This is a genomic window from Streptomyces sp. NPDC041968 (genome assembly GCF_055589025.1).
Map to the genome: position 1 here is coordinate 44,335 of NZ_JBVJCB010000010.1, position 224,105 is coordinate 268,439.

The 224,105-nt window shown below is 72.3% G+C and carries 188 protein-coding genes and 14 pseudogenes (1 of these 202 running past the window's edge); 108 read left to right on the plus strand and 94 right to left on the minus strand.

Going from position 1 to position 224,105, the window contains the following annotated elements; genetic code table 11:
* The first annotated feature begins 387 nt into the window (after positions 1-387).
* The 3 genes from rho to ACZ6EG_RS23980 all read left to right on the plus strand — a co-directional run bounded on the left by rho (position 388) and on the right by ACZ6EG_RS23980 (position 4,016).
* Positions 388-1,524 (plus strand): transcription termination factor Rho, encoded by a 1,137-nt coding sequence (gene rho, locus ACZ6EG_RS23970; RefSeq protein WP_469607409.1) that lies wholly within the window; start codon positions 388-390, stop codon positions 1,522-1,524.
* Positions 1,525-1,638: 114 nt separating this feature from the next.
* Entirely contained in the window at positions 1,639-2,817 is a 1,179-nt protein-coding gene (locus ACZ6EG_RS23975; RefSeq protein ID WP_469607412.1) for a D-alanyl-D-alanine carboxypeptidase family protein, read from the plus strand.
* Positions 2,818-2,957: 140 nt separating this feature from the next.
* Positions 2,958-4,016, plus strand: a complete 1,059-nt coding sequence (locus ACZ6EG_RS23980; protein WP_391969160.1) for a fatty acid desaturase family protein — start codon at positions 2,958-2,960, stop codon at positions 4,014-4,016.
* Positions 4,017-4,056: 40 nt separating this feature from the next.
* On the opposite strand, the gene ACZ6EG_RS23985 is transcribed toward ACZ6EG_RS23980, so the two are convergent.
* The 3 genes from ACZ6EG_RS23985 to crcB (ACZ6EG_RS23995) form a co-directional block, all read right to left on the minus strand.
* Positions 4,057-4,893 carry an undecaprenyl-diphosphate phosphatase gene (locus ACZ6EG_RS23985; protein WP_469607415.1) on the minus strand — a complete coding sequence of 279 codons (837 nt, stop codon included), beginning with the start codon at positions 4,891-4,893 and terminating at the stop codon, positions 4,057-4,059.
* 87 nt (positions 4,894-4,980) lie between these two features.
* Entirely contained in the window at positions 4,981-5,352 is a 372-nt protein-coding gene (gene crcB / locus ACZ6EG_RS23990; protein ID WP_356610048.1) for a fluoride efflux transporter CrcB, read from the minus strand.
* Positions 5,349-5,855 (minus strand): fluoride efflux transporter CrcB, encoded by a 507-nt coding sequence (crcB, locus tag ACZ6EG_RS23995; protein ID WP_469607419.1) that lies wholly within the window; start codon positions 5,853-5,855, stop codon positions 5,349-5,351. The genes crcB (ACZ6EG_RS23990) and crcB (ACZ6EG_RS23995) overlap by 4 nt, the downstream gene beginning before the upstream one ends.
* 155 nt (positions 5,856-6,010) lie before the next feature.
* On the opposite strand from crcB (ACZ6EG_RS23995), the gene ACZ6EG_RS24000 reads away from it, so the two are divergent.
* Entirely contained in the window at positions 6,011-6,403 is a 393-nt protein-coding gene (locus ACZ6EG_RS24000; RefSeq protein WP_391969164.1) for a MarR family winged helix-turn-helix transcriptional regulator, read from the plus strand.
* Between the two features lie 13 nt (positions 6,404-6,416).
* Here the strand turns inward: ACZ6EG_RS24000 and ACZ6EG_RS24005 are convergent, their stop codons facing one another.
* Complete coding sequence (locus ACZ6EG_RS24005) at positions 6,417-6,818, minus strand: SseB family protein (protein ID WP_391969165.1); 402 nt, start codon at positions 6,816-6,818, stop codon at positions 6,417-6,419.
* Positions 6,819-7,030: 212 nt separating this feature from the next.
* Here ACZ6EG_RS24005 and ACZ6EG_RS24010 point away from each other — a divergent pair, with 212 nt between their 5' ends.
* Complete coding sequence (locus ACZ6EG_RS24010; RefSeq protein WP_469607423.1) at positions 7,031-8,488, plus strand: glyceraldehyde-3-phosphate dehydrogenase; 1,458 nt, start codon at positions 7,031-7,033, stop codon at positions 8,486-8,488.
* A 155-nt stretch (positions 8,489-8,643) separates the two neighbouring features.
* Positions 8,644-10,896 (plus strand): phosphoinositide-specific phospholipase C-related protein, encoded by a 2,253-nt coding sequence (locus ACZ6EG_RS24015; RefSeq protein WP_391969167.1) that lies wholly within the window; start codon positions 8,644-8,646, stop codon positions 10,894-10,896.
* Positions 10,897-10,995: 99 nt separating this feature from the next.
* Here the strand turns inward: ACZ6EG_RS24015 and ACZ6EG_RS24020 are convergent, their stop codons facing one another.
* The 4 genes from ACZ6EG_RS24020 to ACZ6EG_RS24035 form a co-directional block, all read right to left on the minus strand.
* On the minus strand, positions 10,996-14,379 hold the full coding sequence (locus ACZ6EG_RS24020; RefSeq protein ID WP_469607426.1) for a CARDB domain-containing protein: 3,384 nt from the start codon (positions 14,377-14,379) through the stop codon (positions 10,996-10,998).
* A gap of 375 nt (positions 14,380-14,754) precedes the next feature.
* Entirely contained in the window at positions 14,755-16,200 is a 1,446-nt protein-coding gene (gene argG, locus ACZ6EG_RS24025; protein WP_361010619.1) for an argininosuccinate synthase, read from the minus strand.
* Between the two features lie 46 nt (positions 16,201-16,246).
* Complete coding sequence (locus ACZ6EG_RS24030) at positions 16,247-17,686, minus strand: NAD-dependent succinate-semialdehyde dehydrogenase (RefSeq protein ID WP_469607430.1); 1,440 nt, start codon at positions 17,684-17,686, stop codon at positions 16,247-16,249.
* Positions 17,687-17,706: 20 nt separating this feature from the next.
* Positions 17,707-18,975, minus strand: a complete 1,269-nt coding sequence (locus ACZ6EG_RS24035; RefSeq protein ID WP_391969170.1) for an aspartate aminotransferase family protein — start codon at positions 18,973-18,975, stop codon at positions 17,707-17,709.
* 223 nt (positions 18,976-19,198) lie between these two features.
* On the opposite strand from ACZ6EG_RS24035, the gene ACZ6EG_RS24040 reads away from it, so the two are divergent.
* Positions 19,199-20,872 carry a PucR family transcriptional regulator gene (locus ACZ6EG_RS24040; RefSeq protein ID WP_469607434.1) on the plus strand — a complete coding sequence of 558 codons (1,674 nt, stop codon included), beginning with the start codon at positions 19,199-19,201 and terminating at the stop codon, positions 20,870-20,872.
* 59 nt (positions 20,873-20,931) lie between these two features.
* Here ACZ6EG_RS24040 and ACZ6EG_RS24045 read toward each other — a convergent pair whose 3' ends face one another.
* A complete protein-coding gene (locus ACZ6EG_RS24045) occupies positions 20,932-21,564 on the minus strand; it encodes a DUF6629 family protein (RefSeq protein ID WP_391969172.1) in 633 nt (210 codons plus the stop codon).
* 256 nt (positions 21,565-21,820) lie between these two features.
* Here ACZ6EG_RS24045 and ACZ6EG_RS24050 point away from each other — a divergent pair, with 256 nt between their 5' ends.
* The gene (locus ACZ6EG_RS24050) at positions 21,821-22,393 is read left to right on the plus strand and encodes a dihydrofolate reductase family protein (RefSeq protein ID WP_391969173.1); all 573 of its coding nucleotides are present in this window, start codon (positions 21,821-21,823) and stop codon (positions 22,391-22,393) included.
* An 82-nt stretch (positions 22,394-22,475) separates the two neighbouring features.
* On the opposite strand, the gene ACZ6EG_RS24055 is transcribed toward ACZ6EG_RS24050, so the two are convergent.
* Genes ACZ6EG_RS24055 through ACZ6EG_RS24070 form a run of 4 tightly spaced genes read right to left on the minus strand, consistent with a single transcriptional unit; the run spans position 22,476 to position 27,943 of the window.
* The gene (locus ACZ6EG_RS24055; protein ID WP_469607438.1) at positions 22,476-24,860 is read right to left on the minus strand and encodes a beta-xylosidase/alpha-l-arabinosidase; all 2,385 of its coding nucleotides are present in this window, start codon (positions 24,858-24,860) and stop codon (positions 22,476-22,478) included.
* The gene (locus ACZ6EG_RS24060; protein ID WP_356606891.1) at positions 24,857-25,675 is read right to left on the minus strand and encodes a carbohydrate ABC transporter permease; all 819 of its coding nucleotides are present in this window, start codon (positions 25,673-25,675) and stop codon (positions 24,857-24,859) included. Before ACZ6EG_RS24060 ends, ACZ6EG_RS24055 begins: the two co-directional genes overlap by 4 nt.
* A complete protein-coding gene (locus ACZ6EG_RS24065; RefSeq protein WP_356606889.1) occupies positions 25,672-26,628 on the minus strand; it encodes a carbohydrate ABC transporter permease in 957 nt (318 codons plus the stop codon). The genes ACZ6EG_RS24060 and ACZ6EG_RS24065 overlap by 4 nt, the downstream gene beginning before the upstream one ends.
* Before the next feature lie 10 nt (positions 26,629-26,638).
* Positions 26,639-27,943 carry an ABC transporter substrate-binding protein gene (locus tag ACZ6EG_RS24070; RefSeq protein ID WP_391969175.1) on the minus strand — a complete coding sequence of 435 codons (1,305 nt, stop codon included), beginning with the start codon at positions 27,941-27,943 and terminating at the stop codon, positions 26,639-26,641.
* 424 nt (positions 27,944-28,367) lie between these two features.
* On the opposite strand from ACZ6EG_RS24070, the gene ACZ6EG_RS24075 reads away from it, so the two are divergent.
* From ACZ6EG_RS24075 to ACZ6EG_RS24085, 3 genes are all read left to right on the plus strand, one after another.
* Positions 28,368-29,279, plus strand: coding sequence for a LysR family transcriptional regulator (locus ACZ6EG_RS24075; RefSeq protein WP_391969176.1), 912 nt, complete (start codon positions 28,368-28,370; stop codon positions 29,277-29,279).
* A 165-nt stretch (positions 29,280-29,444) separates the two neighbouring features.
* Complete coding sequence (gene hisD / locus ACZ6EG_RS24080; protein ID WP_391969177.1) at positions 29,445-30,806, plus strand: histidinol dehydrogenase; 1,362 nt, start codon at positions 29,445-29,447, stop codon at positions 30,804-30,806.
* 144 nt (positions 30,807-30,950) lie between these two features.
* Positions 30,951-32,402 (plus strand): amino acid permease, encoded by a 1,452-nt coding sequence (locus tag ACZ6EG_RS24085; protein WP_469607445.1) that lies wholly within the window; start codon positions 30,951-30,953, stop codon positions 32,400-32,402.
* Positions 32,403-32,427: 25 nt separating this feature from the next.
* Here ACZ6EG_RS24085 and ACZ6EG_RS24090 read toward each other — a convergent pair whose 3' ends face one another.
* Positions 32,428-33,426 carry a LacI family DNA-binding transcriptional regulator gene (locus ACZ6EG_RS24090; protein WP_391969179.1) on the minus strand — a complete coding sequence of 333 codons (999 nt, stop codon included), beginning with the start codon at positions 33,424-33,426 and terminating at the stop codon, positions 32,428-32,430.
* 198 nt (positions 33,427-33,624) lie between these two features.
* Here ACZ6EG_RS24090 and ACZ6EG_RS24095 point away from each other — a divergent pair, with 198 nt between their 5' ends.
* The 8 genes from ACZ6EG_RS24095 to ACZ6EG_RS24130 all read left to right on the plus strand — a co-directional run bounded on the left by ACZ6EG_RS24095 (position 33,625) and on the right by ACZ6EG_RS24130 (position 43,169).
* Entirely contained in the window at positions 33,625-34,764 is a 1,140-nt protein-coding gene (locus ACZ6EG_RS24095) for a cupin domain-containing protein (protein WP_391969180.1), read from the plus strand.
* Between the two features lie 5 nt (positions 34,765-34,769).
* Entirely contained in the window at positions 34,770-35,534 is a 765-nt protein-coding gene (locus tag ACZ6EG_RS24100; RefSeq protein ID WP_469607449.1) for an alpha/beta fold hydrolase, read from the plus strand.
* 202 nt (positions 35,535-35,736) lie between these two features.
* Positions 35,737-37,047, plus strand: coding sequence for a histidinol dehydrogenase (gene hisD, locus ACZ6EG_RS24105; protein WP_469607452.1), 1,311 nt, complete (start codon positions 35,737-35,739; stop codon positions 37,045-37,047).
* Positions 37,044-37,817 (plus strand): SDR family NAD(P)-dependent oxidoreductase, encoded by a 774-nt coding sequence (locus tag ACZ6EG_RS24110; RefSeq protein ID WP_469607455.1) that lies wholly within the window; start codon positions 37,044-37,046, stop codon positions 37,815-37,817. The genes hisD (ACZ6EG_RS24105) and ACZ6EG_RS24110 overlap by 4 nt, the downstream gene beginning before the upstream one ends.
* Complete coding sequence (locus ACZ6EG_RS24115) at positions 37,814-38,626, plus strand: HpcH/HpaI aldolase family protein (RefSeq protein WP_391969184.1); 813 nt, start codon at positions 37,814-37,816, stop codon at positions 38,624-38,626. The genes ACZ6EG_RS24110 and ACZ6EG_RS24115 overlap by 4 nt, the downstream gene beginning before the upstream one ends.
* A gap of 60 nt (positions 38,627-38,686) precedes the next feature.
* Complete coding sequence (locus tag ACZ6EG_RS24120) at positions 38,687-40,033, plus strand: MFS transporter (RefSeq protein WP_383636612.1); 1,347 nt, start codon at positions 38,687-38,689, stop codon at positions 40,031-40,033.
* A 133-nt stretch (positions 40,034-40,166) separates the two neighbouring features.
* Entirely contained in the window at positions 40,167-41,165 is a 999-nt protein-coding gene (locus tag ACZ6EG_RS24125; RefSeq protein ID WP_469607460.1) for a nuclear transport factor 2 family protein, read from the plus strand.
* 303 nt (positions 41,166-41,468) lie between these two features.
* Positions 41,469-43,169 carry a VanW family protein gene (locus tag ACZ6EG_RS24130; RefSeq protein WP_469607462.1) on the plus strand — a complete coding sequence of 567 codons (1,701 nt, stop codon included), beginning with the start codon at positions 41,469-41,471 and terminating at the stop codon, positions 43,167-43,169.
* Positions 43,170-43,242: 73 nt separating this feature from the next.
* Here the strand turns inward: ACZ6EG_RS24130 and ACZ6EG_RS24135 are convergent, their stop codons facing one another.
* The gene (locus ACZ6EG_RS24135) at positions 43,243-43,671 is read right to left on the minus strand and encodes an HGxxPAAW family protein (protein ID WP_391969187.1); all 429 of its coding nucleotides are present in this window, start codon (positions 43,669-43,671) and stop codon (positions 43,243-43,245) included.
* Positions 43,672-43,768: 97 nt separating this feature from the next.
* Here ACZ6EG_RS24135 and ACZ6EG_RS24140 point away from each other — a divergent pair, with 97 nt between their 5' ends.
* Both ACZ6EG_RS24140 and ACZ6EG_RS24145 read left to right on the plus strand, forming a co-directional pair.
* The gene (locus ACZ6EG_RS24140) at positions 43,769-44,272 is read left to right on the plus strand and encodes a MarR family winged helix-turn-helix transcriptional regulator (RefSeq protein ID WP_391969188.1); all 504 of its coding nucleotides are present in this window, start codon (positions 43,769-43,771) and stop codon (positions 44,270-44,272) included.
* A gap of 410 nt (positions 44,273-44,682) precedes the next feature.
* Positions 44,683-44,763: pseudogene (locus tag ACZ6EG_RS24145) on the plus strand (GNAT family N-acetyltransferase); the annotation flags it as partial.
* A gap of 19 nt (positions 44,764-44,782) precedes the next feature.
* On the opposite strand, the pseudogene ACZ6EG_RS24150 reads toward ACZ6EG_RS24145, so the two are convergent.
* Positions 44,783-44,941 (minus strand): annotated as a pseudogene (locus ACZ6EG_RS24150) (GNAT family N-acetyltransferase); the annotation flags it as partial.
* Between the two features lie 179 nt (positions 44,942-45,120).
* Here ACZ6EG_RS24150 and ACZ6EG_RS24155 point away from each other — a divergent pair.
* Positions 45,121-45,588, plus strand: coding sequence for a MarR family winged helix-turn-helix transcriptional regulator (locus tag ACZ6EG_RS24155; RefSeq protein WP_391969189.1), 468 nt, complete (start codon positions 45,121-45,123; stop codon positions 45,586-45,588).
* Positions 45,589-45,716: 128 nt separating this feature from the next.
* Complete coding sequence (locus tag ACZ6EG_RS24160) at positions 45,717-47,054, plus strand: glutaminase (RefSeq protein WP_469607467.1); 1,338 nt, start codon at positions 45,717-45,719, stop codon at positions 47,052-47,054.
* Between the two features lie 378 nt (positions 47,055-47,432).
* Here ACZ6EG_RS24160 and ACZ6EG_RS24165 read toward each other — a convergent pair whose 3' ends face one another.
* The gene (locus ACZ6EG_RS24165; RefSeq protein ID WP_469607470.1) at positions 47,433-48,347 is read right to left on the minus strand and encodes an MBL fold metallo-hydrolase; all 915 of its coding nucleotides are present in this window, start codon (positions 48,345-48,347) and stop codon (positions 47,433-47,435) included.
* A gap of 406 nt (positions 48,348-48,753) precedes the next feature.
* Here ACZ6EG_RS24165 and ACZ6EG_RS24170 point away from each other — a divergent pair.
* Positions 48,754-49,043, plus strand: a pseudogene (locus ACZ6EG_RS24170) (AAA family ATPase); the annotation flags it as partial.
* Positions 49,023-49,514 (plus strand): annotated as a pseudogene (locus ACZ6EG_RS24175) (NAD(P)-binding domain-containing protein); the annotation flags it as partial. The pseudogenes ACZ6EG_RS24170 and ACZ6EG_RS24175, both read left to right, overlap by 21 nt.
* Positions 49,515-49,653: 139 nt before the next feature.
* Here the strand turns inward: ACZ6EG_RS24175 and ACZ6EG_RS24180 are convergent.
* From ACZ6EG_RS24180 to ACZ6EG_RS24200, 5 genes are all read right to left on the minus strand, one after another.
* Complete coding sequence (locus tag ACZ6EG_RS24180) at positions 49,654-50,004, minus strand: ArsR/SmtB family transcription factor (protein ID WP_391969192.1); 351 nt, start codon at positions 50,002-50,004, stop codon at positions 49,654-49,656.
* 9 nt (positions 50,005-50,013) lie between these two features.
* Positions 50,014-50,496 carry a MarR family winged helix-turn-helix transcriptional regulator gene (locus ACZ6EG_RS24185; protein ID WP_391969193.1) on the minus strand — a complete coding sequence of 161 codons (483 nt, stop codon included), beginning with the start codon at positions 50,494-50,496 and terminating at the stop codon, positions 50,014-50,016.
* Positions 50,497-50,633: 137 nt separating this feature from the next.
* Entirely contained in the window at positions 50,634-51,371 is a 738-nt protein-coding gene (locus ACZ6EG_RS24190; RefSeq protein WP_391969194.1) for a sigma-70 family RNA polymerase sigma factor, read from the minus strand.
* Positions 51,372-51,513: 142 nt separating this feature from the next.
* Positions 51,514-54,327: a helix-turn-helix transcriptional regulator gene (locus ACZ6EG_RS24195; protein WP_469607475.1), complete on the minus strand. Its 2,814-nt coding sequence runs from the start codon at positions 54,325-54,327 to the stop codon at positions 51,514-51,516.
* Between the two features lie 202 nt (positions 54,328-54,529).
* Positions 54,530-54,889: a winged helix-turn-helix transcriptional regulator gene (locus tag ACZ6EG_RS24200; RefSeq protein WP_469607478.1), complete on the minus strand. Its 360-nt coding sequence runs from the start codon at positions 54,887-54,889 to the stop codon at positions 54,530-54,532.
* Here ACZ6EG_RS24200 and ACZ6EG_RS24205 point away from each other — a divergent pair.
* Positions 54,869-55,051, plus strand: coding sequence for a nitroreductase family protein (locus ACZ6EG_RS24205; RefSeq protein WP_391969197.1), 183 nt, complete (start codon positions 54,869-54,871; stop codon positions 55,049-55,051). The two genes, ACZ6EG_RS24200 and ACZ6EG_RS24205, sit on opposite strands and share 21 nt — an antisense overlap.
* Before the next feature lie 439 nt (positions 55,052-55,490).
* On the opposite strand, the gene ACZ6EG_RS24210 is transcribed toward ACZ6EG_RS24205, so the two are convergent.
* Together ACZ6EG_RS24210 and ACZ6EG_RS24215 are read right to left on the minus strand one after the other, a co-directional pair.
* Positions 55,491-56,321 carry a helix-turn-helix transcriptional regulator gene (locus ACZ6EG_RS24210; RefSeq protein ID WP_469607482.1) on the minus strand — a complete coding sequence of 277 codons (831 nt, stop codon included), beginning with the start codon at positions 56,319-56,321 and terminating at the stop codon, positions 55,491-55,493.
* 139 nt (positions 56,322-56,460) lie between these two features.
* Complete coding sequence (locus tag ACZ6EG_RS24215; RefSeq protein ID WP_469607485.1) at positions 56,461-57,927, minus strand: aldehyde dehydrogenase family protein; 1,467 nt, start codon at positions 57,925-57,927, stop codon at positions 56,461-56,463.
* Positions 57,928-58,347: 420 nt separating this feature from the next.
* On the opposite strand from ACZ6EG_RS24215, the gene ACZ6EG_RS24220 reads away from it, so the two are divergent.
* A complete protein-coding gene (locus ACZ6EG_RS24220) occupies positions 58,348-61,089 on the plus strand; it encodes a helix-turn-helix transcriptional regulator (RefSeq protein WP_469607488.1) in 2,742 nt (913 codons plus the stop codon).
* Between the two features lie 75 nt (positions 61,090-61,164).
* Here ACZ6EG_RS24220 and ACZ6EG_RS24225 read toward each other — a convergent pair whose 3' ends face one another.
* Positions 61,165-61,326 carry a hypothetical protein gene (locus ACZ6EG_RS24225; protein WP_469607491.1) on the minus strand — a complete coding sequence of 54 codons (162 nt, stop codon included), beginning with the start codon at positions 61,324-61,326 and terminating at the stop codon, positions 61,165-61,167.
* 302 nt (positions 61,327-61,628) lie between these two features.
* Here ACZ6EG_RS24225 and ACZ6EG_RS24230 point away from each other — a divergent pair, with 302 nt between their 5' ends.
* On the plus strand, positions 61,629-62,039 hold the full coding sequence (locus ACZ6EG_RS24230) for an OsmC family protein (RefSeq protein WP_391969202.1): 411 nt from the start codon (positions 61,629-61,631) through the stop codon (positions 62,037-62,039).
* 20 nt (positions 62,040-62,059) lie between these two features.
* Here ACZ6EG_RS24230 and ACZ6EG_RS24235 read toward each other — a convergent pair whose 3' ends face one another.
* The 5 genes from ACZ6EG_RS24235 to ACZ6EG_RS24255 form a co-directional block, all read right to left on the minus strand.
* A complete protein-coding gene (locus tag ACZ6EG_RS24235) occupies positions 62,060-64,831 on the minus strand; it encodes an ATP-binding protein (protein ID WP_469607495.1) in 2,772 nt (923 codons plus the stop codon).
* A 236-nt stretch (positions 64,832-65,067) separates the two neighbouring features.
* Positions 65,068-65,409 (minus strand): hypothetical protein, encoded by a 342-nt coding sequence (locus ACZ6EG_RS24240; RefSeq protein WP_469607497.1) that lies wholly within the window; start codon positions 65,407-65,409, stop codon positions 65,068-65,070.
* Positions 65,410-65,513: 104 nt separating this feature from the next.
* Positions 65,514-66,233, minus strand: coding sequence for an alpha/beta fold hydrolase (locus ACZ6EG_RS24245; protein ID WP_469607500.1), 720 nt, complete (start codon positions 66,231-66,233; stop codon positions 65,514-65,516).
* A gap of 18 nt (positions 66,234-66,251) precedes the next feature.
* Positions 66,252-67,202, minus strand: a complete 951-nt coding sequence (locus ACZ6EG_RS24250; protein ID WP_391969206.1) for an alpha/beta hydrolase — start codon at positions 67,200-67,202, stop codon at positions 66,252-66,254.
* A 101-nt stretch (positions 67,203-67,303) separates the two neighbouring features.
* Positions 67,304-68,092: a DUF427 domain-containing protein gene (locus ACZ6EG_RS24255; protein ID WP_391969207.1), complete on the minus strand. Its 789-nt coding sequence runs from the start codon at positions 68,090-68,092 to the stop codon at positions 67,304-67,306.
* 299 nt (positions 68,093-68,391) lie between these two features.
* Between ACZ6EG_RS24255 and ACZ6EG_RS24260 the strand changes: the two are divergent.
* From ACZ6EG_RS24260 to ACZ6EG_RS24270, 3 genes and pseudogenes are all read left to right on the plus strand, one after another.
* Positions 68,392-68,869: pseudogene (locus ACZ6EG_RS24260) on the plus strand (carboxymuconolactone decarboxylase family protein); the annotation flags it as partial.
* A gap of 119 nt (positions 68,870-68,988) precedes the next feature.
* Positions 68,989-70,525: pseudogene (locus tag ACZ6EG_RS24265) on the plus strand (MFS transporter).
* A gap of 45 nt (positions 70,526-70,570) precedes the next feature.
* Positions 70,571-71,065, plus strand: coding sequence for a cupin domain-containing protein (locus ACZ6EG_RS24270; RefSeq protein ID WP_104635888.1), 495 nt, complete (start codon positions 70,571-70,573; stop codon positions 71,063-71,065).
* Positions 71,066-71,175: 110 nt separating this feature from the next.
* Here ACZ6EG_RS24270 and ACZ6EG_RS24275 read toward each other — a convergent pair whose 3' ends face one another.
* The gene (locus ACZ6EG_RS24275; RefSeq protein ID WP_391969210.1) at positions 71,176-71,628 is read right to left on the minus strand and encodes a cupin domain-containing protein; all 453 of its coding nucleotides are present in this window, start codon (positions 71,626-71,628) and stop codon (positions 71,176-71,178) included.
* A gap of 281 nt (positions 71,629-71,909) precedes the next feature.
* Between ACZ6EG_RS24275 and ACZ6EG_RS24280 the strand changes: the two are divergent.
* A pseudogene (locus ACZ6EG_RS24280) lies at positions 71,910-72,410 on the plus strand (SDR family oxidoreductase); the annotation flags it as partial.
* A gap of 82 nt (positions 72,411-72,492) precedes the next feature.
* Positions 72,493-73,095: pseudogene (locus ACZ6EG_RS24285) on the plus strand (2-oxo acid dehydrogenase subunit E2); the annotation flags it as partial.
* Positions 73,096-73,174: 79 nt separating this feature from the next.
* Here ACZ6EG_RS24285 and ACZ6EG_RS24290 read toward each other — a convergent pair.
* From ACZ6EG_RS24290 to ACZ6EG_RS24300, 3 genes and pseudogenes are all read right to left on the minus strand, one after another.
* The gene (locus ACZ6EG_RS24290; RefSeq protein ID WP_469607506.1) at positions 73,175-73,666 is read right to left on the minus strand and encodes a GNAT family N-acetyltransferase; all 492 of its coding nucleotides are present in this window, start codon (positions 73,664-73,666) and stop codon (positions 73,175-73,177) included.
* A gap of 106 nt (positions 73,667-73,772) precedes the next feature.
* Positions 73,773-74,618, minus strand: coding sequence for an alpha/beta hydrolase (locus tag ACZ6EG_RS24295; RefSeq protein WP_469607509.1), 846 nt, complete (start codon positions 74,616-74,618; stop codon positions 73,773-73,775).
* Between the two features lie 237 nt (positions 74,619-74,855).
* Positions 74,856-75,197, minus strand: a pseudogene (locus ACZ6EG_RS24300) (cytochrome bc1 complex cytochrome b subunit); the annotation flags it as partial.
* Between the two features lie 286 nt (positions 75,198-75,483).
* Here ACZ6EG_RS24300 and ACZ6EG_RS24305 point away from each other — a divergent pair.
* The 4 genes from ACZ6EG_RS24305 (at position 75,484) to ACZ6EG_RS24320 (ending at position 80,080) form a co-directional block, all read left to right on the plus strand.
* Positions 75,484-76,746, plus strand: a complete 1,263-nt coding sequence (locus ACZ6EG_RS24305; protein ID WP_469607512.1) for an NAD(P)/FAD-dependent oxidoreductase — start codon at positions 75,484-75,486, stop codon at positions 76,744-76,746.
* Positions 76,743-77,486 carry a PIG-L deacetylase family protein gene (locus ACZ6EG_RS24310; RefSeq protein WP_469607515.1) on the plus strand — a complete coding sequence of 248 codons (744 nt, stop codon included), beginning with the start codon at positions 76,743-76,745 and terminating at the stop codon, positions 77,484-77,486. Before ACZ6EG_RS24305 ends, ACZ6EG_RS24310 begins: the two co-directional genes overlap by 4 nt.
* A 90-nt stretch (positions 77,487-77,576) precedes the next feature.
* Entirely contained in the window at positions 77,577-78,677 is a 1,101-nt protein-coding gene (locus ACZ6EG_RS24315; RefSeq protein WP_469607517.1) for a phenazine antibiotic biosynthesis protein, read from the plus strand.
* Positions 78,677-80,080: an aldehyde dehydrogenase family protein gene (locus tag ACZ6EG_RS24320; protein ID WP_469607519.1), complete on the plus strand. Its 1,404-nt coding sequence runs from the start codon at positions 78,677-78,679 to the stop codon at positions 80,078-80,080. Before ACZ6EG_RS24315 ends, ACZ6EG_RS24320 begins: the two co-directional genes overlap by 1 nt.
* 6 nt (positions 80,081-80,086) lie before the next feature.
* Here the strand turns inward: ACZ6EG_RS24320 and ACZ6EG_RS24325 are convergent, their stop codons facing one another.
* On the minus strand, positions 80,087-80,704 hold the full coding sequence (locus ACZ6EG_RS24325) for a DUF5134 domain-containing protein (protein WP_469607522.1): 618 nt from the start codon (positions 80,702-80,704) through the stop codon (positions 80,087-80,089).
* Between the two features lie 255 nt (positions 80,705-80,959).
* Between ACZ6EG_RS24325 and ACZ6EG_RS24330 the strand changes: the two genes are divergently transcribed.
* On the plus strand, positions 80,960-81,856 hold the full coding sequence (locus ACZ6EG_RS24330) for an RNA polymerase sigma-70 factor (protein ID WP_469607525.1): 897 nt from the start codon (positions 80,960-80,962) through the stop codon (positions 81,854-81,856).
* A 122-nt stretch (positions 81,857-81,978) separates the two neighbouring features.
* The gene (locus tag ACZ6EG_RS24335; protein ID WP_391969219.1) at positions 81,979-82,476 is read left to right on the plus strand and encodes an Ohr family peroxiredoxin; all 498 of its coding nucleotides are present in this window, start codon (positions 81,979-81,981) and stop codon (positions 82,474-82,476) included.
* 105 nt (positions 82,477-82,581) lie between these two features.
* On the opposite strand, the pseudogene fdxA reads toward ACZ6EG_RS24335, so the two are convergent.
* Positions 82,582-82,893, minus strand: a pseudogene (fdxA, locus tag ACZ6EG_RS24340) (ferredoxin); the annotation flags it as partial.
* A 174-nt stretch (positions 82,894-83,067) separates the two neighbouring features.
* On the opposite strand from fdxA, the pseudogene ACZ6EG_RS24345 reads away from it, so the two are divergent.
* From ACZ6EG_RS24345 to ACZ6EG_RS24355, 3 genes and pseudogenes are all read left to right on the plus strand, one after another.
* Positions 83,068-84,799: pseudogene (locus tag ACZ6EG_RS24345) on the plus strand (FAD-binding protein).
* A gap of 120 nt (positions 84,800-84,919) precedes the next feature.
* Complete coding sequence (locus ACZ6EG_RS24350; RefSeq protein WP_391969221.1) at positions 84,920-85,666, plus strand: SDR family oxidoreductase; 747 nt, start codon at positions 84,920-84,922, stop codon at positions 85,664-85,666.
* 106 nt (positions 85,667-85,772) lie between these two features.
* Positions 85,773-86,369 (plus strand): YceI family protein, encoded by a 597-nt coding sequence (locus tag ACZ6EG_RS24355; protein ID WP_391969483.1) that lies wholly within the window; start codon positions 85,773-85,775, stop codon positions 86,367-86,369.
* Between the two features lie 99 nt (positions 86,370-86,468).
* Here the strand turns inward: ACZ6EG_RS24355 and ACZ6EG_RS24360 are convergent, their stop codons facing one another.
* Positions 86,469-86,753, minus strand: coding sequence for a WhiB family transcriptional regulator (locus tag ACZ6EG_RS24360; RefSeq protein WP_391969222.1), 285 nt, complete (start codon positions 86,751-86,753; stop codon positions 86,469-86,471).
* Between the two features lie 381 nt (positions 86,754-87,134).
* Between ACZ6EG_RS24360 and ACZ6EG_RS24365 the strand changes: the two genes are divergently transcribed.
* Entirely contained in the window at positions 87,135-88,061 is a 927-nt protein-coding gene (locus ACZ6EG_RS24365; protein ID WP_391969223.1) for a sigma-70 family RNA polymerase sigma factor, read from the plus strand.
* Between the two features lie 54 nt (positions 88,062-88,115).
* On the opposite strand, the gene ACZ6EG_RS24370 is transcribed toward ACZ6EG_RS24365, so the two are convergent.
* Positions 88,116-89,000, minus strand: coding sequence for a sigma-70 family RNA polymerase sigma factor family protein (locus ACZ6EG_RS24370; protein WP_391969224.1), 885 nt, complete (start codon positions 88,998-89,000; stop codon positions 88,116-88,118).
* 282 nt (positions 89,001-89,282) lie between these two features.
* On the opposite strand from ACZ6EG_RS24370, the gene ACZ6EG_RS24375 reads away from it, so the two are divergent.
* From ACZ6EG_RS24375 to ACZ6EG_RS24385, 3 genes are all read left to right on the plus strand, one after another.
* Complete coding sequence (locus ACZ6EG_RS24375; protein ID WP_356822920.1) at positions 89,283-89,720, plus strand: cupin domain-containing protein; 438 nt, start codon at positions 89,283-89,285, stop codon at positions 89,718-89,720.
* Positions 89,721-89,823: 103 nt separating this feature from the next.
* The gene (locus ACZ6EG_RS24380) at positions 89,824-90,075 is read left to right on the plus strand and encodes a hypothetical protein (protein WP_469607533.1); all 252 of its coding nucleotides are present in this window, start codon (positions 89,824-89,826) and stop codon (positions 90,073-90,075) included.
* Positions 90,076-90,267: 192 nt separating this feature from the next.
* Positions 90,268-90,816 (plus strand): hypothetical protein, encoded by a 549-nt coding sequence (locus ACZ6EG_RS24385; RefSeq protein ID WP_469607536.1) that lies wholly within the window; start codon positions 90,268-90,270, stop codon positions 90,814-90,816.
* A 34-nt stretch (positions 90,817-90,850) separates the two neighbouring features.
* Here the strand turns inward: ACZ6EG_RS24385 and ACZ6EG_RS24390 are convergent, their stop codons facing one another.
* Together ACZ6EG_RS24390 and ACZ6EG_RS24395 are read right to left on the minus strand one after the other, a co-directional pair.
* The gene (locus tag ACZ6EG_RS24390) at positions 90,851-92,206 is read right to left on the minus strand and encodes an NAD(P)/FAD-dependent oxidoreductase (RefSeq protein ID WP_469607539.1); all 1,356 of its coding nucleotides are present in this window, start codon (positions 92,204-92,206) and stop codon (positions 90,851-90,853) included.
* 95 nt (positions 92,207-92,301) lie between these two features.
* Complete coding sequence (locus tag ACZ6EG_RS24395; RefSeq protein ID WP_391969228.1) at positions 92,302-93,036, minus strand: alpha/beta fold hydrolase; 735 nt, start codon at positions 93,034-93,036, stop codon at positions 92,302-92,304.
* 215 nt (positions 93,037-93,251) lie between these two features.
* Between ACZ6EG_RS24395 and ACZ6EG_RS24400 the strand changes: the two genes are divergently transcribed.
* From ACZ6EG_RS24400 to ACZ6EG_RS24410, 3 genes are all read left to right on the plus strand, one after another.
* The gene (locus ACZ6EG_RS24400; RefSeq protein ID WP_469607542.1) at positions 93,252-94,148 is read left to right on the plus strand and encodes a sigma-70 family RNA polymerase sigma factor family protein; all 897 of its coding nucleotides are present in this window, start codon (positions 93,252-93,254) and stop codon (positions 94,146-94,148) included.
* 184 nt (positions 94,149-94,332) lie between these two features.
* Positions 94,333-94,767 carry a hypothetical protein gene (locus ACZ6EG_RS24405; RefSeq protein WP_391969230.1) on the plus strand — a complete coding sequence of 145 codons (435 nt, stop codon included), beginning with the start codon at positions 94,333-94,335 and terminating at the stop codon, positions 94,765-94,767.
* A gap of 349 nt (positions 94,768-95,116) precedes the next feature.
* Positions 95,117-95,602 (plus strand): MarR family winged helix-turn-helix transcriptional regulator, encoded by a 486-nt coding sequence (locus ACZ6EG_RS24410; protein WP_469607545.1) that lies wholly within the window; start codon positions 95,117-95,119, stop codon positions 95,600-95,602.
* Positions 95,603-95,629: 27 nt separating this feature from the next.
* On the opposite strand, the gene ACZ6EG_RS24415 is transcribed toward ACZ6EG_RS24410, so the two are convergent.
* Positions 95,630-95,842: a hypothetical protein gene (locus ACZ6EG_RS24415; protein WP_469607548.1), complete on the minus strand. Its 213-nt coding sequence runs from the start codon at positions 95,840-95,842 to the stop codon at positions 95,630-95,632.
* A 266-nt stretch (positions 95,843-96,108) separates the two neighbouring features.
* Between ACZ6EG_RS24415 and ACZ6EG_RS24420 the strand changes: the two genes are divergently transcribed.
* A complete protein-coding gene (locus ACZ6EG_RS24420; RefSeq protein WP_469607551.1) occupies positions 96,109-96,387 on the plus strand; it encodes an alpha/beta fold hydrolase in 279 nt (92 codons plus the stop codon).
* A gap of 164 nt (positions 96,388-96,551) precedes the next feature.
* Positions 96,552-97,763, plus strand: a complete 1,212-nt coding sequence (locus ACZ6EG_RS24425; protein WP_391969234.1) for a globin domain-containing protein — start codon at positions 96,552-96,554, stop codon at positions 97,761-97,763.
* Positions 97,764-97,867: 104 nt separating this feature from the next.
* On the opposite strand, the gene ACZ6EG_RS24430 is transcribed toward ACZ6EG_RS24425, so the two are convergent.
* Positions 97,868-100,633 carry an AAA family ATPase gene (locus tag ACZ6EG_RS24430; protein WP_469607554.1) on the minus strand — a complete coding sequence of 922 codons (2,766 nt, stop codon included), beginning with the start codon at positions 100,631-100,633 and terminating at the stop codon, positions 97,868-97,870.
* 426 nt (positions 100,634-101,059) lie between these two features.
* On the opposite strand from ACZ6EG_RS24430, the gene ACZ6EG_RS24435 reads away from it, so the two are divergent.
* Entirely contained in the window at positions 101,060-101,518 is a 459-nt protein-coding gene (locus ACZ6EG_RS24435; protein ID WP_391969236.1) for an SsgA family sporulation/cell division regulator, read from the plus strand.
* 57 nt (positions 101,519-101,575) lie between these two features.
* Here ACZ6EG_RS24435 and ACZ6EG_RS24440 read toward each other — a convergent pair whose 3' ends face one another.
* Positions 101,576-104,335, minus strand: coding sequence for a helix-turn-helix transcriptional regulator (locus ACZ6EG_RS24440; protein ID WP_469607558.1), 2,760 nt, complete (start codon positions 104,333-104,335; stop codon positions 101,576-101,578).
* 354 nt (positions 104,336-104,689) lie between these two features.
* On the opposite strand from ACZ6EG_RS24440, the pseudogene ACZ6EG_RS24445 reads away from it, so the two are divergent.
* Together ACZ6EG_RS24445 and ACZ6EG_RS24450 are read left to right on the plus strand one after the other, a co-directional pair.
* Positions 104,690-105,340: pseudogene (locus ACZ6EG_RS24445) on the plus strand (sigma-70 family RNA polymerase sigma factor); the annotation flags it as partial.
* A gap of 221 nt (positions 105,341-105,561) precedes the next feature.
* A complete protein-coding gene (locus tag ACZ6EG_RS24450) occupies positions 105,562-108,363 on the plus strand; it encodes a helix-turn-helix transcriptional regulator (RefSeq protein ID WP_469607561.1) in 2,802 nt (933 codons plus the stop codon).
* A gap of 80 nt (positions 108,364-108,443) precedes the next feature.
* Here the strand turns inward: ACZ6EG_RS24450 and ACZ6EG_RS24455 are convergent, their stop codons facing one another.
* The 3 genes from ACZ6EG_RS24455 to ACZ6EG_RS24465 form a co-directional block, all read right to left on the minus strand.
* Positions 108,444-111,209, minus strand: coding sequence for an AAA family ATPase (locus ACZ6EG_RS24455; protein ID WP_469607847.1), 2,766 nt, complete (start codon positions 111,207-111,209; stop codon positions 108,444-108,446).
* A 368-nt stretch (positions 111,210-111,577) separates the two neighbouring features.
* Positions 111,578-114,352, minus strand: coding sequence for an AAA family ATPase (locus ACZ6EG_RS24460; RefSeq protein WP_469607564.1), 2,775 nt, complete (start codon positions 114,350-114,352; stop codon positions 111,578-111,580).
* Positions 114,353-114,964: 612 nt separating this feature from the next.
* Positions 114,965-115,675, minus strand: coding sequence for an RraA family protein (locus ACZ6EG_RS24465; protein ID WP_391969239.1), 711 nt, complete (start codon positions 115,673-115,675; stop codon positions 114,965-114,967).
* A 438-nt stretch (positions 115,676-116,113) separates the two neighbouring features.
* Here ACZ6EG_RS24465 and gndA point away from each other — a divergent pair, with 438 nt between their 5' ends.
* Positions 116,114-117,556 (plus strand): NADP-dependent phosphogluconate dehydrogenase, encoded by a 1,443-nt coding sequence (gene gndA, locus ACZ6EG_RS24470; RefSeq protein WP_391969240.1) that lies wholly within the window; start codon positions 116,114-116,116, stop codon positions 117,554-117,556.
* 1,600 nt (positions 117,557-119,156) lie between these two features.
* Here the strand turns inward: gndA and ACZ6EG_RS24475 are convergent.
* A complete protein-coding gene (locus ACZ6EG_RS24475) occupies positions 119,157-119,924 on the minus strand; it encodes an SDR family NAD(P)-dependent oxidoreductase (protein ID WP_391969242.1) in 768 nt (255 codons plus the stop codon).
* 119 nt (positions 119,925-120,043) lie between these two features.
* On the opposite strand from ACZ6EG_RS24475, the pseudogene ACZ6EG_RS24480 reads away from it, so the two are divergent.
* From ACZ6EG_RS24480 to ACZ6EG_RS24490, 3 genes and pseudogenes are all read left to right on the plus strand, one after another.
* Positions 120,044-120,842: pseudogene (locus ACZ6EG_RS24480) on the plus strand (IS5 family transposase).
* A 62-nt stretch (positions 120,843-120,904) separates the two neighbouring features.
* Positions 120,905-121,525: pseudogene (locus ACZ6EG_RS24485) on the plus strand (ISAzo13 family transposase); the annotation flags it as partial.
* 354 nt (positions 121,526-121,879) lie between these two features.
* Positions 121,880-123,277, plus strand: a complete 1,398-nt coding sequence (locus ACZ6EG_RS24490) for an MFS transporter (protein ID WP_391969243.1) — start codon at positions 121,880-121,882, stop codon at positions 123,275-123,277.
* A gap of 42 nt (positions 123,278-123,319) precedes the next feature.
* Here the strand turns inward: ACZ6EG_RS24490 and ACZ6EG_RS24495 are convergent, their stop codons facing one another.
* From ACZ6EG_RS24495 to ACZ6EG_RS24520, 6 genes are all read right to left on the minus strand, one after another.
* Positions 123,320-125,308 (minus strand): helix-turn-helix domain-containing protein, encoded by a 1,989-nt coding sequence (locus tag ACZ6EG_RS24495; protein WP_391969244.1) that lies wholly within the window; start codon positions 125,306-125,308, stop codon positions 123,320-123,322.
* Between the two features lie 109 nt (positions 125,309-125,417).
* A complete protein-coding gene (locus tag ACZ6EG_RS24500; RefSeq protein WP_469607572.1) occupies positions 125,418-126,218 on the minus strand; it encodes a 3-hydroxybutyrate dehydrogenase in 801 nt (266 codons plus the stop codon).
* A 54-nt stretch (positions 126,219-126,272) separates the two neighbouring features.
* The gene (locus tag ACZ6EG_RS24505; RefSeq protein WP_356606793.1) at positions 126,273-126,752 is read right to left on the minus strand and encodes an NUDIX hydrolase; all 480 of its coding nucleotides are present in this window, start codon (positions 126,750-126,752) and stop codon (positions 126,273-126,275) included.
* Positions 126,753-126,820: 68 nt separating this feature from the next.
* Positions 126,821-128,434 (minus strand): apolipoprotein N-acyltransferase, encoded by a 1,614-nt coding sequence (gene lnt, locus ACZ6EG_RS24510; protein WP_391969246.1) that lies wholly within the window; start codon positions 128,432-128,434, stop codon positions 126,821-126,823.
* An 84-nt stretch (positions 128,435-128,518) separates the two neighbouring features.
* Positions 128,519-129,073 carry a hypothetical protein gene (locus tag ACZ6EG_RS24515; RefSeq protein WP_391969247.1) on the minus strand — a complete coding sequence of 185 codons (555 nt, stop codon included), beginning with the start codon at positions 129,071-129,073 and terminating at the stop codon, positions 128,519-128,521.
* A gap of 78 nt (positions 129,074-129,151) precedes the next feature.
* Positions 129,152-129,937, minus strand: coding sequence for a glutamate racemase (locus ACZ6EG_RS24520; protein ID WP_469607577.1), 786 nt, complete (start codon positions 129,935-129,937; stop codon positions 129,152-129,154).
* 57 nt (positions 129,938-129,994) lie between these two features.
* Between ACZ6EG_RS24520 and ACZ6EG_RS24525 the strand changes: the two genes are divergently transcribed.
* On the plus strand, positions 129,995-131,218 hold the full coding sequence (locus tag ACZ6EG_RS24525; protein WP_469607580.1) for a glycosyltransferase: 1,224 nt from the start codon (positions 129,995-129,997) through the stop codon (positions 131,216-131,218).
* Here ACZ6EG_RS24525 and ACZ6EG_RS24530 read toward each other — a convergent pair whose 3' ends face one another.
* Positions 131,219-132,490 carry a TerD family protein gene (locus ACZ6EG_RS24530; RefSeq protein ID WP_391969486.1) on the minus strand — a complete coding sequence of 424 codons (1,272 nt, stop codon included), beginning with the start codon at positions 132,488-132,490 and terminating at the stop codon, positions 131,219-131,221. It abuts the gene before it with no gap.
* A 294-nt stretch (positions 132,491-132,784) separates the two neighbouring features.
* Between ACZ6EG_RS24530 and ACZ6EG_RS24535 the strand changes: the two genes are divergently transcribed.
* From ACZ6EG_RS24535 to ACZ6EG_RS24550, 4 genes are all read left to right on the plus strand, one after another.
* Positions 132,785-133,222 carry a DUF6643 family protein gene (locus tag ACZ6EG_RS24535; protein ID WP_356606783.1) on the plus strand — a complete coding sequence of 146 codons (438 nt, stop codon included), beginning with the start codon at positions 132,785-132,787 and terminating at the stop codon, positions 133,220-133,222.
* A 43-nt stretch (positions 133,223-133,265) separates the two neighbouring features.
* Positions 133,266-134,093: an MOSC domain-containing protein gene (locus tag ACZ6EG_RS24540; RefSeq protein ID WP_391969250.1), complete on the plus strand. Its 828-nt coding sequence runs from the start codon at positions 133,266-133,268 to the stop codon at positions 134,091-134,093.
* A gap of 190 nt (positions 134,094-134,283) precedes the next feature.
* On the plus strand, positions 134,284-134,889 hold the full coding sequence (locus ACZ6EG_RS24545; protein ID WP_391969487.1) for an Rv1733c family protein: 606 nt from the start codon (positions 134,284-134,286) through the stop codon (positions 134,887-134,889).
* Positions 134,890-134,997: 108 nt separating this feature from the next.
* A complete protein-coding gene (locus ACZ6EG_RS24550; protein ID WP_391969251.1) occupies positions 134,998-137,436 on the plus strand; it encodes a right-handed parallel beta-helix repeat-containing protein in 2,439 nt (812 codons plus the stop codon).
* Positions 137,437-137,452: 16 nt separating this feature from the next.
* Here the strand turns inward: ACZ6EG_RS24550 and ACZ6EG_RS24555 are convergent, their stop codons facing one another.
* Complete coding sequence (locus ACZ6EG_RS24555) at positions 137,453-139,834, minus strand: hypothetical protein (protein WP_469607585.1); 2,382 nt, start codon at positions 139,832-139,834, stop codon at positions 137,453-137,455.
* Between the two features lie 285 nt (positions 139,835-140,119).
* Between ACZ6EG_RS24555 and ACZ6EG_RS24560 the strand changes: the two genes are divergently transcribed.
* On the plus strand, positions 140,120-140,956 hold the full coding sequence (locus tag ACZ6EG_RS24560) for a DeoR/GlpR family DNA-binding transcription regulator (protein WP_469607588.1): 837 nt from the start codon (positions 140,120-140,122) through the stop codon (positions 140,954-140,956).
* Positions 140,957-141,068: 112 nt separating this feature from the next.
* The gene (locus ACZ6EG_RS24565; protein ID WP_391969254.1) at positions 141,069-141,542 is read left to right on the plus strand and encodes an SRPBCC family protein; all 474 of its coding nucleotides are present in this window, start codon (positions 141,069-141,071) and stop codon (positions 141,540-141,542) included.
* 26 nt (positions 141,543-141,568) lie between these two features.
* Here ACZ6EG_RS24565 and cds1 read toward each other — a convergent pair whose 3' ends face one another.
* Positions 141,569-142,693 carry an L-cysteine desulfhydrase Cds1 gene (gene cds1, locus ACZ6EG_RS24570; protein ID WP_366767541.1) on the minus strand — a complete coding sequence of 375 codons (1,125 nt, stop codon included), beginning with the start codon at positions 142,691-142,693 and terminating at the stop codon, positions 141,569-141,571.
* A gap of 346 nt (positions 142,694-143,039) precedes the next feature.
* Between cds1 and ACZ6EG_RS24575 the strand changes: the two genes are divergently transcribed.
* The 3 genes from ACZ6EG_RS24575 (at position 143,040) to ACZ6EG_RS24585 (ending at position 144,882) form a co-directional block, all read left to right on the plus strand.
* On the plus strand, positions 143,040-143,363 hold the full coding sequence (locus ACZ6EG_RS24575; protein WP_391969255.1) for a hypothetical protein: 324 nt from the start codon (positions 143,040-143,042) through the stop codon (positions 143,361-143,363).
* 184 nt (positions 143,364-143,547) lie between these two features.
* Positions 143,548-144,096: an ATP-binding protein gene (locus ACZ6EG_RS24580; RefSeq protein WP_391969256.1), complete on the plus strand. Its 549-nt coding sequence runs from the start codon at positions 143,548-143,550 to the stop codon at positions 144,094-144,096.
* A gap of 387 nt (positions 144,097-144,483) precedes the next feature.
* Positions 144,484-144,882, plus strand: coding sequence for a VOC family protein (locus tag ACZ6EG_RS24585; protein WP_469607595.1), 399 nt, complete (start codon positions 144,484-144,486; stop codon positions 144,880-144,882).
* A gap of 40 nt (positions 144,883-144,922) precedes the next feature.
* On the opposite strand, the gene ACZ6EG_RS24590 is transcribed toward ACZ6EG_RS24585, so the two are convergent.
* Together ACZ6EG_RS24590 and ACZ6EG_RS24595 are read right to left on the minus strand one after the other, a co-directional pair.
* Entirely contained in the window at positions 144,923-146,158 is a 1,236-nt protein-coding gene (locus ACZ6EG_RS24590; RefSeq protein ID WP_391969258.1) for an ROK family protein, read from the minus strand.
* The gene (locus ACZ6EG_RS24595) at positions 146,155-146,826 is read right to left on the minus strand and encodes an alpha-ketoglutarate-dependent dioxygenase AlkB family protein (RefSeq protein ID WP_391969259.1); all 672 of its coding nucleotides are present in this window, start codon (positions 146,824-146,826) and stop codon (positions 146,155-146,157) included. Before ACZ6EG_RS24595 ends, ACZ6EG_RS24590 begins: the two co-directional genes overlap by 4 nt.
* Before the next feature lie 107 nt (positions 146,827-146,933).
* On the opposite strand from ACZ6EG_RS24595, the gene ACZ6EG_RS24600 reads away from it, so the two are divergent.
* Positions 146,934-148,064 carry a methyltransferase gene (locus ACZ6EG_RS24600; protein WP_469607851.1) on the plus strand — a complete coding sequence of 377 codons (1,131 nt, stop codon included), beginning with the start codon at positions 146,934-146,936 and terminating at the stop codon, positions 148,062-148,064.
* 3 nt (positions 148,065-148,067) lie between these two features.
* On the opposite strand, the gene ACZ6EG_RS24605 is transcribed toward ACZ6EG_RS24600, so the two are convergent.
* Both ACZ6EG_RS24605 and ACZ6EG_RS24610 read right to left on the minus strand, forming a co-directional pair.
* Positions 148,068-148,952, minus strand: coding sequence for a class II fructose-bisphosphate aldolase (locus ACZ6EG_RS24605; RefSeq protein ID WP_391969260.1), 885 nt, complete (start codon positions 148,950-148,952; stop codon positions 148,068-148,070).
* Between the two features lie 46 nt (positions 148,953-148,998).
* Positions 148,999-149,880 (minus strand): SIS domain-containing protein, encoded by an 882-nt coding sequence (locus ACZ6EG_RS24610; RefSeq protein WP_391969261.1) that lies wholly within the window; start codon positions 149,878-149,880, stop codon positions 148,999-149,001.
* A gap of 144 nt (positions 149,881-150,024) precedes the next feature.
* Here ACZ6EG_RS24610 and ACZ6EG_RS24615 point away from each other — a divergent pair, with 144 nt between their 5' ends.
* The gene (locus tag ACZ6EG_RS24615; RefSeq protein WP_391969262.1) at positions 150,025-150,804 is read left to right on the plus strand and encodes a DeoR/GlpR family DNA-binding transcription regulator; all 780 of its coding nucleotides are present in this window, start codon (positions 150,025-150,027) and stop codon (positions 150,802-150,804) included.
* A 54-nt stretch (positions 150,805-150,858) separates the two neighbouring features.
* Here ACZ6EG_RS24615 and ACZ6EG_RS24620 read toward each other — a convergent pair whose 3' ends face one another.
* A complete protein-coding gene (locus ACZ6EG_RS24620; RefSeq protein WP_391969263.1) occupies positions 150,859-151,836 on the minus strand; it encodes a hypothetical protein in 978 nt (325 codons plus the stop codon).
* A 188-nt stretch (positions 151,837-152,024) separates the two neighbouring features.
* On the opposite strand from ACZ6EG_RS24620, the gene ACZ6EG_RS24625 reads away from it, so the two are divergent.
* From ACZ6EG_RS24625 to ACZ6EG_RS24635, 3 genes are all read left to right on the plus strand, one after another.
* Complete coding sequence (locus ACZ6EG_RS24625) at positions 152,025-152,297, plus strand: heavy-metal-associated domain-containing protein (RefSeq protein ID WP_469607601.1); 273 nt, start codon at positions 152,025-152,027, stop codon at positions 152,295-152,297.
* Positions 152,298-152,374: 77 nt separating this feature from the next.
* Positions 152,375-154,636: a heavy metal translocating P-type ATPase gene (locus ACZ6EG_RS24630; RefSeq protein ID WP_469607604.1), complete on the plus strand. Its 2,262-nt coding sequence runs from the start codon at positions 152,375-152,377 to the stop codon at positions 154,634-154,636.
* A 335-nt stretch (positions 154,637-154,971) separates the two neighbouring features.
* Positions 154,972-155,706, plus strand: coding sequence for a phosphatase PAP2 family protein (locus ACZ6EG_RS24635; RefSeq protein WP_469607606.1), 735 nt, complete (start codon positions 154,972-154,974; stop codon positions 155,704-155,706).
* Here the strand turns inward: ACZ6EG_RS24635 and ACZ6EG_RS24640 are convergent.
* The 3 genes from ACZ6EG_RS24640 to ACZ6EG_RS24650 form a co-directional block, all read right to left on the minus strand.
* Positions 155,679-156,131 (minus strand): phospholipase, encoded by a 453-nt coding sequence (locus ACZ6EG_RS24640; protein WP_356606746.1) that lies wholly within the window; start codon positions 156,129-156,131, stop codon positions 155,679-155,681. The genes ACZ6EG_RS24635 and ACZ6EG_RS24640 overlap by 28 nt on opposite strands.
* A 198-nt stretch (positions 156,132-156,329) precedes the next feature.
* Positions 156,330-157,259: a DUF6807 domain-containing protein gene (locus ACZ6EG_RS24645; protein ID WP_469607609.1), complete on the minus strand. Its 930-nt coding sequence runs from the start codon at positions 157,257-157,259 to the stop codon at positions 156,330-156,332.
* Complete coding sequence (locus ACZ6EG_RS24650) at positions 157,256-158,371, minus strand: Gfo/Idh/MocA family protein (protein WP_469607613.1); 1,116 nt, start codon at positions 158,369-158,371, stop codon at positions 157,256-157,258. The genes ACZ6EG_RS24645 and ACZ6EG_RS24650 overlap by 4 nt, the downstream gene beginning before the upstream one ends.
* Positions 158,372-158,697: 326 nt before the next feature.
* Here ACZ6EG_RS24650 and ACZ6EG_RS24655 point away from each other — a divergent pair, with 326 nt between their 5' ends.
* Both ACZ6EG_RS24655 and ACZ6EG_RS24660 read left to right on the plus strand, forming a co-directional pair.
* Positions 158,698-159,765: an ABC-2 transporter permease gene (locus tag ACZ6EG_RS24655; protein WP_391969489.1), complete on the plus strand. Its 1,068-nt coding sequence runs from the start codon at positions 158,698-158,700 to the stop codon at positions 159,763-159,765.
* A gap of 284 nt (positions 159,766-160,049) precedes the next feature.
* Complete coding sequence (locus ACZ6EG_RS24660; protein ID WP_391969268.1) at positions 160,050-161,252, plus strand: cysteine desulfurase-like protein; 1,203 nt, start codon at positions 160,050-160,052, stop codon at positions 161,250-161,252.
* A gap of 54 nt (positions 161,253-161,306) precedes the next feature.
* On the opposite strand, the gene yicI is transcribed toward ACZ6EG_RS24660, so the two are convergent.
* The gene (gene yicI, locus ACZ6EG_RS24665) at positions 161,307-163,577 is read right to left on the minus strand and encodes an alpha-xylosidase (protein ID WP_391969269.1); all 2,271 of its coding nucleotides are present in this window, start codon (positions 163,575-163,577) and stop codon (positions 161,307-161,309) included.
* A gap of 284 nt (positions 163,578-163,861) precedes the next feature.
* On the opposite strand from yicI, the gene ACZ6EG_RS24670 reads away from it, so the two are divergent.
* The 4 genes from ACZ6EG_RS24670 (at position 163,862) to ACZ6EG_RS24685 (ending at position 168,403) form a co-directional block, all read left to right on the plus strand.
* Positions 163,862-165,148 carry an ABC transporter substrate-binding protein gene (locus ACZ6EG_RS24670; protein WP_469607617.1) on the plus strand — a complete coding sequence of 429 codons (1,287 nt, stop codon included), beginning with the start codon at positions 163,862-163,864 and terminating at the stop codon, positions 165,146-165,148.
* A gap of 12 nt (positions 165,149-165,160) precedes the next feature.
* Complete coding sequence (locus ACZ6EG_RS24675) at positions 165,161-166,114, plus strand: carbohydrate ABC transporter permease (RefSeq protein WP_391969271.1); 954 nt, start codon at positions 165,161-165,163, stop codon at positions 166,112-166,114.
* A 5-nt stretch (positions 166,115-166,119) separates the two neighbouring features.
* On the plus strand, positions 166,120-166,947 hold the full coding sequence (locus ACZ6EG_RS24680) for a carbohydrate ABC transporter permease (protein ID WP_391969272.1): 828 nt from the start codon (positions 166,120-166,122) through the stop codon (positions 166,945-166,947).
* Positions 166,948-167,023: 76 nt separating this feature from the next.
* On the plus strand, positions 167,024-168,403 hold the full coding sequence (locus ACZ6EG_RS24685) for a GH1 family beta-glucosidase (protein ID WP_469607621.1): 1,380 nt from the start codon (positions 167,024-167,026) through the stop codon (positions 168,401-168,403).
* Between the two features lie 73 nt (positions 168,404-168,476).
* On the opposite strand, the gene ACZ6EG_RS24690 is transcribed toward ACZ6EG_RS24685, so the two are convergent.
* Positions 168,477-169,718: an ROK family protein gene (locus ACZ6EG_RS24690; protein ID WP_469607624.1), complete on the minus strand. Its 1,242-nt coding sequence runs from the start codon at positions 169,716-169,718 to the stop codon at positions 168,477-168,479.
* Between the two features lie 139 nt (positions 169,719-169,857).
* Here ACZ6EG_RS24690 and ACZ6EG_RS24695 point away from each other — a divergent pair, with 139 nt between their 5' ends.
* The 3 genes from ACZ6EG_RS24695 (at position 169,858) to ACZ6EG_RS24705 (ending at position 172,259) form a co-directional block, all read left to right on the plus strand.
* Positions 169,858-171,030, plus strand: a complete 1,173-nt coding sequence (locus ACZ6EG_RS24695; protein ID WP_391969490.1) for an MFS transporter — start codon at positions 169,858-169,860, stop codon at positions 171,028-171,030.
* Positions 171,031-171,195: 165 nt separating this feature from the next.
* Positions 171,196-171,936 carry a maleylpyruvate isomerase family mycothiol-dependent enzyme gene (locus ACZ6EG_RS24700; RefSeq protein ID WP_469607627.1) on the plus strand — a complete coding sequence of 247 codons (741 nt, stop codon included), beginning with the start codon at positions 171,196-171,198 and terminating at the stop codon, positions 171,934-171,936.
* Positions 171,937-171,974: 38 nt separating this feature from the next.
* Complete coding sequence (locus ACZ6EG_RS24705; RefSeq protein WP_391969276.1) at positions 171,975-172,259, plus strand: DUF6332 family protein; 285 nt, start codon at positions 171,975-171,977, stop codon at positions 172,257-172,259.
* A 323-nt stretch (positions 172,260-172,582) separates the two neighbouring features.
* Here the strand turns inward: ACZ6EG_RS24705 and ACZ6EG_RS24710 are convergent, their stop codons facing one another.
* Positions 172,583-173,284: a TetR/AcrR family transcriptional regulator gene (locus tag ACZ6EG_RS24710; protein WP_469607630.1), complete on the minus strand. Its 702-nt coding sequence runs from the start codon at positions 173,282-173,284 to the stop codon at positions 172,583-172,585.
* A 289-nt stretch (positions 173,285-173,573) separates the two neighbouring features.
* Between ACZ6EG_RS24710 and ACZ6EG_RS24715 the strand changes: the two genes are divergently transcribed.
* Positions 173,574-174,026 (plus strand): nitroreductase family deazaflavin-dependent oxidoreductase, encoded by a 453-nt coding sequence (locus ACZ6EG_RS24715; protein WP_469607633.1) that lies wholly within the window; start codon positions 173,574-173,576, stop codon positions 174,024-174,026.
* Here ACZ6EG_RS24715 and ACZ6EG_RS24720 read toward each other — a convergent pair.
* Positions 174,016-175,350 (minus strand): geranylgeranyl reductase family protein, encoded by a 1,335-nt coding sequence (locus ACZ6EG_RS24720; RefSeq protein WP_469607637.1) that lies wholly within the window; start codon positions 175,348-175,350, stop codon positions 174,016-174,018. The two genes, ACZ6EG_RS24715 and ACZ6EG_RS24720, sit on opposite strands and share 11 nt — an antisense overlap.
* A 145-nt stretch (positions 175,351-175,495) precedes the next feature.
* Between ACZ6EG_RS24720 and ACZ6EG_RS24725 the strand changes: the two genes are divergently transcribed.
* Entirely contained in the window at positions 175,496-176,851 is a 1,356-nt protein-coding gene (locus ACZ6EG_RS24725) for a M20/M25/M40 family metallo-hydrolase (protein ID WP_469607640.1), read from the plus strand.
* A 372-nt stretch (positions 176,852-177,223) separates the two neighbouring features.
* Here ACZ6EG_RS24725 and ACZ6EG_RS24730 read toward each other — a convergent pair whose 3' ends face one another.
* The 3 genes from ACZ6EG_RS24730 to ACZ6EG_RS24740 all read right to left on the minus strand — a co-directional run bounded on the left by ACZ6EG_RS24730 (position 177,224) and on the right by ACZ6EG_RS24740 (position 179,861).
* Entirely contained in the window at positions 177,224-178,267 is a 1,044-nt protein-coding gene (locus ACZ6EG_RS24730) for an NUDIX hydrolase (protein ID WP_469607642.1), read from the minus strand.
* A gap of 151 nt (positions 178,268-178,418) precedes the next feature.
* On the minus strand, positions 178,419-178,613 hold the full coding sequence (locus ACZ6EG_RS24735) for a hypothetical protein (protein WP_391969282.1): 195 nt from the start codon (positions 178,611-178,613) through the stop codon (positions 178,419-178,421).
* 294 nt (positions 178,614-178,907) lie between these two features.
* The gene (locus tag ACZ6EG_RS24740; protein WP_391969283.1) at positions 178,908-179,861 is read right to left on the minus strand and encodes an ROK family protein; all 954 of its coding nucleotides are present in this window, start codon (positions 179,859-179,861) and stop codon (positions 178,908-178,910) included.
* 229 nt (positions 179,862-180,090) lie between these two features.
* Here ACZ6EG_RS24740 and ACZ6EG_RS24745 point away from each other — a divergent pair, with 229 nt between their 5' ends.
* Together ACZ6EG_RS24745 and ACZ6EG_RS24750 are read left to right on the plus strand one after the other, a co-directional pair.
* Entirely contained in the window at positions 180,091-181,167 is a 1,077-nt protein-coding gene (locus tag ACZ6EG_RS24745) for a LacI family DNA-binding transcriptional regulator (protein WP_391969284.1), read from the plus strand.
* Positions 181,168-181,211: 44 nt separating this feature from the next.
* Positions 181,212-182,075 carry a hypothetical protein gene (locus ACZ6EG_RS24750; RefSeq protein WP_469607854.1) on the plus strand — a complete coding sequence of 288 codons (864 nt, stop codon included), beginning with the start codon at positions 181,212-181,214 and terminating at the stop codon, positions 182,073-182,075.
* Here the strand turns inward: ACZ6EG_RS24750 and ACZ6EG_RS24755 are convergent.
* The 5 genes from ACZ6EG_RS24755 to ACZ6EG_RS24775 form a co-directional block, all read right to left on the minus strand.
* Entirely contained in the window at positions 182,056-183,354 is a 1,299-nt protein-coding gene (locus ACZ6EG_RS24755; protein ID WP_383636768.1) for a DUF6986 family protein, read from the minus strand. The two genes, ACZ6EG_RS24750 and ACZ6EG_RS24755, sit on opposite strands and share 20 nt — an antisense overlap.
* A gap of 155 nt (positions 183,355-183,509) precedes the next feature.
* Positions 183,510-184,484, minus strand: a complete 975-nt coding sequence (locus ACZ6EG_RS24760; protein ID WP_391969285.1) for an electron transfer flavoprotein subunit alpha/FixB family protein — start codon at positions 184,482-184,484, stop codon at positions 183,510-183,512.
* Positions 184,485-184,538: 54 nt separating this feature from the next.
* The gene (locus ACZ6EG_RS24765; RefSeq protein WP_469607649.1) at positions 184,539-185,327 is read right to left on the minus strand and encodes an electron transfer flavoprotein subunit beta/FixA family protein; all 789 of its coding nucleotides are present in this window, start codon (positions 185,325-185,327) and stop codon (positions 184,539-184,541) included.
* A gap of 219 nt (positions 185,328-185,546) precedes the next feature.
* Complete coding sequence (locus tag ACZ6EG_RS24770) at positions 185,547-186,056, minus strand: flavin reductase family protein (RefSeq protein WP_391969287.1); 510 nt, start codon at positions 186,054-186,056, stop codon at positions 185,547-185,549.
* Between the two features lie 146 nt (positions 186,057-186,202).
* Positions 186,203-186,598 carry a TlpA family protein disulfide reductase gene (locus ACZ6EG_RS24775; RefSeq protein WP_469607652.1) on the minus strand — a complete coding sequence of 132 codons (396 nt, stop codon included), beginning with the start codon at positions 186,596-186,598 and terminating at the stop codon, positions 186,203-186,205.
* A 246-nt stretch (positions 186,599-186,844) separates the two neighbouring features.
* Between ACZ6EG_RS24775 and ACZ6EG_RS24780 the strand changes: the two genes are divergently transcribed.
* Complete coding sequence (locus tag ACZ6EG_RS24780) at positions 186,845-187,573, plus strand: lysophospholipid acyltransferase family protein (protein WP_391969289.1); 729 nt, start codon at positions 186,845-186,847, stop codon at positions 187,571-187,573.
* 21 nt (positions 187,574-187,594) lie between these two features.
* On the opposite strand, the gene ACZ6EG_RS24785 is transcribed toward ACZ6EG_RS24780, so the two are convergent.
* The 5 genes from ACZ6EG_RS24785 to ACZ6EG_RS24805 all read right to left on the minus strand — a co-directional run bounded on the left by ACZ6EG_RS24785 (position 187,595) and on the right by ACZ6EG_RS24805 (position 191,795).
* On the minus strand, positions 187,595-188,173 hold the full coding sequence (locus ACZ6EG_RS24785) for a transglutaminase domain-containing protein (RefSeq protein WP_469607655.1): 579 nt from the start codon (positions 188,171-188,173) through the stop codon (positions 187,595-187,597).
* Positions 188,174-188,284: 111 nt separating this feature from the next.
* Positions 188,285-188,422 carry a hypothetical protein gene (locus ACZ6EG_RS24790; protein WP_391969291.1) on the minus strand — a complete coding sequence of 46 codons (138 nt, stop codon included), beginning with the start codon at positions 188,420-188,422 and terminating at the stop codon, positions 188,285-188,287.
* A gap of 99 nt (positions 188,423-188,521) precedes the next feature.
* On the minus strand, positions 188,522-189,592 hold the full coding sequence (locus tag ACZ6EG_RS24795; protein ID WP_356606692.1) for a threonine aldolase family protein: 1,071 nt from the start codon (positions 189,590-189,592) through the stop codon (positions 188,522-188,524).
* Complete coding sequence (locus ACZ6EG_RS24800; protein WP_391969292.1) at positions 189,589-190,335, minus strand: SDR family NAD(P)-dependent oxidoreductase; 747 nt, start codon at positions 190,333-190,335, stop codon at positions 189,589-189,591. Before ACZ6EG_RS24800 ends, ACZ6EG_RS24795 begins: the two co-directional genes overlap by 4 nt.
* A gap of 62 nt (positions 190,336-190,397) precedes the next feature.
* Positions 190,398-191,795 carry a DUF6421 family protein gene (locus tag ACZ6EG_RS24805; protein WP_469607660.1) on the minus strand — a complete coding sequence of 466 codons (1,398 nt, stop codon included), beginning with the start codon at positions 191,793-191,795 and terminating at the stop codon, positions 190,398-190,400.
* 226 nt (positions 191,796-192,021) lie between these two features.
* Here ACZ6EG_RS24805 and ACZ6EG_RS24810 point away from each other — a divergent pair, with 226 nt between their 5' ends.
* Complete coding sequence (locus tag ACZ6EG_RS24810) at positions 192,022-192,705, plus strand: glycerophosphodiester phosphodiesterase (protein WP_356606687.1); 684 nt, start codon at positions 192,022-192,024, stop codon at positions 192,703-192,705.
* A 12-nt stretch (positions 192,706-192,717) separates the two neighbouring features.
* Here ACZ6EG_RS24810 and ACZ6EG_RS24815 read toward each other — a convergent pair whose 3' ends face one another.
* The gene (locus ACZ6EG_RS24815) at positions 192,718-193,266 is read right to left on the minus strand and encodes a GNAT family N-acetyltransferase (RefSeq protein WP_391969294.1); all 549 of its coding nucleotides are present in this window, start codon (positions 193,264-193,266) and stop codon (positions 192,718-192,720) included.
* A gap of 74 nt (positions 193,267-193,340) precedes the next feature.
* Here ACZ6EG_RS24815 and ACZ6EG_RS24820 point away from each other — a divergent pair, with 74 nt between their 5' ends.
* Positions 193,341-193,733, plus strand: coding sequence for a VOC family protein (locus ACZ6EG_RS24820; RefSeq protein WP_356606683.1), 393 nt, complete (start codon positions 193,341-193,343; stop codon positions 193,731-193,733).
* A 104-nt stretch (positions 193,734-193,837) separates the two neighbouring features.
* Entirely contained in the window at positions 193,838-194,602 is a 765-nt protein-coding gene (locus ACZ6EG_RS24825) for a VOC family protein (RefSeq protein WP_469607665.1), read from the plus strand.
* Positions 194,603-194,785: 183 nt separating this feature from the next.
* Here ACZ6EG_RS24825 and ACZ6EG_RS24830 read toward each other — a convergent pair whose 3' ends face one another.
* Both ACZ6EG_RS24830 and ACZ6EG_RS24835 read right to left on the minus strand, forming a co-directional pair.
* Complete coding sequence (locus ACZ6EG_RS24830) at positions 194,786-195,343, minus strand: MarR family winged helix-turn-helix transcriptional regulator (RefSeq protein ID WP_384691294.1); 558 nt, start codon at positions 195,341-195,343, stop codon at positions 194,786-194,788.
* Positions 195,340-197,028 (minus strand): FUSC family protein, encoded by a 1,689-nt coding sequence (locus tag ACZ6EG_RS24835; RefSeq protein WP_469607669.1) that lies wholly within the window; start codon positions 197,026-197,028, stop codon positions 195,340-195,342. Before ACZ6EG_RS24835 ends, ACZ6EG_RS24830 begins: the two co-directional genes overlap by 4 nt.
* A 187-nt stretch (positions 197,029-197,215) precedes the next feature.
* Between ACZ6EG_RS24835 and ACZ6EG_RS24840 the strand changes: the two genes are divergently transcribed.
* The 4 genes from ACZ6EG_RS24840 to ACZ6EG_RS24855 all read left to right on the plus strand — a co-directional run bounded on the left by ACZ6EG_RS24840 (position 197,216) and on the right by ACZ6EG_RS24855 (position 200,714).
* On the plus strand, positions 197,216-197,821 hold the full coding sequence (locus ACZ6EG_RS24840; protein WP_391969297.1) for a DUF5134 domain-containing protein: 606 nt from the start codon (positions 197,216-197,218) through the stop codon (positions 197,819-197,821).
* A gap of 108 nt (positions 197,822-197,929) precedes the next feature.
* Positions 197,930-198,865 (plus strand): M56 family metallopeptidase, encoded by a 936-nt coding sequence (locus ACZ6EG_RS24845; protein WP_469607672.1) that lies wholly within the window; start codon positions 197,930-197,932, stop codon positions 198,863-198,865.
* 65 nt (positions 198,866-198,930) lie between these two features.
* Positions 198,931-199,602, plus strand: coding sequence for a phosphatase PAP2 family protein (locus ACZ6EG_RS24850; protein ID WP_391969299.1), 672 nt, complete (start codon positions 198,931-198,933; stop codon positions 199,600-199,602).
* Positions 199,603-199,994: 392 nt separating this feature from the next.
* Positions 199,995-200,714 carry a TetR/AcrR family transcriptional regulator gene (locus ACZ6EG_RS24855; RefSeq protein ID WP_391969300.1) on the plus strand — a complete coding sequence of 240 codons (720 nt, stop codon included), beginning with the start codon at positions 199,995-199,997 and terminating at the stop codon, positions 200,712-200,714.
* On the opposite strand, the gene ACZ6EG_RS24860 is transcribed toward ACZ6EG_RS24855, so the two are convergent.
* Positions 200,702-202,204, minus strand: a complete 1,503-nt coding sequence (locus tag ACZ6EG_RS24860; RefSeq protein ID WP_391969301.1) for an LVIVD repeat-containing protein — start codon at positions 202,202-202,204, stop codon at positions 200,702-200,704. The two genes, ACZ6EG_RS24855 and ACZ6EG_RS24860, sit on opposite strands and share 13 nt — an antisense overlap.
* A gap of 204 nt (positions 202,205-202,408) precedes the next feature.
* Between ACZ6EG_RS24860 and ACZ6EG_RS24865 the strand changes: the two genes are divergently transcribed.
* Positions 202,409-203,065, plus strand: coding sequence for a DUF305 domain-containing protein (locus ACZ6EG_RS24865; protein WP_469607677.1), 657 nt, complete (start codon positions 202,409-202,411; stop codon positions 203,063-203,065).
* Positions 203,066-203,081: 16 nt separating this feature from the next.
* On the opposite strand, the gene ACZ6EG_RS24870 is transcribed toward ACZ6EG_RS24865, so the two are convergent.
* A complete protein-coding gene (locus tag ACZ6EG_RS24870) occupies positions 203,082-203,528 on the minus strand; it encodes a DUF6214 family protein (protein WP_391969303.1) in 447 nt (148 codons plus the stop codon).
* A 227-nt stretch (positions 203,529-203,755) separates the two neighbouring features.
* Between ACZ6EG_RS24870 and ACZ6EG_RS24875 the strand changes: the two genes are divergently transcribed.
* Entirely contained in the window at positions 203,756-205,102 is a 1,347-nt protein-coding gene (locus ACZ6EG_RS24875) for an FAD-dependent oxidoreductase (RefSeq protein WP_469607681.1), read from the plus strand.
* 21 nt (positions 205,103-205,123) lie between these two features.
* On the opposite strand, the gene ACZ6EG_RS24880 is transcribed toward ACZ6EG_RS24875, so the two are convergent.
* Positions 205,124-205,486, minus strand: coding sequence for an ArsR/SmtB family transcription factor (locus ACZ6EG_RS24880; protein WP_391969305.1), 363 nt, complete (start codon positions 205,484-205,486; stop codon positions 205,124-205,126).
* Between the two features lie 154 nt (positions 205,487-205,640).
* On the opposite strand from ACZ6EG_RS24880, the gene ACZ6EG_RS24885 reads away from it, so the two are divergent.
* Both ACZ6EG_RS24885 and ACZ6EG_RS24890 read left to right on the plus strand, forming a co-directional pair.
* Positions 205,641-206,720 carry an NADH:flavin oxidoreductase/NADH oxidase gene (locus ACZ6EG_RS24885; RefSeq protein WP_391969306.1) on the plus strand — a complete coding sequence of 360 codons (1,080 nt, stop codon included), beginning with the start codon at positions 205,641-205,643 and terminating at the stop codon, positions 206,718-206,720.
* Positions 206,721-206,941: 221 nt separating this feature from the next.
* Positions 206,942-207,745, plus strand: a complete 804-nt coding sequence (locus ACZ6EG_RS24890; RefSeq protein WP_469607686.1) for a pectate lyase — start codon at positions 206,942-206,944, stop codon at positions 207,743-207,745.
* Positions 207,746-207,777: 32 nt separating this feature from the next.
* Here the strand turns inward: ACZ6EG_RS24890 and ACZ6EG_RS24895 are convergent, their stop codons facing one another.
* On the minus strand, positions 207,778-208,530 hold the full coding sequence (locus ACZ6EG_RS24895) for a PaaX family transcriptional regulator C-terminal domain-containing protein (RefSeq protein ID WP_469607689.1): 753 nt from the start codon (positions 208,528-208,530) through the stop codon (positions 207,778-207,780).
* Positions 208,531-208,642: 112 nt separating this feature from the next.
* Here ACZ6EG_RS24895 and ACZ6EG_RS24900 point away from each other — a divergent pair, with 112 nt between their 5' ends.
* The 5 genes from ACZ6EG_RS24900 (at position 208,643) to ACZ6EG_RS24920 (ending at position 214,345) form a co-directional block, all read left to right on the plus strand.
* The gene (locus ACZ6EG_RS24900) at positions 208,643-210,325 is read left to right on the plus strand and encodes an acyl-CoA dehydrogenase family protein (RefSeq protein WP_469607694.1); all 1,683 of its coding nucleotides are present in this window, start codon (positions 208,643-208,645) and stop codon (positions 210,323-210,325) included.
* A gap of 79 nt (positions 210,326-210,404) precedes the next feature.
* Positions 210,405-211,556 carry a WD40/YVTN/BNR-like repeat-containing protein gene (locus tag ACZ6EG_RS24905; protein ID WP_391969310.1) on the plus strand — a complete coding sequence of 384 codons (1,152 nt, stop codon included), beginning with the start codon at positions 210,405-210,407 and terminating at the stop codon, positions 211,554-211,556.
* A gap of 70 nt (positions 211,557-211,626) precedes the next feature.
* A complete protein-coding gene (locus ACZ6EG_RS24910) occupies positions 211,627-212,304 on the plus strand; it encodes a uracil-DNA glycosylase (protein ID WP_356606651.1) in 678 nt (225 codons plus the stop codon).
* A complete protein-coding gene (locus tag ACZ6EG_RS24915; protein WP_469607698.1) occupies positions 212,301-213,290 on the plus strand; it encodes an N-acetylglucosamine kinase in 990 nt (329 codons plus the stop codon). Before ACZ6EG_RS24910 ends, ACZ6EG_RS24915 begins: the two co-directional genes overlap by 4 nt.
* A gap of 134 nt (positions 213,291-213,424) precedes the next feature.
* On the plus strand, positions 213,425-214,345 hold the full coding sequence (locus ACZ6EG_RS24920; RefSeq protein ID WP_469607701.1) for a sirohydrochlorin chelatase: 921 nt from the start codon (positions 213,425-213,427) through the stop codon (positions 214,343-214,345).
* A 169-nt stretch (positions 214,346-214,514) separates the two neighbouring features.
* Here ACZ6EG_RS24920 and ACZ6EG_RS24925 read toward each other — a convergent pair whose 3' ends face one another.
* Both ACZ6EG_RS24925 and ACZ6EG_RS24930 read right to left on the minus strand, forming a co-directional pair.
* Entirely contained in the window at positions 214,515-215,549 is a 1,035-nt protein-coding gene (locus ACZ6EG_RS24925) for a lactonase family protein (RefSeq protein ID WP_391969312.1), read from the minus strand.
* 156 nt (positions 215,550-215,705) lie between these two features.
* Positions 215,706-217,229, minus strand: a complete 1,524-nt coding sequence (locus tag ACZ6EG_RS24930) for an FUSC family protein (RefSeq protein WP_469607705.1) — start codon at positions 217,227-217,229, stop codon at positions 215,706-215,708.
* 203 nt (positions 217,230-217,432) lie between these two features.
* Between ACZ6EG_RS24930 and ACZ6EG_RS24935 the strand changes: the two genes are divergently transcribed.
* The 3 genes from ACZ6EG_RS24935 (at position 217,433) to ACZ6EG_RS24945 (ending at position 219,473) form a co-directional block, all read left to right on the plus strand.
* On the plus strand, positions 217,433-217,909 hold the full coding sequence (locus ACZ6EG_RS24935) for an Lrp/AsnC family transcriptional regulator (RefSeq protein WP_356606641.1): 477 nt from the start codon (positions 217,433-217,435) through the stop codon (positions 217,907-217,909).
* Positions 217,910-217,937: 28 nt separating this feature from the next.
* On the plus strand, positions 217,938-218,633 hold the full coding sequence (locus tag ACZ6EG_RS24940; protein ID WP_469607709.1) for an HAD family hydrolase: 696 nt from the start codon (positions 217,938-217,940) through the stop codon (positions 218,631-218,633).
* Positions 218,634-218,732: 99 nt separating this feature from the next.
* Entirely contained in the window at positions 218,733-219,473 is a 741-nt protein-coding gene (locus tag ACZ6EG_RS24945; protein ID WP_391969315.1) for a DUF4142 domain-containing protein, read from the plus strand.
* A gap of 18 nt (positions 219,474-219,491) precedes the next feature.
* On the opposite strand, the gene ACZ6EG_RS24950 is transcribed toward ACZ6EG_RS24945, so the two are convergent.
* Complete coding sequence (locus ACZ6EG_RS24950) at positions 219,492-220,319, minus strand: LysR substrate-binding domain-containing protein (protein ID WP_469607712.1); 828 nt, start codon at positions 220,317-220,319, stop codon at positions 219,492-219,494.
* 174 nt (positions 220,320-220,493) lie between these two features.
* On the opposite strand from ACZ6EG_RS24950, the gene ACZ6EG_RS24955 reads away from it, so the two are divergent.
* Positions 220,494-220,892 carry a DUF5997 family protein gene (locus ACZ6EG_RS24955; protein WP_383636871.1) on the plus strand — a complete coding sequence of 133 codons (399 nt, stop codon included), beginning with the start codon at positions 220,494-220,496 and terminating at the stop codon, positions 220,890-220,892.
* A gap of 133 nt (positions 220,893-221,025) precedes the next feature.
* Here ACZ6EG_RS24955 and ACZ6EG_RS24960 read toward each other — a convergent pair whose 3' ends face one another.
* The 3 genes from ACZ6EG_RS24960 to ACZ6EG_RS24970 form a co-directional block, all read right to left on the minus strand.
* On the minus strand, positions 221,026-221,520 hold the full coding sequence (locus ACZ6EG_RS24960; RefSeq protein WP_391969317.1) for a DUF1360 domain-containing protein: 495 nt from the start codon (positions 221,518-221,520) through the stop codon (positions 221,026-221,028).
* An 81-nt stretch (positions 221,521-221,601) separates the two neighbouring features.
* A complete protein-coding gene (locus ACZ6EG_RS24965) occupies positions 221,602-221,988 on the minus strand; it encodes a DUF2267 domain-containing protein (protein WP_391969318.1) in 387 nt (128 codons plus the stop codon).
* Between the two features lie 187 nt (positions 221,989-222,175).
* Positions 222,176-223,318, minus strand: coding sequence for an MGDG synthase family glycosyltransferase (locus ACZ6EG_RS24970; protein WP_469607717.1), 1,143 nt, complete (start codon positions 223,316-223,318; stop codon positions 222,176-222,178).
* Between the two features lie 184 nt (positions 223,319-223,502).
* On the opposite strand from ACZ6EG_RS24970, the gene ACZ6EG_RS24975 reads away from it, so the two are divergent.
* A protein-coding gene (locus ACZ6EG_RS24975) for an SDR family NAD(P)-dependent oxidoreductase (RefSeq protein WP_391969319.1) crosses the window boundary here: on the plus strand, positions 223,503-224,105 show its 5' portion. The gene runs 252 nt beyond the window's last position; 603 of the gene's 855 nt are visible here — the first part of the coding sequence; the start codon lies at positions 223,503-223,505; the stop codon falls past the right edge of the window.

Consider the following 224,105-nt stretch of genomic DNA (forward strand, 5'->3'; position numbering starts at 1 on the left):
AAACAAAGAACACGGGAAGTCAGGACGTACCCCACACACCCCCCCCCCCCCCACCCACCCCCCCCCCCCCCCCCCCCCCTCCCCCCCCCCCTCCCCCTCCCCCCCCCCCCCCCCCCCCCCCCCGCGTCCTGCCGCGTGGTACAGTTCCGTCAGCACTTGTGTACGCCCCGCTGGGGCGCCGGTGCCAGTTCCCTTCGGTTTGCCGACCCGCCCGTCCCGTCGTGACCGGCGCGTCCGCTTCTCAGCCACCTCGTCAGCGAAGCCTTCTCCCCGCTGTGTCCGAGGTGCTGTTCCCCGCCGTCCCGAGGCGTGTCGACCGACCCCTCGCGCGGCTTCCCCCTCCCTTCCGCACGTCCCATGCCCGTGTCCTCGAAAGGACCGAACACCATGACCACCACACTCGAGAAGCCTCCTGCCCAGCACGCCCCGGCCGAGATCGCGAGCGGTGTCCTCGACATCGACGCGAGCGGGAGGGGTCACCTGCGGGGCCGGAGCCTCCAGGCCGAGCCGGCCGACCTCACCCTCTCCCCCGCGCTGATCCGGCGCCACGGCCTGCGCAAGGGCGACCTGGTGGAGGGCGTAGGCGGCGACCGGCGCACCTTGTCCGAGGTCGTCCGGGTCGGCGGTCGCACACCCGACCGGCGGACCCGGCGGCACTTCCACGACCTGACACCGCTGCACCCGCACGAGCGCCTGCGCCTCGAACACCCGGCGGCCGGCCTCACCGGACGGGTCGCCGATCTCGTCGCCCCGGTCGGCAAGGGCCAGCGGGGCCTGATCGTGGCGCCGCCGAAGACCGGCAAGACCGTCCTCCTCCAGCAGATCGCCGCCGCGGTCGCCGGCAACCACCCCGGCTCCCACCTGATGGTGGTGCTGCTCGACGAACGGCCCGAGGAGGTCACCGACATGCGGCGGGCGGTGCGCGGCGAGGTGTACTCCTCGACCTTCGACCGGAGCGCCAAGCAGCACATCGCCCTCGCCGACCTGGTGATCGAGCGGGCCAAACGGCTCGTCGAGGCCGGCGAGGACGTCGTCGTCCTCCTCGACTCCCTCACCCGGCTGTGCAGGGCGCACAACAACGCCGCCTCCTCCAGCGGCCGCACCCTCAGCGGCGGTGTCGACGCCGGGGCACTGATCGGGCCCAAGCGGTTCTTCGGCGCCGCCCGGGCGGCCGAGGAGGGCGGCTCGCTCACCATCCTCGCCACCGCCCTGGTGGAGACCGGGTCGCGGGCCGACGACTTCTTCTTCGAGGAACTCAAGAGCACCGGCAACATGGAGCTGCGGCTGAGCCGGGAGCTCGCCGACCGCCGGGTCTTCCCGGCCGTCGACGTGACCGGCTCCGGCACCCGCCGCGAGGAACTGCTGCTCTCGGCCCCCGAGTCGACCACCGTGCGGGGGCTGCGACGGGTCCTCGGGTCCCGGGACGGACACTCCGGCCTGGAGACACTGCTGGAGCGGCTGCGCCGGACGCCGGACAACGCCACGTTCCTGCGGCAGGTCCAGCCGACCCTGCCCGCCGACTGACGCCGGCCGCACCGAGCGGACCCGCGCGGCCCCACCTGTGGCATCCGGGTGCTTCCGGAGGCGACTCGGCCCGGTCAGCGTGGCGACCCGGGGGGCCATTCCTACGTTTGCGGTATGACTATCGGATTCTCATCTCGGGCGGTTCGCTCCACCTGTGTGCTCTGTGTGGCAGGGCTGCTGACGCTCATGCCCGCCGCCGCGGCCGCCCGTGCGGGGCGCCCGGACCCCGGTCCGCCCGGCGGGGCACGGTCGGCGGCCCAGCCGTCGCTGCTGTACCGCTCCGGCACGCAGGTCCGGCCCCGCCCCGGGGCACCCGGGGTCCCCGATGTCTCCGCGCTGTCCTGGGTGGTGGCCGACGCCGACTCCGGTGACGTCCTGGCGGCGCACGACGCCCATCGCAGGCTGCCGCCGGCCAGCACGCTGAAGACGCTGTTCGCCCTCACGGTGCTGCCGGCCCTGCCGGGCGGCATCCGGCACGAGGTGCGCGGGGACGAACTGACCGGCATCGGTCCGGGCAGCAGCCTGGTCGGGGTCGTCGAGGGCCACACGTACCAGGTGTCCGACCTGTGGAACGGCGTCTTTCTCAACTCCGGGAACGACGCCGTGCACGTCCTCGCCTCGCTCACCGGCGGCTGGGACGCCACGGCGGCCCGGATGCAGGCCGAGGCCCGTGCGCTCGGCGCCCGGGACACCCACGTGCGCTCACCCGACGGCTACGACGCGCCGGGCCAGGTGTCGTCGGCGTACGACCTGGCCCTCTTCGGCCGGGCGGGGCTGCGCAATCCCGATTTCGCGAGGTACTGCGCCAAGGTCGAGGCCATGTTCCCCGGCCGGAACGGGGACGCCTACGGGATCCGGAACACCAACCGGCTGCTCACCGGCGAGGACGGCGTGGAGCCGTACCCGGGGCTGATCGGTATCAAGAACGGCTACACCAGCAACGCAGGCAACACGCTGGTCGCCGCCGCCCGCCGGGACGGACGGACCCTGGTGGTGACCGTGATGAACCCTCAGGAGGGCGGCGGCCACGCCGTGTACGAGGAGGCCCGCTCGTTGCTCGACTGGGGCTTCGAGGCGTCCGGACGCGTCGTCCCGGTGGGCTCGTTGACCGCCGGCGGTACCCGGCCGCGACCCGGTCCGGAGGCCGTGCCCGCGGCGGCCGCGGCCGCACGGCCGGCACGCCACGACCCGGGCTGGCGGGAGACCGGCGCGATCGTGGGGGTGGCCGGGCTCGGCGCCGGCGTTGTGGCGCTCGTCCTGCGGCTCAAGCTCGTCCGGACGCGCGGTACCTGACGCCCCCTCCCCCGCCCGTCCGGTGGGCCGGGCCGCTCCCGCCAGGGGCGGACCACAGGGTGGGGGGTGGTGCCAGCCACACCCTGCTCCGGGGGCAGCCGTCATTCTGCGGCCCGGCCCCCGTTCACATACTGATGGGCATGGCGAATTCAACGGTGCTCATCGAGAGCCTTCCCCCGCGGGAGCAGGACAAGGGACGCGAGAAGGGGAGCGACTTCTCCGAGCTGTCCAGGCGCGTGGCCGACGCGGGGCTGCTGCGGCGGCGTCCGCTGTACTACACGCTGCGTTTCGGTGCCGTGGCGCTCGCGCTGGCGGGCGGTGTCGCCGCTCTGGTCGTGCTGGGGGACAGCTGGAGCCAGCTGCTCGTCGCGGTGGCGCTGGCCGTCGTCTTCGGCCAGCTCGGACTGGCCGCGCACGATCTCGCCCACCGGCAGGTCTTCTCGCGCCGCCGTCCCAGCGAGGCCGGTGGTCTGCTGGTGGCGAACCTGCTGCTCGGGATGAGCTACGGCTGGTGGATGAACAAGCACACCCGCCACCACGCCAACCCCAACCACGAGGAGAAGGACCCGGACGTCTCCCCCGACATCCTGGTCTGGTCACGGCGCCAGGCGAGCCGGGCCAAGGGGCTTCCCCGGTTCGTGGGCAGGCATCAGGCCGCCCTCTTCTTCCCGCTGCTGACGCTGGAGGGACTCAACCTGAGCTTCAGCAGCTTCAGGGCCCTGCGCGGTCCGTCCATGAAACGGCCGGTCCTGGAGGGCACGCTGCTCGTCGCCCATTTCGCCCTCTACTTCGGCGGCCTGTTCACGGTCCTCTCCCCCGGCAAGGCACTCGCCTTCATAGCCGTGCACCAGGGACTGTTCGGCATCTACCTGGGCTCGGTCTTCGCGCCCAACCACAAGGGCATGCCGATGATCGAGGAGGGCATGCGGCTCGACTTCCTGCGCCGCCAGGTCCTCACCTCCCGCAACGTGCGGGGCGGGGTGCTCGTCGACGCCTTCATGGGCGGCCTCAACTACCAGATCGAGCACCACCTCTTCCCGAGCATGCCGACGCCCGCCCTGGGCAAGGCCCAGGTGATCACCGAGCGGTACTGCGCCGAGCTGGGCGTCCCGTACCACCAGACGGGACTGCTCGCCTCGCACCGTGAGGCGCTGCGGCACCTGCGCAGCGTCGGGGAACCGCTGCGCGACGGGCACTGACGCCCCCCGGTGCCAGGGGTCGGCGGGTGACGCGCGACGCTCAGCTGTGCAGCACGCCCGCGCCGAGCAGCGCGAACAGCAGAACGCCGACCACGATCCGGTAGACGACGAAGGCGTTGAAGGTGTGCTTGGCGACGTACTTCAGGAGCCAGGCGATGGAGGCGTAGGCGACCACGAAGGAGACGAGGGTGCCGACCGCCAGGGGGGCGGCGCCGGCCCCGGTGCCCAGGGCGTCCTTCAGCTCGTACACGCCGGCACCGGTCAGGGCCGGGATGCCGAGGAAGAAGGAGAGCCGCGTGGCGGCCAGCCGGTCGAGGTCGAGCATCAGGGCGGTGGACATGGTGGCGCCGGAGCGGGAGAAGCCCGGGAAGAGCAGGGCGAGGATCTGGGAGCCGCCGACCAGCATCGCGTCCTTGAACGAGGTGTCGTCCTCGCCCCGCTTGTGCCGTCCCGTCCGGTCCGCCGCCCACATCACGCCGCTGCCGACGATCAGGGAGCCCGCGACCACCCACAGCGAGGCGAGCGGGCCCTTGATCAGCGGCCTGGCGGCCAGGCCGACCAGCACGATCGGGATCGTCGCGCAGATGACCCACCAGGCGAACTTGTAGTCGTGGTGGTAGCGCTCCTCCCGGTCGGCCAGGCCGCGCAGCCACGCGGAGACGATCCGCGCGATGTCCTTGCGGAAGTACACGAGCACCGCGGCGATCGCCCCGACCTGGATGACCGCCGAGAAGCCGACGACGGCGTCGTCGTCGACGGGGATGCCCATCAGCCCTTCGACGATCTTGAGGTGGCCGGTGGAGGAGACCGGCAGGAACTCGGTCACCCCTTCCACGGCTCCGAGGACGACGGCCTGGCCGATGCTGATGGCGCTCATGGGATCCAGTTCTGCTCGGGGCGGGCGGACTCGCGGACGGCAGGGGCGGAGGGGCCAGTCCTACTACACGCGGGCCGGCGCCGGGCGTCACGCCCAGAGCGCGTCGGCCAGCGTCACCCCCGCGTACGCCGCGCCGAGGCCGGCCGCCACACTCACCACCACGTTGGCCACCGCCCGCGGGCGGGCGCCGGTCTCGGCGAGCCGGAGGGTCTCCCAGGAGAAGGTCGAGTACGTGGTGAGGGCCCCGCACAGCCCGGTGCCGAGCAGCAGTTGCAGGCGGGGACCCGCGGCTCCGGCGAGCGCCGCGCCGGTCAGCAGGCCGAGGACGAGGCTGCCCACGACGTTCACCACAAGGGTGCCCCAGGGGAAGTCCGCGTACCGGGACCGCACCGCGAGGTCGGTGAGGTAGCGCAGGGGGGCGCCGACCATGGCGCCCGCGACGACCAGCAGCCAGTTCACGACGGCTCCCCGCCCCGCGTGCCCGTGTGCCCGGTTCCGGTACGGGTGCCCTTCAGGGCGCGGCGCGTCGCCCATGCGGCGGCCCACACCGCCGTGAGCGCGGCGAGCGGGGTCGCCGCCACGTAGGCCAGGGCGGTGCGGGCCTGGTCGGCGGCGAGCAGGTGCCGGCCGTCCACGGCGTAGGTCGAGAAGGTGGTGAAGCCGCCGAGCACCCCCGTAGCGAAGAAGGGCCGGACCAGGCGGTGGGCGGTCCACACCTCGGTGACGAGCACCATGAACGCGCCGATCACGGCACAGCCGACGACGTTGACGCAGAAGGTCGTCCAGGGGAAGCCGCCGGCCCGGGTCGGCCACCAGAGGGAGGCCCCGTACCGCGCACCGGCGCCGACGGCGCCGCCGAGGGCCACGACCGCGAGGACCGGCGCCTGCGCGCGCCACCGCGGCCGCACGGGGGCGGCGGTGGCTCGGGCGCCGTCGGAACCTTCGGGGATCGGGGCTGTCATGGTCGTACGTCTCCTGCTCGCGGGGCAGTGGACGTCCCCGGTTCGTGAGCAGGGCCAGCCTAGCGCCGGGTCGGTGCGGCGCCCTGCCGTCCGGTCCTTGCACGCGCACAATGTGCACCGTCAACGAACCGCCGTTCCGGTGCTACCGTGCAGGTATGGCAGTCACGACGGCCGGTGCGCGGCTCGAGGAACGGTGGCGGGAGATCCTTTCCGTGCACGCCCGCACGATGTGCGAGATCGACCGTGCCCTGCACCCCCACGGTCTGGGCGCGAGCGACTTCGAGGTGCTCGACGTCCTCGCGACCGAGGGGCCCGAGGAGGGCGCCCAGTGCCGGGTGCAGAACCTGGTCGGCCGGGTCCACCTGAGCCAGAGCGCCCTGTCCCGGCTCATCGCCCGGCTGGAGAAGGACGGGCTGGTGGAACGCTCGATGTGCGCGGAGGACCGGCGCGGTGTCTACGTGACCCTGACCCGCAGCGGGCGCGCACTGCACGCCGAGGTACTGCCGCTGCAGCGGGCCGTACTGGCCCGCATGCTCGGCGACGCGTAGTACGGGCTCGCCCTCAGGGGCGGGCCAGCAGGGTGCGCACGCCGTCCGACGTGAGCGTGAGGCGGTGTTCCGAGCCGGCGTCGATGGACAGCGACAGGTCGTCGGCCGGCCACTGCGCGGCGAGGGCGCCCAGCGGCACCATCCGGTAGCGGGAGACGTACGGCAGCAGGTCCGCCATCTCCAGCTCCGAGGTGAACACGGGCACCACCTGACGGCCGCCCTGCTGTTCCAGCACCGGCAGAGCCAGCATCCCCGGGTCGGCGGCGTCCTGGTCGTTCGCGTCGTCCGGCACCGGGACGAGGACGTCGCTGCCGGCGAGCGTGTCGAGGGCCGCCGTGTCCTCGGTGTTCTGGGCGAGTGTGTCCAGTGCCCGCTGGGCGGGCGAGACGGAGTTGTCGTTCGCGGGTGTTTCCATGGCAGGTCCCTGGTCGCGGCGGTGGTGGACCCGCCCCGATGATCCGTCACGGGGCGGTTCAGGCTCGCGTACCCGATCGCTCCCGCGGCAATCCTGTCCGGCACCCCGTCCGGCGCCGGAGGCGATCATCTGATCACGAGGGGGCCCACTTGATCGATCAGAAGTGCGGTCGGGTTAGCATATGAGCGCCGCCTAGCTCGAAAGACAAACTTGTGACTGTCAATGACGACTCGTTCACCAGCTGGAAGAACCGCGAGGAGATCGCGGAGTCGATGATCCCGATCATCGGGAAGCTGCACCGGGAGCAGGACGTCACCGTCCTCCTCCACAGCCGCTCCCTGGTGAACAAGTCGGTGGTCAGCATCCTCAAGACCCACCGCTTCGCCCGGCAGATCGCCGGCGCGGAGCTGTCGGTCACCGAGACGCTCCCCTTCCTCCAGACGCTCACCACGCTCGACCTCGGCCCGTCGCAGATCGACATCGGCATGCTGGCCGCCGACTACAAGACCGACGGACGCGGTCTGACGGTGGCGGAGTTCACCGCCGAGGCCGTCGCCGGCGCGATCGGCGAGAACAAGATCGAGCGCCGCGACGGACGCGACGTCGTCCTCTACGGCTTCGGCCGCATCGGCCGCCTCGTCGCCCGCCTCCTCATCGAGAAGGCCGGTTCCGGCAACGGGCTGCGACTGCGCGCCATCGTCGTGCGCGGCGGCGGCGGCGAGCGGGCCGCCGAGGACATCGTCAAGCGCGCCTCGCTGCTGCGCCGCGACTCCATCCACGGCCAGTTCCAGGGCACCATCACCGTCGACGAGGCGACCGGCTCGATCGTCGCCAACGGCAACACGATCAAGGTGATCTACGCCGACGACCCCTCCGAGGTCGACTACACGGCGTACGGCATCGACAACGCCATCCTGATCGACAACACCGGCAAGTGGCGCGACCGCGAGGGCCTCTCCCAGCACCTGCGCCCCGGCATCGACAAGGTCGTCCTGACCGCGCCCGGCAAGGGCGACGTGCCGAACATCGTGCACGGTGTCAACCACGAGACGGTGAAGCCGGACGAGCGCGTCCTGTCCTGTGCCTCCTGCACCACCAACGCGATCGTCCCGCCGCTGAAGGCCATGGACGACGAGTACGGCGTGCTGCGCGGCCACGTGGAGACCGTCCACTCGTTCACGAACGACCAGAACCTCCTGGACAACTACCACAAGGCCGACCGCCGCGGCCGCTCCGCGCCGCTCAACATGGTGATCACCGAGACCGGGGCCGCCTCGGCCGTCGCCAAGGCGCTGCCGGACCTCAAGGCGCCGATCACCGGCAGCTCGATCCGCGTTCCCGTCCCGGACGTGTCGATCGCGATCCTGAGCCTGCGCCTCGGCCGCGAGACCACGCGCGAGGAGGTCCTGGAGTACCTGCGCGACGTGTCGCTGCACTCGCCGCTGAAGCGCCAGATCGACTTCACCACGGCTCCCGACGCCGTCTCGATGGACTTCGTGGGCTCGCGCCACGCGTCGATCGTCGACGCCGGAGCCACCAAGGTCGACGGCGACAACGCGATCCTCTACCTCTGGTACGACAACGAGTTCGGCTACTCCTGCCAGGTCGTCCGCGTCGTGCAGCACGTCTCCGGGGTGGAGTACCCGACCTACCCGGCCCCGGCGGTCTGATCGGATCGGAGCAGGGCCGAGTCGCCCGGGGGCGGTGGGACAGGGTGTCCCATCGCCCCCGTCGTCGCATCAGCCTCGCGGCCCGGGGCACGAGTGGGGTGGCGTTCCCGTGAACGCCGTGTCGCACGACGGTCGGCCGGAACGAGAATGGGGCCATGGACGGACTGGTTCGGCGCTCCCCGTGGGCCCGGGTGCTGATCTGGTGCGTGGCGGTGCTGAGCACGACCGTGCTGGCCGCGGCGGCCGTGGTGCGCAGCACCGTGCTCGACCCGGAGTTCTACGGCCAGGTGCTGGAGGACGAACGGGCCTACCAGCGGTTCTACGACGAGGTGCTGGTCGACCCGGGCAGTACGCCGCTGACCAGCGACCTGCTGGACCGGTTGCCGGTCCCGCAGTCGACCATCACCTCGAACCTCAAGGTCGTGATCCCGCCGGAGACGCTGCGGGTCATGACGGACCGGCAGATCGCCGAGGTGATCCACTACCTGGAGGGCGACCGCGACCGGCTGCGGGTCACGGTCGACCTGGAACCCGTCGTCGCCAACGTCGAGCGGCTCAGCCAGGCCTACTTCGGTGAGGCGGTCGCCGCCCTCCAGCAGCGCTCCGAACCCGACTTCCAGGCCTTCGTGCAGCGCCTGTCCGAACTGGCCGCGCAGGTGGTGGCCGGCGAGGCGCCCCTGGAGGGCCTGCCGTCCCTGCCGCTCTCCCACGGTCAGGCGGTCGAGGCCACGGACGCGCTGATGCGCCTGGTGCCGGCCGCCGCCCGCGCCGGCCTCGGCCCCACCGTGCAGACGGCGCTGGACCGGGGGGACGTGGCCTCCGCCCTGGCCGCGATCGCGCCGGTCGCCCTGAACGACCAGGTCCGGGCGACCGCGACGGAGCTGCTGCGGGAGGCGCGGCAGGGCACCTGGATCGTCACCGTCGACATCGACCCCACGCACGAGGCGCCGGCCGCGGTGGACCGGGCCCGGTCCGTCACCCGCCTCTTCCAGGAGGTGGTGGAGCCGGCGGCCGCGGTGCTCTGCGCCGCCGCGCTCACCCTGCTGTGGCTCTCGACGCCGTCCCCCGCCAGGCGCCGGCTGATGCCGCTGGGCTGGGTGCCGGCCGCCGCCGCCGCGCTGATGGCCCTGACCGTGCTCCTGCTGCGCCTCGTCCTCGGGAACGCGTTGTTCGGTTCCCCCTCGTCCTGGCCCCCGTCCGCGTCGGACCTGCTGGGCGACGTCCAGGCCGCGGCCGTCGACCGGCTCGTGACCACCGCCACCGTCGTGGCGGTGATCCTGCTCGCCGCCGGAGCGCTGCTGATCACCGTCAGCTGGGTCTGGCAGACCCGGCCCGGCATGCCGGTCCTCACCGATCCGCGGCACGGCCCCACCCTGACCTTCGCGGTCACGGCCTGCGCGCTCGTCGGCACCATGGTCGCTCCGGTGGCGATCACCGGCTCGTCCCCGCGCCTCTGCCAGGGCAGTGCCGAGCTGTGCGACGCCCGCTACGACGAGATCGCCCAGCTCGCGTCGCACAACGCGATGGCCACGACGGCGGACCGGTTCATCGGCCCCCTCCAGGACCCGGACATCGTCGGCCAGTTGGACGCCGGGGTCCGGGTCCTGCTTCTCGACACGCACCGCTGGGAGCGGCCCGAGGAGGTCGCGGACCGGCTGAGCAGCTCGGACTTCTCGCCGGAACTGCGGCGGCGGCTCACCCGGATCCTGGAGCGGGTGAATCCTCCCCACCCCGGTCTGTGGCTGTGCCACTCGGTGTGCGGCGCCGGGGCCCTCGACCTGGTGCCCACGCTGCGGCAGATCGGTGACTGGCTGCGCGCCCACCCCACGGAGGTCGTCACCCTGGTCCTGCAGGACGGTGTCGGTTCCGTGGTGAGCCAGGGCGCCTTCGAACGGGCCGGGCTGTCCGACCTGCTGTACGAGCCGGACGCGGACCCGGACCGCCCGTGGCCCAGGCTCAAGGACATGATCGACAGCGGACGGCGACTGGTCGTCTTCGCGGAGAAGGCCGACGGTCCCGCGCCGTGGTACCGGAACTTCTACCGGTACGGCATGGAGACGCCGTTCGCCTTCCGCAGCCCGGACGAGATGTCCTGCCTGCCGAACCGGGGCGGGAGCGACAAGCGGCTGTTCCTGCTCAACCACTTCGTCACGGCCGGCGGCGGACGGCGGCTGGACGCCGGGGTCGTCAACTCCCGGCAGCGGGTGCTGGAGCGGGCGCACGCCTGTGAGCTGCGGCGCGGCAGACCGGTCAACTTCGTGGCGGTGGACTACGCGACGATCGGCGACGCGCTCGGTGCCGTGGAGGAGCTGAACGCGGAGCGCCTGCGGGACGACACCAGCGTGCCCGTACGGCGGTCCCCGGACCGGCTGGGCGGTACCGGCACGACCCGCACGCCGGGGCCCTGACACCCAGGCGCCCGGCGACGCGGAGGCGCTCCGCGTCGCCGGGCGGTCAGGGGGTCGGTCCCCTCCTGGTTGGTCCTCTACCGGTACGGGTGGACCCTCCTACTGATTGATCTTGAACTGGGAGCCCGGCTCGATCAGGACGTCGCCGTCCCGCGAGTTGGTGATGGTGACGTTCGTCAGCGTCGCGCTGCCGCGGGCGCCGCTCATCGCGAGGATGCCGGAGCCGTTGTTGGACCTGTCGATGCGGACGTTCTGGATCTTCACGTCCGGCATCGCGCCGCCCCCCGTCTTGAACTGGATGCCGTCGTAGGTCGAGTCGAGGATCTCGGTGTCCCTGATGGTCACGCCCGGGATGTCCTGGCCCTGGGCGAAGAGGGTGATGGCTCCGAACTCCTGGTCCTCGTTCCAGAAGGCGCCGCCCGTGCGGTGCAGGGCGTTGCCCGCGATGAGGGTCTGCCCGGAGAAGGGCAGCGGGTCGTGGTCGGTGGCGAGCATGATGCCGGGGTAGTTCATGGTGTCGGAGATGACGTTGTTCTCGATGGTGTTGCCGTAACCGCCGTACACCGCGATGCCGTTGGCCCGCCAGGGTAGCTGGATCGTGTTGTTGCGGAAGTGGTTGTCGTGGCCGACGTCCACCGAGGTGTCCTTCACGTACTTGCTGGCCCACACGGCGAGCGCGTCGTCGCCGGTGTTGCGGAAGGACGAGTTGTGCACCGTGGAGTTGCGGGTGCCGTTGGCGAAGTTGATGCCGTCGGCGTAGGTGTCCCGGATGCGCATGCCGGTGAACTCCAGGCCGTCACCGGGGCCCCACAGTTCGGGGATGTTGGAGTAGTCGCGGCCGGCCCAGACGCCGACGTTGGCGTGCTCGATCCACACGTTGCTGATCTTGGTGTTCTTGCCGAAGCGGCCGTTGAGGCCGACGCCGCCCTCATGGTTGCCGTCGCCGCCGCGGATGGTGCCCGAGCCGAAGATGGCGATGTCGGAGATCTTCGTGTTGTCGTCGATGTCGAAGCCGAAGTTGCCCTCGTGCGGGTGGTTGATGCCACCGGCCTCGTGCGGCGGGGTCAGGGTGTAGAGCTGCGAGTGCCACATGCCGGCGCCGCGGACGGTGACGTCGCGGATGCCCACCTGGTTGTACTGGCCGCGGTTCTGCGGGTCGTCGGTGAGGATCTTCTGCTCCTGGCGCCACTGTCCGGCGGGGATCCACACGCAGTCGATCCGTCCGTTCTGGTCGTCGGTGACGGCCCGCTGGATGGCGTCGGTGTCGTCGATCCCGTCACCGGGGACGGCTCCGTACGCGGTGATGGAGGTGCAGTTGGCCGGCTTGGCCGCGGCCGGCGCGACCTGCTCCAGGTCGATCAGGTCGACGACGTAGTAGGCGGCGGTGTCGCCCGCGTCCCGTTGGAGGCGGAACTGGGTGCCCTGCGGGAAGGTCCGGTTCAGCAGGGCGTGGGACTCGTCGAAGAGCCGCCGCGCGTCGCCGCCGGGCCGGTTGGTGAGGCCCTCGGGATCGTCGGTGGTGCCGTACAGCCAGCTGTGCTTGGACGACAGGGTCAGCTTCTGCACGAAGGCGCCGTCGGCGTAGAGGCTGAGGGTGGCTTCCGTTCCGCCGCCGCCGGGTGCGTCGGGGATGGAGTTGCGGACCACGATGGAGTTGGTGGACGTGGTCGAGGTGAACTCGACGTACTGACCGGTCGAGTTGAGCCGGACCGACTTGCGGCCCGAGGACTCGGTGCCGAAGTTGGTGTGCCCGAAGGTGCGTTCGGCGTCGGCGGTGACCAGGGTGCCGTTGGTGCGGCCGTCCTCGGCCTCGTACTCGGTGTAGGGCACGGCGGCGCCGCGGCCGACGACGAGGGACTTGGCGAGCACGTTGTTGTTCTCGTTGGTCTCGGCGACGACGCCCGTGGCGTCGGCGGTCGCGGTCAGCGTGACGCCGCCGCCGGTCGCCGTCCAGGTGCCGCTGACCGGCACGTTGACCGTGGCGCCGGCCGCGATCTGACCGGTGGTGCCGTTGAGGGTGGTGGAGCCCGCCTGGACACGGGTCACCGAGCCCGCGGCGGCGGCGCTGGTGCCGCGGTTGTGCACGGCGACGGTGAAGAAGACCTGGGCGCCCACGGCCGGGGCGGCCGGGTTGGTGGTGAGGGAGGTGACCTCCAGGTCGGGGCCCGGTGCCCGGTCGACGACCAGCCTGTTCGCGGCGGTGCGGCTGTTGTTGGTGTCGTCCAGCTCGGCGACGGTCCCGCGGGGGTCGACCACGGCGCCCACCGAGTAGCTGCCGGCGGGGTGGGTGCCGGTGGAGACGGCGACCTGGGCGGACTGGCCGGGGTCGAGCGCGGGGACGGCGGCGCTGCCCGCGACCGCGCCCTCGACGGTGACCTCGGTGGTGGTGGCGGCCGAGCGCGCGGTACCGGCGTTGCGCACCGTGGTGTTCACGGTGACCGCGTCGCGCTCGCTGGGCGCGGCCGGCGTCCAGGCGAGGCCGGTGACCGTGAGGTCGGGCGCGGGGGCGGCGGTGCCGACGACCTGGAACTCGGCGACCTGGCCGCCGCCGGCGCCGGTGTTGGAGAAGAACCGCAGCCGTACGTCGGCCACCTGGGCGGTGACGGGGATGCTCACCGTGTTGCCGGTGCCGGGGCTGAAGGAGTAGTCGGCGCGGGCACGCAGCGAGGTGAAGTCGCTCGCACCCTGCCTGCGGCCGAGGACCTGGATGCCCTGGGTGCGGGCGCCCCACGCGGCGTCCGGGTTCAGCTTGACGACGACGCCGCTGACGTCCGCGTCGGCGCCGAGTTTGACGGTGAGGTCGGCGGGCTGGCCGGCGGCCTCCCAGTAGGTGGAGGTGGAGTCGTCGGTGGCGTTGGCGGCGACGTAGTTCTGGGTGGTCGAGGTGGCTTCGACGGGCTTGTTGCGGGCGAGGTTGGTGCCGGTGGGCGGCGGGCCGGTGTCGACGTCCTCGCCGTACACCTCCAGCTCGGACAGCTGGGCCGCGTTCCACCCGGTGTTGCCGGTGACGTCGACGCGGACGTAGCGGGCGTCGGACGCTGCGGCGAGGTCGATGGCGACCGTGTTGGCCTGGCCCGGGTTGAAGGCACGCGCGGCCGATGCGGCCAGCGTGCGGAAGGTGGAACCGTCGGTGCTGCCCCGGAGGGAGAGGCTCTGGGTGCGGCTCTCCCAGCCGGTGGGCAGTTTGAGGACCACCCGGTCGACCTCACGGGTGCTGCCGAGGTCGACCTGCACCCACTGCGGGAAGGAACCGGCCGGGCCCTCCCAGTAGGTCGCCTGGATGCCGTCGGTGGTGTTGCCGGCCGGGTAGGCGCCGTGCGAGCCGCCCGCCGTGGCCGGGCGGCCGAGGGCGAGGTTGACGTCGGCCGCGGGTGTCGCGGCCCGGGCGGTGGCCGCGAACGGCAGCGGGAGCAGCCCGACCGTCATCAGCCCGGCCACGACGGCGCCCGTCAGCGGCCGTCGGCCAGGGGATCTCCATCTCATGGGGGTCCTCATGTTCCGTGGGGAGGCGTGGAGCACGACAGGCCGGTGAGACAGGGAGGACACCGACCATGCGCGCCAATTGAGCAGGACAGTCGATTCTTTGCGGAAAGCGCGTCATCAGATTTCTAGCGCGTCACCGCTTTGTCAACGGTCCCCGCTGTGACGGATTTGGGGCCGTAAGACGCTTGCATGACTTGCTCACTCCTTGCGTATGCGGTGAGCTGGGAAGAGGACGTCGTATGACGGAGGGAGCGATGCGGGAAGCTCGCATCGAACGCAAGTCGTGTACCGACACGAGAAACAGAAGGGCCGGCCCGACACCCTCAGGTGTCGGGCCGGCCCTTGCCGGTCGAGGAACCCTCCAGGGGGCCTCGGTCAGTCCGTGCCGAACTCCATGGCGGCGCGGTCGAGCAGCTCGTCGTCACCGGAGACCTCGCCGCGGGAGGCGATGGCCTCGGCGCCGCCCTCCGGCATGGCGCCGATCAGCCCGGTCGCCGCGGCCTGGGCCGCGCCGATGGCGGGGTTGGCGCTGCCGATCAGGCCGAGGCCGGCGTACTGCTCCAGCTTGGCGCGGGAGTCGGCGATGTCGAGGTTGCGCATGGTGAGCTGGCCGATCCGGTCCACCGGCCCGAACGCGGAGTCCTCGGTGCGCTCCATGGACAGCTTGTCCGGGTGGTAGCTGAACGCCGGGCCCGTGGTGTCGAGGATCGAGTAGTCCTCACCGCGCCGCAGCCGCAGCGTGACCTCGCCGGTGACCGCCGAGCCGACCCAGCGCTGCAGGGACTCCCGGATCATCAGCGACTGCGGGTCGAGCCAGCGGCCCTCGTACATCAGCCGGCCCAGCCGCCGCCCCTCGCTGTGGTACTGGGCGAGGGTGTCCTCGTTGTGGATGGCGTTGACGAGGCGCTCGTACGCCGCGTGCAGCAGGGCCATGCCCGGGGCCTCGTAGATACCGCGGCTCTTGGCCTCGATGATCCGGTTCTCGATCTGGTCGGACATGCCCATGCCGTGCCGGCCGCCGATGGCGTTGGCCTCCATCACCAGGTCGACGGGGGAGGCGAACTCCTTGCCGTTGACCGTCACCGGGCGGCCCTGGTCGAAGCCGATCGTGACGTCCTCGGCGGCGATCTCGACCGACGGGTCCCAGAACCGGACGCCCATGATGGGCTCCACGGTCTCCACGCCGGTGTCGAGGTGTTCGAGGGTCTTGGCCTCGTGGGTGGCGCCCCAGATGTTGGCGTCGGTGGAGTACGCCTTCTCCGTCGAGTCCCGGTAGGGGAGGTCGTGGGCGAGGAGCCACTCCGACATCTCCTTGCGGCCGCCCAGCTCGGTCACGAAGTCCGCGTCCAGCCAGGGCTTGTAGATCCTCAGCTGCGGGTTGGCGAGCAGCCCGTACCGATAGAACCGCTCGATGTCGTTGCCCTTGAACGTGGAGCCGTCACCCCAGATCTGGACGTCGTCCTCGAGCATCGCGCGGACCAGCAGCGTGCCCGTGACGGCACGGCCCAGCGGCGTGGTGTTGAAGTAGGCGCGCCCGCCCGAGCGGATATGGAACGCCCCGCAGGTGAGCGCGGCCAGGCCCTCCTCGACCAGCGCCGCGCGGCAGTCGACCAGGCGCGCGATCTCGGCGCCGTAGGTCCGGGCGCGGTCGGGCACCGAGGCGATGTCGGGCTCGTCGTACTGGCCGATGTCGGCGGTGTACGTGCAGGGGACGGCGCCCTTGTCACGCATCCACGCGACCGCGACCGAGGTGTCGAGGCCGCCCGAGAAGGCGATACCGACGCGCTCGCCGGTGGGAAGGGAGGTGAGGACCTTGGACATAGGAAGAGTATGCATGATGACGCATGACCATGCAAAGCCGGGGTGGTCACCGCATCGGGATCGCGACGTACTGGTACTCCAGGAACTCCTCGATGCCCGCCTTTCCGCCCTCGCGGCCGAGCCCGGACTGCTTGACACCGCCGAAGGGCGCGGCCGGGTTGGAGACGAGGCCGGTGTTGAGGCCGACCATGCCGGCCTCCAGTCGTTCGCTGACGCGCAGGGCCCGGGCGAGGCCCTCGGTGAAGACGTAGCCGACGAGCCCCCAGGGGGTGTCGTTGGCGCGCCGTACGACCTCGTCCTCGTCGTCGAAGGTGAGGATGGCCGCCACGGGGCCGAAGATCTCCGTGCTCGTCAGACGGTTGTCCGGACGGACGTCGGTGAGGACCGTGGGGGGATAGAACCAGCCGGGGCCCTCGGGCGTACGGCCTCCGACGAGGAGCCGGGCGCCTCGCTCCACCGCGTCGGCCACCAGGTCCTCCACCTTGGCCCGCCCGGCGGCGTCGATGAGCGGGCCCACGTCGACCCCGTCCCGGGTGCCGGGCCCGACGACGAGCGCCGCCATCCGCCGGGCGAGGCGCCGCGCGAACTCCTCGGCCACCGACCGGTGGACGAAGAAGCGGTTCGCGGCGGTGCACGCCTCGCCCATGTTGCGCATCTTGGCGATCATCGCGCCGTCCACGGCCACGTCCAGGTCGGCGTCGTCGAAGACGATGAAGGGAGCGTTGCCGCCCAGCTCCATCGAGGCGCGCACGACCGTGTCGGCGCACTGGGCGAGCAGGAGGCGGCCGACCTGGGTGGAGCCGGTGAAGGACAGCTTGCGGATGCGTCCGCCGCGCAGGAGCGGCTCGCAGACCTCCCCCGCCCGGGAGGTGGTGACGACGTTGAGCACCCCGTCCGGCAGCCCGGCCTCCTGGAGGACCGCGGCGAGGGCGAGGCTGGAGAGCGGGGTCTGCGGCGCCGGTTTGAGCACCGTCGTGCAGCCGGCCGCGAGCGCCGGGCCGAGCTTGCGGGCGCCCATGGCCAGCGGGAAGTTCCACGGGGTGATCAGCAGGCAGGGCCCGACGGGACGCCGGGAGAGCAGCATGCGGTGGCGTCCGTCGGGGAGGACGCCGTGGTCGCCGTCGACGCGCACGGCCTCCTCCGAGAACCACCGGAGGAACTCGGCGGCGTAGGCCACCTCTCCCCTGGCCTCCGCCAGGGGTTTGCCCATCTCGGAGGTCATCAGCCGGGCGAACGCCTCGGCGCGGTCGAGGAGGATCTCGTGCGCGCGGCGCAGGATCTCGCCGCGGGCCCGGGGTGCCGTGCCGGCCCACCCCTCCTGCGCCCGCACCGCCGCGTCCTCGGCGAGCCGGGCGTCCTTGGGGCCGGCGTCGGCGACCCGGCCGAGGATCTCGCCGGTGGCCGGGTCGTCCACCGGCAGGGTGGCGCCGTCGGCGGCGTCCGTCCAGGTCCCGCCGATGAGGAGCCGCGTCGGTGTGCCGGTCACGGCGCCCCCGCCTTCCGGGTTCACCGGTCCACCGGTCCCGAGGTGCCGGCCTGGACGGCGGCCGACCAGGCCCGGAGTCCGTCGTCGACGGCGGACTCGTCGATCACCAGGGCCGGGATCATCCGCACCACCTGGTTCCAGGCCCCGCAGAGCAGCAGCAGCAGCCCTTCGTCGACGGCGGCCCGCTGGACCCGCGCGGCGGTCTCCGGGTCCGGGCCGCCGTCCTCGGTGACGAACTCGCTGGCCAGCATCAGCCCCGTGCCCCGCACGTCCCCGATGGCCGGCGTGCGGGCGGCGACCGTCTCCAGCCCCGCGCGCAGCCGCGCGCCCATCGCCTCGGCGTTCTCGACGAGCTTCTCGTCCCGGACGACGTCGAGCGTGGCGCAGGCCGCCGCGCAGGCCACCGCGTTGGCGCCGTAGGTGCCGCCCTGCGAGCCCGGCCAGGCCCTGCGCATCAGCTCGTCGGGGGCGGCGATGGCGGACAACGGGAACCCGCTGGCCAGCCCCTTGGCGGTGACGAGGATGTCAGGGGCGACGCCGAAGTGCTCGTGGCCCCAGAAGCGGCCGGTGCGGCCCACGCCGGTCTGCACCTCGTCCAGCACCAGCAGGAAGCCGTGCCGGTCCGCCCGTTCCCGCAGGCCTTCCATGAAGGCGCGGGTCGCGGGCACGTATCCGCCCTCGCCGAGCACCGGTTCGACGATGACGGCAGCGGTGTCGGCGGGCGAGGAGACGGTCTGGAGGGTGTAGTCGAGTTCCTGGAGGGCGAAGCGGGTGGCGGTCTCCTCGTCCCAGCCGTAGCGGAAGGCCGTCGGGAAGGGGGTGACGACCACGCCGCTCATCAGCGGGGAGAAACCGGACCGGAAGCGGGTGCCGGAGGTGGTCATGGAGGCGGCGGCCACCGTCCGTCCGTGGAAGCCCCCGTGGCACACCAGCACGTTGGGCCGGCCGGTGGCCTGGCGCGCCAGTCGCAGCGCCGCCTCCACCGCCTCGCTGCCGGAGTTGGTGAAGAAGAGGCTGTCCAGGCCGGCGGGCAGGACCTCGCCGAGCCGGTCGACGAGGCGCCGCAGCGGCTGGTGCATGACGGTCGTGTACTGGCCGTGGATCAGGGTGCCCACCTGTTCCCGGGCGGCGGCCACGACCCTGGGGTGGCAGTGCCCGGTGCTGGTGACGCCGATGCCGGCGGTGAAGTCCAGATAGCGGCGGCCGTCCTCGCCGTGGAGGTGGACGCCCTCGCCCCGGACGGCCACCACGGGCGTGGCCTGGCGAAGGTGCGGCGACAGTGCGGTCATGCTCGTCTCCCGGCCTGCTCGTCGGTCTGCTGCGGCGTCCCGAGCCTTCCCTCGGCCCGGGGACCGGCAACGCGTGATCTGTCCGGCCGGGGGGCGGTATCCGGACGATGTGTCAACCGCTCCGTCCCCGTCACGCCGCTGGTGTGCGCCCCGTCCGCCGCACCGGCGCCCTTGCGCAGGTCAGCAACGGCTTGTCACAGTGACGGGGGCGCAGGGAGGCACCGTGAGCGAGAACCAGCGCAGGGCCCCGGCCCCCGAGGGCCGTCCGCTCACCGTGGCCGACGTGCTGGCGCTGCCGGTCCTGGCCGGGGGGCGCCCCCGGGTGGTGACCGGACCGGACGGGGTCGACCGCCCGGTCCGCTGGGTCCACATCACCGAACTGACCGACCCCGCCTCCTTCCTCAAGGGCGGCGAACTCGTCCTCACCACCGGCATGCCCCTGCCCGACGACCCCGCCGGGGTGCGCCGTTACGTGGACGAACTCGCCGCCGTCGGTGCCGCGGCCCTGGTCCTCGAACTCGTCCGCCGCTACCACCGGCCGCCCGACGCCCTCGTGCTCGCCTGCCGGGCACGCGGTCTGCCCCTGGTCACGCTCGCCAGGGACGTCAACTTCCTGGAGGTCACCCAGGTCGTCCACACCCTGCTCCTCGGCAACCAGGCGGACGCGATGCGCAGGACGCAGCGTGTCCACGAGGCGTTCACCGCCCTCACCCTGCGGGGTGCCGGCCCCGAGGAGCTGCTGCGCGTCGCGGCGGAGACGAGCGGACGCACGGTCGTGCTGGAGAACCTGGTCCACCGGGCGCTGCTCTGCGCGGTCTCGGGCGGCCCGGCGGAATCCGCGCTCGCCGACTGGGAGCGGCGCTCCCGGGCCACCGTCCGCGAGGACGGCGAGGACGGCGAGGACGGCGAGAACGACGCGGGCGAGGTGGGTGTCCGCGGCCCCGAGGGGTGGCTCGTGGCCCCGGTGGAGTACCGGGGCGAGCGGTGGGGACGCGTGGCCATGCTCCCCGGCCCGTCCGGTACCGTCCCGGCGCCGGACTTCGGGCCCGAGGACGTCACCGTGCTGGAGCGGACGGCGATGGCCCTCACCATCGCCCGCCTCACCCACCCCACGTCCTGGGAGCGCACGGCGCACCGCGGCGCCCTGCGCGATCTGGTGGAGCAGCGCTACCGCTCCCCCGCTGAGGCGCACGCCCGGATCACGGCCCTGGGGCTGCCCACGCGGGACTCCCGCTTCGTCGCCGCGGTCGTGGACGTGCCGGCGGCGCGGGACACCGCGCGGACCGAGGACCGCCTCTCGCGGGAGGTGGGCGTCACGGGCGCCCCGGCGCTCGTCGGCCTCCTCGCCCCGACCCGCCTCGGGGTGCTCCTGGCGCTGCGTCCGTCGCAGCCCTGGCGGCCGGTGGTGGAGCGGCTGAGCCGCGCCGCGCTCGACCCGGCCCCGGGCACCGCCGTGAGCGTCGGCACTCCGGCCTCCGACCTGGCCGGCGTGCCCCGCTCGTTCCGGGAGGCGACCAGGGTGGCGGAGGCCACCGAGCCCGGCCAGGCGCTCCCGCCGGACCGCTCCTTCCACGAACGGTGCGACATCGGCCTGCGCCGACTGCTGTTCGCGCTCCGCGACGACCCCCGCGTCCAGGAGTACGCGGAGCGGCAGCTGGGGCCGCTCCTCGACCACGACGCCCGGCACGGCACGCGCCTCCTGGCGACCCTGCGCGGGTACCTGGACGCCGCCGGCAACAAGACCGCCGCCGCCCGCGCCGGCGGTCTGTCCCGTGAGACGGTCTACCAACGGCTGCGCGCGATCGAACGGCTCCTCGGCCGCGACCTGGAGTCCGGTGCGCAGCGCACCGAACTCCACGTGGCGCTTCAGGCGCTGGACGCGCTGCGGGGCCGCTGATCCCGGCACGGGGAACGGGTCACGGCACGGCACGTCCCGGCCCGGCCCGTGACGTCCCGTCACGAGGGGCGGACGGCCGGTCTCGTCCGGCGCCCGTTCACCCAGCCGAGGAGGACCACCGAGCACACCGCGGCGAAGGCGCACCAGGTGGAGACGAACTCCAGCCGCCACAGCCCCCAGCAGACCAGCGCCCCCGCGGCGATGACCGCCCCCAGCCGGCGCAGGCCGCGGTCACCGGACAGCAGCAGGGAGCCGACCGTGGCCACCAGGTAGCCCGCGACCAGCAGTTGGGCGTGCGGCAGGTTCACCACGTAGCCGACGGTGCGACCGCGGACCTCCGCCAGCACCGGACGGGTGGCCAGCACGTAGGCGAGCACCGTCGCCGTCACGGCTCCCACGGCCAGTGGCACGAGCAGCCGGCGCCGCGCACCGGGCGGGACGGCGCAGAGCACCCCCGCAGGCAGCCACAGCGCGAGCAGGGGAAGGGCGATGACGGTCCAGGCCAGGGTGGCCGGACCGGTGCCGCCGTCCGAGGCCCAGACCGCCGCCTCGACCATCTGGTGCACGCCGAGCAGCAGGGGCAGCGCGGCCAGCGGAAGGTCACGGGCCCGGCCCGCCCGCACCACGCAGGCCACTCCGACGGCGGCGATCCCGGCACCCGCGACCAGGTCGGCCTCCGCGCTCCAGCACATCTCTGCGTCCTCGGTTCGGCCGACGGGCCCTCCATCCTCACCGACCCGGTGCGCCACGTGGTGGAGGCGGCCGAGGACGCGCTGAGGAGGATCACCGGGGTCACCGTGACGACGACATGGTCGGGGACGGCCGACGCCCCGCGGGCGGTACGAACGGTGCAGGATGTGTCGCGACGAGCGATGAGTTTGCGATGAGTTTCCCCGCCACCGTCGGTCAGAGTTGCAGCAGCCGCACACCAGACCCCGAGGACCTCACATGCGTACCCTGATCAGCACCGCCTTCGTCTCGCTCGACGGCGTGATGGAAGCCCCCGGCGGCGAGCCCGGCTACCGGAACTCCGGGTGGACCGTCGAGCACGTGGACTTCCTCCCCGAGGCGTACGACATCAAGGGCCGCGAGCAGGGCGAGGCCACCGCGTTGCTGCTGGGCCGGGTGAGCTACGAGGCGTTCAGCAAGGTGTGGCCGGGCATGGAGGAGTTCACCGGGTACAAGGCGATGCCGAAGTACGTCGTCTCCTCCACCCTCTCCGAGGACGCACTGGTCACGGACTGGAACGAGACCACGATCCTGCGCTCGCTCGACGAGGTCGCCGCGCTCAAGGAGACCGAGGGCGGCCCGATCATCGTCCACGGCAGTGCCACGCTCAACCACGGCCTGTCGGACGCCGGCCTGATCGACCGCTACCACCTGCTCGTCTTCCCGGTGCTGCTCGGCGCGGGCAAGCGGCTGTTCAGCGCCACGGACAAGGACGCACAGAGGCTGAAGCTGGTCGAGTACGAGGCCTACGCCAACGGCCTGCAGAAGAACGTGTTCGACGTCGTCCGCTGACCGGGCGCCGGCCGAAGGCCAGGCCCCCGGCGGCGCGGGCGGTGCCCCCGGCGGCACCGCCCGCGATGTCCCGCGTCGGGTGTCAGACGCCGGTGCCCTCCCCCTCCTCCTCGAAGACCGCGTGCAGGCGCCGCGTGTGGTCGACATGGCGCTCGGGGCCGGTGAGGGTGACCGTCGCCGTGAGGCGCGGGTCGGTGCTGGAGGCGGCGAGCCGCAGCTCCAGTCCGCCCGGTTCGACGACGCGCCGTCCGTCGCGGCCGGTGAAGGAGGCGAGGTCGGCCGGGACCGTGACGCGCAGCCGCCGGGCCTCACCGGGCGCGAGCGGCACCCGCGTGTAGCCGACGAGCCGCTGCACCGGCTGGACGACGGAGGCGACCGGGTCGTGCAGGTAGAGCTGGACGACTTCGGTGCCGTGCCGTCGGCCGGTGTTGCGGACGGTGAACGCCAGGGAGAACTCACCGTCGGTGGCCGCTTCCCCGGTGTACGTCACGAGGTCGCTCCAGGCGAACGTGGTGTACGTGAGGCCGTGCCCGAAGCCGAAGGCGGGCGTCGGGTCGATGTTGGACACCTCGCCGGCCTGCGCGAGGCGTGCTCCGAGATAGGTGGCCGGCTGGGCGCCCGCACCGCGCGGCACGCCGACCGGGAGCCGGCCGGAGGGGCTCGTCCGTCCGCTGAGCACCCCGGCGAGGGCGGCGGTGCCCTCCACTCCGGGGAAGAACGACTGGACGATCGCGGCGGACTCCGCCACGGCCCGGCCGAGGGCGTAGGGGCGGCCCGCCAGCAGGATCGTGACGACCGGTGTGCCGGTGTCGAGCAGCGCGTCCAGGAGCTGCTGCTGGGCACCGGGCAGCGCCAGCGACTCGGCGTCGCAGCCCTCACCGCTGGTGCCGCGGCCGAACAGTCCGGCACGGTCGCCCAGGACGGCGACGACCACATCGGCGTCGCGGGCGGCCCGGACGGCCTCGGGGATGCCGAAGACGTCGCCGTCGTCGACGCCCGTGCCGCGTACGAGGGTGAACTCGGTGTCGGGGAACTCGGCGGCCAGGGTGTCGCGCAGGGTGGGCAGTTCGATGCCGACGGGCGTGGCCGGGTGGTGCACGCCGATGTGCTGGGGGAAGGAGTAGCAGCCCAGTACGGCGGTGGCCTCGTCGGCGTTGGGCCCGACCAGGGCGACGCGGCGCGGCCGGTCGAGCGGCAGGGTGCCGTCGTTGCTCAGCAGCACGACCGCTTCGTCGGCGACCGTGCGGGCCAGCTCGCGGTTGGCGGGCCCGTCCAGGTCGATCCTGCCGCGCAGGGCGTCCAGGTCGTCCAGGTCGGCGCCGGCCAGCGCGGGGGGCACGGGGTCCCAGCCCGGGTCGAGCAGGCCGAGCGCCGCCTTCTGGGTGAGGACCCGGCGCAGCGCGCGGTCGATCAGCTTCTCCGGTATCCGGCCGGCCGTGACGGCTTCCACCAGGGGCGCGCCGAACGTCTTGACGGTGGGCAGTTCGATGTCGACCCCCGCGCGCAGAGCGGCGCCGGCGGCGCCGGCCCAGTCGGCGGCGATGCCGTGCAGCGTCTTGAGGAAGGCGATGCCGAAGTAGTCGGCGACGACCGTGCCCTCGAAGCCCCAGGTCTCCCGCAGCAGCCCGGTGAGCAGTTCCTCGTCGGCCGCGGCGGGCACCCCGTCGGTGTCGGTGTAGGCGTGCATCACCGACCGGGCGCCGCCCTCGCGGACGGCCATCTCGAAGGGCGGCAGCAGGACGTCGGCGCGCTCGCGCGGCCCCATGGAGACGGGGGCGAGGTTGCGTCCGGCGCGGGAGGCCGAGTAGCCGACGAAGTGCTTGAGGGTGGCGACGATCCCCGCGTCCTCCAGGCCGCGGACGTAGGCGGTGCCGATGGTGCCGACGAGGTACGGGTCCTCGCCGATGGTCTCCTCGACGCGCCCCCAACGGGCGTCGCGCACGACGTCCAGGACGGGCGCGAGCCCTTGGTGGACCCCGACGGACCGCATGTCGCGGCCGATGGCGGTGGCCATCCGGTGGACCAGGTCCGGGTCGAAGGTGGCGCCCCAGGACAACGGGACGGGGTAGGCGGTGGCGCCCCAGGCGGCGAAGCCGGCCAGGCACTCCTCGTGGGCGACGGCGGGGATGCCGAAGCGGTTCGACGCGGCGATGCGGATCTGCGTGCGCAGCAGGGAGAGCGCGCCGAGCGCCGGGTCGACGGGGGCGGTGCCGAAGGGGCGGGTCAGCTGGCCCAGTCCGCGGGGCAGGAGCGCGTCGAGGTCGACGGCCTCCTCCATGTCGTGCTGGTGGGGGGCCACGTCGCCGCCCTCGTCGGACGCGCCGACCCACACGCCGTACAGCTGGGCGATCTTCTCCTCCAGGGTCATCGCGTCGATCAGCGCGGACACCCTGGCGGTGACGGGGTGGGCGGGGTTCTTCCAGAGGGGGACTTCGGGGGCGGTCTCAACGGCCACGTTGTCGATCACTTTCCTCCGACGCCCATCAGGCCCTGGACCAGGGCGCGACGAGCGAACAGGTAGACGAGCAGGATGGGCACCATGGACAGCACCACGGCACCCAGCAGACCGGGGATGTCGATGCCGTGCGCGGTCTGGAAGTTGTACAGGCCCAGCGTGACCACCTTGGTGGAGTCGGACTGGGTCAGGACGAGCGGGAACAGGAAGCCGTTCCACGCCTGGAGCGCGGAGAACACCACGATGGTGGAGAGTCCGCCGCGGGACAGCGGCACGACGAGCTGGAGGAAGACGCGCCGTTGGCTCGCGCCGTCCATCGCCATGGCCTCGTACAGCTCCGGGGAGATGTCGCGCATGGCGCCGCTGAGGATCAGCGCGGACATCGGCAGGCAGAAGGCCGCCGTGGGCAGGATGACGCCGAGGAGGTTGTCGTACAGCCCGGCCTCGCTGATCAGGTAGAACATCGGCACGATCACGGCCTGGGCCGGGATGGCGAGGCCGAGCAGGAAGAGCCGGAAGATCGCCGACGTGGTCCTGCTGCGGCTGCGGACGATCGCGTAGGCGAGCGGCGGGACGAGCAGGAGCACGATGCCGATCACACAGGCGGTGACGATCAGCGTGTTGAGGAAGTACTGGCCGAAGCCCGAGTCGAAGGCGCCGATGTAGTTGTCCAGCGTGAAGCTGTCCGGGAGGGAGACCGGGCCGTTCTCGGCGTAGTCCTGGCGGGTGCGCAGGGTCGCGGCGAGCATCACGTACAGCGGCAGGCCCACCAGGAGCAGCCAGACGAGCGAGCCGGCACCGGCCAGGTAGTTCGGTCGGCGCCTCATGACACACCCTCCGCGGAGCTGCGCATCTTGTCGTAGCCGGAGACCCGGACGACGATCAGCGAGATGATCGTGGCCGCGACGACCAGGGCCAGGGCGACCGCGGAACCGGTGCCGTAGTCGAAGCTCTTGAAGGCCTTGTCGTACATGTAGTAGGCGCTGATGGTGGTGTCGGTGCCGGGACCGCCCTGGGTCAGGATGAGGACCGTCTCGAACGTGGTCAGACCGCCGACGATCATCAGGATCATCGAGGTGATCATGGACGTGCGCAGCTGCGGCAGCGTGATGTGGAAGAACTGCCGGTAGCGGCCCGCCCCGTCGATCTCCGCCGCCTGGTACAGCACCTGCGGGACCGCGCGGGCGGCGCCCTGGTAGATCAGCGTGTGGAACGGGGTGAACTGCCAGGTGCTGACGAACGCCAGCACCCCGATGGCGGTGGCCTGTTCACCGAAGAGGTTGCCGTCGCCGAAGAGCCAGGTGGCGTCAGCGGGGATGCCGAAGTTCGGGTCGAGCAGCGCCCGCCACAGCACGGACACGGCCGTCGCGGACAGGAGCAGCGGGATGAAGTAGATGACCGACAGGACGGCCCGGTTGCGCTGGTGGCCGGCGGCCCAGACGCCGAGCAGGATGCTCAGCGGGGTCTGGAGGACCACGCCGAGCACGGTCAGCAGCAGGGTCAGCCAGATGCTCTTGAGCATGACCGGGTCGTCGATGAGGCGCGACCAGTTGTCCGTGCCGACGAACTCGGGCGAGCTGATCCCGTCCCAGCTCATGAAGGACAGCACCGCCACCATGATCAGCGGGACGATCGCGAAGAGGGCGAAGAAGATCGCGGCGGGCAGCGCCCAGGCGAAGCCGGGGCGTCCCACCGTCGTTGCGGACGAGGCGGGCGGCCGCCGCCGGGACTCCTTGCGGGGTCCGGCGGCGGGCCGGGCACTCGTGATCTGTGTGGTCATGAGCCGTTCGTCAGTCGGTCGGGAGGGCCTGCATGGCCTTGACGAAGCCGTCCGTGTCGAGCTGTCCGTTGAAGAACTGCTGGACGGCCTTGTGCAGATCCGAGCTGGCCTTCTGCGGGTACGCCTGGTCCCAGGAGAGCTGGAACGACGGGGCGTCGGCGACGAGGTCGTACTGGAAGCGCGAGTACTCGGGGGTGCCCGAGCCGTCGATGAACTTGCCGGTGTCGGTCGTGGTCGGCAGGTTGCCGATGTCCAGCTGCGCCTTGACGAACTCGTCGGAGTACATGAGCTTCAGGAACTCGGCGACGGCCTCGGGGTGCTTGGTCTTCTTCATCACCGAGTAGTAGTTGTTGGTGTTGCCGGCGACGTTGGCCGGGTCGCCCTTGCCGCCCTCGACGGCCGGGAAGGCGGTGTACCCGAGGTCCTTCTCGGCGAACTCCGGGTGGTCCGTCAGCTGCTGGGAGTAGTACCAGGAGCCCATCAGCTCGAAGCCGGCCTTGCCCGAGGCCACCAGCTGGACCGAGCCGCCGTTGGTGTACTTGACGGAGTCGTAGTTCTTGCCGAAGGCGCCGGTGTCGACCAGCTCCTTGATCATGTCCAGGGCCTTCTTGCTGTCCGCGCTCTCCCAGGCGCTCTTGTCGCCGCCGACGGCCTTGGCGAACAGCTCCGGACCGGCGATGCGGTCGTAGAGGTACTGGAACCACATCTGGGTGGGCCAGACGTCGCCGCCGCCGAGCGCGATCGGCGTGACGCCCTCGTCCTTGAGCCTGCCCACCGCGTCGATCAGCTCGTCCCAGGTCTTCGGCGGTTGGACGCCGGCGTCTTCGAGGACCTTCTTGTTGTGGAAGAGCAGGACCGGCTGGGTGCCGCGCATCGGGACGCCGTACGGCTTGCCGTCGACGACGGCGCTGTCGAAGACGGACGGCAGGAACTTCGCCTTGAGGTCCGGGTTCTTCTTGATGAAGTCGTCGAGCGGCAACAGCAGGTCGCCCTTGACGAACGGCTTGATGCTGCCGCCGCCCCAGTTGAAGAAGACGTCCGGAGCCTGCGGGGTGTTGATGATCGTCTGGAGCTTCTGCTGGTAGTCGGCGCCGGGGATGGTGTCGAGGACCGCCTTCACGTCGGACGTCTTGTTGAACGTGTCGACGATTCGCTGCTCGACCTTGTTGCTGGCGTCCCCGTAGACCAGGACATGGATCTTGCCGTCGTCCGACGACGCCCCGCCGTTCCCGTCCCCGCAGGCCGCGAGGCTCAGCGCGAGGGCGAGCGTCGCACCGGTGGCGACCAGTCTGGGCAAGCGCGCACGTGTCTTCATCGTTCGCCTTTCGAATGTTTCGGCACCATCACCGAAAGTCCATGCTGACGGACAGTAAAGTCAGACGGGATTTGCGGTCAATGGCCGTGCGGGCGCCGACTCAAAACGTTATCGATCGCACGCCGCTCCCCCGCCCCTGTGCGCGAGGAGGGGCAGGGGACGCACCGCGAGGGGGATCCGGTCGCGACGGGCGAAAGGAGCGGGCACCGCGCCCCGACAGTTTCGAAGGTCCGCACCGGTCGTTCGGGGGCACCGGGCGCACGCCAGGAGTCTCCAGGGCACCTCCGGAGAGTCGGGCCCGAAGGACCCCGCCGGGTGCGCGGGCGCGAGGCGGCGACGACGGGACCTGGGGTCTTCCCTAGAGTGCGGCCATGCCTGGAACCACACCACCCGCCATCGCCCCCGCCTCGGACAGGGGGACCGGATGACCCTCAACCAGCTGAGGGCCTTCGTCGAGGCCGAGCGGCTCGGGTCGTTCACCGCCGCCGCCAAGGCCATGGACATCGCCCAGGCGTCGGCCTCGGAACTGGTCCGCCGTCTGGAGACGGAACTGGACACGGACCTGTTCCTCCGCGGCAGCCGCACGCTGACCCTGACCGCCGCCGGACACGAGCTGCTGCCGTACGCCCAGGAGGCGCTGGAGGCGGCCGACAGCGGGGTCCGGGCGGTGCACTCCCTCGGGTCGCTGGGCGGAGGCACCGCCACCTTCGGGGTGCTGCGCAACGCCGACTACTACCTGCTGGCCAACCTCGTGCAGCTGTTCCACGCCCGGTACCCCGCGGTCCGGGTCCGGCTGGTGGGCCAGAACTCGGCCGAGACCGCGGCGGCCGTGGCGGCGGGGCACATCGAGGCGGGCCTGGTCATCCTGCCGATCGACGACGAGGGGCTGGTGGTCACACCCCTGATGCGCGACGAGGTGCTCTACGTCAGCGCCCACCCGGAACGCACCCGGACCCCGGTGACCATCGAGGCCTTCTCCCGGGCGCCCCTCGTGCTCTACGACGCCCACTACGGCTGGCGGGACCCGACGCGACGGCAGATCGCCGAGCGGGCGCAGTTCGCCGGGGTCCGCGTCGAGCCCATGATCGAGATCGAGCACGTCGAGGCGGCACTGAAGCTGGCCGCCGCCGGCGTGGGTGACACGATCGCCAGCCGCGCGGTGATCAGTAGCCCGTCCTTTCCCTCCGGTCTGCACACCGCGCCCTTCGAGGAGCCCCTGCACGACACCATCGCGCTCGTCCGGCGCCGGGGCCATCCCCTCTCCCGCGCCACCCGGGAACTGGCCCGCCTGGCCGAGGACACCATCCGCGAGCTCGGCAACGGCTCGTCCGGCTGACCGCGGCCCCGGACCCCGGCCGACGGGCCACCCACCACCCGCACCCGCCACCCGCCGTGCCTTGCCGGGCGCGGACCGGCTCGGACTTCCCACTGGGAAACCCTGTGGCAGGCACAGGAACTGCCCCTCTGGTCCTGTGGCAGTGCCGCGTCTAGCGTCCGGGGCATGCAGATCACGCACGACGAAGCACAGGCCCTCCCGCCCCTGAAGTGGCTCAAGAAGCCGGCGGTCGACGGTCCCCCCGCCCAGCGCGACCCCAAGGTGGTCGAGCGGGTGTCGCAGATGCTCCAGGAGATCGAGCGCAAGGGCATGGACGCGGTCCGCGCCTACGCCCAGGAACTCGACGGCTGGTCCGGTGAGCTGGAGATCGGGCCCACCGCGCTGAAGAAGTCGGGCGACGCCCTGCCCGCCGACGTCCGCACGGCCCTGGAGATGGGCTACGAGCGCACCCACCGCTTCGCCTCGGCCCAGCGCGAGCACCTGACCGACTTCGAGATCGAACTCGCCCCGGGCGTCGCCGGCGGCCAGCGCTACGTCCCGGTCTCCCGGGTCGGCGCCTATTTGCCCGCGGGCCGCTTCCCGCTGCTGGCCAGCGCCTTCATGACCGTGAACGTCGCGAAGACGGCAGGTGTCCCCACCGTCGTGGCGTGCACTCCCCCGTCGGGCGAGCACGGCGCCCATCCGGCGGTGCTCTACGGCGCCTACCTGTCCCGCGCCGACCGCGTCTTCGCCGTCGGCGGTGTCCAGGCCCTGGGCGCGATGGCGTTCGGCCTGCTCGGCGAGGCCCCGGTCGACATGCTGGTGGGCGCGGGCAACGCCTTCGTCACCGAGGCGAAGCGGCAGCTCTTCGGACGCGTCGGGATCGACCTGCTGGCCGGCCCCTCCGAGGTGGCGGTCATCGCCGACGACACGGCCGACCCCGTCTGGGTCGCCGCGGACCTGCTGGGCCAGGCCGAGCACGGGCCCCACTCGCCGGCCGCCCTGATCACCACGTCCGAGAAGCTGGGCCGTGCCGTCGCCGCCGAGATCGAGCGCCGGCTGGAGACCCTCGCCACCCGGGACATCGCCGGACCGGCCTGGCGGGACTTCGGCTCCGTCATCGTCGTGGGCGACCGTGCGGACGCGGTGGCCGTGGCGGACGTCCTGGGCCCCGAGCACCTGGAGATCCAGACCGGCGACGACGACTACTTCCTGCGGCACCTCACCAACTACGGGTCGCTCTTCATCGGCCCCTGGTCCACCGTCGCCTACTCCGACAAGGGCATCGCCGGGACCAACCACGTCCTGCCGACGGGCAAGACCGCCCGCTACAACGCCGGGCTGTCCGTCTCACGGTTCCTCAAGCCCTTGACGTACCAGAGGGCCGTCGAGGAGGGTACGGCTGCGCTGGCCCCCGCCGTCGAGCGGATCTCCGCGTTCGAGGGCCTGGCCGCGCACGGTGCGACCGCGACGCTGCGGATCGACCGTATCGGCCGCAGGTCCGGGGCGTTCGACGCCGTCCCCGAGGCGTTGCGCGACCAGCTCTGAGCCGTCCGTCCCCCGGCCCCCGGGACACCGCGCACCCCCACACCCCCGTGCGCCCGGTGTCCCGGGCCTCCGGCCCGTCCCCACCCGCCCGACCGAGCATCGTCCTCCGGGAGCCACGCTCCCCCTCCCCCGAGGATCTCCCCCATGCGCCACCGACCCTCCGCTCCCGGCCCGTCCGACGGGACGGGCACCGCGCTCACCCAGGGCCTCAAGGGCCGGCAGATCACCATGATCTCCATCGGCGGGGTGATCGGAGCCGGTCTCTTCGTCGGCTCCTCCACCGCCGTGGCCACCGCCGGTCCGGCCGTCCTCATCTCCTTCCTGCTGGCCGCCGCCCTGGTGGTGCTGGTCATGCAGATGCTCGGCGAGATGGCCGTCGCCCATCCGGACACGGGCTCCTTCTCCACCTACGCGGACCGCGCACTGGGCCGCTGGGCCGGGTTCTCGATCGGCTGGCTGTACTGGTGGTTCTACATCCTCGTCATCCCCATCGAGGCCATCGCCGCGGGTGAGGTGATCGCCGGTCTGACCTCGGTGCCCAGCTGGATCCCGGCCCTGGCCATGATCGTCCTGCTGGCGGGCAGCAACCTGCTCGCCGTACGCAACTACGGCGAGTTCGAGTACTGGTTCGCGCTGCTGAAGGTCGTCGCGATCGTGGCCTTCCTGGTCCTCGGACTGCTCGCCGTCCTCGGTGTGCTCCCCGGCTCCGACACCCACGGGGTGGCGAACCTGTGGAGCCACGGCGGCTTCGCCCCCGAAGGCGGGGTGGCCGTCCTCGCCGGTCTGCTCACCGCCATGTTCAGCTTCCAGGGCAGCGAGATCGTCACGATCGCCGCCGCCGAGTCCGAGGAGCCGAAGAAGAACATCAAGAAGGCCGTCCGCGCCGTCGTCTGGCGCCTCGGGCTGTTCTACCTGGGTTCGATCTTCCTCGTGGTCAGTCTCGTGCCGTGGAACTCGGACGTCCTGGCCGCCGGGTCCTACCAGGCGGTGCTCGACCGGATGAACATCCCGGGCGCCGGCCGGATCATGGACGTCGTGCTGGTCGTCGCCGTCAGCAGCTGCCTCAACTCGGCCGTCTACACCGCCTCCCGGATGGCGTTCTCCCTGGCCCGGCGCGGCGACGCCCCGGCCGCCCTCGCCGCGACCTCCCCGAACGGGGTGCCGCGCAACGCCGTGGTGGGCTCCACCGTCATCGGCGTCGTCGCGGTGATCGCCAACTACCTGCTGCCGAGCGTCTTCACGTACCTCATCGCCTCCAGCGGCGCGATCGCCCTGATGATGTACCTGGTCATCGCGCTCACCCAGTACGCGACCCGGCGCAAGCAGGGGCATCCGCCCGAGGTGCGCATGTGGGCCTTCCCCTATCTGACCCTGGCCACGATCGCCTTCATCGCCGGGGTGCTGGTCCTCATGGCGGTACTGCCCGGACACCGGCTCGAACTCTGGCTCTCCCTCGGGCTCGCCGCGGTGCTCGTGGGCGTCGGCGTCCTGCGGCAGCGGGGCGGCCGGCCGGGCGCCGGCACGCCTGCCACGCCCGCCACGCCTGCCAAGGACGAGGCCGCGGCGCGTGCGCGGACGGCAGCGCCCCTCCGATGACCGCCCGGGCGGCCCGGACGGCGGCTCAGGCGACGCGGCCGTGCGTGGCCCGCGGCACGAACTCGGTCGGCAGGAGCAGCCGCTCACCGGCGGGGTCGACCTCGTCCTTGATCCGCCGGACCAGCAGCCGGGCCGCCCGACGGGAGAGCTCGCGCAGGTCGTGCCGGACGGTGGTCAGCCGGAACACCTCCCAGGCGGCCATCGGCAGGTCGTCGAAACCGATCACGGTGAGGTCGTCGGGCACCCGCAGCCCGGCCGCCAGGGCGGCGTTCAGCACACCGATGGCGACCACGTCGTTGCCGCAGAACACGGCCGTGGGCGTCTCCCGCGCGTCGAGCAGGAAGGGCAGGGCGCCGTAGCCGGTGTCGTACTCGAAGGGCCCGCGCACCACGCGGTCCTCCGGGAGTCCGATCCCCGCGTCTGCGAGGGCCAGCCGGAAGCCCAGCTCGCGCTCGCGGCCGGTGGTGGTGTTGGCCGCGCCGAAGACGCCGGCGATCCGCCGGTGCCCGAGTGCGACGAGCTCGCGGGCCACGAGCCGTCCGCCGCCCTCGTTGTCGACGACGGAGGCGTAGTCGCCGCGTCCGCCGGTGTCGCGGTTGAGGAAGACGTAGGGCATCCCCCGCCGGTCCAGCTGGGCCGGCAGCCGGGAGTCGGTGGTGGCCGTCGCCAGCACCACGCCGTCCAGGGACTGGTCCAGGAGGTTCTCCTCGGCGACGGCCTCGTCGGACCGCTCCGTCAGGAGCATCATCCGGTAGCCCAGGGCCTCCAGCTCGTCGTGCAGGGGCGCGATCACGTGCGGGTAGAAGGGGTTGGTCAGATCGGTCACGATCACCCCGACACGTCGGGTCGACCGGGTCGACAGGGTGCGTCCCGCCTCGCTGGGCACGTAGTTCAGCGCCCGCGCGGCCCGTCTGACCTTCTCCCGGGTCGCCGCCGACACCCGGGGGTCGTCCCGCAGGGCCCGGGACACCGTGGGCTGCGAGACCCCCGCCAGCCTCGCCACGTCGTGACTCGTGATCGCCATCGGCCCTCTTCCGTCGCCCGCCGCGCCCCTCCGGCGCCGACCTAACTCAGTATACGTATGTCACCAATCGGCACGGGCCGACGTCCGGACGCCACCGCGCTCAGCTCTCTCGCCGGATGCCCCGCGTCCCCCCCTTGACAACACCCCAGCGACCACCTGTCATGGAATACATACGTATTCACAACCAGGGAGCCCGTCATGCCCGATGTCGTCGTGTCCACCACCGAGCTGGGGCGCCGTACGGTGCGCCGCAGCGACTTCGTCTCCTGCAACCAGGCCTTCATCGACTGCCGCACGCCCGGCTCGGACCGGAAGGAGAACTACGCCATGATCGGGCCGGGCGTCTCGCAGTCCGCCGGCCAGCACGTCAACCTCCGCCTGCCGCACGGCTACAACATCGGCGCGGCGGCGATGCCCCACGGCATCACCAACAACCTGCACCTGCACTACACCGCCGAGGTCTTCGTCTGCACCGAGGGCGAGTTCCTGCTGCGCTGGGGCGCCGACGGAACGGAGGGCGAACTGCCGGTCCGGGCGGGCGACATCGTCTCCGTGCCCACCTGGATCTTCCGGGGCTTCACCAACACCGGGCCGGACAGCGGCTGGCTGTTCACCGTCCTCGGGATGGACGACACCGGCGGCATCATCTGGGGGCCCTCGGTGCTGCGCGAGGCGGAGGGGCACGGCCTGTACCTCACCGCCGACAACGAACTGATCGACACGGTCGCCGGTGACACCGTCCCGCCCGGGGCCGAACTCACCGAGCCGATGCGGCAGGAGCACATCGACCGGCTGCGGCACTACGGCCCGGACGAGATGAGGCGTCGCGTCGCGGCGGCGGACGAGCTGGTGTGGAGCGACCACCCCTTCCTCGACAGCACCCTGCCCGGCGGTGGCGCCCGTCTCAGCTGCGTCATCGGCTTCGGCATGACCGAGGATCCGCACCAGGAGCCCCGCGTCTTCAACCCGCACGGCCACAACGTCGCCTGGCTGCGCGCCGAGCCCGGACAGGGCGTCTCCCTCCACCGGCAGCACGAGACGCAGACCCTGATCGTGAAGGACGGGCTGTGGGAGGTCACGCTCAACCGCACCGACCCCGTCCAGGTCCGCCTGGGCCCGCGCGACATGCTCTCCGTCCCGCAGGACGCCTGGCGGTCCCTGCGCAACGTCGGTGACACGACAGGAGACCTCCTCGTCGTCAACTCCGGTGACGGGCGCGTCCGCCTGGAGTGGGACGAGGAGGTCCTCAAGAGCGCGGCCGACGCCGGCCTGGGCGTCGACCACAACGGGTACGTCGCCCCGTACGCGCTGCTGCCGCGCTCCGCGCGCCGCTGGTGACCGGCGTGGCCGCCGCCGCCTTCCCCCGCGGGCTCCCGCTCGTGGTGGTCCCCGGGATGCTCTGCGACGCGGACCTGTGGTCCGAGGTCGACTTCCCGGCGGGCCACGAGGTCCGGCACGTCACGCCGGGCCGGGCGGACATCGGATCGCTGGCCGACGACGTGCTCGCCTCGGTGCACGGACCGTTCGTCCTCGTCGGGCTCAGCCTCGGGGCCATCGTCGGTTTCGAGGCACTTCGCCGGGCCCCCGAGCGGATCGCCGGCCTGTGCGTGATGTCCACGAACGCCGCCGCGCCGCGTGCCGGACAGCGAGCGCAGTGGCGGTCGATGGCCGGGCTGATCGACGAGGGACGGTACGCGGACGTCGTCGAGCGGATCCTCCCGGGCATGTTCGCCGAGCCGGCTCCCCGGCGGGAGGACGCGGACCGCTACCGGCGCATGGCCCGTGCCGTGGGCTCCGGCACCGCCCTCAAGCAGCTCGCCGCGCAGGCGACGCGGGTGGACGCCGTGGAGGCGCTGCGCGGCGCCCGGTGTCCGGCCGTCGTCCTGTGCGGGACGCGGGACGCGCTGTGCCCGCCGGAGTTCCACCGGGTCATCGCGCGGGCCCTGCCGGAGGCCACCCTGTGCGAGGTGCCCGGGGCCGGCCACCTGCTGCCGTGGGAGCGGCCGGCCGCCGTGTCGGACGCGCTGCGGGAGCTGCTCGCCGCGGTGGAGCGGCGGCGAGCGGCGACCACCGCCCACCGACCCCCCGTCCCCGCATCGGGTCCCTGAGCCGTTCCGGCACCGGGTCCCGGAACCGACCCCCCGGCCGGGTCCCTGGCCGTCCGGACCGCCGTGTCTCCTCGGCCGCCGTGTCCCGGCCGGGGAGACCTCGGCCGCCGTGTACCGGGCCGCCGTGTCCCCCGGCCGCTCCTCGCCCCCTCCCCCGCCCCCATCCGACCCACCCCTTGCAAGCCGTGGAAAGAGAGCCGTCATGCCCCATGTCCTGAAGTCCCCGGTGCCCGCCGCCCAGGTGCGCGCGGCCCGTGCGGATGTCGCCGACCGCGTACGTGACATCCTCGACGACGTCCGCGAGCGGGGCGACGAGGCGGTCCGCCGGTACTCGGAGAAGTTCGACGACTGGAGCCCCGAGTCCTTCCGCCTCGGCCCGGACGACATCGACCGGATCGTCGCCGGGGTGCCGGACACCGTGCTGGAGGACATCCGCTTCGTCCAGCGCCAGGTGCGCACGTTCGCCCAGGCGCAGCGCGACTCGCTGCGGGACGTCGAGATCGAGACGCTGCCCGGTGTCCACCTCGGTCACCGGCACGTCCCGGTCGCCGGCGCCGGCGCGTACGTGCCCGGCGGGCGCTACCCGCTGACCGCCTCGGCGCACATGACGATCGTGACCGCGAAGGTGGCCGGGGTCCCGCGGGTCGCCGCCTGCACACCGCCGATCCGGGGCGAGATCCCCACCGCCACGGTCGCCGCGATGCACCTGGCCGGTGCCGACGAGATCCACCTGCTGGGCGGCGTCCAGGCGGTCGCCGCGCTCGCCGTCGGCACCGAGACCATCGGCCGGGTCCCGATGATCGCCGGCCCGGGCAACGCCTACGTCGCCGAGGCCAAGCGCCAGCTGTTCGGCGAGGTCGGCATCGACCTGTTCGCCGGTCCCACGGAGATCCTGGTGATCGCCGACGAACACGCCGATCCCTTCGTGGTCGCCGTCGACCTGCTGTCGCAGGCGGAGCACGGACCGGACTCCCCCGCCGTGCTGGTGACCACGTCCGAGGCCCTGGGCCGCGAGGTCGAGCGTCACATCGAGCGGCTGCTGCCCGGCATGCCGACGAAGGACTTCGCCGCGCCGGCCTGGCGCGACCACGGGGAGATCGTCGTGGCCGGCTCCCTTGCGGAGGCCTTCGACATCGCGGACTCCTACGCCAGCGAACACGTCGAGGTGCTGACCGAGGACCCGCGCCAGGCGCTGGAGCGGATGCGTGACTACGGCGCGCTCTTCCTCGGCGAGGGCACCTGCGTCTCGTACGGCGACAAGGTCATCGGCACCAACCACGTGCTGCCCACCCGGGGGGCCGCCCGCTACACCGGCGGCCTGTGGGTGGGGAAGTACCTCAAGACGGTGACGTACCAGGAGGTCACCGACACCTCCTCGTCGGCGCTGCTGGGCGAGGTGTGCGGCCGGGCGGCCCGCGTCGAGCTGTTCGAGGGGCACGCCCGCTCCGGCGACGTGCGCGCCGCCAAGTACGGCCGGGGCACCCTGCCGTGGAACACGGGGGCGCGGGCGTGAGCGGCGGTACGGGTCCACTGGCCGGCCGCACCGCGCTCGTCACCGGAGGCGGCAGCGGGCTCGGGAGCGCCATCGCGCGGTCCCTGCTGGCCGACGGGGCGCGCGTGGTGATCACCGGGCGCGACGAGCGCACCCTGGAGGAGACGGCCTCGCGCCTCGGCCCCCGCGCCGTGCACCGCGTCTGCGACGTCTCGCGGCCCGCTGACGTCGAGGCGCTCGCGGGCGGTCTCGCCGACGAGGAGATCTCGGTGCTCGTCAACAACGCCGGGATCGCCGGGCCCGTGGCACCGTTGACCGAGATCACGGCGGAGGACTGGGACGAGGTCTTCGACGTGAACGTGCGCGGGGTGTTCCTGATGTGCCGGGCGTTCCTCCCGCGCATGACCGAGCGGGGCGCGGGCGACGTCGTCAACATCGCCTCGGTGTCGGGCAAGCGCCCTCTGCTGCGGCGTACTCCGTACTGCGCGTCGAAGATGGCCGTCCTGGGGCTGACGGCGACCCTGGCGGGAGAGGTGGGCCCGTTCGGCGTCACGGTCAACTCCCTCTCCCCCGGGCCCGTCTCCGGCCCCCGCATGGAGCGCAACTTCCGGCTGGAGGCGGAACGCACGGGCAGCAGCTACGCGGAGGCCGAGCGCGCCTTCGTGTCGCGGTCGGCGCTCGGGCGGATGGTCACCGACGAGGAGGTGGGCTCCGCGGTGAGCGCCATGCTGCGCATGCCGGGCCTGTGCGGGGCCGACATCGACCTCTCCGCGGGGATGGTGGCGCGGTGACGGGCCGCCGGGCGGAACGCCGCTCCCTCAAGCGACGCCTCGCGGACGGTGAGAGACTGCGCGGCGCCCTGCTGCGGCTCCCTTCGGAGACGCTGGTGGAGATGGCCTGCGTGGCCGGGTTCGACTACGTGGTCGTCGACTGCGAGCACGGACCGGCCGACACGGCGCTCCTCCAGCACCACCTGACGGCCGCCGCGGCGCACGGCGTCGACGTCCTCGTCCGCGTGGGCACCGCCGAACCGGCGCTCGCCCTGCGCTGCCTGGACCTGGGCGCCGCCGGCCTCGTCCATCCCCATGTCGACGACGCCGAGGACGCCCGCCGGGCGGTGGCGGCGACCCACTACCCGCCGCTGGGGCAACGGGGTTTCGCCACCTACAGCAGGGCCGGGCGCTTCGGCACCGTCCCGGCGGGCGACCACCTGGCCGCCGCACGCGACACCCTGGTCGTGGCGATGGTCGAGACCGAGCGGGCCTGCGCCGTCGCGGGCGAGATCGCCGCCACCGAGGGTGTGGACGCGATCCTCGTGGGCCCGGCCGACCTGGCGGCGGACTGCGGCTTCCCCGGCCGGGACGTCGTCGACGGCCTGCTGCACGGGGTCCACCGGGCGGCACGCGAGGCCGGCCGGGCGGTCATGACGATCGTGCCGGACGCCGACGCCGCGCGGGCGGTCGAGCGCACCGGGACCGGGCTGGTCCTGTTCAACATGACCCACGTCCTCATGGAGACCATGCGCTCCCTCGCGGCCCCCGGCACGGCCGGGGCTGCCCACCCGTCACCGACCCTTGACGGCCCCTCTCCCGCTCCTTAGTGTTCGGGCAACATTCATACGTATGCACACTCCCAGCCCCACCGCGCGAACGGAGAAGCCATGTCCGCTACAGCGCCACCCAGCGCCGCCGTCGGCACCCGAGGGACCGACCCGGCGAAGCGGGCCGCGATACGCCGGGCCATCGGTGCGGGAAGCATCGGAAACTTCGTGGAACAGTTCGACTACGGGCTGTACGGCTACATGGCCCCCGTCATGGCCCCCGCGTTCTTCCCCGAGAGCGACCAGACCGTGGCCGTCCTGAGCACCTACGCGATCATCGCCATCGCCTGCCTGTTCCGCCCCCTGGGCGGCACGCTGGTGGGTCGCTGGGGCGACCGGGTGGGCCGCAAGAAGACCCTGCTGTGGACCATCGTCTTCATGGGCGTGGCGACCACCCTCATCGGCCTCCTGCCCACCTACCAGCAGATCGGCATCGCGGCCCCGCTCCTCCTCCTGCTCCTGCGCGTGGTGCAGGGCATGGTGTCGGGCGGCGAGTACGTGGGGGCGGTGGCCTTCATCGTGGAGTGGGCGGAGCCCGAGCGCCGCGCCTACTACACCTCGTACGCCTCCAACAGCTGCTTCGTGGGGATCCTGGCGGGAGCCGGCACGGCCGCGCTGACGAGCTGGGCCATCCAGGGACCCGCGCTGGACTCGTGGGGCTGGCGGATCCCGTTCCTGCTCGCGCTGCCGCTCAGCGCGGTCGGCATCTGGCTGCGGCGGCACATCGAGGAGTCGCCCGAGTTCGTCCGGGCCACGGCGGACGGCACCCACGTCGTCAAGGCGCCCGTCCGGGAGGCACTGCGCTCCCAGTGGCGGCCCATCCTGGTCTTCTGCGGCATCTCGATCATGGTCGCGATCCTCTCCTACAGCTGGGTCACCTTCTATCCGGAGTACCTGACCGGCACCCTCGGACTGCCCCGCTGGATGGGACTGGTCTCGAACGCGATCTCCATCGCCGTCCTCATCCCGATGCTCCCGCTGGCCGGCAAGCTCTCGGACCGCATCGGCCGCAAGCCGATGCTGATCGCCGGGGCGATCGCCTGCATCGTCCTGGTCCCGCTCGCCTTCAGGGTCGGCGAGGCGGGCACCTTCGGCGCGGCCGTCGCCAGTCAGCTGATCTACATCGTCCCCGAGTTCTTCCTGACCGGCATCGTGACGGTCTGCGCGGCCGAACTCTTCGCCACCCGCACCCGGTTCAGCGCCAGCGCCATCGCCTACAACAGCTCGTTCTCCATCTTCATGGGCATCACGCCGTTCGTCGCGGCACTGCTGGTGAACACCTTCGACACGATCTACGCCGTGTGGGCCTACCTGGCGGCGGCCGCGGTGATGGCACTGGTCGTGGTGAGCGCCTTCATGACGGAGACGTACCGGAGCCGGCTGGGGGCCGACAAGTTCGCCCGATGACGACCGGCGCCCCGCCCGGCCGGCTCGGACACCCCCGGGCCCCACCGACCTGACCCATACATACGTACGCACACCCAGGCCCACCGACGAACCCGATTTCGCACCGCCGAAACCGACGAAGAGGAAGACCCCCATGGCACTCGACCCGGCCGCCTACCTCCCCTACAAGGATCCGGACGACTTCATCCGCGAGGTGACCGACCACATCTGGGTCAACCGCGACATCTCCTACATCGTCGACAACTACGAGCCCGACTCGATCGTCCACACCGGTCTCGGCACCGTGGTCGGGCGCGACGGCGTGATCGAGGGCACCACGATGCGGATGGGCAGCACGCCCGGCCACATCGGCCAGGCCGAGGACGTGGTGTGGGAGGCGCGCGGCGACGACGCCTTCCTCAGCTCCCACCTCGTGTTCTCCGCGGACGAGCACCTGGTCGCAGGCCGCAACGTGCGGATCCGCAAGCGCACGGTCGCCAACTGCCTCTACCGCCGGGGCCGGATGGTCGAGGAGTGGGTCGTGCGCGACGAGCTGGCCGACTGCCTCCAGCGCGGGGTGGACCCGGACGAGGCGGCCCGCGCCCTGCGCTTCCAGGGGTACAGCGGGTCGATGACCGAGGAGCCGCCGAAGGACGTGCTGCTGGAGGGGGTCAGCGGGCCGCGTCCGGACGAGTTCCGGCCCGAGTGCGAGATGGTGCTGGAGTTCATGGACGAGGTGTGGACGCGGCGCAGGCTGCACAAGGTGAACGACTTCATGGCGCGGGACCTCTTCCTGCACACCGTCGGCGACCGGACCGTCATCCGTCCCGAGCGCTACCAGAGCGACCTCATGGCGATGGTCGGGGCCTTCCCCGACGCCCGGTTCGCGGTGCGGGACGTGCAGACCAACTACTCGGTGCGGTACGCGGGTCTGCGGGTGGCGGTGCTGTGGACCATGCACGGGACCTACCGGGGCACCCCGGCCTTCGGCCCGCTCACCGACCGGTCGGTGACCCTGCTGGGAGTCTCCCAGTTCCTCGTCCAGGAGGGCCGCATCGTCCGGGAGTTCCGCGTCTACGACGAGATCTCCCTGCGGGCCCAGATCAACAGCACCCGGGGCGACGGCCCGCCGGTGGAGGCGAACATCTACTGAGCCGCGCCGCCACCTGGCGCACCGGCCGAGGGCCCCGCTCGTCGCGGGGCCCTCGGCATGTATGGGGGCGGGCGCGTCGGCCGCGGCCACCGGCCCGATCATGCGTACGCCATGAGCCGGTCGGGTTCCGGCACGGCGCCGGCGGGGTCGACGTGGGGGCGAGCCCGGCGGACGATGATCCGGATCGTCCGGTGTGACCTTGGATATACCTTTGGCGGGCGGATGTGCGTAGCTTGACCCGCGGCGCTCCATTCACCGGGCCGCGGTGCCGGGTGGATGTCACATCAACCCTTCAGGAGACCCATGCGCCCGCGGACAGTGCCCTTCCCGCCCGTCGCCCTGGCGGGCGGCGCGCTGGCGGTCGGCCTCGGCGGCCTCTACCTCGTCGGGCTGCTGGTCACCGGCGGTGAGATCGAGGCGGGCACGACGGTGCGCGGCGTGGACATCGGGGGCCTGAGCCGCGAGGAAGCCACCCGGAGACTGGAGCGGCACCTGGTGGCGGGCGGCCCGCGGGAGCTGGCCGTACGGGTCGGCGACCGGAAGGCCGCGGTCGATCCGCGGGAGGCGGGGCTGGCCTTCGACCTCGGGGGAACTCTGGACCGGGCCACGTCCACCGGCGCCGACCCGGTCAGCGTGATCGGCGGGCTGTTCCGCTCGGGCGGCGAGATCGAACCGGTCGTGCGGATCGACGAGGACAAGGCGCGTGCGGCCCTCGGGAAGCTGGCCGGCAGGACCGACACGAAGGTCCGCGACGGCGCCGTCTCCTTCGACGACGGCCGTGTCGAGCAGGTCGCCCCGCGCACCGGCTACGCGCTGGACGTGGACGCCTCGATCGGCACGCTGCGCGCCCCCTTCCTGCGCGGCGCGGCGGACTCGGTCACGGCGCTGCCCGTGCGGGAGACCAGGCCCCGGGTCACGGCCGACGAGGTCCGGCGGGCGGTGCGCGCGTTCGCGGAGCCGGCGATGTCGGCACCGGTCACCCTCACCGCCGGCGGCAGGCGGTTCACGATCACCCCGGCCGTCCTGGGCCAGTACCTGACGATGCGGCCCGACGACACGGGCAGGCTCGCACCGAGGCTGGACGGCAAGGGTCTGCGTGCCGCGCCGGGGGTGGCCGACGCACTGAAGGGCCTGCCCGCCACCCCCCGGAACGCCCGCCTGGGCCTTCAGGGCGACAAGGCCGTGGTGACGGCCGACGCCAGGACCGGCGTGGAGGTCACCGACAAGGCCCTGGGCAAGGCGGTGCTGCCTCTGCTGACCAAGGCGGGCACCGCCCGCACCGGCGCGGTGGCCGCACGGGAGACGCGGCCGGAGGTCACCCGGGAGAACGCGGCACGCCTGGGGCTGACCGAGAAGCTGTCCTCCTTCACCGTCCGTTTCGAACCGGCCGCCTACCGCACGACGAACGTCGGCCGGGCCGTGGACCTCATCGACGGTTCCGTGGTCATGCCGGACGAGACCTGGAGCTTCAACCGGACGGTCGGCGAGCGCACCGAGGCCAACGGCTTCGTCGAGGGCGTCATGATCTACGACGACCAGTACCGGAAGGCGCCCGGCGGCGGCGTCTCCGCCGTGGCCACCACGGTCTTCAACGCCATGTTCTTCGCGGGCGTCAAGCCCGTCGAGTACGGCGCCCACTCCTTCTACATCGAGCGCTACCCCGAGGGCCGTGAGGCGACGGTCGCCTGGGGCAGCCTGGACCTCAAGTTCGCCAACGACTCCGGCAAGGCCCTCTACATCGAGGCCGAGTCCACCGACACCTCGCTGACCGTCAACTTCATCGGTACGAAGAAGTACGACGAGATCACGTCGGTCAAGGGTCCGCGCTCCGACGTGCGGGAACCGGAGACGAGGACGAGCACCGACGAGCAGTGCGTGCCGCAGACCCCGCTCGAGGGCTTCGACGTCACCGTCGAGCGGGTCTTCCACGACGACGGACGGGAAGTACGACGCGAACCGTTCCGCACGCACTACTCCCCGCGCGACGAGATCATCTGCGACTAGCGCTGCGGGGCAGCGCACCCGCACGCGCGGGCGGGACGACGGGGGTCGCGCGGACGGCCCGGGCGGCTCGCCTTCAGATCGCGGCGCTCGCCTCGGGGGCGATCTCCCCCGCTCGGCCACGGGCCGGTGTCCGGTGACCCTCGGCGTCGACGTGCGTCGTCGCTTCGGCGGCGACGGTTGCGGCGGGGGCGGCACGTCGGCCACGTCCGGCCAGCCGGCATCCGGCGCAGCCGGGGTGGCCTTCCGCGGCGGCCGCGTCCCTCACACGCCAGTCGCGCTCGGAGAAGGGCCTGGGCCCGCCGGCCTTGCCCCACCCGGCCAGGTGCAGCACCCAGGTGACGCAGGCCGCGAGGACGATGAGGCCCGCTCCCAGCGCGACTCCCGGGTACCACGCGGTGACCATCGACCCGCCGGACACCACGCTTCCCGCGAGCGCCGTACCGGTACCCGTCCAACCGGCGACGGTGTGGCCGTGGTCGTGGCCGCTGTGGGTTGGGTTCATGACGTGCTCCCGTGGCTTTGTATCTTCGGCAAGAACACCGAGAGGGCAAGACTCTTAGCTTCTAAGCTAAGTTTCTTAGATACTAAGGAGATAATTGGTGAAGGGCAAGCCGCGTCACGACGCGACAGCACAGGAGGCGCTGGACGCGATGGATCGCATGGTCGCCCTCGCCCTGGTGTCCCAGCACGACATCGCCCAGAGGCTCGGCCTGAACGTCACCGACCTGACATGCCTGGGTCACGTCATCGGCGCCGGACCACGGCACCTGACCGCCGGTGACCTGGCGCAGCACGCCAACGTGACCACCGGTGCGATCACCGGAGTGATCAACCGTCTCGAACGTGCCGGCTATGTGAGCAGGCAACCGGATCCCGCGGACCGACGACGGGTCCGGGTGGTCCTGGACGAGCACGCCGCTGCCCGGGTCTTCGCCGTCTACGGCCCGCACTACCGGCGCCTGGCCGAGCTCGCCGCCGACTACACGCCGCAGGAGACCGCCGTGCTGGCCGACTGGTTCACCCGGGCGAGGCAGGCCATGGAGGAGTCACTCGACGAGATCCGCGAGCCCTCGTCCGCCGGACCGGACGGTCCACGCCCCTGACCACCACCACGCACCGCGGGAACCGCCCGCACCGCCACCGTCACCGTCACCGGGGTGGCCGCCCCGGACGGCGCCTGCCGAGCCGGCCACCGCCCGAGCCGGAAACCCCGGTGCGCGAGCTGCGCGTCCGCATCAGCCGCGGGACGCCGGGGCGGCTGTCGCTCGTCCGTTCACCGCCCCTCCCCCGGCGCACGCGGAAGGCACCTGCGCCGGCCGCCGGCACCGCCGCCTCCACGGCCCGTTCGGGGAGTTCGTGGTCCGGACGGGCGCGCGGGAAGCGCAACCGCGCTCGACGAGGAAGACTCACGGGTGGCGTACCGGTCCCGCCCGGAGCCGCGTCCGCCCCCCCCTGGGACAGCGTGCGCCGCCCCCGCGCCGCACGCCCTCGCCTTCGGGCGCTGACCACCTGACCCTTCTTCGCGGGCTGGATCAGCCGGCATCCCGAGTACCAGGACCTGCTGTACCAGTCTCGCAGCAAGGTCGGTGACTGAGGAGCCGGGCACCCGGCGGAACCCCCGCGCCCTCGTACACCGCTTCGACCTCGGTGTGCACGAACGCGACGAGTTCCGCCGTACGGATGTACTCCGCGACGCCCGCCACCCTGGACTCCCCGTCGACACGGGCTTCATAGCGCTTCGCCTCGGGCACATCGCTCACTTCGAGCGTCATGTGTGCGTCCTCCTCGTGGGGTCCGATCCCGCTCGACCCGCTGAATCCCGTGCGCCAGGACGTCACCCCGACCTCATGATGTTGACACATCAACGTGTTCGTGCCGGGAGCAGCACCGGCGGAGGTTACGTCACCGCCACCGGTAGATGAGGTGTCAACGATCTCGTTAGACTGCCGCCATGGACGCACAGCCGCGCTGGCTCGACCCGGAGCAGAAGGCCGCCTGGGACAGCTTCATCCGCATGCAGGAGAAACTCATCGGACGGCTGTCCCGACGCGTCCAGGTCGACTCCGGACTGTCGGCGGCGGACTATGTGGTGCTCGTCAGCCTCACGGAGAGGGGCAACGGGCGGATGCGCTTCCTCGATCTGGCCAAACTCGTCGAGTGGGAGAAGAGCCGGATGTCCCACCAGGTCACGCGGATGGCGAAACGCGGGCTCGTGGCGAGGGAGGAGTGCCCCGACGACGGACGCGGAGCGTTCATCGTCGCCACCCCGGCCGGCTACGAGGCGATCGAGGAGGCCGCGCCACAGCACGTCGAGCACGTCCGTCGCCTCTTCGTCGACGCCCTCACCCCGAACCAGCTCAACACGCTCGGCCGGCTCTCCCAGCGCATCCTGGACCACATGGAGAAGCAGCCGGACTGACCGGAGCCCCCCCCGACAGCGCGGCTGACGCGTCACCAAGCACGCGAGGGCACGAGCAGACGCAGCGGAGGACAGCCGGACGAACCGTCGTGCCCTGATGCCCGACGGGAAACGTGCAGGGAGGACCAGTGCGGCCGATCATCCCCGACTATCTGGCAGAGGTACTGCGAGATGTGGAGTCGGACATGTCAGGAGAGCCGGCGGGGTACATCCCCGAGCTGGCGGCAGCGGACCCCGACCGCCTCGGCGCGGCCTTCGCCATGCTCGACGGAGAGGTCTACGGCGCCGGTGACATCGATACCGAGTTCACCATCCAGTCGATCTCCAAACCGTTCGTCCATGCGTTGGCCCTGGCCGATCACGGATTCGCCCCCGTCCTCGCCAAGGTCGGCGTCGAGCCGTCCGGCGAGGCATTCAACGAGATCTCTCTCGAGACCGGGACCGGGCGCCCCCGCAACCCCATGATCAACGCGGGCGCGATCACCGTGCACTCGCTGGCCGGCGCGGAGGACCTCACTCCGGAGCAGCGTGTGGAACGCGTGCGCCAGGGCCTCTCGGCGTTCGCCGGTCGCCGGCTCACGATGGACGACGCGGTATGCGCCTCGGAGATGGAGCACGCGCACCGCAACCTCGCCATCGCCCACATGCTCCGCAGCCACGATGTCCTCACCAAGGACCCCGAGGCCGTCGTGGAGGGCTACACCCGCCAGTGTTCCGTGCTCGTCACCACACGCGATCTGGCCATCATGGCCGCGACCTTGGCCAACCGCGGGACGAACCCCCTCTCGGGCGAGCAGGTGGTGCCGGAACCGGTGGTGCGCCAGGTGCTGAGCGTCATGTTCAGCTGCGGCATGTACGACGCCGCCGGTGACTGGGCTACCCAGGTCGGCATCCCGGCGAAGAGCGGGGTGGCGGGCGGCCTGATCGGCGCGCTCCCCGGACAGATCGGCATCGCGACGTTCTCACCACGACTGGATCGTCACGGGAACAGCGTGCGCGGGGTGTCCCTGTTCGAACGCTTCTCCTCGGACATGGGACTGCATGTGATGGAGACCCCCGCCGCCGCGCGTGCCGTCGTGCGGTCCCACCATGTCGTGGGCAGCGGACCGGACGCGCCGCGGGTCCTGCAACTCCAAGGCGGCATCGGCTTCGCCGGAGCCGAGAGAGTTGTCCAGGAAGCCATGACCATCCCCCCTTCGGACACGAGGGTGGCCCTGGACCTGACCCTGGTCCATTCGATCGACGACGTGGCACGGCGCGTGCTGCTGGAGGTCGCACGCCGGCTGACGCTGAGCGGCCACGACGTCTACCTCGTCGACCCGGAATCGGCCATGGCCGATCCCGACCCCGGAGACGGTGGCCGAGTCACGGTCGTGAACACCATGGACCAGGTCGTGAACCCGACGCGGGACGACCTCACGCGGACAGGGCTCCGGGCAGCCGGTCGTCCCGGGCCACGGTCATGACCTCCTGCGGCACGCCGTCGGGGTTGTCGTCGTCCGGCGGCATCGCCGAGACCGCGAGGGCGGACCGGTAGCCGGAGCGTCGTGATCCGCGGCGCTCCGGTGGCCGCGTACGCCGTGGTCCCGGCATGGATCGAGGACGTCCGAGCCCCTCCGCCGCGGCTGTGACGCGGCCGCCCGCCGGGCGAAGCCCTCCCTCGTCGGCGTGGGTCCACTGATGCCGGGCTGGACGCCGTGCCCGCCGATCAGGCCGCTGTCAGGCCTCGGGGGATCGGGACGCGCGGCCGGGGTGGCGCGGGTAGGTTGCGGCGGCTCGCCGCAGCTCCCGCATCCGCCCCGTCCAAGCCCTCATGCCGACGGAATCACCAGCGAAGCCGAGGCTCAGTAGTCCCAGACCGTCGGCACGAAACGGAAGGCGTTGCCGGTGGTCGCCACGTGGCAGACGGACGGGAACGGCAGGTGGCTGGCCATCAGGTGCTCACCGCTCGCCGCCATCTCCTTCAGGAGACGCATCCGGACCCGAGCCGACTCCTCGGGGTCGTGTTCGAAGCCGTTGTACCAGCCAGGCTGGTCGAACCCGCACTGGAACACGGCGTCGCCAGCGAACGTCAGCCGCTCTCCGCCCGACTCCAGGCGGACGATGCTGTGGCCGGGAGTGTGACCGCCGGTGCGCTTGATCAGTACTCCCGGCGCCACCTCGTACTCGGTCTCGAACGGCCGCAACTGGCCGCGGTACACGTCCAGGAACCGTGAGGCGGTCCTCACCAGTGTCTCGGGCACCGGTGTCGGCATGGCGGTGCGGGAGAAGTCGGGCGCTTGCCAGAACTCGGCTTCCGCAGCGGCCAGGTGGACCCGAAGATCCTTGCGCAGTCGGCCCCTGAGTCCCTCGACGAGCAGTCCCCCGATGTGGTCCATGTGCAAGTGGGTGAGCACCACGTCGGTGACGGACCCGGGATCGATCCCGGCGGCGTCCAGCCTCATGGCCAGCTGCCCCGCCCGGGGGAAGCCCGGGAACTCGGTACCCAGCCCAGAGTCGATGAGGATGGTCCGGTCCCCGCTGCGTACCACGGACACGTTCAGCGGGTAGTCGATCACCTCAGGCGGCAGGAAGTTGTCGCTGAGCCAGGCCGACAGCTCGGCCTTGTCAGCGTTGGTGGCCAGCGTCTCAGGGTTGATCGCCAGCACCCCGTCGCTGATCACCATGACATCGATGTCGCCCACCTTCAGCGCGTAGCGCGACGGAACTGCCTCGTCCCTCATCGGTGCTTCCGGGCGTGTGACGTTGATCTGGTTCATGTTGTCGTCCTTCTGGAGACCGTCGAGCGAATCATCGACGAAGTGACGAGGTCACTCCGCCCTACTCCCTCCAAGACCGGTCAGGATCAACTCTTGTGACGGCTCATCACAAAATCTGCACAAACCTGAGGCCTTCATCGGAACAGCCTCACATCATGATCATCTTGGCTACACGGGCAGACCGTTGAAACGCTCCGCCGTCCACGCCGTCCCGCTCGTCATCCGCCTACGGTGGTGGCGTCTGCACTCAGCTTCGCAGCCCTCCTCCTCCCGGGCCTGGCCGACGTCGCAGACACTCATGACGCCGCACACGGGGCGGGCGGTGCGCGTGGCTCCGACGCCACACCAGCACAGGACCTCGACCTGAGGCGAACATGCACAACAGCCTGGGCCCGGAGCCGGCCGGTTGCGCGGCCGTCGCGGCGAGTACGACGCGCTCGACCGGTTGACCGCACGGTAACGTCCGGACGCAGCGCCGTCCTGCTCGTACGCGGTGAAGCGGGCATCGGAAAGTCCGCCTTGCTGGATCACTACGCCGATCGGTTCTCCCGGCACCGGATCGTCGGGAAAGCCGGTGTCGAGTCCGAGAGGGAGCTGCCCTTCGCTGGCCTGCATCAGCTGTGCGCCCCCTTCCTCGGACATCTCGACAGACTCCCCGTGCCCCAGAGCGGAGCCCTGGCCACGCCGTTCGGCATCCAGGGCCGCAAGGTCGCGGTCATCGGCTACGGCAGCCAGGGCCACGCCCACGCCCTGTCGCTGCGCGACTCCGGCGTCGACGTGCGCGTCGGTCTGCACGAGGGCTCCAAGTCCAAGGCCAGGGCCGAGGAGCAGGGCCTGCGCGTGGTGAGCCCGTCCGAGGCCGCCGCCGAGGCCGACGTCATCATGATCCTCGTCCCGGACCCGATCCAGGCCCAGGTCTACGAGGAGCACATCAAGGACAACCTGAAGGACGGCGACGCGCTGTTCCTCGGTCACGGCCTGAACATCCGCTTCGGCTTCATCAAGCCCCCGGCCGGCGTGGACGTCTGCATGGTCGCCCCCAAGGGCCCGGGCCACCTGGCGCGCCGGCAGTACGAGGAGGGCCGCGGCGTTCCCTGTATCGCGGCCGTCGAACAGGACGCCTCCGGCAACGCCTTCGCGCTGGCCCTGTCGTACGCGAAGGGCATCCGTGCGCCACCTCGTCCGCGTGCGCGATGTGGTGGGTCGCAATGCGGTCGCGCTGATAGGCGTACATGCCCTCGACCGCCCCGGCGTCAGCCCTCTGCGCCACCGGGCGTGCCCGTGCGGCGCGGAGTGCTTTACGCGCTCACACCTGCTCGTCCCGCTCGGTGACGTGTTCTCCGACGTGGTCGGCGCCGGCGGCGGACAGCAGCGCCGGCAGAAGGCCGGGGAAGCGCGTCTCCAGGGCGTCACCTCGCAGCGTCACGAAGCAGCGTGTGCCCTCCTGGCGAGTCTGAGTCACACCCGCCTCACGCAGCATCTTGAGGTGATGGCTGAGCGTGGACTTGGCGACGGGAGCACTGAACTGCCCCCACCCTCTCTCGGCGCCGTCGGACAGGATTCGGACGATTCCCAACCGCGTCGGATCGCTGAGCACCCCGAGCAGGCGAGGCAGGGAGATCTCGCTGTCCGAGGGTGACGCGTGGTGGTTCGGCATACGGCCATGTTACCGAACGTTCGGCTCCTGTCGAACATGGGTGCTCACGCCGTCGCTCATCCCTCCACACAGGTAGCGGAGCAGGTCCTTGTCCGTCTCCTCGACGCGGAGCTGGCGCACGACCTCCTCGACCGCCTGGCTCAGAAGGGGAGATCCCCGCCGCAACACGTCGTACGCGACGGCGGTGAGTTCGATCTCGATGCTCCGGCGGTCGTTGGACGCGGTGTGCGTGGTGATCAGGCCGCGTTCCTGCAAGCGTGTGACCAGGCGGCTGGTGGCGGACTGGCTCAGTCCCGTCCCGTTGGCCAGGTCGCTCAGATAGAGCAGTCCCGTACCGGCTGCCACCCCCTCGCTCAACGTGCGAAGGGCGTAGAACTCGCTCACGCCCAGGCCCAGATGCCGGTGGAGGTGTCGCTCCATACGGGCTTCGATCCGGCGGTGGACGCGGGTCAGCCTGTTCCACTGTGTGATCAACCTGGCATCGTCGTTCATGGGTGGTGGCCTCCCTGCCGTCCCTAGGAAGACAAGACGGAGGCCGCCGTTGTGACAACAGAGGGGCGGCCGGGCGCGATCCGGCGGCGCGACCCCGCCCGCCCCGTCCGGAGCGGGCCCCGCTTCGCCGCTCGTCGTCACGCGGCGTGCCGGGCCGGGACGTGCGCCGGACCGGCCGGCCTGCGGGACGGCGGCGTCAAGCGGCGCACCCGCTCCTCGGGGACGAGCAGTCGTACGAGACCGTCGAGGTCGCCGGTGTCGGCGGCGGTCCTGAACGCGGTGACGAGACGACGGTGCGACTCGGTGGGGATCGGCCGCACGCGCTCGCTGTCGAGACGGGCCTGAGCGCGGTGGACCACCACGCGTGCGTTCGGGGCACTGATCCGCAGCAGCTTCGCGAGTTCCGCATAGGTGTAGTCGAAGCCCTTGCGCAGCACATAGGCGGCCAGCCGGTCCGGCGTCAGCCTGGCCATGAGCAGGGCCAGGGCCGACTCGATCGCCGCGGTCCGCTCGGCGCACAGCATGGGGTCGTCGGATGAGGCATGGTCATCGAGATCGGCGAAGCTCGGTTCGGACGGCGTCTCGTGCCGGCGCCGTCCCGACTGGATGACGTTGATGGCCAGGCGGGTCGTGGTCGTGGTCAGGAACGCGGCCGGGTTCTTGACCTCACCGCGGTCGGTGAGCTGCCAGCGCACCCACGCCTCCTGGACCACGTCCTCGGCTCCCGAGGCGTCGCCGACGATCCGGTAGGCGATGCTGAACAGTCGGTTCCGCTGGGCCAGGAAAACGTCGAGGGCGGTGTCCAGGTCGCCCTCGGCAGGCCGGGCGGCCGGGGTGCCGGCCGGCGTGGTGGTCTCCGGACTGGGCGCGGACATCGGGACTCCTTCGGGTGAACGGACGCCCCTCCAGGGCGATGGGTCCACCCTCCGTCCGCGGCACCCCCCATCGCGCCCTTGGTGTCCGTAGTCGAGTCCGTGGGCTGCCCGACCGGGGCCCCGGGGGCCAGGGCCTACGGACTCAGCCGGCACGCACCATGCTCTCGTCGTTCCGGTGCGTGGGCGGGGTGCTCGCCAGGGCACCGGGCAGCGCGCGGCGGGAATTGATCCCGAGCTTCGTGTACACCTTCCGCAGGTGCCACTCCACGGTGTGCGGGCTGATGAACAGCTCCGCGCCGATCTTCGCGTTCGTCATGCCGTCGGCGGCGAGCGTGGCCACCTGTGACTCCTGGGGGGTGAGCGCACTGGTCACCGTGGTCTCCCGTGCCCTGACGTGCTCCCCGGTGGCGAGCAGCTCGCGGCGGGCCCGCTCCGCGAAGGCGTGCGCCCGCATGCCGTCGAACATCGCGTGAGCGGTTCGCAGGTGCTCGCGGGCCAGCGATCGCTGGTGGGTACGGCGCAGCCACTCCCCGTACAGCAGGTGGCTGCGGGCCACCTCCACGGTGACGCCGCCGCGCCCGAACCCCGAGATCGCCGCACGGTACAGGCGCTCGGCCTCCTCGCCGTCGGCGAGAAGGGCCCGGCTACGGGCCGTGGCGCCGAGGGCCCAGCCGGAGTCGGCCGCGCGGGTGAGATCGACCAGCCGGTCCAGTGAGGCTCTGGCCTGGTCCAGCTCACCGCACCGGGTGGCGGCCTCGACGTGCTCGATCAGTGACAGACCGACGAAGTTGAACCCGTCGTGCTCGATGCCGGTACGCGCGGCCTCCATGGCCTCCTCGTACCGTGCCAGACCGTTGTACAGCACTCCCTGGATGTAGCCCATGGCGCCCAGCAGGGACACCTCGCCCCGCTGGTCGGCCCGCTGCCTGGCCTCCTCGATGATCCCGGAGGCGACGTCCGCCTCACCCCGCCAGGCGGCCAGGACCAGCGTCGCGTACTTGTGCGGCGCGTGACCGGTCGCGGCGGCCAGGGCGTCGGCCTCGTCGATCATCCTGTCCGCCTCGGCGAAGTCGCCGTAGTGGATGTGCACCCCACCGGCGTAGACGAGGGCCGGCGGCAGCGCGCCGAGCGCGCCGATGTCTCGGGCCAGGCGCACCGCACGATTGGACAGCGTGTCCCACGCGCGCAGGTCCCAGGCGTAGTGGATGAACGCCTCCAGTGCGACCGGTACGAGCAGGAGCCAGCGCACGGTGGCCTCCCGTGTGCGCAGCTCTTCGGTGGCCAGCAGTTCCAGGGCGCCGCGCAGCGCCGACACGCCGGTCTCGTAACCGTCCGTGAGGAGCGCGGCCACGCCGTCCAGGAGCAGGTCGGCGGCCCCGGAGCCGGAAGGGGGTGCACCGGACGCGCGGGCGGCGATAGCGGCGGCACGGGCCCCGGCTGGACCGTGTACGCGGCCCGCGAAGATGGTGGCACTGATCGCCTCCAGGTACGTCTCCCGCGCCAGCGGCGAACCGGCGACGGTGAACTGCGCGGCCGCGTCGAGGAGCAGGGGCGCCGCCTCGTCGCTGCGGCTGCGGGCGAAGAGGATCCTGGCCCGCAGCCGCGCCAGGCGAGCGCGGTCCAGCGGACTCAGGGGACACAGTTCGGCCACCGTCGCGAGCTCCGTGGCCCGGTCGGGCGCCGCAGCCGAGAAATGTGCCTCCGCTGCCGCCAAAGCGCGGCGCCCGCGTGGCCGGCGGTCCGGTGTCACCTCGGCGGCGCGTTCCAGCAGTACCGCCTCGGCCGCGATGCCCCCGCGTTGCCGGGCGCGGTCGGCCGCGCGTTCCAGTCCCGCGGCGACCTCCTCGTCCGGTCCGTCCGCGGCCTGGGCGGCGTGCCAGGCGCGCCGGTCGGGGTCCAGGACCGGGTCCGTGGCGGCGGCCAGGGCCCGGTGCACCGATCGGCGTGCTTCGGGTGCGGCTTGGTGGTAGACCGCTGAGCGGACCAGCGGATGCCGGAACCGGATGGACTCGCCCAACTCGATCAGACCGGCGACCTTGGCCGGAGCGGCGAAGGGGGTGATCTTGAGCATGGCGGCCGCGCGGGCGAGCAGCCGGGCGTCACCGACCGGTTCCGCCGCGGCGATCAGCAGCAGCGTCCGCGTCGCCTCCGGCAGCGACCCGAGCCGCTGGGCGAAGTCCCGCTCGATCCGGCTCGCGACCGGGCCCTGGACGATCGGGTGACCGGACGCGTCCAAGCCGTAGGCCAGTTCCGCGGCGCTGCGGCCCCGCGAGAACTCCAGCAGGGCGAGGGGATTGCCGTGCATCTCGGCCACGAACCGGTCCCGGACCCGCTTCTCCAGTCGCCCGCCGACGGCCGTTTCCAGGAGTTCCCCCGCGGCGGTGGCGTCGAGGCCGCCTATGCGCAGGGCCGGCAGACCGGTCAGTGCACCCTCTCCTTCGGGGTCGCGCACGGCGAACACCATCGCGACCGCCTCGGCAAGCAGTCTCCTCGCGACGAACTCCAGTGTCTGCAGGGAGACTTGGTCCAGCCACTGCGCGTCATCGATCAGGACGAGCACCGGTCGCGCCTCCGAGACACGGGTGAGCAGCGAGAGCACGGCGAGACCGACCAGGAAGCGGTCGGGCGGATCCCCGGCCGCCATGCCGAACGCCACACGCAGGGCCTCACGTTGGGGTGCCGGCAGGTCGTCCAGCTCGTCGAGGAACGGCGCGCACAGTTGGTGCAGGCTCGCGTAGGGCAGCTCCATGTCCGCCTCGATGCCCTGCGCGCGGGTCACCTTCGTCCGTGATGCCTGCGCGGCCAGGTACTCCAGAAGCACCGTCTTCCCGATGCCCGCTTCGCCGCGGATCACCAGCACCCGGGACCCGTCTTCACGCAGGCCTGCCAGCAGATCGTCGAGTGCCGCGCGCTCGCGGTGCCGGCCGACCAGGTCCGGAATCGGGCTGGCGATCATGCGCATGACTCCCTAGGTGCTCCGGGGACGGCGAACTCCCGCAACGAATGCCGGAAACGAACCCTTTCAACGATACTCGGAGCTCAGACAACACGTTGTGTCTACACCTTGTGACACACTCCACGTGAGAGTTGGTGCCGAGGCTGTCACACGGAGGCCCGCAGCCCGGTCGGCACCCTCACGTCATCGCGGCGACGACGGGCTAACCGCGGCCGCCGCCCCAAGAGGTCGACGTGTCCGGGAGGTGCCGGGACGCCCATCCGGCCAGCTCGTTGAGGATGGGCATCAGAGCCGTCCCGTTCGGAGTGAGACGGTAACGCACCGCGACGGGCGGGCCGGGCTCCACCTCGCGTTGCGCGAGACCGGCGGCGGACAGCTCGGAGAGTCGCTCCGAGAGGACCGAGTCGCTGATGCCCTCCACCGCGCGCCGCAACTCGGCGAAGCCCAACGGTCCGTGCTGGAGGGTGGCCAGGATGACGCCGTTCCACCACTTGCCGAGAAGGCCGAACGCCTTGCTCAGCGCACCGTCACAGGCCGCCGGATGGTGCTGCTCCGCCTCCACGCCGCCCGCATCGGCCGATCGAGTCCGTTCCCGGACTCCTCCCCCGCGTCCCCCACCGAGGCCGCCGCCGCGCTTTTCACCGACGCCTGCACCGCGTACGCCTTCGCCGACACTCCGGTCGACGACGCGACGCTCACCGGCATCTGGGAGCTCGCCCGCTGACCACCGACCGCCGCGAACACCCAGCCGCTGCGCGTCCTGTACGTCCGTACGGCCGAGGGCAAGGAGCGCCGCTGCCGCACCTCGACGAAGGGAAACGGCCTAAGTCGGCCTCGGCGCCCGTCGTCGCGGTCCTCGCCGCGGACCACCGCTTCCACGAGCACCTCCCGCACGTCCTGCCCATCCGCCCGGAGATGAAGGAGCACTTCGAGAGCGAGCCCGCCCAGCGTGAGGTCATCACCTCGTTCAACGGACCGCTTCAGGCCGGTTACTTCACCCTCGCCGTCCGCGCCCTCGGCCTGCCGACACCGGCTGGCGCTCCCTCCTCGTCGTCAACATCGGCCACCAGGCCGGACCTCCGTCGTTCGACCGCATGCCACGGCTGGCCCACGGGCACGCCCTCGACTGGGCCTGACCCCCGGCAGACGTGAGGACCGCTCCTTCAGAAGACCGGCAGGAGGGACAGCAGTCGTAGGTTGGTGTGGCTCTCCGTCCCCGGCGTCGCGGTGTAGACCACGAGCCGCTGGGAGTGGTCGGGATCGATCAGCGTCTGGCAGTGCAGTTCGAGGGTTCCGACCTGTGGGTGCACGAAGCGCTTGGAGGCGCAGTACGGCCCCAGCACGGGACGTTGCCGCCACAGGCCGGCGAACTCGGGACTCTCCCGGTTCAACGCGTCCACGAGCGCGGCGGCACCCGAGTCACCCCCGTCGCGGGAGTAGGCGCTGTGGAGGTCGGCCACCATGAGACGGCTCTGCTCGGCGTGATCGCTCGCGGGGTGGACCAGACGGGCGGCAGGGTCCGTGAACCAGCGGTAGTGGGAACTGCGGGCCAGTCCCGTGTGGGCCGTCTGGTCACCCAGCAGGGCCATCGCGGGACGTGTTTGGCTCAGCGTCTCGCCCAGGTGGTTCATCACCTGGGCGGGAGTGTCCTCCAGCCGGTCCAGAATGCGCATCATCCCGGGGGAGACGTGATCGCCGCGTCGCGCACGGCCCGGCAGGGCGTGCCCGGCGAGCTGGAAGAGGAGATCGCGTTCCTCCAGTGACAGGCGCAGGCCGCGGGCCATCGCGGTGAGCATCTGCTCCGAGGGGTGCGGGCCTCGCGGCTGCTCCAGCCGGCTGTAGTAGTCCACCGACATGTCGCACAGGGCCGCGACCTCCTCGCGACGCAGCCCTCCGGTACGCCTGCGGCGGCCGCGGGGCAACCCGACGTCCTCGGGTTGCAGGGCCTCGCGGCGTGCCCGTAGGAAAGCGGCCAGCGCCGCGCGGTCTGCCATGGTCGTCCTTTCGCACCGGACCGTGCCGCGGCCGGGGTGCACTGCCGCGACTCGGTGGATCAACGAGGTGAACGTCGTACCCGGGGTGCCTCATTCCCGGCGGACATTGTGTTGTGCACGGACACAGTGGTGTGGTGTGTCAGCGTGTGATCGCCTTGGTCTCCAGGAACTCCTCGAGGCCCGCACGGCCCATCTCCCGGCCGTTGCCGGACTGCTTGTATCCGCCGAACGGTGCCTGGAAGTTGTGCGGGCCGCCATTGACGTCGACCTGGCCGACACGCAGTCGCGCGGCGATCGCCATGGCGTGGTCCTCGTCTCCGGTCACCGCGGCGCTGAGGCCGTAGACCGTGCCGTTGGCGATCTCGACGGCGTGATCGTCGTCGGTGTAGGGGATGACGACGAGGACGGGGCCGAAGATCTCCTCCTGGGCGATGACCGACTCCGGTGCGACGTCGGAGAAGATCGTGGGCCTGACGTAGGCGCCGGTCTTGAACCCCTCAGGTCGGCCGGGGCCGCCCGTCACGAGGGTGGCGCCGTCGGCGATGCCGCGCCGGATGTAGCCGTCGACGCGTCGGCGCTGGGTCTCCGAGGCGAGTGGACCGATCCGCGTGGCCTCGGCGGCCGGATCACCGACCACGTACTCCTGGGCGGCGGTCCGGAGCTTGTCGACCACGGTCGCCTGGAGGTCCTCGGGCACGAGCATGCGCACGTAGGCACCGCAGGCCTGGCCGGCGTTGGCCCAGGCGAAGGCGAGTCCGCGGGTGACGGCGGAGTCGAGGTCGGCCTCGGGCAGGATGATGTGGGCCGCCTTGCCCCCCAGTTCGAGTGCGACCCGCTTCACCGTGGCGGAGGCGGCGGCGGAGACGCTCTTGCCGGCGCGGGTGGATCCTGTGAAGGAGATCATGTCGATCTTCGGGTGGCCGGACAGGGCCTCACCGACGACCGGGCCGGTTCCCTGCACCACGTTGAACACACCGTGCGGGAGCCCGGCCTCCGTCGCGATCTCCGCGAACATACGGGCGCTGAGGGGAGACAGCTCCGACGGCTTGAGGACGACACTGTTGCCCGCCAGCATCGCCGGGACCACCTTCGTCACCAACTGCTGCAGCGGGAAGTTCCACGGTGTGATGGCGCCCACCACTCCGATGGGTTCGCGGACGACGAGCGAGTTCTCGACCGTCTCGCTCCACTCGAACTGCTCGGCCGCGGCGATCGCGGCCAGGGTTGACGCGACCGGGAATCCGGCCTGCGCCTGCCGGGAGAAGACGATGGGGGCGCCCATCTCCAGGGTGATGGTGGCCGCCAGTTCCTCGCTCCGCTTCTGCAGGCCTTCGGCCAGGCGTCGCATGACGTCCGCCCGGTGCTGCGGGGGCGTCGAGGCCCATCCGGGGAAGGCGCCGACCGCGGCGTCGACTGCCATGTCCACGTCGTCGGCGGTGGCCTCGTGCAGGTGGGCGATGATCGATTCGTCGGCGGGGTTCACCACGTCGATCAACGGTCCGGAGCCGGTGACGGCACGGCCGTCGATCCAGTGGGAGGGAGTCGGGAAGGGAGTCCTGGTGCTTTCGTTCATGTCGCCCAGCGAACACCGCGCGGCGCGGAGCATCCATGCTCTCCCGTGCCCATGATCCGGGTCACAGGACCGTGCGAGCGCGGCACTGCCGTGGGACGTCCCGGCTGGGGCGCGAGGCGCCGCCCGCCGCTCCCGGCCCGCACCACGAGGGCCTGGCCGACCGGTCGCCGGCGCCGTCCAGGCCCGTGCTCCCGAAGGCGTCCAGCGTGATCCATGTCCAGGTCCTGGGCCGTGACGGACCTGCCGCCCCGCGCCTGCCTCTCCTGGACACTGTTGGCGCGCGCGAGGGCGGCACGCACCGCTCGGGAGACGTCACCGGCGTCGTCCAAACGTTCTGCCCTCTTGATGAGACGGATCTCCGTTCTGTGACAGCCGCCGCGAAGACGGCCGCGGAAGCCGCCCCGGTTCCGGCCGCACGCCGTGTTGTTATGCTCGCCGCGTGTGGGGGGCTGCGTGAACGGGGTCGGTCCGGAGCGGCTGCGTGGTCGGCGCCGTGAGTACGAAGTGCTGGACGGGCTGGTCTCGGAGGTGGAGGCCGGTCGCAGTGGCGTGCTGGTTCTGCGCGGCGACGCCGGCATCGGGAAGTCCGCCCTCCTGGATCACCTGGCGGCACGCGTCACCGCGCACCGGGTCGCCCGGGGAGCCGGTGCCGAGTCGGAGATGGAGCTTCCGTTCGCGGGGCTGCACCAGTTGTGCGCGCCCTTCCTCGGGCACGCCGGCTCCCTCCCGGCGCCGCAGGCGGAAGCGCTGGCCACGGCGTTCGGGGTGAGCGCGGGGCCGCCCCCGGACAGGTTCCTGGTCGGTCTGGCCGTACTCGGGCTGCTGACCGACGTGGCCGCCCGGCGACCGCTGTTCTGCCTCGTGGACGACGCCCAGTGGCTCGACCGCGTCTCCGCGCAGACGCTGGCGTTCGTGGCGCGAAGGATGCTCGCCGAACCGCTGGCTCTGATCTTCGCCACCCGTGAGCAGCGGGGACGCGACGACCTGGCCGGCCTGCCCGAGCTGACGCTGCACGGGCTGGACGACGCCGACGCCCGCGCGCTGCTGGACGCGAGCGCCGAAGGCCCGATGGACGAGCGGATCCGCGACCGCATCCTCGCCGAGGCTCGCGGCAATCCCCTCGCGCTGCTGGAACTCCCCCGCTTCCGCGTCGACGCGGAAGCGGTCGAGGGGTCCGCTCCGCACGGTCCCGTAAGAGTGACCGGCCGTATCGAGCGGAGCTACCTCGCGCGGGTCCGCTCGCTCCCCGAGCCGACCCAGCGCCTGCTGCTGGCGGCCGCCGCCGAGCCGGTCGGTGACGTGCCGCTGCTCCTGAGCGCCGTCGAACGACTGGGCGTCGACCCGGACGCGGTGGAGCCCGCGGTGACGGCGGGGCTGCTCGACGTCGGCACGCTGGTGCGTTTCCGGCATCCGTTGCTGCGCTCCGCGATCTACCGGTCGGCCGGGCTCGTGGAGCTGCGGGAGGTGCACCGGGCGCTGGCCGAAGTGACGGACCCCTGCCTCGACCCCGACCGCCGTGCCTGGCACCTCGCGCGGGCCACGGTCCGGCCGGACGAGTCCATCGCCGCGGAACTGGAGTCGTCGGCCGGACGGGCGCGGGCGCGGGGCGGCACCGCCGCGGCGGCCGCGTTCCTCGCCCACGCGGCCGTACTGACGCCGCACCCGCGGCGCAAGGCGACGCGTGCCCTCGCCGCGGCTCAGGCGAAGCTGCGTGCCGGTGCGCCCACCGCGGCGCGCGACCTGCTGGAGCTGGCACGGACCGGCACGCTCGACGAACTCGGCCGGGCCCGCGCGGATCTCGTCGAGGCCCGGATCTCCTTCGTCTCCAGCCGCGTGGACGAAGCGCTCCCCAGGCTGTTGGCCACCGCGCGACGCCTGGTCCCGCTCGATGTGGGCCTGGCCCGCGAGACCTTCCTGGACACCCTGTCGGCCGCCATGTTCGCCGGGCGCCTCGCGTCCGAGGCGCACGTACGCGAGGTGGCGGCAGCCGCGCGCGGGACGACCCCGCCCCGCACGGGACCGCCGCGCAACGCCGATCTGCTGCTGGACGCCCTCACCACCCGTTTCCTCGACGGGTACCGCGAGGCGGTCACCGTCTCGCGCGACGCGGTACGCGCGTTCCGCCGGGAGACCGAGCCCGACGAGGTACTGCGCTGGTCGTGGGCGGCTTCGGCACTGGCGGCCGAGATGTGGGACCACGAGGGCTGGACCGAACTGGTCACCCGCCACGTGCGCACCGCCCGTGCCGTCGGAGCGCTGACCGAGTTGCCGCTCGCGCTCAATTCACGGGTGGTCGTCCACACGACCGCCGGTGAACTGGACGCGGCGGCGCTGCTCATCGCGGAGACCGGCCGGGTCCAGGAGGCGGTCGGCAGCGGCTTCTCGCCGTACGGCACGATGACGCTCGCCGCCTGGCAGGGGCGCGTGAGCGAAGCCGCACCGTTGATCAAGGCCGGCACGGAGGAGGCCCTCGGCCGCGGTGAGGGCATCGGGGTGGCCGTCGCGTGGCGGGCGGAGGCCGTGCTCCTCAACGGCCTGGGCAGGTACGAGGAGGCGCTGGACGCCGCCCGTCGGGCGAGCGCGCATCAGCAGGACCTGGTCGCGGCCGGCTGGGGGCTGGTCGAGCTGGTGGAGGCCGGGGCGCGCAGCGGCCGGCTCGACGTGGCCGAGGCGGCACTGGCCCGGTTGACCCGGGACACGGACGCCGCCGCCACGGACTGGGCACTGGGCGTCCAGCTGCGCTGCCGCGCCCTGCTCAGTGACGGAACGGCGGCCGACGAGCTGTACCGGGAGGCGATCGAGCGACTCGGCCGCACCCGGGTCGCCATGGAGACGGCTCGAGCGCGTCTGCTGTACGGGGAGTGGCTGCGGCGGGAGGGCCGCCGCGCCGACGCCCGTGCGCAGTTGCGGACGGCCCACGCCCTGTTCACCCGGTTCGGCGCGCAGGCGTTCACCGAACGCGCCGTCCGCGAACTGCGGGCCACCGGCGAGACGGTGGCCCGCCGCGACTCCGCCGCCGTGGCGGTGCTCACCCCTCAGGAGAGCCAGATCGCGCGCCTGGCCCGGGACGGGCTCACCAACTCCGAGATCGGCGCCCAGTTGTTCCTGAGCCCGCACACCGTGGAATGGCATCTGCGGAAGGTGTACGCCAAGTTGGGCATCACCTCCCGGCGCCTCCTGAGCACGGTCCTGTGAACGGCGCTGACTGACCGGGTGTCAGGCCGCCCGGAGGGACGCGAGATGGGCCTCGAACGTCCGGCGGCCGCGCAGCTACTCACCGCGTGGCAGCAGGCCACTCATGGGCATGGCCTTGCCGACCTTGCCCGGGAGCGTCACGGGCACGACGAGGCGGCGTCGGCCCCGCGCACGCGCGATGCGAGGCGCCATGTCGACGATGTCCAGCTGGCCGGGCCCCGCGATCTCGGCTGCCATACCCGCCGGTCACCGCGTCGTTGCCGGACGGTTTCCCGGCCAGGCCCGCGCCGGTGGTGAGGTCCACGCCGTGCGAACGGGCGAAGACCACGGGTGTGTCCTCCGGCCACGGCCACCCGCATGTGCTGCTTCCTCCCGCCGACATGGTTGGTGCGCCACACCCTGGTGACAGGACACCCGCCCCGTCTGTGGCACCCCCTCACCGGCCAACTGTCACAGGCGCCCGCGCCGCTCGGTCACTGCGGAAGAGGGACCTGTCGGCCCCTGGCCCGGTCCCCGTACCCCGGCCGAGAGGAAGACCCATGACCACGCGCATCGTGACCGTCGCCGAAGGCGGACGGCTCACCCGTTCCGTCTCGATAGGCACGCACCACCTGACCGCCGACGAACCCGAGCCCATCGGCGCCGACGAGGGCCCCACCCCGGGCGAGCTGCTGCTGGCCGCGCTGGGATCCTGCACCTCCATGGCCGTGCGGGCTCTGGCGGACCGGCACGACTGGCCACTGGAGCGGATCGACGTGGCCGTGCGGTTCGGGAAGCGGGGTGGTGACATCGTCAAGAACGTCGGGCTGACCGGTGACCTGGAGCCCGCTCAGCGGGAGCAGTTGCTGGCGGCGGCCGGGCGCTGTCCCGTCCACCGCCTGCTGGCCCGGGAGGCGACGATCGTCACGGTGCCGGCGCTGCTGGCGGAACCGGAGGCGTCGCACGTCTGAGCCGGCCCTCCTCGGGCGGGTCAGGGCGTGGTCGCCATCGCCTCCAACCGCACCGAGCCGATCTCCTTGCGGGAGGAGACGCCGAGTTTCGCGAAGACCTTGCGCAGATGCCATTCGACCGTGTGCGGGCTGAGGAAGAGCCGCGCGCCGATCTCCGGGTTGGTGAAACCTCCCTGCACGAGCCGGGCGATCTCGACCTCCTTCGCGGTGAGGACCGCGGTCTCCGCCGCGGCGCGCCCGCGCACCTCGACGCCGACGGCCTTCAACTCGCGTCGGGCGCGTTCCGCGAACGCCTCCGCCCCGGCGGCGTCGAGTATCTCGTGTGCCTCGCTCAGCCGGGTACGCGCCTGCGCCCGTCGCCGTTCCAGGCGCAGCCACTCACCGTGCCGAAGCCGTGCGCGGGCGCTGTCCATCCGGACCCCGGCCGTGTCGAGCCACTCGATCCCTTCCCGGTGCAGGGCGTCGGCCGTCTCGCCCTCGCTCACCAGGGCGCGCGTGGCGGCGGAGATGCCGAGCGCCCAGGGAGTGCCGCTGACCTGGGCCATCTCCTCGATCGTCCGTACGGCCTCGGCCGCCCGCTCGGTACGCGCCAGGCGCACGGCCGCCTCGACGAGTTCGACCCGGGACGGGAGGGACAGGCCCAGCTCCTGCGGGTTCTCACAGCCGCGCTCGGCCGCGGCGTAGGCCTCCTCGTACCTGCCGAGACCGTTGTAGAGGACGGCGGCGGCCCATTGGGTGGCCGTCATCACCTTGCCCTCCCCGCGCAGGAGGCGGTCCTGGGTAAGGGTCTCGATCGCTTGCCGGGTGGTGGACTCCCGCCCTCTGAAGGGCTCCAGGACGAGTGCGCCGTAGTGGGCGAAGAAGCTGCTGCCCGTGGCTTCGCCGATCGCGTTCGCCTCCACGGTCAGGGAGGCGGCGCCGCGCAGGTCGCCGGCGAACACCCGGTTCGACAGGCGCAGCAGAAGGGCCGAGGGCAGCACGGCGAGCGCTCCGTTGCCGCGGGCCAGGTCGACCAGCCGCGCCGACAGCTCGGACCAGGCGGCGAAGTCCCAGGTGTTGTGCGCCATGCGGCACGCGAACGGCAGCCAGCCCAGGCCCTCCTCCCGGGAGGGTTCCCCTTCCCGGAACGCCGCCACGGCGTCCAGGAGGATCGGCGCGCCCACCGCGTAGCCCTCGGTCACCACCCGGGCGAGACCGGTCAGAAGGCGGGTCTCCCGGCTCTCGGTGCCGGTGTGGCCCGGCGTGCTGAGCACCGCCTCGGCGACGTCACGGACCCCGCCCGTGGCCAGTCGGCCCGCGGTCAGGGCCGCGTAGATCGCGTCCCGGTACGTCTGGTCGGCGAGTGCGGAGTCGAACGGCTGGAGCCGCTTCGCCGCTTCGAGCAGCAGCGGCAGTCCGGCGCTGGCGCTCTTGGCCGCCGACATGATCTGCCCGCGCAACAAGGTCGCGCGTGCGGCTCCGACCTCGTCGAGAGGGCTCAGCTCCGCCGCGTCGACCAGTTCCCGCGCGGTGTCGAAGGCGCCCGCCTGGTACTTCGCCTCCGCCGCGGCGAGTGCCCTGGCTCCGCGGCGCACCGGATCGGGGGTCAGCTCGGCGGCTCGGTCCAGGAAGGCCGCCGCCGCGGCGACACCACCGCGCGCGTGCGCTCGCCCGGCGGAGCCCTCCAGTTCGGCGGCGACGTTCTCGTCCCGGCCCGTCGTGGCACTCGCGAGGTGCCAGACACGGCGTTCGGGATAGAGCGTGGCGTCGATCGACTCGGCCAGCGCTCCGTGCACGCGCCGGCGTTCCTCGAGCCCGACGGCGCGGTACGCCGCGGAGCGCACCAGTGGGTGGCGGAAGCGGACCCAGGCGCCGAGGGCCAGCAGACCCGACGCCTCGGCTTCGGTTGCGGCGCGGTCCACGTCGATGCCGAGGCGTTCGGCGGCGCTCCGCAGCAGGGACACGTCGCCGACCGGCTCGGTTGCGGCGATGAGCAGCAACTGCTGTGTCTGCGCCGGGAGGGACTGGATACGGCGGAGGAAACCCGCCTCGATCTGGCTGGACAGGGGACGGCTCTCCGGTACGCCGAATCCTCCGGCCATCTCTAGGAGGGACAGGCCGCGCGGCAGCTCCATCAGGGCCAGCGGGTTGCCGCGCGTCTCCGCGACGATGCGGTCGCGTACCCGCTGGTCGAGCGGGCCGGTGACGACCGAGTCGAGGAGCTGGCGGGAATCACGCTCGCCGAGTCCGCGCACGACGAGCTCCGGAAGACCCGCGAGCACCTCGCGGGAGCCGGACTCGCGGACGGCCAGGACCAGTAGGACGGGTTCGGCGAGCAGCCGTCGGGCGACGAACTCCAGCGTCTGGGCCGAGACGCGGTCCAGCCACTGCGCGTCGTCGACCAGGCACAGCAACGGCTCGTCGCCGACGGCGGCGGCGAGCAGACTCAATGTGGCCAGGCCGACCAGGAACCGGTCGGGAGCGTCACCGCCCTGCAGTCCGAATGCCGTGCGCAGGGCGTTGCGCTGCGGCTCGGGGAGACCGTCCAGGTGGGAGAGCAGAGGTGCGCAGAGCTGGTGCAGCCCGGCGTGGGAGAGCTCCATCTCGGACTGCACGCCGACCGCTCTGACCACGCGGCACCCGGCGGCCCGGTCGAGCAGGTGGTTCAGCAGCTCGGTCTTGCCGATGCCCGCCTCACCGCGCACCACCAGCACTCCGCTGCGGCCGGCCTTGGCCTGCGCGAGGAGGTCGTCGAGGACCTTGCACTCGTCCTGCCGCCCGATGAGCTCGGTCCGTGCGCCGTCCCTCACCATGGCAGCCTCCCGGCTGTCACGATACCCCGGCGTTTCACTGTCCGTAGAGCTGTCTCAAACTGATTGTCGAAACTCGCGCGAAAGGCGCTCGGACCCGGTGAGTCCGATGCCCCTGTCTGCCCCCGCCTCTGCCTTCTTCTGCGCTCCCGTCTTCCCGACCTCGCGTTCCGGCCGGGGCCGGCTGGCCGGAAGCCGCCGCTACGGATCCTGCGGTGACCTGGTGCCGCGTCGGTGGATCAGGTCATCGATCCCACGACGACCGCTGTGCACACGAAGATCGTCAGGCCGATCGCGGTCATGGCTGTCAGCGTGCCTCGCAGCCAACGGCCGAACCGGAGGCGGTGCGCCGCCTCGGCCGCGCCGATGCGCTCCGCGATGTGCTCGGTCACCATGCGGGCGACGTGCTTCTGTTCCTCCAGATACCACCGCTCCAGGTCCCTCCGCTGCCCGCAGGTCAGCCCGTCTGCCCTCGCCGTGAAGGCGGACACCCGCCGACGGGCGGCACTGAGGTGCGCCTCGCGGTACAGAAACGCCTGTATGTCGGCCAGCCCGCGAGCGGCCTGCTTGGTCGTGTTCATGAGGTACTCCCGTGCCACTCCGGTCGGGACGTGACGCGGCGCCGCGGCGAGCACGGTACCGGTGGGCCGCCGCCGGCCTCCCGGGGCGGCGGCCCACCCTCCGCTCAGCCGGTCGCCTGCGCCGCCTCGTTGATCAGCCGGGCGACTTCACCCGGACGCGACACGCTGACCGCGTGGGAAGCGGTGACGTGCACCACCGTGGCCTTCGCGCGCTCGGCCATGTACGTCTGCGCCTGGGCCGGGATGTTGCGGTCCTCGGAGGCCACGAGGACCCAGGACGGGATGTCCTTCCACGCCGGGGCCGAGGCGCCCTCCGCCAGCGCGGCGTCGGCGACGGGCCGCTGGGTGGCCGCCATGACCGCCGCAATCTCCTCCGGGACGTCGGCGGCGAACTGCTGGTGGAACCGGCTCTGCTCGATGTAGAGGTCCGCGGCCCGGCTGCCGTCGGGGAGCGTGACCGACACCGGGCGGAGCGTCTCCCCGAGGGTGCTGCCCGGGAACTCGCCGGACAGGTCGACCGCGCTCTCGCCTTCGTCCGGCAGGAACGCCGCGACGAACACGAGAGCCTTGACGTGGTCGAGTCCCGTCGCGGCGTTGCTGATGACCGAGCCGCCGTAGGAGTGCCCGGCGAGGACCACGGGCCCGTCGATGGACTCCAGGAGCTGCCTGACGTACGCGCTGTCCTCGGTCAGTCCGCGCAGCGGATTGCTCGCGGCCACCACCGGGTAGTCGTCCGACAGGAGCTTCTCGACGACGCCGTTCCAACTGGACGAGTCCGCGAACGCGCCGTGCACGAGGACGATGGTCGGTTTCTGTGTGCTCATGGGACTGGCCTTTCCGGATCAGTCGGTGCCGAGGGCCTTGCGCAGAACGTGGATCGCCTGCTCGATCGCCGCGGTGGATGCCTGCGTTCCACGGACCGGGTTCAGCATCATGAAGTCGTGCAGGGTGGCGTTGTAGCGGACGCTCGTGGTCGGCACACCGGCCTGGATCAGCTTGCGGGCGTAGGCCTCGCCCTCGTCGCGCAGCACGTCGTTCTCGTCGACCGCGACGAACGCCGGCGGCAGTCCCCGCAGGTCCTCCAGGGTGGCACGCAGCGGCGAGGCCGTGATCTGGTCCCGCTCCGCCGGATCGGTGGTGTAGGCGTTCCAGAACCACTCCATGGCCTTCGCGGTCAGGTGCGGTCCGTGCGCGAAGACGCGGTAGCTCTCCGTGTCCTGCCCGGCATCGGTGACGGGGTAGTAGAGGGACTGGTGCAGGAAGGTCACGTCACCGCGCCGCTTCGCCATGTGGGTGAGGGCGGCGCTCATGTTGCCGCCGACCGAGTCACCGGCGACGACCATGCGGGAACCGTCCAGGTCTTCGTCGGCGCCCTTGGTGGTGACCCACTGGGCGGTGGCGTAGGCCTGTTCGATGGCGACGGGGTACTTCGCCTCCGGGGAGCGGTCGTACTCGACGAAGACCACGGCCGCCTCCGCGCCCACGGCCAGCTCGCGCACCAGGCGGTCGTGGGTGCCGGCGTTCCCGAGGATCCAGCCGCCGCCGTGCACGTAGAGGACGACGGGCAGCACTCCGGTGGTGCCGGCGGGCTTGACGATGCGCACCCGCACGTCGCCCACCTGGGCGGGCACGGTGATCCACTTCTCGTCCACGTCCGGCTTCTCCACCGGCCCGGACTGGACGTCGTCGAGCAGCTTGCGGGCTCCCTCGACACCGAGTTCGTACAGCAACGGCGGTTTGGCGGTGGCGTCGGCGAATTCCTGCGCGGCGGGCTCGAGAACGATGTCGCTCATGGTCGCTCCTTGAGGTGGTGGGGCTTTTGGATGGCTTTCCACCTCATAAGACCATGTGGGGAGGCGATATGTGACGTGTCGGGCCCGCACAACGGGTTTCGCTAGTCGGAGGCCACCCGGGTGGGATCCACCGGCCTCGGCAGCAGGGAGCCGTCGACGTAGAGATCGACGTGCTCGTTGTAGAACGCGGTCAGTCCGGCGATGCGGTTGGCGTGGATGGTCGGGAAGTCGTACGTCCAGGCGATGTCCTCGTGGAAGCCGGTGTCGCTGTCGAACGACCAGTAGTCGCTCGTCGTTCCCTTGTAGGGGCACCGGGTCACCGTGTCGGAGTGCCGCAACCGGGTCCAGTCGATGTTCACGGGGTCGAGGTAGTAGCGGGTCGGCAGACCGGTCTCGAACAGCTTCACGCACCCGGAGGCTTCCGCCAGTACGACGCCGTCCACCTCGACCCGGACGGTGCTGCGCGAACGCAGCGCGTCCACGCGCGAGTACGGGCTCCGCGGATGGACGAAGACCGGCTCGTCCTCCTCGAACCAGGCGTCCAGCGCCTCCCATTCGAAGCGCACCGTGTCGCGCAGGGCTTCGGGGGAGCCCTCCCCCCAGACCCACGCCGCTCCCACACGGATTTCCGGACCGACCCGCAGGGTGTGGCGGTGAGCAGGCCCGGCACCGAGCTGCTCGGTGTGCTTGTCGTCGTCGAGCACACCCTCCACCAGGTCCTCGATCGGGATGCTGAACTGCGGGTATGCCTGCCACTCCCACACGTACAGCGCGCGGCGGGTGTCGAAGGCGACGCGACCCCCGACCATCCCCCGGATGCGCCGTGGAACGGGTTCGACGTGTCCGATCGGGACGATGAGACTCGGGTGCAGGACGCTCTCGGTAGCCATGGTGATCACCTTGGGTTCGCTGATGGATGGTGTGCTCGCCGTACCGGGGGCCCGGAAGGGCGGCGCCGACTCGGGCCGACGGGCCTGGTCCACTCGTTCGATGCTATCGCCCGCGCCCGACGACCACACCGAATGCGGGCCGCGATGCACTCTTCTTCACACGGTGTGCCAAAAGAAGTGTCATGCCTGCCGACTCCGAGGCCCGGGACGGAAGGTGCCGTGTGTGCGGGCGGATTCGGTTGTCACAGAACGCACGGGCCCCCGGTCAATGGCCTGTAACCCGTTCACCCCTTGAGGAGATGCGTCATGGACGCGCGCGCATCAACTGCTTCGGCAACGCCCTCGCGGGCAAGGTCATGAAGCACCTGAACTCGGCCGGAGCGGCGGTCCAGGCCGCTCTGCCGGTCACCACCCGGGAACTGGTGAAGATCCGGGCCAGCCAGATCAAACGGCTGCGGCTTCTGCACGGACATGCACACCAAGGACGCCGCCGCAGCCGGTGAGGACCAGCAGCGACCGAACCTGGTCGCCGTGTGGCGCGAAGCCACGGTCTTCTCGGACGCCGAGCGCGCGGCCCTGGCGGTGACCGAGCAGGGAACCCGCCTCGCGGACGCCTCCGGCGGTGTCTCGGACGAGGTGTGGGCCGAGGCCGCGAAGCACTACGACGAGGACCAGCTCGCCGCGCTGATCTCGCTGATCGCCGTCGTCAACGCCTACAACCGCAGCAACGTCATCAACCAGGAGCCCGCGGGCGGTTACAAGCCCGGCATGTTCGGCGAACGCAGCCGCTCCGGCCCGCGCTGCAGCCCGGCCGGAGGCGTACCGTCCGTCGCCCGCTCACCCCGACCCCCGAGCAGGCGACGGACCGCTCGGGCAACGCCACCCCAGGACACGACATGAACCACTCCCTCGCTCCCGAGAGCACCGCTCCCCTGCGCATCGCCGGCGCCCGTGGACGGTGGACCCTGCTGGCCACCGTCCTGGGCTCCGGCGTCGTGCTGCTCGGCTCGACCGTCACCAACATCGCGCTCCCGCGCATCGGCCAGGACTTCGACGCCGATCTCGGCGTCCTCCAGTGGACGGTCAACGCCTACATGCTGACCCTAACGGGACTCATCCTGCTGGGCGGTTCCCTGGGCGACCGGTTCGGGCGGCGTCGCGTCTTCGTCCTGGGCCTGGTGTGGTTCGCGGTCGCCTCCCTGCTGTGCGCCCTGGCCCCGGACACCACCACGCTCATCGCCGCCCGGGCCGTGCAGGGCGTCGGGGGTGCGCTACTCACGCCAGGTTCACTGGCGATCATCGAGGCCTCCTTCCATCCGGACGACCGGCCGCGCGCGATCGGCCTGTGGTCCGGCTTCGGCGGCATCGGCGCCGCTCTGGGGCCGTTCGTGGGCGGGTGGCTGGTGGACGGGCCCGGCTGGCGCTGGACCTTCGTGCTGAGCGCCGTCCCGGCGCTGCTGTGCGTCCCCGTCGCCCTGCGCCGTGTTCCTGAGTCCATGGGCGCACCACGCAAGGAAGCGGCCGTCCCGGCCCGCGCGGGGGGACACCGCCGGGTCGGCTTCGACGTTCCCGGCGCCGTCCTGGGAGCCCCGGCCCTGGCGCTGGTCACCTACGCGCTGACGGAGGCGCGCGACGGCGGGACCGTGGCCGTCGCCGCGGCCGTCGGCGGTGTCGTCGCGGGGGCCGCGTTCCTCCGCGTCGAACGACGCAGCGGCGACCCCATGATGCCGCTGGCGATCTTCTCGTCCCGGCAGTTCACCGCCGTCAACGTGATCGCCCTGTGCGTCTACGCGGGGGCGGGCGGGTTCTTCTTCCTGACCGCGCTGCATCTGCAGATCGTCGTCGGATACTCGGCGCTGGCCGCCGGAGCGGCGATGCTGCCGAGCACCGTGCTGATGCTGCTGTTCTCGTCCCACGCCGGGATGCTCGCGCAGCGGCTGGGGCCGCGAGCCCCACTCACCGTCGGCCCGCTGGTGTGCGGAGCGGGGATGCTGCTGATGCTGCGGGTCGGTCCGGGCGCGTCCTACGTCCATGACGTCCTCCCGGCCCTCCTGGTGATGGGCGCCGGCATGGTCGTCATGGTCGCCCCCCTGACCGTGACCCTGCTCGCCTCGGTGGACGCCGCGAATGCGGGGCTGGCCAGCGGCATCAACAACGCCGCGGCCCGGGCGGCGGGGCTGATGTCCGTCGCGGCCCTCCCCGCTGCTGGTCGGCATGGGACCGGAGGCGTACCGGTCGGACGCGGCCTTCGACGCCTCCTTCGGCCGGGCCATGCCGCTGTGCGCGGTCCTGCTCGCCGTCGGCGCGTCGGTCGCTTTCGGCACACTGCGGCGGTCCGCCACCGCCCCTCGTCCGGCGCACGGTCACACCCACGGCTGGCTGACGGAACCGCCACTGGTGTCCCGCTTCGCCCATCATCAAGCCGTCGAATGACAACCGGCGCCGCGCACAGCGTTCGCCGTACGAGAGGAACCAGACATGTCGTACCCGTACCCGGAGCAGAAGTACTGGGGTGAGGACGGTGAGGTCAGCGCCGTCTTCCGGCCGGCCACAACGCCGCCGAACCTGGGTGAGAGCGGTACCGGAAAGGACGCCACCCACTATCTGGCCACCACGGCCACCACACGGGGCGAGTTCGGGCTGTACCGGGTCGAGATGCGGCCCCGGGCGGGAGGCCCCAAGACCCATTTCCACAAGCGGATCTCGGAGTCCTTCTTCATCCTGGACGGCACCGTGCGCGTCTTCGACGGTGTGCAGTGGGTCGACGCCCGCAAGGGAGACTTCCTGCACGTCCCCCAGGGCGGGCTGCACGCCTTCCGCAACGACTCCGACGCACCGGCCGACATGCTGCTGCTGTTCACCCCGGGTGCCCCGCGCGAGGAGTACTTCGAGCAGGTCTCCCGGCTGGGGCACGCTTCCGAGGAGGAGCGTGCCGCGTTCTTCGACCGGCACGACTCGTACTTCGTGGAGTAGGAGGCGCGGGAGCGGGAGCCGCGGACACGGACCGGGCCCCGCACTCGTGACACCGGCCTGGCCGGGAGGTCACGAATGCGGGGCCCTTCGTCGATGTCAGTCCCCCAGGGTCAGGCGGTGGGCCGGGGGGCGCGCAGGTGGGCGCGCTCCTTCAGCTCCGCCTCGTCGACCAGTTCGAGCATCGGCTTGCCGGGCGCGCACATCATGGTGACGACGAACTCCGTCTTCTCGTCGCTGAGCGCGTTGCCGTCCTGGTAGTGGATGACGTCACCGCCCGGCTCCCAGAAGGTGCCGCCGGCCTCGACCACACGCTCGGGCTCACCCTCCAGTTCGAAACGGACGGCGCCCTTGACGACGTAACCGAACGCCGGGCCCGAGTGGCGGTGCGGCGGGGTGCCGGGGTCGCCGGGCTCCCACTCGACGTGGACGGTCATCGCCGAGGCGCCCTCGGGGACGACGATCGGCGAGGCGTCCTGGATCATCTTCGCCGCGCGGGTCCAGCTCGGGCCGTCCGCGTCGCCGGTTCCGTGTCCGTGGTGGGCGTGCTGTGCATTCTCCGACATCGAGTCGCACCTTCCGTGGCTCCGCCGTGGCCGGGCGGCACGTCGTCCGCCCGTCACGGGGTCTTCTCCGGTCGTGATGACCGCTCGCCCTCCTGACCGGGTACCGGGCGGGTCTGTGACAAAGTGCCACGGCCGGTCGGGGGCGGTGGCCGGCCGCACGGTTTCACACGAAGGACCCGCGTTCTGTCTAGGTGAGACGGACGCGGTGGCACTCAGGCATCCGCCACCGTCCGCCCAGGACACCCAGCGGGGTCATCGGGCCCCGGACGCAGGAGACGCAGATGAGAGTCGTCGTTGCAGGTGCCACCGGACTGATCGGTTCCCGGACCCCCGCGCGGCTCCGGGACCACGGCGTGGAGGTCGTGCCCGTGTCTCGCGGGGAAGGAGTCGACGTCAGCACCGGCCAGGGCCTGGACCGGGCGCTGCACGGCGCCGAGGTGGTCGTGGACGTCACCGACGCACCCTCCCGGCGGCAGCAGGCCGGCACGGCGTTCTTCACCACCGCGACGGGCAACCTCCTCCAGGCGGCCGCCGCGGCGAACGTCGAGCACTACGTGGCGCTGTCGGTGGTGGGCGCCGACCGGATCGGGTCGGACTACTTCCAGGCCAAGGCGGCGCAGGAGGACCTGGCCCGGCACACCACCGTGCCGTACTCCGTGGTCCGCGCCACGCCGTTTCACGAGTCCGTGGAGGCCGCCGCCGCGGCCAGCACCCGGCCCGACGGCGTACATGTGCCGCCGCTGCTGCTGCGGCCGGTCTCGGCCGACGACGTCGCCGCGCTGCTCGCCCATGTCGCGGTGGGGCTGCCGCAGTTCGGCGTGGTCGAGACAGCCGGGCCCGAGGAGCTCCGAGGAAGGTGCCCCCCTGCGGAACCGGGCGAAGGACGGCTTCCTGGCCCGCGAGGGCATCAAGCTCTCCCCCATGCCCTTCTTCTTCAAGGCAGCCCCCCAGGCGCTGAAGGCGCACCCGGTGGTCAACGCCCGGATCAACGAGGACGAGGGCACCACCACCTACTTCGACACCGAGAACATCGGGATCGCGGTCGACACGGAGGCCGGTCTGATGACCCCGGTCGTCAAGGCGGCCGGCGACCTCACCGTCGCCGGGCTCGCCCGGGCGTCCACGACCTCGCCGACCGGGCCCGCGGTGGTCATCTGACCCCTGACGACGTGTCGGGCGCGACTTTCACGATCTCCAACGCCGGTTCGCGCGGGCCCTGTTCGACACCGTCATCGTGCCGTCGAACCAGGACACGATCTCGGCGTGGGCGCCACGGTCAGGAGGCCGGGCGTCGTGCACGTCGGTGACGAGGAGGTCATCGGCGTCCGAGACCTGGTGCACCTGTCGCTGTCGTACGACCACCGGCTGGTGGACGGGGCGGACGCGGCCCGCTACCTGACGGCGGTCGAGGCGTTCCTGGAGTCGGCGGCGTTCGAGGACGACCTGTATCCCGACGCCGCTGCGTGAGCGAGGAGAGCCGGTGCGGGCGTCGCCCGCACCGGCTCTCCCGTCGGCGGCGGGGGCCGCAGTGTCCGGGGCCCGCGCGTCACCGTCGGAGGACGGAGGGGTGGGCCACCAGGTCGTGGACCGAGACCCAGGCGGTGACGGCGCCGCCCTCTTCCCTGCGCTGTACGGGAACGGGCGCGTGGCGCAGCACGGCGTCGATCCGCTCGTCGCCGGCCAGGAAGAGACCGTAGAGCGTCGTCCAGCCGCCGGCCCGGGCGTGCTCGCCCAGGTGCTGGAGCAGGCGGGTCCCGAGCCCCCGGCCCTGCCAGGAGTCCTCGACCAGCAGCGCCGCCTCGGCGGCCGTGTGATGCGGCATCAGGTGGCCCACCGCGACAATGCGTCCGGTGGCGCCCAGGGCCGCCAGGTGTACCGATCCGGGGCGGGACAGCAGCGCGGGTACATACGTGCCGGGGCCGGCCATCGCCCGGTGATAGCGGCTCCACAGGGTCTGCGGGGAGCAGCGGCGGTGCAGCGCCACGGTTCGGGCGAGTTGGCCGGGGCCTATCGGGATGATCCACGGTTCGCGACGCATGAGTCCGTCCCTGGGCGGTCGGGAACCGGTGCGCGACACGCACGCGGTGCGGGGTCGGGAAAGGGCCGACGGCGAGCCGTCGGCCCTTCGATCACCGGGTGCGCGTTCAGCGCACCGAGCGGGCGGCGTCCTCGATGACGCCGGTGACCTTTCCGGAGTGCGAGACGCTCACCGCGTGGGACGATCGCACCTCCGTGGTGTGGGCACCGGCCCGCCGGGCCATGAACTCCTGGGCGGCGGGCGGGATGTTGAGGTCCCGGGTGGCGACCAGAACCCAGGAGGGGATGGTCTTCCAGGCCGGTTCGGCCGCTCCCTCCGCCAAGGCCGCCTCGGTGACCGGCCGTTGGGTGACGGCCATCAGGTCGGTCTTGTTGCGGGGCACGTCGGCGGCGAACTGGTGGCGGAACTTGTCGTTCTGGATGTAGAGGTCGGTGCCGGGGGAACCGTCGGCGTTCGTCACCGGCACGGGGCGCAGCGCGTCGCCGAGGGTGCTGCCGGGGAACCGCCCGGACAGCTCGACCGCGCTCTCGCCCTTCTCGGGGAGGAACGCGGCGAGGTACACCAGCGCCTTGACGTTCTTGTTGCCGGTGGCGGCGTTGCTGATGACCGAACCGCCGTACGAGTGACCGGCGAGCACGACAGGGCCGTCGATTCCGGCCAGGACGTCCTTGAGGTAGGCGGAGTCGCCGCTCAGGGAGCGCAGCGGGTTGGCGACGGCGACGACCGGATAGCCGTCGTGCCGGAGCCTGTCGATGACGCCGTTCCAGCTCGTGGAGTCGGCGAACGCACCGTGGACCAGGACGACGGTGGGCTTATCGCCGCGGTCGGCGGGGCCGCCCTTGCCGGCGGAGGCCGGGGCGATCGTGGTGGCGAGCAGGCCGGCGGCGACACCGGCGCCGGCCAGGACGGTCACCGTCGTGTGGGTCCGGCTGATGCGGGAGGTGCGGTTCATGTCGGGTGCCTTTCCGGCGGGATGGTGATCGGTGTTCGCGGGGCCCATGGGGGCTGCTCGCGGGGCAGGGCGGCCGCTCGGGCCGACGGGGCGCGGGGCGCGGTGCGGACCGCCGGGTGGGCGGGCCGGTTGCGTCGGCCGTGCGTTGTGTCGCCTCTTCACCTTTGAGACCGGATACCTGTCAACGGCGTGACATGGCGTGGACTTGGTCTCAGCCGGAGTGCGGCACCCCGCGGGTCAGGACCCGTGTCGACCGGTGATCTCCTCGTGCTCGGTCGCCGTGGGCTTGGGGACCTGCGTGCCGGGGCCGTCGAGGAAGCCGCTGAGCCCGGTGCGCAGGCGCTGCGCGCGGCGGGGCACGGCAACGTCCCCGTCGCGCGCGGACGCGGCGTCCAGGGACCGGTACTGCTCGTGCGCGGTCAGTGTGTGCAGTCGCTCCGGGTCGAGGGGCTCGTGGACCTCGACGTACTCGCCGTGCGGCAGGCGCTTGATGACGCCGGTCTCGCGGCCGTGCAGCACCAGATCGCGGTCCCTGCGCTGCAGTCCCAGTGCCACGCGCTTGGTGACGACGAAGGCCAGGGTGCGCAGTGGACGGTGTGTGCTGCGGGAGCACACGGAGTCGTTCTGGATGTGGCCCGCCTCGCGTGCGCGGATCATTGACGACCTGGCACGACACGGCTTCGTCCCGCTGCCGGGGCACGACGATCCGCGTGTTCTGGCCGTGACGCGGCCGGCCCACCGGTGAACCGGAGTACGGGGCCGGGTGGGCCCGTGCCACGGTGTCACAACGCGTGTAGTCGCCCGGTCTGAAGGGTGACCGGACCACTCGGTCCGTGTGCGCCTCACAGACTGGGACAGGGATCTCATGCCGCGTGCGAAGACGTTCGTGATCGTCGGGGGCGGCCTGGCCGCCGGCAAGGCCGCGGAGGAACTGCGCGAGCACGGCCACGACGGGCCGCTTCTCGTGATCGGGGACGAGCGGGAACGGCCGTACATCCGGCCGCCGCTGTCCAAGGGTTACCTGTTGGGCCAGGAGGACCGCGAGTCCATCCACGTGCACCCCGAGAGCTGGTACCGGGAGCACGACGTCGATCTGCTCCTGGGCACGAGTGTGACGTCCGTCGACGCGCATGGCCGGGCGGTGACGCTGGACGACGGCCGTCGCGTGCCCTACGCCGGTCTGCTGCTGGCCACCGGTTCCTCGCCGCGCCGTCTGTCGGTGCCGGGCGCGGACCTGCAGGGCGTGCTGTACCTGCGGCGCGTGGGCGACAGCGAGCGCCTGAAGGAGGCGTTCACCGAAGGCGCCCGGATCGTGGTGGTCGGCGGTGGCTGGATCGGGCTGGAGACGGCGGCGGCGGCCCGGGCGGCCGGCGCGGAGGTGACCGTGCTGGAGCGCGGTGAGCTGCCCCTGCTGAAGGTCCTGGGCCGGGAGGCGGCCGAGGTCTTCGCAGATCTGCACCGGGATCACGGTGTGGACCTGCGTCCCCATGCCCGGATCGAGGCCGTCACCGGAACCGGGGGTCGCGTCGACGGGGTCCGGCTCGCCGACGGAACGCACCTGCCCGCGGACGCCGTGGTCGTGGGTGTGGGCATCACGCCCAACGTCCGCCTGGCCGAGGAGGCGGGCCTCGACGTGCGCGACGGCATCGTGACGGACGCCCACCTGCGGACCTCCGCCGCCGGTGTCCACGCCGCCGGTGACGTCGCGAGCGCCTACCACCCCCGGCTCGGCCGGCACCTGCGCGTGGAGCACTGGGCCAACGCGCTGCACCAGCCCCGTACCGCCGCGCTGAGCATGCTCGGTCAGGACGCGGTGTACGACCGGCTGCCGTACTTCTACACCGACCAGTACGACCTCGGCATGGAGTACACGGGGTACACCGGACCGGGTGGTTACGACCGCGTCGTCTTCCGCGGGTCGCGCGAGGAGCGGCGGTTCCTGGCGTTCTGGATGTCCGGCGACCGGGTGCTGGCGGGCATGAGCGTCAACCTGTGGGACGTCATCGGGACGATCCGCGCCCTGATCGAGTCGGGCGCGAAGACGGACGATGCCGCCCTCGCCGATCCCTCGGTCCCGCTGGAGAGCCTGCTTCCCCCGCACGCGCAGCCGACGGGAGACCAGGCGTGACCGCCAGCGCTCCCGCACCGCTGCGCCCGATGCCCGACGACTGGCGGCGGGCCCTGGCCGTGGTGTCCCACCCCGACGACCTTGAGTACGGGTGCTCGGCGGCCGTGGCCTCCTGGGTGGCCGACGGCCGGGAAGTCACGTACCTGCTCGCCACCCGCGGTGAGGCCGGCATCGACACCCTGGCTCCCGGACGGGCCGGCCCCCTGCGTGAGGCGGAACAGCGGGCCGCCGCCGCGGCGGTCGGTGTCCGCGCGGTGGAGTTCCTCGACCACCGGGACGGTGTGATCGAGTACGGCGTCCCGCTGCGCCGTGACATCGCCGCCGCCGTACGGCGTCACCGGCCCGAGCTGGTGATCACACTGAACCACCGGGACACCTTGGCCGCCGGGGCCTGGAACACCCCGGACCACGTGGCGGTGGGGCGCGCGGTGCTGGACGCGGCGGCGGACGCGGGCAACCGCTGGATCTTCCCGGAACTGGCCGAACGGGGACTGCCGCCCTGGAACGGTGTCCGCTGGGTGGCCGTCGCCAACTCACCGACGCCGTCCCACGCCGTGTCCGCCGAGCCGGGCTTCGAACAGGGCGTCCAGTTCCTGCTGCGGCACCGGACCTACCTCGAAGCCCTGACCGAGGAGGCCCCCGAGACATACGCGCGCCGCTTCCTGGGCGAGAGCACCGGCGTCCACCGGGCACGGTTCGCCGGCACTCCCGCCGTCGCCTTCGAACTGTTCAGCCGATGACCGGGCGGCCGTGGGCCCCTACGCCTCTCGCCGCCGTCGCGACTCCCGCCATCCGCACGGGCCGGTGCCCGTGTCGAGGAAGGACCCCTCATGAAGTACGACTCCCCCGCCGTCCTGGACGCCGGACCGTCCGACGGCGTGGATCCGGACGAGTTCGTGCGCGCCGCCGTGCGCTGGCACTTCGACCCGGAGACCGGCTCCCGCTACTGGCTGGACCGGGCCGAACGGCTCGCCTTCGATCCGCGGCGGGACGTCAGGGGCGTGGACGACCTGGTGCTCTTCCCCGACCTGAGCGACGAACTGCGCCAGGTCCCGGTGGCGGACCTGATTCCCCGGGGTTACGGCGGCGACGCCCGGCTGCTCAACGTCTTCGACAGCGGCGGGACGACCGGGGCGCCCAAGCGGGTCGTCCAGCTCGACGACTGGATGCGGCACAGCACCGCACAGGTCGACGGGCGTCTGCGGGAGCACGGCCTGCCCGTCGGTGCCCAGTGGCTGACCGTGGCCCCGACCGGTCCGCATCTGGTGGGGGACGTGCTGCAACGGGCGGCGGCCTCGCTCGGCGGCCCGGGACTGAGCATCGACATGGACCCCCGGTGGGTGCGGAAGCTGATCGCCACGGGCCGCGCCGACGAGGTCGAGTCCTACACCGACCACCTCGTCGAACAGTGCCGGCGGATCCTGCTGACCCAGGACATCGGTGTCCTGGCCGCCACCACGCCCCTGCTGGAGCGCTTCGCCCGCGAGGACGACCTCCTGGAACGGATCAACGGTTCGGTCCGGGCGATCGTCTGGGGCGGCACCCACATGGACCCCGACACCCGTCACCTGCTGGCCACGGAGGTATTCCCCGACGTGCCGCTGATCGGCATGTACGGCAACACCATGATGCTCACCGCGCTTCTCGAACGCGCCGGTCTCGACGCCTCGCAGCCCTGCGTCTTCGACCCGGTGTCGCCGTACGTGTTCCTGTCGGTCGTCGACCCCGCCACCGGGGAACGCGTCGGGTTCGGCGAGCGCGGCCAGGTGATCGTCAGCCACGTCAGCAAGTCGATGCTCATCCCCCACAACGCCGAGCGCGACACGGCCGTGCGCGTCCGGCCCACGGGCGGTCACGCGGGCGACGCCGTGGCGGACGTGGCGCCGGTGCCCACGGTGCGGGGCGAGACCGTGATCGAGGGCGTGTACTGATGGCCCCCGCCGATGTCGCCGAGCCGGTGCACCTGGACGCCCTGGGACCCCGCGGCCCCTACCGGACCCGTGTGCCGGAGACCGTGACGGACGTCTCCGGTGCCGAGGTGGCGCGGCTGAGCCTGGTGCCGCCGGTGTACGTCGACCGGGCGCTGGCCGCGCTGCGCAAGGCCGGGCCGGTCCCGGTGGCCGACCTGGGCACGCTGCTGGCGGCGGCCGCCGAGGAGTTCGCCACCGGCACCGTCGGCGGGCTGGGCGTGCGCGAGTACGAGTACCTGGTCAGCCGGACCTCCGGTACCCCGCTGACCGTGGTGCGCGACGCGACACGCGGCACGGCGAGGTTCGTCGGCCGCGCCCGTGCCTCCGCCGAGCAGGGCAGGCCGCGCGGAACGGTCCGGGAGCGCCTGGACCCCTCCCTCGGGGCCGGGCACGCCGTGTGGGCCCGCCGGGGCGAGGTGTTCGCCGTCAACGCCTCCGGCAATCATCCGGGGGTCCACCGGCTGTGGCTGGAGGCGCTGGCCCTCGGCTACCGCGTGGCCGTACGGCCGTCGCGGCGCGAGCCGTTCACCCCGCACCGCCTGGTCGGCGCGCTGCACCGGGCGGGCGTCGGCCAGGACCGGCTGGCGCTGCTGCCCACGGACCACCGGACCGCGCAGACGCTGATCCGCGGCGCCGACCGTGCGGTGGTGTACGGCGGTGACGAGGTCGTCGCCCGCTACGCCCACGACGCCCGCGTGCTGCCCCAGGGGCCCGGCCGGACGAAGATCCTCGTCACGGCGGACACGGACTGGCGGGAGCACCTGGACACGATCGTCGCCTCCGTGGCCGACGAGGCCGGCACCGCCTGCGTCAATGCCACCGCCGTCCTCGTCGAGGGCGACCCGGCACCGCTCGCCGAGGCCCTCGCGGCGCGCCTGTCCCACCTGCCCGGTCTGCCGCCGCAGGACACCCGGGCGGTTCTCCCGGTGTGCCCGCTGGACCGGGCCCTGGCCCTCGACTCCTACCTGAGGTCAGTGGCGGCGGGGACCCGCGCCTGGCTCGGCGGTGACGGCGTCGTCGACGATCTCGGGGACGGAAGTGCCGTCCTGCGGCCGGCCGTCCATCAGGTCGCCGACGCCGGTGCCCCGCAGGTGGGGACCGAACTCCCCTTCCCCTGTGTGTGGGTGGCGCCCTGGAGCCGCTCGGACGGCATCGCCCCGCTGCGCGGGACACTCGTGCTCTCGGTCCTCTCCCGCGATCGCGCACTGCTCGACGCGCTGGTGGCGGAACCCTCCATCGCCAACGTGTACGCCGGTGACCATCCGACGTACTGGATGGCTCCGGGAGTGCCCCACGACGGCTATCTGTCGGACTTCCTGATGCGCGGCAAGGCCGTGGTCGGGCTCGGGTTCGGCGTCGGGTGACCACGGTCAGTGGAGCAGCAGCGTCACGGCCGTCCCCAGCGACATCGCGCCGTCGCGCACGTACCCGTACGGGTCCGCCGCGGCGGCGCGGTGCGCGGGGTCAGTGGCGGTCCGCAGCGCGGGCATGGGGCGCGTCAACGACCGCAGGGCGCAACCGAGGAGAGAGACCGTCAGTACGACGGTGACCAGGGTCGCCGTCGTCGAGGCGCCCGCGGCATGGCCATGGGCAGCGGTGTGGTGCACGGCCGGGACGCCCGCGGCGGCCACCGTTTCGGAGGCGGCGGCGCCGGGCGGGGTCCGCGACATCCAGGCCATCGCCGCCATGCCGACGGCGGGCGTCAGCCGGCCGGCAAACACCGCCGCCGTATGGGCGGTCAACACGAACCACAGCGCGGCGGCGGTGAAGAACACCGTCGCGGCCCGGCCGGACAGGGGCGGGCCGTAACTCCAGGGCATCGCCGCCATGGCCGCCGCCATGGCGCAGTGCAGGACGAGGTCCACGCGGTCACGGCGGCCCGCACCCGCCGACCGGACACCGTGCCACAGCACGTGCAGGGCCACTACGGCGAACAACAGCGTCAGCATGCCGTGCACGGCGTCGAGAGCCGGCGTCCTGTCCGACACGGTGTGCCCCTTCTGGTCCCTGGTGCGGTTCGCTGTCCTGACCGGGTGCGCGATCGATCCGTGACAGGGCACGGCCGCGGGGCCGGGCGGGGCGGCCGGACACAAGGATCTGCCGACGACGGTGCGCGCCCGATGGTGACCCGTTGCCACGGTGTGCCACTCGTGGGATCCGTGCGCATGCGTGCGCCCCTCCGTCGACGCGCCCGTCCGTGCCCGCTTGTAGCATGGGGTGCACGAGGTCAGAAGGGATGTTCCATGCACGCTGGCGCCCCACCCGGCACCCTTGACCAGGCGACGAAGGACTTCCTCTCGGCGCGCCCGCAGCTCTTCGGTATCGCGTACCGGGTCCTGGGCAGTGCGGCGGAGGCCGAGGACATCGTGCAGGAGACCTGGCTGCGGTGGCAGAGCACCGACCGTTCGAAGGTGCACGAACCGACTGCCTTCCTGACCACGGTCGCCACGAGGCTCGCGATCAACGTGGCCCAGTCAGCGCGGGTGCGCCGGGAGTCCTACGTCGGGCCGTGGCTCCCCGAGCCCGTCAACACCACGCAGGATCCGCACCTGGGCGCGGAACGGGCCGAGGCCGTGGAGATGGCGGTCCTGCTGCTCCTCGAGAAGCTGAACCCCGTGGAGCGCACCGCCTACGTGCTCCGGGAGGCGTTCGACTACCCCTACGGACGGATCGCCGAGATCCTGGAGACCAGCGAGGCCAATACCCGCCAGCTGGTGAGCCGCGGCCGCAAGCACCTGGCCGCCGAACGCAAGGAAGCCGTTACCAAGACAGCCCATCGGCGGCTGCTGGAGGTCTTCCTCTCCGCGGCGCGGACGGGTGACCTGTCGGTCCTGGAGGACGTGCTCACCGCCGACGTCGTCAGCTACACGGACGGCAACGGGATCCGCGGCGCGTCGAGGATCCCGGTCGTCGGGCTGCCCCACGTCTCGCACTACCTCGTGGCCTTCGCTCCGCGCTTCTGGCCGCAGTCGCAGATCCGGTGGGTCGAGGCGAACGGGCGGCCGGCCGTCCTGGTCCTCTCCGGCGAGGAGGCCGTCGCCCTGCTGACCGCCGACATCTCGGCGGACGGCATCGACCGGCTCATGTGGGTGATGAACCCGGCCAAACTGGCGCCCTACGTGGCCTCCCTGCGCGACTGACCTGCTGTCGGAGGTCTCGGCCTCCGACGGGGCACGCGTCACAACAACGGTCGCTCGTCGGTCATCCCGTAGTCCCGGGCGCCTGCCGGGACCGCGTACCACGACGACACCGGAGCCCTACCGTGACCGAGCGGATCAAGTTGCCCACCCTGTCGACCGAGAGGGGTTTCGACGGGGAGGAGTTCTCGCCCATCTACACCACCACGGTGACCGTCCACGGTGGAGCGGCCTCGCACGGGCGAGCCTCCGGCCACGCACGCTCGGCCGACGGGGCCTTGGACCTCGACCTGCGGATGCCGGCCGAGCTGGGCGGCGACGGCCGGGGGACCAACCCCGAACAGCTCTTCGCGGCCGGTTTCGCCGCCTGCTTCCACGGCGCGCTCAGCCTGCTGGCTCGGCAGGAGGCGCTGGACCCCGCCGCGATCTCCGTCGTGGCGACCGTCGCCTTCGGCCGGGACCCGGAGGACGGCGGCTATCTGCTGCGCGCCGATCTGGTGGTGCGGTGGCCCGGTGTCGATCCCTCCACGGCCGACGAGCTGATCGGGAAGACCGACGCGTTGTGTCCCTACGCGCGCATGACATGGGGAGGAACGCCCACCACCATCACACTCGCCCCCTGACCGAGCACGCTCGGTGGCGGCGGCCGGTCACGAGGGGAACCACAGATCCGCGTCGGCCGCTTCCTCCTTGCGGACGGTGAAGAAGGAGATCTCCTTCTTGTGCGGCCCGCTCTGCGAGGGCAGTGCCTCGATCACCGGGTGATCGCCGACCGCGTCACGCCGTGCGCGCGCCGGGGAAGCCGCCTCGTCGAAGTACTCCGCGTTGACGGCGAGGTAGTGCGACCAGTGCCGCGGCAGATCGTCCTCGTGGAAGATCGCCTCCACGGGGCAGACGGGTTCGCACGCATGGCAGTCGACGCACTCCGCCGGGTTGATGTAGAGCGTGCGCGCGCCCTCGTAGATGCAGTCCACGGGGCATTCGGTCACACACGCCCGGTCCTTGATGTCGACGCAGGGCTGTGCGATGACGTACGTCATCCGTCTTCTCCTCTTCGGCCGTCGGACATCCCCCGGCGCCTTTGCGTACGGTCGTCGGGTTCGTCCAGATGACCGGGAAGCCCGGCACGTTGTGACACGCACGCGCTGCCGATGTCACAAACCGCCGCCCGACGTGGTCCTGGTCAGTGACCGCCCAGAGCGACGGGAGCAAGCGTGCCTCTCACCGAACAACGTCTTTCCACCACGGTGCTGGTGATCGGTACCGGCGGTTTCGGCCTGCGGGCGGCGATCGAGCTGGCCGAGCCCGGCGTCGACGTCATCGCCGTCGGCAAGCGTCCCAAGGAGGACACTCACACGTCCCTGGCCGCCGGCGGCATCAACGCGGCCCAGGCCACGATGGACCCCGAGGACTCCTGGCAGCAGCACGCCGCGGACACCCTCAAGGAGAGCCACCTCCTCGGCGACCCCCGTACGGCGGAGATCGTCACCCGGGGCGCGGCGCTGGGCATCGACGACCTGGAGCGGTACGGCATGGCCTTCGCCCGCGAAGGGGAGGGCCGCATCTCGCAGCGCTTCTTCGGCGCCCACAAGTTCCGCCGTACCGCCTTCGCCGGCGACTACACCGGCCTGGAGATCCAGGGCACCCCCATCCGGCGCGCGGTCCAGCTGGACATACCGGTACTCGACAGCGTCTACATCACGCGTCTGCTGGTCCACGACGGTGCCGTCTTCGGGGCCTACGGCTTCGACCTGCCCAACGGCACCCGCCATCTCATCCACGCGGACGCCGTGATCCTCGCCGCCGGCGGGCACACACGCATCTGGCGGCGCACCTCGTCGCGCCGGGACGAGAACACCGGCGACTCCTTCGGCCTGGCCGTCGAGGCCGGGGCCCGCCTGCGCGACCCCGAGCTGGTGCAGCTCCACCCCTCCGGCATCATCGAACCGGAGAACGCCTCGGGCACCCTGGTCGGCGAGGCCGCCCGCGGTGAGGGCGGCATCCTGCGCAACGCCCTCGGCGAGCGGTACATGAACCGCTACGACCCCGAGCGCATGGAACTGTTCACACGTGACCGGGTGGCCCTCGCCTCGTACACCGAGATCAAGGGGGGCCGGGGCACCGCGAACGGCGGGGTCTGGCTCGACGTCTCCCACCTGCCCCGCCAGACGATCATGAGCCGGCTGCCCCGGGTCTACCAGACGCTCCTCGACCTGCAGATGCTCGACATCACCCGTGAACCCATCGAGGTGGCCCCGACGGCCCACTACTCGATGGGCGGCGTCTGGGTCCGTCCCGAGGACCACAGCACCGACGTCCGCGGTCTGTACGCCAGCGGCAGGGCCGCCAGCGGTCTGCACGGCGCCAACCGCCTCGGCGGCAACAGCCTGATCGAACTCCTCGTCTACGGCCGTATCACCGGCCAGGCCGCGGCGGCCTACTCGGAGTCCCTCACCGCGCAGCCCCGTTCCGCGACTGCCGTGGCCGAGGCGCGCGCCGAGGTCGACGAGTTGCTGGCCGCGGACGGCCCCGAGAACGTCCGGGCGCTCGAGCGCGCGATCCGCAACACCATGACGGAGTACGCCGGTGTCGTCCGACGAACAGGGTCTGCGCACCGGCCTGGCGGAGCTGGACGCCGTCGAGAAGCGCATGCAGAACGTCGGCGTCCATCCCGACATCGCCGGTTTCCAGGACCTGGCCGCCCACGCCTTCGACCTCAAGTCGGCCGCCCTTGAGGCCCGCGCCACCCTCGAAGCGGCACGGGAACGCCGGGAGACCCGTGGTTGTCACAACCGCAGCGACTTCCCCGACATGGACCCCGCCTTCCGCGTGACCCTGGTCTGGTCTCCGACGACCGGAATCGCCCACGAGCACATTCCCGACGTCCCGGACGAGATCGCTTCTCCCATGGCGGACGTGTCCACCGAGGGAAAGCTCGTCGAGTAACGGTCTTCCGATCATCGGAAAAGCCAGAACATCGAAAAGGCGTTCGCCTTGTCACAGAACGAGTGAGCATTCGGTCTTGTCTGATGCAGGCGGCAACACACATCACGAAAGGAATTCCACATGAAGGTCGTAGTCATCGGCGGTACCGGACTGATCGGTTCCAAGCTGGTCGCCAAGCTCAACGAGCACGGTCACGAGGCGGTGCCGGCCGCTCCCAACACCGGGGTCAACACGCTCACGGGCGAGGGCCTGGCCGAGGTCCTGACCGGCGCCTCCGTTGTGATCGACGTCTCCAACTCGCCCTCCTTCGAGGACGACGCCGTCATGGAGTTCTTCCGCACCTCCACCGCCAACCTCCTCAAGGCGGAGGCGAACGCCGGTGTGACCCACCACGTGGCGCTCTCCGTGGTCGGCACGGACCGGCTCCAGGACAGCGGCTACTTCCGCGCCAAGCAGGCGCAGGAGGGTCTGATCAAGGACTCGGGCATCCCGTACTCGATCGTGCACGCCACGCAGTTCTTCGAGTTCATGAAGGGCATCGCCGAGGCGGCGACCGACGGCGACACCGTCCGGCTGGCCCCGGTCAAGATCCGGCCCATCTTCTCGGACGACGTGGCCGCCGCCGTCGGCCGTACCGCGGTCGGCACCCCCGTGGGCGGGGTGGTCGAGGTCGCCGGCCCCGAGGAGTTCCAGCTCGACGTGCTGATCCGCAAGGGACTGGCCGCCAAGAAGGACCCGCGCCAGGTCGTGGCCGACGTGCACGCCCCGTACTTCGGCGCGGAGCTGCAGGAGACCACGCTGCTCCCCGGTCCCGACGCGCACATCGCCGAGACCCGGTTCGCCGACTGGCTCGCGCAGCAGAGCTGAGCCGTCGGGTGGCGGGTCCCGTGAGGAGGCCCGCACCCACCACAGGGGCCTGTCGTCCGCACCGCGGCGCGGCAGGCCTCTCTCGTCACAGAAAGCCAACCCCATGCTGATCCAAAGCGACAAAGCCACTTCCCCGACCCTCGGCGCGCACCCGGCCGTTACCGGTGCCTACACCGTCGACCCGGTCCACAGCACGATCGGCTTCTCCGTCCGGCACGCCATGATCACCAATGTGCGCGGCCGGTTCGACCGCTTCGAAGGCCTTCTCGTACTCGACGGCTCGGACCCGTCCCGTTCCAAGGCATACGTGAGTGTCCAGACCGACAGCATGGACACGGGCGTGGCGGACCGCGACGCCCACCTGGCGGGACCCGACTTCTTCGACTCCGCGACGTTTCCCCTGATGACCTTCCACTCCACCGGCATCACCCCGCGCGGCGACGACGAGTTCCGCCTCACGGGGAGCCTGCGCATCAAGGACATCGAACTGCCCCTGGACATCGACGTCGTCTTCGGCGGGGCCGGTGACGACGCCTTCGGCAACCACCGAGTCGGCTTCGCGGGCTCTGCCACGCTGCGGCGTTCGGACTGGGGGCTGGCCTGGAACACACCGCTCGACATGGGGGGTGTGCTCATCAGCGACAAGGTGACGCTGACCCTGGACATCTCGGCCATACGGACACAGCAGGAGGCCGCGGCCTGACGGGACACCGATGCGGGTGGGCGGTGGTGGTCCCGGCTGTGGTCCATCCCCGCCCACCCGCATCGGTGTCCGGCCGCCGCCCGCGCGTCGTCCGGCCGCTCAGGCGGCGCTCTCCGTCGCGCGCGACGCGCGCACCGCACCCACCGCGCGCGCAGCACGCCGTCGCAGGGCACGGCGCTCCCCTTCCGTGGTGCCTCCCCAGATCCCCTCGACCGGCCCGACCTCGACGGCCCACGCCAGACACTGCCGGGTGACGGGGCAATGGCGGCAGACCGCCTTCGCCTCGTCCGTCTGTATCGCCGCCGGCCCACTGTTGAGACCGCCGATCGGGAAGAAGAGATCGGGGTCCTCGGTCAGGCAGAAGCCCCTTACACGCCAGTCCATGAATTGTCTCCTGTCTGAGAAACGGATACCGGTTCGGGGAGGGTGACTCGTCGAACGAAGGCAATGCGGGAATAATTCGGGTTGCGCAGCGTCGCTTTCACTGGAAGACCGGGCGGTCGGTGCGAATGTGACATCCCGCCGTGTCGCGTGTCCGCGCGGCGAGACCGCCTCCGGGCACGGCCGTGCGCCGGTCCGCGAGATCCGCGGAAAAAGCCCGCGCAAAGGTGTAACGAAACGTCGGCACCGCCGGTCGTTCGGGGCGAAGGTGAGCACCGCGCCCCGCCGATCCCCCAGTACGCCGGGCCGGCGCTCCGGCGGTCATGACGAAGAGTCGCCCGACCGCCTCCGCACACACCGGCAACAGAAACGGAGACCGGGATCATGCATCCAGAGGCGAGCCCCGTGGAAGGCGACCTGAGCGAGGCCGTTTCCGTCTTCGTCGAACTCCGGCCCCGCCTCTTCGGCATCGCCTACCGCGTGCTGGGCAGCGCGGCGGAGGCCGAGGACGTCGTCCAGGAAGTGTGGTTGCGTTGGCAGCGGACCGACCGCACCCTCGTGATCAGCCCCGTGGCGTTCCTGTCGAGCACCACCACCCGGCTGGCCATCAACGTGGCCCAGTCCGCCCGCGTCCGCCGCGAGACCTACATCGGTCCGTGGCTGCCGGAGCCCGTCGACACCAGCAACGACCCGGAGGTCGGTGCCGAGCGGGCGGAGGCACTGGAACTCGCCCTGCTCCTGGTGCTGCAGAAGCTCTCCCCGACCGAACGCGCCGCCTACGTCCTGCGGGAGGCCTTCGACTACGCCTACCCCGACATCGCGCGCATCCTGGCTCTCAGCCCCGTCAACGTCCGCAAGATCGTGAGCCGGGCCCGCAAACACCTCACCGAAGAGCATCGGGACAGCGTCGAGGCCGACGAGCACCGGACGCTGCTCCAGACGTTCGTCGCCGCCGCCCGGCAGGGTGACGTCGCCGGCCTGGAGGCACTGCTCACCCCGAACGCGGTCAGTCTGTCCGACGGCAACGGAATCCGGGGAGCGGCGCGGGTGCCCGTCCTGGGCCGTGCCCGCGTGGCGAACCTGTCCACCGCGCACCCGCGGTTCTGGCCCACGGTCGAGGCCGAACCGGTCGAGGCCAACGGACGCGGCGGCATCCTGATCCACCGGGACGGCCGGCCCGCCACCTTCATGACGGTCGCGGCCACGTCCCGTGGCGTTCACCAGGTGATGTGGGTCTTCAACCCGGCCAAGATCGCCGCTTTCCTGAACTCCCGCACCCGTCACCGCTCCGCGCCCGCCCTCTGCGTCTGAGCGGGCCACTGAGCGGGCCACTGACGCGGTATGTCAGGCGCGGAACGGCGCAGGTCAGGCGCGGGGGCGGTTCCAGGAGCGCAACTTGTCGGGATTGAGGACGACCCAGACCTGTACGACGCGTGAGCCGGCCAGGTCGAGGCAGACCACGGCGGCGACCTGGCCGTCGTAGCGCGCGACGAGACCCGTGCGCCCGTTGACGGGACGGGCGTGCAGGGTGGTGCGCGGTTGCCGGGCCAGCAGGGTCAGGAGACTGCGGGCCACCCGTGGGCCGCCGACGACGGGCCGTGTCAGTGCGCGGACCTTGCCTCCGCCGTCGTAGTACGCGACGGCGTCGGGGTCCAGCAGGGTGGCCAGGCGGTCCGCGTCCTCGTCGGCGCACGCCTGCCGTACGGCGTCGACCAGTTCGTCCTCGACGCGCGGTGGCGTGGGGCGTGCGGCCCTGGCCCGGAGGCTGTGCTGGGCCCTGTCCAACAGTTCGGTGTCCGCCGGTCCCAGCCGGTCCCGGCCTGCCGTTCCCACGGTGCTCACGGGGTCCCCGGCCGCGCTGCCGAAAGCGTCGTCGAGTACGACAGCCGCTCGCTCGGCGGGGGTGAGCGCGTCCAACGCCCCGGCCCACAACGCGCCGAGATCGTCCTCCAGAGCCGGGGCGGACGCTCCACGGCTGCCCACGCCCGCGGGATCCGGTGCGCCCCGGTCGCGATCGGACAGGGCCAGCCGTGCCAGGGAGATGCTGCCCACGGTCCGGGTCAGCCAGGCCCGCGGCGCGCCTATGCGGTCCCGCTGGTCCTCGGAGAGCGCGTACCACTCCCGGTACGCCTCGTCGGTGACGTGCTCGGCGACGATGTCACTGCCCAGCATCCGGTGCGCGACGTCCAGCAGGTGCCGCCGCTCGTCGAGCAGCTCCCCGATCGGCATGGTGTCAACCACTGGCTCCATACCGTCTCCTCCTCCTGAACGACCGTCCTTGTGACGACTCGTGCTCCTGCATGCGTCTCCGCATCGCGAACATCGCCACGTTACCCGCGGCACCTGGACGGTCGCATCCACGTCCCTGAGCGCGGGAAATCTCCTTCCCACGCAACAAAACACACCTTTGTGCGGTCTCACTGTCTGACGTTGCATCCGAGGCAATACAGCGTGTTGTGTCGGACGGGCCGTCCATGCGGTGCTGCTACCCGTGGCGGCCTCTCGCATACCCGTTTTCCGGAAGGAATCAGCATGTCCCACATGTTGCGTGCCGCAGCCGCAGGAACCTGCGTCATAGGGCTCTCGCTGGCCGCCCCGGGGGTCGCCCAGGCGACACCCGGTGGTCCCGGTGTCAGCGGCAGGATCCTGGCGCAGCACACCATCGGCGACAAGGACTACGTCCTTCGTGAGATCACCATCCCCTCCGGCCAGGCGACGGGGTGGCACTACCACGACGGCACCCTGTACGCCTACGTCAAGCAGGGGACGTTGAGCCACTTCGACGCGACCTGTGCATCCGACGGCGTGTACAAGAAGGGCAGCTTCCTGAAGGAGCCGTCGGGCGCGGACCATGTGCATCTCGGGGAGAACCGGGGCACGACGGACGTTGTCCTGGAGGTCCTCTACGTCCTGCCGCACGGCGCCCCCTTCTCCCAGGACGCCCCTGACCCCGGCTGCACACCGCAGTAACGCGCGGGCCTCGCCCCTGGACTGTCACAGCGCTCGTCACTGTCCGGTCAATGCGATGTCGACGGTTCACGGGCCGGCGGCACGAGCTGAGGAAGGACGAGGGATGTCCCGAAGCACTGACCGGCAGACCGATCCCGCGGCCGCCACCGCGTCACTGGCTGCGGAGGCCGCCCTGCTCGAAGGGCGGTTGAGCCTGCTCCGAGAGGCGATCGACTCGGTGGACGCACGCATCGACTCGGTCTCCGAGACCCTACGGCGACTGCAGCGCCCGGTGACCGGGCCCACCGACGGCGAGGCGCCCGAGGGACAGGAGAGCGGCGCCGGGCTCGACCGCTCGAAGCGGGGCCGCTCCTGACGGAGCGGACCAGCGGGTCCGGTGGCGTCTCGCGACGGACGCCGTGGTCGACGCGCCACCGGCCCGCCGCGCTCGCCGCCCGACGTGGGCCGTCTGCCGGCGAGGCGGGTATCCTGCCCCGGGTGCCGGGCCGAGTGACGGAGCCCGCATCAGGCGCCCCGCCGGAACAAGGGGTGAGAACGAGAGGAACGCATGGTCTCCGTGCCCCCCAAGGCTCGCAATATCGAGATCACCGCCGAGGGCCTCCAGGAGGATCTGGCGCGGCTGGAGATCCAGAAGCAGGCACTGGAGCGGGAACTGGCCGCGGTCACCGCTCACCACGGCTCCGTGCAGCGGGCCCTCGGTGCCCTGCAAGCCCTCATGCCCGGGTCCGTTTCCTCGTCCGCGGCGGCCCGTCCGGCGGACGTGGTCGTGGAGGTGCCGGCGACGCCGGCTCCCGCACCCGTGCCGCCCGCGGACGAGGTGGAGGACGGTGCCGGTGACGGGGAGCGTGCGGACGACGGCTCCGGCCCCGGTGACGCCGACGGCTCGAAGTCGTACGGCAAGCTGACCGAACAGATCCTGGCCTACTTCGCGGAAGCCGGGAACACCGACGTCCGTGCCAGGGATGTGGCGTCCGCTCTGGGCCGCGACACCGACAGCGGCAGCATCAACGCCGTCCGGAGCACGCTCGACCGTCTGGTGGGCCAGTCCCGTGTCCGCCGGGTGGGCCGCGGTCTGTACCGCGCGGCCAAGCACTGAGCCGCCCTGTCGTGTCCTCGGGGTCTACGGGACCTCATCCGGCGACGGCGTCCGCGTCGGCGGACTTCTCGCTCCGCCATGGGTCACCGCTGGAGACGAAGGCCTCCCTCGGGTGCTGGAGCGAGGCGAGGGAGATGACGTCGCGGCCGAAGAACGCCGCGGTCACCCAGACGGCGAACACCCGCGCCTTGCGCTCCCAGCTCGGTACGGCCAGTACGCGGTAGCCGCGGTGCATCAGCCAGGCCGGGAATCCTTTGATCACCAGCCGCCGGTACTGGAAGATGCCACGGCCCAGCCCGAGGGTGGCCACCACGCCGAGACTGTGGTGCACATAGTCCTTGGTGGGCCGGCCGCGCAGTGACGCCAGGATGTTCTTCGCCAGCCGCTTGCCCTGACGGACGGCGTGCTGGGCGTTGGGCACCGTGCGGGCGTCCGGCCGGCCGGCGGCGAGATCGGGCACGGAGGCGTCGTCTCCGGCCGCCCATACGTCCGCCACGACCTCGCTCTCCGTCCCGACTCGGAGATCCGCGCGCACCATCAGCAGACCTCGTGCGTCGGCGGGGAGGTCGGTGTGGTTGTGCACGATCGGGTTGGCGGCGTTGCCCGCCGTCCACACAAGCAGCTCCGAGTCGTACTCCGATCCGTCCGACAGCACCACGCGGCCGTCCTTCGCGGAGACGAGCTGGGTGTTCAGATGCACCCGCGCACCCCGCTTCTCCAGCGAGCGCACCACCCACTCCCCCGGCCGGTCGGTGACCTCGGGCAGGATGCGCCCCCGTGCCTCGACCAGGTGGAAGGCGAGTTCCTCCGCCCCGATCTCGGGATAGTGCTTGAGCAACGCGGATGCCAGGCTCAGCAGTTCACCGAAACCCTCGACCCCGGAGAAGCCACCACCGACGACGGTGGCGGTGAGCAGCCGACGGCGCTCGGGCCCGCGGGGCAGGGTCGCCGCGCGGTCGAAGGAGGTGAGCAGCCGGTCGCGGATCGCCACGGCCTCCTCGACGTGCTTGAGCCCGTACGCCTGGTCGCTCAGGCCCGGGATCGGGAAGGTGCGGGTAACAGCTCCCGCGGTCATCACCAGGATGTCGTAGTGGAGGTCGAACTCCGGCCCGGACGGCGGTCGGACCGTCACCGTGTGCACGCTGTTGCGGATCTCGGTGACCGAACCCGCGATCAGGCGGGTGCGATGCAGGTGCCGCCGGAGCGAGACAGCGGCATGACGGGCCTCCACCGACCCGGCGACCACCTCGGGCAGGAACGGCTGGTACGTCATGTAGGGGCGCGGGTCGACGACGGTGACCCGTGCCTCGTCCCGCCGCAGCTTCTTCTCCAGGCCCCACGCGGTGTAGAAGCCCGCGTAACCGCCGCCCACGATCAGGATCTCACGCACGGTGTCCTCTGTTTCTCTTGGTTTCACCCTTCAAGACCGGTCGGCACCGCCCCGTGTGACAGCACCGGGCCCGGCCCTGGCGTCCCCTTCTGCCCCTAGGCGGCGGCGTGCGCGCTCCAGTGCTTCTCCAGGATCTCCGCGACCTCCGCCGGGCGCTGGAGCACCGTCCAGTGGTTGCAGTCCATCTCGACCACCTCACTGGAGTACAGGGAGTCACCCAGCCTGCGCCCGAACTCGATCTGGCAGGCGGGGTCCCGCGCTCCCCAGAAGACGACGCACGGCGCGGACACCGCGGACAGCCCCGGCTGCCACTCCGCTCCCACGGTGAGCGCCGACCTGTACAGCCTGAGCACCGCGTCCTTCATCGGCTCGTCCACGCGGCTCGCCATCTCCCTGGCCAGGTGGAGGGGTACGTCGAACCCGGCAGCCACCTCCTCCGCGAAGGGCTCCGCACGCAGTTCGGCCATGTACCGGTCGCCCTGGACCCGGTCCTGCCAGATCCTGGCCAGCGGATGCCAGACGTACCCGGCGTCAACCGGCCCGTTGCCTCCGGCCCAGGTACGGACGAGGTCGGGGCGCAGGGAGGCGACGCGGAGGGTGAGAATGCATCCCCAGTCGTGCCCGACCAGGTCCACCGGCTCACCGACCCGCTCCAGTCGCCGGACGAGCCAGTCCACGTACTCCTCCTTGGTGGAACCGAAGCCGGCGGGGCGCTCGGCGCCGAAGCCGGGCAGATCCCAGGCTTCGACGTCGGACCTGGTCAGATGACGGCGCACACCGTCCCACACATGGTGGGTGTCGGGAACGCCGTGGATCAGGATCGCGGGCATGGTGGACCCTTTCGTCGGGGGGGACGAGGTCGCGTGCGGTCGGCGACACCTCATGGTGTCACACGGTTGCACTCCCCCTTCGTCTCCGTCGCCCCTCCGCCTCCGTCGCAGTCTCCTGTTGTCACATGATCCGCGCTTGCGCGGTCTGCACTGTCAAGGCACGGCCAGCCGACCGCGGTGGTGGCGATGTGGTGCCGGTGGAGGAAGGACACCTCATGGGTGGGACCGGTGACACGACACCGCTCGCGGAGCTGCTGGACGAGCGGCAGCATCTGATCGACGTCGCTCGCTGGATGCTCGGCGCCGGGCCGACGGCCGAAGAAGCCGTCACCGAGACCTACCGGCGGTGGTACGGCCTGACCGACGACGAGCGGGCGGGCATCAGCGATCCCCGTGTCTGGCTGACCAAGAGCACGGGCACCATCTGTCTGGCGCGTCTGTCCGCGCCCGGACGCGAACTCCCGGGCCCGGGCGAGGTGGACGCCGGCATCGAGCCCGACCCGGACCTGTCGGAGGAGGTCAGCGACGTCCTGCTCAGCGCCCTGGGCTCCCTCTCCCCGGCCGAACGGGCGGCTTTCGTGCTCAACGACGTCTTCGCCATGCCCCCTCGGACGGTCGCCGACATCGTCGGGCGGTCCCCGCACGAGTGCGCCGAGCTGGCCGAGAGCGCCCGCCGCAGCCTGCGTGCCGACCTCGCGCATCCCACCTCGTCGCACCAGCACGACAGGATCGTCCGCGCCGTCCGGGAAGCCTGCGTGCTCAACGACGCGAGGCATCTGGTGTCCCTGCTGTCTCGGCACGCCGTCGCGTTCTTCGACGGCGGAGGCAAGATCCGTGCTCTGACCAGGCCGGTGCACGGCGACCAGCACGTCGCCCGGGCCCTCCTCACGCTCCTCGCCCCCCGCCCCCGCACCGTCCTCCACCTCCAGGCGGCCAACGGCCGCACCGCGATCGTCGTGCGCCACCACGACCAGGTCGCCGCCGTCATCAGCTTCGACATCACCGACCAGCGCGTCACACACGTCTGGGCCGTCCTGAACCCCGACAAACTGCGCGGGTGGAACCGCCTCCACCCGCCCGCCGACGGACACGGAGCGGTCCGGCACGTCTGAGGAGGCTGCCGGAAGGTGCCACCGGCCGGGACTCGGTGCCCAGGGTGCGCTCACCCGTTGCGCTTTCCACGTGTCAGTGGCAACAATTGTCAGATGGGGTTCCACCGAGTCACCACCACATCTTCATCACGATGGCAATGGGGTCCATCCGGCGACGACGTTCCAGCACTCCTTGAAGGACAACATGGTTCCGGCCTCTCGCTCGACACGCGACATCGAAGTCACGGCTGAGAACCTCCAGGCCGATCTCAGCCGTCTGGAGCTGCAGAGGCGGGCGCTGGAGAGGGAGCTGGCTGCCGTCGTCGCTCATCTCGACACCGTTCAACGGGCCCTGGGGGCTCTGGAGGTCGTGATGGCGTCCTCCGCGGCGGCAACGGCCTCCGAGGGCGCCACCCGGCCGAGAGCCGGCACGGAACGCACGTACGGCAGGCTGACCGAACAGATCATGGAGTACTTCGCGCAGGTCGGCGACGCCGACGTGCGCGCCCGGGACGTGGCGGTGGCATTGGGCAGGGCCACCGACAGCGGCAGCATCAACGCCGTGCGCAGCACGCTCGACCGTCTCGTCGGCACCTCGCGTGTCCGGCGCAGCGGTCGGGGCCTCTACCGCGCCGGATGATCCCGGGCAGTCCCCTCCGGCCCACGAGAGTGGCCCCACCAGGCTCCAAGTGGCAGGGGAGCGTTCCCGGCGCCGTGTGTGGGTTGTCCAACCCAACGCCGCGAACACTGTGACGAGTCTACCGCACTTCCACACGCTTTGAAGACAACGTCGTGCCCTTCTCCGTCGTCCCTCATGACAGTGTGAGGGCGAGTGACTCACCGGCTGGACGAGAAGCCGCTTTCGGCGCTCCATACTGGTAGTCGTGAACGACCCGTGCGTGTCTCCGAACCCCTCCCCCTCAGCGGAGGAGCCCGCGCCGCGGTCCGCGGTCGAACCGCCTCCGGATCGTGGGGACAGTGTGGATGCCATGCTGCGTCAGTGGGAGGAACGCCGACCGGGCGTGGACGTCTCCTCCAGCGAGGTGCTCGCGCGACTGCTGCGTGCGGCCCGTCTGGCCGAGGAACTGTTCGAGGAGCGGCTGCGCCGTCAGCCCGGCAGGACCATCACCAATGTCGGGGACTCCGACCTGCTGCAGACCCTGCGCCGGGCAGCTCCCGGGAACGCCCTGACACCGGGGCAACTGATGCGGCACCTCGTGGTCTCCTCCGCCGGTCTCAGCGGCCGCCTCAACCGGCTGGAGCGTGACGGCTGGATCGTCCGGACTGTGTCACCGGACGATCGACGGCGCTCGCTGGTCAGTCTGACGGTGCCGGGGCGGGAGGAGTTCGACCGCCGGCTGGAGGTCCACGTGGCTGTGGAGCGCGAGCCGCTGTCCGTACTCGATGCGCGGGAGCGGGACGTCGTCGGCGGCGCGTTGCGCAAGCTGCTGCTCCTCCTCGAAGCGCCGGAGTGAGCGGAGGGTACGGCGGGGCCTAGCCGCTCAGCCCGCCGCCACCAGGACGAGGGAGACGAGCAGCACCATCACGGTCGCCGCGAGTACGGCCAGCGCCACACGGGACGTCCGACGCAGCCGGAGGTAGCGTCTGTTGTGCTGCGCTTCCACCATCGTGATCTGATCGGTGAGGTGATGGGCAATGGCGCGAGAGTCCTGTGTGACCGTCAGGCCGTGCTCGGCCTCGTCCTTCGCATCCATGGTGTGCTCCAGCCATAGGTGTGCCGCCTCGTGCCCACGACGCGCTCGCGAGAGAGATAAGGCGAGGCGCCACTCGGCCATGCGTGATACATAGCAGTGTCATCACTCGTTGTGTTCTTCCTTGTGATGTCGCTGCCCATCACGATCATGGGACGACGTGAAGCACACGCATCGGCCGAGGATTTCCCGCACGCACGCGATCACCGTTCCGCAGGGTCCGGAGGTCGCGGGTTACGCCGCCGCCCTCACCTCTCCGGACGCTGCGCATGTACGCGGCCCCTTCCCTGGGGGAGGAATCCCCCTTCGAGGTCCGGGACGAACTGCCCGTCCTCACCCCACCGGCCCTGGTCCTGGCGGGCCGTCACGACTTCATCTACGGACCACGATGGGCCGACCCGCTGCATGTGGGCCTGGAAGAGCCCGAGTTGACGGTCCTGGAGGAGGCCGGGTACCTCGCGCACCTGGAACAGCCCGCGCAGTTCGACGCTTACGTCCTCGCGTACCTCCATGCCCAGGGAGTCGTCCGCGGACCTCGTAACTCGTAGCTCCGGCGCCGGGCGCCGGCCTTCTCTTCGTCCGTCAACGGCCGGTTCCTGACCACGTGTCACAAGTCCGGTTGCTGTCCGGTCACTCACTGAGAGGACGGGCCCACCAGACGGTCCGTGCCACGTCGAATAACAAGCATTTGCGATCCCAGTTTGGAGGAATCATGCTCTCCAGTCAGTCGGCCCTGATCGTCCGCGACACGCTCCCCGCCGTCGGAGCCTCTCTCGGCACGATCACCGACCTGTTCTACCGCCGCATGTTCGACGAGCGTCCCGAGCTCCTGCGCGACCTGTTCAACCGCGCGAACCAGGCCAGCGGCGTCCAGCGCGAGGCACTGGCCGGTGCCGTCGCCGCCTTCGCGACCGCACTCGTGAAACACCCGGACGAGCGCCCCGACGCCGTACTCGGCCGCATCGCGAACAAGCACGCGTCGCTGGGCATCACGTCCGACCAGTACACCCTCGTCGGCCGCCACCTCCTCGCGGCCGTCGCGGAGGTCCTCGGCGACGCCGTGACCCCGGCGGTGGCTGCCGCCTGGGACGAGGTGTACTGGCTCATGGCGAACGCCCTCATCGCCATGGAGGCGCGCCTGTACGCCCGGGCCGATGTCGAGGACGGCTCCGTCTGGCAGAGCATGGAGATCGTCGAACGCCACGAGGAGACCCCTGACACGGCCTCCTTCGTCCTGCGCCCCGCCGACGGCTCGCCCACCCGCCCCTTCGTCCCCGGCCAGTACGTCAGCGTGCGGGCCGAACTGCCGGACGGAGCACACCAGATACGGCAGTACAGCCTCTCCAGCGCCCCCGGCGGCGGGACGTGGCGCTTCACCGTGAAGCGCGAGCGGTCCCTGGACGGGCACGCGCCGGACGGGGAGGTCTCCACGTGGCTGCACACCCACGCCCGCCCCGGTGACGTCCTGCGGGTGTCCCTGCCCTTCGGTGACCTCCTGCTGCCCGAGGGCGACAGTCCGCTCCTGCTGGCCTCCGCGGGCATCGGTGTCACCCCGATGCTCGCGATGCTGGAGCATCTGGCCACCGCGGCGCCCGACCGTCCGGTGACCGTCGTCCACGCCGACCGCTCCCCCGCTCACCAGGCTCACCGGCTCGAACTCACCGCTCTCGTCGAGCGGCTGCCCAACGCCTCACTGCATCTGTGGTACGAGGACACGGCGAACCACCCGGACGCGTCGGCTGACCACGTGCACGAGGGCTGGGCCGACCTCACCATTCTGTCCCCGGTCACCGGCACCACCGCGTTCCTGTGCGGGCCGCTGCCCTTCATGAAAGCCGTCCGCACCGACCTGCTGGCCCATGGGCTGAGTCCCAGGGCCATCCACTACGAGGTGTTCGGCCCCGACCTGTGGCTCAGCAAGTAGCAGCGCCGGGCAGTGAACGGGCGGGCGACGGTCCCCAGCGCATGGCGCCGGCCGTCGCCCGTGTGCGGAAGCGGGAGAGGAGTCCGGCGCCCGGGCCCGGGCGTTCAGGTGCTCGACGCGGTCGTGGTGAGTCCGGCGAGGGCGGGCTTCAGCTCGGTGCGCCGCTTGATGCCGAGCTTCACGAAGACCTTGCGCAGGTGGTACTCGACGGTGTGCGCGCTGATGAATAGGCGGGCGCCGATCTCCCGGTTCGTCAGCCCCTCGCGGGCCAGGCGCGCCACGTTCAGCTCCTGTTCGGTGAGCCGCGCCGCCGACCCCCGTGTGTGGACCCGCAAGGTCTCGCCGCTCGCGCGCAGTTCGTCCGCGGCGCGCTGGGCGAATCCGTTCACTCCGCAGGCTGTCAGCACCTGGTGCGCGGTGCGGAGCTGTTCGCGCGCTTCGACGGACCGCCCCTGGCGGTTGAGCGCCTCACCGTACAGCAGGCGGCAACGCCCCACCCAGATCGGGATCCGCTCGTGCTCGAAGCGCTTGATCGCGTCCAGGAAGAGCTTCTCGGCGTCGTCCCCCGCACGCAGTTGCGCCTCGGCCATCGCCAGCACGGCCAGCGCGTAGTTGGTGCCCACCGGCCGTGTGACGTCGGCCAACTGCTCGAGTGCCTGCTCGGCGAGCACGCGCTCACCCGTGTGCGCGGCCGCTTCCACCAGTTCGAGCAGCGTGCGCATCGCGAGGTTCAGTTCGTGGGTGTATGGCAGCTCGCGTCGGGCGCGGGCCACCGCGTCGGCGAAGCGGCCCAGGCCGTTGTAGAGGACCGCCTCGGAGAAGTTGGCCGCGCTCAGCGCGTGTCCCTCGCTGCGGGCGAGCCCGTCGGCCCGGACCCGCTCGGCCAGGTGCTCCGCCTCTTCGGCCTGCCCCCGGTACGCGGTGAGGAGAAGCCGTCCGTACGGCGGCAGCGGGTTGCCGGTGACCTCCTTGATGGCGTCGATCTCGTCGCAGGAGGCTTCCGCAGCGTCCAGGTCACCGTCGATCGTCTGCACGAGCATCAGCAGGCTCAGAGCGATCGGCAGCACGGTGACGACGCCTTCGGCACGAGCGAGCTCGACCTGCCGGTCGGCGAGCGCACGCAGCCCGGCGGGGTCCCACAGGTCCTGGGCGGGGCGTGAGGCGAACCACATCCAGTGCAGTTCCAGGGAATCCGGCGCCTGCTCGAGGAACGCACGCTGCGCCCGTCGCAGGGTGGGGAGCGCCGCCGTCTGCCCTTCGGTGGCGAGCAGCGCCTGCCCGCGCAGGATCAGGTCCCGTGCCCGGTCGGTCTCCTCGACGGCGGGCGTGGCGCCGAGGATCGCGTGCGCGACGGCGGTCACCTGCTCGGCGTCACCGAGCCTGCCGCCGTAGGTCGCCGCGGCGAGGGCTTCGATGTAGGTGTCCCGGGCGAGGACCGGTTCGAGCCCTTCGAGTCCCCGTGCCGCGTCGAGCAGGTGCTGCGCCCCACTGCGGTCACGCCGTAGCGCGTATCCGGCCCGCGCGCGCAGCCGCACCACGAGGGCCTCCTGGAGCGCGGTGAGGGGAAGGGCGCGGGCGGTCCCGAGCAGGCGCAGGGCCTCGTCCGACGCGCCCGCGTCGTGCTTGGCCTCGGCGGCCGCGATCAGCCGCTGCCCGCGGCGGAACGGCGAGGGTGTGAGCTCCGCCGCCCGCTCCAGAAACGCGCCGGCGGCCGCCGCGCCGCCCCGGGTTCGCGCACGCACGGCGGACCTCTCCAGATCGGCGGCGACCTCCTCGTCCGGTTGCAGGGTCGCGCTGGCCCGGTGCCAGGCCCGGCGGTCCGGGTCGTGCTCGGTGCTGGTGACGTCCGCCAGAGCGGCGTGGACGCGACGCCGGTCCCCCGGTGACGCCGCCCGGTAGACGGCCGACCGCACCAGCGGATGGCGGAAGCCGACACGGGTGCCGACGACGAACACCTCGGCGTCCTTGGCCGCGTCGAACGCTTCCGGCCCCAGTCCCAGTACCGCGCTCGCACGCCACAGCAGCCCCGGGTCACCGGTGGGCTCGGCGGCCGCCAGCAGCAGCAGGAGGCGCGCCGGTGCGGGCAGCGGGGCGAGCTGGACGACCAGGCTCTGCTCGATGCGGCTTTCCAGCGGCAGGGAACCCGTCAGGGTGAAACCGCCGGCGATCTGGGCCGGACTCAGGGCCCGGGGCAGTTCGCGCAGAGCGAGAGGATTGCCGCGGGCCTCCGCGACCAACTGGTCGCGTACCCGCAGGTCGAGACCACCGGGTACGGCCAGGCGCAGCAGTGCGCACGCGTCCTCGTGACCGAGCCCTTCGACGACCCTGTGGGGCAGGCCCGCGAACACCGGGTCGGCCTGCCGCATGGCGAGCACCAGGGCGATGCCCTCCGCGTCCAGACGCCGCGCGGCGAAGGCGAGGGCACGCGCGGACGCCTGGTCGAGCCACTGTGCGTCGTCGACGACGCACAGCAGTGCCCGCTCCTCGGCGGCCTCGGTGAGCAGCCCCAGCAGGGCCAGCCCCACGAGGAAGGGGCTCGGCGCGGCGGCGCTGCGCAGCCCGAACGCCACCTCGATCGCCTCCTGCTGCGGGGCCGGCAGCCGGGCGGCCGAACCCATCATGTGCCCGCAGAGCTGATGGAGTCCCGCGTAGGCGAGTTCCATCTCGGACTGGGAGGCGACGATGCGCTCGGTGCGGACGTGTGCCGCGGCCCGTGCCGTGAGGTGGTCCAGGAGCGCCGTCTTGCCGACACCGGCCTCCCCGGAGACCACCAGCGCCCCGCTGCGACCCTCGCGGGCACGGCTCACCAGCGCTTCCAGTTCCGCCAGCTCGCGGCGTCGCCCCCGCAACGGCGCGATGCCAGCCACCATGTCCGCCTTCGCAGGTAAGTACCGCTCCGCCACGCCTTTCGCTCACGCATTTTATCGGAGCATGTCCTGAACCGCCGAGCGTCGCGGTGCCGTGCGCAGCGACCACCCCAGGGGCAACGGCGTCGCGTGAATCGTAGTGTGACGCTCCAACTGCCTTACTTACATGCGTCCGTCACATCCGGCCGGGTTCGCCTGTCTCTGTTGTACCACCACGAATCGGCCACGGACCTCTCCAAGAGCTCGCGCTCGAGACTGACGTGGCAGTTCACGACCGCCTACCGCCTCGCGCGCAGGCGGTATCCACTCCACCGGCACCGGCAGCCGCCCAGGCGCCTGAATCGATCCACCAGGCACCGATGAGACCGACTGATCGATCCGGAGCTCCATGGACGAGGCGATTCGAAACCAGACAGAAGGAGTTGCGCCATGAACAGCGACCACGGCAACGTGCGATCCCCGCGTACGGATTCGCAGAACCTCTTCCTCACTCTGCACCGCATGCTGGACGGCCTGGCACGGGAGGCCGTTCGAGCCGAATTCCGATACGATCCCGCATCTCCTCTGCTCGTCAGTCTCACCTTTCTCGTGACGCACGGCCCTCGGGTCACCTGGTACGTGGGTCGGGACGTTCTGCACCAGGGTCTCCGCTCGGTGAGCGGCACGGGTGACGTCCAGGTCTGGCCGACGTACATCGGCGAACAGACGACGGTCTGGATGCAGCTCACGTCGGAGGAGGCCACGGTCCTCTTCGAGATGTCCGCCCGGCCGCTGGAGGAGTGGCTCGACCACACGTACCGCAGCGTTCCGGCCGGCTCGGAGATGGCCAGATGCGACGTGGACCGTTTCCTTGCCGGGGTCCTCGGCGGGGGCGCAGCACGTGAATGACCACACTGACGACGCGACTGGCCATCAAGAGAGGCCGGGCGAGGCGAGACGCTGCCGTCACAAGCGCCCCAGCACTGCGCCGAGCCGGGTACGTGAGTCCACGTCCAGCTTGGTGAACACCTTGCGCAGATGCCATTCGACGGTGCGTGGGCTGATGAACAGTTCCGCGCCGATCTCCACGTTCGTCCTCCCCGTCGCGGCCAGCCGGGCGATGTGGGCTTCCTGCGGGGTAAGGGCCTCGTACGCGTCGGTCGCACTCTGACGCACGGACTCGCCGAGTGTACTGAGCCCGCGACGCGCGCGTTCCGCGAAGGCGCTCGCTCCGAAACCGTGCAGCATGTCGAAGGCGAGGCGCAGGTGTTCACGCGCTTCACCGCGCCGATTCGCGCGGCGTAACCATTCGCCATACACCAGATGGGTACGCGCGAGATGGACGGTGACTCGGCTGTGCCGCAGACGCTCGATGGCTTCCTGGTACAGCAGGTCGGCGGTCCGACCGTCGCTGAGCAGAGCTCGCGACCGGGCCAGGACGCCCAGAGCCCACTCCGTTCCGCTGGCACCGGCGTGCTCCTCCAGCCGGCGCAGCGCTGCCGCCGCGACTTCCGGTCTCCCGCCAAGGACGCCGGCCTCGACAAGTTCCATGAGGCAGAAGCCAACGACCGCCAAGTCCTCGTACTTCGCCCCCCGTTCAGCACTGTCCAGGGCCTCGTCGTGCCGACCGAGGCCGTTGTACAGCACGGCGAGCAGGTAGTGGGCCAGGCCGATCGCCCGGCCCTCACCCCACGTGGCTGCCTCCCGGGCGCCGGCCGCGATGAGTTCCGCCGCCTGGGGATCTTCACCACGCCACGCCAGCAGAAGCAGCGGGGCGTACCCGAGAGGCGAGTTACCGGTCACCTCGATGAGGTTGCCGGACTCGTTGATCAAGGCGGAGGCATGGTCGAACTCCCCCGAGTGCACGTGGACGGCCGCACGATAGGAGAGTGCCAAGGGAAGGACGTTGAGCGCACCGACGGTTCGAGCGGCGCGTACGGCGTGATCGGTGAGCGAAAGCCACGTCTCGTCGTCCCACATGTCGCCGGCGACCAGCCAGGCTATCCAGAGCCAGCGCATGACGTCGTCCTCGTGCGCGGCTCCGTCGCGGAGAGCGAGCAACAAGGGTTTGAGGAGTGACGCGCCTTCACCGCGGCTGACGGCGAACCACGTCGCCAAGCCGTCCAACAAACCGTCCGCCAGGCGCGACGGTTGCGGTCGGCCAGGCGCGGCGAGTGCTGCCTCAGCCACCTCGCGCACTCCCGGGCGGCCGCCGAGACGGCCGGCGAACACGGCCGCTCCGATCGCATCCAAGTACGTCTCTCGCGCCTGTCCCACGTCGATCTCTTCCAGCCGACCCGCCGCTTCGAGCAGCATCGGCAGGGCCTCACCTCCGCGTCTGCGGGCGAAAGCTATCCGAGCCCGGAGCGTGGCGAGTGCTGTCTGCTGGCTCCCGTCCAGCGAATGCGTCTCCGCTGCGGCGAGAAGTTCGAGCGCGACCTCGGGAGCACCGGCTTCGAACGAGGCTCGCGCCGCGGCCAACGCCCTCGCTCCCCGCCTGCCCGGATCCGGCGTCAACTCGGCCGCGCGCCTCAGAAAGGCGGCGGCTGCCGCGATACCGCCGCGAGCGTGCGCCCGGCCGGCGGAGCGTTCCAAGTCGTCGGCGATCGTCTCGTCCGGTTCGACCGCCGCGTGCGCACGGTGCCAGGCTCGGCGATCCGCGTCGAACTCCGAAGCCGTCGCCTCGGCCAGGGCGCGATGCACGGTCCTGCGTTCTCCGGGGTGAGCCAAGCGGTAGGCCGCCGAACGAACCAACGGGTGCCGAAAGCGCACCCGCGTACCGAATTCGATGAGCCCCGACTCCTCCGCCGCTCCCTCGGCGTCCGCCCCGATGTCAAGCTGCTCGGCGGCACGCCGCAACAGGGGCACGTCCCCCACCGGTTCAGCGGCTGCCGCCAGCAGCAGCCGCTGAGCCGCGTCCGGCAGACCCCCGATGCGTCGCACGAAGCTCTGCTCGATCTGACTCGCCAGCGGTCGGGCGTCCGGACGCCCGAACCCACCGGCCAGCTCCGCCGTGCTCAACCCCCGTGTCAGTTCCAGCAGCGCCAGGGGATTTCCACGCGTCTCGGCGATGATGCGCTCCCGAACGCGCTCGTCCAGCCGGCCGGGCACCACCGAGTCGAGCAACGTACGCGCTTCGTCGTCGCGCAGCCCACGGACCTCAAGTTCCGGCAGCGCCGTCCAAGGATCATTGTGCGGATCGACGGGCGGGGTACGCACAGAGAAGGCCAGCGCCACGCGTTCCGCGAGCAATCTGCGGGCGACGAAGGCCAGGCTCTGCGCGGAGATCCGGTCCAGCCACTGAGCATCGTCCAGCACACAGAGCAGCGGCCGCTCCTCCGCCGCCTCGGCCAACATGCTGAGGACGGCCAATCCCACCATGAACCGATCCGCGGCATCCCCGCCCTGGAGTCCGAACGCGACAGCCAGGGCCTCCCGCTGAGGGCCGGGAAGTCGATCGATGTGGCTCATCAACGGCATGCACAGCTGGTGCAGACCCGCGAAGGCAAGCTCCATCTCGGATTCGACGCCGACCGCTCGGAGTACGCGAAAGCCTGAAGCGTTCTCTGCCAGGTAGTCCAGGAGGGTCGACTTTCCGACCCCCGGTTCGCCGCGCAGGACTACAACCCGGCTCCGACCCGTTCGGGCATCGGCGAGGACCTCGTCCAGCACCCCCCGCTCATGGTTTCGGCCAAGCATGCCGCGCCGAGGTGCACTGCTCGACATCCACCACCACCGCGCAGCTCAGAGGGCCACATCCCGTTCGACTCGGAATCGCCTTATCATGCACCACCGCCCGAAGCCCAGCCAAACAGCCGTACTGGGGTACTACCCGCGACTGTGCACAGTCCGTAATCCGCCAGGCACGGAATGGTGAACCACTGGGGTGCATACCCGGGGGCCAGGGTGTCGACCAGGCACTCCCCGGGGCGCCACGGACCGGCCCGCCAGGCGACTGTGGGACGACCCCACCGGAGATCGCCGCAAGCGCACGCGGTCGAGTTCTCGACTACGCCGGATGTCCCCATGCGACAGCGCGTCCCGCAGGCACCCACCCGCACGAACGGAGTCAGCAGGCTCATGTATCCCGACCCCTCCCCCAGCGAGGACGCCTTGGATGAGGCCCTTTCCATCTTCGAGCAGCTCCGGCCCCGACTCTTCGGCATCGCCTACCGCGTTCTCGGCAGCACGGTGGAGGCGGAGGACGTGGTTCAGGAGGTGTGGCTGCGCTGGCAGGGGACCGACCGTTCGGTGGTTCGCAGCCCGGCGGCGTTCTTGTCGAGTGCCACCGCCCGCCTGGCCATCAACGTGGCCCAGTCCGCCCGGGTCCGACGCGAGACCTACATCGGTCCTTGGCTGCCCGAACCCGTGGACACGAGCAACGACCCCGAGGCCGGTGCACAGCGGGCCGAGGCCGTCGAACTCGCCCTCCTCCTCGTACTGGAGAAGCTGACACCGCAGGAGCGGGCCGCGTACATCCTGCGAGAGGCTTTCGACTACACCTACGCCGACATCGCCGAGATGTTGCGCCTCAACTCGGTCAACGTACGCAAGATCGTAAGCCGAGCCCGCGGGCACCTCCTTTCCGACCAGCGGACGACCGCAGGCACGGATGAGCACCGCCGACTGCTCAAGGCCTTCGTGAGGGCTGCCCGAAAGGGAGACCTCACGTCGCTGGAGACACTGTTCTCTCCGCGTGGCGTCGGCCCGTCCGACAGCGTCAAGGTCAGGCGCCCCGTTCCCCGTGGTGGACCCGTTCCACAGGGTGCACGCAGGGTCAGACCTGCGTCCGTCCGACTGTGACTGGGCAGCCGATGGGCTCCCCACTCGTTCCCCTTCGCCCGACCGCGACGACGGCCCTTCTCAAGTTCTGCGCCGGAAGCAGGAAGGTAATATATGCCGAGCTCTGCAGCGCGGCACCGACGAACAGTGTCACTCGGTGGTCGGCTGTCATGGAGGAACTGTCGGCGGGGACGGAGAGCATGCTGAGCGAGAGTCCCCAGGTACGCCTGAAGGGGCGGCAGGCCGAGTGCTCCAGACTGGACCAGCTCATCGCGACGGTGCAGGCCGGCCACAGCTCCGTTCTGGTCCTGCGTGGCGAGGTGGGCATCGGAAAGACGGCGTTGCTCGACTTCGGACGCGCGAGCGCGGAAGGATGCCGGACCGCCAGGGCCGTGGGCATCGAGTCGGAGATGGAGCTGGCCTACGGGGGCCTGCACCAGTTGTGCGCTCCTTTCCTGGACCATCTCGGTCGCCTGCCGGACCCTCAACGCGAGGCACTCGGCACGGCGTTCGGCCTGAGCTCGGGGACTCCACCGGACCGTTTCCTCGTCGGTCTCGCGGCGCTCAGCCTCCTCGCCGATGTGGCCACGAAGGAACCCCTCATCTGCTTCATCGATGACGCCCAGTGGCTGGACAGGGTCTCCCTGCAAACGATCGCCTTCGTCGCGCGACGTCTCCTTGCCGAGCGCGTCGGCCTCGTCCTCGCCGTCCGTGAGCCGTCCGTCGAGGCCGAACTGGCGGGACTGCCGCAGCTCACGGTCGAGCCGTTGAGCGACGGCGACGCCCTCGCACTGTTGGACTCCGTGATCCCGGGCCCCCTGGACGAGCGGGTCCGCACCCGCATCGTGGCCGAGACTCAGGGAAATCCTCTCGCCCTGCTCGAACTGTCCCGGGGTCTGACGTCGGCGGAGCTGGCAGGCGGGTTCGGGCGCCCCGACGCGCGGCCGCTGGCAAGCCAGATCGAACAGAGCTTCATCGCACGCGTCCGGGCGCTTCCTCCCCAGACGCGCGAACTGCTCCTCATCGCCGCGGCGGAGCCTGTAGGCGACGTGACGCTCCTGACGGGGGCCGCTGCACTGCTCGGGATCGAGACGTCGGCTTCCTCGGCGGCCGAGGCTGCCGGATTGATCACCATCGGTACCCGGGTACGGTTCCGGCATCCCGTGGTGCGCTCGGCCGCCTACCGAGTTGCGTCGGCCGAGGCTCGCCAACAGGTCCACCAGGCACTGGCCGAGGTGACGGACGCGCACACGGACCCCGATCGCCGAGCCTGGCACCTGGCCAACGCGACGGCCGGTTCCGACGAGGCGGTGGCGGCGGAGCTGGTGCGCTCTGCCGACCGGGCACAAGCGCGCGGCGGAGTCGCCGCGGCGGCCGCGTTCCTGCAACGGGCCGCGGAGCTGACCCCCGACCCCGCTGCTCGCGGAACCAGGACGCTGGCGGCGGCTCGGGCCAAGTACCAGGCCGGTGCCTATGGCACCGCACGCGAACTGCTGGACGCCGCGACCATCAGCCCCCTGGACGAGCGGCAGCTCGCCGAGGCAGACCTGCTCCGCGGTCGGATCACCTTCGCCTCCAGGAACGCCGGCAGCGCCCTGCCCCTCCTCCTCAAGGCGGCAAGACGCCTGGAACCACTGGACGCACGGCTGGCCCAGGAGACGTACCGTGACGCACTCGACGCCGCGCTCATCGTCGACCGGCTGCCGCAAGGGGTCCGACTCCGGGACATCGCCACGACGGCTCTCGCCGCACCCTCGGATCCGCCACTGGACCGGAACGACCTGCTCCTGCGGGGCCTGTCCATCATGACAGTGGACGGATACGCGGCGGGCGCGCCCATGGTGCTGCGTGCCTTGGACGCCTTCTGCACAGAGGAGATCTCCGCGGAGGAGAGCCTCGGCTGGTTCCCGCTCGCCGCTCGCATGGCCTTCAACGTCTGGGATTTCCACAGCAACACGGTTCTGTCGACGCGATTGGTCGACCTCGCCCGTGAGAGTGGGGCCCTGTCCGTGTTGCCGTCCGCCCTCCTTCAGTTGGTGTCGAACCGTGTGCTGGCGGGTGAACTGGACCATGCGGACACGCTCATCGCGGAGGCGCAGACCCTCGGTGAGGCGACGAACAGCCGCTACCTCGCGCACTACGTGTCTCTGGTGACGGAACCGTGGAGAGGCCAGGAGACGGCGACGCTCCACGCCATCAACGCGATGACCCGAGACGCGGATCTGCACCAGGGTCGGCAGGGCAAGGTGCTCAGTGCCAGCCAGTGGGCGAAGGCGGTGCTCTACAACGGGCTCGGCCGCTACGAGGAGGCGTACGCCGCAGCGGAACAAGGCGCCGAGAACCTGGAGGAACTCGGCCTGGCCATCCGGTCGATGGTCGAACTGGTCGAGGCGGCCGTGCGCAGCGGAAGACCGGCTCGGGCCGCCGAGGCAGCCCGGCAGCTCGACACCTTCGCACGCGCCAGTGGCACCGACTGGGCTCTCGGAACCGCGGCCATGGTGCGCGCGCAGGTGAGCGAGGAAGAGACCGAGACCCTGTACCAAGAGGCCGTCGAACGACTCGGCCGTACCGACGTCAAGATCACTTACGCGCGCTCACACCTGCTCTACGGGGAGTGGCTGCGCCGGGAGAATCGCCGCGTCGACGCACGCGAGCACCTGGGGAGGGCGTACCGGATTCTCAGCGCGATCGGAGTGGACGGTTTCGCGGAGCGCGCCTGGCACGAGATGCGCGCCACCGGCGCGACGGTGGGCAAACGAACCCTTGAGTCCCGTACGTCACTCACTGCCCAGGAAGCACAGATCGCGCGCTTGGCGGGGGCAGGCATGACCAATCCCGAGATCGGAGCCCAGCTCTTCATCAGCCCGCACACCGTGGAATGGCACCTGCGCAAGGTGTTCGCGAAGCTCGACATCGCGTCGCGCAAGCAGATCAGCGGTGCGCTGCGGGAAGGGACAGTGGTCACCACCTGAGGCGGCGTCGGGCCGTTTCCCACGCCGGACGCGCTGCTACCGCGGTGGCGAAGTGTGCCGGGTTCACGGTTCGTTCGGCGTCACAGTTGTCGGCGCGAGGTGGCGCCGAGCTTCCCGAAGATCTTGCGCAGGTGCCATTCCACGGTGCGCGGGCTGACCACCAGCCGTGCGCCGATCTCGGGATTGGTCAGACCTTCACGCACCAGCCTGACGATCTGCACCTCCTTGGGCGTCAGGTCGGTCTCGGCGCTCCCGGCGATCGTACGGACGGTCTCACCGGCAGCGGCCAGTTCGCCGGCGGCGCGTCGTGCGAAGGCCTCCATGCCCATGGTGGTGAACAGCTCGTGGGCACGGCGCAGTTCCCGCCCGGCCGCGTCCTCGCGTCCTCTTGCGCGCAGCCATTCGCCGTACACGAGGTGGGCGCGGGCCGACTCTCCGCGGAGCCGGGTGCGGCCGAGGGCGTCGATCGCCCGCAGGTAGTGGCTCTCCGCCTCCCCTTCCCCGGCCAGGAGAGCGTGCGAGCGGGCTTCGATGCCCACGGCCCAGTCCGTGCCGCTCGCCCGGGTCAGCTCGGTCAGACGGGCCAACGCGTCAGCGGCGCGTCCCGGTGCGCCGGCCCGGGCTGTCGCCTCAACGTACTCAACGAGGGACCACACCGGAATGCCCATTTCCAACTGGTCGTACTCCCGGCTCGCCAGGTCGGCCGCGTCCGCCGCCTCCTCGTACCGGCCCAGACCGTTGTAGAGCAAGGCGCGCGCCCACCTGCTGACTACCGGACCCACTCCTTCACCACGACGCTCCACTCCGTCGTCGGCTCGTCTGCTCAGTTCGAGGCACTCGCTCTCCTGGCCCTTCCAGGCTGCGACGAAAAGCGCGCCGTAGATGGGCGCGGCCGTTCCCACCGCCTCCGCCACCGTCTGCGCCTCCTCCGCCAGCGATGCGCCCTCGGACAGTTCACCGTCGAGGACGTGCACCACACAGCGCATGGTCAACGCGAAGGGCAGCGCCGTGGCCTGTCCGGCCTCTCGCGCCAATTCGAGATGACGAGCGGCCAGCACGGACATGGTGGCGTGATCCCACACTCCCACGGCGGTCACGCAGATCAGCCACAACCAGCGCAGTCCCTCCGCCGGGGACAGGTCCGGCTGCGTGAAGGCACGCAGGGCCCGGCGCAGGTGTGGCACGGCCGCGGTATGACCGTCCAGGACGCGTACCGCCAGGCCGTCGAGCAGGAGGTCCGTCGGGCGAGGCAGCCGCGGTGCGGGGATCTCGCGGGACGCCCTGGCCGCTTCGTACTGGCCGTTGTCGCCCGCCCGGGGACCGGCGAAAATGGCGGCGTTCACCACCTCCAGGTACGTCTCCCGGGCCAGCGCTACGTCGTGATCAGCAAGCTGGCCGGCAGCCTTGAGCAGAAGACCTGGAGCCTCACTGCCCCGGTTCGTGGTGAACGCGATCCTGGCCCGGAGCAGATCGGCCTCGACACGCCGCCGTTCGTCGACGAGGCCCGTCTCTGCCAGGGACAGCAGTGTCAGTGCCCGGTCGGGGTCACCCGCCTCGTGGGTCGCACGCGCGGCCGACAGTGCCCGGGCCCGTCGGAGGTCGGAGTCCGGCGTCAGTTCCACCGCACGAGCCAGGAAGGCGGCAGCAGCCGCGGACCCGCCACGCGTCTCGGCCCGCCCGGCCGAGCGTTCGAGTTCCGCCGCGATGGACTCGTCGGGCCTGGATGCGCCGTGTGCCGCATGCCAGGCGCGGCGGTCGGGATCGGCTGCGGGGTCCGTCACATCGGCCAGAACGCGATGCATACTGCGTCGTTCGGCGGGCGAGGCCGCCCAGTAGACGGCCGAGCGCACCATGGGGTGGAAGAAGCGCACCCGGTCCCCGATCTTGAGAAGCCCGACTCCCACGGCGTCCATGGCGGCCTCGGGGTCGATCCTCAGCCTCCTCGCGGCGCGCCACAGCAGAGCCGGTTCGCCCGTGGGGTCCACCGCCGCGGCGAGGAGAAACGACCGGGACTCCACCGGAAGGCCCGCGATCCTGGTCTCGTAGGCGTGCTGGATGCGAGCTCTGACGGGCTGGACGCTCGGCAGGCCGAAGCCGCCGGCCAGCGCGGCCGACGTCGACGACCGGGACAGTTCCAGCAGCGCCAGCGGATTGCCCCGCGACTCGGCGAGGATGCGTCTGAGCACGTGCTCGTCCCACGGGCCCGACAGCAAGGACCGCAACAACGTGTTCGCGTCCCGATCGGACAGTCCCTCGACCAGCAGCTCCGGAAGGCCGGCTGGTTCGGCGACGCCCGCTCGCTCGCCGTCCGGCAGCCGGGCCGCGAAGACGATCGCCACCGACTCCGCGTGGAGGCGTCGAGCCGTGAACGCCAGAGCCTGCATGGACGCGCGGTCCAGCCAGTGAGCATCGTCCACCACGCACAGCAACGGGCGCTCCTGGGCCACCTCCGACAGCAGCCCGAGGACGCCGAGGGCGACGAGGAAGCCGTCGGGAGCCCGTTGCGAACCCAGGCCCAGGGCACCCCCCAGGGCATCGCGCTGGACCGCCGGAAGTCGATCAAGACGGTCAGCCAGGGAGGCACACAGCTGGTGGAGCCCCGCGTAGGGAAGCTCCATCTCCGCCTGCACGCTTGTGGCGCGGACGACGTGGAACCCCCGTGCCCTGGACACCAGGTACTCGAGCAGCCTGCTCTTCCCCACTCCCGGCTCACCCCGGAGCACCAGCGCACGGCTGTCACCGCCGCGCACGGCCCCGATCAGCCCGTCCAACGCAGCGCATTCACGGCGGCGGCCCAGGACCGCCTCCGCGGCCCCGGGCCGATCGTTCGGCCGGTACTCACCCATCACGTCCCGCCCGCGGTTCGACCGGCGAAGAGAGCGGGACTGCCTCGTCTGCTGGGACCCCGTGGACACGCGTGTACCTCCATCGTAGGCCCGGGTGACCCGCCGGACGGGAACGCCGGCCGCCGTCGTCTCGCACCCTCCGGTGCCAAGTCGGCACGAGGCTGTCGGGCGCCGAGGCCGCGAGGCACTCGGGGACAATGTCGGGGCCGTGCTTCCGACCCGGACCCACTGTCGTCCGAGAGGGGCCCCGTGCGCATCAGTCGAGCGACGGCGCAGGACGAGCGGCCCACCGGGGGCGCCGACGGCCTCGACGCGCCGATCCCCGGGACATACGCCGACCGGTGAAGTCCTGATCGGAGGAGATTAGGTCAGTCGACTGCTTCGGGGACGGCGTCGCCGCTTCGCCCGGGGGAGCCGGCTCCGCTGGCTGCGGTTCCTGCTCGCAGTGTGGCCAGCGCTGCCGTCAGCGCACGGCGGCTGGTGATCCCGAGGCGCGGGTAGATGCGGTACAGGTGAGCCCCGACGGTACGGTGTGAGATGAACAAGCGCTGTCCGATCTCCCGGTTGCTCAGTCCTTGTGCGGCCATGACCGCGATCTGCATTTCCTGTGCCGACAGGGGGCTACCGCTGCCGGCGGGCCGCGGCCGGCCCGTTTCGCCTGCGGCACGCAGCTGCTCGCCCGCCATCTCCAGCCAGGGCCGGGCGCCGATCCGCTCGAACTCGTCCCGGGCCAGGCGCAGCGGCTTGCGGGCCTCCACACTGCGACGCCGGCGGCGCAGCCAGCGTCCGTGATGGAGCTGCAGCCTGGCCCTCGTGAGCGTCCAGCCGCTGGGCAGCGCGCCGAGCGCGGCGATGTAGTTCTCCTCGGCGGTCTCGTCCGGGCTGAGTACGGCGGCGACGTAGGACCGTGCGACCGTCATCATCTCCGAGGGCAGCTCGCGGGCGAGCTCCGGCAGATCGGCGAGCAGCCCCCGGGCCTCTTCGACGGTGTCGGCGGCAACGGCGGCGTCCGCCAGGTCCGGGACCAGCAACCAGCGGCAGACCGAGTGGTAGTGCGGGTCACCCGGTGCGAACGCGGCCGCCAGGGTCTCGTATGCCTCGGTGACGCGGCCGTCGAAGAGCGCCAGCAGACCGTCAACCTGCTGAGCCCTCGCGGCGGCGAACGGCATGCTGGGGAAGAGGCGGTGGGCGCGCATCTCCCGGATCGTCCGTGCGGACTCCTCGGTCTCACCGTGTAGGGCTGCCACCAGACCGACGTTGGCCTTGAGACTGAGCCACATGATCCATTCGCCCGTCTCCTCGGCCAGCGCGAGCCCTTCAGCCGATTCCTCACGCGCCTGGTCGAGCTGACCGAGATAGGACCTCGAGTAACTGGCGGCCAGGGAGCGCGCGAGCAGTCCGAGCCGGCCCTGCGACCGCCAGGCCGCCACCGCGGGCGACAGATATCCGACGGCGCGGGTGACATCGCCCAGGCCCATGGCCCCGCTCCCGAGAAAGTGCATGCTCCGGCCGTCCTCGTGGTCCGGCTCCAGGGCATCGAGCCGCGCCAGCACCTGCGCTCCGTACCGGTAAGGCTGCGCGTAGGCCCGGACCGTCAGCACATGCGGGGCGTTGGGCTCGGAGTTCCAGCGGTCGAGCTCGGTTGTGACGCGGGCCCGTACCCGCGCGTCGCCGTCCTGGAAGAAGCACCGCGCCGCAGCGCGCCACAACAGGTCCTTGGCCACATCCTGGGCTCCGGCGTCAAAGGCACCTGCGGCAGCCTTGACCATCTCCTCGATGCGTCGTTCGGGAGCACCCGGCTCGAACGCGGCACTGTCGGTGACCACCATGAGGCGGGCACGCTCCACCGGCCCGAGCGCGTCCATGTCCGCACGGTCCAGGAGCATGCGTGTCGTGATGCGGTCGTTGATCTCGTCGGCCAGCTCCGCCGCTCGAATCATGATGCCGGTCCGTCGGTACGGATCGCGCACGAGCTCGGCCGCTTGACGCAGGGCCGGTACCGCGGCCGCCAGCTTTCCCCGGGCCTGCATGGTGTCGGCGGAACGCTCCAGCCGGTCGGCGAGCGCGTCGTCGGGCCCGATGGCCGCCGCCGCCTGGTGGACGAGCTGCCGGTCCGGCGCGTCGTCCAGTGCTGCGGCGAGGGCGCTGTGCGCCCTGAGACGGTCGGCGAGTGGCGACCGCGTGTAGACCGCCGAACGCATCAGGGGGTGCCGGAATGCAGGAGTACGCCCGTTCAGAACCAGCAGACCGGCGTCGATCGCTTCTTGGAGCGCGTGCAGGGAGACCGGCGAGCCGCACAGGTCGCGGGAGACGTTCAGAACGGTGTTCAGCGGTGCCGTCGGCTCGCTGGCCAGCGTCAGCAGCAGTGCTCGGCACTCCTTGCTCGCCGAGTCGGTGCGTGACGCGAACGCGGCCTCCAACCGCTGGGTCAAAGGCAGATCACCCCCCGTCTGCCCCTGACTGCGCCGCACGGCCTTGGGCAGCTCCACGAGAGCAAGCGGATTTCCCACAGCACGGTTCAGGACGAGCGAGCGCAGGGGGGCCGGAAGGTCGGGCGCCTCCGCGTCCAGCAGCTCGGCGGCGGCATCAGGGCCGAGCGGATCCAGCCGCATGTCCGGACGGACACCCATGCTGTACTCCTCAGCGGAGTCGACACGGGCGGCGGCGAGGAGCAGGATCGGCAGATCGCTCATACGCCGAGCGACGAACCGGAGCACGTCCCGGCTGGAGGGGTCGACCCACTGCAGGTCGTCGACGAGGAGCAGGAGGGGTTGCCGGTCGGCCGCGTCGGCCAACACCTCCAGCACGGCGAGTCCGACGCGGTGGATGGGTGGATCAGCCTCCGTGGCGCCGAAAACGCCGTTCAGTGCCTGTCGGTGCACGGCCGGCAAGTCCCGGATGCCGCGAGAGGCGCCCTGCAGCAGCAGTTGAAGCGCGGCGTAGGGAAACCACTGCTCGGTCTCGACCCCGGAGGTGCGAAGCACCCGGAAATCACTGCGTGCGGCTTCGTCATCGAGAGCCCGCAACAGAGTCGACTTGCCGACACCAGCGGGGCCGTATGCGAGCAGCGCGGTGCCCTGCCCGTCCCCCGCATTACGCAGGAGCGCGTGGAGGATGCGCATCTCCCCATCCCGGCCGATCATCGCTTGCGCTCCCACGCCAGTCCTCGGACCGGCAACGCGGGCATCGACCCAGCCGAGTGTTCCCAGTCGACCACGTTGTCCCCCATAGCACCACATCTTGCGGTACGTGCAAGGGCGTCGAGACTTCGGCGGCCCCTAGCACTCATCCTGTCACGACGACATCAGTCGAGTGACTCTCAGATGACTCGCCAGGCAGTTGACCCTCACGATATACCGCTCCAAAGACCGAGCCGTAGGGGGTTTCCGCCGTCGAGCAGCCGGCCTCGCCCGGCCGATTGCCGACGTGCAGGTGGAAGGATGCGGTGCCCGAAGGGCGAGGGTGCGGAGACGAGGTGCCAGACGCCTCAAGGCGATGCCCTCGTGAGAGAGGACGTCACCTCGAAAGACCTGGACGCGCTCGAACAGCAGCGTTTTGCGTGGCGGTGGAGATGTCGTGCTGACGGAGGCCCGGTTCCGCGCTCGCAGGCCGGGACCGCACCTCCCGCGGGCGGTTCCGACCCGCGGGCTCCATGCCGACGCGTATGACCCGTCGCGACACGTGCAGGCGTCGCACGGCTTCGCGGGCTGCCGTACCGCTACGACCGGACAGCCGCGTCGATACGGGGCGGACGGTCAGAGCGCCCGCGCTGTACGAGGTACGGCTTCCTCTCGGATCTGCCGAAGGAACCGGGCGTCCTCGGCATCGACCTCGCGTGCCGTCTCGAGCACGAGCTGCCAGCTGTCGGCCGGCACAACCACAGCACCGGCGGCATCACAGAACACGTAGTCCCCGGGGGTGATGCACACCCCGGCGAACTCTACGGTGGTGTTCGCGGCGTACGGCATCACCGTGTCACCGCCCCAGCGAGTGGACTCCCCCCGGCACCAGGTGGCGAAGTCGTATCCGCGCAGCTGCCGGAAGTCCCGCAGCCGACCGTCTGCCAGCACTCCGGCGAGACGGTGGTTGGCGACCCGGGACAGTTTCGTACCGCCTCCATGAGACACCTGCGGGTGGCCACCGCTGGAGAGCACCAGCACCCTTCCGGACGGGTCGTCGCCGACCGCCTCGTAGAAGAGGTCGGCGAAGGTCTTCGACGCCTCTTCCACGTCGTCGCGCCAGGGCATGAAGGACACGGTCGCGGCCCGCCCGAACAGAACCCGCTCCGGACATGGGCTGACCAGCGGCAGTACATGGGCTCGGTGGCGATGCACGCGGCCCATGGCGTCCACCAGGGCGGCACTGCCGAGAGCCGCCAACTCCGCCACGAGGGCGTCTTCGCGGGAGCCGTCGGTCCCCGCGGCGCCCGCCGTCGGCCGGCCGAGGGGGTGTGTGTCGTGGGACATTCTTCCTCCAGGGCCGTGGGCGCGACAGTACGCAGAAGGTGACAGGGCGGGCGGCGGATGTGTGACAGGGCGCAGGACCCCCCGGCGAAAATCGTCTGCTAGTCCACGGGGACCGTAACGGTCGGCAGGGCGCAGGTGGTGGCGCCCGTGACGTGCCCGAACCTGTGTCTCCCGGCGCCTCTGGGCTGCGCGGCCACGATAAGCCGCCCCTCCCTGGCAAGAAGCGTGCGATCCCGCGAGTTGTGAGTTGGCGACTCTGGTAGCGTGTTCGATGTACCACGAACATCGAACATTGGATATCCGGGGAAGATCCCACCACAGCCGGTTTCACGCTCCGACACCTCTGCTTCGCCTCCCGACCCGGGAGGCGGCGAGGCTCATCGAGGCGGTCACCCAGGGTCTCCCCTCTTCATCGACGACCCAAGGACCAACGCCACCATGCAGGCAACCGCACACATCGGTGTGACCGGACTCGGCGTGATGGGCCGCAACCTGGCCCGCAACTTCGCGCGCCACGGATACACCGTGGCCCTCCACAACCGCACCGCGTTCCGAACCCAGGCACTCGTCGACGACTTCGGTCACGAGGGGGCCTTCGCCCCGGCTTCAACGCCAGAGGAGTTCGTCGCGGCGCTCGAGCGTCCCCGCCGACTGATGATCATGGTCCAGGCCGGCGCGGCCACCGACGCCGTGATCGAGGAGTTCGCCCCGCTCCTTGAGCCGGGAGACATGATCATCGACGGGGGCAACGCCCACTTCACCGACACCCGCCGCCGCGAGGCGAGCCTACGGGAACGCGGTGTCCACTTCGTGGGCGCCGGCATCTCCGGCGGTGAGGAGGGCGCTCTCAACGGCCCCTCGATCATGGTGGGTGGCTCCGCAGAAGCCTATGCCGTCCTCGGTCCGATGCTGGAGGACATCAGCGCCAAGGTGGACGGCGAGCCGTGCTGCGCCCATCTCGGCACCGACGGCGCCGGACACTTCGTGAAGATGGTGCACAACGGCATCGAGTACGCCGACATGCAGCTGCTGACCGAGGCCTACGACCTCCTCCGCCAGGCCGCGGACTACAGCCCGCACGAGATCGCGGACATCTTCCGGGCATGGAACCGCGGCCGCCTCGACTCCTATCTGGTAGAGATCACCGCGGAGGTCCTCGCACATACCGACACGCACACCGGCGGCCCGTTCGTGGATGTAGTGGTGGACAAGGCGGGCCAGAAGGGCACCGGCCGTTGGACCGTGCAGACGGCGCTGGATCTGGCGGCGCCGGTCACCGCGATCGCGCAGGCCGCCTTCTCCCGCGCTGCGTCCGGGCGGCAGTCCCTGCGCGAGGCCTACCGTGGTCTGCCCGGCGGGCTCAGGGTGCCGCTGAGCCGTACCGAGGCCGCCCAGTTCGCCCGCAACGTCGAGAGCGCCCTGTACGCGTCGAAAGTCATCGCCTACGACCAGGGCTGGACAATGATCCAGAGCGCGGCGGCCGAGTACGGTTGGAACATCGACCTCTCGACGGTCGCCCGGATCTGGCGGGACGGCTGCATCATCCGAGCGGCGTTCCTCGACCGGGTCCGCTCCGCCTACGCGGCAGACCCGGGCATGAGCAGCCTGCTCGTCCAGAAGGACTTCGCCGAGGAGATCGCCCAGACACAGGTGCCCTGGCGGGAGACGATCGTCGCCGCCACTCGCCGCGGCGTCCCCGCCCCGGCCTTCACGGCGGCGCTGGCCGCGTACGACACCCTGCGTGCCGAGCGTCTGCCCACGGCTCTGATCCAGGGCCAGCGGGACTTCTTCGGCGCGCACGCCTATGAGCGCGCCGACGGCCCCGGCACCTTCCACACCCACTGGGGAGAACCTGGCCGTCCGGAAACCCGGACCGGGTAGCCCCTGCAGAAGGCAGCACGGTCTCACCGCCGGATGGACAGGGCTGGCCCACGCCACGCACGGGGAACCCGCCAAGTCCTGCAGGAGCACGACTCGTGCTGCGGGACCGATCGGTCACTCGCCAGAGAGGACGGAGGCCCATGCCGTGAGTTCGTCAGAGCAGCCGTTCGGTGGCGTTTCGATCCCGAGACGGGTTCCCCGCACCGGCTGAGCCGACCCGCGGGACTCGGCTTCTACCCGCGCCAAGACGTCCGGGGTAGCACATCTGTCACTCCTCCCCGAACGGACGCAGCGGGCGGCGGGCGGCCTGGCCAGTCCGGGGCTGAGCATCGACGTGGTCCCCCGGTGGGCGAGGAGCCTGATCACAGCGGGGAAGACCCAGGAGACCCGGGCCTGCACCAACCACCTCATCGAGCGGTGCCGACACGTCCTCGCGGCACCACTCCGCTGCTGGAGCGGTCGTGAGGGCGGTACGCAACGGACGCCGGCACACGTGACGTGCTGAGCACCAAGGTATTCCCGATGTACGGCACCACCATCATGCTCACCGCGCTGCTGAGAGCGGGTCGGTTCGGGGGCGTCCGCCCCCCGGTGTGAAGCCGGACGGTCTCGCTGCCGACAAGGCATACACCAACGGCCCCGTCCGCGAATACTTGTCGCGTCGGGGAATCCGGCACACCATTCCGGCGAAGACCGACAGTCACGCTGCCCGCCTGCGCAAAGGCTCGCACGCGGACGGCCGCCCGGTTTCGACGAGGAGCGGGGGCGGGAAGCGCGACACGGGCGATCAAGCGCCTGAAGCAGGCTCGGGCGGTTGCCGCTCGGTACGACAAGCGCGGTTACGTCTTCCACGGCACCACGACCGCGGCAGCCTGCTGCCTGACTCCGCATGATCAGTCGGACAAGATACCTAGTGGCTGTCGAGCCAGCGGCGTGCCCCCCCCCCAGGCTCAGGCGTGCCCCCAGGCTCAGTGGTGGCTCGTCCGGCTCGTCCATTGTTCCCTCCGCCACCGCCTCGGCCCACCGCCGCAAGACCTGCGAACGATGCGGCTTCGTCAGCACGGAGGTGCTGATGTCCTGCTCCCACGTCGTCGGGAAGCACAGGACGTTTCCGTCGAGCGAGAGCATGCGGAACTCAGGGCGGCAGGGTGCGCTGCCGAGTAGGCCAGCAGCACCCTTGCCCATGATGTCCCCCACTCTGGAACACGACGCAGAACCACCGATGCGGGCGGTTCTCCTCCGGCCGGAGCGCGAGCAGGAACCTGCGGTCGGTGTCGTAGACGAGCCCCCTTCGACCGAGAGGCGGTACGAGTCGGCGTTGGCCCTTTCGGACAGTTGCGGTTCGAGGATGCCGAGCATGGCCTCGACGCGCTCTTCCTCGGGAGGGCAGCTCGGTGCCTGCCCGGTGACGATGGGCGGAATGAGTCGGTCGGGTCCGGTCCACCCCCCTCCACGATGCGCTTCCTCGGCACCGCCACCGCAGCAATCGCGGTCGCCCCCGCTCTGCACATGATCGCCCGGACAGGTTCTGGCTGGGCGAGGAACCGGCAGACTCGCTGGGCGGTCGTCCAGTCCCGCCGTCGGGCCGGCCAAGTGCGGGTCAGATGAGTTCCAGCCCGCCGTCGACGGTGATCACCTGGCCGGTCGCATGACGCCCAGCCGGATCGGCCATCCGGAGGATCCAATGGGCCATCTCGTGGGCGCTCGCGATGTGGTGGGTGGGGATACGCTCGCGCTCATAGGCGTACATGTCGTTGGCGGCTTCGGGCGTGAGGCCCGCGTGCAGCATGACATCGGTCCGGGTGGGGCCGGGAGCGACGGAGTTGACGCGGACGCCTTCGGCCGCGAGCTCCAGGGCCCAGCTCTTCGTCATCTGTTCGATGGCCGCCTTGGTGGCGGCATAGTGTGCTCCACCCGCCATGGGGCGATGCCCGTAGGTGCTGGAGAGGTTGATGATGGTTCCGGAGGTCCTGCGCAGATGCGGCAGGGCCGCATGAGCCAGCAGGCTCGGGGCGACGATGTTCAGGTCGAGCAGATCGACGACGGTCTGCTTGTCGGTCTCGGCCAGCGGCATGACCGCTGTGGCGCCTGCGTTGTTGACCAGGTGGTCAAGGCGCCCATACCGCTCCACGGCAGCAGCGACGATCTTGGCCGGCGCACCATCAGCGCGGATGTCGATGGCCATGATGTCGATGTTCTCGTGAGCCTCGGCTGTTTCCTTCAACGGCTCTTCGCGGCGGCCCACGCCGAACACGTGTGCACCGGCCTCGGCGAAGGCGACAGCTGTGGCCCGGCCGATCCCGGACCCGGCGCCGGTGACGATCACGCCATGCCCTGAGAAGTTCGAGTTGTCGATGTGCTCAGGCACGAGTACTCCTTATTCGATGTTCGTTGTACGTCGAACATCATGAGCCGCCTTCGGTGCTCTCGTCAAATCTGGAACTAAGACGCCATTTCAGTTGGCGTGATCTTGCGCAGTCTGGGGTGATGACTGCTGCGCTTGTCGAGCGGATGGCGCCGGAAGAGCTGTGGACGTTGTTTCAGCGGGTGGTGCCGCCTGCACCGGTTCGTCCGCAGGGTGGTGGGCACCGGCGGCGGGGGGATCGTGAGGTGCTGGCCGCGATCGCCTTCGTGGCAACGTCGGGTTGCACCTGGAACCAACTTCTACCGGGCTTCGGACTGTCGGGCGTCACCGCCTTCCGCCGGTTCACCGAGTGGACCGAGGCCAGGGTGTGGGCCAGGCTCCACCGCCTGGTCCTTGACGATCTCGGAGCCCCAGGCGAGCTCGACTGGTCACGGTGCGCGATCGACTCCGTCAGCGCCCGAGCTCTCAAAGGGGGCACCTGACAGGACCGAATCCGACCGACCATGGCAAGAAGGGATCGAAAATCCACCTCATCATGGATCGCCAGGGCCTGCCGCTGTCGATCGGCATCTCCGCCGCCAACCTCCATGACAGCCAGGCCCTCATCCCGCTGGTTCGCGGCATCCCGCCCATCCGCTCCCGCCGCGGCCCGCGACGCAGACGGCCGGGCAAGCTGCATTCGACAAGGGCTACGACTACCGCTTCCTGCGACGACGGCTCGCATCCCGAGGCATCCGGCACCGTCTCGCCCGCAAGGGTGTCGAGTCCTCCCGGCATCTGGGTCGGCACCGCCGGGTCGTGGAGCGGACCGTGTCATGGCTCTCCGGCTGCCGACGCCTGCACCGCCGCTACGAACGCAAGCCGGAACCCTTCCTCGCCTTCACCGCGACCCCCATATGCCACCGCAGACTCACCAAGTGACATGACGTCTTAGGGCTTGCCGGGAAACAAGTCGTGGCTTCCAGCTGTGGGGCTCGTTGTTCTTGGGGAGACCGGAGGGGATCGAGGCCGTTGTGGCGGCGAAGTCCCAGGTGTTGTTGCCGCATCTGGACGAGCGTCAGCGTCGGCTGGCCATGGGGGCGGAAGCACTGTCCCTGGGGCATGGCGGCATCAGGATCGTCGCCGCTGCGGCCGGGGTCCGGGAGGCCACGGTCTCGCGTGGGGCGACTGGACTGGATTCCGGTCAGGCCCCGTTGGGGCGGGTGCGTCATCCCGGCGGAGGGCGGAAAAAGGCGGTCGAGCTGAATCCTGGGCTGCGGCCGGCGCTGCTCGCACTGGTCGAGCCCGATGAGCGGGGCGATCCGATGTCGCCGCTGCGCTGGACGACGAAGTCGACCCGGAAGCTGGCGGCGGAGCTCACCCGCCAGGGGCACCGGGTCTCCGCCGACACCGTTGCCGGCCTGCGCAGGGAGGAAGGCTTCAGCCTGCAGGCCAACGCCAAGACCTTCGAAGGTGCTCAGCACCCCGACAGGGATGCCCAGTTCCGCTACCTCAACGAGCAGGCACGAGATCTCAGGGACGCCGGTGACCCGGAGATCAGCGTGGACAGCAAGAAGAAGCTGATCGGCGACTACAGGAACGCCGGGCACGAATGGCAGCCTGCCCTTGGGCGTCTCGAGCTCTCAGGTCCCGCTCCATGCTGGACGAGGCGACAGCGGCTGACCGATCGGTCCCGGATGACGGACTTCAACGCAGCGTAGTCAGCACCAAGTCAGCATGGGAGGGGTGAGGACGGGTGATGACATGGGGTTTCAGTCAGCACCGAACTGCACATCACAGACACCGCTCGTTCTGCCCCCTTCCAGGCCGCCGAAGCGCCTCTCGGTGAGCACGCATGGGGACTGCGCGCATAGCTCGCCTCCGAACTATGGTGTCCCACCACATACGCCTCTGACCTGCACCTTCCTACGGTATGGCGACACGCAAACGTCCCCGTCACACCCCAGGAAGTGGTGCCGATGTCGTCGCCCGCAGCCGCTCCACCAGCTCCGAACAACCTCAAGCGCATCGTCGCCGCGTCCCTCATCGGCACCACCATCGAGTGGTACGACTTCTTCCTCTACGGTTCCGCCGCCGCCCTCGTCTTCAACAAGCTGTTCTTCCCGGACTCCGACCCCCTGGTCGGCACGCTGCTGTCGTTCCTCACCTATGCCGTGGGTTTCGCGGCGCGTCCCCTCGGCGCCCTGGTGTTCGGGCACTACGGCGACCGGCTCGGGCGCAAGAAGCTGCTGGTGCTCAGCCTGCTGCTGATGGGCGGGGCGACCTTCGCCATCGGGCTGCTGCCCACGCACGCCACCATCGGCACGACCGCTCCCGTGCTGCTGACCGTGCTGCGGCTGGTCCAGGGCTTCGCGCTCGGCGGCGAGTGGGGCGGAGCCGTCCTGCTGGTGTCGGAGCACGGGGACGCGCGGCGGCGCGGCTTCTGGGCCTCCTGGCCGCAGACCGGTGCGCCGGCGGGGCAGCTGCTGGCGACCGGTGTGCTGTCGCTGCTGACGGCCCTGCTGTCCGACGCCGCGTTCAACAGCTGGGGCTGGCGGATACCGTTCCTGCTCTCGGGCGTCCTCGTGATGGTCGGTCTGTGGATCCGGCTCTCCGTCGACGAATCGCCCGTCTTCAAGCAGGCGTTGGCACAGGCCGAGACGCGCAAGGCCGAGGCCGAGCCGCTCCCCCTGGTCGCCGTCATGCGGCACCACTGGCGCGACGTCCTGATCGCGATGGGCGCGCGGATGGCGGAGAACATCAGCTACTACGTCATCACGGCCTTCATCCTCGTCTACGCCACGACCGCCGCCGACGTGTCCAAGCAGACCGCGCTCAACGCGGTGCTCATCGCGTCGGCCGTGCACTTCGCGGTCATTCCCGCCTGGGGCGCGCTGTCGGACCGGATCGGCCGGCGTCCCGTGTACCTGCTGGGCGCGGCCGGGGTCGGACTGTGGATGTTCCCGTTCTTCATGCTGATCGACAGCGGCGGCTTCGGCAGTCTGCTCCTCGCGGTCACCGTGGGCCTGGTGCTGCACGGCGCGATGTACGCACCCCAGGCGGCCTTCTTCTCGGAGATGTTCGCGACCCGGATGCGCTACTCGGGTGCCTCCATCGGCGCGCAGTTCGCCTCGGTCGCCGCCGGTGCGCCCGCACCCCTGATCGCCACCGCGCTGCTCAGCGCGTACGACAGCTCCACCCCGATCTCCCTCTACGTCATCGCCTCGGTGGTGCTGACGCTGATCGCCGTGGGTGTGGCCAAGGAGACCCGCCACCGCGACCTCGCCGAGGTCGAGCCGTCCCCCGCGGACGGGGACGGGGTCAGCCAGGAGGCGGAGGCGGCGGCCTCCCGCGCACCGGGTGCGCGCAGTCTCTGACCCGCTCCGGGACCGGCCCCCGCCCGCCCGTGCGTGCAGGGGTCAGTGCTGTGTCGGTGTCGTCGGTGTCGTCGGTGTCGACAACCGGTGGAGTCTGAGGGCCAGTTGGATCTCCAGTGCGCGGTCGGGGCGCTGCCAGTCCTCGCCCAGCAGGCGGCCGACGCGCTCCAGCCGCTGGGCGACCGTGTTCACGTGGACGTGCAGTTCGTCCTTGGTGCGGGCGGGGCTCATGCCGCAGGCGAAGTAGGCGTCCAGGGTGCGCAGGAGTTCGGTGCCGCGGCGCGTGTCGTAGGCGACGACCTGGCCGACGGTGCGCTCGACGAAACCCGTGACGTCCTGGTCGCCGGCGAGCAGCAGGCCCAGGAAGCCGAAGTCCTCGGCCGCGGCGCCGTCACCGGAGCGGCCCAGCAGACGCAGGGCGTCGAGGCAGCGTCTCGCCTCGGTGTACGCGGTGGCCACCGCGTCGGGGCGGGCGGCGAGGTCCTCCACGGGGGCCGAGGCTCCGACCGTGACCGCCTCGTGGACGGCCGTGCCGAGGTGCCGGGCGGTACGGCGGGCCAGGTCCGTGGCGCCGTCCCCGGAGATGAGGGGAAGCAGCAGCACGGTGCCGCCGTCGCGTGCGGCGGCCAGCCCGTGGCGGGTGGCGGCGAGGTGGGAGGCGGCGGCCCACAGGCGTCTGCGCGCGTCCGCCTCCTGGTCGGCGTCGGGTGCGGTGGCGTCGAGGCGGGCGGCGAGCACGACGTGCGTGGCGTCCAGGTCGGCGCGCAGCCGGCGGGCGCGGTCGCCCAGAAGGCGGGGGTCGCGGTCGCGGGCGTCGAGCAGGTCGTCCAGCAGCTCGCCGCGGACGCGCTGCTCGGCCTCGGCGGCGGAGCGACGGGCGAGCAGCAGGAGGGAGGTGACCATCGCCGCGCGTTCCAGGGTGCGCTGGTCGACGGGGTCGAGTCCCGGGTGGCCGCGCAGGACGAGGGCGCCGAGCAGTTCGTCGCCGGCGGCGACGGCGGCGATCCAGTCCGCCTGGTGGGGCACCGCGTGTCCCTCGGCACGGGACGCCTCCAGGGCGTGCGCCGGTGCCGCGGCGGCCTCGGTGAACTCGACGGTGCCGTCCAGCACCTGGGAGACGGCGGCGGCCACGTCGTGGACGCCTCCGCCGCGCAGGACGAGTTCGGCTAGCCGGTCGTGGACGTCGGAGGCGCGCTCGATGACACCGCTGCGGTCCTGGATGATCTCGTTGGCCCGCTCCAGGTCCGCGAGGGCCGAGCGGGTCTCGGCGAGCAGGTTCGCGGTGTCGATGGCGGCCGCCGCGAGGGCGGCGAAGGAGCCCAGCAGGGCGATCTGCTCGCGCTCGAAGACGCGGGCCCGCCGGTCCGCGGCGAAGAGCACCCCGATGACGTGGTGGCCGAGCATGAGGGGGACGCCGAGGATCGCGACGAGGCCCTCGTCGCTGACCCCCGCGTCGATGGTGCGGGTGTGCTGGAAGCGGGCGTCCTTGAAGTAGTCGTCGGTGACGTAGGGGCGGGCGGTCTGGGCGACGAGGCCGCCGAGCCCCTCGCCCATGCCGAGCCGCAGCTGCTGGAAGCGCGCCGCCACCGAGCCCTCGGTGACCCGCATGTAGGTGTCGCCGCGGACCGGGTCGTTGAGGCTGAGGTAGGCGACGTCGGTGCCGAGCAGCGAGCGGGCCCGCTGCACGATCGCGCGCAGTACGGCGTCCAGGTCGCGCAGTCCGGCCAGGTCGTGGGCGGTCTCGAACAGCGCCGACAGCTCGGCCTCGCGGCGCCGGCGGCCCTCCAGCTCCGAGCGCACGCGGAGCGCGAGGCGCTTGGCCTGTTCGAGCGCGGCGAGTCGCTCCGCCGGTCCCCCCTCGGCGCGGGCCAGCAGCTCCGGCTGCTCGTAGGCGTCGGCGGAGGCGCCCCGGGCCAGCAGTTCGAGGAAGGGTGTCTCGACGGCGGCGGACCTCCGGTCCGCGGCGTCGCCAACCGGCGCTCCGGCATCGTGGACGGAGCGCTCGGCGGACTGCAGGTGATCGCGGGACATGCTCACAGGATTCCCCATCGCACGGTCGCCTTGGCAGCCCTGTGGACAACCCGGGGCGGGCGGTCCGGGTTGTCCACAGGGCTGCCGGGGACGCGGGCCGGCACGCGGTTCAGTGTGCGGTCCAGCCGCCGTCCAGGACGAGTGAGGTGCCGGTGACGAAGGAGGCCTGCGGGCCGCACAGGTAGGCCACGGCCTCGGCGACCTCCTCCGGTTCGATGAGCCGGCGCAGTGCGCTGTCCCGCAGCATCACGTCGGTCAGTACCTGCTCCTCGGGGATGGCGTGCGCCCGGGCCTGGTCGGTGATCTGCTTCTCCACGAGCGGTGTGCGCACGTAGGAGGGGTTCACGCAGTTGGAGGTGACGCCGTGGGCGGCGCCTTCGAGGGCGGCGGTCTTGGACAGGCCCTCCAGTCCGTGCTTGGCGGACACGTAGGCCGCCTTGTAGGCCGAGGCCCGCAGCCCGTGGACGGAGGAGATGTTGACGATGCGTCCCCAGCCCTGCCCGTACATGTGGGGCAGGGCGCCGCGGATGAGGCGGAAGGGGGCCTCCAGCATCACGGTGAGCACGGTGTGGAAGACGTCGGGCGGGAACTCCTCGATGGGCCGCACCAGCTGGAGTCCGGCGTTGTTGACGAGGACGTCGGTGCCCGCGGCGGCGCGTTCGGCGGCGTCCAGGTCGGTCAGGTCCAGGACCTGGGTCTGCACGTTGCCCGGGAGGTCCGCGCAGCTCTCGGCGAGCGCGTCCAGACCACCGGCGTCCCGGTCGATCGCTCTGACCTCGGCCCCGGCCGCGGCCAGGCGCCACGCGCAGGCACGGCCGATGCCGCCGGCGGCGCCGGTGACGAGGGCGGTACGGCCGCCGAGGTCGAGCGAGGGGGCGTGGGGGGCCGGGAGGACACTGGGCGAGGTCATGCTCCGACCCTAGGGAGGGCCCCCCTCGCACCCCATGTGGGCACGCCCCATATTTCAGAGGCAGTCAGTGGTCTCGAACCATGTGGGTGCGTCGGACAGCGCCTGCTTGATGCGGAGCTGCCCGAACGGCCCGAGGTCGGGCAGCGCGTCCACCGCGAACCAGCCGACCTCCAGCGACTCGTCGTCGTTGACCCGGGCCTCCCCGCCCACGGCCCGGCAGCGGAAGGTGATGTCCATGAACTGGCAGACGTCGCCGTTCTCGTACGTGACCGGGTTCAGCGCCTGGACGAGCACCAGGCGCTCCACGGCGCAGCGGACGGCGGTCTCCTCCTCCACCTCGCGCACGGCGCAGGCGGCGGGCTGCTCGCCCGGGTCGGGGATGCCACCGATCAGCGACCACCGTCCGTTGTCGGATCGTCGGCCGAGCAGGACCCGGCCCTCGTCGTCGAAGACCACGGCGGTGACTCCGGGGAGCCACAGCAGCTGATGCCCGGCGGTGGCGCGCAGGTCGAGGAGGAAGTCGGGAGTAGCCATGCCCCCGACCCTAACGGGGCTCCCGGGGCTCCCCCGGTGCCCCGGCGGGGCGTGCGGTCGGCGTACGGCTACACGCCACGGGCGCGCCGCCCGCGCACACCCGCGCCGAGGGCCCAGCCGAGCCCGCCGGCCGCGACCAGCACCAGCGCGATCTCGGGCGCCACGCCGAGCCGGGTGGCGGGGGTCAGGGAGGAGCGCAGAGGTACCTCCTGCACCAGGGAGTCCGCCACGAACATCCCGGTCCTCTGGGTGATTCTCCCGTCCGGCATGATGATCGCGCTCACGCCGCTGGTCACCGGCACGGTGACCGTCCGGCTGTGCTCGACCGCGCGGACGCGTGACATGGCGAGCTGCTGGTAGGTCATCTCGCTGCGGTCGAACGTCGCGTTGTTGCTGGGCACGGAGATCATCCGGGCACCGTCGGTGACCTCGGAGCGCACGGCCCAGTCGAAGGCGGCCTCGTAGCAGGTGACGAGCCCCACCTTGGTGCCGGCCATGGTGAACACACCCGGCTCGGTGCCCCGGCTGAAGTCCTGGCTGACCATCGAGGTCCAGTCGTCGTTGATCGCCCCGATGAGCGAGCGCAGCGGCAGGTACTCGCCGAACGGCTGGATCTGCCGCTTGTCGTAGGTGTCGATCGGGCCCTTGTCCGGGTCCCACAGGATCTGCTCGTTGAGCAGTTCGCCGTCGCGTTCCACGACGCCGCCGACCGAGACGGGCGCGCCGATCGCCTTGACGGCGCGGTCGATGACCGCGCGCGCGTCGGCGTTGGCGAACGGGTCGATGTCCGAGGAGTTCTCCGGCCAGAGCACGAGATCCGGCCGGTCGACCTTCCCGGCCCTGACCTCGGCGGCCAGCCGCTCCGTCTCGCGCGCGTGGTGGTCCAGGACGGCCCGGCGCTGGGCGTTGAAGTCGAGGCCGGCCCGGGGCACGTTGCCCTGGATCACGGCGACGGTCGCGGTGCCGTCCTCCGCCGCGTCGCTGACCAGGGGTCGGGCCGCCACGGCGCTCACGACGGGCACGGCCACGCAGAGCAGGGCCACCGCCGCCGTGCCGCGCCGTACCTCGCGGGTGCGGCGCGCCCGCACGGCCCACCGCGCCGCCTCGGCGAGGCCGAAGCCGCACAGGACGACCGCGAACCCGAGGACCGGGGTGCCACCGACCGCGGCGAGCGGCAGGAACACGCCGTCCGCCTGCCCGAAGGCGACCTTGCCCCAGGGGAAGCCCTCGAAGGGCACTCGCGCGCGTGCGGCCTCCCCGGCGGTCCACAGCGCGGCGGCCCACAGCGGCCACCCGGGAAGCCTGGACACCGCGGCGACGCCCGCGCCGACCAGTGCGAGGAAGATCGCCTCGATCACGGCCAGGGCGAGCCAGGGGCCGGGGCCCACCTCCACACCGGTCCACACCAGCAGCGGCAGCAGGAAGCCGAGACCGAAGAGGTAACCGAGCCCGAGGCCGGCCTTCCAGCCGCGCCCGCGCAGCACCCAGCCGAGGACGGCGAAGGCCGGCAGGGCCAGCCACCACAGGTCGCGCGGCGGGAAGCTGACGTAGAGCGCCACTCCGGAGAGCGCGGCGGCGGCGGCCGGGAGGAGGCGCGGGAGCCGGGCGGCGACGCGCGCGGCGGGCGTGGTCCGCGGCTGCGTCCGATCCGACTCGCCGACGGAGGTTGCGGTGGCTGTCACCCCCCGGAGTGTACGGCGGGTGAGCGCGCCGCCGACAGCACGGTGGCCCCGTGACCGGGCCGGACGCGCTGTCCGGCGCGGGGCCTACGGCGCGGGCTCGGCGGACGGGCCGGGGGCCTTCGGGCGCAGCCGGTTCTTGATGACCTGGACGGCCGCCTCCGCGTCGTCCACGGTGATCGTGAAGGTGTGGCCGTCGCCCAGGCGCAGGATCAGGCCCTCCCCGCGCCGTACGACGACCGCGGTGCCCTTCTCGGGCCTCCAGCGGTATCCCCAGCCGCCCCAGTGACGCGGGGTGACGTGCGGGGCGAACTCCGCGCCGACCACCTGGGAGAGCGGGATGCGGCGACGGGGCACGCCGATGTGGCCGCAGCGCACCTCCAGGCACTCCTCGTCGACTCTCAGGGCGACGTGCACGAAGGCCAGCGTCCCGAAGAGCACGAGGAGGCCCGCCGCGATGCAGCCGACGACGGCCATGGCCAGCGGGGCGACGCCCGACTCCCAGGCCGACTCGACGGCCAGCGCGATGCCGAACGCCACACAGGCGGCGCCGATGAGCGCCAGCAACCACTGGACCCGGTTGGTGGCGCGTCCGGTCCAGACGTCCGGTGGGGGGATGGTCTCGCCGTGGCGATGCCTCATGGTTTTGAGGTTACCCAGGTTTCGCTGCGCGGGTACTCGGTCGCACAGGGTGACTGGGCCGACCGGGCGTGCCGTCGGTCAGCGCGCGGGTGTCACCGTGCGCAGGAGCAGGCCCTCGTCGTACGTCAGCGCGGCCGCGGGGAGCGCGCCCTCGCGTCCGCTCAGCAGCACGGTGAGGGTGCCCTCGGCCGGGGCGCCCGGATCGGGACGGGCACCGATCCGGCGCAGGGCCTGCGCCGCGACGGCACCCGCGGAGCCGTGCAGGACCAGGCGCGGCGTCCCGGGGCGCTGCACGGCGGCGCGGATGCGTTCGGCGACCAGTTCGTAGTGGGTGCAGCCCAGGACGACGGTCGTCACGTCGTCCGGGGTGAGGGCGGCCGCCTCGGCGACGGCCGACGTGATCGCGGCCTCGTCCGCGTGCTCGACGGCGTCGGCGAGCCCCGGACACGGCACCTCGGTGACCGCCGCACCGCCACCGAACCTCTCGATGAGATCGCGCTGGTACGGGCTGCCGGTGGTGGCGGGCGTCGCCCAGATCGCCACGGGCCCGCCGCCCGCCGCGGCGGGCTTGATCGCCGGGACGGTGCCGACGACCGGCAGTGCGGGCTCGAACCGGTCGCGCAGCGCGGGCAGCGCGTGCACGGTGGCGGTGTTGCAGCCGACGATCAGGGCGTCCGGACGGTGCGCGGCCGCGGCCTCCGCGACGGCGAGGGCGCGCCCGGTGAGGTCGTCGGGGGTGCGCGGACCCCAGGGCATGCCGTCGGGGTCGAGGGAGAGGATGAGATCGGCGTCCGGCCGCAGGCGCCGTACCGCGGCGGTGGCCGCCAGCAGACCGATTCCGGAGTCCATGAGCGCGATCTTCACCCGGCCACCATAGACGATGGTCCGCCGCGGGCCCCTGGCGTGGGGCACACTGCGCACGTGAGCGCCGATGTGTGGACTTCCGCCGTGACCGTCGTTCCCGCCCTCTCTCTCGCCGCCTGGCTGTGGCTGCTGCTCGCCCGGGGCTTCTTCTGGCGTACGGACGTCAGGCTGCCCGAGCTGCGGGAGCCCGCCGACTGGCCCCCGGTGTGCGTCGTCGTCCCGGCGCGCGACGAGGCGGCCGTCCTCGGTGCGAGCCTGCCGTCGCTGCTGGGTCAGGACTACCCCGGGCGGGCCGAGGTCTTCCTGATCGACGACGGCAGCACGGACGGGACGGGCGGGCTGGCGTGCGAGCTGGCCCGCGGGCACGGCGGGCTGCCGCTGACGGTGGCCTCACCGGGGGAACCGCCGGCCGGCTGGACGGGCAAGCTGTGGGCGGTGCGGCACGGCATCGGCCTGGCCCGGGGGCGCGAGCCCGAGTACCTGCTGCTGACGGACGCCGACATCGCGCACGCCCCGGACAGTCTGCGCCGTCTCGTGGCGGCGGCCCGCACGGGAGGTTTCGACGTCGTCTCGCAGATGGCCCGGCTGCGCGTGGAGAGCGGGTGGGAGCGGCTGGTGGTGCCGGCCTTCGTGTACTTCTTCGCGCAGTTGTACCCGTTCCGATGGATCTCCGAGGAGCGCGGGCGCCGCGGGACGGGAACGGCCGCCGCGGCGGGTGGCTGTGTGCTGTTGCGCGCCGACGCGGCCGAGCGGGCACGGATCCCGGACGCCATCCGGCACGCCGTCATCGACGACGTGGCCCTCGCCCGGGCCGTCAAGGGCCGCGGCGGCCGCGTCTGGCTGGGTCTCGCGGACCGGGTGGACAGCGTGCGCCCCTATCCGCGGCTGCGCGACCTGTGGCGGATGGTCTCGCGCAGTGCGTACGCGCAACTGCGGCACAACGTGACGCTGCTGGCCGGCACCGTGGCCGGCCTGGCGCTCGTGTACCTGGTGCCGCCCGTGGCCGTGGTGGTGGGCGCGGTGACGGGGTCCGCGGCGGCGGCCGTCCTCGGCGCCGCGGCGTGGCTGGTGATGGCGGGCACCTACCTGCCGATGCTCCGCTACTACCGGCAGCCGGGGTGGCTCGCTCCGCTGTTGCCGTTCACGGCGTTCCTGTACCTGCTGATGACGGTCGACTCGGCGGTGCAGCACTACCGCGGGCGCGGTGCGGCCTGGAAGGGCCGCACCTACGCACGTCCCGCGGTCGTGCCGGACGAGGGCCGACCCACCGCGGGTGGGTGATCACTTCCGGCCGGGGGTCCAGTTCATGCCCCACCCGTAGGCGTGGTCGACCGTGCGCTGCGGGCTCACGCCCCGCTCGGGCACCAGGTAGCGGGCCTCGCGCTGGACGACCAGGTCGCTGCCGGTGCTGGTGATCAGGGCGAGGGCGCAGACGGTCGAGGGGACCGTGCACTCGTCGAGCGAGAAGTCGATCGGGGCGCCGTACTGCGGTTGGAGGGTGACCGTGGCGTGCAGGTCGGCGAAGGAGCGGGCGCCCTCGTAGATGGTGACGAAGACGAGGACGCGCCGGAAGTACTGCTTGTGGTCGAGGTTGACCGTGAGGTTCTCGCCGCTCGCCACGGCGCCGGTGCGGTCGTCGCCGTCGAGGTGGATGAACGGCGGCTGGTGGAGGGCGCCGAAGGCGTTGCCGAGGGCCTGGACGACGCCCTTGCTGCCGTCGGTGAGTTCGTACAGGCAGCACAGGTCGAGGTCGAGGTCGTCGTGCAGGGCGACCGGGCGGCCCAGTTTGCGGGCCCAGCCGGAGAACTGCTTGCGCACCTCCCAGTTGAGGTTGACCCGCAGGGCGCCGGAGGTGCCGCCCTGCTTGGTGAGGGAGACGGAGGGCGCCTCCTTGGTGAGCGTGACCTTGGTCAGCCGGACCGGCTCGGCGGGGGGTGCGGCCGGAGCGGGCGGCGGAGCGGTGGCCGGCCGCGGCACGGGAGGGGCCGGGGGCGGCGGGGTGGGGGCCGGTGCGGCGGCCGGCGGTGCCTGCTGCGGTTCGTCCACCGAGATGCCGTAGTCCGTGGCCAGGCCCTCCAGCCCGCTGTCGTACCCCTGGCCGACGGCCCGGAACTTCCAGGCGCCCTGGCGCCGGTAGAACTCGCCGAGCACGAAGGCGGTCTCCACGGTCGCGCCCGGGTTGTCGAAGCGGGCCGCCACGGTGTTCCGCGCGGCGTCGCGGACCTCGATGTACAACTCCGGTACCCTGCCGAACGATCCGCCGTCGGAGGAGGCCGCGAGGATCACGGTCTCGATCGCGGGCTCCACGCGCGCGAGGTCGACGAGCAGGCTGTCGGTCACCCGGCCGCCGGCCTCCCGCTTGCCCTCGTGGCGGACCGCTCCGGAGGAGTGCGCCGGCTGGTTGTAGAAGACGAAGTCCGCGTCGGATCGGACCTTCCCACCCACCAGGAGCAGGGCCGAGGCGTCCGCGTCGGGTACCCCGGGGCCGGACCGCCAGCCCAGCTCCACCCGCAGCGCCGTCGTCGGCACCGGGGTGTTGGACCCTTTCGACATTGACATGTCCGCCCCCATCGCGTTCCACCGAGCCGGGCCGTTTCCCGGCGGGTCCGTCAGTTTTCCGCGTCAACCCGCTCCCCCGCCACCCACCCCTGGCGAGGAGTGTGCGAAGACGGGGGGACAACCGCCGGTAACCCGCCCGGAACTCGGTCTTTACCCCTGGAACGCGTGACGTGACGCCCCATTTCGGCGCGTTCGCTCCCATTGGTGGCACCAGGGCGCCGCGGACACGGAAAACAACCCTCTTATCGGTCTCCCCAACCAGCACATCGTGGGCTTAACTTATGTGCCATGACCTCCCCCCGCTCCACTTATGGCGGCGGCTACTACTCCGCCTCCTTCCCGGACACCCCGATCTACGACTCCCTCGTCGCCGAACGGGGTACCCCGCAGATCGCCCCGATCCGGGTCCCGGCCGCGTACGACGCGCCCAGCCACCTGCCGGCCCTCCCGTCGGCCCTGCCCGCCCTCCCGGCGGCACCTTCGCAATCCTCCTACGGCTACCCGCAGCAGGCCCCGCAGCCCGCCCCGCTGCAGCAGGCCCCCGCCGCGTACATCCCGCAACAGGCGACCGCGCCCCGCGGGTACCCCGGCCCCCAGTACCAGCAGCAGCCCCGGCCGGCCGCTCCCGGCCCGGCGGGGTACGAGGCGATGCGTCCCGCGGCACCCCGGCCGGCGCCGGCGCCGTACCAGGACCCGTACAACCAGCAGCAGTACCGCGGCTACTGAGCCGACCCCGGGGTCTGTCGGTGCCACCTGGCACGATGGCGCCATGGGGAACGCGCGACTGCAGTCGATTCACGTCCATCCGGTCAAGTCGTCCCGGAGCCTGTCGCTCCGGGAGGCCGTCGTGGAGCCCTGGGGGCTGGCCGGAGACCGCCGCTGGATGCTGATCGACGACGGGGGAAAGGTCGTCACGCAACGCCAGCAGCCGCGCATCGCCCTGGCCGCCGTCGAGCTTCTGCCCGGCGGCGGCGTCCGGCTGTCCGCGCCCGGCCGGGAGCCGCTGACGGTGCCGGTCCCGCGCGCCACGAGCACCGTCGTCACCCAGGTCTTCCGAGACAAGGTCGAGGCGGTTCCCGCCGAGGACGAGTCCGCGCACGCCTGGTACAGCGCCTTCCTCGGCACCGACGTGCGGCTGGTGTACCTGGACCATCCCGCCATCCGCCGGCCCGTGGACCCGCAGTACGGGCTGCCGGGGGAGACCGTCACCTTCGCCGACGGGTTTCCGCTGCTCCTGACGACGACGGCCTCCCTGGACGCCCTCAACTCCCTGATCGCCGAGGGGGAGCACGCGGACGAGGGCCCGCTGCCCATGACGCGCTTCCGGCCGAACGTGGTCGTCTCCGGTACCGCGGCCTGGGCCGAGGACGACTGGTCCCTCGTCTCCGTCGGTGAGGTCGTCTTCCGGGTCGCCAAGCCGTGCGGACGCTGCGTCGTGACCACCACCGACCAGGGCACCGCCGGGCGCGGCAGGGAGCCCCTGCACAGCCTCGGACGGCACCGCCGCGTCGACGGCAAGCTGGTGTTCGGGCAGAACCTGGTGCCGGTCGGCCGCGGCACGGTCCGGGTCGGCGACCCGGTACGGGTCGTCGAGTGACCCGTCGCTTCCCCACGGACGGATTCCGGTCAGGCGCCGGAGTGCGGGAACCCGGCCCACGGCCTGGGGCGTTGGGGTTCATGAGAGATGCGTGAGAAGCGCGGTGGGGGGTGGTCCGCGCAGGACGGAGTCCCCCGACGGCCCGCGTGTGCACGGCTCGACCGGGGCGAGCGGGAAGGGGGAGCTGATCGTGCGGGCGATCGGAGGGCTCTGGCACTGGCGGCACAATCCGCTGTGCCGCAGGACCGACCTGGCCGAGGCCTGGGTGGCCCTGGCCGGACTGCTCTCGATCCTTCTCGTGGCGCCCCTGATCGGTGTGGTCGTGGGCGGGGCGGTGCAGGACGTCCTCCAGCGCTCGGTGCGCGAGCAGCACGAGTCCCGGCACCGGGTGACGGCCACCGTGATACGCACCCTTGAGCGTCCGCCGCTGACCCTCGACCCGGAGGGCGCGGCCGGCGGGGACCTGCGCAGCCGTGTCCTCGCCGGCTGGCCGGCGCCGGACGGCTCGCGGCACGAGGGCCCGGTCACGGCCGGCCTGGACGACCCCGGCGCCGGTGACCGCTTCGCACTGTGGACGGACGGGCAGGGCAGGGCGGTGGCCCGGCCGCTCGACTCCGCCAGCGCCACGACGCACGCCACCCTCGCCGGGCTCGGCGCCGCCCTGGGGGCCGCGGCCCTGGTCGAGGCCGGTCGGCGGTTCGTCGTCTGGCGCATGGTCCGCCGCCGGTACGCCCGCCTGGACCAGGAGTGGGAACGGGCGGGGCCGGACTGGGGCAGGACCGGCACGGGCAGCTGACGGGCTTGCGCCTCCGGTCAACTCACCACCTGCGCGCACGCTACGGTGGACCGGCCGAACCGAATCGGCGACGACCCGCGTACGACGAGGTGGGGGCACAGCAACGCCATGGCACAGGGCACGGTCCAGGTGACGCACACCGGCACCTCGCGGTGGCGGCGCCGCACAGGTGAGTACGCATCGCTCGCCGCCGCCCTGGAGGCCGCGGCCGACGGTGACGTCCTCACCGTCGCCCCCGGGACCTACCGGGAGAACCTCGTCGTCCAGCGTGCGGTGACCCTCCGCGGGCCCGAGGGCGGACAGGGCTCGGTACGGATCGCGCCGGTCGACGGTGTCCCGCTGACCGTGCGGGCCGCGGCGGTGATCCAGGACCTGCACGTGGAGGGCCAGGACGCGGCGGCGCCCGCGGTCCTCGTCGAGGACGGTACGCCGGAGCTGCTGGGCCTCAGGGTGGTGGCGCGTTCGGCCTCCGGGATAGAGGTGCGCGCGAGCGCGCGTCCCACGGTGCGACGCTGCACCGTCGACAACCCGGCCGGCGTCGGTATCGCCGTCCTCGACGGCGGGGGCGGTGTCTTCGAGGAGTGCGAGGTCGTCTCGGCCGGTCAGGCGGGCGTCGCGGTGCGCTCCGGCGCGCACCCCCGGCTGGACCGCTGCCGGATCCACCACGCGGCGGGCTCGGGCCTCACGGTCACGGGCGAGGGTTCCGCGCTGGAGGCCGTGGGCTGCGAGGTCTACGAGGTACGGGGCAGCGGCGTGCAGGTCACCGGCCGCGCCACCGCGCACCTGACCGACTGCGACGTGCACCGCACCACGGGCGACGGCGTCACCCTCGACACGGACGCGGTGCTCACCCTCGCCGACTGCCGGATCCACGACATCCCGGAGAACGCGGTCGACCTGCGCTCCCGCTCCGTCCTCACCCTGACCCGCACCACCGTCCGCCAGTTCGGCCGCAACGGCCTGTCGGTGTGGGACCCGGGCACGCGGGTGGACGCCAACCAGTGCGAGATCTTCGACAGCACCGGCGACTATCCGGCGGTCTGGGTGAGCGACGGCGCCACCGCGGTGCTCGACTCCTGCCGGGTGCACGATGTGCCGGACGCGCTGTTCGTCCTGGACCGCGGCTCCCGCGTGGACGTGGTCGACAGCGACCTCTCCCAGGTCCGCAACACCGCCGTGTCGGTCAGCGACGGCGCCACCGCCCAGCTCGACGACTGCCGCATCCGGGACGCGGCGACCGGCGCCTGGTTCCGCGACCACGGCAGCGGTGGCACCCTCAACAACTGCACCCTGGACGGCAACCGCACCGGCGTGATCGTCACCAAGGGCGCCGACCCGACCATCGAGCGCTGCACGGTCGACTCGCCCTCGGAGGCCGGGGTCTACGTGTCGGCCGGGGGCCGCGGCAGTTTCCTCGGCTGCCGCGTCACCGGCAGCGCCGGCTACGGCTTCCACGTGATCGACGGCTGCCGTACGACGCTGCGCAAGTGCCGCACGGAGCGATGCGCGCGCGGCGGGTACGAGTTCGCGGACGCCGGCCCGGACGCGGGGTCCGACACGGGTCCGCTGGTCGAGGACTGCACCAGCGACGAGAGCGGCGGTCCGGCGGCGCCCGCGGCACCGGAGCCGGTCGTGCAGACCGCGGGCCGGTCCGCGGGGCTCCTCGGCTCGATCCCCGGCCAGCGCAGCACCGAGCAGGAGTCCCTGATCGCGGACGCCGGACCGCGGGAGCCGGCGCGCACGTCGAAGGCGGTCCTGGGTGAACTGGACGCGCTGGTCGGCCTGGACAGCGTCAAGCGCGAGGTGCGGGCCCTGACCGACATGATCGAGGTGGGCCGGCGCCGGCAGCAGGCGGGCCTGAAGGCCGCCTCGGTCAAACGCCACCTGGTCTTCACCGGCTCCCCGGGCACCGGCAAGACCACCGTCGCCCGGCTGTACGGCGAGATCCTCGCCTCCCTCGGCGTGCTGGACAAGGGGCACCTCGTCGAGGTGTCCCGGGTGGACCTGGTCGGCGAGCACATCGGCTCCACGGCGATCCGCACCCAGGAGGCGTTCCAGCGGGCGCACGGCGGCGTGCTGTTCATCGACGAGGCGTACGCGCTCTCCCCCGAGGACGCGGGCCGCGACTTCGGCAAGGAGGCCATCGACACGCTGGTGAAGCTCATGGAGGACCAGCGGGATTCGGTCGTCGTGATCGTCGCGGGTTACACGGCGGAGATGGAGCGGTTCCTGTCCGTGAACCCGGGGGTGGCGTCCCGCTTCTCGCGGACCATCACCTTCGGCGACTACGGGCCCGAGGAGTTGCTGCGCATCGTGCAGCAGCAGGCCGACGAGCACGAGTACCGGCTGGCGCCGGGCACGGCCGAGGCGCTGACCGAGTACTTCACCGCCCTGCCGAAGGGCCCGGCCTTCGGCAACGGCCGCACGGCACGCCAGACGTTCGAGGCGATGGTGGAACGGCACGCGAGCCGGGTGGCCCAGCTGACCGACCCCAGCACGGACGAGCTGACGCTGCTCTACGCCGAGGACCTGCCGGAGCTGCCGTAGCGCACCGGCGGTCGCCTCAGCAGGATCCGGGCCCGTCGTCCGCCGCGGGGACGGACTCCGGCCGGCCGGTGTGGCGCGGGGCGGGCACCTCCGGACGCAGCCGGGCCAGCAGACGCCGTCGTTCCTCGGCGAAGGCCGGATCGGCCTGGTAGTCGGAGTGGCCGAGGATCGGTGCCGGCAGGGGGTGCAGTGCGGTACGGCCGTAGCTGAGCGGGTCCTGGAGGGGGGCGCGGTCCACGGCGGGGCCCGAGGCGCCGGGCAGTCGCACCGGGCCGCCGATCGGGTCGGTGCGCCGGTACAGGTTGCGCCAGCAGTCGACCTCCGCGTGCAGGGAGCCGAGCGCGGCCGGTCCGAAGTGGGCGGGGAACCAGCGCCCGTACAGCCGCTCCAGCGGGGAGCCGTAGGTGAGCAGGGCGACCCGCTTGCGGGCCGACGGCTCCAGCTGCCAGGCCGCCGAGGCGGCGAGGACGCTGCCCTGGGAGTGCCCCGAGATGACCAGCCGTCCGCCGGTCGCCCGGGTCCAGGACGCCATCCGCCAGGTCAGGTCGGGGACCGCGCGCTCGGCGTAGCAGGGCGGGGCGAAGGGGTGGGCGGCGCGCGGCCAGAAGGTGCCGACGTCCCACAGGATGCCGATCGTGCGCCGCGCGGAGGCGTCCTTGTAGGCGCGCCTGCCCCAGGTGACGAACAGTATGAAGCCGAGGCCGATGAGCCAGGAGCCCAGGGCCTGCGCGGTCTGGGCGGCGCCGTGCACGGCGGCGGGCGTGCCCCGCGCGGCGTCGGCGGGCGACCGGTCGGTGGTCATCGCGCCGACCAGGGCCGCGGCGCCCAGCAGCAGGGTGACGGCGGACGTGATCGCGACGAGGAGGGGCGCCCGGTCGGTGAGACCGGCCGTGGCGCGGGCGACCGCGATGCGCCGGGTGCGCCCCGGGTCACCGTCCTCGCCGGCGTGGCCGTCCTCCACGGCGGCCCGTTCGGCGCGGACGAGGCGCCAGGTGTGGCGGGCGAGGACGGCGCACATCAGCAGCACGACGACGAGCAGCGGCGGGATGACGGACGCCTGCCAGGTCAGCAGGACGGGCGGGCCGTCGATGGAGGTGTCGGTGCCGTCCAGCCAGTCGGACACGCGCTGGGAGACACCGCCGGACATCACACCGCCCAGCGCGCAGGCCAGCATGACGACGGCGGGGCCCCCGAGGCCGCGGATCGCGGCGCGGGCGTCGGGGAGGCTGCGGTGCAGCAGGTGCGCGACCACGGCGAGCACGATGACCAGCAGGCCCTGCGCCAGCGCGAGCCCGCCGAAGGCCATGTCCCCCGGCAGCCGGCCGGCCGACGTCCACCCCGGGCGGGCCCAGCCGCCGTACAGCAGGGCGCCGGCGAACAGGAGGAGGGCCGCGAGCGGCAGGCGCCGGACGAGGCGCTCGTCCAGGGCCCGGTCGAGGCGCCTCTCGCTGCGCCCCCGGCGGCAGACCACGGCGACCACGGCGACCGCCCCGGCGGCCAGCGCCGCCGTCAGGAGCCAGCCCAGCGTGTCGAGCGGCGCCGGTCCGCCGCCTCGGCGGTCGAACCGGGCCGCCGGTACGCCGACCGCCGCGGCGACCGTCAGCAGGGCGGCGGCGGTGTGCGCGGCGCGTAGCCGGGCCACCAGGCGGCGCCCGTACCAGAACCCGGGCCTGCTCAGAGCGTTGCGGGCGGGTTCCTCCTCGGGTCCTGTGCCGCGGTCGATCGGCTGCTGGGACTCGTACGCCCGCCAGGTGCGCAGCGACAGGTACCACAGCAGGCCGGTGAGCGCGGCGGGCACCGCGGCGGCCAGGGCGAGCCTGCGGCCGGGCGCGCTCCACCAGCCGCCGTCCGACATCGTCGGCGACAGGAACCCCAGCCAGGAGTGCCGCTCGGCGCAGCGTTGCGTGCCCGCGCACTGCCAGGCGACGAGGTCCAGCGCGACCTCGCAGGCCGCGGCGACCAGCAGCACCGTCAGGGTCAGCCCGGCGAGCCGCACCAGCAGGCCGTACAGGCGGACGGTGCGCGTCCTGCCCTCGGCGGTGGGCCGCATCCAGTGGGCGAGGTTGACCACCATGAAGGGCAGGAGGAGCAGCCACAGGGCGCGGGTGCCGTTGCCGGAGGTGAGGTTGCACCAGACGTAGGCCTCGGGCACCGGCCGGCCCCGGTAGTCCTCCGGCCGCGACTCGGCGTCGACGTCCTCGGCGCGCCGGAAGACGGCCGCGACGTCGTCGCCGGTCACGCGTACGGTCCGCGGGTCGTCCAGCATGTCCGCCGGGGTGGTGCCGCCCACTCCGTGGACCAGGAGTTCCAGGGCGGTGCCGGCTCTCCCGTCTCCCCCGTCACCGGGCCCGGGGGCGTCCGGCGTGCCCGTCCCGGCCGGTTCCTGCGCCTGTTCCACTGTCCGCACTCCCCCGTGACGCGCCGTCGGCTCTGTCCGCGCGGGCACAAGGATCTCCGTTGCGAGGACGTCGCACACCCCTCGGCACAGGATCTCCCCGAACCGTGTGTCAGACGACACCGGAACGGGACAGAAATGACATGTGCGCGGCAGACAGGCGGTGGCGCGTCCCGTGGCACGGCGTGCGAGGATGGGACGTCCGCGCACCGGAGCGGGGAGAACTCCTCGTCGGAGCCGGTGCGCCGGGCGTGGCGGACGGTTTGCGGCGAAAGGACCGAGGCGTACGTGAGTGAGAATCCGAACCTCCTCGCGGAGCAGCGGCGCGCCCTGATCCTCGACGAGGTGCGCCGCCGGGGTGGGGTCCGCGTCAACGAGCTGACCCGCAAGCTCGGCGTGTCGGACATGACGGTCCGCCGCGACCTCGACTCACTGGCTCGGCAGGGCGTGCTGGAGAAGGTGCACGGCGGTGCGGTCCCGGTGGTCGAGGCCAGCACGCACGAGCCGGGGTTCGAGGCGAAGTCGGGTCTGGAGCCGACCGCCAAGGAGGACATCGCGCGGGCGGCGGCGGAGCTGGTCGCGCCGGGCGCGGCCATCGCCCTGTCGGGCGGTACGACGACGTACACGCTGGCGCACCGGCTGGTGGACGTGCCGGATCTGACGGTGGTCACCAACTCGGTGCGGGTGGCCGACGTGTTCCACGTGGCCCAGCGCACCTCGGGGGCGCGGCAGGGCGCGGCCACGGTGGTGCTGACGGGCGGGGTGCGCACTCCCTCCGACTCCCTGGTGGGACCGGTCGCGGACCAGGCGATCGCGACGCTCCACTTCGACGTGCTGTTCCTCGGTGTGCACGGGATATCGGCCGAGGCCGGTCTGTCGACACCGAACCTGGCGGAGGCCGAGACCAACCGGCGGCTGGTGCAGTCCGCGCGGCGTGTCGTGGTGGTCGCCGACCACACCAAGTGGGGGGTCGTGGGGCTGAGTTCCTTCGCGGGGCTGGAGCAGGTGGACACCCTGGTGACCGACGCCGGCCTGCCGTCGGACGCCCGCGCGGAGATCTCGGAGCACCTGGGCCTGGTCGTGGCCGGAGAAGTCGCGGCCGCCGAACCGGAGACGGCCGGCTGAAGCCCGCCCCCCGTCCTGTCCGGCCCCGCTGACACCGGGCCGGTCCGCGGCTATCGTGGCGCCACCCGCCCGGTCACCCGCGTCCGCGGCTCTGCTCAAGGGGGTTGCGTCCATGGCTCGCCGTCTGCGTCCGGTGGGACTCGGCTTCGTCGAGACGGCACCGGTACGCCTGGTCTTCGCCAGGGAGATCTCCGCATCTCCGGATGCGGTCTTCCGGGCGCTCGCCGAGGACGTGCCGGGCTGGCCCGCGTGGTTCTCGGCGGTGACGCTGGCCCGGCCCATCGGTGAGGGAGCGGGACGCGAGATCCGGCTCAGGGGCGGTACGCGCTTCGTGGAGAGGGTCCTGACGGCCCGGCGGCCCGAGGTGTACGCCTATCGTGTGGACGTCACCAACGCGCCCGGCGCCCGGGCCCTGGTCGAGGAGTGGCGACTGGCGCCCGCCGGGACGGGTACGCGCGTGCGGTGGACGTTCGCCGCGGACGGTACGGCTCCGTTCCGTTTCGTGCTGAAGCGTGCCCGACCGGGCCTGGGGCGCGCCTTCCGGGACGCGGTCGCCTCGCTGGACCGGCGACTGACCCGCCCGTAGCCTCCGCCCGGGGCCGCGGCGCGGCGTCAGACCGGCCACTCACCCGTGCGCAGCAGGGACTCGATCGCCGCCGTGTACGGCCCGATGTCGAGGCCCTGGCCGGCGAGCCAGGCGTCCGAGTAGTACTTGTCGAGGTACCGGTCCCCCGGGTCGCACAGCAGTGTCACCACGCTGCCCCGGCGGCCCTCGGCCACCATCTCGGCGACGATCTTCAGCGCGCTCCACAGTCCGGTGCCCGTGGAACCGCCCGCCTTGCGGCCGATGGCCCGCTCCAGGGCCCGGACGGCGGCCACGCTCGCCGCGTCCGGCACCTTCATCATGCGGTCGACGGCGCCGGGCACGAAGCTCGGCTCCATCCGGGGCCGGCCGATGCCCTCGATGCGGGAGCCGCAGTCGCAGGTGACGTCCGGATCGCCGGTGGTCCAGCCCTCGAAGAAGCACGAGTTCTCGGGGTCGGCGACGCAGATGCGGGTGTCGTACTGCATGTAGTGCACGTAGCGCGCGAGGGTCGCCGAGGTGCCGCCGGTGCCGGCCGTGGCGACGATCCACGCGGGTTCGGGGAACCGTTCGAGCCGCAGCTGCCGGAAGATCGACTCGGCGATGTTGTTGTTGCCGCGCCAGTCCGTGGCACGTTCCGCGTAGGTGAACTGGTCCATGTAGTGGCCGCCGGTCTCCGCCGCGAGGCGGGCGGACTCCTCGTACATCCGCCGGGAGTCGTCCACGAAGTGGCACCGCCCGCCGTGGAACTCGATCAGGCGGATCTTCTCGGCACTGGTCGTGCGCGGCATCACGGCGATGAAGGGCACGCCGATCAGGTTCGCGAAGTACGCCTCGGAGACGGCCGTCGAACCGCTGGACGCCTCGATCACCGGGCGGTCGGGCCGGATCCAGCCGTTGCACAGGCCGTAGAGGAAGAGCGAGCGGGCGAGCCGGTGCTTGAGACTGCCGGTGGGGTGGGTCGACTCGTCCTTCAGGTACAGGTCGATGCCCCACCGCTCGGGCAGCGGGAAGAGGAGCAGGTGGGTGTCGGCCGAGCGGTTGGCATCGGCCTGGACCTTGCGCACGGCTTCTTTCAGCCAGGCTCGGTAGGCGGTGTCGCTGTGGTCGACGTCGAGGGTGGCGCCGGTACGGGTGTGCTGGGGGGTGCTCACGACGGGGCTCCTTACGCTGCGCGCCGACGGCGCCTCGCGCGGCCGACGCCTCGATCATAGGCACCTACAGCACGCTTCTCACCTGCATAAACACACCTTTGACGGCACCAAAGGCAGGCCTGGGGCAAGGCGTCCGGCCCGGTGGGGGCGCATTCGCGCGAATGCTCCGGTCGCCTTCGGAAAGGGAGGGTGCGTACTGGTGCTCGGCGCGTGGTGCGGGCAGACTGCCAGCGGGCGGGACCGGGTTCCCGCCGCGGACGCACACGGGAGCACGACACGAGCCGGCCGTACCGGGGGCACAGCGCGGTACACGGTCCGGCCGATCGAGGGGCAAGGGGGCGACGGCATGGCGGAGCCGGAGTTCAGGGCCACGGGGGTGCGGATCGGCAAGCGGCTGCGCTCACTCACCCGGGCCGGGACGGTCCGGATCAGCGGTGGCAGGGTGGAGTTGCTCACCAGCTACGGCAGTGAGATCGACAGCGCTCCGGTGCAGGCCGTGCGCGCCTCCCGGCCCTGGTTCGCCCCGGAGGACCGGGCCTTCGCCGACCTCGACGGCAAGCGTTACCTGCTGACCCTCGGTGAGCGGGACCCCGCGCCGGGTGAGCCGGGTCCGCCCGCGGCCCGCCGTTTCATCGAAGCGGTGCGCAGGGCGGGTGGGCATCGCGGTTGAGATGTCCGTAAGTTGCGGTGCCTCACCCCTTGCGTCACGCTGGTCTCACGTCACTCTGGGTTTACCGGCGATAACGCTGCGAACCAGCCCGCCGGCCACGACAGCAGGCGGCGGCGTGCCGCGTGCGCCCTGCTGGATCCGAACTCCGTGTTCTTCCGGACCTCTATGTCGGGGAGTCGCAGCCGTGATCAGTCACCCAAGCAGACACTGCACGGTGGAGCTCCAAGCCCTGCCGTCGCGGATCGGCCAGGTCCGCAGAATCGTATCTGCGCAATTGCGCTACTGGCATATGGACTCCCTGATCGACCGGGCAGCGCTCGGCGTGACGGAGTTGTTGACCAACGTCCATCTGCACGCCCAGCCCGACAAGACGTGCACCGTGGAGATAGAGCTGCTCCTGGACCGGCTCACCGTCTCCGTGCGGGACCACGATCCGCGCCTGCCCGTGGTGGACGACGCCGAGCCGCTGGCGACGTGCGGGCGCGGGCTGTCCATGGTGGCCTCGCTGAGCGAGAGCTGGGGTGCCCGGCCGGACGGCGAGTCCGGCAAGGTCGTCTGGTTCACACTCCCGACGGCCACCGGCGCGCCGGTCACCGCGCCACCCGTCTCCGCCCGTCCGCCGCGGCGCCTGGTCGAGGAGGTGCCGGCCGCCGCCTTCGCGGCGGAGGTCGAGCACTCGGTCGACCTGCGCGGGCCCCAACCCGCTCCCGCCCGGTCGGCCGTTGCAGGCTGACCGGGCGGTGACCCCTCGCTGCCGCGGGCCGTGCGGTGGGCTGCTGGGCGGGTGACGCGCCGACCGCGAGCGGGCCGGTGCCGGAGGCCTTGTGCCGGGTGGGCCTTGTGCCGGGGGCCTGGTGCCCATCGCCTCGTGCCGTGCGCCTCGTGCCGTGCGCGGCTCGTGGACAGGGTGCCGGCGGCCCGGGCGGCCGGCACGGCGTGGACGGCCGGGGCGGCGGCGGTGCGCGTGTCTCGCGGGGTGTACTCCGTCCCGTACCCGTGCCTCCCCTGCTCCTCCTCGTGCGTCCCGCCGGCGCCGGTTTTCACACGCTCCCGGGGCCCTTCGAGGACCGGGCGGCGCGCACGACCGGGCCCCGCGGAGCAACGCCGTAGGCTCGCAGCCATGTTGAGACTCGGTATCCCCGTCATCGGCGTCACGGATCTGCCCCGCGCCGTGGAGTTCTGGACCGAGGCCCTGGACCTGGTCGTGTCGGAGGAGTGGACGAGCGAGACGTGGCGGACGCTCGCTCACGCCGACGGCTCCGGGCGGGCTCTCGGTCTGATGCGCAGCGCCTCGCCGGCCGAGCCGCGACCCCGCCTCCACCTCGACCTCTTCACGGACACGGAGGAGGAACAGCGGGCACAGGTGCGGCGGCTGATCGGCCTGGGTGCGCGCGCCGTCGAGTGGGACCTGTACCCGCCGGACCCCGACTTCGTCGTCCTCGCCGATCCGGACGACAACATCTTCTGCGTCGTCGACCTCAGCCGCGCCCCCAGCGGCGGCAGCCGGCCGGCGCCCTGACCGGACGGGCCCGCCCGCTCCCCGTGCCGGGCGCGACCCGCTACGCCGACGCGCCCAGCGGGTCGTCGAGGACCGGCTGCCAGGCCAGTTCGGCCGCGCCGACCAGGCTGTTGTGGTCCAGGCCGCAGGGCAGGATGGGGACCCCGCCGCTCTGCCCCCACAGGCTGCGGTCGGCCACGACGGCGCGCAGGCGCTGGGGGTCGGCGTCGAGCAGTGACCGGTGGAGTCCGCCGAGGACGATGCGGTCCGGGTTCAGGATGTTCACCAGGCCGGCGAGACCGAGCCCCAGACGGTCGATGAGGGTCTCGGTGGCGGTGCGGACGGCCGGGTCGGTGTAGTGGTCGCGGATCAGGTCGTGGGACTGCTGGAGGAGGGACACCTCGGGTCCCGGTTCGCGGCCGGCCGTCGTCAGGAAGGCCAGCGGGTCGGTCTCCACGTCCAGGCAGCCCCGGCTGCCGCAGTGGCAGGGGCGGCCCTCGGGGTTGACGGTGAGGTGGCCGACCTCCAGGGCCAGACCGGAACTGCCGCTGTGCAGGCGGCCGTCGAGGACGAGCGCACCGCCGACGCCCCGGTGACCGGTGGCCACGCACAGCAGGTCGCGCGCGCCGCGCCCGGCACCGTGCCGGTGCTCGGCCAGCGCCGCGAGGTTGACGTCGTTCGCGGCGAACGCCGGTCCCTCGATACCGGCGGCGCGCACCTGCTCGGCGAAGATCCGCCGCACGGGCGCGCCGGCCGGCCAAGCCAGGTGCAGCGGGTTCAGGGCCAGCCCCTCCGGCTCGGCGACGGCGGACGGTACGGCGAGCCCCGCACCGACGCAGCGCCGCCCGGTCTCCCGGAGGAGTTCCGCACCCGCCTCGACGACGGAACCGAGCACCTTCGCCGGGTCGGCGTCGACGACCTCGCAGCCGGGCGCGGTGGCGACGATGCGGCCCCCGAGACCGACCAGGGCCGCGCGGAACCCGTCGGAGTGGACCTGCGCGGCGAGGGCGACCGGCCCGTCCTCGGCGACCGCGAGACGGTGCGAGGGGCGGCCCTGCGAACCGGCCGCCGCGCCGGGCCGTGCGTCGACCCGGATCAGGCCCAGCGCCTCCAGTTCGGCGGCGACCGCGCCGGCCGTGGCGCGGGTGACGCCCAGTTCCGCGGTGAGGACGGCCCGGGTGGGGGCGCGTCCGGTGTGCACGAGCTCCAGCGCGGGTCCGAGCGCGCCGCGCCCCCGGTCCAACCGCGTCCTGGAGGTGGTCCCTTCCCCCGCCCGGGGGTCCGCCTTGCCGGTCATGGGGGCGAGTCTAGGCTTTGGAAGCCGCTGACCCGCAGCGTGATGTTCAGACGCCCGGTGAGTCCCAACGCGGGCGGCGCGGTGCCCGCGTGCACCCGCGGCACCCCGTGGTATGCCTGCCGGGAGGGCCCGCCGAAGACGAACAGATCGCCGCTGCGCAGCTCGACGTCGGTGTGGGGGCGGGTGCGGGTGTCGGGGTTGCCGAAGCGGAAGACGCAGGTGTCGCCGAGGCTCAGGGAGACCACCGGCGCGTCGGATCTCTCGTCGGCGTCGCGGTGCATGCCCATGCGGGCGTCGGCGTCGTAGAAGTTGATCAGCGCGATGTCGTAGGGCGCCTCCGCCACCGCGTCGGCGCCCAGCGCGTCGGTCACCGCCCGGCGGCCCAGCTCGCCCAGCCGGGCGGGGAAGGGCTTCACGGGCGCGCCGTCGCCGTCGACGACGGTGCGTGCGTAGCCGTACGGGTGCCAGTGCCAGCCGAGGCACACCTGCCGGGCGCTCATGGTGCCGCCGCCGGGGGTGCGGACCGTGCGGAGTCCGGCCGGAGGGCGGGCCCAGGCGCGGCAGGCGTGCAGCAACTCGCGCTGCCGCCCGGCGTCCAGCCAGTCCGGCAGGTGGACGGCGCCGGGCGCGATCTCGGCAGGGGCCCTGGGGAACAGCTCGGCGTCCATGTCTCCCATCCTGCCCGGCCCGGCCCCGCTCCGCTCCGCCCGGCCCGGCCCGGCCTGAGCTGCGGCTCGGCTAGCCTGGTCGCACGATGAACGACCGCAGCGACCGTATGACGACACCGTGGGGCGAGCTCGTGCTCGCCCGTTTCCCCGAGGACCCTCGTGAGCGGCTCCGTGCCTGGGACGCCTCCGACGAGTACCTGCTCCGGCACCTCGCGGAGCGGGAGGTCCCGCTGTCCGGCACCGTCGTGGTGCTCGGCGACCGCTGGGGCGCGCTGGTGACGGCGCTGGCGGCGCACCGGCCGGTGCAGGTCACCGACTCCCACCTCACGCGGGAGGCGACCCGCGCCAACCTGGAGCGGGCCGGCGTCGAGCCGGGTTCGGTGCGCCTGCTGACCACGCAGGACCCGCCGCCGGACCGCGTCGACGTGCTGCTGGTGCGGGTGCCGAAGAGTCTGGCGCTGCTGGAGGATCAGCTGCTGCGGCTGGCGCCCGCTCTACACGAGGGCACGGTCGTCGTCGGCACCGGGATGGTCAAGGAGATCCACACCTCGACGCTCAGGCTCTTCGAGCGGATCGTCGGACCGACGCGGACCTCGCTGGCCGAGAAGAAGGCCCGGCTCGTCCTCTGCACGCCCGACCTGTCGCTGAAGCGGCCCGCCAATCCCTGGCCGCTCGCCTACCGGCTCCCCGACGACGTCGGTGCCTTCTCCGGCCTGGAGGTCGTCAATCACGCCGGTGTCTTCTGCGCCGACCGCCTCGACATCGGCACCCGCTTCTTCCTCGGGCACCTGCCGAAGGCGGGCGCGCGGCGGGTGGTGGACCTGGGCTGCGGCAACGGTGTGGTGGGAACCGCGGTGGCGCTGACGGACCCCGGGGCCGAGGTGCTGTTCACCGACGAGTCCTTCCAGGCCGTGGCCTCGGCGCAGGCGACGTACCGGGCGAGCGGGGCCGCGGGGAAGGCCGAGTTCCGGGTCGGTGACGGGCTGGAGGGGGTGCCGGACGGCAGTGTCGACCTGGTGCTCAACAACCCGCCCTTCCACTCCCACCAGGCGACGACGGACGCCACCGCCCGGCGGATGTTCGCCGACGCGCGACGGGTGCTGCGCCCCGGCGGTGAGCTGTGGGTGGTCGGCAACCGGCATCTGGGCTACCACGTCACCCTGCGGCGGCTGTTCGGGGGCAGCCGCCTGGTGGCGAGCGACCGGAAGTTCGTGGTGCTGAAGGCCGTCAGGAAGTAGCCGTCAGGAAGCGGTCGGGGCGACCACCCGGATGATCGAGGCGACCGTCCGCACCATGGCCTCCCGGCCCGCGGTGAGGTAGCCCCGCGAGTCGGCCGCTTCGGGGCGGGCGGCCAGGTACTCCCTGATCGCACCGGTCATGGCGAGGTTGAGGGCGGTGCCGACGTTGACCTTGGCGATGCCGCCCGCGACCGCCGCCGTGAGCTCGCCGTCCGGGACCCCGGAGGAGCCGTGCAGGACGAGCGGCACCTCCAGCGCGGCGGAGAGTTCCTTGAGCAGGTCGTGGTCGAGGGCGGCGGTGCGGGCCGTCATCGCGTGCGAGCTGCCGACGGCGACGGCCAGGGCGTCCACACCGGAGTCGGCGACGAAGGTCCGCGCGTCGGCGGGCCGGGTGCGGGCTCCGGGCGCATGGGCGTCGAGCGGCGGCGCGGCGGCCCTCCCCCGCCCACCCGGCCCGGTCTTGCCGCCGACCTCGCCCAACTCGGCCTCGATCCACAGCCCCTGGGCGTGCGCCCAGTCGGCGGCGGCCCGGGTCGCCGCGAGGTTCTCCGCGTACGGCAGCCCGGAGGCGTCGTACATCACGGAGCTGAACCCGGCGTCCGGGGCCTGCCGCAGCAGGCTGTCGCTCTGGACGTGATCGAGGTGCAGCGCGACGGGAACGGCGGCGGCCTCGGCGGCGGCGACGGCCGCGCGGGCCAGCGGCAGCAGACGGCCGTAGCGGTACTTCACGGCGTTCTCGCTGACCTGGAGGACGACGGGGCTGTGCACGGACTCGGCGCCGGCCACGACGGCCTCGATGTGCTCCAGGGTGATGACGTTGAAGGCGGTGACGGCGGAGCGCGCGGCGGCGGCGCGGCCGACCAGGTCACCGGTGGTGGCGAGGGGCACGGTCTCTCCCTTCCCGGGCGTGGGAACGCGGGTGTCGGGGCGGGTGTCAGGGGGCGAGGATCACCGAGCGGGTGAGGTGCCGCGGCCGGTCCGGGTCGAGGCCCCGGGCGGCGGCGACGGCCACGGCGAGCCGCTGGGCACGGACCAGCTCGGCGAGCGGGTCGAGGTCTCCGGGCACCCACAGCGCGCCGGTGTCCCGGACCTGGCCGGCCAGGCCCTCGGGTGCCTCGCCGAGCATCCAGGTCGCCGTGCCGGCGGTACTGATGCTGATGGGACCGTGTCGGTACTCCATCGCCGGGTATGCCTCGGTCCAGGACAGGGAGGCCTCACGCATCTTCAGACCGGCCTCGTTGGCCAGTCCGACGGTCCAGCCGCGGCCGAGGAAGGTGAACTGGGTGCACTCGACGAGCCCTTCGGGCAGCTCGGCCGCGAGGGCGGTGCGGGCGTCACCGACGACCGCGTCGGTGTGCAGCCCCAGATGGGCGCGGAGCAGGGTGAGGGCGGTGGTCGCGAACCGGGTCTGCACGACCGAGCGTTCGTCCGCGAAGTCGAGCACCACCACGTCGTCTGCGGTGGTCAGGACGGGCGTGTCCGGGTCGGCGGTGAGCGCGACGGTGCGGGTGCGGCCCCGGAGCGCGGCGAGCAGCTCCAGCACCTCGGTGGTGGTGCCGGAGCGGGTCAGGGCCACGACGCGGTCGTACGCGCGCCCCCGCGGGAACTCGGAGGCGGCGAAGGCGTCCGTCTCGCCCAGTCCCGCCTCCTCGCGCAGTGCCGCGACCGACTGCGCCATGAAGTACGAGGTGCCGCAGCCGACGACGGCCACCCGCTCCCCCGCCGCGGGGAGCGCCGCCGTGTGCCGGGCCGCCTGTTCGGCGGCGCGTGTCCAGCACTCGGGCTGGCTGTTGAGCTCGTCCTCGACATACGTCATGCCGCACACTCCCCGGTCCCTGGCCCCTCGCCCAGCAGGCTGATTATTCCTGCAAGATATAGCGGCCTTTCAAGCACAATCAAGCAATTCGAGCAAAGAGTGCGGTGCGCTAGGGTCGCGGGAGATCGAGGAACGGAGGCGCGGATGTCGCGCGACGCCCGCTGGAAGGCGCTGCTGGAGCTGCTCGTCGAGCGCGGCCGGCTGGACGTCGAGGAGGCGGCGACCGAGCTGGAGGTCTCGGCCGCGACCATCCGCCGCGACTTCGACCGGCTGGCCGAGCAGCAGATGCTCGTGCGCACGCGCGGGGGCGCGGTGGTGCACGGGGTGTCGTACGAACTGCCGTTGCGCTACAAGACCGCCCGGCGGGTCTCGGAGAAGCAGCGCGTCGCGCAGGCGGTCGCCGCCTTGGTGGCACCCGGCGAGGCGGTGGGGCTCACCGGGGGCACGACCACCACAGAGGTGGCCCGCGCTCTGGCCGTGCGCGCCGATCTGGCCTCCGGTACGCCCGCGTTGACCGTGGTGACCAACGCGCTCAACATCGCCAACGAGCTGGCCGTCCGGCCCCAGTTCAAGATCGTGGTGACCGGCGGGGTGGCCCGGGCGCAGTCGTACGAGTTGATCGGGCCGCTCGCGGACGGGGTGTTGGGGCAGATCACGGTCGACGTGGCGGTCCTGGGCGTGGTCGCCTTCGACGTGGCGCACGGTGCCGCCGCCCACGACGAGGCGGAGGCCGCGATCAACCGGCTGCTGTGCGAGCGCGCCGAGCGCGTGGTGGTGGCCGCCGACTCCAGCAAGCTGGGCCGGCGGGCCTTCGCCCGGATCTGCGCGGCCGAGTCGGTGGACACCCTGGTCACGGACGGCGCGGCCGACCCGGACCTGGTGCGGGGCTTCGAGGAGGCGGGGGTCCGGGTCGTACTGGCCTAGCGGCGCGGGGCGCGACCGCTCGGGCCCGCGAGCGTGACGGCCCGGAGGCGGGTGTCAGTGCCCGTGCCCCTCGGAGTGCTCCGTCTCAGCGGTCGGGGCGGAGGGCTGGGTGCCCGGCGCCGTGCCGGCCCGCACGGTGAAGGCCGCGGTGTGGACCGTGCCCTGGTGCCGGAAGTCCAGGAAGAGGCGGTAGGTGCCGGGGCTGGGCGCGGTGGCCGTGAAGGAGATCTCCGGGCCGGACTTCGTGACGCCGTCGCCGGGTTCGCCGTTCGGGTGGACGTGGAGGTAGGCGAGGTCGCCGGAGCGCAGGGCGACCAGGTGGCCGTAGGCCCCGAGGTAGGGCTGCAGGTCGGTGACGGGCTCGTCGCCGCGGGAGACCCTCAGCTTCAGTTCGCTCGCCTTGCCGGGGCGCAGTGCGCCGTCGAGCCTGACCTGGTAGTCGCCGGTCCGGACCGTGCCGTTCGGGGCCGGCAGGGGCGCGGGGTCGTACCGGCCGGAGGCGGCGAGGTCGGCGCCGAGAGTGAGGTTTCCGGCACCCTTCCGCGCGGGGGTGAAGTCGGCGAAGACCCGGTAGCCGCCCGCGCGGGGCAGGTCGACGGGGGTGCTCCAGGTGCCGTCGGCGGCACGGGTGGGGTGCAGGTGGCGGTAGGTGACCAGGTCGCGTGAGGCGAGGACGAGGTGGAGTTCCTTGTCGTGCTCGCGTTGGTAGGCGGTGACGGCCTTGCCGTTGCCGTCCCGGACGGTGAAGCGCAGTTCGGTGCGCTGACCGGCGGTGACCCGCGCGGTAGCGAGGTCGAAGGTGTAGCCGTTCTCCGAGATCTGGAGTCCGCCGGGCGGGGCGCTCTCCCGCTCCTCGTGACCGCCGCCCTCCTTCCGTTCCTGCTGTTCCGTCGCGGGCCGGCTGTGTGTCTCGTGGGGTGCGGGCGCCTTGTCGGCGACGACCGGGTCCACTCCCCTGCCTACGCCGTAGGCGGTGCCGAAGGTGGCGGCCAGTGCGGCGGCGAACGCGGTGATCCTCAGTCCGGTGTGCATGGCGGTCGGTCCCCTCTGATACCGGGCCTGGCGCTCGTACGAGGCCCCTTCATGCACTTCACCATACCCCTGGGGGGTAGTGAGTCAAGCGGTCCGGGAGACTTGCCTCCCTTACCCCCTCGGGGTATACATGGTGGAGCCGCCGGGATACCCCCGGGGCGTACCCGTACCCCCTCATGGAGGAAGCCATGACCTCGTCCGTCACCACCCCGGCCACCCCGGCCACCCCGGGCACCCCGGCCACCCAGGCCGTCAGCGTCACCTACGCCGTCGCCGGCATGAGCTGCGGACACTGCGAGGCGACGCTCACCCGGGTGATCGGCGAGCTGGACGGCGTCACCGGCGTCGAGGTCCAGCTCGCCGCCGGCCGCGTCACCGTGACCGGCACGGCCGAGCCGGACGACGCCGCGATCGCCGAGGTCGTCGACGACGCCGGTTACGAACTGACCGGCCGCGTCTGAGCGGCCCGCCCTCCCCCACCGCACCGCCGGGACCCGCGCACCGGGTCGCGGCCGACGCCCCCGCACCAGGAGCTGCCATGACGACCAGTACGACCAGCGCACCGGCCGAGGTGGAACTCGCCATCGGCGGCATGACCTGCGCCTCGTGCGCGGCCCGGATCGAGAAGAAGCTCAACCGGATGGACGGGGTCACCGCCACCGTCAACTACGCGACCGAGAAGGCCAGGGTCAGCTACGGCGCCGACGTGTCCGTCCCCGAGCTGATCGCCACGGTCGAGGCGACCGGTTACACGGCCCGCGAGCCGGAGCCGGCGCGCACCGCGTCCGAGTCCGGCACGGAGCCCGCCGAGGCCGTCGACGAGCTGCGGCCGCTGCGGGAGCGGCTGGCCACCGCCGTGGTGCTGACCGTCCCGGTCATCGCGATGGCGATGGTGCCGGCGTTGCAGTTCGAGTACTGGCAGTGGCTGTCGCTGACCCTGGCGGCGCCCGTGGTGACCTACGCCGCATGGCCCTTCCACAAGGCCGCCGTCACCAACGCCCGGCACGGCGCGGCGACCATGGACACGCTGGTCTCGGTCGGCACGTCCGCGGCGTTCCTGTGGTCGCTGTGGGCCCTGTTCCTCGGCACCGCCGGCACCCCCGGCATGACCCACCCCTTCGAGCTGACCATCGCCCGCACCGACGGCGCCGGGAACATCTACCTGGAGGCCGCCGCCGGAGTCACCGCCTTCATCCTGGCCGGCCGCTACTTCGAGGCCCGCTCCAAGCGCAAGGCGGGGGCCGCGCTGAGGGCGCTGCTGGAGCTGGGCGCCAAGGACGTCACGGTCCTGCGCGACGGCCGCGAGGAGCAGATCCCGGTCGCCGAGCTGAAGGTCGGGGACCGCTTCCTGGTCCGTCCCGGCGAGAAGATCGCGACGGACGGAACGGTCGCCGAGGGCACCTCGGCCATCGACGCGTCCATGCTCACCGGTGAGTCGGTGCCGGTCGAGGCCGGCGTCGGTGACGCGGTCACCGGTGCGACCGTGAACGCGGGCGGTCGGCTGGTGGTCGAGGCGACGCGGGTCGGCGCCGACACCCAGTTGGCGCGGATGGCGAAGCTGGTGGAGGACGCGCAGAACGGCAAGGCCGCCGCCCAGCGGCTGGCCGACCGCGTCTCCGGTGTCTTCGTGCCCGTCGTCATCGCCCTCGCGCTGGCCACCCTCGGCTTCTGGATCGGCAACGGCTCCGGACTGACGGCCGCCTTCACCGCCGCCGTGGCGGTCCTGATCATCGCCTGCCCCTGCGCCCTCGGCCTGGCCACCCCGACCGCGCTGATGGTCGGCACCGGACGCGGTGCCCAGCTCGGCATCCTCATCAAGGGGCCCGAGGTGCTGGAGTCCACCCGCCAGGTCGACACCGTCGTCCTCGACAAGACCGGCACCGTCACCACCGGCCGCATGACCCTGCTCGCCGTGCACACCGCGGGCGACACGCGGGAGGACGACGCGCTGCGCCTGGCCGGCGCGCTGGAGCACGCCTCCGAGCACCCGGTCGCCCGGGCCGTCGCCGACGCAGCACGGGCACGGGTGGGTGCGCTGCCCGCCCCCGAGGACTTCGCCAACGTGCCGGGGCTGGGCGTGCAGGGCGTGGTCGACGGCCACGCCGTCCTCGTGGGGCGCGAACAGTTGCTCGCGGAGTGGGCCATGGAGCTTCCGGCGGGCCTGGCACGGGCCAAGGCCGAGGCGGAGAGCGCCGGCCGGACCGCGATCGCGGTCGCCTGGGACGGCGAGGTACGGGCGGTGCTGGAGGTCGCCGACACGGTGAAGGAGACCAGTTCCGAGGCGATCGCCGGGCTGCGTGCCCTCGGTCTGACGCCGGTGCTGCTGACCGGCGACAACCGTGCCGTGGCGCACTCCGTCGCCCGCGAGGTCGGCATCGACGCGGACCACGTCATCGCCGAGGTCATGCCGCAGGACAAGGTCGACGTCGTCAAGCGGCTGCAGGGCGAGGGCCGTTCCGTGGCCATGGTCGGCGACGGGGTCAACGACGCCGCAGCCCTCGCCCAGGCCGACCTGGGACTGGCCATGGGCACCGGCACCGACGCCGCCATCGAGGCCGGTGACCTCACCCTCGTCCGGGGCGACCTGCGGGCCGCCGCCGACGCCATCCGGCTGGCCCGCAGGACCCTCGGCACCATCAGGTCCAACCTGTTCTGGGCCTTCGCCTACAACATCGCCGCCCTGCCGCTCGCCGCGGCCGGTCTCCTCAACCCGATGATCGCCGGCGCGGCGATGGCGTTCTCCTCGGTCTTCGTCGTGGGCAACAGCCTGCGCCTGCGGAGCTTCAAGGCCGCGAACTGACCCGTCTCGCACCGGTCCGGGCGAGCGGACCGAGCCATCCCGAGCAGCTCCGAGCGACTCCGAGCGGCTCCGAGCGAGCCGCGCAGCCCCGAGCGGGCCGAGCCTTCGGAATACGCCCGACCACAACCGGCTGTCCAGCACCCCCCTCCACCCAGCCACCCAGCCACCCAGCCACCGGCCGACCCTCACCGGTCGGCCGGTCGCCCCGCCGGCCGTCCCCCTGACGGACCCCGCCGACGCGCCCCGCGCCCGCGGACCGGCCAGGCTGGTGCGCCGACGGCCCCACCGCCCCGCCGGGTGTGCCGCAGACCCCCTCGACCCGCGGAGCAGGACCCATGAGCGAACCGACCGCCGCAGACGGCGACACGGGCGGTGCGCCCGGGCCGGCCCCCGGGCCGCGTCGTTCCCGTCACTGGGACCTCACCGCCGTGCTCGGTGAACTGCGGGCCGTGGACGGCGCGCTGTACGCGGCGGTGGCCGCCACCTCGACGCCCACGCTCGACCGTTGGCTGCGCCGGCTGTCCCGTGCCGCCGACCGTTCCAAGGTGTCGCTCGGGATCGCGGGCGCGCTCGCCCTGGGCGGGGCGCGGCAGCGCCGGGCCGCCCTGGTCGGGCTGGGTGCCCTGACCGTCGCGTCGGCCTGCGCGAACCTGCTGGGCAAACGACTGGTACGCAGGGCACGGCCGGACCGGGAGGCGGCGCGGGTGACGGTCGACCGGCATGTGCCCATGCCCGCGTCGGCGTCGTTCCCGTCCGGGCACACGGCCGCGGCGGTCGCGTTCGCCACCTCGGTCGGCGTGGTCATGCCCGAGGCCGCCGTCCCCCTCGGAGTACTCGCGGGCGCCGTCGGCTACGCCCGGGTCCACACCGGTGTGCACTATCCCGCGGACGTGGCCGCGGGCGCAGTCCTGGGCGTCGCCGGCGCGGCCGCGGCGCTCGCGGTGGCGGCCGCCGCCGAGGTGCCGGGCCTGCGGCCGCTCCGCTCGGCGGCGCCGGCCCGGTCCTCACCCGGACTCCGTGTGACGGGTCCGGTGACGGCGCGTCAGCCGAAGGCCTTCACGGCCTGGTAGTACGTCCATGCCGTGCTGTTGCAGGCGGTCTTGGTGGCACCGCCGTACCCGGCGCAGACACGCTTGAGATCCTCGTAGAAGGCGTTGTCGAGACGGGACTTGTTGGCGCTGAAGGTGCCCGCGGCCTTGTAGTTGCGGTATCCGAAGTCGTGCCGCGCGCAGGAGGTGCTGAAGGGGAAGCCGAACGGGTTGTCCGGCGAGGAGGAGCAGTAGTCGGTCGTCCAGTCGAAGCCGTAGGCGGCCCAGGCGGACTGGTTCGCCCGCGCGGCGGTCCAGGTGTTGTAGCTCGACGCGCTGGTCTGGGTCCAGCTCGCGAGGACCTGCGATTTGTCGGCGGGAGCGGCTTCGGCGGTCGCGGCGGTGGCGAAGACGGTGGTCACGGCCATGGCCGAGGCGGCGAGTCCGGTGGCGAGTCTGCGGTGCATCCCACACCTCCATGAGGCTGCGACCCGCCCCTCGGGCCGCAGGTTCATGTCAAGATGATGCGCACTTCACCCACCCCTTCACACCTCCGCCGCCCTAATGAACCGTTAACTCTGAAACCCCCGGCGGGATGAGGACGTGAACGTTCACCGACGGGCGACCGCACCGGGCGCGGACGGCGTGCGCACGAGGGCGTCCGCTCACCACGGCAGTCCTTCCAGGTGCGCCCCGACCCGCTCCCGGTCCCAGGCACCGTCGGCGACCACGATGCGGTACCGGTAGGCGAAGGACGCGCCCGCCGGCAGCTCGAACTCCTCGAAGAAGGCCCAGGAGAAGGCCACGGACGGGATCGGCTCGGCGCGCACGAACCAGTGCGAGGGGTGGATCGCCCGTTTCTCGTCGAGGTTCTCGGGCGCGTGCGCGAAGACGACGGTGGAGTGTGCGTCGACCTCGTCGTGCTCGGCGGTGAAGGCGAGCCAGGCGCCCCGGGTCCCCATCAGCTCGGCGGCGCCCACTTCGCCGCCGGGAGCGAAGGCGGTGCCGCCGGTGAAGTCGCGGGGACCGCGCCACTGGAGTCCGGTGTAGCCGGCCAGCTCGCGGCCCGCGGCGGTCGGGGAGCCGAACACCAGCGGTTCGGCTCGGATGTTGGTGAGTCGCAGCGACCAGTCGAGGGCCCAGGCACCGGCCGTCGTGTCGACCGAGTGGAGGGTCAGGACCCGCTCCTCGCGGGCCCACTCGGTGCCGCCGTTCTCGATCCAGGTCAGGTGCTCGGTGAGGGCGAACCGGTCGTCCTCGACGACGAGACCGGGGAAGCCGTCGTGGCGCATCGAGCCGATCCGCTCGGGCAGCGGCCGGTAACCCTCGCCGTGGACGTAGGAGTTGCCGCCCCAGAAGTTCTGCCCGGAAAGGTGACTGGCGGTCATCTGCAGGCCCTTGTGCCAGCGGTGGTCGCTGGGGCGGTATCCGGTCACCGTCCGCCCGGCGAGGGTGCGCACCGGGTGGGCGTAGGGCTTGCGGGACTCGAAGGCCTCCGGGTCGGGGCGGTAGACGTAGCGGAGGATCTCGGTGCCGTTCGCCGCGGTGACCGCGACGTGGTCGCCGTGGACGTGGGTGACGCTCAAGGTGCTCATGCGCGCTCCTCGGGCGCCCAGCCCGGGTGGCCGCCGTGCATGGCCGCATGGAAGGGGTCGCCGGGGGTGATCTCACCCGCGAGCACCGGGCGCCCGGTGAACGCCGCCTTGTACAGGGCCGCGGCGAACTCCAGCGTGGCGCGGGCGTCGGGGCCGCTGCCGGGCGGTCTCGCCCCCGCGTCCCGGGCGTCGAGCACGGCACCGAGCTGCCCGGTGTGCGAACTGGGCACGTCCGCCGGCGGGGTGTGCCAGGCAGCGGCGCGTTCGGGGTCGACGTGCCGGGCGGGGGTGTAGGTCCAGTCGTCGTTGCGATGGCCGTACAGGTGGGTCAGCTCGACCGTCGCGTCGGCGCAGTCGATGCGGACGCGACTCACCTCGTCGGGCGAGAGCACGCTGTTGACGACGGTCGCCAGGGCGCCGTTCGCGAAGCGCACCAACGCCGTGGACACGTCCTCGCTCTCGGTGTCGTGGACCAGGCGCGAGGCCATCGCCCGCACCTCCGCCCAGGGGCCGAGCAGGTGCAGCAACAGGTCGTACTGGTGGATGCCGTGACCCATCGTCGGACCGCCGCCCTCACTGGCCCAGCGTCCACGCCACGGCGCGGCGTAGTAGGCGGCGTCGCGGTGCCAGGTCGTCTGGCAGTGCGCGACCAGCGGCGCGCCCAGTTCACCGCGCGCGATCAGGTCACGGGCGTGCGCGGCGCCGGAGCCGTACCGGTGCTGGAAGACGACGGAGGCGTACGCGCCGGACACCTCCTCGGCCGCCGCGATGTCGTCGTACTCGGCGAGCGAGAGACACAGCGGCTTCTCGCACAGCACCCAGGCGCCCGCCTTCAGGGCGGCCACCGTCTGCTCCCGGTGCAGGGACGGCGGTGTGCCGACGAGGACGAGGTCGGGGCGTACGGCGTCCAGCATGGCACCCATCGAGGTGTACCCGGCGACGTCCCCGCCGGCCTGGGCCCGGAAGGCGTCGAGCCGGGCCCCGTCCACGTCCACGGCGGCCACCAGTTCCACGCGGTCGGCGTGGGCGCGGAGGGCGGGCAGGTGGCCGCCGGTGACGACGGCACCGGTGCCCACCACGGCGACACGGTAGCGGGCGGGACGTGGGGACATGCGGTCCTCCTCGGACATCGGACACCGGTGCACGACAGGCAGGCTCCCGACTAGAAAGCGCTTTCTCCTCGCCAGACCCTAGGCGGAGGGCGAGCGGCTGGACAACCCCCCGGGGGGAATGCCCGACGGTGCCGAACTCCCGGCCGACGCGCCCTTCCGGTACAGCCGGGGCCGGCTCCGTCGGCCGGTGGTCCGCGGCCTGACCCCTTCCTGTGCTGCCTCCACCGCGTCGCCGGGGGAAGACGTCACGCTCCGTGCACCCCCGGGCGAGGGCGCTCTTGATGCCCTTTCACCGCGGCTGTGGAAACGTCCGGGGCATGCCCCACATGTCCCACGGCGCCCATGCCCAGCCTCCGACGCGCGGGCAGCGGTGGTCCACCTTCCGGCGGTCCCCGTTCTGGCCGGCCACCGTGCTGGTGCTCATCCTCGCCGCCGCGGCGGGTCTCTTCGCGGGTTCGTACACGTACTCGATGGCGGATCCGACGCCGCGCTCGATCCCCACGGCCGTGGTCGGCTCCTACGAGGAGCCCCGGGGACGGGCGTTCCTGGACGGTCTGGAGAAGGCGCTCAACGCCTCGGTCAAGGTGCACGCCTACGCCGGCGCGGCCGAGGCCCGCGAGGCGATCCAGGACCAGGAGGTCTTCGGGCTCTTCGAGTTCCGCGGTGACGGACGGACCGCCGTGCTGGACCTGTCCAGCGCCTCGGGTGCCTCGGTCGCCGAGGTGCTCGCCGAGACCGCGCCGGCCGTAGGGCGGCAGACGGGTGTGCGGGTCACCGTCCGGGAGGTCAACCCCTTGCAGGAGGGCGACCCGCGCGGACTGGCGATCTTCTACATCTCCCTGGCCGCCGTGATCATCGGCTTCGTCGGGGCCATCCAGCTCAGCGTGCACGCGCGCTCACTGACCCCGTTCGAACGCATCCTCTTCACGGCGGCCTACGCGCTGCTCGGCGGGTTCGCCATCGCCGCGACGGTGGACTGGCTGCTGGACGCGCTCGACCTGCCGTTCGTCGAGTCGTGGCTGATCCTCGCGCTCACCCTGTTCGCCTCCGGCATGGTCTTCACCATGTTCAACACCCTCTTCGGGCGCTGGGCGATGCTGCCGACCTGGGGCCTGATGGTGCTGCTCGGCAACCCGTCGTCCGGCGGCGCGGTGTCCTGGCCGCTGCTGCCGTCCCCGCTGGGGACGATCGGCCAGTGGCTGCCGCCCGGTGCCTCGGTCAACGCGCAGCACACGGCGGTGTACTTCCAGGGCCACCAGCACGCCTTCCCCTTCCTGGTGCTGGGCGGATGGGCGTTGCTGTCCTGCGCGGTCTTCTGGACCTGGCGGCACCGCCATCCCGGCGGGCGGGACAAGGAGTCGCCGGAGCCGACGCCGGAGGCCACCGCCTCCTGAAGGCCGTCGGGGGGCTCCGCACACGCGGAGACCGCCGACCGGGGTCCGTGCCACGGTCCGGGGAGGCCGGGCGTGGCCGCCGCCCCTTCGCGGTGCCGGGCCGACGACGTCCCGCCCGCCCCTGTCGCCGACCCGACGGGGCTACGATCATGTGCCCGGAGTCGCGGGTACGGCCCGGGACGCGGCCCAGCCGCACGACGTACCCGCCGCCCCGGGTCCGAAGGACCGCACCGCCCGCCCCGCCTTCCCCACCCGCCCGGCCCCCGTGTCCCTGGAGTTGAGCCATGGCCCTCGACGTCGCCGCGATCCGCGCGCACGTGCCCGCCCTGAAGTCCGGTACCGCGCGGTTCGACGCGCCGGGCGGCACGCAGACGCCGCAGCCGGTGATCGACGCGATCGCGGCGGCGCTGACCCTCCCGCTCGCCAACCGGGGCCGGAACACCGAGGGCGAACGCAACGCGGACCGGATCGTCACCGAGGCCCGCTCCGCCCTGGCCGACCTCCTGGGCACCACGCCGGGCACGGTGGTCTTCGGGCGCAGCGCCACCCAGCTCGTCTACGACCTGTCCCGGGCGCTGGCCAAGCGCTGGGCGCCGGGCGACGAGGTGGTGGTCACCCGGCTCGACCACGACTCCAACATCCGGCCCTGGGTGCAGGCGGCGGAGGCGGCCGGGGCGACCGTGCGGTGGGCGGACTTCGACCCGGCCACGGGCGAGCTGCGGCCCGAGCACGTCGAGGCGGTGCTCGGCCCGCGCACCAGGCTGGTCGCGGTCACCGCCGCGTCCAACCTGATCGGGACCATGCCCGACCTGCCGGCCCTCTCCTCCCTCGCGCACGCGGCCGGGGCGCTCTTCCACGTCGACGCGGTGCACTACGCCTCGCACGCCGTGGTGGACCTGGCGGCGATCGGCGCGGACACACTGGTCTGCTCGCCGTACAAGTTCCTCGGGCCGCACCTGGGCGTGCTCACCGGCCGGGCGGAGCTGCTGGAGTCGCTGCGCCCGGACAAGCTGCTGCCGTCCGCCGACACCGTGCCCGAACGGTTCGAGCTGGGCACGCTGCCCTACGAGTCGCTGGCCGGGGCGCGGGCCGCGGTGGACTTCCTCGCGGAACTCGACCCGCGGGCCCGGGGCTCCCGCCGGGACCGCCTGGTGGCCTCCTTCGCGGCGCTGGAGTCCTACGAGGACGCGCTGCGCGAACGGATCGAGCGAGGACTCGCGGACCTCGGCGGGATCACCGTGTTCTCGCGCGCGGCCCGGCGCACGCCGACCCTGCTGTTCACCGTGGCGGGGCTGCGCCCGGCCGACGTGTACCGGCAGCTCGCCGAGGCGGCGGTCGACGCGCCCGCCGGTTCCTTCTACGCGGTGGAGGCGGCACGCCGGCTGGGTCTCGGTGACGCGGGCGGCGTACGGGTCGGGCTCGCGCCGTACAGCAGCGCGGAGGACGTCGACCGGCTCCTGACGGCGCTGGGCGCCCTGCGGCGCTGAGGTGCGCGTGCGGCGGAGCGACACGCCCTCCACGTGCCGCTCCGCCGCCCGGCCTCACACCAGCGGCACCGCGACCTCCCCGCTGCCCCGCACACTCGCCCCGCCCGCGACCCGCACGGTGAAGGACCGCTCGGTGCCGTTCGCGGTGACCCGCAGGGCGTCGCCGTCCCGCCGGACCCGGAAGGTCGCGGCCGGTGTGCCCAGCAGGTCGGGCACGGTGACCTCGGCGGTGTAGCCGGGCGAGGCGGGCGGGTGGACCAGCAGCGTCGGCTCGTCCAGCCAGTCCCCGTCGGGGCGCCGGTCGTCGGAGGCCAGGGGCAGGACGGCACCCTCGCGGACGTACAGCGGCAGGCTGTCGTAGCCGTGGCGCTCGGTGCGCCAGGCCGGGCCGGTGACGCGCTCGCCGGACAGCAGGTGCGTCCAGGTCCCTTCGGGGAGGTAGACCTCGACCTCTCCGTCCTCGGTGAAGACCGGGGCGACCAGGAGGTCGGGGCCGAGCATGTACTGGCGGTCCAGCGTCCGGCAGCCCGGGTCGTGCGGGTACTCCAGGACCATCGGCCGCATCATCGGCACGCCGGTGCGGTGGGCCTCGGCGGCGACGCCGTAGAGGTAGGGCATCAGGCGGTGCTTGAGGAGGGTGAAGCGGCGGGCGACGTCGACCGCCTCCTCGCCGAACTCCCACGGCACCCGGTACGACGAGGAGCCGTGCAGCCGGCTGTGCGAGGAGAGCAGGCCGAAGGCGAGCCAGCGCTTGAAGACGGCCGGGTCGGGCGTCCCCTCGAAGCCGCCGATGTCGTGGCTCCAGAAGCCGAAGCCGCTCAGCGACAGGGACAGGCCGCCCCGGAGCGACTCGGACATCGCCTCGAACGACGACCAGCAGTCGCCGCCCCAGTGGACCGGGTACTGCTGGCCGCCCGCGGTCGCGGAGCGGGCGAAGAGGACGGCCTCGCCCTGTCCGCGCTCCTTCTCCAGGAGTTCGAAGACGGTGCGGTTGAAGAGGTGGGTGTAGTAGTTGTGCATCCGCTCGGGGTCGGAGCCGTCGTGCCAGACGACGTCGGTCGGGATCCGCTCGCCGAAGTCGGTCTTGAAGCAGTCCACGCCCTGGTCGAGCAGCGGCTTGAGCTTTCCGGCGAACCAGTCGCGGGCCGCGGGGCTGGTGAAGTCGACCAGTCCCATCCCGGCCTGCCACAGGTCCCACTGCCAGACGTCGCCGTCCGGCCGGCGCACCAGGTGTCCGAGGGCGGCGGCCTCCTCGAAGAGGGGGGACTTCTGGGCGATGTAGGGGTTGATCCAGACGCTGACCTTCAGGCCCTTGGCCTTGAGCCGGGCGAGCATGCCGTCCGGGTCCGGGAAGACGTCCGGGTCCCACCGGAAGTCGCACCACTGGTACTCGCGCATCCAGAAGCAGTCGAAGTGGAAGACGGTCAGCGGGATGCCCCGCTCGGCCATGCCGTCGACGAACTTCGTCACCGTCTCCTCGTCGTAGGAGGTGGTGAAGGACGTGGTGAGCCAGAGGCCGAAGGACCAGGCGGGCGGCAGGGCGGGACGGCCGGTGAGGGCGGTGTAGCGGGCGAGGACGTCCTTCGGCGTGGGGCCGGCGACGACGTAGTACTCCAGCGTCTGGTCCTCGACGCTGAACTGCACCTGGCCGACGGACTCGGAGCCGATCTCGAAGGAGACGGCACCGGGGTGGTTGACGAAGACGCCGTAGCCCCGGGAGGAGAGGTAGAACGGGATGTTCTTGTAGGCCTGCTCGCTGCTGGTACCGCCGTCGGCCTGCCACATGTCGACGACCTGGCCGTTCTTCACGAACGGGGTGAAGCGCTCGCCGAGGCCGTAGACCTGCTCGCCGACGCCGAGGGCGAGCCGGCTCAGCATGTGGTGGGCGCCGTCGCCGGTGGTGGCGAACGCGGTGCCCTTGGCGTTCGCACGGGTCAGTTCGCGGCCGTCCGCGTCGTGGAAGACGAGGCCGAAGGGGCCCTCGCGGTCCAGACGGAGGGTGAGCGGGCCGCTGGTCAGCTCGGTGACCGTGCCGTCCTCGCGCACCGTCCCGGCACCGTCCGCCGCGCCCGCGAGGGCGAAGTCGGGGCCCGGACGGCGCTTGCCGGCGTGGTGGGTGACGCGGACGCCGATGACGCCCTCGGCGGGAGAGAAACACTCGACCGTGAGGAGCGGCGCGTTGAGCGTGTCCCCCCTCCGCGTCACCTTCTTCACGGCGGCATGGGCGGTGAAGCGCTTCGATTCGGGGCGCACATCGCGTACCTCGGTCGCGTACGAGAGATGCACGCCCTCACGGATGAGCCAGAAGCCGTCGGTGAACTTCATGATCTTCCTCGGGTGGGGCGGGAGGTGTCGGATGGGGAGCACGGGGGCCGTCTCACAGCATTTTGATCGTACACAAAACAAAACCGCCAGCCGAGCCCTGTGCACCGACCTCACCGTTCTGATCAGGCAGGATCACCGACAAGAACAGGTCCCTCACCCCACGGAGCGGAGAGACCGGGGCCACTTTCCTCTAGCGCGACAGCAGGTCCTTGACGTATTAGTCATCCCATCAAACAAAACGGTCCGGCAGGGAAGCCGGACGGTACGACAGCAAGGGCCGCACCATGTCGAAGCGCTTCACTTCGCTCGCCTTGACAGCACACCCTCCTGCCGCCAGGCACCGCGGGCGAGGACCCTCACGCCGCGTCGTCGCCCCGTTCGCCGCCGTCTCCGTGCTGGTCGCCGGGGTGGCGCTCACCGGCTGCGGACAGCAGCGCGACGCCGATGTGTACACCGTGCTGAACTCCTCGACCGACGAGTCCTACCACCGCTGGGACGCGGAGGCGATGGCCCGGTGCGGGGAGCGGCTGGGCGTCACCATCGAGCAGCAGAGCGTGCCGGCCGCGCAGGTGATGACCAAGGCCCTGCGGATGGCGTCGTCCAAGTCGCTCCCCGACGTCGTGCAGTTCGACGCCTCCGAGATGCCGACCTTCGCCGACGCGGGCGGGCTGGTCGACCTGAGGTCCCTGGGGCTGAGCACCGACGACATCCCCGCGGGCATCGTCGACTTCGGCTCGTACGAGGGCACGTACTACGGCGCGGCCCGGTCGGTGAACACCCTGGCGCTGTTCTACAACAAGGACGTCCTCGACGAGGCGGGTGTGGAGGTCCCCGCCACCTGGGCCGAGCTGCGCGAGACGGCGAAGCAGCTCACCCGGGGCAAGCAGTACGGCCTGGCGCTGAGCGCGGGCGGCGCGGAGGACGGGGTCTTCCAGTTCACGCCGTTCATGTGGTCCAACGGCGGTGACGAGACCGATCTCGACAGCCCGCAGGTGGTCGAGGCCCTCGACTACTGGAAGGACCTGCTGAAGGACCGTTCGCTGTCGAAGTCGACGGTCAACTGGACGCAGGCGGACGTCAACGACCAGTTCATGGCCGGCAACGCGGCGATGATGATCAACGGGCCGTGGCAGGTGGAGACCCTCAACGCCCAGAAGTCGCTGCGCTGGGGCATCGCCCCCATCCCCGTGCCCGAGGCCGGCGAGGACTCGGTGGGCCCGCTGGGCGGCGCCGTGCTCACCGTCCCGAACACCGGTGACGCGGCGCGCGAGAAGACCGCCGGGAAGATCGTCGCCTGTCTGTCCAGCGAGAAGGAGCAGCTGACCTACGCGCTCAACAGCTGGATGGTCCCGGCCAACGCCGAGGCCGCCGAGGTCTGGCGCGAGCGGGTGCCGGAACTGGACTCCCTTGCCGACCAGGTGGCCGTCGCCCGCTCCCGGACGGCGCAGCTCGGCGCCGGCTGGTCGAGCGTCTCGCTCGCCCTGCAGAGCGCCTTCCAGTCCGCCCTGACCGGCCAGTCCAGTGAGACCGCCCTGAAGCGCGCCCAGCAGCGGGCCACGAGCGGGAACTGAGGTACGCGCCCCATGACCACGTCCACCGTCACCGCACAGACGCCCGCGAAGGCGTCCGCGCCGGCCGCCGCGCCGGACCCCGCCCGCGCCGCACGCCGGCGCCGGCTCGCCCAGTGGGGGTTCGTCGCCCCCGCCGTCGTCTTCATGCTGCTGTTCTTCGGCTACCCGCTCGTCCGCAACGTGGTGATGAGCTTCCAGCACTACACGCCGGAGACCTTCTTCACCGGCGAGGCGCCCTTCAACGGCGCCGACAACTGGTCCAACGTGTTCCAGGACGCCCTGTTCGGCAAGGCGCTGTGGCACACCCTCGTCTTCACCGCGGGCTCGCTGCTCGGGCAGTTCTGCATCGGGATGGCACTCGCGGTGTTCTTCAGCCGCCGCTTCCCGCTGAACGGCGTGCTGCGCTCGCTGATCCTGCTGCCGTGGCTGGTGCCCATGGTGGTGTCCGGCATCGTCTGGCGGCGCATCCTCGACCAGGACACGGGTGTGCTGAACTCCTTCCTGGACACCCTCGGCATCGGCGGGAGCACGCCCTGGCTGACCAGCCCCGAGATGGCGTTGCTCTCCGTGATCCTGGTCAACATCTGGATCGGCATCCCGTTCAACATGGTGATCCTGTACGGCGGCCTCCAGGAGATCCCGAAGGAGCTGCACGAGGCGGCGGCACTGGACGGCGCCTCGGCGTGGCGGACCTTCCGCTCGGTCACCCTGCCGGTGCTCAAGCCCGTCATCACGGTCGTGCTCGTGCTCGGCTTCATGTCGACGGTCAAGATCCTCGACCTGATCCTCGCCCTGACCGACGGCGGCCCGGCCGACGCCACCCAGACGCTGGGCACGCTCACGTACCAGAACTCGTTCGTGCAGCTCGACTTCGGCGCCGGCGCCGTCGTCGGCAACGTACTCATCCTGATCTCCGCCGTGTTCGCGGTGTTCTACCTGCGGGCCAACCGCACCGAGGGGAAGTGACGTCCATGGCCGCCCACACGCCCACCGCCTCCCGGCGCCGCTGGGGTTCCACCGTCGCCGGCGTTCTCGTCCTCGGCGTGATGCTGTTCCCGCTGTACTGGATGCTCAACACCGCGCTCCAGCCCGAGTCGGGGCTGCTCGAGGTCGACCCGGTGCCGGGCAGCCTGGACCTGTCCGGCTTCTCCAAGGCCGTCAGCGACCAGGGAGGGCACCTGCTGACCTCGCTGGCCGTCTCGCTCGGCGCGGTCGCCATCTGCCTGGCGATCTCGGCGCCGGCGGCGTACGGGCTGGCGCGGTTCGGGCTGCGCGGCTCGCGCACGATCGTGTTCGGCACGCTGATCACCCAGATGGTGCCGGGCATCGTGATCGCCAACGCGCTCTACAGCTCGTACGTCGACCTGGGCCTGGTCAACTCCTACTTCGGCCTGATGCTGGCGGACGCCTCGCTGGGCATCCCGTTCTCCATCGTGCTGATGCGCTCCTTCATGGTGTCGATCCCGGGCGAGGTGATCGAGGCCGCGCAGATCGACGGTGCCGGGCCGGTGCGGACGTTCACCCGGGTCGTGCTGCCGATGAGCCGCAACTCGCTGATCACGTCCGGGCTGTTCGCGTTCCTGTTCTCGTGGAGCGACTTCATGTTCGCGCTCACCCTGAACACGACCGACGAGGTGAAGCCCATCACGCTGGGTATCTACCAGTACATCGGCGCGCACGTCGGTGACTGGGGCTCGGTGATGGCCGCCTCCGTGCTCTCCGCGGTGCCCGCGGCGATCCTGCTCGTCCTCGCCCAGAAGTACATCGCCGCCGGGATCACCGGCGGTTCGGTCAAGTGACCCTCGTACACGCCGTACACGCCGTACACCTCGTTCACCCCGTACAGCCCGTTCACATGGAGATGAGCCGCACAGCATGAGTGAGTACCCCAGCTTCCCGCCCGGCTTCGTGCTCGGCGCCGCGACCGCCTCGTACCAGATCGAGGGCGCGGCACGGGAGGACGGCCGCGGTCCGTCGATCTGGGACACCTACAGTCACACGCCCGGCCTGGTGGCGAACGGTGACACCGGCGACGTGGCCTGCGACCACTACCACCGCTACCGGGAGGACGTGGCGCTGCTGCACGACCTGGGCGTGGACTCCTACCGCTTCTCGATCGCCTGGCCGCGCATCGTGCCGGAGGGTTCGGGGGCGGTGAACCGGAAGGGCCTGGACTTCTACTCCCGCCTGGTGGACGAACTGCTCGCGGCGGGCATCGAACCCGCCGCCACCCTCTACCACTGGGACCTGCCGCAGGCCCTGGAGGACCGGGGCGGCTGGCGGGTGCGGGAGACGGCGGAGCGGTTCGCCGAGTACACCGCCGTGGTCGCGGAGCACCTGGGCGACCGGGTGCCGCGCTGGATCACCCTCAACGAGCCGTGGTGCAGTTCCTTCCTCGGCTACTCCATCGGCCGGCACGCCCCCGGTGCCAAGGAGGGCCGCGGAGCGCTGGCCGCCGCGCACCACCTGCTGGTCGGGCACGGTCTGGCCGTGGGGGCACTGCGCGGGGCCGGGGTGCGCGAGGTCGGCATCACGCTCAACCTGGACCGCAACCTGCCGGCCACCGACTCCCCCGCCGACCTGGCGGCCGTGGTCCGCGCCGACACCCAGCACAACCTGGTGTGGACCGAGCCCATCCTGGCGGGCCGCTACCCGGCCACCGAGGAGGAGACCTGGGGCGAGCTGATCACCGGCGCGGACTTCCGGCTCGACGGCGACCTGGAGCTGATCTCCCGGCCGCTGGACTTCCTCGGCGTCAACTACTACCGCCCGATCGTGGTCGCCGACGCCCCGCACCGCGAGAGCGACCCGGCGCGGCGGGTGGCGACCGACAACCGCTACGAGGAGGTACGACTGCCCGGCGTCCGGGAGACGGCGATGGGCTGGCCGGTCGTCCCGGACAGCTTCACCGAACTGCTGGTGCGCCTGAAGAAGCAGTACGGCGACGCGCTGCCGCCGATCCACATCACGGAGAACGGCTCGGCGGAGGACGACGCGCCCGCGGCCGACGGCGCGGTGCACGACGCCGACCGCGTCGCCTACCTGCGCGACCACCTCCGCGCGCTGCGGGCGGCGATGGACGCGGGCGTGGACGTGCGCGGGTACTACGTGTGGTCGCTGCTGGACAACTTCGAGTGGGCGTACGGCTACGACAAGCGCTTCGGCATCGTCCGGGTCGACTACGACACCCAGGAGCGCACGCCGAAGGACAGCTACCGCTGGTACCGGGAGATGATCGCCGCCAACCGCGGATGACGTGACGTACCGCGCGGGGGCCACCGGACGGCCCCCGCGTCGGTTCGCCCCGCGCAGCGCGTACGCCCCCGCGTCAGTCCGCCTCGCGCTCCGCGTACGCCGCCGGATCGGCCAGCACCTCACGCACGATCACGCCGGCCGCGCCCCGGGCCGCGTCGCCCAGGGACGAGGAGGCCCGCAGCCGCTTCCCGTCCTCGGTCCACAGCCCGGACACGACCCGGAGCGCGAGTTCCCGGTCGACGGCGGGCGCGAGCCAGTCCATCAGTTCGCGGTAGACACCGCCGAGCATCACCGCGTCGGGGTCGAAGAGGTTCACCGCGCCGGACACCACGACGCCCAGTCGGCGTCCGGCCCCCTCGATCGCCGCCAGCGCGGCCGGGTCGCCCCGCCGGGCGCGGCGTTCGAGTTCGGCGACGCCCTGCACGCCGGCGTCGGCGTCGAGGCCCGCGGCCTTCAGCAGCGCGGCCTGTCCGGCGTACTGCTCCAGGCAGCCGCGGGCCCCGCACCGGCACAGCGGCCCGTCCGGGTCGACGACCATGTGCCCGATCTCTCCGGCGAACCCGTGCGCACCGCGCAGCAACTCACCCCGGAGCACCAGCGCGCCGCCGACACCGATCTCACCGGTCAGGTACAGGAAGCTGCGCACGCCCTCGGTGCCCGCGCCGAACCACAGTTCGGCGAGGGCGGCGGCGTTGGCCTCGTTGTCGGAACTCACCGGCAGCGGGCGCTGGGCGGGGCGCAGCGCGAGCAGGGCGTGGGCGAAGAGACCCTCCACGGCGACCCGCTGCCAGCCGAGGTTGGGAGCCTGGCGCACGATGCCGCCGGTGACCAGACCGGGCAGCGCCACATGGGCGCCGACCGGCGCCAGGTCCTGCTCGGCCGCCGAGCCGATGGCGCGCGCCGCCAGCCGCGCCGCGCGGGCCAGTACGTCGGCGGGCTGCGCCCCGCGGTTGTCGAAGTGCTCCACGAGCCGCACCCGGTCGGTCCCGGCCAGGTCGACGACGCACACGGCGATGTAGTCGATGTTGACCTCGACCCCGAGACCCGCGGGACCCGACCGGGACACCTTCAGGACGGTGCCGGGCCGACCCGCCTGACCACTGCTGGTCTTGCCCCATTCGGAGACGAAGCCGTACTCCAGCAACTGCTCGACCAGGGACGACACCGCCGCGCGGGTGAGCCCGACATGCGTGGCGACCCCTGCCCGGGTCACCTCCCCCGCGTCGTGCACGGCTCTCAGTACCAGGCTGAGGTTGTGCCGTCTGACCGAGGCCTTGTCGGCCTTCGGGCCCAGGGGGGTGAGGTTGTTCTTCATGGTGGTGTCGAGCGTATGCGACACCCGGCGCGGGGCCGCGCCCCCGTCGGCGGGTCGGTGACGCCCCTTGCCGTCGTCCCGTCCCCGCCCATAGCCTGCTTTTGTGCCGCAAATAAACAAAGCCCGATCGCACAACGCCGTGCCGGGTCCCCGCGACGACCTCACCCGCCTCCGTATCGCCCTGACCGCCTTCTTCGCCCTCGACGGCTTCGTCTTCGCCGGCTGGGTCGTACGGATTCCCGCCATCAAGGAGCAGACCGGCGCCTCGGCCAGCGCCCTGGGGCTGGCGCTGCTCGGCGTCTCCGCGGGTGCCGTCGTCACCATGACCCTCACCGGGCGGCTGTGCCGCCGCTACGGCAGCCACCCCGTCACCGTCGCGTGCGCGGTCCTGCTCTGCCTCAGCATCGCCCTGCCCCCGCTCACCCACTCCGCCCTGGCCCTCGGCGCCGTCCTGCTGGTGTTCGGCAGCGCCTACGGCGGGATCAACGTCGCCTTCAACAGCGCCGCCGTCGACCTGGTGGCGGTGCTGCGGCGTCCGATCATGCCGAGCTTCCACGCGGCCTTCAGCCTCGGCGGCATGGTCGGCGCCGGGCTCGGCGGACTTGTCGCCGGGTCGTTGTCCCCGCTGCGGCACCTGCTCGGTCTCACTGCGATCGGCCTGCTCGTCACCCTGTTCGCGGGCCGTGCCCTGCTGCGTTGCGCACCCGCCGTGCCGCCGGACCGCAAGGCCGAGGACGACGGCGCCCCACGCCGGCTGGACGGCCGTACCCGCCGCCTCGTCATCACCTTCGGCCTGATCGCCCTCTGCACGGCCTACGGCGAGGGCGCCATGGCCGACTGGGGTGCCCTGCACCTGGAGCAGGACCTCGACGCGTCGCCGGGCATGGCGGCGGCCGGCTACTCCTGCTTCGCGCTCGCCATGACCGTGGGCCGGCTGACCGGCACAACGCTGCTGGAGCGACTCGGCCGCACCACGACGGTGGTGGCGGGCGGGACGACCGCCGTGGCCGGCATGCTCCTCGGCTCGCTCGCCCCCTCCGTGTGGGCCGCGCTGTTCGGCTTCGCGATCACCGGACTCGGGCTCGCCAACATCTTCCCCGTAGCGGTGGAACGGGCGGGCGCGCTGGGCGGCCCCACCGGCGTCGCGACCGCGTCCACCCTCGGTTACAGCGGCATGCTGCTCGGGCCGCCCGCCATCGGTTTCATGGCCGACTGGTTCTCCCTGCCGACCGCGCTCACCAGCGTGGCGGCGCTCGCGGCGGTGGCGGTGCTGGTGGCCGTCGCCACCCGGCGTGCGGGGGTGCCGGACTGAGGGGGCGCCCGCGTCCCCTCAGTCCGAGAGAGCGCCGGCGCCCCCTCGCCGAGCGGGGGCGACCGCGTCCCCTCGCCTGAGCGGGGGCGACCGTGTCCCGGGCTTCTCGATCACCCGGTCCGGCGGTCTCCCTTCGAGGTCACTCCATCCGGCACACTCACCGTCATGGAGACCACCGCGTTCGTCGAAGTCCTGCACCGCGAGGGCGACTTGCTGGCCGCCTCCGCCGAACTCGCCGGCCCCGACGCCAAGGTGCCGACCTGCCCCGGCTGGCAGGTGCGGGACCTGCTCCGGCACACGGGCATGGTGCACCGCTGGGCGACAGCGTTCGTCGCCGAGGGCCACACCGGCCCGCGGCGCGACGGCGGCCTGCCCGACCTCGACGGCGGCGCGCTTGTGGCCTGGTTCCGGGAAGGGCACGGGCGGCTCGTCGACACCCTCGCCGGTGCCTCGCCCGACGTGGACTGCTGGCACTTCCTGCCCGCGCCGTCGCCCCTGGCGTTCTGGGCCCGGCGGCAGGCGCACGAGACGACCGTGCACCGCATCGACGCCGAGTCGGCCACGGGCGGCGACCCCACCCCGGTGGGCGTGGAGCTGGCGGTGGACGGCATCGACGAGTTGCTGAGCGCCTTCCACGCCCGCCCCAAGAGCGCCGTCCGCACCGAGGCACCGCGGACGCTGCGGGTGCGGGCGACGGACTCGCCCGGTGCCGTGTGGACCGTCCGGCTGTCGACGCGGCCACCGCTCACGGAGCGCGGCGACACCGGGGACGCCGACTGCGAACTGACCGGACCCGCCGCGCTGCTCTACCCCGCCCTGTGGAACCGCGGCCCCTTTCCGGAGGTGATGGGCGACGTCTCCCTCGCCGCACTGTGGCGCGAGAGGTCGGGCGTCACCTGGAACTGAGCCCGCCGAAGACGCGAGCGACCGTGATACTTGTCCGCATGGACACCCAAGGGGGACAACGTACACAGGGCGAACGGGACGCGATCACCGTGGAGATCGGATACGCGCTGTGCAGCGCGGTGTTCGCGGCGGCAGTGCTGTACGGAGCCGTGGCGGGACCGGCGCACCTCTTCGACCCGCCCCCGGGTGCCCGGGGGCTGCTCGTCGGCATGGGCACGGTGCTGGCCGTCGCGGTGTTCCTGGCCCGCGTGGTGAGCGTGCTCGTCCGGTTCGGCCGGGGGAGCCGGCCCGGCCGGCCCGGCCGCACCAGTCCCGACTCGTAGGCCGGAGCGACCCGTTGCGCCCGGCCCCCCACGCCGCGAAGCGTGTCGAGGACGACCTCGCCGGGCTCGTGGTGTGGGCGGGGTCGCGCTCTGCGCTGAGGTCGCGTCGTCGGCGAGGGTCGTGTGATGGGCAGCCTCCACCTCGATCGGCAGGGTCGCCCGTACCCAAAACCCGTACCCGGAAGCCGTCACCCGCGCGTGGTGACCACGAACGTGCTCTCCCGGCGAAGTACGTCTCGTTGCCGCCCCGTGTCCGCCTCCCCCACTCCCGTCCTCCGTCCCCCGTCCGGTCCTGCGCCTCCACTGCCGGTGCGGGGCCTTCCTCAACCCGACGGGAAGACCAGCCCCACGGCGTGGGCCAGCCGCTCCGCCGCGTGGCGGAAGAACGTCTCCCGGTCCTCCACGACCCGGTTGAACTGCCCGAACACCTCGAAGCCGACCAGCCCGAACAGCTCGGCCCAGGCCGCCACGAACGCCGTCACCGTCTCCGGTGGAAGGTCGGGGGCGAGGTCCGCGGCCATGCGGTGGGCCTCGGGGCGCAGTTCGGCGGGCAGCGGGGGCTTGGCCAGGCCCGCCCCCCGGTGCGCGTCGCGCACGATGCCCATGAACACGTAGGCCACCCGGGAGGCTGCGGGAACAGTATCCGCCGGCGCGCTGTAACCGGGCACCGGCGAACCGTAGATCAACGCGTACTCGTGCGGATGCGCCAGCGCCCAAGTGCGCACCGCCTCGCACACCGCGGTCCAGCGGCGAGTGTGCCCGGCGTCGGCCACCGCGGCGTGTGCCGCCTCGGCGGCCTCGCCCAGCGAGTTGTAGGCGTCGATGATGAGGGCGGTCAGGAGATCGTCGCGGCTGGGGAAGTAGCGATAGAGGGCGGATGATGCCATGCCCAGTTCACGGGCCACCGCCCGCAGCGAGAGCTTGGCGGCACCCTCGGCCGCGAGCTGTGCGCGCGCCTCGTCCTTGATGGCGGCGGTGACCTCGATACGGGCGCGGGCGCGAACGCCCTGTGCGGTGCTGCTCATGCGGTCCAGTGTTCCACAGAGCCTGAGCAGTGCACACAAACGAGATCACCGTGCGCAAACGTGAGCGGTGCGCACGGTTGGGAGCGGTGCACACAGTTGAGAGCGGTGCGCACGATCGAGAGTAGCGCGCTCGATCAAGAGCGGTGCACACAAACGAGAGCGCCGCTCTTGCTTTTCCATGGCGACCGAGCGCACACTAGAAGCACGAAGAGAGCAGTGCTCACAAAAGAGAGCAACGCTCTCGGCGTCGAGGTGAGCCCTCGGCACCTAAACGACCTGGGGGTCACCGATGTCGTCAGCGACGTACTACCGCAAGGGCAGCAAGGCCAACGTCCGCTTCAACAGCGTCATCGGCTGGCTGGCCCGGCACGGTCTCAGCCTCGCCGGCGCCGCCGAGATGTCCGTCCGCGGCCGCAAGAGCGGACAGATGCAGCGCGTCCCGGTGAACCCGCACACTCACGGCGACGGGCAGTACCTCGTATCCGCCCGCGGCCACTCCCAGTGGGTCCGCAACATGCGCGTCGCCGGGGGCGGGGAACTGCGCGTCGGGCGCAAAATCCGCTCCTTCACCGCGGTGGAGCTTCCCGACGCCGAGAAGCTCCCGATCCTGCGGACCTACCTGGAGAAGTGGGGCTGGGAAGTGAACCAGTACATCCAGGGCGTCACCGCCACGTCCTCCGACGAGGAGATCGCCGCGGCCGCCGCGGACCACCCGGTCTTCCGGATAGAGGTCAGCCGTTGACCTCGTCGCCCGCGGCACCCGCGGCATCCGGACGGCGCCCCGGAGCCACCGCACCGCCCGCTGCATCCGCACCGCCCGCACCGCTCGTGGAGTCCGCGGACTCCGCCGCGGCCGCGGGGCGCCGGTCGATCGCCGCCAGTGCCCGCTGTGCCAGCGGGTGGCCGCGGACCAGTTCGCCCAGCGAGGTCGAGCCCTGCGTGATGTCCCTGAACGCCTTCCACGCCGGGCGGAATCCGGTCAGGGCGGCGTGGAAGAGCCCGGGCCGGCGCTCGAACACCGCCAGCATCCGCTTGCCCACGCTCATCTCGACGCCGAGCCCGGCCTTGATCGCGAAGGCGTAGTTCAGGGCCTGCTTCCGGGCGTCCACGGCGTCGTGCGCCTCGGAGATCCGCACCGCCCACTCCCCCGCGAGCCGCCCCGAGCGCAACGCGAACGAGATGCCCTCCCGCGTCCACGGTTCCAGCAGCCCCGCCGCGTCCCCGCAGACCAGGACCCGGCCTCGGGACAGCGGCGAGTCGTCGGCACGGCAGCGCGTCAGGTGACCGGAGGAGATGCTCGGCTCGAAACCGGCGAGGCCGAGCCGGCCGACGAAGTCCTCCAGGTACCGCTTGGTCGCCGCGCCCTCGCCGCGCGCCGAGATGACACCGACCGTCAGCGTGTCGCCCTTGGGGAAGACCCAGCCGTAACTGCCGGGCATCGGCCCCCAGTCGATGAGCACCCGCCCCTTCCAGTCCTCGGCGACGGTCTCCGGCACCGGGATCTCCGCCTCCAGGCCGAGGTCGACCTGGTCGAGCTTCACCCCGACGTGCGCCCCTATGCGGCTGGCGCTGCCGTCGGCGCCGACGACCGCCCGCGCGAGGACCGTCTCGCCGCCCTGGAGGACGACGGCGACCGTGCGCCGGTCCGGAACCGCCGACCCGTGCTGCTCCACCCGTGTGACGGTCGCCCCGGTGCGCAGCTCGGCGCCCGCCTTCTGGGCGTGCTCGACGAGTTGCTGGTCGAACTCGGGCCGGTTGATCAGCCCGAACAGCATCTGCCGGGAGCGCCGGGTCCGGGTGAACCGCCCGTTGTTCGAGAACGTCACCGCGTGCACACGGTCCCGGAAAGGCAACTCGAAGCCGGGCGGCAGGGTGTCGCGCGAAGGACCGATGATGCCGCCGCCGCACGTCTTGTAGCGGGGCAGCTCCGCCTTCTCCAGCAACAGCACGCGCCGCCCCGCGACCGCCGCCGCGTAGGCGGCCGAGGCCCCCGCCGGTCCCGCGCCCACCACGACGACGTCCCAGACCTGACGCGCGTCGTCCGCCGAAGAGTTCTCGCTGCTCACGATGGTCTACTGCTCCGATCAAACCGCATGCCGCACCTGACCCCCGCATCCTACGGCGGGCATCGCCGCAGGCCACTGTGGGAGGATCGGGCCCATCAATCCAAGTACTCCTTGGTACAACGTCGCACCCACAAGGAGCGTGCCCATGTCGTCGAATCCGGTCGCCGAGACCGTCTCCTCCCTGATGCCGAGGGCGAAGGAGGAACTCGCCGCGCTGGTGGCCTTCAAGTCGGTGGCGGACTTCGACCAGTTCCCGCGGAGCGAGAGCGTGGGTGCAGCCGAGTGGATAGCCACCGCTCTGCGCGCCGAGGGCTTCCAGGACGTGGACCTGCTCGACACGCCGGACGGCACGCAGTCGGTCTACGGGTACCTGCCCGGCCCCGAGGGCGCGAAGACGGTGCTGCTCTACGCCCACTACGACGTGCAGCCGCCGCTGGACGAGGCCGGCTGGGCCACCCCTCCCTTCGAGCTGACCGAGCGCGACGGCCGCTGGTACGGGCGCGGCGCCGCCGACTGCAAGGGCGGCGTGCTGATGCACCTGCTCGCGCTGCGCGCGCTGAAGGCGAACGGCGGCGTGCCGGTGCACGTCAAGGTCATCGCCGAGGGCTCGGAGGAGCAGGGCACGGGCGGCCTGGAGCGGTACGCCGAGCAGCACCCCGAGTTGCTCGCCGCGGACGCCATCGTCATCGGCGACGCGGGCAACTTCCGGGTCGGGCTGCCGACGGTCACCTCGACGCTGCGCGGCATGACCCTGGTCCGGGTGAAGGTCGACACGCTCGAGGGCAACCTGCATTCGGGGCAGTTCGGCGGTGCGGCCCCCGACGCGCTGGCCGCCCTGATCCGCGCCCTGGACTCGCTGCGCGCCGCGGACGGTTCGACGACTGTCGACGGTCTGGCAGCGGACAGCGGGTGGGAGGGTCTGGAGTACGACGAGGAGCAGTTCCGCCGGGACGCCCGGGTGCTCGACGGCGTGGAACTGATCGGCTCCGGCTCGGTCGCCGACCGGATCTGGGCGCGGCCCGCCGTCACGGTGCTGGGCATCGACTGTCCGCCGGTCGTAGGCGCCACCCCGTCGGTGCAGGCGAGCGCCCGCGCGCTGGTCAGCCTGAGGGTGCCGCCGGGCGTGGACGCCGCCGAGGCCACCAAGCTGCTCCAGGCCCATCTGGAGGCGCACACGCCGTGGGGCGCCCGGGTCGGTGTCGAACAGATCGGTCAGGGCCAGCCGTTCCGCGCCGACACCACCAGCCCCGCCTACCAGGCCATGGCGGACGCGATGGCGGTGGCGTACCCGGGGCAGGAGATGCAGTACGCCGGTCAGGGCGGCTCCATCCCGCTGTGCAACACCCTGGCCTCGCTGTATCCGCGGGCGGAGATCCTGCTGATCGGGCTGAGCGAGCCGGAGGCGCAGATCCACGCCGTGAACGAGAGCGTGTCCCCCGAGGAGCTGGAGCGACTGTCGGTGGCGGAGGCGCTGTTCCTGCGCAACTACGCGGCGAGCTGAGTCCGCCCCCGGCCCCGCGCGCCTGCACGGCGAGCTGAGCCCGCCTTGGTCGCGATCGAGCCGCTCGGGTCGTGTTCTGCCGTCGGCAGCGCCCGTTCCGGCGGCTCCCCCAGGGCGGCTTCGACCGTCCGGCGCGGGTGACCGAGGTGTCCGGCGCCGCCGTGCTGGACATCGGCGGCGGCGTGCGCGTCGTACACGCCCCGGGGTACACGGCCGGTAGCGCCGCGCCTCCTTCGGGCGGTGGCGGGCCTCGACGCGGAGGTGGCCTGTTCACGGGCACGGTTCCGCGCATCGGACACGGTGCCGTCGTGGCCGCGGGGCGGGCGACGCACTCCGGGCCTCGGCCCGGACGTACGGGGCCGTCGGTTGACGTCAGCCGACCGGAGTGCCCGCCTCCAGGTAGAGCGCCGCCCCGCGTTCCCGGGCCCGCAGGGCCCAGCGCAGCCGCTCGTAGCGGACCGGGGGGAGCAGGTCGGCCGCCTCGTCCTCGGTGACGAACCGCCAGGCGCGCAGTTCCGGGCCGGGCAGCAGCACCCGCGCCGCGTCGGCGGAGCCGAGTCGGCCTCCGTCGAAGAGCAGGCGCAGCCCTCCGTAGCCGGGGGGCACGGGCGCCTCCCAGTCGACGACCAGCAGGGCGGGTACGTCGTCGAGGCGTAGGCCGGTCTCCTCGGCGACCTCGCGCATTCCGGCGCGGGCGGGCGCCTCACCGGGTTCGACGACGCCGCCGGGAAACTCCCAGCCGGGCTTGTACGTCGGGTCGACCAGCAGCACCCGGTCCTGCTCGTCGAAGAGGAGCACGCCCGCGGCGGTGGTCTCGGCGGTGGGCTCGGGTGTCTGCACGATGTCGCAGGCCGGCACGGAACCGGTGCCGACGGCCTCGGCGATCCGGGCGGCGGCCTCGCACGGGGTGAGGGTGCCGGTGTCGATCGGGTGGGCGTCGGCCGTCAGCCAGGAGGCGAGGGCGTTCCGGTACGGCTCTATGTGGTCGTACGACCACTGCCGTACGCGTATCTCACCGTCGGGCGCGCCCTCCAATGTCTCGCGGCCCGCTATCCGCTCCCGCAGGATCGTTTCCGCCGGAGCCAGCAGGACGTGCCGTACCGCGATCCGGCGGGCGGCGAGGCCGCCGAAGATCTCGTCGCGGTACTCCTGTCGCAGCAGCGTCATGGGCACCACGAGCGTCCCGCCGAGCTCGGCGAGCATCGCGGCCGCCGTGTCGATCACCAGGCGGCGCCAGATCGGCAGATCCTGGAAGTCTCCGACCTCGGCGAGGCGCTTGGGCGGCAGGAGATGCGCGAGTGCGCCGCCGATGACCTCGGGGTCGAAGAGTGTACTGTTCGGGATCAGTTCGATCAGTTCCCGTGCGGTGGTGGTCTTCCCCGCACCGAACGCGCCGTTGATCCAGACGACGGTCACAGGTCCCCCTCTTCTGTTGGCCCCCTGTGGCTTGCCCGCTCCACCCTGCCACGGAAACCAGGCCCAGTTGAGGGCGCACGACAACGGCGCCGGTGCCCCTCGGAAGGGCACCGGCGCCGTGCGGTCCGTGCGGTGCGACGCGGCCCGTGCGTCAGCCCAGCTGCTCCAGGGTGTCCTCGTCCACGCTCAGGCTCTCGACGGCGACGGTGTCCTGGACGGTCCCGATTGCGTCCTCGACACCGAGGTGGAGCGGGAGTTCGGCCGGGGCGGAGTGGGAGGGGCTGACGGCGGCGACGACGAAACCGGTGGCCAGGGAGGCGATGGCGAGCATGCTGCGCTTCTTCATGCCCTGCTTCAACTGCGCCGCGGCTCCGTGGTCACGGCCGGGGGCGCCGGAGCCGCAGAACCGGTCCACCGCCGGCCCGGCCCGGAGCCGGACGAGCCGCCGCCCTCCGCGGCAGGCCAAGGGCGCGACAGACCCCCCACGCCATGAGTTCCGCATGACCGAGTTCCCGCCCGTACCTCGCTGGGGCCCGCCCGCACCCCGCTGAGGGCCCACTCGCGTCTCGCCCGGGCCCACCCGCGCCGGGCTCGCTCCCGCCCCCGCACCGCGCCCGTGCCCCCTCGCACCGCGCTCGGCTCAGACCCCCGCCGGGGTCACGCCGGCCGTCCTCGTGAGTGCCGCGGCGGCAGCGCCCACCAGACCCGCGTCCGTCCCCATCTGGGCCGGCACCACCGTCAGGCGCTGCACGAAGGACAGGGTCGCGTAGTCGGTCAGGGCCTTGCGCAGGGGGGCGAAAAGGACGTCCCCCGCCTTGCCCACGCCTCCGCCGACCACCGCGATGTCGATCTCGACGAGGGTCGCGGTGGCCGCGATACCGGCGGCCAGGGCCTGCGCGGCCCGCTCGAAGGACGCCACGGCGACGGGGTCACCCAGCCGGGCGGCGGCGGCGACCGCGGCGGCGGAGGTGTCGCCGTCCGGACCGGGACGCCAGCCGGCGTCCAGAGCACGCCGTGCGATGTTGGGGCCGCTCGCTATGCGCTCCACACAGCCGCGCGCGCCGCACGGGCAGGGGTCACCGTCCAGGTCCACGCTGATGTGGCCGATGTGCCCGGCGTTGCCCGTAGGGCCCGGGTGCAGCCGTCCGTCCAGGACCAGACCGCCGCCGACGCCGGTCGAGACCACCATGCACAACGCGTTGTCGTGCCCGCGGGCGGCACCCTGCCAGTGTTCGGCCGCCGTGATGGCCACCCCGTCGCCGATCAGCTCGACGGGCAGGCCACCGACGACGGCACGAACCCGCCGGACGAGCGGGTAGTCGCGCCAGCCGGGCACGTTCACCGGGCTCACGGTGCCGGCGGAGGCGTCCACCGGGCCCGCGCTGCCGATGCCGACGGCCGTGGCCCGTCCCCACAGCGGCGACGCCGTCAGCTCCCCGATCACGGCCTCGACGGCCCGCATCACGGTGTCGCCGTCCTCCCGGGCGGGCGTGGCGCGCTGCGCGCGGGCCTGGATGTGGCCGTGGCCGTCCACCAGCGCCCCGGCGATCTTGGTGCCGCCGATGTCCAGCGCTGCCACGAGATCGGTGTGCATCAGAGTCGGATCTCCCCGTCGGACCGAAAAAGAAAGAATGACGAACCCAAGAGCACGCAGCAGACCGGCCCCCGGGTGGGGGACGAGGACCGGAGAGTGCGATGAACAGTGTCTCCCGCATCTGACAACGTTGTCCAGGCTCTATGCTCGACGCCACATCCTCATACAAACGCACGACCCACACATCCCCTCGGACGACACCGTGGACGACAGGAGCCGACGCACTCCCGTGGACGACAGGACAGGACACCGCATCGTGCCCCACACGCCCCGCCGCGCAGACCGCCTCCCCGGGAACCGTTACGGCAATCGCCCGACCATGAAGGACGTCGCCGCCCGGGCCGGGGTCGGTCTCAAGACCGTCTCCCGGGTGGTCAACGGCGAGCCGGGGGTCACTCCGGAGACGGAGCGCCGGGTCCAGGAGGCCATCGACGCGCTCGGCTTCCGCCGCAACGACAGCGCGCGGGTGCTGCGCAAGGGCCGTACGGCCAGCATCGGCCTGGTCCTGGAGGATCTGGCCGACCCCTTCTACGGGCCGCTCAGCCGTGCCGTGGAGGAGGTGGCCCGTGCCCACGGGGCCCTGTTGATCAACGGGTCCAGCGCGGAGGACCCGGACCGCGAGCAGGAGCTGGTGCTGGCGCTGTGCGCGCGGCGCGTGGACGGCCTGGTGGTGATCCCCGCCGGGGACGACCACCGGTACCTGGAGCCCGAGCTCAAGGCGGGCGTCGCCACGGTCTTCGTCGACCGCCCGGCGGGCCGGATCGACGCCGACGTGGTGGTGTCCGACAACTTCGGTGGCGCCCGGGACGGTGTCACCCACCTCATCGCGCACGGGCACCGCAGGATCGGTTTCATCGGCGACATGCCCCGCATCCACACCGCCGCCGAGCGGCTGCGCGGCTACCGGGCCGCCATGGAGGACGCGGGCATACCGGTGAAGGACTCCTGGATGTCCCTGGGCGTCACCGACCCCGAGCGGGTGCGCAGGGCGGCGGAGGAGATGCTGGCCGATCCGCACCCGGTGACCGCGATCTTCACCGGCAACAACCGGGTCACGGTCACCGTGATCCGCGTGCTCGCCGAGCACCCGCGCGCGGTCGCCCTCGTCGGCTTCGACGACATCGAGCTGGCCGACCTGCTCCAGCCGGGCGTCACCGTGGTCGCCCAGGACGCGGCGGCCCTCGGCCGGACCGCTGCCGAGCGGCTCTTCCAGCAGCTGGACGGCACCCTGCTCACGCCCGACCGCATCGAACTGCCGACCAGGCTGGTCACCCGGGGATCGGGCGAGCTGCGGCCGGCGGACTGAGCGGCCCCGTGACGCAGGACCCCACGGACGGGCACAACGCGGGCATGCGAGCGCGGACCTCACCGGACGCCACCGACGCCACCGACACCACCGACACCACGGACCGGACGCTGCGGGGCCTCGGGCTGGACGGGGTCCCGCGCGAGGAGCCGCTGCTGTACCCCGGCGCGTGGCCGCGGGAGTCGGGGCTGCTCGACGGGGACCGGCTGCTGCCGCTGGACCGGCTGACCTACGAGGACCGCGTCCCCGTACTGGCCATCGGCTCCAACGCCTCCCCGGGCCAGCTCCGGCACAAGATGACGGAGTTCGGGGTCGACGCCCCCCTGCCCATGGTCCGGGCCCGGGTCACCGGCGTCGACGTCGGCGTCTCCGCCCACGTGAGCCGCATGGGCTACCTGTCCGCCTCACCGGTGGGCGCCCCCGGCGTCGTACGGGAGCTGTTCGTCCTCTGGCTCGACACCGAGCAGCTCGCGGTGATCGACGCGAGCGAGGGGGTGCCGATGGCGGGCGGCAACTTCGACCGCGCCTGGCTCCCCGCGCCCGACGTACGCGTGGAGCCCGAGGAGGGCACGGTGCTGCGCGGCGCCTACGCCTACGTCAACCGTCACGGTGTCCTGCGCGGCGCCGACGGAGCTGTGCGCAGGCACCCTGGCGACCAGCGGGTGCTGATCGCCGAGCTGCTCGGGGGGTCGGCCCGGCTGCGGGGGCTGTTCGGGGCGACGCCCGAGGAGTTCTGTGCGCGGGCCCGGGCCGACCGGCGGCTGTGCGAGCGGGGGACGCGGCTGTTCGCCGAGGAAGGCCGGGTGGCCGCGTCCGGCCTGGAGCGTTACGTGCGCTCCGAGGGTCGGAGGGGCGACCCCGCGCCGCTCCCCCGCACGCAGCCGCCGCCTACTGCGCCGATGCCGTGAGGTCACCGCGCCGCGGCGAGGAGAAGCCCTCCAGGTCGGCGCGGGTCAGACCGGTGAGCCGGGCGACCTCGCCGATGTCCAGGGCGCCGCAGTCCAGGCCGCGCAGCAGGTAGCCGCTGAGGGCCTTCGCGGTGGCGGGCTCGTCCATGACGTCGCCGCCGGTGCGGTTGGCGTAGCGGGCGAGGCGGGCGGCCGCCTGCTCGAAGCCCTCGCGGTAGAAGGCGAAGACGGCCGCGTACCGGGTGGGGATGTGACCGGGGTGCATGTCCCAGCCCTGGTAGTAGGCACGGGCCAGGGCGCGGCGGGTCAGGCCGAAGTGCAGACGCCAGGCGTCGTGCACCTTCGCGGTGGGGCCGACCGGCAGGACGTTGGTGGAGCCGTCCGAGACGCGTACGCCGGTGCCGGCGGCGGCGACCTGCATGATCGCCTTGGCGTGGTCGGCGGCCGGGTGGTCGCTGGCCTGGTGGGCGGCGGAGACGCCGAGGCAGGCGCTGTAGTCGAAGGTGCCGTAGTGGAGGCCGGTGGCGCGGCCCTCGGCGGCCTGGATCATGCGGGCGACGGCGGCGGTGCCGTCGGCGGCCAGGATGGACTGGCTGGTCTCGATCTGGATCTCGAAGCCGATCCGGCCGGGCTCCAGGCCGCGCGCCTTCTCGAAGGCCTCCAGGAGCCGCACCATGGCGGTGACCTGCTCGGGGTACGTCACCTTGGGCAGGGTGAGCACCAGCCCGTCGGGCAGGCCGCCGGCCTCCATCAGGCCGCTGAGGAAGACGTCGAGGGTGCGGATGCCCCGGGCCCGCACCGGAGCCTCCATGCACTTCATGCGGATGCCCATGTACGGGGCCGCCGTGCCCCGGTCGTACGCCTCGGCGATCAGACGCGCCGCGCGGGCCGCGGCCTCGTCCTCCTCGGCGTCGGAGCGGTTGCCGTACCCGTCCTCGAAGTCGACGCGGAGGTCCTCGATCGGTTCGCGCTCCAGCTTGGCGCGTACGCGGCTGTACACCGGCTCGGCGAGGTCGTCGGTGAGGCCGAGGACGGCGGCGAAGGACGCGGCGTCCGGCGCGTGCTCGTCGAGGGCCGCGAGTGCCTGGTCGCCCCAGGTGCGGATCGTGTCGGCGGCGAAGACGTCGCCCGGGACGTAGACGGTGTGGACGGGCTGACGGGTGCCCGGGTCGCCGGGGTAGCAGCGCTCCAGTTCCGCGTCGACCGGCGCGAGGGAGGCACTGATCTCCTCGCTGACGGCGCCCGCGAGGCTCGTTGCCACCTTCTCCTGCTGACCCATCCCACACCCTCCTGTTTTCCGCTGAACGGAATCAATAATCCGTAGAGCGAAGTTATCTGCCGGTCACGTGCCGGTCAACACCCATCCTGCGCAGACACCGAGGCCCCCGCGACCAGGACGGTCGCGGGGGCCTCGGCCGGTGTCCGGAGGGATGCTCAGCCCTTGCGGGTCTTCACTTCCTCGGTCAGCTGCGGGACGACGTCAAAGAGGTCGCCGACGACGCCGTAGTCGACCAGCTCGAAGATCGGGGCCTCGGCGTCCTTGTTGATCGCCACGATCGTCTTCGAGGTCTGCATGCCCGCGCGGTGCTGGATCGCGCCGGAGATGCCGGAGGCGATGTAGAGCTGCGGGGAGACCGACTTGCCGGTCTGGCCGACCTGGTTGGTGTGCGGGTACCAGCCGGCGTCCACCGCGGCGCGCGAGGCGCCCACGGCCGCGCCGAGGGAGTCGGCGAGGGCCTCGATGATCGCGAAGTTCTCCGCGCCGTTCACGCCGCGACCGCCGGAGACGACGATCGCGGCCTCGGTCAGCTCCGGGCGGCCGGTCGACTCACGCGGGGTGCGCGAGGTGACCTTGGTGCCGGTCGCGGCGGCGGAGAAGGTCACCGACAGGGCCTCGACCGCGCCGGCGGCCGGGGCGGGCTCGACGGCCGCGCTGTTCGGCTTGACCGTGATGACCGGGGTGCCCTTGGAGACACGGGACTTGGTGGTGAATGCGGCGGCGAACACCGACTGGGTGGCCACCGGGCCCTCGTCGCCGGCCTCCAGGTCGACGGCGTCGGTGATGACGCCGGAGCCCAGGCGCAGCGCCAGGCGGGCGGCGATCTCCTTGCCCTCGGCGGAGGACGGGACCAGCACGGCGGCCAGGGAGCCCCCGGCGGACACCGCCTCGACGGCGGCCTGGAGGGCGTCCACCTTCGGGACGACCAGGTAGTCGGCGTACTCGGCGGCCTCGTGGGTCAGCACCTTCACGGCGCCGTGCTCGGCGAGGGCGGCGGCGGTGTCACCGGCACCGTTGCCCAGGGCCACGGCGACGGGCTCGCCGACGCGGCGGGCGAGGGTCAGCAGCTCCAGGGTGGGCTTGCGGACGGCGCCGTCCACGTGGTCGACGTAGACGAGAACTTCAGCCATGGGACTTCTTCTCTCCTGCTTGCGAGATGTGAGGGGCGGTCGGCTGGGCGGGGCTCAGATGAACTTCTGGCCCGCGAGGAACTCGGCGAGCTGCTTGCCGCCCTCGCCCTCGTCCTTGACGATCGTGCCCGCGGTACGCGCCGGGCGCTCGGCCGCCGAGTCCACGACCGTGTAGGCGTTCTCCAGACCGACCTCGTCCTCGTCGATGTCGAGGTCGGAGAGGTCCCAGGACTGAACCGGCTTCTTCTTGGCCGCCATGATGCCCTTGAACGAGGGGTAACGCGCCTCGCCCGACTGGTCGGTGACCGACACGACGGCCGGCAGGGACGCCTCCAGCCGCTCCGTGGCGGCGTCGCCGTCGCGGCGGCCCTTGACCGTGCCGCCCTCGACCGAGACCTCGGACAGCAGCGTCACCTGCGGCACGCCCAGGCGCTCCGCGAGCAGGGCCGGGACGACGCCCATGGTGCCGTCGGTGGAGGCCATGCCGGAGATGACCAGGTCGTAGCCGGCCTTCTCGACGGCCTTGGCCAGGACCAGGGAGGTGCCGATGGCGTCGGTGCCGTGCAGGTCGTCGTCCTCGACGTGGATGGCCTTGTCCGCGCCCATGGACAGCGCCTTGCGCAGCGCGTCCTTCGCGTCCTCGGGGCCCACCGTGAGGACGGTGATCTCCACGTCGTCGTCGGAATTCTCCGAGATCTGCAGCGCCTGCTCGACCGCGTACTCGTCCAGTTCGGAGAGCAGACCGTCGACGTCGTCGCGGTCGACGGTCAGGTCATCGGCGAAGTGCCGGTCGCCGGTGGCGTCGGGCACGTACTTCACGGTGACAACGATCCTCAAGCTCACGCCGGCTCTCCTACTGCGTCGACATTTCAGTGCTGCCTCTTGCAGGCAGCATAGGCGCCCCAAGCGGCCGATCCCGGTCGGGGCGACCCGCGCTCCGCCCGGAATATTACTCGTCAGTACATCCAGTTCTTTCCCGCTAAGCAAGCGCTTTGAACTGTGACCTTCGCAACGCAGCGTAACCGGAACCCGACGCCTCCGCAGCAGCGCCCCGGAGGGGGGTCACTCCCGCAGTCCGTTGTATCGCCCCTGGTGGTAGAGGAGCGGGCTGCCGATGCCCGTGGGGTCGCCGAGCAGGACCTCGGCGAGCACGACCCGGTGGTCGCCCGCGGGCACGCGGCCGACGACGCGGCACACGAGCCAGGCGAGCACTCCGTCCAGCACGGGCACACCCTCGGGACCCTCGCCCCAGGCGGTGGGCGGCGCGAAGCGGTCGGCGCCGCTGCGGGCGAAGGTGGCCGCCAGCTCCTCCTGGTGCTCGCCGAGCAGGTGGACGCCGACGTGCTCCGCCTCGGACACCGCCGGCCAGCTCGAGGAGCCGGTGCCGATGCCGAAGGAGAGCAGCGGCGGCTCGGCGGAGACCGAGGCGAGGGAGGTCGCCGTGAACCCGACGGGGCCGGCGTCACCGCGCGCGGTGATCACCGCGACCCCCGCAGCGTGCCGCCGGAAGGCGGACCTGAGCAGGTCGGCACCGGCGAGCCGCGGTGCGGCCAGGTCGGGGGTGACCGTCATACGGGGTGTCCTTCCGCGGGACGCCTCGGTCCGGGGCGTGGGGATCGAGGACCTGGGGGCAGGCTGACGACGGGTGGCACACACAGTCAAATACGTCCCGGAAGCTGGAAGCAGTGGAGAACGCCTCACCAGTGAGGTGTCGGTCGTCACACCGCCTCGCCCAGCGCGGCGATGACGTCCGCCTTGCGCGGCTGCCCCACGGCGCGCCGTACGACACGTCCGTCGGCGTCGAGGACCAGCACGGTGGGGGTCTTGAGCACGCCGAGGGCGCGGACCAGCTCCAGGCGGGCCTCGGCGTCGATCTCGACGTGGGTGACGCCCGGGACCATGCCGGCCACCTCCCCGAGGATCCGCCGGGTGGCCCGGCAGGGGGCACAGAAGGCGCTGGAGAACTGGACGAGCGTCGCGCGGGCGCCCAGTTCCCCGTCCAGGTCGCTCGCGTCCAGGCGGGGGCCGGATGGATCGAGCCGCTTGCCTTCGCCCTGCCCGCCCACCCGCGTACTCCGTTCCGCCGCCCCGCGGCACTCCTGGGCACGCCTCACACGCGCGCCACCAGTCCGGTCGTCCACAGGTGCAGCGCTCGGGGGACGGGTGAGATTCCCGGATCACCGGCGTGTTTCGGCCATCGGGGGGCCAGGACGTGATGAGGATCTCGCCGTGGGCGGGCACCAAGGCTGGTACACCGGCCGTTCTTGGGGCACGATCTGCGGCAAGCCGTAAACCTACGGCTGCGTAACTTTTGACTGGGAGCCCCTTCCCAGGCTGACAAGGAAGGGTTCGACCCGCCCATGGCTGAACTCGTCTACCGCCCGGTGGTCGGTCTCGCCCGCACCCTGTTCAAGGTGTGGGACCTCAAGATCGACTGCCAGGGTTCGGAGAACATCCCGCGCTCGGGCGGCGCCGTGCTGGTGAGCAACCACATCAGCTACCTGGACTTCATCTTCGACGGCCTGGCCGCGCTGCCCCAGAAGCGGCTGGTGCGCTTCATGGCGAAGGAGTCGGTCTTCCGGCACCGGGTCTCCGGCCCGCTGATGCGCGGCATGAAGCACATCCCCGTGGACCGCAAGCAGGGCGAGGCGGCGTACGCGCACGCCCTGGACTCGCTGCGGTCCGGCGAGATCGTGGGGGTCTTCCCGGAGGCGACGATCTCCGAGTCGTTCACGCTCAAGAGCTTCAAGTCGGGCGCCGCGCGCCTCGCGCAGGAGGCCGGCGTCCCGCTGGTCCCGATGGCGGTGTGGGGCACCCAGCGGCTGTGGACCAAGGGGCACCCGCGCAACTTCAAGCGCAGCCACACCCCGATCACGATCCGGGTCGGCGAGGCGATGGATGCCCCCCGCGACCAGTACGCGGGCGCCATCACCCGCCGCCTGCGCGAGCGGGTCCAGGAGCTGCTCGAGGCGGCACAGCGCGCCTACCCGGTGCGCCCCAAGGGAGCGGACGACACCTGGTGGATGCCGGCCCACCTCGGCGGCACCGCCCCCACCCCGGAGCAGGTGCGCACGGCCGAGGCGCACTGAGGCCGCCCCGGGCCGCCTCCCCTACGACGGCAGCCCGGGCGGGAGCGTCGCCCAGAGGTGGGAGCGGTCGGTGGCCGCCTTCAGGGCGTCCAGGACGACCGGGTGCGGCGCCGCGTACAGCTGCGGGTAGTCCGCCTCACCGGCAGCGGTGTCCGGTGTGAAGGCCAGCCGCTCCCGCCCGAGCGAGAACCGGGCGTCCACGCCGGGCTTGTTGCCCCGCGGGTCCTGGCGGTGCCAGGACCCGTCGAGCCGGACGGCGACCAGCCCGTGCAGCACGCCGAGCCGTTGGTAGCACAGGGCGGTCGGGATGTCCTCGGCCCGCAGCAGCGCGGCCAGCGCGTGCGCCTTGGCGTAACAGATGCCGGTGCGCTGCCCCAGGACGTCCGAGGCGCGCCAGGTGACGCGCGGATCTCCGGAGTCGTGTGAGTGCGGGATGGTGTCGCGTACGAACTCGAAGGCCAGCCGTGCATAGGCATACGAGTCCTCGGCCTCCTTGGCCAGCCGCCCGGCCACTTCCCGCACGCGCGGATGGTGGTGGTCGATGGCCTCGTCGGCGGCCAGATAGTCGGACAGGTCAGGGGACTTCTGGATCAGCTCCATGCCCGCAGAGCATAGAAACGCGATCACCCTTCGGTCAATGCTTTTTCAGGCGAACGCATATCTATGCATAACCTCGGCGCGTTCCCGCCGGCCGGATCACCGGTGCGGCGGTCAGGCCCGGTGCGACAGGTCCGACAGGAGTACGCCGTGCAGTACGCGCGGGCACCGCAGTTGCCAGTCGGCCAGGAGGACCAGCGTCACCGGACCGGTGAGGCCGGGGATCAGGGGACCGCGCGATGAACAGGGCATCGGCCGCGGGGGACGTCCGACGGCGCCCTTCACCCCGTCCGCTGCGGACGGGGTGAAGGGCGCCGATGTCGGCACGATCCCGACGGCCGACGGCGGGGTCTAGCGCGCCATCTCCTCCTTGAGGGCCGCCACGAAGGCGTCCACGTCGTCCTCGGTGGTGTCGAAGGCGCACATCCAGCGGACGTCGCCCGCGGCCTCGTCCCAGAAGTAGAAGCGGAACCGCTTCTGCAGGCGTTCGCTCACCTCGTGCGGCAGGCGGGCGAAGACCGCGTTGGCCTGCACCGGGTAGAGGATCTCCACGCCGTGCACCGCCCGCACGCCCTCGGCCAGCCGCTGGGCCATCTCGTTGCCGTGGCGGGCGTTGCGCAGCCACAGGTCCTTGGCGAGCAGGGCCTCCAGCTGAACCGACACGAAACGCATCTTGGAGGCGAGCTGCATCGACAGCTTGCGCAGGTGCTTCATGTGGCGCACGGCGTCCTGGTTCAGGACCACGACCGCCTCGCCGAACAGGGCGCCGTTCTTGGTGCCGCCGAGCGAGAGGAGATCGACGCCGACCGCGTTGGTGAAGGTGCGCATGGGCACGTCCAGGGAGGCGGCGGCGTTGGCTATCCGGGAGCCGTCCAGGTGCACCCGCATGCCGTGCGCGTGGGCGTGCTCGCAGATCGCGCGGATCTCGTCGGGCGTGTAGAGGGTGCCCAGCTCGGTGCTCTGGGTGATCGAGACGACCTGCGGCATCGCACGGTGCTCGTCGTCCCAGCCGTAGGCCTGCCGGTCGATCAGGTCGGGCGTGAGCTTGCCGTCGGGGGTGGGGACGGTGAGCAGCTTCAGGCCGCCCATGCGCTCGGGGGCGCCTCCCTCGTCGACGTTGATGTGCGCGCTCTCGGCGCAGATCACCGCCCCCCAGCGGTCGGTGACCGCCTGGAGCGCGACGACGTTGGCACCGGTGCCGTTGAAGACCGGGAACGCCTCGGCGCCGGAGCCGAAGTGGCTGCGGATCACCCGCTGGAGGTTCTCGGTGTACTCGTCCTCGCCGTACGCGACCTGGTGACCGCCGTTGGCCAGGGCCAGGGCGGCGAGCACCTCGGGGTGCGCGCCGGCGTAGTTGTCACTGGCGAAACCGCGGACCTCGGGGTCGTGGTGGCGACGCGCGTCGGTCTTCGGAGGGTTCACGGCTTCTCGGTCAGCCACAGACGGTTTCCGTTCACTTCCGCGGCGGGCTTCTCCCAGACTCCGGCGACGGCCTCGGCGAGGTCGCGCACGTCCGTGAAGCCCGCGAACTTCGCGTTGGGGCGCTCGGCGCGCATCGCGTCGTGCACCAACGCCTTGACCACCAGGATCGCAGCCGCCGACGTCGGGCCCTGCTCGCCCCCCGCCTTGCGGAAGTAGTCGGCCATGGCCAGCGTCCACGCCTCGGCGGCGGCCTTGGCGGCCGAGTAGGCGGCGTTGCCCGCGGTGGGACTGCTCGCACCCGCGGCGCTGATCAGGACGTAGCGTCCGCGGTCGCTGCGCTGGAGCGCCTCGTGGAAGGCGAGGGAGGTGTGCTGCACGGTGCGGATCAGCAGCAGCTCCAGCAGGTCCCAGTCGTCGAGGTTGGTCTTGGTGAAGCTCTGGCTGCCGCGCCAGCCGCCGACGAGGTGGACGAGGCCGTCGATCCGCCCGAACTCCTTCTCGATGCCGTCGGCCCACTCGCGGACGGAGTCCCGGTCGAGCAGGTCGACGGTCTCGCCGGTGACGGTGGCGCCGCCGTGCGCGTAGCGCGCCGCGTCGACCGCGTCGGCCAGCCGCTGCGGGTCGTTGTCCGAGCCGACGACCGTCGCGCCCGCCTCCGCCAGCCGCAGCAGCGCGGCCCGTCCGGCGGGCCCGCCCGCTCCCGCCACCGCGATCACCGCGCCGTCGAGCGCCCCGTTCCCCATGGTCCTCGCCTCCCGAGCCTGTGCCTGTGCCTGTGCCTGTGCCTGCCTGTCCGTGCCGTCGCTCACGCGGCGGCCCGCTTCGCGCCGTCCCTGGTGATGCCCCGGGTCGACGCGATCACGCCCTTGAGCTTCTTGGACAGGGCCTCGTAGAACATGCTCAGCGGAAACTCGTCCGGAAGCACGTCATCGACGAGTTTGCGCGGCGGCAGGGTCAGGTCCAGGGCGTCGGGGCCCTTGGCCCACTTCGAGCCCGGGTGCGGGGCGAGGTAGGTGGAGACCAGTTCGTAGCCGGCGAACCAGTGGACCAGCTTGGGCCGGTCGATGCCGTCGCGGTAGAGCGTCTCGATCTCGGCGCACAGCTCGTTGGTGACCTGGGGGGCGCGCTGCCAGTCGATGAAGAGCTTGTTGTCGGTCCAGCGCACGACGTCGTGCTTGTGCAGGTAGGCGAAGAGGAGCTGACCGCCCAGGCCGTCGTAGTTGCGCACCCGCTCGCCGGTGACCGGGAAGCGGAACATCCGGTCGAAGAGCACCGCGTACTGCACGTCACGGGCCTGCGGGACACCGTCGCCCTCCAGTTTCACGGCCTCCCGGAAGGCGGTGAGGTCGCAGCGCAGCTCCTCCAGGCCGTACATCCAGAACGGCTGCCGCTGCTTGATCATGAACGGGTCGAAGGGCAGGTCGCCGTGGCTGTGGGTGCGGTCGTGGACCATGTCCCACAGGACGAAGGCCTCCTCGCACCGCTTCTGGTCGTCGACCATCGCGGCGATGTCCTCGGGCAGCTCCAGGCCGAGGATGCCGACGGCGGCCTCGGTGACGCGGCGGAAGCGGGCGGCCTCTCGGTCGCAGAAGATGCCGCCCCAGGAGAAGCGCTCGGGGGCCTCGCGCACGGCGATGGTCTCCGGGAAGAGGACGGCCGAGTTGGTGTCGTAGCCCGAGGTGAAGTCCTCGAAGGTGATGCCGCAGAACAGCGGGTTGTCGTAGCGGGTGCGCTCCAGTTCGGCCAGCCAGTCGGGCCAGACCATGCGCAGCACGACCGCTTCGAGGTTGCGGTCCGGGTTGCCGTTCTGCGTGTACATGGGGAAGACGACCAGGTGCTGGAGGCCGTCCGCGCGGCTCGCGGCGGGCTGGAAGGCCAGCAGGGAGTCGAGGAAGTCCGGCACCTGGAAACCGCTGTCGGCCCACCGGCCGAGGTCCTTCACGAGGGCCTCGTGGTAAGCGCGGTCGTGCGGGAGCAACGGGGACAGCTCCTGGACGGCCCCGGCGACACGGCGCACGGCTTCCTCGGCGGCGGCCCGGTCCGGGGCGCCCTCGGAGTCGAAGTCGATCGACCCGTCCTTGGACTGCCATGGCCGGATCCGCTCCACGGCATCCTTGAGCACGGGCCACGCCGGGTGCTCCACCACCCTGCTCGCCGGAGGAACGTTCTCCTCCGCACCCACCTGCACAAGAATTTCCGTCATGTCCCATCCTCCACGGGAGAAGCTAGCGTCAGGACACCGTATGCATACGAGGTTTCTTCCAGCAAGGGATGCCTCCGTAAATTATCCTGCCCGACCCGGCTCCCGACCGCATTTTTTCCTGCGGGGCCCTTGAGTCGTATACCAGGCGCGGCAGAGGGGAAACGGTCCGGCAGGGCCGTTAGGCTGCGCCCTGCCATCGCCGCCGTCGACGGAAGCGAGTCGAGCCTTGAACTTCCTCACCATCGGTCACCGCGGAGCGATGGGTGTCGAACCCGAGAACACCCTGCGTTCCTTCGTCGCCGCCGAGCGGGCCGGCCTCGACGTCGTCGAACTGGACCTGCACCTGAGCAAGGACGGCGCGCTCGTCGTCATGCACGACGCCGACGTGGACCGCACCACGGACGGCACGGGCGCGATCGCCGACAAGACCCTCGAGGAACTGCGGGCGCTCGACGCGGGCCGCGGGGAGCGGATCCCGGTCTTCGAGGAGGTGCTGGACGCCGTCTCGGTGCCGTTGCAGGCCGAGATCAAGGACGCGGCGGCGGCGCGGACGCTCGCCGAGGTGATGCACCGGCGGGACCTGGTGGACCGGGTGGAGGTGATCTCGTTCCACGACGAGGCCATCGTCGAGATCGCCCGGCTGGTGCCGGGGGTGCGGACCGCCCTGGTCGCGCAGTACTACGGCCCCGACGTCGTGGACCGTGCCGTCGAGGCCGGTGCCGGGACCCTGTGTCTGGACATCAACCGCATCACGCTGGAGATCGTGGAGCGGGCCCGCAAGGCCGGCCTCCGTGTCCTGTGCTGGACGGTGAACACGCAGGACCAGCTGCGGCTGGTGCGCGCCCTCGGTCTCGACGGCGCGACGACCGACTACCCGGAGATCAAGCGCACCGGCCGCTTCACGGCGTGAGCCCCGTGAGCGTCACGCGGGTCGGACCAGCGACTTGACCAGGAGCTCGAACCGCAGGTCGTCCCGCTGCGGTATGCCGAAGCGCTCGTCGCCGTACGGGAACGGGGTCGTCTCTCCCGTACGGCGGTAGCCGCGGCGCTCGTACCAGGCGATGAGGTCCTCGCGCACGGAGATCACGGTCATGTGCATCTCGGTCACACCCCAGGTCTCGCGTGCCCGGTGCTCCGCCTCCGCGATGATCGTCTTGCCGAGTCCCCCGCCCTGGAGGGCCGGGCTGACGGCGAACATGCCGAAGTAGGCGTGCGCACCGCGGTGCTCCAGCTGGCAGCAGGCGACGAGCACGCCGTCGCGTTCGACCGTCAGCAGGCGGCTGTCCGGCGACTTGACGACCTCGAGCACGCCCTCGGGGTCCGTGCGCTGTCCCTGGAGGATGTCCGCCTCCGTGGTCCATCCGGCCCGGCTGGACTCGCCCCGGTACGCGGACTCCACGAGGGCGACGATCGCGTCCACGTCCGCGTCCGTCGCGTCGCGGTAGGTCAGTCGGCTGGCGGTGGTGTCCATGGAGGCTTCTCCGGTTCGTTCTCGGCGCGGCGTGGGCACCGATGAGCGTAGCGCCGCCCTTAGGCTCGGGGCGCATGGTGCATGTACTCAGCAGCCGCATCCTGATCCGCCCCACCGACCCCGAGCGCTCCCGCGCCTTCTACGGGGAACAGCTCGGCCTCGCCGTCCACCGCGAGTTCGGTACGGGTGACGAGCGGGGCACGGTCTACTTCCTCGGCGGCGGTTTCCTGGAGCTCTCCGGCCGCGCCGACACCCCGCTCTCGCCCTCGCTCAGGCTGTGGCTCCAGGTGGAGGACGCTGCGGCGGCCCACGACGAGCTGCGCGCCAAGGGCGTCGGGATCGTGCGGCCTCCGGTCCAGGAGCCGTGGGGGCTGGTCGAGATGTGGATCGAGGACCCGGACGGGACCCGGATCGTCCTGGTCGAGGTGCCCGCGGACCATCCGTTGCGCTACCGGCCCGGGATCTGAGCCGTCGGGGAGGATCGTGCCGGCTGGCCCGGGTCGCGAGCCGGCCTTAGCGTGCTGGTGGGGGACGGACGGGTCTGCGGTCGAGCGGAAGGACGCCCCACGCCATGAAGCTCCACGAACCGGTGACCGGCGGGCCCTGCTGGGCCGAACTGGGGACCAGCGACCTGGAAGCGGCCCAGCGGTTCTACGCCGGACTGTTCGGCTGGCACTTCGGGACGGAGGCCCGTGCGCAGGCGGGCGGCTGCACGATCGCCCGCCTCGACGGCGCGGCCGTCGCCGCCCTCGCCCCGCTGGACCGGCGGGGCCGGCCGGTCGCGTGGAACGTCTCGTTCGCCGTGCGCGACGCGGACGCCGCCGTACGGCAGGTGACGGCGGCGGGCGGGACGGTCGCGCAGGGCCCCGCCGACGTCCTCGACGCGGGTCGGTCCGTGGTGGCCGTCGACCCGACCGGGGCGGTGTTCCAGCTGTGGCAGGGGCGGTCCTTCCCGGGCGCGGGCCTGTTCAACGCGCCCGGTTCGCTGGGCTGGGTGGAGCTGCTGACCCGGGAACCCGGCCGGGCCGCCGACTTCTACACCACGGTGTTCGGCTGGACCGTGACCGCCTCCGACCGCTACCCGCAGTGGGGGATCGACGGCGCGGACTTCGGCGGGATGGTGACGATGGACGAGAAGTTCCCGCACGAGGTGCCGGCGCACTGGTTGCCGTACTTCGCGGTCGCGGACGTGGACACCGCCGCGGCCGACACGACGGACGCCGGCGGCACCGTACTCATGCTGCCCACCTCCCCGCCCGACGGCCCGCGCATCGCGGTGCTGCGGGATCCGCAGGGGGCGATGTTCGGCGTCTACCGGGCGGGCGACGAGCGCTGACGGCCACACGCGGGCCCCCGGGGGGGGCGCCCCGGACGGGACCCTGGGGTCACGGCCTCGGGCGGGACCGGAGCTGACGACCCCGGGCGGGGCCCGGGAGCGACCCCGCCGGTACGGCACCGGGTCGGTGAGGCCGCGAGTCGCACGTGGGGCGGGCGGTGATCGACCGGGGCGGGCCGGGTGTCACCGTCGCAGGGCGTCCAGGCGCCCCTCCAGCCGGCCCAGGAGTCCGCCGAGGAGCACCGCGAGTTCGTGCTGCTCGGCCCCGTCGACGCCGGAGAGCACGGCTGACTCGTAGGCGAGCTGCTCGGGCAGGATGCCGTCGACGAGGTCGCGTCCGGCGTCCGTGAGGCGGACGTGGGCCACCCGGCGGTCGCGGGTGTCGCCGCGCCGCTCCACCAGACCGTGCTCGGTGAGCTGCTTGAGGCGCTTGGTGACGGCCGCTCCCGAGGAGAAGGTCTCCCGGGCCAGGTCACCGGGGGTCAGCTCGTGCCCGGTGCGGCGCAGCGCCCCGAGCAGGTCGAACTCGGCGCGGCTGAGGCCGGCCCGGCGCAGCGGGGCGTCCTCGGCCTGCTGGAGGAGGGCCGCACAGCGGTTGATGCGGCCGATGATCTCCATCGGCCCGGTGTCGAGGTCGGGGTGGACGGCCCGCCACTGCCGTACGACCGCGGCGACGGTGTCCCCGCCCGGTCCGCCCCTCGCGTCGTCCCCGGCCGCCGAGCCCCCGTCGGTTGCGGTCATGGCCGTACGTCCTCCACTCTCGTGCCCGTTTCCCGGTCCGCACGCGCTGCCTGGTGTCGGACCGTTGCGGCGAGCGTACGGTGTCCGGACTGCTCGGCGAGCACGACCCTCTCCTGGGGCAGGGCGCGCCCCCACCATTCGCCGGCCGCCGCGTCGACGGTGGTCCGCAGGTCGGTCAGTGCGGCGGCCAGGCCCCGGCGGGCGGCTTCCAGGGCGCCGGGCGCGGGGTCCGGCCCGGCGAGGAGGCGGGCGGCGTGCTCGCGGGCGCGGTCGGCGGCGGTCACCGCCTGTCCGACGCGGCTCCCGGCGCGCCGGTCGGTGACGACGACGGCGGCCAGGAAACCGACGAGGGCACCGACGAGGGTGTCCACCACGCGCTCCGTGATCAGCTCACCGGGCGCCCGGTACCCGGTGAACTCGGTGATGAGCAGCGCCATCGGGGTGACGCAGACGCTGCCGAGCCAGTAGTTGCGGGTGATGAGCGCCTCGGCCCCGAAGTTGAGGGCGAGACAGAACAGGACCAGGAGCGCCTGCCCGAGGTGGGCCAGCGGGGCGATGGCGGCGAACACCAGCACCCCCGCGACGTTGCCGACCACGCGCTGGACCGCACGGCTCCACGTCAGGGTCAGGTTGGCCTGGTACAGCGCGGCGGCGGTGACCAGCGCCCAGTAGGGGCGGCCGATACCGAGCGCGAGGGAGGCGTAGCCGGCCAGGGCGCAGCCGAGGGCGGTGCGCAGGGCGATCGGCGTCAGCGGACCGAGCCGCTGCCGCAGGGACGCGGGACGGGCCGCGAGTTCGGCCTCCATGCCGAGGAGTTCCTCCACGGCCCCGGGGGCGTCGCCGGTGCGGGGGATGCGGCCGGTGCCGCGCAGGGCGCGGGCCCAGGTCCGCAGCCGCTCAGGGTCGGAGTCGGCGGGCGCGGCGAGCGCGACCTCGGCACGGACCACGAGGTGTTCCAGGGCGCGCCGGGTGGCGGCGCCCCTGCCGGTCGCGGGGAGGGAGAGCAGCGTCTGCCAGGCGGCCTGCACCGCGGCATATCCGGCGGCCCGGGCGGGACCGTGACCGTCGTCGCCGCCGCGGGTGTCGGCGTACGCGGCGGCCGCGTGCAGGGCCTGCGCGGTGGCCCGGCGTTCGGGGCCGTGCGGCCGGACGAGCGCGGGAGCCATGCCGACGATCCAGGCCCAGGCGCCCGCGGCGGCGCCCAGGGCCAGATGACCGGGGACCTGGCCGAGGGTCTGCGGGACGAAGAGGGCGGCGGAGCTGATGAAGGTCAGGACCACGTTGCCCGGCGGACCGAGGCGGGTGGCGTCGCACAGGGCCTTCTGCACGGCGGCCAGCAGGGCGCCGACGGTGACCAGCACGACGGCGTTGTGCGTGAGCGAGGCGGTGACCAGGGCGACGGTCACGCCGCCGAGCATGCCGAGCACCACCCCGGCCAGGGTGCGGGCCCGGGCGGCGTAGGGGCGGTTGTGGGCGTAGAGCGCGCACAGGGACCCCGCCATGGTGTACATCGCGAGGTCGAGCCGGCCGAGCGCCAGCAGGATCAGGTTGGGCGGAGCTACGGCGGCGACCGAACTGAGGGCGGGCTTGAACCAGATCTCGGAGGGGCGGCGCAGGCGCAGCACGCCCGCCAGGGACAGGCGTCGGCCGAGTGAGATGCCGGAGGTGGGGGTCGCACTGCTCATGACGAAAAGCTTAACAGGTGTTTTACCTGTAAATGAATGCTCGCTGTGTGAGCTGGGCCTCGGTCACCTGCGGCGATCCGCCACGCTCCCCCGAATACTCCCCGTGTACTTCCTTGCGCTCGCGTGTGCGCCGCGCGGCCCGGGCAGTCCTTGACCGACCGGCGAGCGTCGAACGGGGGAGGCACGCGTGCACGGACCGGCGTCGTCCGGATGGCTGCTGGTCGCGCTCTGCGCGGCGACCGGCGCCTACTGTCTGCTGCGCATGCGCAGCAGCGTCGAGGAGCAGCGCCGCGCGGCGGGCGGCGAGGCCCTCATGGGATTCGGCATGGCCGCCATGGCGGTGCCGGCGGCGGTCTTCACTCCGCCGCGGTGGGCGTGGCCCGTGTACGCGGTGGTGTTCGGGGCGGCCGGGCTGCGCGCCCTGTGGGCGGCCCGCTCCGGACGGCACCACCTGCACCATCTCGTCGGGGCCGCGGCCATGGTGCACATGGCGGTGGCGATGGCGGTCTCCCCCGCCCACGCCCATGGGCACGGCTCTTCCGGCGTTCCCGCACTGACCGGGCTGCTGCTTCTCTACTTCACCGGGTACGTGCTGCTGACCGGCGTGCGCCTGATACCGGTCGCCGCCGTGGCCGGAGGCGTTCCGACGGCCGGCGGTCCGCCGACGGGCGTTCCGGCGGGGGGCGTTCCGGGGAACGTTCCGGCGGCGGGGTGGGGCGATCGGCCGGAGCTGGCCCGGGCCTGCCGGCTCTCGATGGGGATCGCGATGCTCGCCATGCTGCTGACGATGTGACACCGGCGTGCGCGCGGCAGGCCCGCCGGCCCGGCGGACGGCCGTTGCCTGCGTCACTTTGCGCCGCGGACCGTACACCCGGCCCCCCGGCGCTCATAGGCTGCCCCCATGATTCTCCCCGCGGCACTGTTGCTGCTCGGCGCCCTGGCCGCCGTCCTGGCCCCCAGGCTGCTCGCGCGGGGCGACTGGCCGGACCGCGAACCGGTGGTCGCCCTGTGGGTGTGGCAGTGCGTCGTGGCGGCCGTGCTCCTGTGCTGCGCCCTGTCGATGACGCTCAGCGCGGCGGCGGCCTGGCACGCGGTGGGCGGGCACGTCTTCGCGACGGCTCCGGGCCCGGCGGTCGAGGCCTACGCGCTCGGTACGTCCGGCCCATGGGCGGACGCCACCGCTGTCACGCTCGCCTGCGGCGGGCTGTGGAGCGTCGCGATGCTGACCCGGGAGATCGTACGGGCCAGGGCCCGGCGTCGCCGCCGCCGGGCCGAACTGCTGCTGCGCGCTCCGCTGTTGCCCGGCGAGGCGCCCCGCTCGGAGCCGCTGGTCGTCTTGGAGGGCGAGCGGCCCGACGCCTGGTGGCTGCCCGGCACTCCCCCGCAGTTGGTCGTCACCACCGCCGCGTTGCGCCGCCTCAAGGGGCGGCAGCTGGACGCGGTCCTCGCCCACGAGAAGGGGCACGCGCAGGCGCGGCACGACTGGCTGCTGCACTGCTCGGCCGCGCTGGCGGACGGATTCCCGCAGGTCCCGGTGTTCGCGGCGTTCCGCGACGAGATGCACCGCCTGGTCGAACTCGCCGCCGACGACGTGGCCTCCCGGCGCTTCGGCCGGCTGACCACCGCCCTCGCCCTGGTCGAACTCAACGAGGACCGCGGTGTCTTCGGCCCCTGCCCGACCGCGCAGGCCCACGTCCCGCAGCGGGTGGACCGGCTGCTCACCCCGCCGAACCGGTTGACGGCGGCCCGGCGGCTGCGGCTGACCGCGGCGGCCGCGCTGGTGCCGGTCGTGCCGGTGCTGGTGGCGTTCGTCCCGGGACTGCGGGCGCTGGGGTAGGTCCCGCACCGCTCGCCCGTCCCGGGAATTGGCCCCGGAGCCCCCGAGTCCGCGAGTATCGCAGCATGCAGACGCCGCCCGTCGAATCCCCGCCCGGCCCCCCGCAGGCCCGCACCGCCCTCCTCGTGACGTGGGTACTCGCCCTGTGCTCCGCGCTGTTGCTCACCCTGGTCGCGGTCGAGTGGCACCCGCTGATCGCCATGGACGACGACATCGCCGGCACCACGCACCGCTGGGCGGTCGACGAGCCGGGCATCACACAGGCCATGCGCATCCTCACCGACTGGGTGTGGGACACGTGGACGATGAGGCTGCTGTGCGCGGTGGTCGTGCTGTGGCTGTGGTTGCGGCGCGAGGACCGGTGGACGGCCGTGTGGCTGGGGGCGACGTGTCTGCTGGGCAGCCTGCTCCAGCAGGCCCTGAAGGCGGCGGTGGACCGCCCGCGCCCGGTCTGGACCGATCCTGTGGACTCCGCGCACTACGCGGCCTTCCCCTCCGGCCACGCCATGACCGCCACCTTCGTGTGCGGCCTGCTGGTCTGGCTGGTCCATCACTACGGCGCCCCCCGGGGCGCGCGCCTGGCCGCCCTGGCCGTGGCGGTGGTCTCCGTCATCGGCGTCGGCGTGACCCGGGTGTGGCTCGGCGTCCACTGGGCCACGGACGTCGTCGGCGGCTGGCTCATGGGCGCCCTGGTCGTGGCCGTCGCGGTACTGGTCCACCGGCGCCGCCACCCCTGACCATGCCGGCTCAGGCCCCCACGGCCGTTGCGCGGACCGTCCCGGCCACGACGGCCACCGGGGCCGTACGAGCCGCACAGATCGACGCGCCGCACGGCACCGCCTGACAAGGGCTTGTCCGGCAGGCACGAAGCGAGCGGCCCCACCCGGGCACGTGAAGGAAGCCGCCCCTCGTCCAGACACGCGGAGCGAGCGATTTCGCCCAGCTCGGTGGAGGAGGAGGAGCGCCCTCTCGCCGGGCACGTAGCCCGAGGCAACCAGCAGGGCGGGCCGTCCGCCTCGGACGATCCCCCGTGTCGCCCGAGGCAGACGTAGCCGGACAGGGCCCACCGGGGCCCGTCCGCCTGCGCTGAGTATAGTTGGCTGGCAGCCAGTCAACGCAGGAGTACAGCATGTCCCCGCGCAGCGCCTCGGTCAATGAAGAGTTGCGTCGGCGTTCCCAGGAGCGGCTCCTGCAGGCCGCGGTGGAGCTGGTGGGCGAGCACGGGTACGACGCGACCACGCTCGGCGACATCGCCGACCGGGCCGGTGCGGCGCGCGGTCTGGTCTCGTACTACTTTCCCGGCAAGCGCCAGCTGGTGCAGTCCGCCGTGCACCGGCTGATGCACCGCACGCTGGAGGAGGCGCTGGAGCGCGAGCCGCGCACGGTCGAGGGGCCGGAGCGGATGGCCCGGGCCATCGACGCGATCCTGGGCCTCGCCCGGGACCGGCCGGTGCTCATGCGGCAGCACATGGCGGGCCTGCTCCAGGCCGAGGTGGGCTTCGTGCCGTGCCCGGAGCAGCGGCGGCTGGCCGAGCTGCTGCGGGACACGGTGGCACGGCACGGCTCCCGGGACGTCGACCGCGACTACCCGATGCTGCGTGCCCTGCTGATGGGCGCCGTCTTCGCCGCTCTGGTGCCGGGCGCGCCGATGCCCGTGCCGGTGCTGCGCGCCGAGTTGTTCGGACGCTATCGGCTGGCCTGGGAGCTGGGTGTCCCGCCGGACGCCGAGGCGCCCGGCGGGACGGGGTGCGAGACGGACCTGTCGCGCTTCTTCGCGACCGGCGGGTCCCGCCGGCCGGCCCGGACGGACCGGGCCGGCGGGACCGGACGGACGGCTCAGTCGAAGTAGTCCGGCTGCGTCTGCGTGTTCAGCTCGCGCAGGTGGACCCGCTTGGCCGGGTCGGTGCGCCGGTCACTGAGCTTCAGGACGTCGAAGCCCTTGGCGATGTCGTTCGAGTAGATGTAGCCGTTGTAGTAGTACGCCGACCAGGAACCACCCGTGGTGACACCGTCCGTGGTGAGCGGACCGCGCTCGAAGTAGGCGATCTCCTTGGGGCGCTTGGAGTCGGTGAAGTCCCAGACGGAGACGCCGCCCTGGTACCAGGCCTGGACCATGAGGTCGCGGCCCTTGACCGGGATCAGCGAGCCGTTGTGGGCGACGCAGTTCTCGGTGTCCGCCTGGTGACGGGGGATCTTGAAGTAGCTGCGGAAGACCAGTTCGCGGTGGTCTCCCCGGCCGACGATGTCGTAGATGCCGTCGGCGCCGCGGTTCGGGCCGATCTCCGCGTTGCAGGTGGCGGCGCCGCCGCCGCCCAGCTCGTCGGTGAAGACGATCTTGTTCGCCTTCTGGTTGAAGGTAGCCGAGTGCCAGAACGCGAAGTTGACGTTGTCCTGGACGCGGTCGATCACCTTCGGGCGCTCGGGGTCCTTGATGGAGAACAGGATGCCGTCGCCCATGCAGGCGCCCGCCGCCAGGTCCTCGGAGGGCAGCACGGTGATGTCGTGGCAGCCGGTGGTCTTGGACACGCCCGGGTTGGTGGGCCCGCCCGGGTTGCCGCCGCCGTCGGGGCCCTCGCCCGGGAACAGCACGGGGAAGCCCACGAGGGCCGCACGCTCGGGCGCCTTGCGCGGCACCTTGATGACCGAGATGCCGTCGTGCGGCGGCTGGCAGTCCGGGTACGCGGCGTTCGGCGAGTACGAGGAGACGTACACGTAGACGTTCTTGCGCTCGGGCACCAGGGTGTGGGTGTGCGAGCCGCAGGCCGTCTCGACGGCGGCGACGTACTTCGGGTTCCGCTTGTCGCTGATGTCGAAGACCTTCATGCCCTCCCAGGAGGACTTCTCGGTCGCCGGCTGCGTGGTGCTGTTGCAACTGCTGTCGCTGCGCGAGGAGTCGGTCGACAGGAACAGCAGGTCTCCGGAGACGGAGATGTCGTTCTGGGAGCCCGGGCAGAGCACCTGGGCGACGGTCTTCGGCTTCTTCGGGTTGCTGATGTCGAAGATGCGGAAGCCGTCGTAGTTGCCGGCGAACGCGTACCGGCCCTGGAAGGCCAGGTCCGAGTTGGTGCCGGGCAGCGCGTCCTTGGGGATGTTGGCCAGGTGCTCGATGTTGTCCGAGTGGACGATCTCGTCCTGACCGGGTATCTCGCCGCTCTCGATCGCCTCGCGGACCTCGGCGCGCGCGCTCTTGGACACCTCCTTTGAGGCAGCCGGCCCGTCACCCGGGTCGGGGGTCGCCATCGCCGGGCCGGCCGTCAGCAGCGCGGACAGGAGACCGGCGGCGGCCGCCGCAACTCCCAGACGTCTGCGCCGCGTTCGCGGGTCATTGAACAGGGTCACTGTTTCCTCCCTACGTCCGTTCCCTTCGGAACGGTTCACGCACCCCGCAGTATCGTCTTCACCATGCACATATCAACAGGGGGCAACAAACTCGCAATGAAGTTTTTTGATCAGTGACGCGCGGAACCGTGCTAAGACGGTCACGGCACTCACGAGGTGTTCCGCTTTCCTCCCCCGCCGGGGGCCCAGCCACAGGAGGACGTTGTGCCCTTCCGTTCCGCGTCGACCCGCGCGTCGCTCGTCACGGCCTCACTGACCGCACTGGCCGTGCTCGGCCTTGGGGCCTGCGACTCCGGTTCGGACACCGGGTCGGCGGCCTCGTCCGGCCCCTCGGTGATCGCCCCCGGCAAGCCGGGCGAGGCCAACCGGACGCTCTCCGCGCAGGACGCCGAGGAGCAGCGCGCCGACGACGACTCCCCCAACTCGGCGGACGTCTCGTACGCCCGGATGATGATCCAGCACCACACACAGGCCCTGGAGATGACCGAACTCGTGCCGGAGCGCGCCCAGTCCGGCCAGGTCCGCAAGCTCGCCGACCGGATCTCCGCGGCCCAGGGACCGGAGATCACGGCGATGCAGGGCTGGCTGAAGACGCACGGCGAGAAGGAGACGGACGGCGGGCACGACCACGCCGCGATGCCCGGCATGGCGAGCGAGGCCCAGCTCGAGAAGTTGCGCGCGGCGAGGGGGAAGGCCTTCGACCAGCTCTTCCTCAAGCTGATGATCACTCACCACGAAGGGGCGATCACCATGGCCACGGACGTGAAGTCGCAGGGCAACAACGTCCAGGTCGAGGAGATGGCGGACGACGTGGTCGCCCAGCAGACGAGCGAGATCTCGCGGATGCGCGGGATGCTCTGACGCTGTCGGCCACGCCTCAGCGACGGGCGCGGCGCGGCGCCAGGAAGCCCTCGTCGCGCGCCTGCCCGATCAGCCGGAGCGACCTCCGCCGGCTGTGCCCCGTCGCGCACATCACCGCGAGCACGGGATCGGCGCCCTTCGCGCGGGCCGCCCGATACTCCTGAGCGACCAGCCGGCGCCCCTCCCTGCCCCGCGGCCATGTGGGACGGGCCCGCCGGCCGGCGGCCCGGGCGGACGCCGGCAGGCACGCCTCGAAGAGCGGGCTCTCCAGCCACTCGGCGAGTGCCGCCAGGTCGTCGAGGGACAGGGGCGGTTCGGCCCGCACGTCCTCCACCAGCACGCCCTGGCCGGAGAGCACGGCGAGCGCCTCCACCCGGGCGCCGTCGGTGAACGTCAGCCGGACGTCGAACCAGGAGGTCGTGTCGCCGCCCTCGCGCACCACCCAGGTCTGCCGCACGGACATCGCCCCGTCGTCCGGACAGCGGTCGGAAAGCTGAAGAGAACGATCAACGAAGGATGCTTCGAGCACACACGCAACGTAACCGCATGATCACATTCCATACGAACAGAACACGCACGGAACACCTGCCGTTCACCGGGCGCAGCACCCTGTCAGCGGAGCGGCCGCGGTGGGATGCTGGAAGAGCCCCAGCGACCTCCGCCCTTCCGCCCAGGGCAAGGAGTTCCGCCGTGCTGCGTGTCGCCGTCGTCGGCTCGGGACCGAGCGGGTGCTACACCGCCCAAAACCTCGTGCAGCTCGACCACGAGGTGCGCGTCGACGTCCTGGACCGCCTGCCCTGCCCGTACGGGCTGGTGCGGTACGGGGTGGCGCCGGACCACGAGAGGATCAAGTCCCTGCAGGGCGCCCTGTGCACGGTCCTGGAGGACGAACGGGTGCGGTTCCTCGGCGGGGTCACGGTCGGCCCGGGTGGCCTTGCGACCGCTCGGCTGCGGGAGCTCTACCACGCGGTCGTGTACTGCGTGGGCGCCGCGGCCGACCGACGGCTGGGCATTCCCGGCGAGGACCTGCCGGGCAGCTGGCCGGCGACCGAGTTCGTGGCCTGGTACAGCGCGCACCCGGACGCCGTGGACGGCGGCTTCCTGCGCGGGGCGCGGGCCGCGGTGGTGATCGGGGTGGGCAATGTCGCCGTCGACGTGGCGCGCATGCTGGTCCGCGGCGTGGCCGAGTTGAGCGGCACCGACATGCCGCAGGCGGCGCTCGACACCCTCGCCGCCGGGCGGGTGGCCGACGTGCACGTGGTGGGCCGCCGGGGTCCCTCGCAGGCCCGTTTCAGCACCAAGGAGTTGCGTGAGCTGGGCGCGCTGCCGGACACGGCCGTCCTCGTGGACCCGGCGGAGCTGGAGCTCGACCCGGCCTTCCGGGATCCTTCGGGTCTGCCCGGTCCGCTGCGCCGCAACGTCGAGGTGCTGCGCGCCTGGGCCGGGCACCCGCCGCGCGACGCGGCCCGCCGGATCCGCCCGCGCTTCTTCCTGCGCCCGGTGGAGCTGACGGCGGACGGCGCGGGCCACGTGGGCGCCGTGCGCTTCGAGCGGACGGCACCGGACGGGCGCGGCGGCGTGACGGGCACCGGACGGTACGAGGAGATCGAGACCCAGCTGGTCCTGCGCTCGGTGGGCTACCGCGGGGTGGCGCTGGAGGGGCTGCCGTTCGACGCGGCGAGCGGCACGGTGCCGCATCGGGCGGGGCGCGTCCTGCGGGCGGGCACCGTCGCCCCCGGTGAGTACGTGGCCGGGTGGATCAAGCGGGGCCCCACCGGCGTCATCGGCACCAACCGCCCCTGCGCCAAGGAGACCGTCAGGTCGCTGCTGGCGGACGCCGGCGCGCTCGCGGAGCGGGAGGTACCCGCCGACCCCCTCGGCATGCTGCGCGCCGAGGGCGTCGACCCGGTCGAGTGGGCCGGGTGGCGTGCCATCGAGCGGGCCGAGGCGGAACTCGGAGCCTCCCTGGGGCGCCGCGTGGCGAAGCTGCCCGACTGGGAGTCGCTGCTGGCGGCGGCGCGTACCGCCACGGGCTGAACAGCTGCGGCCGACCGGGCGTCAGCCGGCGCCGAGGCGGGCGGCCTGGCGGGCGGCGGCGGCGAGGAGGGCGTCGAGCAGCCCGGGGAACAGCGCGTCCAGGTCGTCCCTGCGCAGGCCGTTCATCTTGGCCGTACCCCGGTAGACCTGCCGGATCACCCCGCTCTCCCGCAGCACCCGGAAGTGATGCGTGGTGGTGGACTTGGTCACCGGCAGGTCGAAGTACGAGCAGGAGAACAGCTCCGCGCTGTCGGCGGCGAGGGTGCGCACGATCCGCATCCGCACCGGATCGGAGAGCGCGTGCAGCACGCCCTCCAGCCTGATCTCGTCCCGCGCCGGGTGCGGCAGGTCGCGGGTGCCGGCGGCGGTGGCGGCGGGGGTCACGGCGGCTCCAGTCGTCCGGGAGGGCCCACCGTCCAGGAGGGGCCTCCGTCGGGAACCTCCATTGTACGAAGGACGCCGTAGTTTGACACTCACCGTACTACGAGGGCTATCGTACGAAGCGTCCCGCCCCGCCTCGTCCTGGGAGCAGCCCTCCATGAGCGCCCTTTTCCAGCCTCTCCAGCTGCGCGGCACCACGATCCCCAACCGGGTCTGGATGCCGCCGATGTGCCAGTACTCCGCCGCCCCCCAGGGCCCGGCGGCCGGGGTGCCCGGCGACTGGCACTTCGCGCACTACGGCGCACGCGCGGTCGGCGGCACCGGCCTGATCGTCGTCGAGGCCACCGGCGTCGCACCGGAGGGCCGCATCTCCCCGCAGGACCTCGGCCTGTGGAACGACACCCAGGTCGAGGCCTTCCGCCGGATCACCGCCTTCCTCCGGGACCGGGGCACGGTGCCCGCGGTCCAGCTGGCCCACGCCGGCCGCAAGGCGTCGACCGCGCAGCCGTGGAAGGGCGGTGCCCCGGTGGGCCCGGACGCCTACGGCTGGCAGCCGGTGGCCCCGAGCGCGCTCGCGTTCGACGAGCGGCACCCGGTGCCGACCGAGCTGACGGTCGCGCAGATCCAGGAGCTGGTCGGCCGGTTCGCCGACGCGGCCCGCCGGGCCCTCGCCGCCGGCTTCGAGATCGCCGAGATCCACGGCGCCCACGGCTACCTGATCCACGAGTTCCTGTCCCCGTACTCCAACCACCGAACCGACGCGTACGGCGGGTCGTACGAGAACCGCACGCGGTTCGCCCTGGAGGTCGTCGACGCCGTTCGGGAGGTGTGGCCCGACGACAAGCCGCTGTTCTTCCGCGTCTCGGCGACCGACTGGCTGGAGGAGGGCGGCTGGACGCCCGAGGACACCGTGCGCTTCGCCGGCGACCTCCAGGCGCACGGCGTCGACCTCCTCGACGTCTCCACCGGCGGCAACGCCCCGCGCGTCCGCATCCCGACCGGGCCCGGCTACCAGGTGCCGTTCGCCGCGCGGGTGAAGTCCGGGACCACCCTGCCGGTCGCCGCCGTCGGACTGATCACCGACGCCGGACAGGCCGAGAAGATCCTCGCCAACGGCGAGGCCGACGCGGTCCTGCTGGGGCGCGAGCTGCTGCGCAACCCTTCCTGGGCCCAGCACGCGGCACGGGAGCTGGGCGACGAGGTCCGGATGCCGGACCAGTACGGCTGGGGCATGTGACGGGGCGCGACCGGTGCACGGGATGGGATCTTCGCGGGAAGCGTTGACTAGAAAGCGCTTGCCCTCTACGGTCCGTTCATCAGCATGACCGCCGCGGACGCTGCCGACCCGCACCAGCAGCGTGGGTTGTGCGGCGTCCGCGCGGTCATGGACAGCATCATGCACGGCGTTCACCTACATGTTCCGTTCCAGCCCCCACTCCCTCCGGAAGGGACCAGAACATGACCACTGCGACACGGCTCCGCACCCACGGGCGCGCGGCGACCGGCGCGCTGGCCGCCCTCGGCCTCTCGGTTGGCATGCTCATGTCATTCGGGAGCATCGGCGCGCATGCCGCGACCTGGCCGACCCCCAACGGCAGCGAGGGCGTCTCCTCCACCATCGCGGTGTCCGGCACCAAGGACTACGGGATGAAGCGCCTCTACGGCACCGGCGACCTCGGCTCCGGCGGCCAGGACGAGGACCAGGGACCGATCCTGGAGCTGGCACCCGGCGCCGTCCTCAAGAACGTGATCATCGGCGCCCCCGCCGCGGACGGCGTCCACTGCAAGGGCAGCTGCACCCTGCAGAACGTCTGGTGGGAGGACGTCGGCGAGGACGCGGCGACCTTCCGCGGCTCCTCCTCGTCGAACGTCTACACCGTCTCCGGCGGCGGCGCCAAGGAAGCCAGCGACAAGGTGTTCCAGTTCAACGGCGCCGGGACGCTGAACGTGTCCAACTTCGCCGTCAAGAACTTCGGCACCTTCATCCGCTCCTGCGGCAACTGCTCGACGCAGTACAAGCGCACGATCAACCTCAACACCATCGAGGTGAGCTGGAAGGGCAGCCGGATCGCCGGCATCAACACCAACTACGGCGACAGCGCGACCCTGCGCAACATCACGATCGTCGGCGACAGCAGCAAGAAGATCGTCCCGTGCCAGAAGTACATCGGCAACGACGACGGGGACGAGCCGGACTCGAACGGCTCGGGCCCCGACGGCACGCACTGCAAGTACGCGTCGTCCGACATCACGTACAAGTGAGCCGCGGGTGACGCGCGGGTGATCCCGCCCCGTCAGGTCCGGGTGCCCCGCGTCCGGACCTGACGGGCCTGTTCCCGCTGGTAGTCCGTGTAGGCGTCCCGCAGGGCCGCGCCCGGCCAGTGGTCCGGGAGGAGTTCCGGGGGCAGGACCGGGTCCGCGAGCAGATGGCGCACGACGGCCGCGAAGGCGGTGAGGCGGTCGGCCGGGCTCCCGGCCCGGTCCACCCGGGCGAGCAGCGCCCCCGCTGTCGCGGACCAGTCCGCCAGCGGCCAGAGCCTCGCGGCCAGTTCGCGGGACGGCCGGCCGGGGCGCGCGTCGAGGCGCTCGGCCACCCGGTCGAGCCCGGCGGGCAGCGGGCGGCACAGATTGGCGGGGCGCAGCCAGACGCCCTCGCGCAGTTCGGCGAGGCGCAACGCGGTCAGCCGGGCCCTCAGGTCGGCGCGCTCGCCGGGCTCGCGCCCGGTGGCGGTGACCACGAGCGTCTCCCAGTCGCCCTCCCACGCGCGCGTACGCGGGTGCACCGCCTCGTCCTGGCGCCGCTGGCGCTCCAGCAGCCGCTCGCTGAGGCGGTAACCGCCGTCCGTGCGCCGCAGGTCCCCGGCGGCGGCCATCCGGCTGAGCGCCGCGCGCACGGTGGACCCGCCGATCCCGAACCCCTCCACCAGGCGCACCAGCTCCCGGACCGGCAACTCGGGGGGATGGGTGCCGAGCAGCAGGCTGAGGACGACCGAGCGCGCGGACAGCGGGCGCAGCGCGAGATCGCCCGGGGGTGCCGGATCGTTCATCCGGTCCCTCCGTTCGAGCACGAGTCGTCCGTCCACATGGAGACGTACTGTACGTGCGGCCATCGTGTTGCACGATTGCTGCGACCGTAGCGTGAGTGCAACACTCGGGTGCATGACGACACGCGCGCAGGAGCCGTACGAGGAGTCCGCCGGCCGTCCGGAGGGGCACGCCACGCACGACGTCACCAATCAGCCCCCTCCCCTGGCTCCCTACGACGCCTTCGACGACGCGGCCCTGCGGGAGGGCCTGCGGCGGGAGGGCGCCGGGTGGGCCGAGGAGGAGCTGCGGCGGCTGGGTTCGCGGGCCGGGAGCGTGGCGGCGCAGGAGTGGGGCGACCTGGCCAACCACCATGAACCCGTGCTGCGCACCCACGACCGGTACGGCAACCGGATCGACGAGGTCGAGTACCACCCGAGCTGGCACCACCTGATGCGCGTGGCGGTCGGCGAGGGGCTGGCGGGAGCGCCCTGGGCCGACGACCGCCCGGGCGCCCATGTGGCGCGTACGGCGGGTGGGCTGGTGTGGGGGCACACGGAGGCCGGCCACGGCTGTCCGACGTCCATGACCTACGCGGCCGTCCCGGCGCTGCGCGCCCAGCCGGATCTCGCGAAGGTCTACGAACCCCTGCTGACCAGCCGGGAGTACGAGCCCGGGCTGCGGACGCCCACGGAGAAGCGGGGCCTGCTCGCCGGGATGGGGATGACCGAGAAGCAGGGCGGTTCGGACGTCCGCACCAACACCACGGCGGCCACCGCGACCGCCGAGCCCGGCGTGTACACGCTGCGCGGGCACAAGTGGTTCACGTCGGCGCCGATGTGCGACGTCTTCCTGGTCCTGGCCCAGGCGCCCGGGGGCCTGTCCTGCTTCCTGGTGCCGCGGGTGCTGCCCGACGGCAGCCGCAACACGTTCCGCATCCAGCGGCTGAAGGACAAGCTCGGCAACCGCTCCAACGCCTCGTCGGAACCCGAGTTCGACGGAACGGTCGCCTGGCTGGTCGGGCCCGAGGGACAGGGTGTCAAGACGATCATCGAGATGGTCAACTGCACCCGGCTGGACTGCGTGATGTCCTCGGCGACGCTGATGCGCAAGACACTCGTCGAGGCCGGTCACCACGTACGGCACCGCAGCGCCTTCGGCGCCCGGCTGGTCGACCAGCCGCTCATGCGCAACGTCCTGGCCGACCTGGCGCTGGAGTCGGAGGCCGCGACCACGCTCACCCTGCGGCTGGCGGGCGCGGCGGACCGGGCGGCGCGCGGCGACGCCGGGGAGGCGGCGTTCCGGCGGATCGCCACCGCCGTCGGCAAGTACTGGGTGACCAAGCGGGGCCCGGCGTTCACCGCGGAGGCCCTGGAGTGTCTGGGCGGCAACGGTTACGTGGAGGAGTCGGGCATGCCCCGCCACTACCGCGAGGCGCCCCTGCTGTCGATCTGGGAGGGCTCGGGGAACGTCAACGCCCTCGACGTGCTGCGGGCGCTCGGCCGCTCCCCCGCCACCGCGCACGCGCTCTTCGGCGAACTCGCCCTCGCGCGCGGGGCGGACGGCCGCCTGGACGCGGCCGTGGCGCGGCTGGAGTCGGGGCTGGCCGAGGCGTCCGAGAGCGGTGCCCGCCGCCTGGTGGAGCTGATGGCGCTCACCCTCCAGGCCTCCCTCCTGGTCCGGCACGCCCCGGCCGCCGTCGCCGACGCCTTCTGCGCGAGCCGGCTCGGTGGCGACTGGGGGCACTCCTTCGGCACGCTGCCGGCCGGGGCGGACCTCGACGGCGTCCTGGCGCGGGCGCTGCCCGGCGAGGGCTGAGCACGCGCGCCGGACCCCGCCTCGGACCCGACGCCACCGCCCCGACCTGCGACGACGTTCCGTGCAGAGGTGACTGTCAGTGCCTGGGTGCAGACTGGCCCGTGTCCGAGACAAAGGCGTCGACGACGCCGCGGAGGTGATCGGCATGACCGAGGTACTGCTCGCCGTGGGCACCCGCAAGGGCCTGTTCATCGGGCGCCGGCAAGGTGGCACCTGGCAGTTCGACGAAAGTCCCTACTTCAACGCGCAGGCCGTGTACTCGGTCGCCCTGGACACCCGCGGCGACACCCCACGGCTGCTGGCCGGCGGCGACAGCGCGCACTGGGGTCCGTCCGTGTTCCACTCGGACGACCTGGGCCGCACCTGGACCGAACCGGCGCGGCCGGCCGTGAAGTTCCCCAAGGAGACCGGCGCCTCGCTGGAGCGCGTGTGGCAGCTGCACCCGGCCGCCGCCGAGCCGGACGTCGTCTACGCGGGCACGGAGCCGGCCGCGCTCTACCGCTCCGAGGACCGCGGCGAGAGCTTCGAGCTGGTCCGTCCCCTGTGGGAGCACCCCACGCGGTCCCAGTGGGTACCGGGCGGCGGCGGCGAAGGGCTGCACACCGTGCTCACCGACCGGCGGGACCCGAAGTCGGTGACGGTCGCCGTCTCGACCGCGGGCGTGTTCCGCACGGTGGACGGCGGTGAGAGCTGGACACCGTCCAACTCCGGTGTCTCCGCGGTCTTCCTGCCCGACCCCGACCCGGAGTTCGGCCAGTGCGTGCACAAGGTCGCACGGGACGCGGCGACGCCGGACCGGCTCTACCTGCAGAACCACTGGGGCGTGTACCGCAGCGACGACGCGGGCGCGCGGTGGACGGACATCGGCGAGGGGCTGCCGTCGACGTTCGGCTTCGCGGTGGCCGCCCACCCGCACCGCGGTGACACGGCCTACGTCTTCCCGATCAACGCCGACGCGGACCGGGTCCCGGCGGACCGCCGCTGCCGGGTCTTCCGCACATCGGACGCGGGCAAGAGCTGGGAGCCGCTCTCAGCGGGGCTGCCGCAGGAGGACCACTACGGCACGGTGTTGCGGGACGCGCTGTGCACCGACGACGCGGACCGGGCGGGCGTCTACTTCGGCAACCGCAACGGCGAGGTGTTCGCCTCCCCCGACGACGGGGACAGCTGGGAGCAGTTGGCCTCCCACCTGCCGGACGTGCTGTGCGTGCGCGCGGCGGTCGTGGGGTGATCCGGACCGGGGGGACCGGCCTCGGCCACGGGTTGATCGACGTCACCCGTACGGCAGTAGGGTGACGCCCGTGGCACCACGACCCTTGAACGAAATCGTCGAAGCGGGCTGGGCGAAGGCCCTGGAACCCGTCGCCGGGCAGATCACCTCGATGGGTGAGTTCCTGCGCGCGGAGATCGCCGCCGGACGCACCTACCTGCCCGCCGGAGCCAACGTCCTGCGGGCCTTCCAACAGCCCTTCGACGACGTCCGGGTCCTGATCGTCGGACAGGACCCGTATCCCACCCCGGGGCACGCCGTGGGACTGTCGTTCTCGGTCGCGCCGGAGGTGCGGCCGCTGCCCGGCAGCCTCGTCAACATCTTCCGGGAGCTGAACACCGACCTGAACCTCCCGCAGCCGTCCAGCGGGGACCTGACCCCGTGGACCCGGCAGGGCGTGCTGCTGCTCAACAGGGCGCTCACCACCGCCCCGCGCAAGCCCGCGGCGCACCGCGGCAAGGGCTGGGAGGAAGTCACCGAGCAGGCGATCCGGGCCCTGGTGGCGCGGGGCAAGCCGATGGTGTCCATCCTCTGGGGCCGCGATGCCCGCAATCTCCGCCCGCTGCTGGGCGACCTGCCCTCGGTGGAGTCCGCGCACCCGTCCCCGATGTCGGCCGACCGGGGCTTCTTCGGCTCCCGCCCCTTCAGCCGGGCCAACGACCTGCTGGTCCGGCTGGGAGGGCAGCCGGTCGACTGGCGCCTGCCGTGAGCGGCGGCTTCCTCGCCGTGGACTCCGGCGGTTCGGGTCTGCGGGTCGTGGTCGGCAGGGCCGGTGACGGCGGTGGCGGCACGGAAGGGCTGGGGCGGCGTTCGTCCCGGGTGCCCGTCCGCACCGGGGAACGGGGTATCGATCCCGCGCACCTGTTGGCACAAGTGCTGCCCATGGCCAGGGCCTTGAGCGCGGAGACCGGCGTGGACCGGCTCAGCACCGTGGTCGTCGGGGCCGCGGGACTGGCCACCCTCGGCGACGCCCTGCGGGCCGAACTCCCGGGCGCACTGGCCCGGGAGCTGGGGGCACGGACGGTCGCGCTCGTCGCGGACGCCGTCACCGCGTACGTCGGCGCCCTCGGCCCCCGCGCCGGAGCCGTGGTCGCCGCGGGCACCGGGCTGATCGCCACCGGTACCGACCTGGTCCGCTGGCGCCGGGCGGACGGCTGGGGTCATCTGCTGGGCGACTGCGGCGGCGGCGCCTGGATCGGCCGGGCCGGCCTGGAGGCGGCACTGCGCGCCCACGACGGGCGCCAGGGCGGTTCCCCGCTGCTGCTCGCGCGGGCCGAGGAGCGGTTCGGGCCGGTGGCCGGGCTGCCCGGCCGGCTGTATCCGCGGACGGACCGCCCCGCCGTCCTCGCCTCCTTCGCGCCCGACGTGGCCGCCTGCGCCGCCGACGACCCGGTCGCCGCGGACGTCCTGCGGGCCGCCGCGCGGCACATGGCCGACTCCGCCGCCGCGGTGTGCCCCCCGGACGGGGAGCCGCGCGTCGCGGTCACCGGCGGCCTGCTGAAGCTGGGCGACCCGCTGGTCGTCCCCCTGGAGGAGGCACTGGCGAAGCGGCTGCCGCACGCGCGCCGGACGGCCGCGGAGGGTGATCCCCTGCGGGGCTCGGTGCGCATCGCGACGGACCTGGCGGCCGGCTCGCTCACCGTTCCGGGCGATGACCGGATGCTGTGGGTGACGACCGTGCCGGGCGGCCGGTAATCGCCCTCCGGTGAGGTGAATCGTGCCGATGTCAGCCGATCCGTACATCACTCTTCCGACAAAACCGGACGGATACCGCTCACCTGCACCCTCCCCGAACAGGGAAACCCGGGAAACCAGTAACATGCGGCGCCATGAGCTCCCCCACTGGGCCCGCCGGCCTGCCAGTACGAATGCCGCGCCCCCGCCAGCCCGGACGGCACCGCCGTCCCGAACCGCTGGTGGCTCCCGAGGGCGCGCCGACGCTCGTCCTCGCGGTGCCGGGGACGCCCAGCAGCGCCACCCGAGGCCTCGCCGACGAGGTCATCAGCATCGCCCGCTCGGAGCTTCCCGGCCTCGACGCGCGGATCGGCCACCTCGACGGGGACGACGAGGAGTTCCCCTCCCTGTCGACCGTGCTCGTACGTGCCGCCGAGGAACGCGCCGCGCGCTACGAGCAGGCGGTCGCCGCCGGCCTGGAGGTGAAGGAGCCCGAGGGCCCCGTCGCCGTGGTCGTGCCCCTGCTCGCCGGCCCGGACAACGCGCTGCTGCGCCGCATCCGGCAGGCCGTCATGGACAGCCGGATCGCGGCCGAGCTGACCGACGTGCTCGGCCCGCACCCGCTGCTGGCCGAGGCACTGCACGTGCGGCTCTCCGAGGCCGGACTGGCCCGCGCCGACCGTGCCCGCCTGTTCACCGTGGCGACCGCCGCGGACGGCATCATCCTGGCCTCCGTGGGCGGTGACGAGGCCGTGCAGGCGGCCGGGATCACCGGCATGCTGCTCGCCGCGCGCCTCGCGGTGCCGGTGATGGCGGCGGCCCTGGACGACGAGGGCTCGATCGCCTCGGTGGCCGAGCAGCTGCGTTCCTCGGGTTCCCAGCAGCTGGCGCTCGCGCCGTACCTGATCGGCCCGGAGATCGAGGCGAGCCTGCTGGCGGAGGCGGCCCAGGAGGCGGGCTGCTCCACCGCCGAGCCCCTCGGCCCCTACCCGGCGATCGGCAAGCTGACGCTGGCCAAGTACACGACGGCGCTCGGCATCTCGCCGCAGCAGCCGCAGGGCGCGCCGGTCCGCTGACGCGCGCGGCGGGCGCCGGCGCGACCCGTACGACGGAAGGGGCCCGCTCCGTTGCAGGAGCGGGCCCCTTCCGTCGTACGGGCGTGTGGTTCGCCGAGGCCACCGTGTGACCTGCGGCGTGCGGCCGCCGGGGCCACCGGAACCGCCGGCGGGCCGTCGGCCGTGCCGGTCAGCCGAAGATCACGCAGGACGCCGCGGGCACCGCGAGCGAGCCGGCCCGTCGGGGGACGCCCGTCTCCGGGTCCGGGACGAACCAGGTCACGTCTCCCGAGCGCTCGTTGGCCGCGTACAGGAAGCCGCCCGACTCGGTGATCTCCCGCGGCCAGTGCCCGCCGCACGGCACGGTCCCGGACAGCCGCAGCCCGTCCGGCTCGACGGCGAACACGGACAGGACGTCCTCACCGCGGGTCGCGGTCCACACGAAGCGGCCGTCGGACGAGACGACGATCCCGGACGGGTAGGCGTCACCGGACGGAGCCCCGGGCAGCACCGGCACCTCGCTCACGGGCTGCAGGACGCCGTCGGCGGCGTCCCAGTGGCAGACGGTGACCGTCGGCGCCAGTTCGTTGACCACGTAGGCATGGGAGCCGCCCGGGTGGAACGCCAGGTGCCGGGGGCCCGAGCCGGGGCGCAGCGCGATCTCCCGGTGCACGGCGAGGGCGCCGTCCGTCAGGGTGCAGACCCGCACCGAGTCGGTGCCGAGATCCACGCTGACCACCCACCGCCCGCTCGGGTCGGGCCGCACCTGGTGGGCGTGCGGTCCCTGCTGGCGCTGGGCGTGCGGGCCGGAGCCGGTGTGCCTCAGGACGCCGGACAGGGTCCGGGCGAGGGTTCCGTCGGGTCGGACCGGCACGGCGGTGACGCTGCCGGAACCGTAGTTGGCGGTCAGGACGTGTCCGGCGTGGAGGCTGAGGTGGGTCGGTCCGTCGCCCCCGACGGACACCGGCCGCCCGGCGGGCTCGGGTTTGTCCCCGCTCACCCGGTAGGCGGCCACCGCACCCTCGGCCGTCTCACTGACCGCGTAGAGCGTCTCCCCGTCGGGCGCCAGGGCCAGGTAGGAGGGGTCGGGCAGGCGGTCCGTGCCGTTCAGGACCGTCAGCGCACCGGTGTCGGGTGCGACGGTCGCCATGACGATGCCGGGCCCGCCGGCCGCCGTGAACGACCCGATGAACGCCCGTCGCTGCCGCCTGCCGCCGTCTGCCACCGCTGGCCCCTCTCGTGTCGGCTCATGCCGCCTCGTACGCTTCGCGCCGCTCGTACGGCTTCTGGTCGAGTGCCGACTGATCGTCTGCCCCGGGGTGACGGTAGCAGTCGATCAGCTGCGGTCTAGACCAAACGGGTGGCGCGGTGCCGGCCGGGATCAGGCGCCGGCAATCGGTGGGCGGGAGGGGGCGTGCAGCGGCGCGGCGAGTTCGGCCAGGGCGCGTTCCACGCCGTGCAGATGGACCAGCGCGGGTTCGGTGGCGCCGGGCCCGTCGGCCCGGGCGGGGACCGCTCCGCCTCCGGTGAGTGCCTCGACGGCGCGCTCGACCCGCCAGCAGGCGGCGGCCAGCCGTGCGTCGTGCGAGGCCTCCGGGTCGGCGGCGACGGCGACCAGGCCGCGGATCTCCCGGGCGCAGTCGTCGAGCAGCGCGAGGACCCGGCGGGCGCGGCGCTTGCGGCCGTACATCGGGTTCAGCGGGTGCACGAGCGGGGCGAGCGACAGCCGCACCCGGCCGAGCAGCTGCTCCAGCTCGGCCACCCTCGGTGCCGGGTCGGCGCCCTCGGTTCCGGCGAGGCGCGCGGCCGCCTCGGCGGTGCAGGCGTGGACGCAGCGCAGCGCGCGCTGGATCCAGGCGTCGTTGACGGCGTGCGTGGTGACGGGCAGGACGAACAGCACCGCGAGCGCGGCTCCCAGCGCGCCCACTCCGGTCTCCACGAGCCGCAGGGCGAGCAGCCCGGGGGTGAGGACGCCCAGCAGGCCGTAGAGCAGCTCGGCGAGGAGCGTCACGCAGAGCATCATCCAGGTGTAGGAGACGGCGGCGGTGTAGAAGATGCCGAAGACGCAGGCGGCGGCGAGTACGGCGGTGGGCACCGCGGACCCGGCGACCGGGACGGCGACGAGGAAGCCGAGACCGATGCCCACGACCGTGCCGAGGACCCGGCGGAAGCCGCGGACCAGGGTCTCGCCGCGCGAGGTGGTGTTGACGAACACCCACCAGGTGGCGCCGACGGCCCAGTACCAGCGCTCGTCGGACACCAGCTGGCCCACGACCAGGGCGAAGCCGGCACCCGCCGTGGCCTGGACGGCCTGGCGGGTGGTGATACGGGCCGGGCGGACGACGCCACCCGTGCCCGGACGGCCCGGGAGGTACGCCCAGGAGGCTGCGGGGGCGGAGGGCGGCGGCTGGCGGCGCTCGTAGCACCACATGCCGAAGCGCACCGCCGCGGCGGTGGCCACGGACAGCAGGACGGCCGCGAACATCTCGGGCAGCCGGTCCGTGGTCGCGTGCAGGAACTGGGCGACGAAGAAGGTCATGAAGGCGAACACGCCGAGGCTGTGCCCGCGCGGACCCCAGCGCCGGGCGTACACGCCGACGCCGACGACGGCGAGGAAGGTGAGGTCCCGTGCCACGGGGAGGTCGTGCAGCGCGGCCGCCGCGGCGAGCACGGGCAGTCCGGTGACCGGCAGCAGCGCGGTGGTCACCGCCTGCCCGCGCACGGTGGCGTCGGTGACGGTGAACAGGGCGAGCAGCGCGGCGAGCCCGCCGATGACGGCACCCACCAGGGAGGTGCCGGCCAGGCCGCAGACGACGACGGCCAGACCGATACCGAGGACGGCCCGGGCGGCGAACCGCAGCCGCGTCCGCCCCGGGTCCGGGCTCACGAACACCCTCTTCAGCACTGATTACCGCCCCCTTCTACCGACCCGGAAGTCACCGGCACGAAAAAGGCGCCGCGGGATCCGCAGCGCCATCGACCTGCCTATAGGAGCATCCCTCCCACCACTGGCTCAACAGGACCGCGCACGAGTGGGCCATTGGTACAGTTTCCGCGGCACTTGCACGGCCACCGAAGAGCCATTGGCCGACGAAGGGACCCGGCACCATGGCGGTCGACGAACTCGACACCCGCATCCTCCGGCTGCTGCTGGAGCGGCCGCGCACCAGCGTGCGCGAGTACGCGCGCCTCCTCGGGGTCGCCCGGGGCACGCTCCAGGCCCGGCTGGACCGCCTGGAACGCGACGGTGTGATCACCGGCACCGCACCCTCCCTCTCCCCCGCCGCACTGGGCCACCCGGTCCTCGCGTTCGTGCACATCGAGGTGACCCAGGGCCACCTGGACGAGGTGGGCGAGGCGCTGGCCGCCGTCCCGGAGATCGTCGAGGCCTTCTCCATCACGGGCGGCGGTGACCTGATGACCCGCGTCGTGGCGCGCGACAACGCACACCTGGAGGACGTGGTCCAGAAGCTGATCAGCCTGCCCGGCGTCGTGCGGACCCGCAGCGAGGTGGCGCTGCGCGAGCGCGTCCCGCACCGGCTGCTGCCCCTGGTGGAGTCGATCGGGCGGACGGCGCGGAAGTGACCCCCGACCCCTTGGCATGCTGGGCACCATGAGCACCCTCGACGGCATCTCGGTCATCTTCGATCTCGACGGAACGCTCGTGGACAGCGAGCCGAACTACTACGAAGCGGGCCGTCGGACCCTGGCCGAGTACGGCGTGCGGGACTTCGGATGGGCGGACCACGAGGGGTACGTGGGCATCAGCACCCGGGAGACCGTCGCCGACTGGAGGCGGCGCTACGGCCTGCGGGCCCCGGTGGAGGAACTGCTGGCCGTGAAGAACCGCCACTACCTGGAACTGGCGCGCACCTCGGTCCGCGCGTACCCGCAGATGCGCGCGTTCGTCGAACTGCTGGCGGACGACGGGGTGCCCCTGGCGGTGGCGTCGGGTTCGTCGCCCGAGGCCATCACGGCGATCCTGGCCCGCACCGGACTGGACGCGTGGCTGCGCACGGTCGTCTCGGCGGACGAGGTCACCGAGGGCAAGCCCGCCCCCGACGTCTTCCTGGAGGCGGCCCGGCGGCTCGGGGCGGACCCGGGCGACTGCGTGGTCCTGGAGGACGCCGCCCCCGGAGCCGCCGCCGCGCACGCGGCCGGAATGCGCTGCATCGCGGTCCCGTACCTCGCGGCACAGGCCGATGCCCCGGAGTTCGCCACCGCCGACCTGCTGGTGCGCGGAGGGCAGGCGGAGTTCACGGCGCGGGCGGCGTACGAGTGGCTCGTACGGGCGGCCCGCGCCGCCTGACCGTACCGGGCGCCGAAATTTTGCCCGGGGAGGTGATCGGTTCGCCGCCCGCATCCGTACCTCCTGGTGTCCGAGTCTGTCCTCGCCCCAGGAGGCACGATGCGCATCACGCGCACCACGGCAGGGACCGCCTTCGTGGCCGGTGCCCTGGTCCTCACCCTCACCGCGCTCGCGTATCCGACCATGCTCGGGGTGCAGAACACGTCCAGTGCCCAGGACCGCGTCATCACCAACACGCTGTACGGGCCGCTCACCGAGGCCGACCGGGACTTCGTGGTGAAGGTCAGGGCCGCGGGGCTGTGGGAGCACCCGCTGGGGCTGATGGCCATGGAGCGGGGGACGACACCGGAGATGAAGGAGGCCGGGGAGCACCTCGTCGTCGGGCACTCGCGGCTCGACGCGACCTGCCGCAAGATCGCGCCCGAGCTGGGCATCACCCTGCCCAACCTGGCTTCCCCGCAGCAGCAGCAGTTCGTGTCGACCGTGGACGGGACCACGGGCAAGCAGTTCGACACGACGGCGGTCAACATCATGCGCATCACGCACGGCCAGATCTTCCCGGCCATCGCCAAGATCCGCGCCAACACCAAGAACTCCCTGGTGCGGCAGCTGGCCGACCAGGCCAACGACACGGTCCTGGACCACATCACCGTGCTGGAGAAGACCGGCCTGGTCAATTTCGACCAGGTCAACTTCCAGCAGTCGGCCCCGCCCGGCCTGCCCAAGGTGCAGCTCACGCCTCCGGCGCCGCAGCCGGGTGAGCCGGTGCTCTCCCTCACCCAGCCGCCCGGGCTGGACGTCAACACCTCGGCGCCGACGCCCAGTCCGACGGTCCGCTGACGCGGCCGCCCCGCCGGGTCACCGCTGGCGGGGCCTGCCGCGCCGCCCGCCCTTGCCGGCACCGCTTCCCTTGCCGCCGCTCTTGGCTCCGCCTCTGGCGCCGCCCTTGGCGCTGCTCTTGGCTCCGCCCTTGGCGCCGCTTCTGCCTCCGCCGCCGGCCCGTCCCCCGGCGGTCGGCTTGCGCCCGGCGTGGGCCGTCCCGGTGCGCTCGCCCTGCTGCCGTGCCGTGGCGGCCGGCCGGCCGCGGGTGCTGTTGACGGTCCGGCCCCGGACGATGCCGATCAGGTCCTCCACGCGGTCCGTGTGCGCGTCCTCCGGCCAGCACAGCGCCACACCCGACTCGGGCGCGTCCGTGACCGTCCGGTACGTGAGGTCCTTGCGATGGTGCAGCCGGGCCAGGGACAGCGGCACGAGCAGCACACCGATCCCGGCCGCGACCAGCTCGACGGCGTCCGCCGTGGTGGCCGGACGCTCGAGGGCGGGCCGGCCGGGCGGCCGCTCCCAGCCGAGGACGTCGTCCAGGGGGTGCAGCACGATCTCGTCGCCCAGGTCCTCGACGGTCACCTCGTCGGCCGTGGTGACGAGGTGGTCCTTGGGGACCACCACGACCGTGGTCTCGGTGTAGAGAGGGATCGCGCTGAACACGGTCCGGTCGACGGGCAGCCGGACCAGCCCGGCGTCGGCGTCGCCGCCCAGCAGCACGCCGCCCGCCTCGGCGGGGGTGGTCTGGGTCAGGGACAGCGGGACGTCGGGCACGCGCTCGTTCCAGATGCGCACCCATTTGTCGGGCGTCACCCCCGGGACGTAGGCGAGCCGGAACGAGGGGGGTTCTACCGAGCCTGTCACCCGGCCAGGTTACCGGGCGTGGTCGAGGAGCGCGGTCGAGGGCCGGGGGCGAAAGCCAGGGGCGAGGGACCCGGTCGATGCCCGTGACCGAGGACGTGGTCGCCGGGGAGGGCCGGGTCCCGCCGTCACCCGGCGTGGTCGGCGGTCGCTCGGACGCTCGATACCCTTGTCACCATGACGTCGCACCAGAACACCCAGACCATGAAGCCCGCGACCGCGGCGAAGAAGCTGGGTGTGTACCTCGAGGCCACACCCGCCGAGTTCCGGGAGGGCGTCGTCACGCGCGCCGAGCTGAACGCGCTCCAGACCGATCCGCCGTCGTGGCTGCGGGACCTGCGGCGCGACGGTCCGCACCCGCGGCCGGTGGTGGCGGCCAAGCTGGGTGTCTCCATCGCGGGCCTGCACCGGGGCGGCGTCTCGGAACCGCTCACCACGGACCAGATCGAGGCGCTGAAGCAGGAGCGCCCGGAATGGCTGGAGCGGGAGCAGAACGTCCAGGCCGACGTGCGCAAGGAGACCGCCCGCGTGAAGAAGCTGCACGCCGAGCGCGCGGAGCGGGCCGAGCGCGACTGACCTTCCGCGACGGACGCGCTCGCGGGCACCGAACCGGTCACCGACTCACCCTGTGCCCCGTGCGCGCCGGCTCACGGCCGTCCGCGGCTCACCGACCTGATCGGCCCGCTCCCCGGCGCTCACTCCCCGGCGCTCACTCGTCGGCCTTCTGCTCCGTCAGGCTCCAGGCGTACTGCAACCAGTCCGACACGGCCACGGCGCTCAGACCCGCGCTCAGCAGCCGGGCGGCCCGGGGAGCCACGGCGTAGGTGCCGACGAGCCCTCCGGCCACCCAGGCGGACGCGCAGAACGGGCAGGTGACCAGGTCGCCCACGGCCCGGCGCAGACCCTTCCCGCGCGGCGTCTCCCCCACCGTAGCCGCGTCGCCGTCATGCTCGTGCCGGGTGAAGGGCGCCCGCAGGAAGCCGGTGACCTTGTCCTTGGTCAGCAGCCGTGAGGCCTTGAACGTCGCCGTCCCGAGCAGGGCCAGGTCCCAGGGCGGGACAGTGTCCGGCAGTCGCAGCCCGCGGCCCCGAGCCGTCGCCGCGAAGACCGCCACGCCTGCCGCGAAGGTCGTCGCGAGCGCGGCGTACCCGCCGAGCGGCGTCTCCTCCTCCGCGCCGTCGTAGCGCTGCTCACCGTCCGTCATGGATGCCTCCTCCTGAACCGCCTATCGGACGGGAGCCGAGTGCCCGGTTCCCGCCGTCCACACGCGTGAACCGGGTCGGTCTCAGCGCTCCGCGGTCCTGCCGAAGAGGTCGGCGCAGTCCGCGGGCAGGTGGGTCAGGAGACGGTCGACGCGTTCGCCGGGGACCGCTTCGGTGAGGGTCGAGAGCACGGCACCCGCGTCCCACTCCGCGGTGCGCGGCCGCGCCCCGGTCTGCTGGGCCACGCGTCGGAGGAACTCCTCGCGACCGAAGGTCTCCGGGCGCCCGCGTTCCAGGCGCAGCGCGTCGCCCAGCGGTTCCGGCAGGTCGGAAGCCAGCGCGGCGGCCTCCTCCGGCCCCACCCGGGACGCCACCGCCCAGAGGACGGCCGCGCTGACCTGCTCGGCCTCGTCCTCGCTGTGGTACTCGCCGCGGTCACGGACCAGGGTCAGGAATGCGTCGAGCTGCACGGCGTCGCCTCCTTCCACCGGTTCTCCTGCGGAGCCGGGTGCCCGTGGCCCGGCGGGGGAAACGGATTCGGGATCGCGATCGGGACGGAGAGGGAAAGGGCCCGGGACCGCTCGGGCTCGGCGCGCACGGGCGCCCGAGCACGTTCCTTCACGCCTCACGTGGACGCGCGGTCCGTGGCGGGTCGCCTCACCGGCACGTCCGCCGGGCGTCGGTGAGGGCCAGCAACCGGGTCACGGCGTCGTCGGTGAACAGCGCCCGTCCGGCGGCGATCCGCTCCCGCCGGGCCGGGCCGGGGGCGGTGAGCCGCCGCAGCGCGCGGAGCAGCGAGGCGTCGTCCTCGGCGAGGTCCGAGACGCCCAGCGCGGCCATCCGCCGGACGCCGTCCGCACCGTGGCCGGGGATGGGGCGGTGCCCCACGACCGGCAGCCCGGCGGCGAGCGCCTGTACGGCGGTCTGGCCGGCCGCGTTGTCGACCAGGGCGCGGGCGGCGTGCAGCAGGCCGGGCATGTCCGTCACCCAGCCCAGCGCCAGCACCCCCGGGGTCCCGGACAGCGCACGACGCAGCCGCTCGTTGTCCCCACAGAGCACAACCGGCAGGAACCCGTGATCCGCCAGGAACCGGACGGTGGGGCGCAGACGCGAGCCGACCCCCCAGGCGCCGGCGGAGAGCACCACGGCGGGCCGCCCCGGACCGAGCCGGTCGAAGAGACCCCGCCACCCGGCCGCCCCGGGAGGGTCGGCGAAGAACTCGGGCGCCACGACCGGACCGCACGTCGACGCGCGCGTGCCGGTGCTCTCCCGCACCTCGCGGGCCGCCTCCGGGGTGAGGCACAGACAGTGGTCGTTGCCGGAGTGCAGCCACTGCCGGTGGACCGCGAAGTCGATCACGAGGACGACGCTGGGGACGGGCAGCAGGCCCCGGGCACGCAGGTGGCCGGTCAGCTGGGCGCCGAGGTGGAAGACGGGGACGACGACGTCGGCACCCGTGCGCTCGGTCAGCTCCCGCAGCCGGCCGCCGGCCAGCCGGGCCAGAGGCGTGCCGCCGGGGCGGCGTCCGGTGCCGGGGCGCAGGAACAGGCGGTACAGGAGGGCGTACGCCCAGGGGAAGTGGCGTACCGACCCGCGGTAGAAGCGTCGCAGCGCCCCGCCCAGGCCGTACGGCAGCAGCGTGAGGACGTCGACGGTCACGGCCGTCTCACCGCGCTCCTCGGCCCGCCGGACGAGTTCGGCGGCGACCGTGTCGTGCCCGGCGCCCATGCTCGCGCTGAGCACCAGCAGGCGCCGGCCGTCCGGCGGACCGGGCGGGGAGTCCGCGGAACGGCGGGGCATCGATGAGCTGCGAGGACGCACGGCGGCCCGAGTTGCCCGTGTGGCACGATCCAAACCGCTGCATAACCGGGCGTTTCGGGCGCTCTGTCGGGGATACTCCGTGATCGCCCGTCCGGCCGGACGCCGGAGCCCGACCGCCCGGTCGGCTGCTCGCCGGTGTCCGCCCCGAGCCAAGGTGGTCCTCATGGTCCATGCGTTCTCCCGCCCCCGGTCGGCCCCCGGACCGCGGATCGTCGCGCCCGACGCGGATCACGCCCGGCCGCGACGGGAGCCCGTCGGCGGCCGGGGCACGCGGACGCGCACCGCGCTCGTGACCGGGGCTTCCTCCGGCATCGGCGCCGCCGTGGCCCGCCGGCTGGGCGACGAGGGTGACTGGCGGCTGGTGCTCAGCGGACGCGACCCCTCCCGGCTGCGTGCGGTCGCCGAGGAGGCGTCGGCCACCGCCTTCGCGGCGGACCTGACCCTTCCCGGCGCCGATCGGCAGCTCGCCGACTTCACCTTGGCGACGGTGGGGCCGGTGGACCTGCTGGTGGCCGGGGCCGGGGTCGGCTGGGCCGGGGAGTTCGTGGACATGCCCCCGCACACCATCGACGAGGTGCTGGAGATCAACGTGCCGGCCACCCTGCGGCTGGTACGGCTGGTGCTGCCGGGGATGGTGGAGGCCGGGGCCGGACGGGTGGTGCTCATCGGATCGCTGGCGGGCAGCGTGGCGGTGCGCGACGAGGCCGTGTACTCCGCCGCCAAGGCCGCGGTCGGCGCTTTCGCGGACGCCCTGCGCTACGAGTTG

Excerpts from the sequence above, each read along its gene's own strand:
- ACZ6EG_RS24600 (WP_469607851.1), top strand. The coding sequence starts at position 146,934 with ATGACGACACCGTGGGGCGAGCTCGTGCTCGCCCGTTTCCCCGAGGAC.
- ACZ6EG_RS24465 (WP_391969239.1), bottom strand. The coding sequence starts at position 115,675 with ATGTCCCACGACACACACCCCCTCGGCCGGCCGACGGCGGGCGCCGCG.
- ACZ6EG_RS24500 (WP_469607572.1), bottom strand. The coding sequence starts at position 126,218 with ATGACCTCGCCCAGTGTCCTCCCGGCCCCCCACGCCCCCTCGCTCGAC.
- ACZ6EG_RS24315 (WP_469607517.1), top strand. The coding sequence starts at position 77,577 with ATGAAGTACGACTCCCCCGCCGTCCTGGACGCCGGACCGTCCGACGGC.
- ACZ6EG_RS24270 (WP_104635888.1), top strand. The coding sequence starts at position 70,571 with ATGTCGTACCCGTACCCGGAGCAGAAGTACTGGGGTGAGGACGGTGAG.
- ACZ6EG_RS24320 (WP_469607519.1), top strand. The coding sequence starts at position 78,677 with ATGGCCCCCGCCGATGTCGCCGAGCCGGTGCACCTGGACGCCCTGGGA.
- ACZ6EG_RS24835 (WP_469607669.1), bottom strand. The coding sequence starts at position 197,028 with ATGAGCAGTGCGACCCCCACCTCCGGCATCTCACTCGGCCGACGCCTG.
- ACZ6EG_RS24670 (WP_469607617.1), top strand. The coding sequence starts at position 163,862 with ATGTCGAAGCGCTTCACTTCGCTCGCCTTGACAGCACACCCTCCTGCC.
- ACZ6EG_RS24550 (WP_391969251.1), top strand. The coding sequence starts at position 134,998 with ATGGCACAGGGCACGGTCCAGGTGACGCACACCGGCACCTCGCGGTGG.
- yicI (WP_391969269.1), bottom strand. The coding sequence starts at position 163,577 with ATGAAGTTCACCGACGGCTTCTGGCTCATCCGTGAGGGCGTGCATCTC.
- ACZ6EG_RS24515 (WP_391969247.1), bottom strand. The coding sequence starts at position 129,073 with ATGAGGCATCGCCACGGCGAGACCATCCCCCCACCGGACGTCTGGACC.
- ACZ6EG_RS24165 (WP_469607470.1), bottom strand. The coding sequence starts at position 48,347 with ATGAACCAGATCAACGTCACACGCCCGGAAGCACCGATGAGGGACGAG.
- ACZ6EG_RS24395 (WP_391969228.1), bottom strand. The coding sequence starts at position 93,036 with ATGCCCGCGATCCTGATCCACGGCGTTCCCGACACCCACCATGTGTGG.
- ACZ6EG_RS24705 (WP_391969276.1), top strand. The coding sequence starts at position 171,975 with ATGGACACCCAAGGGGGACAACGTACACAGGGCGAACGGGACGCGATC.
- ACZ6EG_RS24885 (WP_391969306.1), top strand. The coding sequence starts at position 205,641 with ATGAGCGCCCTTTTCCAGCCTCTCCAGCTGCGCGGCACCACGATCCCC.
- ACZ6EG_RS24415 (WP_469607548.1), bottom strand. The coding sequence starts at position 95,842 with ATGGATGCGAAGGACGAGGCCGAGCACGGCCTGACGGTCACACAGGAC.
- ACZ6EG_RS24185 (WP_391969193.1), bottom strand. The coding sequence starts at position 50,496 with ATGAACGACGATGCCAGGTTGATCACACAGTGGAACAGGCTGACCCGC.
- ACZ6EG_RS24245 (WP_469607500.1), bottom strand. The coding sequence starts at position 66,233 with ATGAGCACACAGAAACCGACCATCGTCCTCGTGCACGGCGCGTTCGCG.
- ACZ6EG_RS24505 (WP_356606793.1), bottom strand. The coding sequence starts at position 126,752 with ATGGCTACTCCCGACTTCCTCCTCGACCTGCGCGCCACCGCCGGGCAT.
- ACZ6EG_RS24455 (WP_469607847.1), bottom strand. The coding sequence starts at position 111,209 with ATGGGTGAGTACCGGCCGAACGATCGGCCCGGGGCCGCGGAGGCGGTC.
- ACZ6EG_RS24275 (WP_391969210.1), bottom strand. The coding sequence starts at position 71,628 with ATGTCGGAGAATGCACAGCACGCCCACCACGGACACGGAACCGGCGAC.
- crcB (WP_469607419.1), bottom strand. The coding sequence starts at position 5,855 with ATGACAGCCCCGATCCCCGAAGGTTCCGACGGCGCCCGAGCCACCGCC.
- ACZ6EG_RS24235 (WP_469607495.1), bottom strand. The coding sequence starts at position 64,831 with ATGGTGAGGGACGGCGCACGGACCGAGCTCATCGGGCGGCAGGACGAG.
- ACZ6EG_RS24440 (WP_469607558.1), bottom strand. The coding sequence starts at position 104,335 with ATGTCGAGCAGTGCACCTCGGCGCGGCATGCTTGGCCGAAACCATGAG.
- ACZ6EG_RS24085 (WP_469607445.1), top strand. The coding sequence starts at position 30,951 with ATGCGCCACCGACCCTCCGCTCCCGGCCCGTCCGACGGGACGGGCACC.
- ACZ6EG_RS24780 (WP_391969289.1), top strand. The coding sequence starts at position 186,845 with ATGGCTGAACTCGTCTACCGCCCGGTGGTCGGTCTCGCCCGCACCCTG.
- ACZ6EG_RS24065 (WP_356606889.1), bottom strand. The coding sequence starts at position 26,628 with ATGACCACACAGATCACGAGTGCCCGGCCCGCCGCCGGACCCCGCAAG.
- ACZ6EG_RS24095 (WP_391969180.1), top strand. The coding sequence starts at position 33,625 with ATGCCCGATGTCGTCGTGTCCACCACCGAGCTGGGGCGCCGTACGGTG.
- ACZ6EG_RS24330 (WP_469607525.1), top strand. The coding sequence starts at position 80,960 with ATGCACGCTGGCGCCCCACCCGGCACCCTTGACCAGGCGACGAAGGAC.
- ACZ6EG_RS24855 (WP_391969300.1), top strand. The coding sequence starts at position 199,995 with ATGTCCCCGCGCAGCGCCTCGGTCAATGAAGAGTTGCGTCGGCGTTCC.
- ACZ6EG_RS24365 (WP_391969223.1), top strand. The coding sequence starts at position 87,135 with ATGCATCCAGAGGCGAGCCCCGTGGAAGGCGACCTGAGCGAGGCCGTT.
- ACZ6EG_RS24060 (WP_356606891.1), bottom strand. The coding sequence starts at position 25,675 with ATGAGGCGCCGACCGAACTACCTGGCCGGTGCCGGCTCGCTCGTCTGG.
- ACZ6EG_RS24590 (WP_391969258.1), bottom strand. The coding sequence starts at position 146,158 with ATGACCGGCAAGGCGGACCCCCGGGCGGGGGAAGGGACCACCTCCAGG.
- ACZ6EG_RS24900 (WP_469607694.1), top strand. The coding sequence starts at position 208,643 with ATGACGACACGCGCGCAGGAGCCGTACGAGGAGTCCGCCGGCCGTCCG.
- ACZ6EG_RS23975 (WP_469607412.1), top strand. The coding sequence starts at position 1,639 with ATGACTATCGGATTCTCATCTCGGGCGGTTCGCTCCACCTGTGTGCTC.
- ACZ6EG_RS24490 (WP_391969243.1), top strand. The coding sequence starts at position 121,880 with ATGTCGTCGCCCGCAGCCGCTCCACCAGCTCCGAACAACCTCAAGCGC.
- ACZ6EG_RS24895 (WP_469607689.1), bottom strand. The coding sequence starts at position 208,530 with ATGAACGATCCGGCACCCCCGGGCGATCTCGCGCTGCGCCCGCTGTCC.
- ACZ6EG_RS24450 (WP_469607561.1), top strand. The coding sequence starts at position 105,562 with ATGGAGGAACTGTCGGCGGGGACGGAGAGCATGCTGAGCGAGAGTCCC.
- ACZ6EG_RS24400 (WP_469607542.1), top strand. The coding sequence starts at position 93,252 with ATGGGTGGGACCGGTGACACGACACCGCTCGCGGAGCTGCTGGACGAG.
- ACZ6EG_RS24625 (WP_469607601.1), top strand. The coding sequence starts at position 152,025 with ATGACCTCGTCCGTCACCACCCCGGCCACCCCGGCCACCCCGGGCACC.
- ACZ6EG_RS24255 (WP_391969207.1), bottom strand. The coding sequence starts at position 68,092 with ATGGCTACCGAGAGCGTCCTGCACCCGAGTCTCATCGTCCCGATCGGA.
- ACZ6EG_RS24660 (WP_391969268.1), top strand. The coding sequence starts at position 160,050 with ATGGCCCTCGACGTCGCCGCGATCCGCGCGCACGTGCCCGCCCTGAAG.
- ACZ6EG_RS24375 (WP_356822920.1), top strand. The coding sequence starts at position 89,283 with ATGTCCCACATGTTGCGTGCCGCAGCCGCAGGAACCTGCGTCATAGGG.
- ACZ6EG_RS24770 (WP_391969287.1), bottom strand. The coding sequence starts at position 186,056 with ATGACGGTCACCCCCGACCTGGCCGCACCGCGGCTCGCCGGTGCCGAC.
- ACZ6EG_RS24420 (WP_469607551.1), top strand. The coding sequence starts at position 96,109 with ATGTACGCGGCCCCTTCCCTGGGGGAGGAATCCCCCTTCGAGGTCCGG.
- ACZ6EG_RS24740 (WP_391969283.1), bottom strand. The coding sequence starts at position 179,861 with ATGCACACCGATCTCGTGGCAGCGCTGGACATCGGCGGCACCAAGATC.
- ACZ6EG_RS24650 (WP_469607613.1), bottom strand. The coding sequence starts at position 158,371 with ATGTCCCCACGTCCCGCCCGCTACCGTGTCGCCGTGGTGGGCACCGGT.
- ACZ6EG_RS24970 (WP_469607717.1), bottom strand. The coding sequence starts at position 223,318 with ATGCCCCGCCGTTCCGCGGACTCCCCGCCCGGTCCGCCGGACGGCCGG.
- ACZ6EG_RS24725 (WP_469607640.1), top strand. The coding sequence starts at position 175,496 with ATGTCGTCGAATCCGGTCGCCGAGACCGTCTCCTCCCTGATGCCGAGG.
- ACZ6EG_RS24830 (WP_384691294.1), bottom strand. The coding sequence starts at position 195,343 with ATGACCGCAACCGACGGGGGCTCGGCGGCCGGGGACGACGCGAGGGGC.
- ACZ6EG_RS24195 (WP_469607475.1), bottom strand. The coding sequence starts at position 54,327 with ATGATCGCCAGCCCGATTCCGGACCTGGTCGGCCGGCACCGCGAGCGC.
- ACZ6EG_RS24290 (WP_469607506.1), bottom strand. The coding sequence starts at position 73,666 with ATGCGTCGCGAACCGTGGATCATCCCGATAGGCCCCGGCCAACTCGCC.
- ACZ6EG_RS24825 (WP_469607665.1), top strand. The coding sequence starts at position 193,838 with ATGAAGCTCCACGAACCGGTGACCGGCGGGCCCTGCTGGGCCGAACTG.
- ACZ6EG_RS24350 (WP_391969221.1), top strand. The coding sequence starts at position 84,920 with ATGAAGGTCGTAGTCATCGGCGGTACCGGACTGATCGGTTCCAAGCTG.
- ACZ6EG_RS24685 (WP_469607621.1), top strand. The coding sequence starts at position 167,024 with ATGAGTGAGTACCCCAGCTTCCCGCCCGGCTTCGTGCTCGGCGCCGCG.
- ACZ6EG_RS24585 (WP_469607595.1), top strand. The coding sequence starts at position 144,484 with ATGTTGAGACTCGGTATCCCCGTCATCGGCGTCACGGATCTGCCCCGC.
- ACZ6EG_RS23980 (WP_391969160.1), top strand. The coding sequence starts at position 2,958 with ATGGCGAATTCAACGGTGCTCATCGAGAGCCTTCCCCCGCGGGAGCAG.
- ACZ6EG_RS24360 (WP_391969222.1), bottom strand. The coding sequence starts at position 86,753 with ATGGACTGGCGTGTAAGGGGCTTCTGCCTGACCGAGGACCCCGATCTC.
- ACZ6EG_RS24575 (WP_391969255.1), top strand. The coding sequence starts at position 143,040 with ATGGCGGAGCCGGAGTTCAGGGCCACGGGGGTGCGGATCGGCAAGCGG.
- ACZ6EG_RS24070 (WP_391969175.1), bottom strand. The coding sequence starts at position 27,943 with ATGAAGACACGTGCGCGCTTGCCCAGACTGGTCGCCACCGGTGCGACG.
- ACZ6EG_RS24180 (WP_391969192.1), bottom strand. The coding sequence starts at position 50,004 with ATGCCGAACCACCACGCGTCACCCTCGGACAGCGAGATCTCCCTGCCT.
- ACZ6EG_RS24655 (WP_391969489.1), top strand. The coding sequence starts at position 158,698 with ATGTCCCACGGCGCCCATGCCCAGCCTCCGACGCGCGGGCAGCGGTGG.
- ACZ6EG_RS24735 (WP_391969282.1), bottom strand. The coding sequence starts at position 178,613 with ATGAAGAAGCGCAGCATGCTCGCCATCGCCTCCCTGGCCACCGGTTTC.
- ACZ6EG_RS24305 (WP_469607512.1), top strand. The coding sequence starts at position 75,484 with ATGCCGCGTGCGAAGACGTTCGTGATCGTCGGGGGCGGCCTGGCCGCC.
- ACZ6EG_RS24680 (WP_391969272.1), top strand. The coding sequence starts at position 166,120 with ATGGCCGCCCACACGCCCACCGCCTCCCGGCGCCGCTGGGGTTCCACC.
- ACZ6EG_RS24410 (WP_469607545.1), top strand. The coding sequence starts at position 95,117 with ATGCTGCGTCAGTGGGAGGAACGCCGACCGGGCGTGGACGTCTCCTCC.
- ACZ6EG_RS24700 (WP_469607627.1), top strand. The coding sequence starts at position 171,196 with ATGGAGACCACCGCGTTCGTCGAAGTCCTGCACCGCGAGGGCGACTTG.
- ACZ6EG_RS24405 (WP_391969230.1), top strand. The coding sequence starts at position 94,333 with ATGGTTCCGGCCTCTCGCTCGACACGCGACATCGAAGTCACGGCTGAG.
- ACZ6EG_RS24540 (WP_391969250.1), top strand. The coding sequence starts at position 133,266 with ATGGGGAACGCGCGACTGCAGTCGATTCACGTCCATCCGGTCAAGTCG.
- ACZ6EG_RS24090 (WP_391969179.1), bottom strand. The coding sequence starts at position 33,426 with ATGGCGATCACGAGTCACGACGTGGCGAGGCTGGCGGGGGTCTCGCAG.
- ACZ6EG_RS24565 (WP_391969254.1), top strand. The coding sequence starts at position 141,069 with ATGGCTCGCCGTCTGCGTCCGGTGGGACTCGGCTTCGTCGAGACGGCA.
- ACZ6EG_RS24890 (WP_469607686.1), top strand. The coding sequence starts at position 206,942 with ATGACCACTGCGACACGGCTCCGCACCCACGGGCGCGCGGCGACCGGC.
- ACZ6EG_RS24385 (WP_469607536.1), top strand. The coding sequence starts at position 90,268 with ATGGTCTCCGTGCCCCCCAAGGCTCGCAATATCGAGATCACCGCCGAG.
- ACZ6EG_RS24955 (WP_383636871.1), top strand. The coding sequence starts at position 220,494 with ATGACGTCGCACCAGAACACCCAGACCATGAAGCCCGCGACCGCGGCG.
- ACZ6EG_RS24815 (WP_391969294.1), bottom strand. The coding sequence starts at position 193,266 with ATGGACACCACCGCCAGCCGACTGACCTACCGCGACGCGACGGACGCG.
- ACZ6EG_RS24295 (WP_469607509.1), bottom strand. The coding sequence starts at position 74,618 with ATGAACCGCACCTCCCGCATCAGCCGGACCCACACGACGGTGACCGTC.
- ACZ6EG_RS24630 (WP_469607604.1), top strand. The coding sequence starts at position 152,375 with ATGACGACCAGTACGACCAGCGCACCGGCCGAGGTGGAACTCGCCATC.
- ACZ6EG_RS24050 (WP_391969173.1), top strand. The coding sequence starts at position 21,821 with ATGCGTACCCTGATCAGCACCGCCTTCGTCTCGCTCGACGGCGTGATG.
- ACZ6EG_RS24435 (WP_391969236.1), top strand. The coding sequence starts at position 101,060 with ATGAACAGCGACCACGGCAACGTGCGATCCCCGCGTACGGATTCGCAG.
- ACZ6EG_RS24715 (WP_469607633.1), top strand. The coding sequence starts at position 173,574 with ATGTCGTCAGCGACGTACTACCGCAAGGGCAGCAAGGCCAACGTCCGC.
- ACZ6EG_RS24940 (WP_469607709.1), top strand. The coding sequence starts at position 217,938 with ATGAGCACCCTCGACGGCATCTCGGTCATCTTCGATCTCGACGGAACG.
- ACZ6EG_RS24960 (WP_391969317.1), bottom strand. The coding sequence starts at position 221,520 with ATGACGGACGGTGAGCAGCGCTACGACGGCGCGGAGGAGGAGACGCCG.
- ACZ6EG_RS24755 (WP_383636768.1), bottom strand. The coding sequence starts at position 183,354 with ATGGGTCAGCAGGAGAAGGTGGCAACGAGCCTCGCGGGCGCCGTCAGC.
- hisD (WP_391969177.1), top strand. The coding sequence starts at position 29,445 with ATGCAGATCACGCACGACGAAGCACAGGCCCTCCCGCCCCTGAAGTGG.
- ACZ6EG_RS24075 (WP_391969176.1), top strand. The coding sequence starts at position 28,368 with ATGACCCTCAACCAGCTGAGGGCCTTCGTCGAGGCCGAGCGGCTCGGG.
- ACZ6EG_RS24120 (WP_383636612.1), top strand. The coding sequence starts at position 38,687 with ATGTCCGCTACAGCGCCACCCAGCGCCGCCGTCGGCACCCGAGGGACC.
- ACZ6EG_RS24005 (WP_391969165.1), bottom strand. The coding sequence starts at position 6,818 with ATGGAAACACCCGCGAACGACAACTCCGTCTCGCCCGCCCAGCGGGCA.
- ACZ6EG_RS24225 (WP_469607491.1), bottom strand. The coding sequence starts at position 61,326 with ATGGCAGCCGAGATCGCGGGGCCCGGCCAGCTGGACATCGTCGACATG.
- ACZ6EG_RS24230 (WP_391969202.1), top strand. The coding sequence starts at position 61,629 with ATGACCACGCGCATCGTGACCGTCGCCGAAGGCGGACGGCTCACCCGT.
- argG (WP_361010619.1), bottom strand. The coding sequence starts at position 16,200 with ATGTCCAAGGTCCTCACCTCCCTTCCCACCGGCGAGCGCGTCGGTATC.
- ACZ6EG_RS24250 (WP_391969206.1), bottom strand. The coding sequence starts at position 67,202 with ATGAGCGACATCGTTCTCGAGCCCGCCGCGCAGGAATTCGCCGACGCC.
- ACZ6EG_RS24425 (WP_391969234.1), top strand. The coding sequence starts at position 96,552 with ATGCTCTCCAGTCAGTCGGCCCTGATCGTCCGCGACACGCTCCCCGCC.
- ACZ6EG_RS24495 (WP_391969244.1), bottom strand. The coding sequence starts at position 125,308 with ATGTCCCGCGATCACCTGCAGTCCGCCGAGCGCTCCGTCCACGATGCC.
- ACZ6EG_RS24530 (WP_391969486.1), bottom strand. The coding sequence starts at position 132,490 with ATGTCGAAAGGGTCCAACACCCCGGTGCCGACGACGGCGCTGCGGGTG.
- ACZ6EG_RS24800 (WP_391969292.1), bottom strand. The coding sequence starts at position 190,335 with ATGGGGAACGGGGCGCTCGACGGCGCGGTGATCGCGGTGGCGGGAGCG.
- ACZ6EG_RS24920 (WP_469607701.1), top strand. The coding sequence starts at position 213,425 with ATGAGCTCCCCCACTGGGCCCGCCGGCCTGCCAGTACGAATGCCGCGC.
- ACZ6EG_RS23985 (WP_469607415.1), bottom strand. The coding sequence starts at position 4,893 with ATGAGCGCCATCAGCATCGGCCAGGCCGTCGTCCTCGGAGCCGTGGAA.
- ACZ6EG_RS24460 (WP_469607564.1), bottom strand. The coding sequence starts at position 114,352 with ATGATCGGCCGGGATGGGGAGATGCGCATCCTCCACGCGCTCCTGCGT.
- ACZ6EG_RS24640 (WP_356606746.1), bottom strand. The coding sequence starts at position 156,131 with ATGCACCGCAGACTCGCCACCGGACTCGCCGCCTCGGCCATGGCCGTG.
- ACZ6EG_RS24870 (WP_391969303.1), bottom strand. The coding sequence starts at position 203,528 with ATGTCCGTGCGGCAGACCTGGGTGGTGCGCGAGGGCGGCGACACGACC.
- hisD (WP_469607452.1), top strand. The coding sequence starts at position 35,737 with ATGCCCCATGTCCTGAAGTCCCCGGTGCCCGCCGCCCAGGTGCGCGCG.
- ACZ6EG_RS24430 (WP_469607554.1), bottom strand. The coding sequence starts at position 100,633 with ATGGTGGCTGGCATCGCGCCGTTGCGGGGGCGACGCCGCGAGCTGGCG.
- ACZ6EG_RS24645 (WP_469607609.1), bottom strand. The coding sequence starts at position 157,259 with ATGAGCACCTTGAGCGTCACCCACGTCCACGGCGACCACGTCGCGGTC.
- ACZ6EG_RS24380 (WP_469607533.1), top strand. The coding sequence starts at position 89,824 with ATGTCCCGAAGCACTGACCGGCAGACCGATCCCGCGGCCGCCACCGCG.
- ACZ6EG_RS24020 (WP_469607426.1), bottom strand. The coding sequence starts at position 14,379 with ATGAGATGGAGATCCCCTGGCCGACGGCCGCTGACGGGCGCCGTCGTG.
- rho (WP_469607409.1), top strand. The coding sequence starts at position 388 with ATGACCACCACACTCGAGAAGCCTCCTGCCCAGCACGCCCCGGCCGAG.
- ACZ6EG_RS24035 (WP_391969170.1), bottom strand. The coding sequence starts at position 18,975 with ATGACCGCACTGTCGCCGCACCTTCGCCAGGCCACGCCCGTGGTGGCC.
- ACZ6EG_RS24690 (WP_469607624.1), bottom strand. The coding sequence starts at position 169,718 with ATGAAGAACAACCTCACCCCCCTGGGCCCGAAGGCCGACAAGGCCTCG.
- ACZ6EG_RS24805 (WP_469607660.1), bottom strand. The coding sequence starts at position 191,795 with ATGACGGAAATTCTTGTGCAGGTGGGTGCGGAGGAGAACGTTCCTCCG.
- ACZ6EG_RS24790 (WP_391969291.1), bottom strand. The coding sequence starts at position 188,422 with ATGCCCTGTTCATCGCGCGGTCCCCTGATCCCCGGCCTCACCGGTCCG.
- ACZ6EG_RS24610 (WP_391969261.1), bottom strand. The coding sequence starts at position 149,880 with ATGACGTATGTCGAGGACGAGCTCAACAGCCAGCCCGAGTGCTGGACA.
- ACZ6EG_RS24000 (WP_391969164.1), top strand. The coding sequence starts at position 6,011 with ATGGCAGTCACGACGGCCGGTGCGCGGCTCGAGGAACGGTGGCGGGAG.
- ACZ6EG_RS24135 (WP_391969187.1), bottom strand. The coding sequence starts at position 43,671 with ATGAACCCAACCCACAGCGGCCACGACCACGGCCACACCGTCGCCGGT.
- ACZ6EG_RS24190 (WP_391969194.1), bottom strand. The coding sequence starts at position 51,371 with ATGTCCGCGCCCAGTCCGGAGACCACCACGCCGGCCGGCACCCCGGCC.
- ACZ6EG_RS24125 (WP_469607460.1), top strand. The coding sequence starts at position 40,167 with ATGGCACTCGACCCGGCCGCCTACCTCCCCTACAAGGATCCGGACGAC.
- ACZ6EG_RS24215 (WP_469607485.1), bottom strand. The coding sequence starts at position 57,927 with ATGCTCCGCGCCGCGCGGTGTTCGCTGGGCGACATGAACGAAAGCACC.
- ACZ6EG_RS24845 (WP_469607672.1), top strand. The coding sequence starts at position 197,930 with ATGATTCTCCCCGCGGCACTGTTGCTGCTCGGCGCCCTGGCCGCCGTC.
- ACZ6EG_RS24370 (WP_391969224.1), bottom strand. The coding sequence starts at position 89,000 with ATGGAGCCAGTGGTTGACACCATGCCGATCGGGGAGCTGCTCGACGAG.
- ACZ6EG_RS24595 (WP_391969259.1), bottom strand. The coding sequence starts at position 146,826 with ATGGACGCCGAGCTGTTCCCCAGGGCCCCTGCCGAGATCGCGCCCGGC.
- ACZ6EG_RS24820 (WP_356606683.1), top strand. The coding sequence starts at position 193,341 with ATGGTGCATGTACTCAGCAGCCGCATCCTGATCCGCCCCACCGACCCC.
- ACZ6EG_RS24155 (WP_391969189.1), top strand. The coding sequence starts at position 45,121 with ATGGACGCACAGCCGCGCTGGCTCGACCCGGAGCAGAAGGCCGCCTGG.
- ACZ6EG_RS24210 (WP_469607482.1), bottom strand. The coding sequence starts at position 56,321 with ATGGCAGACCGCGCGGCGCTGGCCGCTTTCCTACGGGCACGCCGCGAG.
- ACZ6EG_RS24015 (WP_391969167.1), top strand. The coding sequence starts at position 8,644 with ATGGACGGACTGGTTCGGCGCTCCCCGTGGGCCCGGGTGCTGATCTGG.
- ACZ6EG_RS24675 (WP_391969271.1), top strand. The coding sequence starts at position 165,161 with ATGACCACGTCCACCGTCACCGCACAGACGCCCGCGAAGGCGTCCGCG.
- ACZ6EG_RS24945 (WP_391969315.1), top strand. The coding sequence starts at position 218,733 with ATGCGCATCACGCGCACCACGGCAGGGACCGCCTTCGTGGCCGGTGCC.
- gndA (WP_391969240.1), top strand. The coding sequence starts at position 116,114 with ATGCAGGCAACCGCACACATCGGTGTGACCGGACTCGGCGTGATGGGC.
- ACZ6EG_RS24710 (WP_469607630.1), bottom strand. The coding sequence starts at position 173,284 with ATGAGCAGCACCGCACAGGGCGTTCGCGCCCGCGCCCGTATCGAGGTC.
- ACZ6EG_RS24620 (WP_391969263.1), bottom strand. The coding sequence starts at position 151,836 with ATGCACACCGGACTGAGGATCACCGCGTTCGCCGCCGCACTGGCCGCC.
- ACZ6EG_RS24045 (WP_391969172.1), bottom strand. The coding sequence starts at position 21,564 with ATGTGCTGGAGCGCGGAGGCCGACCTGGTCGCGGGTGCCGGGATCGCC.
- ACZ6EG_RS24240 (WP_469607497.1), bottom strand. The coding sequence starts at position 65,409 with ATGAACACGACCAAGCAGGCCGCTCGCGGGCTGGCCGACATACAGGCG.
- ACZ6EG_RS24785 (WP_469607655.1), bottom strand. The coding sequence starts at position 188,173 with ATGGAGCTGATCCAGAAGTCCCCTGACCTGTCCGACTATCTGGCCGCC.
- ACZ6EG_RS24615 (WP_391969262.1), top strand. The coding sequence starts at position 150,025 with ATGTCGCGCGACGCCCGCTGGAAGGCGCTGCTGGAGCTGCTCGTCGAG.
- ACZ6EG_RS24205 (WP_391969197.1), top strand. The coding sequence starts at position 54,869 with ATGGTGCTGCTCCGCCTCCACGCCGCCCGCATCGGCCGATCGAGTCCG.
- ACZ6EG_RS24535 (WP_356606783.1), top strand. The coding sequence starts at position 132,785 with ATGACCTCCCCCCGCTCCACTTATGGCGGCGGCTACTACTCCGCCTCC.
- ACZ6EG_RS24750 (WP_469607854.1), top strand. The coding sequence starts at position 181,212 with ATGCGAGCGCGGACCTCACCGGACGCCACCGACGCCACCGACACCACC.
- ACZ6EG_RS24935 (WP_356606641.1), top strand. The coding sequence starts at position 217,433 with ATGGCGGTCGACGAACTCGACACCCGCATCCTCCGGCTGCTGCTGGAG.
- ACZ6EG_RS24760 (WP_391969285.1), bottom strand. The coding sequence starts at position 184,484 with ATGGCTGAAGTTCTCGTCTACGTCGACCACGTGGACGGCGCCGTCCGC.
- ACZ6EG_RS24130 (WP_469607462.1), top strand. The coding sequence starts at position 41,469 with ATGCGCCCGCGGACAGTGCCCTTCCCGCCCGTCGCCCTGGCGGGCGGC.
- ACZ6EG_RS24635 (WP_469607606.1), top strand. The coding sequence starts at position 154,972 with ATGAGCGAACCGACCGCCGCAGACGGCGACACGGGCGGTGCGCCCGGG.
- ACZ6EG_RS24850 (WP_391969299.1), top strand. The coding sequence starts at position 198,931 with ATGCAGACGCCGCCCGTCGAATCCCCGCCCGGCCCCCCGCAGGCCCGC.